The organism is Enterobacter sp. Res13-Sevr-PEC09-46 (assembly GCF_015672585.1).
GTDB classification, from domain to species: domain Bacteria; phylum Pseudomonadota; class Gammaproteobacteria; order Enterobacterales; family Enterobacteriaceae; genus Enterobacter; species Enterobacter hormaechei_C.
On sequence record NZ_JADABR010000033.1, the window covers coordinates 113956 to 343172 of the forward strand.

Sequence of the window (229217 nt, forward strand, 5' to 3'; positions counted from 1 at the left end):
ACGTTGACGCGGATCCCGGCCAGCGGTACCTCCTCTGTCGCGAAAGTTTCACATTCGAAGGGTAAAGGTACTGTCAGAAGCAGATATTCATTGGTGTCGTAACGGAACACGCGCTCATTGATATAGCCAATCTTATGGCCAGAAAAGAGAAACACGATGCCGGGCTGATACATCACCGGGGTGCGCGTCCCGGGCTGGGTACCGTACAGCAATCGGATATCCGGCAACAGCTCAACCGAATCATTTCCGTTATCTATCAGTCTTTTAATCTGCGACGTTAGCTGGCGGCAGATGGCATCACGGTTCATTTTCAGTTACTCCGGGTACGGTTTCCGACGCTGACAGTGTGCGCATTTTCTTACCGTTTCTCCAGCGCGCTGTAGAAATGGGCAAGACATCGGCAGGAATGTGCATTGAGAGGATAGCGCCTGCCCGCCACAATGAGCAGCATCAGGTTGCCTTCTGCGCCACCACGATTTTTTACCCACTACAGGGAACAAGCCATGAACAACTTTAATCTTCATACCCCAACCCGCATTCTGTTTGGTAAAGACGCCATCGCCGACCTGCGCGCGCAAATCCCCGCTGACGCCCGCGTGCTGATCACCTACGGCGGCGGCAGCGTGAAAAAAACCGGCGTACTGGATCAGGTGTACAGCGCTCTGGAAGGTCTGGACGTGCGCGAGTTCGGCGGTATCGAGCCTAACCCGTCTTATGAAACGCTGATGAACGCGGTAAAAATCGCCCGTGAGAAGCAAATTACCTTCCTGCTGGCGGTGGGCGGCGGTTCCGTGCTGGACGGCACCAAATTCATCGCGGCGGCGGCCCATTACGCTGACGGCATCGACCCGTGGCATATTCTGGAAACGGGCGGCAGCGACATCAGCAGTGCGATCCCGATGGGCTCCGTGCTGACGCTGCCGGCCACCGGATCAGAGTCCAACAAAGGCGCGGTCATCTCTCGTAAAACCACCGGTGACAAGCAGGCCTTTATGAACGAACACGTTCAGCCCGTGTTCGCGATCCTCGATCCGGTTTACACCTATACCCTGCCTGCGCGTCAGGTGGCGAACGGCGTGGTCGACGCCTTTGTTCACACCGTTGAGCAGTACGTTACTTACCCGGTAAACGCCAAAATTCAGGATCGTTTCGCGGAAGGCATTCTGCTGACGCTGATTGAAGAAGGTCCAAAAGCGCTGAAAGAGCCTGAAAATTACGACGTGCGTGCCAACGTGATGTGGGCTGCCACCCAGGCGCTGAACGGCCTGATCGGCGCAGGCGTGCCGCAGGACTGGGCTACCCATATGCTCGGCCACGAGCTGACGGCGATGCACGGCCTGGATCACGCCCAGACGCTGGCGGTGGTTCTGCCTGCGCTGTGGAACGAAAAACGTGACGCTAAACGCGCCAAACTGCTCCAGTACGCCGAACGCGTGTGGAACATCACCGACGGTTCCGACGATGCGCGTATCGATGCCGCGATTGAAGCCACCCGTCACTTCTTTGAAAGCCTGGGCGTGCCAACGCGTCTCTCTGGCTACGGGCTGGACGGCAGCTCCATCCCTGCCCTGCTGGCGAAACTGGAAGCACACGGCATGACGCAGATCGGCGAGCATGGCGACATCACCCTGGACGTCAGCCGTCGTATTTACGAAGCGGCACGCTAAGCGTTTTTAGGATCCTGACTTTCGTTTTTTGACATTTCGTCCAGACTTAATGCACATCACATCGTCGGAGGTTCCCTCCGGCGATGAGCACCTGAAGGAGGAAAAATGGCAAACCAAACCGTAATCAAGCTACAGGACGGCAACGTGATGCCCCAGCTGGGGCTAGGTGTATGGAAAGCCGGTAACGACGAGGTCGTCTCCGCCATTCATAAAGCCCTGGAAGTCGGCTATCGGTCCATCGATACCGCCGCCGCCTATAAAAACGAGGACGGCGTGGGAAAAGCGCTTGCCAGCGCCGGCGTTCCCCGGGATGAGCTTTTCATCACCACCAAGCTGTGGAACGACGATCAAAAGCGTCCCCGCGAAGCGTTGCAGGAGAGTCTGGAGAAACTCCAGCTCGATTTCGTCGATCTTTATCTCATGCACTGGCCGGTACCGGCTATCGACCATTACGTTGATGCCTGGAAAGGGATGATTGAACTGCAAAAAGAGGGGCTGATAAAAAGCATCGGCGTCTGTAATTTCCAGGTTCATCATCTGCAACGCCTGATTGATGAAACGGGCGTCGCGCCGGTGATTAACCAGATTGAGCTGCATCCGCTGATGCAGCAGCGCCAGCTTCATTCATGGAACGCCACGCACAAGATCCAGACCGAATCCTGGAGCCCGTTGGCCCAGGGCGGCGAAGGGGTGTTTGACCAGAAAATCATCCGTGAACTGGCGGATAAGTACGGTAAAACCCCGGCGCAGATCGTCATTCGCTGGCATCTGGATAGCGGTCTGGTGGTGATCCCGAAATCGGTCACGCCATCGCGTATCGCCGAGAACTTCGACGTCTGGGATTTCCGCCTGGATAAAGACGAGCTGGGTGAAATTGCGAAGCTGGATCAGGGCAAACGGCTTGGGCCGGACCCGGATCAGTTTGGCGGGTAATCCCCTCACCCTGCCCTCTCCCCGGAGGGGAGAGGGTTAGACCTGTAGGCCCGGTAAGCGCAGCGCCACCGGGCATTGTTACAGGTTTAACCGGTCTTACGTTTTACGTTCTTCTTCGTTCCCGCAACACCGTTCGAACGCTGATGCGCAATAGGCGTGTGCTTGGTCAGCGCCGGGCGCGTGTTGCGGTTCTGGCGGCGCGCTTCGCGCATCTCTTCCAGCGTTGGCGCTGGCACCAGGCAATCACGACGCGAGCCGATCAGGTGCTTTTTCCCCATCTCTTCCAGCGCCTGACGGATCAGCGGCCAGTTTTTCGGATCGTGATAGCGCAGCAGCGCTTTATGCAGACGGCGCTGTTTATCCCCTTTCGGCACCACCACGTCTTCGCTCTTATAACCAATCTTACTCAGCGGGTTTTTGCCGGTGTAATACATGGTCGTCGAGTTGGCGAGCGGCGACGGGTAGAAGTTCTGCACCTGATCCAGACGGAATCGACGCTGCTTCAGCCACAGCGCCAGATTCACCATGTCTTCATCACGGGTGCCGGGGTGTGCGGAGATGAAGTATGGGATCAGATACTGCTCTTTCCCCGCCTGTTTTGAATAGGTATCAAACAGCTGTTTAAAGCGGTCATAGCTGCCCATGCCTGGCTTCATCATTTTGGACAGCGGGCCTTCTTCGGTGTGCTCCGGGGCGATCTTCAGATAACCGCCAACGTGGTGCGTCGCCAGCTCTTTGATGTAGCGCGGATCTTCCACCGCAATGTCGTAACGCACGCCGGAGGCGATCAGGATCTTCTTGATGCCTTTCAGGTCACGGGCGCGACGGTAAAGATTGATAGTCGGCTCGTGGTTGGTGTCCATATGCTCGCAAATGCTCGGATAGACGCAGGAGAGACGACGGCAGGTCTGCTCGGCGCGCGGCGATTTACAGCGCAGCATGTACATGTTGGCCGTTGGACCACCCAGATCGGAGATCACGCCGGTAAAGCCCGGCACCGTGTCGCGAATCGCTTCGATCTCGTTAACAATCGACTCTTCGGAACGGCTCTGAATAATACGGCCTTCATGTTCGGTGATCGAACAGAATGAGCACCCGCCGAAGCAGCCGCGCATGATGTTGATTGAGAAACGGATCATCTCGTACGCCGGAATACGGCTGTTGCCATATGACGGATGCGGCACACGCTTGTACGGCAGAGCAAAGACGCTGTCCATCTCTTCGGTAGAGAGCGGGATCGCCGGTGGGTTAACCCAGATATAGCGCTCGCCGTGCTTTTGCATCAGAGCGCGCGCGCAGCCGGGGTTGGTTTCATGGTGTAAGATGCGCGACGCGTGGGCGTAAAGTACTTTATCGCTTTTTACTTTTTCGTAAGACGGCAGCAGCACATAGGTTTTTTCCCACGGCTTCGGACGCGGCGGCTGCACCACCACGGCCTTTGCTTCCGCTTTCTTCGGCTCAACCGGTTTGTTATCCGCGCACGGCAGATCGTCACCGTACGGATGTGGGATAGGGTCGATTTTGCCCGGCATATCGATAATGCGGGAATCCACCCCGCTCCAGCCCGGCAGCGCCTCTTTCACCATGATCGCGGTGTTGCGCACGTCGCGGATCTCGCTGACCGGTTCACCCTGCGCCAGGCGATGCGCCACCTCCACCAGCGGACGCTCGCCGTTGCCGAAGATCAGCATGTCGGCTTTCGAATCCACCAGCACCGAACGGCGCACGGTATCAGACCAGTAGTCGTAGTGTGCGGTGCGGCGCAGGCTCGCCTCGATGCCGCCCAGGATCACCGGCACGTCTTTCCATGCTTCTTTGCATCGCTGGGTGTAGACGAGGGTCGCGCGATCGGGACGTTTACCCGCCACGTTGTCAGCCGTGTAAGCGTCGTCATGGCGCAGCTTACGGTCGGCGGTATAGCGGTTGATCATCGAGTCCATGTTGCCCGCGGTCACGCCGAAGAACAGGTTAGGCTTGCCCAGACGCATAAAGTCGTCTTTGCTGTTCCAGTCAGGCTGGGAGATGATCCCCACGCGGAAGCCCTGGGCTTCAAGCATACGGCCACAGATCGCCATGCCAAAGCTCGGGTGATCGACATACGCATCGCCCGTCACCAGAATGATATCGCAGCTGTCCCAGCCCAGTTGATCCATCTCTTCCCGGGACATCGGCAGGAACGGCGCCGGTCCAAAGCAGGCTGCCCAGTACTGGGGCCAGGAGAAGAGGTCGCGATCCGGCTGGATCAGGGAAATAGCGCTCATAATGCTTCCGAAGAAAAAATAGACAAAAGGAGCGGGATTATACGCTGGTTTACCGGGGGAAATGAAGGGGTATTTATTGCCCGGTGACGCTACGCTTACCGGGCCTACGGGCCTGTAGGTCGGGTAAGGCGAAGCCGCCACCCGACTCGTTTTACGGTGCCGGATTCACCAGCATCTGCCCTACCGATCCCCTGTCCATCATCTCCAGCGTCTGGCTGTGGAACAGGAACGGGAAGTGCGGCCAGGAAGGCTGGCCGTAGTAGACGAGCAGTTCGACCTGGCCATCCACCCAGACGGTATCTTTCCAGCCCCTGTCTTCCGGGAACGGCATCGCCCCGTTGACTTTGCGGATCAGGAATGACACCCCTTCAATATGGAACGACTGCGGCATCTCCGAGCGGACGGTCCAGCGCTCCCATGTTCCCTGTTGGGCGGTGATATCAATGCGGTTTACGTCCCACAGCGAACCGTTGATGCCCGGATCGTCGCCAAGGCTGATATCGCGACTGCGTACTGCCGGGCCGGTCACAATCTCCTGCGGCAGCAGGCGCATCGGCAGACTGTCGGTCACCAGCGGCAACAGGCCGGTCGGGCGCAGCGTCAGCACCAGCGTGGAGACCAGCACGCTCGACGGTTCAAAGAAGCCGCGAATACGGTCAACAATGCTTGCCGCTTCGCCGCAGGTCACGGACACTTCATCCCCGTTGGTCATATCCACGAGGATCTCACGACGTTCGCCCGGTGCCAGCGCCAGCTGTTTTACCGATACCGGCGCAGGTAATAACCCCTGATCGCCTGAAATCACGTGCAGCGCGCGGCCGTCGCTCATCTGCAACTGGTAGCGGCGCGAGTTAGAGGCATTCAGCAGACGCAGGCGCACCCAGCCACGAGACACTTCGACATACGGGCTTTGCGCGCCGTTAACCAGCAGCGTATCGCCCACAAAACCACCGCTGCCCGGCTCGCTGTACTCCGGCGTGCCGAAGTTATCCAGCCGCTTGTCCTGAATAATGATCGGGAAATCATCAACGCCGTAGTGATTCGGGATCGGCAGCGTTTTGCTGACCTCATCTTCAATCAGCCACATTCCGGCCAGGCCGTTGTAGACCTGCTGGGCGGTGCGGTTCGGGGTGTTGGCGTGATACCACAATGTCGCCGCGCTCTGACGAATCGGGAGGACGGGCGCCCAGTCGGCATTCGGCGACATCATGCGTGCCGCGCCGCCAATCAGCGGCCCCGGCACCTGCAAACCACTGACGGTCATCGCGACATTTTCCGTCGTACGGTTACTGTAGATGAGCTTAACGTCATCGCCATTCCACACGCGAATGGTCGGCCCGAGGTAGCGTCCGTTAATGCCCCATACCTGCGCGCGCGTTCCCTGGGTAAAGGACCAGTGGCTACGCTGAAGCGTGAGGAATAGCGGCTGCCCGCGACGGGATTCAATCAACGGCGGAATAGGCAGCGGCTGTTGCTGCCCGGCGGCGCTGGCTGTCCGCGGCATCGCACCCGCACAAAGGGCGATACCCGAAGCCTGAATAAACTGACGCCGACTGAGTGACATATAAGCTCCATCTGAAACGACTAACAACGCGGGAATTCGTTTTCCCTTACACGACACCGGGTCAAATCTTACCGGCGGCTTCTCGCTCTGCAACTTCTTTATCGAGCTGCGCAATATGCTGAGCCATCAGCTCGCGGCAGTGCGTGGCCAGCTCGCGCACCTGGTCTTTACCGTATTTTGAGGTATCTACCGGCGGCAGCATTTCGACAATGACCAGTCCGTTATTCAGACGGTTAAGATTAATCTTATTCGATGTATTGGAAACACACACGGGAATAATTGGAACGCCTGCCGCAATTGCAGCATGAAACGCGCCGGTCTTAAACGGCAGCAGGCCGCGACCACGGCTGCGCGTCCCTTCCGGGAACATCCAGATGGAAATCCGGCGCTTTTTAAACTGATCCACCACTTCCGCAATGGTGCCATGCGCTTTGGCGCGGTTGTTACGGTCAATCAGTAAGTTACCGGTGAGCCAGTACAGCTGACCGAAAAACGGGATCCACAGCAGGCTTTTTTTACCCACGGTTACGGTCGGCGGAAGAACAATATTTGAGGCCGTCACCATATCGTAGTTGTTCTGATGGTTAGCGATATAGATGGCGTTACCGAAATTCTCCGCCCCTTCAGGCAGACGCTTTTCAACCTTCAGGCCAAACAGCGGCGCAAGACGACCAAACATGTGGCCAAACGTCGCGACATGCTTTGGGTTACGCGGGCTGAACAGGCAATAAATCGATCCGAAAATACAGACCAGAATGCAATAAATAACGGTAAGAATGAGACGAACAATGTATAGCATAGCGACCTCTGAAGCCCTGACAGCTGACAATTATACTTCACCTGTGGCCAGGTAAGGACTTTATTACGAGCGCGTATTGTTAATCGCAACGCACGAATTAACAACGTTTTTACGGGAAATTTTATGGTAATTCCCCCTCCGGAAAGAGGGGGGATGAAACAGGTTACTCTTCGCTGTCGTCCGCTTTGCTGCGCGCCGGCGAGTCGATCTCCACGCGGTCGATTCGCTGGAGGCCGCGCATCAGTGAGCCGCGACGTCCACGCTCACCCACCACCTTCTGCAACTCTTCCGGACGCAGTTTGATTTTACGCTTGCCGACATGAATGGTCAGCGTGCTCTGCGGCGGCAGCAGGAAGAGATGCGCAAGGCCATCGACGCCTTTTGCCGCTTCCGCTGACGGGATACTGATGATCTTGTTGCCCTTCCCTTTCGACAGCTCCGGCAGATCGCTGACCGGGAACATCAGCATGCGTCCGGCAGCGGTGATCGCCAGCAGCATGTCGCTTTCGTTCTCGATGATCAGCGGCGGCATGACGTGTGCGTTATCCGGCAGGCTAATCAGCGCCTTACCAGCACGGTTACGCGACACCAGATCGTTGAAGGTACAGATAAAGCCGTAGCCCGCATCAGACGCCATCAGCAGTTTTTGATCGTCGGCCTCCATCAGCATATGGTCCACCGTGGCGCCCGGCGGCAGCGTCAGCTTGCCAGTTAGCGGTTCGCCCTGGCCGCGCGCAGACGGCAGCGTGATCGGGTCGATGGCGTAGCTGCGGCCCGTGGAGTCGATGAACGCCACCGGCTGGTTACTCTTGCCCTTCACCGCCGCCTTGAAGCTGTCACCAGATTTGTAGCTCAGACCCGGCGCGTCGATATCGTGGCCTTTAGCGCTACGTACCCAGCCGCTCTGGGAAAGCACGATGGTCACCGGCTCGGAAGGCAGCATGTCGTGCTCGTTCATCGCCTTCGCCTCTTCGCGCTCGTGCAGCGGAGAACGACGGTCGTCGCCAAAGGCGTCGGCATCGGCCTGCAACTCTTTCTTCAGCAGGGTGTTCATCTTGCGCTCGGATGCCAGAATCGCCTGAAGCTGATCGCGCTCTTTTTCCAGCTCGTTCTGCTCGCCGCGGATCTTCATCTCTTCCAGTCTGGCGAGATGGCGCAATTTCAGTTCGAGGATCGCTTCGGCCTGGGTTTCGCTGATGCCAAAGCGCGACATCAGGGCAGGCTTAGGTTCGTCCTCGGTACGAATGATCTCGATCACTTCGTCAATGTTGATGAACGCCACCAGCAAACCTTCGAGGATATGCAGGCGCTTAAGCACTTTTTCCAGACGATGGTTCAGACGACGGCGCACCGTATCGCGGCGGAAGGCCAGCCATTCGGTGAGGATCTCCAGCAGGTTTTTCACCGCCGGACGACCGTCCAGACCAATCATGTTCAGGTTGATGCGGTAGCTTTTTTCCAGATCGGTAGTGGCGAACAGGTGGTTCATCACCTGCTCCATGTCCACGCGGTTAGAGCGCGGCACGATCACCAGACGGGTCGGGTTTTCGTGGTCCGATTCGTCGCGCAGGTCGTCCACCATCGGCAGCTTTTTATTGCGCATCTGGGAGGCGATCTGCTCCAGCACCTTCGCACCGGACACCTGGTGCGGCAGCGCGGTGATCACCACGGCCCCGTCTTCTTTGGTCCACACCGCGCGCATGCGCACGGAGCCGCGACCGTTCTGGTAGATTTTGCGGATTTCCGCGCGCGAGGTGATGATCTCGGCTTCGGTCGGATAGTCCGGCCCCTGCACAATATCCAGCAGATCGTCCAGCGAGGTTTTCGGCTGCTCAATCAGGGTGATGGCGGCTTTTGCCACTTCACGCAGGTTGTGCGGCGGAATGTCCGTCGCCATGCCCACGGCGATACCGGTCGTGCCGTTCAGCAGGATGTTCGGCAGACGCGCAGGCAGCATCTTCGGCTCCTGCATCGTACCGTCGAAGTTTGGCACCCAGTCGACCGTCCCCTGCCCCAGCTCGCCCAACAGCACTTCGGCATATTTAGACAGGCGGGATTCGGTATAACGCATTGCCGCGAAGGATTTCGGATCGTCCGGTGCCCCCCAGTTCCCCTGGCCATCCACCAGCGGATAGCGATAAGAGAACGGCTGGGCCATCAGCACCATCGCTTCATAGCAGGCGCTGTCGCCGTGCGGATGGTATTTACCCAGCACGTCGCCGACGGTACGGGCGGATTTCTTAAACTTGGCGGTAGCATTCAGCCCCAGTTCGGACATCGCATAGACGATGCGGCGCTGAACGGGCTTCAGGCCATCCCCGATAAACGGCAACGCCCTGTCCATGATGACGTACATGGAGTAGTTCAGGTAGGCGTTTTCCGTGAATTCATGTAGCGCGAGGCGCTCTGCCATATCGCTCATTACGTGTGATTCCTCAACTCAGAAACCGATGGGTTTCAGGCAATATTGCCGCAGATACTACCTCATCTGGCGAGTTGAGTCACAAAGAAAAAGGGCCGCATAAGCGGCCCTTTCCGGGTTATTTGTTCAGCTTGATAACCTGCTTCACGTCGATTTCAAACTCGTTCCAGTCTTTATCGATTTTACCCTGGAGTTCGACTTTATCCTGGGGCGTCACCGTCACGCCGTTCCAGCGCTTGTGGTCGATCTCCACCACCACCGTGCCGCTCTCATCGCGGAAGGTGTAACGGTCATCGGACAGGCGCTCGGTAATGTTCCCGCGCAGCTTCACCCAGACATCGTCCTTCAGGTCTTTCACTTTAGCCGCGGTGGTGAGGTTGGCGTTGTTATCGACAAAGCCACCCTGCTGGGTTTGCGTCTGGTTCTGTGTCACAGATGGGCCAGAGAAGCCACCCTGTGCAGCAAAGACAGGGGCCGTGGTCATCATCATGATGGCAGCAATTGCAGCGAATTTTTTCATCTTTATCTCTCCCTTTAATGTCGTTTCACAATCCATTAAACAGGGTAAACCTTAACAACTTCTTAAGGGGAAAATTTATTTATTTTTACTGTACAGCAGGCGCTTGCAGAAGGTTTACTGACGGCATCAAGGAGGAAATATGCGCATTTTACTGGTAGAAGACGACAGGCTCATCGGCGACGGCATCAAAGCGGGCTTAAGCAAAATGGGCTTTAACGTGGACTGGTTTACCGACGGTAAAACCGGGCAGGCGGCCCTGTACACCGCGCCGTATGATGCCGTGGTGCTGGACCTGACGCTGCCAGAAATCGACGGGCTTGAGATCCTGCGCGCCTGGCGCGAAAGCGGTAAGAGCGAACCGGTGCTGATCCTGACCGCGCGGGATGCGCTGAATCAGCGCGTCGAAGGGTTACGCCTGGGGGCGGATGATTACCTGTGTAAGCCGTTCGCGCTGATTGAAGTGGCGGCCCGCCTTGAAGCGCTGGTGCGCCGCAGTCACGGGCAGGCGCGCAGCGAGCTGCGTCACGGCAAGGTCACGCTCGATCCGGCAAGCCTTGTCGCCACGCTGGAGGGCGAAACGCTGGTGCTCAAACCCAAAGAGTTCGCCCTGCTGGAGCTGCTGATGCGCAACGCGGGCCGCGTGCTGCCGCGCAAGACCATCGAGGAGAAACTCTACAACTGGGATGATGACGTCTCCAGCAACGCCGTCGAAGTCCACGTTCATCATTTACGCCGCAAGCTCGGCAGCGAATTTATCCGCACCGTGCACGGCATCGGTTATACCCTGGGTGACGCATGAAACTGACCCAACGCCTGAGCCTGAAGCTGCGCCTGACGCTCCTCTTTTTGTTGCTGTCCCTGGCGGCCTGGTTTGCCGCAAGCGTGGTGGCCTGGCACCAGACGACCGACAAGCTCGATAAGCTGTTCGATACCCAGCAGATGCTGTTTGCCAAACGGCTGCTGACGATGGACGTGGACGAACTCCGCGCCCCGGAACGCATGCGCGAGGTACCGAAAAAAGCCAAACACGGCCATCTGGACGACGATGCGCTGGCCTTCGCAATCTTCACCGCCGACGGCAGCATGGTGCTTAACGACGGCGAAAACGGGCGCGACATACCTTACCTCTACCGCCGGGACGGGTTTGATGACGGTCGGTTGCAGGATGACAACGACGAATGGCGTTTCCTGTGGCTGACTTCTCCGGACGGGAAATACCGCGTGGTGGTTGGCCAGGAGTGGGAGTACCGACAGGATATGGCGCTGGACGTGGTCAGCTCGCAGCTGACGCCGTGGCTGGTGGCGCTGCCCGTAATGCTACTGTTGCTGATTGTTCTGCTGAGCCGGGAACTGAAACCGCTGAAAAAACTGGCGCAGACCCTGCGCTCGCGCTCGCCGGATGCGACCGATACGCTGCCCACCCACGGCGTGCCGACGGAGGTTCGCCCGCTGCTTGATGCGCTTAACCATCTTTTCGCCCGTACGCAGGAGATGATGGCCCGCGAGCGCCGCTTCACCTCGGATGCCGCCCATGAGTTGCGCAGCCCGCTGGCCGCGCTGAAGGTGCAAACCGACGTGGCGCAGCTTTCCCTTGACGATCCCGGGGCGCAGTCTAAAGCGCTGGGGCAGCTGCATGCGGGCATCGACCGCGCCTCCCGGCTGGTGGACCAGCTTCTCACCCTGTCGCGCCTGGATTCACTGGATAATCTTGATGACGTCGAACCCGTGATGATGGCCGATTTGCTGCAATCCGCGGTGCTGGATATCTGGCATCCGGCGCAGCAGGCGGGCATTGATATTCGGCTCAACGTCAACGCGCCCGAGGTGATGCGTCACGGACAGCCGCTACTGCTGAGCCTTCTGGCGCGTAACCTGCTGGACAACGCCGTTCGTTACAGCCCGCGCGGCAGCGTGGTGGACGTGACGCTGCATACCCAAAGCTTTACCGTGCGCGACAACGGCCCGGGCATTTCTTCCGATGCGCTGGCGCGTCTCGGCGAGCGCTTTTATCGTCCACCGGGCCAGGACGCCACCGGCAGCGGTCTGGGGTTGTCTATCGTCAAGCGTATCGCGACGTTACATGGGATGAGCGTCTCGCTGGGCAATGCGCCGGAAGGGGGCTTTGAGGTGACCGTCAGCTGGTAGCCATTATTGCGCTGAGCGCAAAAGACTTTGCACATTTTGCTTATTTTTCCGCTCCGTCCTCGCGCGTAGAATACCCGGCATACTCTCAGCATCGAGGACAAATAATGAGCAATATTCTGATTATCAACGGCGCGAAAGAATTTGCGCACTCTAAAGGCCAGCTCAATGACACCCTGACCGAGGTCGCGGATGGTTTCCTGCGCGACGCCGGACATGATGTTAAGGTCGTGCGCGCGGACAGCGATTACGACGTGAAGGCCGAAGTGCAGAACTTCCTGTGGGCCGACGTGGTTATCTGGCAGATGCCGGGCTGGTGGATGGGCGCACCGTGGACCGTGAAAAAATACATGGACGATGTGTTTACCGAAGGTCACGGTTCGCTGTATGCCAGCGACGGCCGCACCCGCTCAGACGCGTCTAAAAAATACGGTTCCGGCGGCCTGATTCAGGGCAAGAAATACATGCTCTCCCTGACCTGGAATGCCCCGCTAGAAGCGTTCACTGAGCAAGATCAGTTCTTCGAAGGCGTGGGCGTAGACGGCGCGTATCTGCCGTTCCACAAGGCGAATCAGTTCCTGGGTATGGAGCCGCTGCCGACCTTTATCGTCAACGACGTGATTAAAATGCCGGACGTCCCGCGCTATATCGCAGAATATCGCAAGCATCTCGCGGAAATTTTTGCTTAACTGGTAGCCTGGAATTAGAAGGAGTTAATTATGCTTACCGTTATTGCTGAAATCCGTACGCGTCCTGGCCAACATCACCGCCAGGCGGTACTGGATGAGTTCGCGAAGATCATCCCGACCGTACTGAAAGAAGAAGGCTGCCACGGCTACGCGCCGATGGTGGACGCCGCCACCAGCGCAAGCTTTCAGGCGACCGCGCCAGACTCAATCATCATGGTTGAGCAGTGGGAAACCGTCGCGCACCTTGAAGCGCATTTGCAGACCGCGCATATGAAAGCGTGGAGCGACGCGGTGAAAGGGGACGTTCTGGAAACCCACATCCGTATTCTGGAGCAAGGGGTTTAAGTTCCGTGAAATTTGCCGGGTGGCACTGCGTTTACCCGGCCTACAAAACCTGACTCGTAGGCCCGGTAAGCGCTAGCGCCACCGGGCTTTTTGTATCATCTTAATACTCAACTGCTATGCTTATTCTGACTTCATTGTTAACAGGAGGATGGAATGGGACTTTTTAACTTCGTAAAAGAAGCAGGCGAAAAGCTGTGGGATAACCTGACCGATCATAAAGGTCAGGGCGACAAAATCACCGAGCACCTCAAGAAACTCAACATTCCCGGTTCCGATAAGGTTCAGGTTAACGTCACTGACGGCAAGGCCAGCGTGACGGGCGACGGGCTGACGCAGGAGCAGAAAGAAAAAATCCAGGTCGCCGTCGGCAACATCGCGGGCGTCAGCGAAGTGGAGAACAATATCACCGCAACAGATGCCAAAGATGAAGCCACCTACTATACGGTGAAATCCGGCGATACCCTGAGCGCAATCTCTAAAACCGTGTACGGCGATGCCAACCAGTACAATAAGATTTTTGAGGCTAACCGCCCAATGCTCTCCAGCCCGGATAAGATCTATCCCGGTCAGACGCTGCGTATTCCGAAAGCGTGATCGATAAGTCGGGGGTTACCCCCCGACTGTTTTTACCAGTACAGTTTCCAGCTCTGCGTAAAACGCACCAGTGCCTCAACGTAGAAGTAATCGCCCCAGCTCGCGCACTCATCCACGCCTTTATTGCTCGCCAGGTGATACACCGAGTGCTTAAGCAGCCCGTTGCCCTTCTCTTCTTTGCCCATCAGATAGTGCTTTGTCAGCGAGGACATAATCCCTTTCGCCCATTCGAGGTAACGTTCGCGATCCGGATCTGTGACCGGCAGATGTTTCACCAGCTCCAGCAGTCCACACACCGCAATTGCCGCCGAGGAAGAATCACGCAGTGCGTCGGTGCCCACCAGCGCCAGATCCCAGTGGCAGACGTAGTCTTCCGGCAGGCGATTGAGGAAGTAGTTCGCCAGCCGTTTTGACAGGGCGATCATCGTTTCGTCGCCGGTATAGATATAGCTCAGCAGGAAACCGTAAATGCCCCAAGCCTGCCCGCGCGACCAGCAGGAGTCGTCGGCGTAGCCCTGCTGGGTGTTGCCGTAGCGCGGTGCGCCGGTTGCCACATCCATATAGTAGGTGTGGAAGGTGGAGGCATCGTCACGAATGAGGTATGTCGCGGCCTGCATGACGTGCGCTTTTGCGGCGTCGGCAAAGCGCGGATCGCCCGTCTGCTCCGTTGCCCAGTAGAGCAGCGGCAGGTTCATGTTGCAGTCGATGATCATCCGCCCGGCCTGCTCCGGATCGGAGAGATCGCCCCACGCCTGGATGATTTTCGCCTTCTCGTGGAAGCGTTCCAGCAGGGCTTCCGCCGCCAGCAGCGAGAAGCCGCGCGCCTCGCGGCTTCCGGTCAGCCGCCACGCGGCTACGCAGGAGAGCGTGTAGAGGAAGCCTAAATCGTGGGTGTTGGTGTCGTTGCGCCCGGCGATGCGCAGGCCAAACGAGCGCACGTGTTTTTCCGCCATCGCGCGGAATTTTTCCTCGCCGCTCATCTCCCATGCCAGCCACAGCTGCCCGGTCCAGAAGCTGGTGGTCCACTCCACGTTGTCAGTCAGCGGATAAAAACCGTTCTGGCAGGTTTCCGCCGGGAATTTGTCGCCGAACTCCGTTAAATGACGGCTAATCAGGTCGAGAACGTGGCTGCGCGCCGAATTCAGTTCATCGCTGAATGCGCGGGAGTCAACGGGCGCAGCGATAACAGGCAGACGTTCTTCTTTGATACGACTTAACATATTTCGGTTCCTTCTTTGACGGCGTAATTTATCGTGTTGACGTTTCTGCTACGTTCAGCGCACGAGCCCCGCGCCATTTGCTCTGACAGGCGGATAACGTAAAAGCAGAAATAAGGGTAAAGGTCAGCGCCGTTGCGCCCATGATGATATAGGTGTGCTCAAAGCCAATACGGTCATACATATAGCCGGCAGGGGAAGAGACCACCACGTTGCCAACGTAGAGCATCGCCTGATAGCCGAGTAAATACATGGTGGCATTGACGCGCTTGTCGAAATGCTCGGCGATATATTTAAATACCGACACCAGCAGGAGACAAATTTCCAGACCGTACAGCGGCTTAAGCACTGAAATTAACAGGTGTGAATCACACATGCCGGAAATAATTAGACGCGCCCCAACCACCAGCCCGACAATTAACAGCCCGCGTTTGGCGCCAATAAAGTTCACAAACAGCGGGACCACCATATACATGACAAATTCCATGCCCGACTGTACGGTCCCGAGATAGCCGAATACGGCGTTGCCCTCATGAATATCATCGAAGAAGGTGACGAAATAGCGCGAGAATTGCTGCTCGGCGATAAACATCATCCATGCCACGCCCGCCACGTACAGGCAGAAGGCCCAGAATTTGCGGTTACGCAGCAGGGCGTAAACGTCGGACGGGGCAATTTTCTCTTTCGTCAGCACCTCGCCTGCGTGAGCGGAGTTAGTGTTCACTTTCAGGCTCAGCAGGACAATCAGCATCACCACCGACGCCACGCTGCCGAGAATAAAGTTATACGCCGGTGAGAGGTTGAACAGCAGGCCGGAGAAAGATGACGCCACCGCCCAGCCGAGCGATCCCCACATACGGATCTGCCCGAACTCCATGCCATTCAAACGGCTAAAGCGGTCGGAATAGGATTCACACGCCGCCACGCCCGCGTACCAGGCAAAGCTTAAATAGAGCGCGCCGATAATAATCCCCAGCAGGGTATTAGACATTAACAGCGGCTGGTAAACATAAATAAAGAATGGCGCCATCAGGGCCGACATGATCACCACAAAATAGAGCAGATATTTGCTCATGCCGATCTTATCGAGAATATAGCCGTAGATCGGCTTGAGAATAACGGAGAATATCCCGTTCACCGCAAAGACGGTTCCAATCACCGATCCGCTCAGGTTGGCTTTCTGACCGAGCCAGATTGCCAGCAGACCAATACTGGCAGACCAGGTAAAGAAATAGAGAAAGATAAAGCTGCTGATTTTGTAATATTCAGTTCTGTTGGTTGTCGATGTGCTTTTCATATCATCCTCGCCGGGGTGTAGGGCCAGATTTTTATAATGTGAACGACAGCTTACGTTCGCTTCCGGGTTCGCTAATCACGACCTGGTTATGGGTTATATTCAGCTGCGGCGTCGCCGCAGCGGGCTGTTTTCCGCCAGCCAGAACGGCGCAACAGAGCCAGCTTTCCCCTTGCGGGAGGTCAGCTTTTAACAGCGGAATGGAGGCACACTCCGCAAACATAATGCTGCTGTTCGGCGGCGTGACGATGCTGTCTGGCTGGCGATGAATGATCGGCGAAAGATCGACAATGACGCTGCTGCCGTTTTCAGCCAACAGATAACAACCGCGTTCGCGCACCTGGTGGGCGGTTTTCATCACCGCAAAGCCGCCCTCGACGGTTTGCAGAGTGCGCGCGCTGTTGATACGGTGCAGGCGCAGGTGCCACTCCCCGAACGGGATCTGCCAGGTCGCAATCTGCACGTCGCGCCACGGCGACCAGCGCGAGAAAATGTAATTTTCATCCACCCGAACCTCTTCGCACTCGCGACGACCGCGGAAATAGTCATCTCCGTCCGCCAGCAGCAGCATGGAATCGCAGGCGGCATGCTTCAGGCCAAAACGCCCGCGCTCAAGGGTGAATCCGAAGCGGCTGGAGTAGGCAAATTTGGTGTATTTCGCTTCGGTGTTGACGTAGTTGTTCAGCTCCAGCTGACCGGCGGTGAGCATGACGACGTGCTGCGAATCTTTCGAATGCATCAGGATCTGCTGCGCATGCGGAATCACATGTTTTCCAGCAAGCGCGGGCAGCGGTTGTTCTTCCGCCTGCCAGAACGGGTGTGCTTCCGGCAGCGCCAGGATCAGATAGGTTTTCAGCGCCCAGTACGGTGAACCGGGGGAGTTGTAATCCTCGCACATCGCCAGGTTCGGATACGCAAAGCCGAGGGTGAGAATACCGTCGCGATCGACAATCGACTGCTGCTGCCACCAGCGCAGATGCCGCAGCACAATGCCCTTCACGATGCCCGGGGTGAAGACGTCCAGTTGAGAAAAGGCCACCGCGCTCCAGAAGGCAACCATGGCAAAGCGGTAGGTCAGGCTGCGGCCAAACGGCACCGAGGCGCCATCGGCGGCGGACCAGTAGATAAAGTCTTCCGCGAACAGACGCGAGCGCTCGCGCAGCACCTTCGCCCTCGCCTCGTCGTCACTCAGCGTGGCGTAAATCAGGCCGTAGAAATGGAAAGCCATGGAGATGTAGTAATCTTTCGGGCGGCCGGGACCGTCGGAATACCAGCCGTCGCCGAGGTAGTAGGCGTCCATCAGCGCAAAGCGGTGGTCAATGGCGGCCCGATCGTACGGCAGGCCGGCGCGCTTAAAGCCGAGCTGGACCATAATGGCAAAATAGTTCCAGTTGCTGTCCGGCATCTGCGCGTCGGTGATTTGGTTGAGCCACGCGTGCAGGTTCATCACCTCGCGCCCGGTAAAGTGCGCGGTGAGTTTATCCCCCAGCAGAGCGAGCCCCAGACCGTAGGCCGCCATCTCCACCAGACGCTGATCGTACGGGCCGGTTTCACCCCAGTAGCCGCTGCTTTGCGGGTCGGTACCAAGCTTAATGGCAGTAAGGTACTTCTCGCTGAACGGCGTGCTTTCGCCGGACGCCATCAGCGGAAACAGACCCCAGAGCGCGCGAGAAAGTCCCTCCATCTGCGCAATATCCGCTGTGTAATGGGCGCAGGTGTCGCCCAGCGGGAATCGTGAAAGGTTCGCCGGAAATTGCGTGTCCAGCGCCTGTAAAAGTGCATACAACGACGCCACTACCTCCTGGCGTGAAGACAACGGATTTGATTTTTCTTTGTTTGCCGCCCACATCGGTTCGCCCTCGTAATCAACTGCGGCAAAGCATAGTGAATCCGCAAGGGGCAGAAATGTTAGCCATGTCACAGGCATGAACGATGAATAAACCTCCAGTTGAGAAAATTTAAAAAGGTGGTTTATAAAGACGATCAGACGGGAAAAAGTTGAGTTTTATTGCACTATGCGCGACACGCCGACATCCGACCTTCTGGAACTGATCGCCCTGAACGATACCGTGGCCTCGTTCAGCCGCCTGTTTGCCAATACGGTGCGCTACCATCACTGGCATCAGTGTCTGGAGATCCTCTATGTGGAAGAGGGCTTTGGCGTGGCGATTGTCGATAATCGTCACTACACCATGCGCCCCGGACGACTGTTTTTCTTCCCGCCTTTTACGCTGCATAAGGTCATGGTGGACGAACAGGCGGAGGCAATTTACCGCCGCACCATTATTCATCTCGACCAGCACGCGGTGCTGAAGATCCTGCGGGATTTTCCCCAGACCCGGCAGCGCCTGGAGCGGCTGTCACGCCGTGGCGGCGAAGCGTGGGTCGCCGATTTAGCCCACTGTCACCACCATATCGACCATCTCTTTAGCTGCTATAAACCGCCGATGAACGGCGAGAGCATCGCCAGCCTGCTGATCGGCCTGTTCGCGATGCTGCCCGACGATCGCGACGGCGAACCGGGCAACAGCCAGGGGATCGCCAGCCAGGTCATGTTCTGGCTCGACGAGCATTATCAGGAGAAATTTCGTCTGGATGCGCTGGCCGCAGAGCTGGGTAAATCGCGCAGTTACGTATCGCGAAAATTCCATGCGGAAACGGGCGAAAAAATTCACGACTACCTGAACACGCTAAGGTTGCGTAAGGCGTGCGAGTGTTTACTCCACACGGATTCGAGCGTGCGAGACATTGCCGCACAGGCGGGATTTTCCGACGTGACGTGGTTTATCAGCGCGTTTAAAAAGGGGATTGGCGAGACGCCGTTGCAGTACAGGAAGAACCATCGTGCGGTTTGACGCCCTCACCCCAGCCCTCTCCCACGGGGAGAGGGGGAAGATCAACCGCTCTTTTTCCCCGGCTTTAATCCGCGATGTAACTCGTTGATGCGCTTCATCGACTTGATGGTGCGCTGCGGCTCGGTGGAGGCGACGGACAGAATAATCATCTCCAGGCACAGCAGCACCGTGCCGTGCAGCGGGATTTTGCCCTTCTCGCCGCCGCGCGGGACGTGGATCACTACGCTTGCCTCTTTGCTAAAGCGCGAGTCCGTGGCGTTGGTCAGCAAAATGGTGGGAATACCCAGGCGCTTCGCTTCGCGCAGCGTGGTCTGCCCCTCCCGGTGCGCGGATTTTTGCGCCATCATTACCAGCACGTCACCGCGCTGTAGGGCAATCAGCTGTTCGGCGAGGCCAATACCGGTGCGGTTGAGCGGGATCGCAGGCAGGCCTATACGGCTAAACAGTCGCGAGGTGTACTCGGCCAGAATGCCGGATGCGCCAATGCCAAAAATAGCGACCTGTCTCGCCTGCGCCAGCAGCGACACGGCCTGCGCCATCGCGTAGCGGTTGCCCGGTTCGGACAACACCGCGCAGGTGTGCTGATGGCCTTCCAGCACAAAATCGATGCTCGCGTCGACGTCGCTGGTAAGCGTGTTTACCGTGGTGGACATCTTCTCGCTGGAGGTGACCACCGGGCCAAACCACTGCTCCAGGGTCTGCTTGAGATCCCGCAGCCCGCCAAACCCAAGCGCCTGAATGGCACGCACCACGGTGGCGTCCGAGGTGTGTAGCACAGCGGCAATCTCCATTGCCGTCTGCTCCATAACCGCTTCACGATTTTCATTGATATAGCTCGCCACCTGCAGCAGACGCGGCGTCAGCTGGTGCGCCCGCGAGCGGAGGCGGTCGCCGTAGACATCAATTTTTCGGATCATCGTGCGGCCTCCGGCAGCGGACGGCCCGCTATCTGCGACTGCACCTGCGCGGCCATCAGCCCCAGCGAGGCAAATGAATTTGAGATCGCTTCCTCGCGGGAGATGAGCACGTAATGCCCGGTTCGGCAGGCGTTGAGAAACTGACACCAGCCCGGCATCACCGCATCCATCGCCGCCAGCTCGTCCTGCGGTTTTCCGCCAGTGTCCCCGCGCCAGGTGGCAAAGACAAAATCAGCATCCAGCTCCGGCAGGCGCTCGGCGCTGACGTCGATGCGCCCGCCCTCCGGGATGCTCTCAATCAGCGGCGGGAACCTGAACCCTGCGTCGCGCAGCACGCGCCCAAGCGAGTGGTAGCTGTGCATGGCGTTGATTTTGCCCTGATTGGCCTGAATCACCGAGACGGTCAGTTTGCTCGTATCGATGGTCGCCTTTAGCGCCTCGATCTGCTCCTGATAGCGACGCTCCAGAATCTTCAGCCGCGCCTCTGTCCCGGTAAGCTGCGCCAGCTTGCGGTAGATCTCCGGCGCACCGCCGTCGAGGTGATCGATACTCACCGTCGGGGCAATTTTTTCCAGCTGTTCGACCGGCGTGTTGCGGGTCGGCTCGGTGATGATAAGATCCGGCTTCGCCGCGGCGATGGCTTCAATATCGATATCCGCGGTGCCGATGAATGTGATGTCGGAATTATCAAAATCGATGCCCGTCAGCATACCGCTGGAACGCAGAAAATGGCTGCCGTCCGGTCGGGTGCGGCCATGGCTGGCAACCGGCGGTACGCCAAGCTCGATCAGCGGAATGGTGATATCCAGGTCGTGCAGGGACACAATCCGCTTCGGGTTAACCGGCACCACCACGTTGCGGTTCAGGTCGTCAGTAAACGTCTGCGTTGGCTCTGCGGCTCCTACAGCAAAACCCACCAGCACCAGCATTGCAAAAAATACGCGCATTTTTATCCCCTAAAATCGATCCCGACGCTGCCAGAGCAGCAGCAGGAAAAACGGTCCGCCAATCAGTGAAATGACAATTCCCGCCGGCAGCTGCAACGGGAGAAATGCCAGCCGCCCCACGTTATCCGCCAGCAGCACCAGCAGCGCGCCCAGTACGGCACTTCCCGTCAGCAGTGCCGTTTGCCCTCCGCGCAGCAGCAGGCGCGCCATGTGCGGGGCAATCAGCCCGACAAAGCCGATACTCCCCACGCAGGAGACGCAGGCCGCGGTGAGCACCACGGGGGCAAACACGCGCAGCAGAGCGAGGCGTGAAGTCCGCACGCCCAGCCCCGTCGCAGTGTGGTTGCCGAGCAAGGCTACGTCTGCGGCGCGTGCGGTAAAGAGCAGCAGCGCAAACGCCGGCACTGTCCAGGCAGCAGCGATGCTGACCAGCGTCCAGCTTGCCGTATGCAGGCTCCCCGCCAGCCACAGCATCGCCGTCTGGACGTCGCGCACGTCGGCGGTCGTCATAAAGACCCCCATCGCGGCGGCAAACGCCCATGACACGCCGATGCCGATCAGGATGAATCGCGGGCGCGAGATATCACGCGCCAGCGCCACTACCAGCAGCGCGGTCAGCAGCCCACCGGCCATGCCGATAAGTGGACGCCAGTACGGCCCCAATCCCGGAAACTGAAAAATCAGCAGCAGCACCGCCGCGCTACAGCCCTCTTTCACGCCGATAAGACCGGGGTCAGCAAGGCCGTTGCGGGTAATGGACTGCATGGCCGCCCCCGCCATGCCGAGCATCGCGCCGCACAGCACGGCCATCAGCAGGCGCGGCAGGCGGATATCCATCACAATGTAATGCGCATCCGCCGTCAGACGTTCAGGATAAAACAGCGCACGTCCGATGGCGGAAGCAGGAATGGGCAGCGAACCGTGCGTCAGGCCAAAACTTAGCAGCAGGAGAGCGGCAAGCGATAATACGGCCAGATACAGCAGCGCCCTCGGGCGAACCAGCGCCGAGAAGGAGAAAAATCGTACTGCCCTCAATCCAGCCCGGTTCATTTGAACATCCTTGACGCCATAAGGATAAAGACCGGCGCGCCGACCAGCGCAGTCATCACGCCGGTTGCCAGCTCATACGGCGTAAACAGCGTACGGGCGGCGATATCCGCCATCAGCAGAACCAGCGCCCCGCAGAGGGCTGAAAGCGGCACCATCACGCGCAGGTCCACCGATACCAGACGGCGAATCAGCTGCGGCACCACGAGTCCGATAAACCCGATCGGTCCGGCAACTGAAACCGCCGCGCCGCACAGCAGGGCGATGGCCAGCAGCGCGAGCAGGCGCGTTTTCAGCAGCGACACGCCAAGCCCCTGCGCCATTCTCTCGCCCAGCGCCAGCATGTTCAGCGACGGCGACAGCCAGAGCGCCAGCGCAAAACCCACGGCAGCGGCCCCCGCGGCGCTAGCGATCGTCTCGCCGATGACTCCCGCCACATCCCCCGCAAGCCAGGTCCGCATGGCCAGCAGCGTCTGTTCATCCAGAATCAACACCGTGGCGGTTATCGATGAGGCAAATGCCGACATTGCCACGCCGCACAGCGTGACCTTCATCGGCGTGAGACCGGTACGCCCGGATGAGGAGAACGTTAGCACCAGCAAAAAGAGCGCGGCGGCGCCAGCTGCGGCTATCAGAGGGCGGCCAAACGGCAGCGACAGCCCGAGGGCACTCGTCAGCACCACCGCCAGCGCCGCCCCTGCATTCAGCCCCAGGATATGCGGCTCGCCGAGCGGATTGCGGATCACTGATTGCAGCAGCACGCCCGCGACGCCGAGCGCCGCGCCCGCCACCAGGGCGGCGCATAGCCGCATCAAGCGCAGCCTGACGATCACGCTATGCTCAAAATTGCGCGGGTCGAAGTGGAAAAATGCGTCTACTACCGTCCGGGGGGAGATAACGCGCGCCCCGATGCTCAGGTGCGCAATCGCGCCTGCCAGAAGCAGCAGCGTAAAGAGAATAAAGGCCACAGATGTGCGCATCATGGTTTGTCGTCAGCCTGACGGAACGGCATAAAGAACGGCTTGCCGGTCAGCGGGTTAACCGACATATGCACGTCGACGTCAAACACCGCTTTGATTAGCTCCGGCGTGCAGGCGTCGCCCTCATGCAGTACCCCCTCGACCTTTCCCTGACGTAAAAAGACCAGCGAATCACCGTAATTCACGGCGAAGTTGAGATCGTGCAGAACCACCACCACGGTGCGCCCGTGCCGGCGCGTCAGCGTGTGCAGTAGTTCGAGGATCTCCACCTGGTAGCGAAGATCGAGGTACGTCGTGGGTTCATCCAGCAGGATATAGGGCGTTTGCTGCGCCAGCACCATAGCGATCCAGCAGCGCTGGCGCTGGCCGCCGGACAGGCTTTCAACCAGATGATGGGCAAACTCTGCCGTTCCGGTCAGGCGTAACGCCTCTTCCACGGCCCGCTCGTCTTCCTCGCTCCACTGGCGCATCACGTTCTGCCAGGGGAAACGTCCGCGCGAGACCAGCTCAAATACGGTTAACCCTTCTGGAAGCAGCGGAGACTGCGGCAGGATCCCGAGCTGGCGGGCGACCGCTTTGGTTGGCTGCGAGTGGATGGCTTTGCCGTCCAGCACCGCGCTGCCGCCGAGCGGCTGAAGCAGCCGTGCGAGGGTACTTAACAGCGTCGATTTTCCGCAGCCGTTTGCGCCCACCAGAACAGTCATTTTCTGCTGGGGGATCGCAAGGGAGATATCATCAACGATGATTTTTTTCTGGTAACCCGCGGAGAGGTTCTCAAGAACCAGTCCCGGCTTTTTGATGTAGTGAGCCACGTGAACGCCAACGTAAGAAAAAAAACCAACAAATAAAAATAAAACTCATTCTCTTTTGTGAGTTTGCCGCCGCTCCATGTAGTAGTCAAGCGAAGATACACCCTGTAAAACCCAGGGATAATTGAGCATCACCGCACAAATTAAAATTCATTTTTATTGATTATTTTCAATACCTTAAACAATAAATCGAAGCGTGTTAGCCAGAGAGAAACCTCTGTAGCGAAATTTTTATTTATTCCATTTACTACTACATGCCCTCATGCTTGAATGATTCTCAATTACAAGTCCGATGCCGTAGAGGCTAACGGACAGACCGTAAGGGCAATGACTCACACATTCTTCCGCGAGCATTTCATCGCAGGATATTTTGGGAAAACAGATGTAATGGCTAAGTTCACACCTTCATTCGCCGGGGTAAAAGGGCGCGCGCTCTTTTCACTCCTGTTCATGGCGCCTCTGGTGCACGCAGCAGCAAAAGACGGTGAGACGCTTACCGTCACTGCCGATCCTTACGCTTCCACCGACGCCACCAGCGGCTATCAGCCCCTGAACACCTCCACCGCCACGCTGACCAACATGCCGATGCTGGACATCCCGCAGGTGGTCAATACCGTCAGCGATAAAGTGCTGGAAGACCAAAACGCGACCACGCTAGACGAGGCGCTGTATAACGTCAGCAACGTGGTGCAGACCAACACCCTGGGCGGCACGCAGGATGCCTTCGTGCGCCGTGGCTTCGGCGCAAACCGCGATGGCTCGATCATGACCAACGGCCTGCGCACCGTGCTGCCGCGCAGCTTCAATGCCGCAACCGAGCGCGTGGAGGTGCTAAAAGGCCCGGCCTCGACCCTTTACGGTATTCTCGACCCCGGCGGCCTGATTAACGTGGTGACCAAACGCCCGGAGAAAACCTTCGGCGGCTCGATTTCTGCCACATCAACCAGCTTTGGCGGCGGTAGCGGACAGTTTGACGTCACCGGTCCAATTGAAGGTACGCGTCTGGCCTATCGCCTGACGGGGGAGTATCAGGACGAGGATTACTGGCGTAATTTCGGCACCGAACGCAGCACCTTTATCGCCCCGTCTTTGACCTGGTTCGGCGATGATGCCACCGTGACCGTGCTCTATTCGCATCGCGACTATAAAACGCCGTTCGATCGCGGAACGATCTTCGATCTCAACACCAAAAAGGCCGTCGACGTCGATCGCAAAACCCGCTTTGATGAGCCATTTAACGTGACCGACGGTCAGTCCGACCTCGCTCAGCTTAACGCGGAGTATCGGCTCAACAGCCAGTGGACCGCGAAGTTCGACTACAGCTACAGCCAGGATAAGTACAGCGATAACCAGGCTCGCGTGATGGCCTACGATTCAAAAACCGGCAACCTGACCCGCCGCGTGGATGCGACCCAGGGTTCGACCCAGCGTATGCACACAACGCGGGCAGATTTGCAGGGGAACGTGGACATCGCGGGCTTTTACAATGAGATACTGACCGGCGTGTCGTATGAAAATTACGATCTGCTGCGCACGGACATGATCCGTTGTAAGAACGTTAAGGATTTCAATATTTACAACCCGAGCTACGGCAGCCTCGGCAAGTGCACCACCGTCTCGGCAGCCGACAGCGATCAAACCATCAAGCAGGAGAGCTACTCCGCCTACGCGCAGGACGCGCTGTACCTGACCGATAAATGGATCGCCGTTGCCGGACTGCGCTACCAGTATTACACCCAGTACGCGGGCAAAGGCCGTCCGTTTAACGTCAACACCGACAGCCGCGACGACCAGTCGACGCCGAAGCTGGGCCTGGTATACAAGCTCACGCCGGCAGTCTCCCTGTTTGCCAACTATTCCCAGACGTTTATGCCGCAGTCGTCCATTGCGAGCTACATCGGCGACCTGCCGCCGGAAACGTCGAACGCGTATGAAATAGGCGCTAAATTCGACCTGTTCGACGGCATTACCGCCAACATCGCGCTGTTTGATATCCACAAGCGCAACGTGCTGTACACCGAAAGCGTCGGTGATGAAACCGTCGCCAAAACCGCGGGCCGCGTGCGCTCGCAGGGTGTCGAAGTGGATCTCGCCGGATCGCTGACCGAGAACACCAACATTATCGCCAGCTACGGCTATACCGATGCGAAGGTGCTGGAAGACCCGGACTACGCGGGCAAACCGCTGCCGAACGTACCGCGCCATACCGGCTCCCTGTTCCTGACGTACGATATTCACAATGCGTTTGCCGGGAATACGCTGACAATTGGCGGCGGCGGGCACGGCGTAAGCCGTCGTTCAGCAACTAACGGTGCGGATTATTATCTGCCGGGCTATTTCGTGGCGGATGCATTTGCGGCGTACAAAATGAAGCTGCAATATCCGGTGACGCTACAGGTGAACGTGAAGAATCTGTTCGATAAGACCTACTACACGTCGTCGATTGCGACCAACAACCTGGGCAACCAGATTGGCGACCCGCGTGAAGTGCAGTTTACGGTGAAGATGGAGTTTTGACGTAAAAAAGCCCGGTGGCGCTAACGCTTACCGGGCCTACGATCCTAACCCTCTCCCTGTGGGAGAGGGTTAGGGTGAGGGGACATCAGGCCTCTATATCCGCCATATCGCCTTTCTCCTGTAGCCAGTTACGTCGGTCTTCAGAACGTTTCTTAGCCAGCAGCATGTCCATCACGGCGTTGGTTTGCTGTTCGTCTTCATCGCTGATGGTCAGCTGCACCAGACGGCGGGTGTTCGGATCCAGCGTGGTTTCACGCAGCTGCATCGGGTTCATCTCGCCCAGCCCTTTAAAGCGCTGAACGTTCGGTTTGCCCTTCTTGCGTTTGAGCTGCTCCAGCACGCCCGCTTTCTCTTCTTCCGTCAGCGCATAGTAGACTTCTTTGCCAAGGTCGATACGGTACAGCGGCGGCAGCGCCACGTGGACGTGACCGTTTTTCACCAGCGTGCGGAAGTGCTTCACGAACAGCGCACAGAGCAGCGTGGCGATGTGCAGACCATCGGAGTCCGCATCCGCGAGGATACAGATCTTGCCGTAGCGCAGCTGGCTCAGATCGTCGCTGTCCGGATCGATGCCGATCGCCACGGAGATGTCGTGTACTTCCTGCGAGGCCAGCACTTCATCAGACGAGACCTCCCAGGTGTTGAGGATCTTACCCTTGAGCGGCATGATCGCCTGATATTCACGATCGCGCGCCTGCTTGGCCGATCCGCCTGCCGAGTCCCCTTCCACCAGGAACAGCTCGGTGCGGTTGAGATCCTGGGCGGTACAGTCCGCCAGCTTGCCCGGCAGCGCGGGGCCGCTGGTCAGCTTTTTACGCACCACTTTCTTCGCCGCGCGCAGGCGACGCTGGGCGCTGGAGATGGCCATTTCAGCCAGCATTTCTGCGGCCTGAACGTTCTGGTTCAGCCACAGGGTAAACGCATCTTTCACCACGCCGGAGACGAACGCCGCACACTGGCGTGACGACAGGCGCTCTTTAGTCTGACCGGCAAACTGCGGATCCTGCATCTTCACGGAGAGCACGTAGGCGCAGCGGTCCCAGATATCTTCTGCGGAAAGCTTCACGCCGCGCGGCAGAATGTTGCGGTATTCGCAGAACTCGCGCATCGCATCCAGCAGCCCCTGACGCAGGCCGTTGACGTGCGTCCCGCCGAGCAGCGTTGGGATCAGGTTGACGTAGCTTTCCGTCAGCAGCTCACCGCCTTCCGGCAGCCACAGCAGCGCCCAGTCCACCGCTTCGGTGTCACCTTCGAAATTCCCGACGAACGGTTTTTCCGGCAGGGTCGGCAGGCCGTTAACCGCTTCGCACAGGTAGTCGTTCAGACCCTTTTCGTAGCGCCAGCTCTGTTCGGTGTTGTTTACGTGATCTTTAAAGGTGATTTCCACGCCCGGGCACAGCACCGCTTTGGCTTTCAGCAGGTGCGTCAGGCGAGAAACGGAAAAGCGTGGGCTGTCGAAGAAGCTTTCGTCAGGCCAGAAATGGACGCTGGTGCCGGTGTTGCGTTTACCGCACGTCCCGACGACCTGCAAATCCTGCACTTTTTCGCCGTTTTCAAACGCGATGTTATACACCTGGCCATCGCGACGAACGTTCACTTCCACGCGCTTTGACAGGGCGTTAACCACGGAGATCCCCACGCCGTGCAAGCCGCCGGAGAACTGGTAATTTTTGTTGGAGAACTTACCGCCCGCGTGCAGACGACAGAGGATCAGCTCAACGGCGGGAACACCCTCTTCCGGGTGGATATCTACCGGCATGCCGCGGCCGTCGTCGATAACTTCCAGCGACTGATCGGCGTGCAGGATAACGTCCACGCGTCTGGCATGGCCTGCCAGCGCTTCGTCCACACTGTTATCAATTACTTCCTGGCCCAGGTGGTTTGGGCGCGTCGTATCGGTGTACATCCCCGGGCGGCGGCGAACCGGCTCAAGCCCGGTGAGTACCTCAATGGCATCAGCGTTATAGGTTTGCGTCATGATTTAAGCTAGCAATTCGCATTGATTGTCAGTGGCTGTGCAGTCCAAGAAAATCGACAATCTGGGTGAAATGATCTTCAAAGCCCGTGAAAGCATGGTTACCGCCCTCTTCTACAGTCTGGCGGCAGGATGCGTAATACGCCACTGCCTGGCGGTAATCCAGCACTTCATCTCCCGTCTGTTGCAGCAGCCAGATAAGATCGGGCGCTTCAAGCGGGTCGACCTGCATAACTTTGAGATCGTAAATATGGCGTGACTCTAGCACATATTGTTGGCCGGTGTAGGGGTTCTCGTTTTCGCCAAGAAAGTCCCTTAACAGCTCAAATGGCCGGACCGCCGGGTTGACGACGACAGCGGGTAACATAAAGCACTGCGACAGCCAGGTGGCGTAGTAGCCGCCGAGCGACGACCCGACAACGCCAAACGATTCGCCGCCGTGTTCAAGCACGATCGATTCCAGCATCTCTGCCGCATCCGCCGGATAAGGGGGCAACTGCGGAATAATCATCTCCACGTGGGGATGATTCGCGCTCAGCCACTGGCGAAGCTGCGTCGCTTTCGCCGATCGTGGTGAGCTGTTAAACCCATGCAGATAGAGAAGCGTCGACATCAATAGCCTTCCGAAGCGGTATCCGGGCGGAATTGAGCCCCGGTCAGACGGCAAACTTCGGTGGTCAGCGAGCCATCGGCATGCAGCTCCAGCCAGCGCCAGCCCGGTGCGATGGTATCCAGCGTAAAGTTGGCGCAGTGCGGCTTAAACTGCACGCAGGTAGAGGGCGTCGCGAGCAGGCGGCGACCATTCCAGTCGAGATCCTGTTCCTGGTGAATGTGCCCGCACAGCAAATTTTTCACGCGCGGAAATTTCGCCAGTACGCCGTCCAGCGCCGCAGAGTTGCGTAAGCTGTGCTGATCGAGCCAGCTACAGCCCGCCGGCAGCGGGTGATGATGCAGCAACAGCAGCGTATTGCGATTCGGTTCGGCGGCCAGTTTTGTCTCCAGCCAGTCAAGCTGATAGTCGCTCAACTCACCGTGGGGAACGCCAAACACCTGACTGTCGAGGAGCAGAATTTGCCACTGGTCCCCCGCAAAGACACATTTTGCCGGTGAAATCCCCGCATCCTGAAGCGAACTGTACATAGCGGGTTGAAAATCGTGATTGCCCGGTAGCCAGACGCAAGGCACGCTAAAGCTCGCAATCCCTTCAGCAAAATGCTGATAGGCTGCGGAGGATTGATCCTGCGCCAGATCGCCCGTCGCGACGATCAGATCGCATGGCCGCTTTTCAGCATGGATCGCGTCAAGAACCGCCTGATAACTCTCCCAGGTGTTCACGCCCAGAAGCGTCTCATGCTTTTCGGCAAAAAGGTGGGTGTCGGTGATTTGTAATATCCTGACTGGCGCCCCACCAGCAACAGTCAGGTTCAACAGGCTTTCCAAATGGTGTCCTTAGGTAGGTTTATGACGCTAACAAACCGGAATCGCCATTGCTCCATGTGCTAAACAATATCTTAGCCAGTCGGCTAAAAACTGGTTAATTTGATGCTTTTCGTCGCGTTGATGCAACTTTTTATTCGGGTAATCATACCGCGCTTTAAAGCGAAAGATCTGCTGGCTTGAACACACTTCAGCGACCATCGCGTCATGATAAAGACGTACCGTCATCGACGGCAGGCTCCAGTAGCTGATGCTCGGCGCCGTTTGCTCAATCTCCACCAGCGTAGTGTAGCGCGTTGATTCTGTTATCGTTAACCGATACTGCGCGTTGCTCACCTGATAGCTCACCGTTTCGCCGGGCGCGTCGTTTCGCGGCAGCAGGCGGCGCAGCTGGGCGAAATTGGTTTCGCACAGGCGCATCATTTCTGGGAAGTCAGGTGTATAACGCTTCATTTTTTCCACTCGTATCGTAATGTCTGATAATGCAGCTGTAGCCATTGCAGGGCGATGACAGACGCTGCGTTGTCGATTTTCCCCTCTTCTACCCACTGGTAAGCCTGCTCCCGACTCACCACATGAACCCGAATATCTTCGTTTTCATCTGCCAGACCGTGGATCCCTTCCGCTGTCTTGGCGTCCACTTCGCCCACCATAATAGATGAACGTTCCGTTGTCCCACCCGGGCTTGCCAGGTAGCTCAACACCGGTTTCGTCCGGCCGATCGCCAGGCCCGCCTCTTCCAGCGCCTCACGGCGAGCGACGTCTTCGACCGACTCACCTTCTTCGATCATCCCGGCCACCATCTCCAGCAACCACGGCGTATCGCTGGTATCATAAGCCGCAATACGCACCTGTTCGACCAGCACCACTTCATCACGCACTGGGTCATAGGGTAGCAACACAGCCGCATGCCCGCGCTCAAAAATTTCGCGTTTGATTTCACCGCTCATCTCACCGTTAAACAGACGATGCCTGAAACGGTAAAGTTCCATTGAAAAAAAACCGCTATAAAGCGTTTCTCGTGCAATAATTTCTACATCGTTTTTGGCGAAGGTGACAGGCACGTTTTCTGGTTTTTGCATCGGTCGAGTCCTGGTAGCAATGGTGATGAAATTGTGAATTTCAAGGCTGTTTGGCTGCCGTTTGTATGGCTATATGGTAGATTGGAGCAAATTACCGCCAGATGGCACGTTACGCCAACCTTTTGGTGTGGATGATTCTGTTAGAATCGGCAATTATTTTTAATTAGATCAGCGCTAATACTGCTTCACAACAAGGAATGCAAATGAAGAAATTGCTCCCCATCCTTATCGGCCTGAGCCTGACGGGCTTCAGTGCAATGAGCCAGGCAGAAAACCTGTTACAGGTCTACCAGCAGGCACGTCTGGGCAACCCTGATTTACGTAAATCAGCGGCCGATCGTGATGCTGCGTTTGAAAAGATTAACGAAGCACGTAGTCCACTGCTGCCGCAGTTAGGCTTAGGTGCAGATTATACCTACACTAACGGTTTTCGCGATAACAATGGCATCGATTCGAATGCCACCAGCGCCTCTTTACAGCTTACACAAACCCTGTTCGACATGTCCAAATGGCGTGAACTGAGCTTGCAGGAAAAGAGCGCCGGCATTCAGGATGTCACCTATCAAACCGATCAGCAGACGCTGATCCTGAATACCGCGACCGCCTATTTCCAGGTTCTGAGCGCGATTGACGCCCTCTCCTACACCGAAGCGCAGAAACAGGCGGTTTACCGTCAGTTAGATCAAACCACCCAGCGTTTTAACGTGGGCCTGGTCGCCATTACTGACGTGCAGAACGCCCGTTCACAGTACGATACCGTACTGGCTAACGAAGTGACCGCACGTAACAACCTCGACAACGCCCTGGAAGCACTGCGTCAGGTCACCGGTAACTACTATCCTGAGCTGGCCTCTCTGAACGTGGACAGTTTCAAAACGGACAAACCGCAGGCGGTTAACGCCCTGCTGAAAGAAGCGGAAAACCGCAACCTGACCTTGTTGCAGGCACGCCTGAGCCAGGATCTGGCGCGCGAACAGATCCGTCTTGCACAGGATGGTCACCTGCCAACTCTGAGCCTGAGCGCCTCTACCGGCGTATCGGACACCAGCTACAGCGGGTCTAAAACGACCTCTCAGGCCTATGACGACAGCAACGTTGGCCAGAACAAAGTGGGTCTCAGCTTCTCTCTGCCGCTGTACCAGGGCGGGATGGTTAACTCTCAGGTGAAACAGGCGCAGTACAACTTTGTGGGCGCCAGCGAGCAGCTGGAAAGCGCACACCGCAACGTGGTGCAGACCGTGCGTTCTTCCTACAACAACGTAAATGCCTCTATCAGCAGCATCAACGCCTATAAACAGGCCGTCGTCTCTGCCCAGAGCTCACTGGATGCGAACGAAGCGGGTTACTCCGTAGGTACGCGTACCATCGTGGACGTGTTAGACGCAACGACCACGCTGTATAACGCGAAACAGCAGCTCTCCAGCGCACGTTATCAGTATCTGATTAACCAGCTGAACATCAAGCAGGCGCTGGGTACGCTGAACGAGCAGGATCTGCAAATGCTGAACAGCACGCTAGGCAAACCGGTCCCTACGTCGCCTGACAGCGTCGCGCCGGAAAATCCACAGCAGGATGCCGCCGTTGATAATTTCACCCCTAACAGCAGCGCCCCGCTTGCGCAGCCAGCGGCAGCGCGTAGCACCGCACCTGCCAGCAGCGGTACGAATCCGTTCCGTCATTAAGCCTTGCCCGATGGCGCTGAGCTTATCGGGCCTACTTAACCGTAGGCCGGGTAAGCACAGCGCCACCCGGCGCAAAATCACACCTGAACGTAAGCCAACGTAAAGATCCCCCGCATTTCGCCCCTCTTCGCTTCATTTTCAACCACTCATCCTCTATCCTGAGCGTTATTACCACTGGGTCCTGGAAGACAAATATGAAACGGACAAAAACGATGAATCACGCGTCGTTCCGCAAAAGCTGGAACGCACGCCACCTGACACCTGTCGCGCTGGCGGTCACCGCCGTCTTTATGCTGGCAGGCTGTGAGCAAAACGACGAAACGGTTTCGCTGTATCAAAACGCCGACGACTGCGCGAGCGCAACCGGTAAAGCCGCTGAGTGTACGACGGCCTATAACAACGCCCTCAAAGAAGCGGAACGTACCGCGCCGAAATATGCCTCTCGCGAAGACTGTGTAGCCGAATTCGGTGAAGGCCAGTGCCAGCAGGCACCTGCTCAGGCGGGTATGGCACCGGAAAACCAGGCGCAGGCACAGTCCGGCGGCAGCTTCTGGATGCCGCTGATGGCGGGTTATATGATGGGCCGTTTGATGAGCGGCGGTGCGGGCTACCAGCAGCAGCCGCTGTTTAGCTCCAAAAACCCGAACAGCCCGGCCTACGGTAAATACACCGATGCCACCGGCAAGGGTTACGGTGCTGCAACGCCAGGCCGTACGATGACCGTACCGAAAACCGCAATGGCGCCGAAACCAGCCACCACCAGCACCATTACCCGTGGCGGCTTTGGTGAGTCTGTTGCCAAACAAACCACCATGCAGCGTAGTGCGACCGGCTCCTCAACTCGCTCAATGGGCGGCTGATCATGGAACGAGTCAGTATTGTTGAGCGCCCGGACTGGCGCGAAAAAGCCACCGAATACGGTTTCAACTTTCACACCATGTACGGCGAGCCGTACTGGTGTGAAGATGCTTACTATAAGCTCACGCTCGCTCAGGTCGAAAAGCTTGAAGAGGTAACCGCAGAGCTGCACCAGATGTGCCTGAAGGTAGTAGAAAAAGTCATCGACAGCGATGAGCTGATGACCAAATTCCGCATTCCGAAGCACACCTGGAGTTTTGTTCGTCAGTCCTGGAAAACGAACCAGCCTTCGCTCTACTCTCGCCTCGATCTGGCATGGGATGGCGTGGGTGAACCGAAGCTTTTAGAAAACAACGCGGATACACCAACCTCTCTGTACGAAGCCGCGTTCTTCCAGTGGATCTGGCTGGAAGATCAGGCGAATGCCGGAAACTTGCCCGAAGGCAGCGACCAGTTCAACAGCCTTCAGGAAAAGCTGATTGAGCGTTTCGTCGAACTGCGTGAACAGCACGGTTTCAACCTGTTGCACCTCGCCTGCTGCCGCGATACCGAAGAAGATCGCGGTACGGTTCAGTATTTGCAGGACTGCGCAGCCGAAGCGGAAGTGGCGACGGAATTCCTCTATATCGAAGATATCGGTTTAGGTGAAAAAGGTCAGTTTACGGACATGCAGGATCAGGTCATCAGCAACCTGTTCAAGCTCTATCCGTGGGAATACATGCTGCGGGAAATGTTCTCTACCAAACTGGAAGACGCCGGCGTGCGCTGGCTGGAACCGGCCTGGAAGAGCATTATCTCCAATAAAGCCCTGCTGCCGATGCTGTGGGAGATGTTCCCGAATCACCCGAACCTGCTGCCTGCTTACTTTGCTGAAGATGATTTCCCACCGATGGAGAAATACGTCGTTAAGCCAATCTTCTCCCGAGAAGGGGCAAACGTCTCGATTATCGAAAACGGTAAAACGCTGGAAGCGGTTGAAGGGCCGTACGGTGAAGAAGGGATGATCGTCCAGGCGTTTTATCAACTGCCGAAGTTTGGCGACAGCTATACGTTGATCGGCAGCTGGCTTATTAACGATCAGCCTGCCGGGATTGGCATTCGCGAAGATCGCGCGCTGATTACGCAGGATCTGTCGCGTTTCTACCCGCATATTTTCGTCGAGTAAGACTTGCCCGGTGGCGCTACGCTTACCGGGCCTACGCTCAATATGTAGGTCGGGTAAGGCGAAGCCGCCACCCGACATGTTTTTACCCCACCTGCACCGACAGCATACTCAAGCTCCCCATCTCAATACCGTCGACCGGGATTGTAATAACCTCCTGACCATCCCACGCGCCTAGTACATACAGCAATGGCAAGAAGTGTTCCGGCGTCGGGTTAGAGAGCGAACCGCCGTCGTGATCCAGATAGTTCACCAAAGGGTGTCGTTCGGCCGGCCCTTGCCAGGTCAGGTTGTCTTTTACATAGTCATTAAAGGCTGTTGCCCAGGGGTACGGCGTATTTTCACCGTGCCAGCGTACCGTACGCAGATTGTGTACCACGTTGCCACTGGCAATCAGCATGATGCCCTCATCACGAAGCGAAGCCAGCTTACGCCCCATCTCCATGTGCCAGGCAGCCGGTTTGGTGCTGTCGATACTCAGTTGCACCATCGGGATATCGGCATCCGGATACATTTTGATCAACACCCCCCATGAGCCGTGGTCAAAGCCCCAGGCTTCTTTGTCCAGCGCAACCGGAACAGGGGCGAGCAGATTAACGAGCCGCTGCGCCAGCTCGGGGGAGCCCGGAGCAGGATAATGCGTGTCATACAGCGCCTGCGGAAAGCCGCCAAAATCATGAATCGTTTTTGGCGCTTCCATGGCCGTCACACCGGTACCCCGGGTAAACCAGTGCGCAGAGACCACCACAATTGCCTTCGGACGCGGTAACGTCTCACCCAGCTGACGCCAGGCACGGGTATAGACGTTATCTTCCAGGACGTTCATTGGGCTGCCATGGCCTAAAAACAGTGCTGGCATACGAGAAGAAGACATGGTGATATCCTTAGAGAAGGTGTCAATGTGATGGGCCTACATTACGCGCATTCAGGTGAAGATGAACGCAGATAACCGTGAAGATCATCATCAGGAAATTTGAATGTCAGATATCGCTTAAGGAGAATGCATGTCAGTACCGTTGATTTTGACCTTACTCGCGGGCGCCGCAACCTTTATCGGTGCGTTCCTCGGGGTACTCGGGCAAAAACCCTCTAATCGCCTTCTGGCCTTCTCGCTGGGTTTCGCCGCCGGGATCATGCTGCTTATCTCGCTGATGGAGATGCTGCCCGCCGCGCTTCACACCGAAGGTATGTCGCCTGTTCTGGGCTATGGCATGTTTATCATTGGACTGCTGGGTTATTTTGCGCTCGACCGTATTCTTCCTCACGCGCACCCGCAGGATTTAATGCAAAAAAGCGTTACCCCCATCCCGGGCAATATCAAACGCACGGCCATTCTGCTGACGCTGGGTATCAGCCTGCATAACTTTCCGGAAGGTATCGCCACCTATGTCACGGCCAGCAGCAACCTGGAAATGGGTTTTGGTGTGGCGCTGGCCGTGGCTTTGCACAATATTCCTGAAGGACTTGCCGTTGCCGGGCCCGTTTATGCCGCCACGGGTTCAAAACGTACGGCTGTCTTTTGGGCGGGTATCTCCGGGATGGCTGAAATTCTCGGCGGCGTGCTGGCGTGGCTGATCCTCGGTAGCCTCGTCTCCCCGATTGTGATGGCTGCGATTATGGCTGCCGTGGCCGGGATTATGGTCGCGCTCTCTGTCGATGAGCTGATGCCGCTGGCGAAAGAGATCGATCCCAACAATAACCCCAGCTACGGCGTACTGTGTGGAATGTCAGTGATGGGGATGAGTCTGGTACTGCTGCAAACGGCCGGTATTGGCTAAGAATTTATGCCTCCGTTTTATACGGAGGCTATATATTATTCAAAAAAACAATCCTATATATTTCACCTATAATAACCTGAAAAATATAGTCCTGTTAAAATCCCGAAAAACCACGCCTCTTAAGATAGCCTGCAAATATTAATTAAAACCATCTAAAAATATATTTAAGTCATGTTAATCGCGTCTCCCCACCCCAATTCGTATACTTCGCGAGCATTCTGAAATTAATATTCACATTATGAATCACTCTGAAAAAGGATATTTTCATGTATATGGGTAAAAAACTACTGTTAGCGACGGCTATGGCAGTCATTGTATCGGGTGCTGCTTTTGCAGATGATCAAGGCTCAGGAAAAATCACATTCAAAGGTATTGTTATTGACGCACCGTGCAGTATCGCACCAGACAGCGTTGATAAAGAAGTAGATCTGGGTGAAGTGACCACGGCTGTTATCAACGCCAACAAAAAATCTACCCCGGTACCGGTCGATATCAATCTGGAAAACTGCCAGCTTGACGATCCGGCAGACGAGACCGACACGCCAATTACCAAAGTGGATGTGACCTTTACCAGCGCAGCGACAGACGCGGCGGATACCAGCCTGATGAGCAACACCTATGCAAGCGGTGCGCAGAACGTGGGGGTGCGTCTGCTGGATAACGCGGAGTCTGCTATCACGCTGGGAGAGGCCAACGAGGTTGAGTTGCTGGCGGGTTCAACCACCCAGACGCTGCATTTCAAAGCGGTTATGGAAGTCCCTACAGGTAAAACTGCGACGGCAGGCCAGGTTGAAGCCACGGCTAACTACGTCCTGATGTACAAATAATTCTGTTACGTCACGGCACCAGCCGACTGGTAATTCATACCGGTCGGCACTCTCTATTTACTCGAGTAACAGGATGATGACATACAAATTACAATGGATAATCATCATTGCGTCCCTGTTAATGACGAAAGTTGCCTCTGCCACCGAGTTTAATATAAACGCCATCGATAAAGATCAGCGCGGCAGCGTCGATTTATCACTGTTTAAAGATCAAATATCGGTTACGCCGGGAAGCTATTTCGTTACGGTTGCCGTCAATGATATTCCGCTGGCAAATGGCTGGCAGCTTCGCTGGCGAGAAATAAATAACGCCGTTCAGGTCTGTATTCCCCCCGAGCTGGTCGATACCTTTGCGTTGCAGGATGACGTTCGCCACGCTTTGCCTGAGAAAGAGGGATGCGTTGATTTCTCCGCCAGACCCGACATCCGATTTACTTTTGAGCAAGGCAGCCAGACCCTGAAAGTGACCATCCCCCAGGCGTGGCTGCAATACCGTGCGGTTGACTGGATGCCGCCATCCACCTGGGACATCGGCGTGCCGGGCGTACTGCTGGATTACAATCTTTTTGCCAGCCATTATCAGCCCAATAGCGGCAGCAACAATGACAACGCCAATACCTATGGCACCGCCGGCGCGAACATGGGCGCGTGGCGGCTACGCAGCGATTACCAGTACACGCAAAGCCATACTGACGCAGGCTCGGAGCATAATGGACGTTTTTCACGCGTGTATATGTTCCGCCCTCTGCCCTCGATCGGTGCGAAACTGACGTTGGGTGAAACGGATTTCCAGTCCGCAATTTTTGACGCCTTTACCTACACCGGCGCATCGCTAATCAGCGATGAACGTATGCTGCCATGGTCGCTGCGCGGCTATGCCCCGCAGATTACCGGGATAGCGCAAACCAACGCCACGGTAACCGTAAGCCTTGCCAATCGCGTGATTTACCAGAGTAAAGTGCCGCCAGGTCCTTTTGTTATTCAGGATCTTAACCAGTCGGTTCAGGGCACGCTGGACGTCAAAGTCACGGAAGAGGATGGACGCGTCAGCACCTTCCAGGTCTCGGCCGAATCCGTACCATTTTTAACGCGCAAGGGTCAGGTGCGCTACAAGCTCGCGGCGGGTAAAGCGCGCCAGGGCGCCTCCCATGACGTTGAAGATAACGCCTTCATGAGCGGCGAATTTTCCTGGGGCATGCTGTCGCACACCTCCCTGTATGGCGGTACGCTGGCCGATGGCGACCGCTATCGTTCCGTCGCTGCCGGAATCGGCCAGAATATGGCCTGGCTGGGGGCGCTCTCTTTTGACGCCACGCAGGCCACCAGCCAGCTGCCACACCAGCGCAGCCAGACGGGTTACAGCTATCGCATTAACTACAGCAAGCGTTTCGATACCACCGGCAGTCAGCTTACGCTCGCCAGCTACCGCTACTCAGATCCACAGTTTTTGAGCTACGCCCGCTACCTTGATTATGACGACGGTGACCGCCAGTCGGAAAAACAAACCCTGAGCGTGACGGCAAGCCAGTACATTTCGGCGTTATCCCTGAACCTGTACGTCAATATGCTGCGTCAGACATGGTGGAATGATTCACCCTCCACGACCGGCAGTATCACGGCGGGCTACAACTTTGATATGGGCCGCTGGAAGAACCTTGGCGTAACCCTGTCCTGGAGTAAAACGCATTACGATGAGAAAGACGAAAGTGACGATACTCAGTTCTATCTCTCGCTCAGCGTACCGCTCGATCCCGATCATCGACTTAACTATGACCTGCGTAACCGCGACACGCTGAGCCATAACGTGTCGTGGTACGACACGTCGGATCGCAATAACACCTGGGGCGTTTCCGCGGGCGCGGAGAGCGGGAAGCCAGACTCCGGGGCGCAGTTCAGCGGGAATTATCAGCATTATTCTGCGTACGGCGATCTTAATCTCTCCGGCAGCTATAAAGCTGACGAATATAACTCCCTCAGCGCAAGCTGGAGCGGTTCCTTCACCTCAACGGTGAAAGGCGCCGCGCTGCACCGGCGCAGCTACGGTAATGAACCCCGCGTAATGGTCAGCACCGACGGGGTAGGCAATATCCCGCTGAACATGTCGCGAGATGAGACCAACCGTTTTGGCATCGGCGTTTTACCGTCATTCTCCAGCTATTCCCCCTCCAGCGTGCAGATCAATATGAACAACCTTCCGGATGGCGTGGACGTGGACAACCGCGTCGTGACCTCAACCTGGACTGAGGGGGCCATTGGTTTTCGTCAGATTGCCACGCGTGCAGGTCGGGACGTGGCAGGTGTTCTGCGGATGTCATCAGGAACGCCACCGCTCGGGGCGATTGTTCGCCTGGAAGCAAACGATTTGCAGGTTGGGATGGTGGCCGATGAAGGCCACGTCTGGCTCGGCGCCGTTGAGCCAGAACAGCAGTTTCGCGTGACATGGGGCGACAACCAACAGTGTCGCTTCTCGTTACCTTCTCACTTAGAAAACAGTATGCAGTTGATACTGCCGTGTCAGTAAGAAATCATCATGAAATTAACGCCGATTAAAAGCCTGTGCCTGATGCTAATCAGCACAGCATTTACCACCCATGCGGCCATTAATCTGGACCGCACGCGCATTGTTTTTCCAGAAAGCGACAAGGCCAGCAGCCTGAAAGTGGACAACCAGAGCAAGGCGCTGCCTTATCTGGCGCTCTCCTGGATTGAAGATGAAAAGGGGCATAAAGAAGATGCGCACTTTATGGCGCTTCCCCCCATTCAACGTATCGAAGCGGGCGCCTCGTCGCAGGTAAGAATTGTTAAACAAGCCGCCACCCGCCAGTTGCCAAAAGACAGGGAATCGCTGTTTTATTTCAACCTGCGTGAAGTACCGCCAAAAAGCATCAGCGCCAGCGAGGAGCGCAGCGTGATGCAGGTTGCCATGCAGAGCCGAATCAAGCTGTTCTGGCGTCCGGAAGCGATTAGCAAAAAATCCGGCGAACTGGCTGAAATGCGCATGGAAATTACCGCCAGCGCGAAAGGACTCACGGTCCACAACCCTACGCCGTACTACATCACGCTGGCGTGGCTGAGCAAAAATGCCAAAACCATGCTGCCGGGTTTTGACAGTCTGATGATTGCGCCTTTCGCCACGGCAACCGCCTCTACCGGTGATTACCACGGTAGTTATTACAGCATCGGCTATATCGACGATTACGGCGCCCTAAAAAAAGTCGACGTGCAGTGCACCGGAACGGCGCTATGTAAACTTACCGAACGGAAAATCGATAAAGATGCAAAAGCTCGCTAGTTTCCTGTTTACACTGCTGCTTTCAGCGCTGCCTTTGAAAGATGCGCTGGCGCTTAACTGCTATCTGGGTGGATCTGGCGGCCCCGTCGAGGAGACAAAAACGATCACCCCTTTTGCGATACCCAGCAACGCTCAGGTTGGTCAAAAAATATGGGAGTCTGATGACATTAAAATTCCGGTGACGTGTGATAACAACGTCACGAGCAATTTTGAGCCGGAAGATGTCTTTGCATGGGTGAACCCTTATCCTGCCGCAACCGATCCCTATTATGAACTGGGCGTCACCTATGAAGGCATAGATTACGATGCCACGGGCCAGCCCAACGGCGTGGATACCCGCCAGTGCCTGGACAACGATAACATCACCATTTACACCGCGGATCAAATCCGCCAGATGGGTTGGGAGAATCGCATCTGCTCCGGCAATCCGGATGATATCCATATTTCACGCACGTTCGTCGCCCGATTACGACTTTTCGTGCGAATTAAGGCTATGCCGCCACATGGTTATATCAGTTCGCTCAGCGATTACATCGTTGTGCAGTTTGACGGTAAGGGTGGCGTTAATCAGATGGCCGACGCGAAGAACCTCAAGTATCACATCAACGGACTGCAAAACATTACGGTGCTTGATTGCGGAGCGACGTTTAGCATTTTCCCTGAAAATCAGGAGATCGACTTCGGCGCCTTCAGCGCGCGCGACATTGTGAATCAGCAGACGCGTATGCGCACGTTTTCAATACGAACCACCAAAGTGCAGGATGCCCAATGCTCGGACGGATTTAAGATGGACTCGTCGTTTTACACAACCGAAACGCTTAGCGCAGACGACACCGCGGTACTGATAGGGAATGGGTTAAAGCTGCGTATTCTTAACGGAACGGAGCCTTACACCTTCAACCAGTACAAGGAGTACGCCGATTTTACGGGCGATACGATGAATGTTGAGCAAAACTACACGGCTGAACTTTCACGGGAAGAAGGGAAAGCGATTCAGTCCGGGCCGTTTGAAACCGTGGTACTGTTCAAAATTAACTACCACTAGAAACAAAAAAGCCGGGTTTCCCCGGCTTTTTCACATCAGCATGTTTAGCTGGCTTTGCGCTCGTGCGCCCGGCGGTACTCAACCAGATCTTCAATCGTCACCACTGGCATATTGTGCAGTCGCGCAAAGGTGATGCACTCCGGCGCGCGCGCCATGGTGCCATCATCGTTGGTCAGTTCGCACAGCACGCCTGCGGGTTTGAAGCCAGCCAGCGTCACCAGATCGATGGTCGCTTCGGTATGACCACCACGGGTCAGCACGCCGCCCGGCTGCGCGCGCAGCGGGAAGACGTGACCAGGGCGGTGCAGATCGGATGGTTTCGCACCATCAGCAATCGCTGCACGCACGGTAGTCAGGCGGTCAGCCGCCGACACACCGGTGGTTACGCCATGCGCTGCTTCAATGGTCACGGTGAAGCCGGTACCAAAGGCGCTGGTGTTGTTTTCAACCATCATCGGCAGATCAAGCTGCTTGCGACGGTCTTCGGTGATGCACAGGCATACGATGCCGCTACCGTGACGGATGGTCAGCGCCATCTGCTCAACGGTCATGTTCTCGGCGGCAAAAATCATGTCGCCTTCGTTTTCACGGTTTTCATCGTCAAGCACCATCACACCGCGGCCTTCGCGCAGTGCATCCAGTGCATGCTCAACACGTTGAGTTGAAGTGCCAAAAGAGGAAAGTAGCGTCTGATTCATGGTAAAAAAACCTCATTAACTTTATGGTTACCAGAATCAGGGCAGTCTTAGGAGCGCCGTACTAGCGGCAAAAAAATAACGTGAGCGGGCCATGCCCGACTGGATCGTTACTCTCTCCCATCCGGACTCTAACCGTCGGCCCCGGAATTACACCGGATCTGCTGACCTTTGAGAATTCACCCAAAGCGCTCGCGGGCTTTCAGCGTTAAGCTGATTTACCGCCGGTGGGGAATTTCGCCCCGCCCTGAGAATAAGCGAGATAACTATAACGCTATTGATTACCCTGGGCAATGCATAAGCTTCAAACAATTTTGTTTAACCCACGGCATGACGCGCTACAATAGGCACTAACACCTTTTCATCAAGGGAAACGACAATGATTGACCCAAAGAAAATTGAGCAGATCGCGCGTCAGGTTCATGAGTCCATGCCGAAAGGTATTCGTGAGTTTGGTGATGACGTTGAGAAGAAAATCCGCCAGACGTTGCAGGCACAGTTGGTTCGCCTTGATTTAGTCAGCCGCGAAGAGTTTGATGTGCAGACTCAGGTGCTGCTGCGCACCCGCGAGAAACTGGCGCTGCTGGAACAGCGTCTGAGCGAGCTGGAGAGCCGCAATGCGCCGGAAGAAGTGAAGCCAGCGCCAGCTATTCCACCGGTGGATGACCAGGCATAAGTGCGGCCTGCTGTGCCCGGTGGCGGCTACGCCTTACCGGGCCTGGATGAACGCGTAGGTCGGGTAAGGCGCAGCCGCCATCCGACATAAAAAAACGGGCCTGTTGGCCCGTTTTTTACTGACTGTCTTTCTGGATCTTCTTAATGATGTTGGTGGTTGAACACCCGTCCTCAAAGTTGAGCACCATCACTTCACCGCCATTTGCCCAGACCTCTTCGCTACCTGCGATTTGCTCTGGTTTGTAATCACCGCCCTTCACCAGCAGGTCAGGCAGAATTCCGGCAATCAGGCGCTGCGGGGTGTCTTCTTCAAATGAGACCACCCAGTCCACCGCTTCCAGCGCGCCGAGCACGATCATGCGCTGCTCCAGCGGGTTCACCGGACGCGTTTCACCCTTCAGACGTTTGGTTGAGGCATCACTGTTGACCGCCACAATCAGGCGATCGCCCAGCTTACGCGCATTCGCCAGATACGAGACATGACCCGCATGCAGGATGTCGAACACGCCGTTAGTCATCACCACTTTTTCACCGCGTTTGCGCGCGGCAGCAACGGCCACTTTCAGCTCGTCTTCGGTCATGACGCCAAAGCCGGTATCCGCACGCCCACGCACCGCGTTTTCCAGCTCGATTGGCGAAACGGTGGAGGTCCCGAGTTTACCAACGACCACGCCCGCCGCGGCGTTCGCGAAGTAGCACGCTTCTTCCAGGGAGTTACCCGCCGCCAGCGTCGCCGCCAGCACGCCAATCACCGTATCACCGGCACCGGTCACGTCGTACACTTCCTGCGCCTGGGTTGGCATATGCAGCGGCGCCTTGCCCGGTTGCAGCAGCGTCATGCCCTGCTCGGAACGGGTCACCAGCAGCGCAGACAGCTCGAAATCAGCGATGATTTTCATGCCGCGCTCAACCAGCTCTTCTTCAGTTTTGCACTTGCCCGCCACCGCTTCGAATTCAGAGAGGTTTGGCGTCAGCAGGGTTGCGCCGCGATAGCGCTCGAAATCGGTGCCTTTCGGATCGATCAGCACCGGTACGCTGGCTTTACGCGCCAGCTGGATCATGGTCTGCACGCTCGCCAGCGCGCCTTTGGCATAATCAGACAGCACCAGCGCGCCGATATTACCCAGCGCCTGGCTAATACGCTCGTGTAGCGGCTCAGGATCAACGCCTTCGAATCCTTCTTCGAAATCGAGGCGGATCAGCTGCTGATTACGCGACAGGACGCGAAGCTTGGTGATGGTTGGGTGGGTCGGAACAGAAACGAAGTCGCACTTCACGTTCACGTCCGCCAGCGACTGACTCAGGGCACGCGCCGCATCGTCAATGCCGGTCAGGCCCACCAGACGCGAATGCGCGCCCAGCGAGGCTATGTTCATCGCCACGTTTGCCGCGCCGCCTGGACGCTCTTCAATGGTGTCGACCTTAACTACCGGCACCGGCGCTTCCGGAGAGATACGGCTGGTCGGCCCATACCAGTAGCGATCCAGCATCACATCACCGACAACCATAACTCCAGCACGTTCAAACTCTGGCAGTGTTACTTTCATTCCTGACTCCAGAAAGATTCACAATTTGCGCGCGATAATATCACACTTGTTTTGTTACGCACGGTTCCACCAGCCACTTCTGCCAGCTTGTGGTCACCTGCGCGCGTTCATCGGCGAAACAGTCCAGCGCCACATGGCCCGGCTGTTCCTGTAAGGCCAGATGGTGCAACTCATCACGCAGCGTGGTGTAGGCGCGGGTTAATGCCTGCGCCTCCTGCTCATCCATAATGTCGTTCTGTGCCAGCAGTTCCAGTATGCGCACGTTATCCGACCAGCGGGTCAGCTTCGGCTTATCGTGCGCGTGCAGCAGCACCAGGTACTGAGTGATAAACTCGATATCGGTAATGCCGCCTTCATCGGCTTTAATATCAAAGCGATCGCGATGTTTGTTGCCAAGGTGCGCGCGCATCTTCTCCCGCATTTCCCGCACTTCGGTTTGCAGCGTACTGCCCTCGCGCGGGGTCGTCATGACCGCCTTGCGGATCGCATCGAACTGCGTTTTGAGCTGCGGATCGCCGTATACAACGCGGGCGCGCACCAGCGCCTGATGCTCCCACGTCCAGGCTTCGTTCTTCTGATAGTCGGCGAAAGCCTCCGTCGAGGTGACCAGCATGCCTGCCGCGCCGGACGGGCGCAGACGCGCATCCACTTCATACAGAATGCCGGATGAGGTGCGGGTGCTGAACAGGTGCATAATGCGCTGGGCCAGACGCAGGTAGAACTGCCGCCCGTCAATCTCACGTTCGCCGTCGGTCATGACGTCTGCCGGACAGTCGTGGAGGAAAATCAGATCCAGATCGGAGCTGTAGCCCAGCTCCCAGCCGCCCAGCTTGCCGTAACCCACCACCGCAAAACCGCGGCCTTCGCGCTCTGCAAGGTGTTTCGGCTGCCCGTAGCGGGCCACCATCTGCACCCACGCCTGATGGACAACCGCGTCGATGATCGCTTCCGCCAGCCAGGTTAAGTGATCGCTCACTTTCATTACCGGCAGGGTACCGGCGATATCTGCCGCCGCCACGCGCAGCATCTGCGCCTGCTTAAACTGACGAAGCGCCTCAAGCTGTTGCTCTTCGTCCTCTTCCGGTACGCGCAGCAGATACTGACGCAGCTCGTCGCGGTAGGCATCCGTCGCCGTCGGCTGATACAGCGTATTCGGGTCGAGCAGTTCGTCCAGCAGCAGCGGATAACGCGCCAGCTTGTTCGCCACCATCGGCGAGGCGGCGCAGAGAGAAATCAGGTGCTTCAGCGCGCCGGGAAACTCGCTTAACAGTTCAAGGTAAGTGGTACGCGTGACGATCCCGCTCAGCAGCGGCATCATGCGCGACAGCGGCACCGGCGCATCCTCGCGGGAGCAGACATCGCTCAGCAGATGCGGCATCAGATGATCCAGCACCTGACGACCACGTGGGCCAATGGCGCGTTTGTTCAGTTCGAAGCGGAAATCGGCAATCAGCGCCACCACGCGATGGCGGGCATCGTCGCTTAAGTGCGCCAGCACCGGCGTGGTGTCATCTTCCTGGAGCGCGTCCTGCCACAGCTCGCGCCAGTGCTCGGAGAGCGCATCGTCCTGCGATTCACTTTCGTCGTCGCCGATCAGATCGTTAAAGATGCGGCGCACGCCCGCCATTTGCGCTTCCAGCCGTTCCGTCAGCGCCGCCCAGTCATCCACCCGCATCCCCCAGGCCAGACGCGCCCGGTTCAGCTCGTCGCCCGGTAACGTCTGGGTCTGTTCGTCGTTGATACTTTGCAGCAAATTTTCCAGACGACGCAGGAAGAGATAAGAGTCACGCAGCGTTTGCGCATCGCCTTCCGGCAGCAGATGCAGCTGCTCGATAGCGCTCAGCGTCGGCAGCAGCGAGCGGGATTGCAGAGAAGGTTCACGCCCGCCGCGTATCAGCTGGAAGACCTGGACGATAAATTCGATCTCACGAATACCGCCCGCGCCGAGCTTGATGTTGTCCTTCAGGCCACGGCGACGCACCTCGCGGGCAATCATCCCTTTCATATTTCGCAGGGACTGGATCACGCTGAAGTCGATGTAGCGGCGGAACACAAACGGGCGCAGCATGGCGCGCAGCTCGTTGGCCCAGGCATCGTCGCTGTCACCCATGATCCGCGCTTTGACCATCGCGTAACGCTCCCAGTCGCGACCCTGCTCCTGGTAATAATCTTCCAGCGCGGCAAAGCTCAGCACCAGCGGACCGCTGTCGCCAAACGGACGCAAACGCATATCCACGCGGTAGACAAAACCATCCTGGGTGGGCTGATCCAGTGCCTTAATCAGCCGCTGCCCCAGGCGAGTAAAGAACTGGGCGTTGTCCAGCTCGCGACGACCGCCGCGCGTGGAGCCGTTCTCCGGCCAGGCAAAAATCAGATCGATGTCTGAGGAGAAATTAAGCTCGCAGCCGCCCAGCTTGCCCATCCCCAGAATCAACAGCGGTTGCGGAACCCCGGCTTCGCTGCACGGCGTGCCCCACTCTTTACAGCAGGCGGCGTAGAGCCAGTCCCGCGCGGCGACAATCAACGTCTGCGCCAGCTCGCTCAACTGCTGCAAGGTACTCTCTTCGCTCACCAGCTCCAGCGCCTGCGCCCAGGCAATGCGTACCATCACCCGGCGGCGGAACTGACGCAGTACGCGCATCAGCGTGGCTTCGTCTGCCACCTCTGCCAGCGCGGTTTGCAGCCAGCCAGCATAATGCCGCCACTCGTCAGCCTGCGGCGGCGCGCTTTCCAGCTCTGCCAGCCAGTCCGGGTTGGCGCTGACGCTCTCCTGCACAAAATCACTGAACGTGAGCACGCTTTTCGCCTGCTCGCTTAACGATGACGCGGGTAACGACTCAGGCAGGCGTTCGCAAACGGTCTGCCAGTGCTGCTGTAACTGCGAAGAAAGCGGCATATCAGGGGTTCCTTGCCAGAATTAACGTTTTCCGCTGTGCAGCCAGTACGGATCCTGCGAAATGGCCTCGTTGCGGAAATGCTCGATTTCGATCTGCTGACGGGTCTCGATGGCATGCTTCAGCCCCTGCCAGTTCTCCAGCCAGGCCTGCGCCTTCACGCCCTCATACGCACCTGACAGCAGCAACATGCTGTCAATGTTACGCGCCAGGCGGGGAAGCTGATCGCCATACTGGTCGCCCAGCGGATGCGCAAAGGTGGTTCTCAGCTCGGCCGCGTGACGGGAGAGGTGGATATCCGCAAAACGTTTGAAGTTTTCCGCAATTTTGGTCTGCCCTTTCGCATCGAGGAACGTGCGCCAGCCGCGCGTCACCAGAAACTCGGTCAGCGCCAGTTTCGCGCCGGCGTTTTGCGGGCTGTAGATCGCCGTTTGTGCCGACACGTCGGAAAGCATCAGCGTTTCGGTTTGAGTGAGCAAATCACGTAAGTGAGTGCTGGCTTTACGCGGTACAATGCCGCCAAAGAGCGTCAGGGTATGACGCACCAGCCCCATAGCGGCCAGCACCTGTTTTTTGGCATTTTTCACGTTACGCGCCCACAGCTCCTCGTGGTACTGCCACTGAGAGAGCGCCAGCTCCAGCGCCGCTTCCATGCCCTGCTCAACGGAGGCTTTCGGCACAACGCGCAGAATCGGGGTTTCTCGCAGCACGCGCGGCGCATTCCCGGCGGCCAGGTGATAGCCGCGTGCCGCTTTACTCAGGCTGCCCTGACGCAGGCCAGGCTGGTTCACCAGCTTGTGCGCCAGCTTCAGCACATCACTCGCCTCGCCTTCCAGCAGTTCGAGTTCCAATTCGCAGATCGGCTCCTGCTCTTCACCCGCCTTAATTTCACCCCGATCGAACGCGATCTCAATGCGGCTCTTGCCTTCCGACACCAGCCATTTTTCGCGCCAGAAATCGGTGCTGAACAGCGGTTGCGCCTCTGCCGACAGCGTTGCGGGCAGCGTTCCTTCCGGCCACACTTCCGCCGGAAAACGATCCAGCTCAAGTTCTGGCTTACTGATGTCGATATTGTATTCCGGACGCTGGTGCAAACCGCCCACCACGCGACCGGCGATTTTCATCGTCATCTCGTAGCGCCCGTTCGCACCCCGGATGCGCAGGCCCATATCGTGGTTGCGCAGCCAGTTGTCCGGCGTTTCGTAATAGATGTTGAGCAGCTGTACGGGTTCATGGTGCTCGCCGGACAGCGTATTCAGATGCTGGCGGAGCGCGTCAGCGCTGTCTTTTTCGACGATAAACTTTAATTCGATCTCTTGTGCCATAGCCTTGTACTTTTGCGTGCGTCACAGACGCGTCGATGAAGGCGAACTTCCTCGCCATTTGTTTGTCAGTACATAGTATTTTGCGCCAAATTGCCACGCAATGAGCAATTTGACGGGCGTAAAAGTTTAAAGCGGTGGAAATCATGACACAGATGATTCCGATTGATGATGAATCCTTTGCGTAGCGACACTGATACCACTACTATCGTTCCACTTTTTATGAAAATAACGACTGATATGCTTAAATTACGCCTGATTGGACTTACTTTACTCGCTTTTAGCGCCGCAACCGCGGTCCACGCTGAAGAGAAACGTTACGTTTCTGATGAACTGAATACCTGGGTACGCAGCGGCCCTGGAGACAATTATCGCCTCGTGGGTACGGTAAATGCCGGCGAGGAAGTGACTCTGCTGCAAACCAATGCAGACACCAATTACGGTCAGGTTCGTGACAGCTCTGGCCGCACCTCATGGATCCCGCTGAAAGAGCTGAGCACGGTGCCAAGCCTGCGCACCCGCGTGCCGGACCTGGAAAATCAGGTGAAAACCCTGACCGATAAGCTGAACAACATTGACGGCACCTGGAACCAGCGCACCGCAGAGATGCAGCAGAAAGTGGCGCAAAGCGACAGCGTGATCGCCGGTCTGAAAGATGAAAATCAGAAGCTGAAAAATGAGCTCATCGTCGCGCAGAAGAAAGTGAACGCCGCGAATCTACAGCTGGATGACAAACAACGCACCATCATCATGCAGTGGTTTATGTATGGCGGCGGGGTGCTTGGCGTCGGTCTGGTGCTGGGTCTGGTGCTTCCTCACCTTATCCCGAGCCGTAAACGTAAAGACCGCTGGATGAACTAACTCGTCTTCTCTGCCACACTTACGTATCATCTTGCGAAAAGAGAAAACGGGAGTGTTGGCGTGAAGAGTTATCTGGTCGGTGGTGCGGTACGTGATGCGTTATTAGGTCTGCCGGTCAAAGATAAAGACTGGGTCGTGGTCGGTGCCACGCCCGAAGCGATGATTGACGCGGGCTACCAGCAGGTAGGCCGCGATTTTCCTGTGTTCCTCCATCCGAAAAGCCGGGAAGAGTACGCCCTGGCGCGTACCGAACGGAAATCCGGTTCCGGTTATACCGGCTTCACCTGCTATGCCGCGCCGGATGTGACGCTGGAGCAGGACTTACTGCGCCGCGATCTCACCATTAACGCCCTGGCGCAGGACGAAAACGGCCATATTATCGATGTCTACGGCGGCCAGAACGATCTGCGTGACCGTCTTTTACGCCATATCTCCCCCGCCTTTTCTGAAGATCCGCTTCGCGTACTGCGCGTGGCGCGTTTTGCCGCCCGTTATGCCCATCTCAGCTTCCGCATCGCCGACGAGACGATGGCGCTGATGACGGCCATGACCGACGCGGGCGAGCTGGAACATCTGACGCCAGAACGCGTCTGGAAAGAGACCGAAAACGCCCTGACTACCCGCAATCCACAGGTCTTTTTCCAGGTTCTGCGCGACTGCGGGGCGCTGAAAGTGCTGTTCCCGGAAATAGACGCGCTGTTTGGCGTGCCCGCCCCGGCGAAATGGCACCCGGAAATTGATACCGGCATTCACACCCTGATGACGCTGAGCATGGCCGCCATGCTCAGCCCGGAGGTGGACGTGCGCTTTTCCACCCTCTGCCATGACCTCGGCAAAGGGTTAACGCCAAAGGAGTTGTGGCCACGCCACCACGGGCACGGTCCGGCTGGCGTGAAGCTGGTTGAAGGGCTTTGTCAGCGCCTGCGCGTGCCGAATGACATTCGCGATCTGGCAAAACTGGTGGCCGAGTTTCACGACCTGATCCACACCTTCCCGATCCTGAAACCCGCTACCATCGTCAGGCTGTTTGATAACATCGACGCCTGGCGCAAACCGCAGCGTGTGGAGCAAATTGCGCTGACCAGCGAAGCCGACGTGCGCGGCCGCACCGGGTTTGAAGCGTCCGATTATCCGCAGGGTCGTTTGCTGCGTGAGGCGTGGGACGTAGCGAAAGCGGTGCCAACGAAAGAGGTGGTGGAGGCAGGGTTTAAAGGCCCGGCGATCCGCGAAGAGCTGACGAAGCGGCGGATTGATGCGGTTGCAGCGTGGAAGGAAAAACGTTGCCCTCAGCCGAAAGACTGAGGGCGGTCGGTCATCAGAAGAAGACCACGTACACGGCAGCCGCGACGATAAAGCGGTAGATCGCGAACGGAATAAACGAAATACGCTTAATCAGTTGCAGGAAGGTTTTGATGGCGATCAACGCCACAATAAAGGCGGTGATAAAGCCCACGGCGAACATCGGAATGTCGCCCACGGTCAGGAAGCCGATGCTTTTGTAGAGATCCAGCGCGGTGGCGCCCATCATCATCGGCACCGCCAGCAGGAACGAGAACTCAGACGCCGCGTAACGGCTCACGCCCATCAGCATCCCGCCGGAAATGGTTGCCCCTGAACGGGAGAAGCCCGGCCACAGCGCCAGACACTGGAAGCAGCCAATCATAAACGCCTGGCGATACGTCATATCGTCCAGACCTTCCGCACGCGGGGTTTTTGGCTTCAGCACTTCGGCGGCAATCAGCAGGAAGCCGCCGACAACCAGCGCGTACATCACGTTAATCGGGTTGAAGAGCGATTTAATGGTGTCGTGGAACACCAGCCCCAGCACCACCGCCGGGATCATCCCGAGCAGAATATGAATCAGCGTCAGGCGCCCTTTGCCCTCTCCTTCACGCTGCGGCAAACGCCCGAAGTGGATACCGATCAGACCAAACAGACGACGCCAGAACATCACGACCACCGCCAGGATAGAGCCCAGCTGGATCACCACCTCAAACGTCTTTGCGGTATCGCCTTCAAAGCCCAGGAGATGGCCAACGATAATCATATGGCCCGTACTGGACACCGGCAAAAACTCCGTCAATCCTTCGACCACACCCAGTATTGCCGCCACCAGCAGCGAGTGCATATCGCTCATCTATAAACCCCTAAAAAGATATAAAAAAACGGTGTCCCACGCGGACAACCGTGAAAGATACAGCTTTAAGACCGATATAACCTAAAATGGTTTAGCTATTATGACGTTAAATCTTTCCTTTCAGATTTGTGCCACGCTCGATAATCACGCCCACATTGGCGGCGCGCGCCACCGCTCCCGGCTTGCTTAGCTTAATGCGCACCCATGGGGAGTTAAATTTGCTCAGCAGCAGGTCTGCTACCTCTTCCGCCACGCGTTCTACCAGCGCAAAACGTTGCCCTTCAACATGGGCGATGACCGTTTCACTGATGTCGGCGTAGCTCAGACAGTCATTCACATCATCGCTTTTTGCTGACTTGCGGTTGTCCCAGCCCATTTCGATATCGAACACCAGTTTCTGCTCGATGGTCTGTTCCCAGTCGTAAACACCAATTGTGGTGATTACCGAAAGTTGCTCTATAAATACAATATCCATCACGACCTGCCTGCTTTTTGGCTAAACCGGATACCACTTCCGGCGAATTATGCGTATTATCCACAGATGCTGAGAATACAGATACATTTTCAAAACGGAACAGCGTTATGAGTGCAATCGCGCCTGGAATGATTATCCTCGCCTACCTTTGCGGCTCAATCTCCAGCGCCATTCTGGTCTGCCGCATCGCCGGGTTGCCTGACCCGCGTGAAAGTGGTTCCGGGAATCCGGGGGCGACCAATGTACTACGAATTGGCGGCAAGGGAGCAGCCGTAGCGGTTTTGATTTTTGATGTTCTGAAAGGAATGCTTCCCGTCTGGGGCGCGTATGCGCTCGGCGTCACACCCTTCTGGCTGGGGCTGATTGCCATCGCCGCCTGCGTCGGCCACATCTGGCCCGTTTTCTTTGGTTTTAAAGGCGGTAAAGGCGTTGCCACCGCGTTTGGCGCGATTGCGCCGATCGGCTGGGATCTCACCGGCGTGATGGCGGGCACCTGGCTGCTGACCATTCTGCTGAGCGGTTATTCGTCGCTGGGCGCCATCGTCAGCGCACTGATCGCCCCGTTTTATGTCTGGTGGTTTAAACCGCAGTTTACCTTCCCGGTGTCGATGCTCTCGTGTCTGATCCTGTTGCGCCACCACGACAACATTCAGCGCCTGTGGCGGCGTAAGGAAACCAAGATCTGGACGAAGCTCAGGCGTAAAAAGAAAGACGCTCAGTAAACCGTTCGTTATGCCTTATAACCAAATGTGATTTTTGTCACCTTCTGCCTGTGGTAACTGTTAGAGACACAACACAACCACACAAAAAGAAAATGGCAGAAATCACAGATTCAACTCCCCTTCCAACGGCAGGAAATACCCCGGATGGCGACATCAAGTGGGTGCGTAGCGCATCGGACGTTTCACGTCTCGTTAATGACGGCTCTCAGGGCCGGGCCAATGCCCGCATCGTGGTCGGTATCGCGCTCGGGGGAATTTTCCTCGATGCCTACGATCTCGGCGCGCTGGCATTCGGCATCAAAGACATCACCCGCGAATTTAACCTGACGCCCGCCGGTACCGGCATGGTGGCCTCGGCGATTACCTTTGGCGCGATTGTCGGGGCGCTGCTCGGCGGCTATCTTACGGATAAAATCGGGCGCTACCGCGTCTTTATGGCCGACATGGTGTTCTTTGTCGTTGCCGCTATCGCCTGTGCGCTGGCCCCGAACGAATATGTGCTTGCGGGCGCGCGCTTTGTGATGGGTCTTGGCGTTGGGATCGACCTTCCCGTCACGATGGCGTTTCTCAGCGAGTTCGCCAGGCTGAAAGGCCCGGGGAATAAAGCCTCCAGCGTCGCAATGTGGTGCCCCACCTGGTACGCGGCCATCAGCATCTCTTATCTTCTGGTGCTCTTCTTTTACGCCGTGCTGCCGGAAAGCCACAGCGACTGGCTCTGGCGTCTGATCCTTGGCTTTGGCGCGGTGCCCGCGCTGGTGATTATCGCCATCCGCAGCCGCTATATGAGCGAATCCCCGGTCTGGGCGGCGAATCAGGGCAATCTGAAGGAGGCGGCGTCCATCCTGCGGCAGTCTTACAATATTAATGCCCACGTACCGCAGGATGCGCTCGACCAGCCCGCGCCTGTCGTGAACAAGGCAAAATGGTCGAACTACCTGAACCTGTTCCGCGGTATCTATCTGCGGCGTACCACGCTCGCCACGCTGCTGTCAGTGGTCTCCTCGTTCGCCTATAACGCCGTAGCCTTTGGCCTGCCGGTGATCATCTCCAGCTTCTTTGTGCAGTCGATGCTGACCACCATTCTGATCTCGCTGGCGCTTAACCTGCTGTTCGCATTTGTCGGCGGGCTGCTGGCGGTGCGCTATGTTCCGCGCTTCGGCGCATGGCGGATGTCACTGGCGGGTTATGCGTGCCAGCTTGCGGCACTGCTCGGCCTGGCGCTGATTGGCCGCCCTGACGGGGCTACGGAAGGCGTGGTCGCCGTCGCGATGCTGGCGCTGTTCCTGTTTGGTCAGGGTTTTGGTCCAGGTGCGCACACCATGACGTTTGCCTCCCTGAGCTACCCGACCTCGCTGCGCGGCGTGGGCGTGGGGCTTAACCAGACGCTGATGCGCAGCAGTTCAACGCTGTCACTGTTTCTGTTCCCGCTGCTGGTCGCCTCGCTGGATACCGCCGTGTTCTGGGTGATTGCGCTGGCGCCGTTTATCGGTCTGGCGTCGCTGCTGGCGATCCGCTGGGAGCCGTCGGGGTATGATGTGGATGCAGAGGATTATCGCTAGCCTTTCTTGCCGGGTGGCGCTGCGCTTACCCGGCCTACATTACTGAAACCGGCTCACATGAGCCGTTTTTTTATCCATAAGCGACTCATATGACAGCCTTCATTTCCGCCAGGGCATACTGAAACGTACCCCGATAGTGTGGAAATGGAAGCACCATGTTAGCAACTCAGGTCACTGATAATTCATACAAAGGCTGGCAGGCCTCGCTTGCCCTCCAGTTTTGTCATACCCCTGAGAAAACCCTCCTCCATTCCGCGCGTCACAGCGGGCCGCTCACCGTTCAGCGTCCGTTTTATCCCGAAGGGGAAACCTGCCACCTTTACCTGCTGCACCCGCCAGGCGGAATTGTGGGCGGAGATACGCTGGATATTTCCGTGCGGCTCGACGCCAAAAGCCATGCCCTCATTACCATGCCCGGCGCCAGCAAGTTCTATCGCAGCAACGGCCCGCTGGCCTGCCTCAGTCAGCATTTTTACCTCGACGAAGAGGCCACGCTGGAGTGGCTGCCGCAGGACACCATTATTTTCCCCGGCGCTAACGCCGCGCTGCGTTCCGTCTTTCACCTGCACGCCACCAGCACGCTGCTGGCGTGGGAGCTGTACTGTCTGGGCCGTCCGGTGATAAACGAAACCTTCAGCCACGGCACGCTGGAGAACCGCCTTGAGGTGTGGGTGGATGGCGAGCCGCGTCTGATTGAGCGACTGCATCTCAGCGGTGGCGATCTGACGCCAGTCGCGGACCATCCGTGGGTCGGCACGCTGCTGTTCTATCCGGCCCGGGAAGCACTTCTCGACGCGGTGCGTGCGCTTCTCGCCCCGCTGGAAAACGTTGGCGGGGCGACGCTCACCGACGATCTGCTGTCGGTGCGTTTTCTCTCCCACGACAACCTGATTTGTCAGCGGGTGATGCGCGATATCTGGCAGTCGCTTCGCCCGCTTTTAACTTCCAAAACCGCCTGTTCGCCGCGCATCTGGCAAACATAAGAGAAACGCTATGGAACTGACTCCCAGAGAAAAAGACAAGCTGTTGCTGTTCACCGCCGCGCTGGTTGCCGAACGCCGCCTCGCGCGCGGGGTAAAGCTCAACTACCCGGAATCGGTCGCGCTGATCAGCGCCTTTATTATGGAAGGCGCGCGCGATGGCGAAACCGTCGCCTCGCTGATGGAAGCCGGCCGCCACGTCCTGACGCGCGATCAGGTGATGGAAGGCGTGCCGGAGATGATCCCGGATATCCAGGTGGAAGCCACCTTTCCGGACGGATCCAAGCTCGTCACCGTCCACAACCCGATCGTGTAAGGAGCGCGTGATGATCCCAGGCGAATACCGGATCCAGTCCGGAAACATTGCTCTCAACGTCGGGCGCGAAACCCGAAGTGTGATCGTGGAAAACCACGGCGACAGGCCGATCCAAGTCGGATCGCACTACCACTTTTACGAGGTCAACCCGGCGCTGAAGTTCGATCGCGAAGCCACCCGAGGTTACCGGCTGAACATCCCGGCCGGCACTGCCGTGCGCTTCGAGCCCGGCCAGAAGCGGGAAGTGACGCTGGTGCAGGTGACGGGCGCACAGCGCATTTTCGGCTTTCGCGGCGAGGTCATGGGCGAGGTGAAACATGGCTGAGATTTCACGCCAGGCGTATGCCGATATGTTCGGCCCCACTACCGGGGATAAAGTGCGGCTGGCCGACAGCGAGCTGTGGATCGAAGTGGAAGACGATCTCACGATCTACGGCGAAGAGGTTAAATTCGGCGGCGGAAAAGTGATCCGCGACGGCATGGGACAGGGGCAGATGACCGCCGACGACTGCGTGGATCTGGTGCTCACCAACGCGCTGATCGTCGATCACTGGGGGATCGTGAAAGCGGATATTGGCGTAAAAGATGGGCGGATCTTCGCCATCGGCAAAGCCGGAAACCCGGACATTCAGCCCGGCGTGACAATCCCGATTGGCGCGGCAACGGAGGTGATCGCCGCCGAAGGGAAGATTGTCACCGCAGGCGGGATCGACACCCACATCCACTGGATCTGTCCGCAGCAGGCGGAAGAGGCGCTGGTGTCTGGCGTCACCACCATGATCGGCGGCGGCACCGGGCCTGCGGCAGGCACAAACGCCACCACCTGCACGCCGGGGCCGTGGTATATCGCCCGCATGTTGCAGGCAGCCGATACGCTACCGGTGAATATTGGCCTGCTGGGTAAAGGGAACGGCTCCAACCCGGACGCGCTGCGCGAGCAGATCGTGGCAGGTGCCATCGGGCTTAAGATCCACGAAGACTGGGGCGCGACGCCTGCGGCCATCAACTGTTCGCTGGAGGTCGCTGAAGAGATGGATATTCAGGTGGCGCTGCACAGCGACACGCTGAACGAGTCCGGTTTTGTCGAAGACACGCTGGCCGCCATCGCCGGGCGCACCATCCACACCTTCCACACCGAAGGGGCGGGCGGCGGCCATGCGCCGGATATCATCACCGCCTGCGCGCACCCGAATATTCTGCCCTCCTCCACCAACCCGACGCTGCCCTACACGGTCAACACCATCGACGAGCACCTGGACATGCTGATGGTTTGCCATCACCTCGACCCGGATATCGCCGAGGACGTGGCGTTTGCCGAATCCCGCATTCGCCGGGAGACCATCGCCGCCGAAGACGTGCTGCACGATATCGGCGCGTTCTCGCTCACCTCGTCAGATTCACAGGCAATGGGCCGCGTGGGGGAAGTGATTATCCGCACCTGGCAGGTGGCGCACCGCATGAAGGTGCAGCGCGGCGCACTGCCGGAAGAGACCGGCGATAACGATAACTTCCGCGTAAAGCGCTATGTCGCCAAATACACCATCAACCCGGCGCTGACCCACGGCATCGCCCATGAGGTCGGTTCTATTGAGGCGGGCAAGCTGGCGGATCTGGTGGTCTGGTCCCCCGCCTTCTTTGGCGTCAAACCCGCCACCATCGTCAAAGGCGGGATGATCGCCTGCGCGCCGATGGGCGACATCAACGCCTCGATCCCCACGCCGCAGCCGGTACATTACCGCCCGATGTTTGGTGCCCTTGGTGCCGCACGCCACGCCACGCGGCTGACGTTTGTCTCTCAGGCTGCTGATGCCAGCGGCATTCCGCAACGGCTCGGACTGCAAAGTGCCACCGCGGTGGTGAGAGGCTGCCGGTCGGTGAAAAAGGCCGACATGATCCACAACGATTTACAGCCGAATATCACCGTTGACGCGCAAACCTATGAGGTACGCGTCGACGGCGAATTGATCACCAGCGAACCGGCAGAGGTTTTGCCGATGGCGCAACGCTATTTTCTGTTTTGAGGAGTCATGATGATCTATTTAACCCAACGCCTGGACCATGCGCATCCGATTACCGCCAGCGTCACGCTACCGATTGATGTGCGGGTAAAAAGCCGCGCCCGCGTGGCGCTGAACGACGGCCGCGAAGCCGGGCTAATGCTGCCGCGCGGCCTGCTGCTGCGCGGGGGCGACCTGCTGACTACCGACGATGGCAGCGAGGTGATCGAAGTGATCGCCGCCCCGGAGTCGGTTTCCGTGGTGCGCTGCGCCGACCCGTTCCTGCTCGCCCGCGCCTGTTATCACCTGGGCAATCGTCACGTACCGCTGCAAATAATGCCTGGCGAACTGCGCTACCACCACGACCACGTCCTCGACGATATGCTGCGTCAGTTCGGGCTGGAGGTGACCTTCGCCAGCCTGCCATTTGAACCGGAAGCGGGCGCTTACACCAGCGATGCCCACAGCCATAGCCACTCTCACGCTCATTCACATTAAGGACTCATCATGCGCAAGTACTTACCGCTGTTACTGCTGGCTTTTTCCGTTCCCGCGCTCGCACATCCCGGCCACGGGACCGACAGCTTCCAGGCCGGATTTCTCCATCCGCTGACCGGGCTGGATCACCTGCTGATGCTGACGGGGGCTGGCGTGCTCTCCGCCCTGAGCGGCCGCAAGCTGCTGTTGCCGTTAGCGACGCTCGGCATGATGCTTGCTGGTGCCGTTGCGGGCAGCCTGCTCGGCGGCTTTAGCGGCATGGAGATGCTGATTATCGCCTCGCTGGCGCTCTGCGGCGTGATGATGTTTAAGACCGAAAATCGCCTGCTGCTGGCGGTACCAGCCCTGGCGATGTTCCACGGCTGGGCGCACGGCGTGGAGATGTCCGGCCACAGCTTCTGGCTCTTCACCAGCGGGTTTATGTTAGCCAGCGCCACGGTGCTGTGTGCCAGCTTCGCGGCAGGGCTGCTGCTGCGCCGTCACGACGGCCTGCGTAAAACCTTCGGCGGCGGGCTGATCGTCTCCGCCCTGCTGGCGCTGATGAGCTGATGGAGCACGCCCGCCAGCGGCTGCGCCTGATGCAGCTCTCCAGCAGTAGCCTGCCGGTCGGATCGTTTACCTGGTCGCAGGGGCTGGAGTGGGCCGTTGAGGCCGGGTGGGTCACGGACGCTGAGGCCTTCAGGCGCTGGCAGATCCAGCAGATGGAGCAGAGCTTTTTCTGTGTCGACCTGCCGCTGTTTATCCGCCTGTATCGTGCCTGCGAGAAGCAGGACGTCGCGACAGCAAAACGCTGGACGGCATACCTGCTCGCCTGTCGGGAAACGCGCGAGCTGCGCGATGAAGAACGCAACCGTGGGGCGGCCTTTACGCGCCTGATTAAAAGCTGGGAACCCGCCTGCCCGCCAGAATGGCTGCCGCTGTTGATGCGAAGCCAGCTCGGCGGCATGGCGTGGCTCGGCGTGCGCTGGGGCATTAGCGCGCGCGAGCTGGCGCTGAGCCTCGGCTACAGCTGGATTGAGAGCGCGGTGATGGCGGGCGTCAAGCTGGTGCCGTTTGGGCAGCAGGCAGCACAACAGCTGATTATCGACCTGAGCGACCATTTTGCCGCCGGGTTTGAACAGGCATTTTTACGTGGCGACGACGCGCTGGGGGCCGCTACGCCGCTGTCGGCCATCGCCTCCGCGCGCCATGAAACCCAATATTCACGACTATTCCGTTCCTGAGGAGTCAACATGGCTGATTACAAACATCCCCTGCGCGTGGGCGTGGGCGGCCCGGTAGGGTCGGGCAAAACCGCCCTGCTGGAAGCGCTCTGCAAGGCGATGCGCGACACCTATCATCTTGCGGTGGTGACCAACGATATCTACACCAAAGAGGATCAGCGCATCCTGACCGAGGCGGGTGCGCTGGAGCCAGAGCGCATCGTGGGCGTGGAAACGGGCGGCTGCCCGCATACCGCCATCCGCGAAGATGCCTCAATGAACCTGGCGGCGGTGGAAGCGTTGAGCGAGAAGTTCGGCAATCTGGATCTGATCTTCGTGGAAAGCGGCGGGGATAACCTGAGCGCGACCTTCAGCCCGGAGCTGGCGGACCTCACCATCTACGTCATCGACGTGGCCGAAGGGGAAAAAATCCCGCGCAAGGGCGGGCCGGGGATCACCAAATCCGATTTTCTGGTGATCAACAAAACCGACCTCGCGCCGTACGTGGGGGCGTCGCTGGAGGTAATGGAGCGCGACACTCATCGCATGCGCGGCGAGCGCCCGTGGACGTTTACCAACCTGAAGGCGGGTGACGGGCTGGCGACGATCATTGCGTTTCTGGAAGAGAAAGGAATGTTGCGGGTGTAGGGTGGTTTATTGCACGTTAGCACACGTGGATCTTGTAGGCCCGGTAAGCGCAGCGCCACCGGGCAAAGAAACTCACGCCTCAGGCAGTTCCGCCAGCGGCCAGCGCGGACGCACAGATACGCTCAGGTCAGCCGTTGCGCCGGCGTTCAGACGCACCATCCCGGCGTAGGCGATCATCGCCCCGTTATCGGTGCAAAATTCAGGACGCGCATAGAACACTTCCCCGCGACGTTTTTGCATCATCTCGGCGAGCTTCGCGCGCAGCGTGCGGTTAGCGCTGACGCCACCGGCCATCACCAGGCGCTTAAAGCCGGTCTGATCCAGCGCGCGCTTGCACTTGATCATCAGCGTATCCACCACCGCGTCTTCGAACGCACGGGCGATGTCGGCACGCGTCTGCTCACTGTCGTCATTATTGCGGATGGTGTTCGCCGCGAAGGTTTTCAGGCCAGAGAAGCTGAAATCCAGCCCCGGACGGTCGGTCATCGGCCGCGGGAAGACAAAGCGCCCTTCCGTTCCCTGCGACGCCATTTTCGACAGCATCGGGCCGCCCGGGTAATCCAGCCCCAGCAGCTTGGCGGTTTTGTCGAAGGCTTCACCGGCAGCATCGTCGATCGACTCGCCCAGCAGCGCGTACTTGCCAATGCCCGTTACGCTAATCAGCTGGGTATGCCCACCGGAAACCAGCAGCGCCACAAACGGGAACTCTGGCGGATTGTCTTCCAGCATCGGCGCCAGAAGGTGCCCTTCCATATGGTGAACCGGAATGGCCGGAACATCCCACGCGAAGGCCAGCGAACGCCCTACCGTTGCGCCGACCAGCAGCGCGCCGACCAGGCCCGGCCCTGCGGTATAGGCCACGGCATCAATATCTTTTGCACTCAACCCGGCCTCTTTAAGCGCCGCCTGAATCAGGGGAACCGTTTTACGCACGTGGTCACGAGAGGCCAGTTCAGGCACGACGCCGCCGTAGTCAGCGTGCAATTTCACCTGACTATACAGCTGGTTGGCCAGAAGCCCTTTTTCGTCGTCGTAAATCGCGATGCCGGTTTCATCGCAGGATGTTTCAATACCCAGTACACGCATGACTTGTTTTACCTCGTTTCAATACCGCGCAGTGTAGAGCCTGGGCGGATTGTTGTAAAACTTTGTTCGCCCCAGGAAGAAGCCTCGTGTATACTCCTCACCCTTATTAAAGTCCCTTTCAAAATCGCATCGGTGCTTTACAAAGCAGCAGCATTTGCAGTAAAATTCCGCACCATTTTGAAATAAGCTGGCGTTGATGCCAGCGGCAAACCGAATTTATTAAAGGTGAGAGTTACATGCCGGTAATTAAAGTACGTGAAAACGAGCCGTTCGACGTAGCACTGCGTCGCTTCAAACGTTCATGCGAGAAAGCAGGTGTTCTGGCTGAAGTTCGTCGTCGTGAGTTTTATGAAAAACCAACGACCGAACGTAAGCGCGCTAAAGCTTCCGCTGTGAAACGTCACGCGAAGAAACTGGCTCGCGAAAACGCACGCCGTACTCGTCTGTACTAATCTGTTGAGGGCCACAGCCCTCAATTGACAGACAGAGTTGTAGTCGTAAGGCCGTGCTTCCGGAAGGAATGCGCGGCTTGTTTTCGTTTATAATTCGCTTAAATTTTTGGGGCATATGGCCGGAAGAATCCCACGCGTTTTCATCAATGACCTGCTTGCCAGAACCGACATCGTCGATCTCATCGACGCGCGGGTGAAGCTAAAAAAGCAGGGCAAGAACTACCATGCGTGCTGTCCGTTCCATAACGAAAAAACCCCCTCTTTCACCGTAAACGGTGAAAAACAGTTCTACCATTGCTTCGGCTGTGGCGCACACGGTAATGCCGTCGATTTTTTGATGAACTACGACAAGCTCGAGTTCGTTGAAACCGTCGAAGAGCTGGCGGCGATGCATAACCTTGAAGTGCCGTATGAAGCAGGCAGTGGGCCAAGTCAGATCGAGCGCCATCAGCGGCAAACGCTGTACCAACTGATGGATGGCCTGAATTCGTTTTACCAACAGTCTCTTAAGCACTCTGCGGCTGAGCCTGCGCGTCAGTATCTGAACAAGCGCGGACTGAGTGACGATGTGATTGCGCGTTTCGCTATTGGTTACGCCCCGCCCGGCTGGGACAACGTGTTAAAGCGTTTTGGCGGCAATAGCGAAGATCGTAAATCCCTCATCGACGCAGGCATGCTGGTCACCAACGACCAGGGACGAAGCTACGACCGCTTCCGTGAACGGGTGATGTTCCCGATCCGCGACAAGCGTGGCCGGGTGATAGGTTTTGGTGGTCGCGTGCTGGGTGATGCCCTGCCGAAATACCTTAACTCCCCGGAAACCGATATTTTCCATAAGGGCCGCCAGCTTTACGGTCTTTATGAGGCACAGCAGGATAATGCGGAACCTCCGCGTCTTCTGGTCGTCGAAGGCTATATGGATGTTGTTGCGCTGGCGCAGTACGACATTAATTATGCCGTTGCGTCGCTGGGAACGTCCACCACGGCGGACCATATCCAGCTGCTGTTCCGCGTCACCAACAACGTGATTTGCTGTTACGACGGTGACCGCGCAGGACGCGACGCCGCCTGGCGAGCGCTGGAAACCGCGTTGCCGTATATGACCGACGGGCGTCAGCTACGCTTTATGTTCCTGCCCGACGGTGAAGACCCGGATACGCTGGTGCGTAAAGAGGGCAAAGCGGCGTTTGAAGCGCGGATGGAGCAGGCTCAGCCGCTCTCCACGTTTCTGTTTAACAGCCTGATGCCGCAGGTTGATTTGAGTACCCCTGACGGGCGCGCGCAGCTCAGCACGCTGGCGCTGCCGTTAATCAGCCAGGTGCCCGGCGAAACGCTGCGCATCTATCTGCGTCAGGAGTTAGGCAACAAGCTCGGCATTCTGGATGACAGCCAGCTTGAACGTTTAATGCCGAAACAGGCTGAAAACGGCACGGTACGCCCCGCGCCTCAGCTAAAACGCACAACCATGCGTATACTGATAGGGTTGCTGGTGCAAAACCCCGAACTTGCTCCGCAAGTGCCGTCGCTGGCGGGTTTGAACCACGAAAAATTGCCCGGGCTTGGCTTATTTTCAGAATTGGTCAACACTTGTTTGTCTCAGCCAGGTCTGACCACCGGACAACTTTTAGAGCATTATCGCGGCACAAAAGAGGCCGCTACCCTTGAAAAACTGTCGATGTGGGACGATATAGCAGATAAGGATATCGCAGAAAAAACGTTCACCGACTCGCTCAACCATATGTTTGATTCGATGCTTGAGTTGCGCCAGGAAGAGTTGATAGCTCGCGAGCGCACCCATGGCCTGAGCAGCGAAGAACGCCGGGAGCTCTGGATGATTAACCAGGAACTGGCGAAGAAATAAAAAATTTAACGGCTTAAGTGCCGAATATCGATCGGGAAGCCCCCGGCAGCCGCACTGAGAGGCAGCGGCAAAAATATAAGTACGCCCTCGCTTTAAAGGTTGGCAGCCCATCGCCGACACCAATCAAACGAATTAAGTGTGGATACCGTCTTATGGAGCAAAACCCGCAGTCACAGCTGAAACTTCTTGTCCAACGCGGTAAGGAGCAAGGCTATCTGACCTATGCCGAGGTCAATGACCATCTGCCGGAAGATATCGTCGATTCAGATCAGATCGAAGATATCATCCAAATGATCAATGACATGGGCATTCAGGTGATGGAAGAAGCACCGGATGCCGATGATCTGTTGCTGGCTGAAACCTCCAACAACACTGACGAAGATGCGGAAGAAGCTGCTGCACAGGTCCTGTCCAGCGTGGAATCTGAAATCGGGCGTACCACTGACCCGGTCCGCATGTACATGCGCGAAATGGGTACCGTTGAACTGTTGACCCGCGAAGGCGAAATTGACATCGCAAAACGCATCGAAGACGGGATCAACCAGGTTCAGTGCTCTGTTGCCGAATACCCGGAAGCGATTACCTATCTGCTGGAGCAGTACGATCGCGTCGAAGCGGAAGAAGCGCGTCTGTCCGATCTGATCACTGGCTTTGTCGACCCGAACGCTGAAGAAGATATGGCGCCAACCGCCACTCACGTCGGGTCTGAGCTGTCTCAGGAAGAGATGGATGACGACGAAGACGAAGATGAAGAAGAAGAGGACGACAGCAGCGACGATGACAATAGCATCGACCCTGAACTGGCGCGTGAGAAGTTTGCCGAGCTGCGTACCCAGTACGAAGTGACGCGTGACACCATCAAAGCGAAAGGCCGCAGCCATGCCGCCGCTCAGGAAGAGATCCTGAAGCTGTCTGAAGTGTTCAAACAGTTCCGCCTGGTGCCAAAACAGTTCGACTACCTGGTGAACAGCATGCGCGTGATGATGGATCGCGTACGTACCCAGGAACGTATCATCATGAAGCTGTGCGTTGAACAGTGCAAAATGCCGAAGAAGAACTTCATTACCCTCTTCACCGGCAATGAAACCAGCGAAACCTGGTTCAACGCCGCTATCGCGATGAACAAGCCGTGGTCTGAAAAGCTGCACGACGTGAAAGAAGACGTACAGCGCGGCCTGCAAAAACTGCATCAGATTGAAGAAGAGACCGGCCTGACCATCGAGCAGGTGAAAGACATCAACCGTCGTATGTCCATCGGTGAAGCGAAAGCCCGCCGTGCGAAGAAAGAGATGGTTGAAGCGAACTTACGTCTGGTTATCTCTATCGCCAAGAAATACACCAACCGTGGCCTGCAATTCCTGGATCTGATTCAGGAAGGCAACATCGGTCTAATGAAAGCGGTAGATAAGTTTGAATACCGTCGTGGTTACAAGTTCTCCACCTATGCTACCTGGTGGATCCGTCAGGCGATCACCCGCTCTATCGCAGACCAGGCGCGCACCATCCGTATTCCGGTGCATATGATTGAGACCATCAACAAACTCAACCGTATCTCTCGCCAGATGTTGCAGGAGATGGGCCGCGAGCCGACGCCGGAAGAGCTGGCTGAACGCATGTTGATGCCGGAAGACAAGATCCGTAAAGTGCTGAAAATCGCTAAAGAGCCAATCTCCATGGAAACGCCAATCGGTGATGATGAAGATTCGCATCTGGGTGATTTCATCGAGGATACCACCCTCGAGCTGCCGCTGGACTCTGCCACCACCGAGAGCCTGCGTGCCGCTACGCACGACGTGCTGGCTGGCCTGACCGCCCGTGAAGCCAAAGTGCTGCGTATGCGTTTCGGTATCGACATGAACACCGACCACACGCTGGAAGAAGTGGGTAAACAGTTTGACGTTACCCGCGAACGTATCCGTCAGATCGAAGCGAAGGCGCTGCGTAAGCTGCGCCATCCGAGCCGCTCTGAAGTGCTGCGTAGCTTCCTGGACGATTAATCGGTCCTGAAATGAAAAAGCTCCCAATCGGGAGCTTTTTTTGTTTATTCCCTCTACCTGTGGGAGAGGGTCAGGATGAGGGCATCAAACCGCAGAGGAGCTAAAGCCCCCTCACCACCAGCGCCTCATCCAGTTCCCGATACGCCTCCACCAGCTTGTCCAGCGTCGCCCTGTTCAGCCCACTCGGGTTCGGCAGCACCCACACCTGCGTTACGCCAATGGTAATGTTCTGCTTACCCCAGCTGGCGCCGCGCTGGCTGAACGCCTGCTCGTAGGCCTGCTTGCCGAGGATCGCCAGCGCCGCGGGCTGATAGTCTTCAATTTTCGCGATCAGCTCACGTCCGCCAGCGCGCAGCTCATGCAGATTCACTTCGCTCGCCTGCACCGTGGGTCGCTCGACCAGCATGGTGATGCCACAGCGCGTATCCAGCAGCTGCTGCTCTTCTTCCGGCTTAAGCTGTTTGTCGGTAAATCCGGCCTGGTGGATCACCTTCCAGAAGCGATTTCCCGGATGAGCAAAGTGAAAACCGGTGTGCGCCGATGACTTACCCGGATTGATACCGCAGAACACCACCCGCAGGCCAGGGGCCAGAATATCGTTGATCATCTCTACTCCTGTCTATGCATCTTAAGATAAGTATAAAGGATTGATTATGCGTTGTTTATAAAAACAGCAGGCAGGTGTGAATGGCTGGATTGCTGAGGGGAGTTACTTTATAATTCACCGCCACGGCCCCTTAGCTCAGTGGTTAGAGCAGGCGACTCATAATCGCTTGGTCGCTGGTTCAAGTCCAGCAGGGGCCACCAAATTTTAGCTTTATAATCATCCAGTTAAGCCACTCGATTGAGTGGCTTTTTTGTAAGTAATCCACCACACGTAGCCCGGCCTGCCGCTTCCCCTCACAAACCCTAAAAACTAAAGAAATCCCCCATCGCGCCGATCATCATCCGTGTGTATTATTTCCTGTAGCTTTTACAACAACTAACCTTAACTCAAATACTTAAGCGCCAGAGCGGAAGGCATCATGAGCACACCGATCAAACGGCTAGAAATCATTAAAAATGCCATTGAGCTGGAAGATGACGACATCATCCGGAGCCAGCTGAAACGTCTCAAAGAGGAAGCCTTTGACGATGATCTCCTGTCCATCGTCGCGGCGCTTGAGCAGAAAAACTACACCGCAGCCCTTCGCGCTATCACCGCCTGGCTGCAAAGCCAGCGCGCCGTTACCCCGTGGCGTGACCCACAGCTGGCGGCCAGCAAGCTGGAGCTGAAAGCCCTGGAAGAGCGTCTGCGCGATCTGATTGATCGCCGTAACGCCCGGGTACAGCAGCTAGATGAGTTCAACGATCTCTATTTCTCCCGCCTCGGGCCGTTGATGCAGCAGATCCTCGCCCTGCGTAAAACGCTGGCGGAGCTTAACCTGCGTCGTCAGCAGGCGGAGACGCGTCGTCGGGAAGAGGATTACCGCCGCTGCCAGGACTATATGGCGCAGGCCGTAGAGGTTCTGACAACGCTCACCCGGCGCTGGCGAGATCTGCCTGCGGATTCCGTTCAGGCGGCAGAGGCGCGCAAACATCTTCAGCAGCAAAGCAATCTGATTGCCAACCTGCTGGCCGAAGCAATGGAGCTGGAGACCGGTTTAACGCGTGAAGAAGAGCCGGCACGTCAGGCGCGCGATGAGGCCAACGAAGAGTACAAGAAGTATCGCGAACAGCATCATGATGCCGAAGTTCGCCTGCGTAAAGGCAAGGATCTCTCTGAAGAGGATCGGAACGAGCTGAAGCGGCTCTGGCGTCAGGCGAGCAAGCTATGCCACCCGGATCTGGTTGCCGATGATTTAAAAGAGGAGGCCAACAGGATGATGGTGCAACTCAACCAGGCCAAACAGCGCGGCGACGTGAAGGCCATTCGCTCGCTGGTCGCCCGTCTGCAACAAGGATTCGAACCGATGATGGCAAGCGACAGACTGAACGACCTGGAACGTATTCGCAAAAAGATGGCGCAGGTGCGTGAGCAAATCGACACCCTGGTGAACGAGCTGGCAGAGCTGGAGAAGGAAGAGTCCTGGCTGCTCGTCTCGTCGCTCAGCAATATGGAAGCCTACTTTGCCCAGCAGGAGAAAGCGCTGAAAGAGGTATGCGCCTCGCTCGAACATCAGGTGAGCGAAGCGCAGCTGGATCCCGCTGCCTGATTATTTGGCGTGCCAGTACGCGCTGGCACGCACCAGCTGCGGGTCAATTGCGTCGGTTTCAAACTGACGGCTCAGGCGTTTCACCACCTTCCCCTCTCCGGTCAGCCAGATAAAGTAATCCTCTTCCGGCACGGCCAGCGCTGCAAGATGGTCGGCCACCGCCTGCTCGTTGTGGCCGATAACCCAGGTGATGTTGAACCCGCTCAGGTGCGCCAGATAGTCCTTATACGCCGCATCGCCCACGGTGACGATGGCGTGGATCGCCGGGCGAACAGGCAGTTTTGCGATGCCTTCTAAACGGCGGCGCAGCGCGGGCATCCCCGACTCGTCGCACACGTACAGCTGCCAGGCGTAATCTTCCGGCACCACCAGCGAACCGCGCGGCCCGCCGATGGTCAGCTTGTCGCCCACCTTAGCCTCTACCGCCCAGTTGCTGGCAATGCCGCCATCATGAACGAAGAAATCGAGCGCCAGCTCATGTTTTTCGTCATCGTACAGCGGGGTATAGTCACGCGCCTGCGGACGCACGCCGTCGCCCCAGTCGATGCCTTCATCGGTCACCACAGGCGGCACGAAAGTGGTGCCCGGTGCCGGGAAAAAGACTTTGGTATGGTCGTCAAAGCCGCGAGAGCTAAAGCCCTCCAGCGCCTCGCCGCCTAGCACAATGCGCTGAAATCCTGCGCTGACTCGCTCAGTGCGCAGCACGTTCAGCTCACGAAAACGCAGGTCATTGCGGACACGTTGAGGGTAACGGGTAGATGCCATGTTGATGCCCTTCTCAGGTGAATACGATATATCGGAATGAATTTTTAATGATAATGATTGCTATTAACTAAGAAATCAAGATTTTTTAGATTACATCTGAATATATCTTAGATATAGTTTAGATATATCAAATTGAGGGAAAAACATGCGACACGAACACGACGGCGGCGGACGCCGGCCACGATTTTTTGGTCATGGCGATTTGCGGCTGGTGATCCTGGATATCCTGACCCGCAACGCGAGCCATGGTTACGAGCTGATCAAAGAGATCGAAAACCTGACGCAGGGACATTACACGCCTAGCCCTGGCGTGATCTATCCGACGCTGGATTACTTGCAGGATCAGGCGCTTATCACCATTACCGAAGAAGAGAACGGCCGTAAGCGGATTGCGATTAACGCCGCCGGAGAACAGTGGCTGGATGACAACCGGGAACAGCTGGAGCAGATCCAGACGCGTATCAAGGCGCGCTCCGTCGGTTTCCAGCTGCGCAAAAACCCGCAGATGAAGCGGGCGCTGGATAACTTCAAAGCGGTTCTGGATCTGAAGGTTAATCAGGGAGAGCTCAGCGACGCGCAGTTGAAACAGATTATCGGCGTGATTGACCGCGCGGCGCTGGAGATCTCCCAGCTGGATTAAGCCAGCACGCCGTCGCTCACGCGGAACACGCGAACCAGCTCTTTCAGGTGCATCGCCTGTTCGTTAAGGGATGCCGCCGCCGCAACGGACTCCTCCACCAGCGCGGAGTTCTGCTGGGTGGTGGCGTCTATCAGACCAATCGCGCTGTTGATCTGCGAGATGCCTTCCGTCTGTTCGTGGCTGGCCTGGCGAATCTCACGCAGGATTACGTCCATCTCCTCCACGTTGCCGACCATACCGTTGATAAGCCCGCTGGCCTTCTCCACAAGGTTCATGCCGTCCTGCGTCTGGCTTGTGGAGCTTTCAATCAGCTGGCGGATCTCACTCGCAGATGTTGCACTTTTCTGCGCGAGCTGGCGTACCTCGCCCGCCACCACCGCAAAGCCACGACCATGCTCACCCGCGCGCGCCGCTTCGACCGCCGCGTTCAGCGCCAGAATATTAGTCTGGAAGGCAATGGCGTCGATCAGGTCGATAATGTCGGACATCCTGTTCGATGTTTCGTTAATCAGGCGCATCTTGCTGGTGACCTGCTTCATCATCTCGCCGTTGTTTTTGACCACGGCAGCCGCATCGGCAGACAGGTTCGTCGCTTCTCCGGTGTGGGACGCGGTGTTCTTCACCGTAGCGGTGATCTGCTCCATCGACGCGGCCGTTTGTTCAACGGAACTGGCCTGCTCCTCCGTGCGGGCAGCCAGATCCTGGTTTCCCGCGACAATCTGCGCGGCGGCGCTGGAGATGTTTTCCGATCCGGTTTGCACCTGCTGCACAATCTCCAGCAGGCGCGTTTTCATCTCCATCAGTGCGGTGAGTAGCAGTCCGGTTTCATCTTTACCGTGCGAGATAATGCTGCCGGTGAGATCGCCATCGGCAATGGCCTCCGCAAAATTCACCGCGTCGTTCAGCGGTCGGGTAATGGATCGCACAATGAACCAGCCAGTCAGGCTGGCTGCCGCGACGCTGAAAAGCGTAATCAGGACCAGCAGGAGACGATTGGTGCGGAAATCGCCTTCCACCTGCTCGCCCGCACTCTGCATTTCATGGTCCTGGATCGCAATCAGCGCCTGCACTTTCGCTTTATAGGACTGTTGCAGATTCAGGGTGTTGGTCATCATTTCGTTTATCGCGCCCGCACGGTCGTTATTCTGCACGGCCTGCAAAATGCGGTAGCGCGAGTCAAGATATTGCTGGCGTACGCCGTGGATATCGGCCAGCACCTGTTGGGATTTTTTATCCTTGAGAGCGTTGTCCAGCTCGCTCAGGATTGAGGAGATGCGCTCGCTGATCGCCTTCAGACGCTGCTCTGATTGCGCCGTGTACGTCCCCTGTTCGTCCAGCAGCATGAGCTGCTGCGTGCTTATAAATTCCTGGAAGTTGTCGATTAACTGGTTCGCTTTTACCGTCGTTGGATAGTCGCTGGTAAGGATGGTTTGCATTCCATTGTTTGCCCGATTCAGGCTCATCAGAGACAAGCTTGCGCTGACGACCATCAGGACAATAAATAATCCAAACGCCAGAAATAATTTCGTGCCGATCTTTACGTCATGTATGAACATATTTACCCCATCGATGTGATTATTTCTCAGACGATCGCTGTTATCGACAGGAAACACGCTAACTTTATGACTTTGATCGTTTTTTTATTTTTCACTATCAATGAATCTGGATTGTAACAATTAAAAACCGGGTGCTTTTTTTAGTTACTTAATATTTCATTAACAACATAACTTATTCTGAAAACAAAAAAGCCGTTTACCCCGGAGGAATAAACGGCTTTATCGAAGCATGCATTTCTTAATGCAGCACGGTAACCGCATCTTCAAGGCGTCCGGCCCGGTGCTTAACCATCGCGGAAATCTGCGCGCTCTCTTCGACCAGGTCAGCATTTTTCTGCGTAATGCTGTCCAGCTCTGCCACGGCACGGGTCAGCTCTGTCAGGCCTGTCGCCTGCTCTGAGGTGGCGTGACTGATCTGCGCGATGAGCTGCGTGACGTTTTTCACCTGCTCGACAATATCATCCATAGTACGTCCCGCGGCGTGGACCTGATCGGCGCCCGACTGCACTTTGCTGGCGCTGGCGTCGATCAGCTTGCGAATATCGTTAGCCGCGTTCGCGCTGCGGCTGGCAAGATGACGCACTTCGCCCGCCACCACCGCAAAGCCTTTACCCTGCTCACCTGCGCGTGCCGCCTCAACCGCGGCGTTCAGCGCCAGAATATTGGTCTGGAAGGCGATGTCATTGATAAGCGAGGTAATAGAGCCAATGCGCTGGGTACTGTCGGCAATGTCATCCATGGTTTTCACCACGGTCTGCATCACGGTGCCCCCCTGCGTGGCCGCGCTGCTGGCGGCCATCGATAGCTTGTCGACTTCGGCTGCGGTCTCAGAGTTACTCTGCACCGACGCCGCCATCTGGTTCATTGTTGCCACGGTCTGCTGCACGTTAGCCACGGTCTGGCGCGTGCGGTCGTTGAGATCTTCATTGCCCTGCGCCAGCCTGTCGCTGCCGTCGCGCACGCTCACCACCTGGCTGGAGACGTCGTTGATCAGCCAGCGGCACATCAGCCCCAGCTGTCCGACGGCCCGCAGCGTTAGCCCCAGTTCATCGCTGCGGTTAAGATGCTGCACGCTGTTACGCTCTCCGGTAGCGACCCTGAGCGCCTGCCGTGCGACGTTTTCCACCGGGCGGACAATCTGTTGCTCAAACACCAGGGTGCCAAGCAGCATCACCACGGCTGCCGCCGCCAGCGAAGCCCAGCCCGCGGCACTGGCAACCAGCGTTGCGGCCATCACTGCGAAAAGTACCGCCATTACGCTACGCACGCGCCAGCGCAGCGGCATCGCCGGTAATTTGCCGAGCCAGCCTTTGCGTACCACCAGCCCTTTATGAATGCGTTTTTTGCAGCGTCCTTCGTTGAGCGCCTTATAAAGCGGCTCCACCGCGGCGACCTCGTCCTGCGTGGCGCGGGTACGAATGGACATATAGCCCGTCATCTGGCCGTTACGCACCATTGGTACCGCATTGGCACGTACCCAATAGTGATCGCCATTTTTACGTCGGTTTTTGACAATCCCGCTCCAGGGTTCGCCCTTTTGCAGCGTGTACCACATGTCGGCAAAAGCCGCTTTCGGCATATCCGGATGACGCACAATGTTGTGCGGTTGCCCGAGCAGCTCCTGGAGCGTAAAGCCGCTCACTTGCACAAAGGTGTCGTTAGTGTGGGTCATGTAGCTGTGGAGGTCGGTGGTCGACATAAGCGTGGTGTCATCGTCCAGCGGATATTCATTCTGGGTGACATAGTCAGGAGAGGACATAGTGAGCATCCCTTGCAGGTTATTTGAATGTTAATTTTGTGGCTTATGTTTTTTCGGCGATAAAAAATTTATCTTTAGTTGTTAAATATGATTGAGATCGCAAATCTCGGTTAAACCGCACTTTTCGTACGTTTTTCTAATTAATTGATTTAAAATACTTTCGGCATGAAACTACCTACAAAGCATGATACCCCGGTGCACACTTAAGGCGCATTCCCTGCCCTGGAGCAGTGCAATTGACGACACCCCATCCCCGGCTCGTTATCCCTTATCCCGTGCGGCGCGCGATGGCATGATTAAATATTGTGCAACTTTGATTTCACCTGGCGTTTATCCCGATTTTTGTTAAGGCATCTGAGGTGGCGTAATCCCTGCAATACTTAACTCAGTATCATGTGATACGCGATCCCCGGGAGCATATTTTGAACAGGTTACCTTCCAGCGCCTCGGCTCTTGCCTGTACCGCGCACGCACTGAATCTCATTGAGAAGCGAACGCTCGATCATGAGGAGATGAAACAACTTAACCGTGAGGTCATTGATTACTTTAAGGAGCATGTGAATCCAGGTTTTCTGGAGTATCGCAAATCTGTTACCGCCGGCGGGGATTACGGAGCCGTAGAGTGGCAAGCGGGAAGTCTGAACACGCTTGTCGACACCCAGGGACAGGAATTTATCGATTGCCTGGGGGGTTTTGGTATTTTCAACGTGGGGCACCGTAATCCAGTTGTGGTTTCCGCCGTACAGAATCAACTTGCGAAACAACCTCTCCATAGCCAGGAACTGCTCGATCCGCTTCGCGCCATGCTCGCGAAAACGCTGGCAGCCTTAACGCCCGGTAAGCTGAAGTACAGCTTCTTTAGCAACAGCGGCACGGAATCGGTCGAAGCGGCGATTAAACTCGCCAAAGCGTACCAGTCGCCGCGCGGGAAATTCACCTTTATCGCCACCAGCGGCGCGTTCCACGGGAAATCCCTGGGCGCTCTGTCGGCGACCGCTAAATCTACCTTCCGCAAACCGTTTATGCCGCTGCTGCCGGGCTTCCGCCACGTGCCATTTGGCGACATCAACGCCATGCGCACCGTGCTGAGTGAATGCCGTAAAACCGGCGACGACGTGGCGGCGGTGATCCTGGAGCCGATTCAGGGTGAAGGCGGCGTGATCCTCCCGCCGCAGGGCTATCTGCCCGCCGTGCGTCAACTGTGCGATGAGTTTGGCGCGCTGCTGATCTTCGACGAAGTGCAGACCGGGATGGGGCGCACCGGCAAGATGTTCGCCTGCGAACACGAGAACGTTCAGCCGGACATTCTGTGCCTGGCGAAAGCGCTCGGTGGCGGCGTGATGCCGATTGGCGCAACGGTCGCCACTGAGGAGGTCTTCTCGGTGCTGTTCGACAACCCGTTCCTGCACACCACCACCTTCGGCGGTAACCCGCTGGCCTGCGCGGCGGCGCTGGCGACCATCAACGTGCTGCTGGAGCAAAACCTGCCTGCGCAGGCGGAGCAGAAAGGCGACATGCTGCTGGACGGCTTCCGTCAGCTGGGCCGGGAATATCCGGATCTGGTACAGGATGCGCGCGGGAAAGGGATGCTGATGGCGATTGAGTTCGTTGATAACGAAACCGGTTATAGCTTCGCAAGCGAGATGTTCCGCCAGCGGGTACTGGTGGCCGGCACGCTCAACAACTCGAAAACCATCCGCATTGAGCCACCGTTGACGCTTACCATTGAGCAGTGTGAGCAGGTGCTGAAGGCGGCGCGTAAAGCGCTGGCGGCGCTGCGGGTGAGTGTGGAAGAGGCGTAAAAAACGCCGGGTGGCGCTACGCTTACCCGGCCTACAACATACTGCATATGCACGCCGCCGGGCTGCTTTTTATCGGTGAAACTCCGCCACCGTCATAGTGAAGCGAAGCACGGTATCGCCTTCATTGGTATAGCCGTGCGCCGCTTCCGTTTTCGCCACCGCCGACGCGCCAGCATTAACCTGTGCCACCGTCTCGTCCACCGTCAGGGTTAATACGCCTTCGTTCACGTGCAGCAGCTCAAACGTTCCCGCCGGATGCCCCGGAGAGGTGAACGTCTCCCCCGGATGCATCTCCCACTGCCACAGCTCAATCATGTCCGGGCCTGTGGTGCCTGCCAGCAGTCTGGCGTAACCGCCCTGTGCGCCCTGCCACAGAACCGGGATCGCCTCTTCCTGAATAATGTGTACCTGCGGCTCGCTGGAGACGTTAACGATGTCTGCCACCGAGACGCCAAGCGCGGCGGCCAGTTTGCACAGAATGGCAATGCTGGGGTTGGCAGCCCCTTTTTCGATCTCCACCAGCATGCCTTTGCTGACGCTGGCGCGGCGGGAAAGCTCGTCCAGCGACAGCTTTTTCTCTTTCCGCCAGCTGCGGATACGGTTCGCCACGGCCAGGCTTACCTGGGCAACATCGGCGCCCGCATCGGTCATTATATTGACTTTATCAGTCATTGGTCACTACCATGGTATAAAACAGTCAATACAGGATTATTTATGTCTCTTCTAACACCGTCAATAGATTCGCGACTTGTCGGGATCGCGCCCGGCTTTCGGGCACTGAGCATTCTGGTTGAAGCTGCCCCGATTACCCAACCGGAGGTTGCGCCCGCTGCGCTGGCGCAGGCCTGCCAGCAGATGCTCAATGATGATGTGCCCTGGGCAGAAAATCATCTCGCCGCCTGGGATGAGGTGTTTAAAGCCTTTGGTGCAAAACCCAAACGTACGCCCTGCTCGGCCTCGGCCCTGCGCAAGCGCGTGATGAGAGACGGTTCGCTGCCGCCGCTCGACCCGGTGGTGGATGTCTATAATGCCATCAGTATCCGCTACGCTATTCCGGTAGGGGGAGAAAATCTGGCGGCTTACTCGGGAGCGCCGCGCCTGACGCTGGCCGACGGCAGCGAGCCGTTTGATACCTTTAAAGAAGGTGAGCCGGTTGTAGAAAATCCGGAGCCAGGCGAAGTTATCTGGCGTGACGATCTCGGCGTCACCTGCCGCCGCTGGAACTGGCGACAGGGGGTACGCACGCGTCTGGACAGCCAGGCGCAGTCCATGTGGTTTATTCTCGAAAGCCTGCCGTCGATGCCGCTGGCGGCATTACAGGAAGCTGGCGATGAGCTGGTGAGCAATCTGCAAAAGCTGATGCCGGGCGCGACTGCGCGTATTCAGTTGCTGGAGCTGGCGTGAACAACGCCGGGTGGCGCTTCGCTTACCCGGCCTACAAAATCAACCCCCCCGTACCCGTAGGCCCGGTAAGCGTTAGCGCCACCGGGCAAATACCGCACCATCTCGCCCCCGTAGGCCCGGTAAGCGCAGCGCCACCGGGCAAACACCGCACCATCCCCCGTAGGCCCGGTAAGCGCAGCGCCACCGGGCAAAGCCGCTACTCCGGCAACAACCCGACAAAACTGCGTTTTTTGCGCGGCTCCGACATCAATTCCTCAAGCTTGTCCACGCACGCCAGATAGTGCGGGGTTTGCTTATGCGCCAGCACCGCCGCTTCGTCTTTATAGGCTTCGTAGATAAAGAAGCGGGTTTTCACCCGCGGGTCCTGCAAGACATCAAAGCGCAGGTTTCCCGGCTCCTTGATGGCCCCCTCGTGGTTGGCGCGAAATACCTCCAGAAACTCGTCTACCCGCTCGGGTTTAATATTAATCTCCACCAGCGTCACGTTCATTTTGCTTCTCCCTGTTTCTCTTCCTGCCAGAACTGGAACGCCTCCCGGGCGCTCATGTTCTCGTGAACGACTTTCTTCACCGCCTTCAGCATGGCGAGCGGCGCGCTGGACTGGAAGATGTTGCGCCCCATGTCCACGCCGGATGCGCCCTGGTCGATCGCGCGCCAGCACATCTCCAGCGCCTCGTGCTCTGGCAGCTTTTTGCCCCCTGCGATGACAATCGGCACCGGGCAGCTGGCGGTCACTTTTTCAAAGCCCTCGTCCACGTAATAGGTTTTGACGAACTGCGCCCCCATTTCGGCGGCGATGCGGCTGGCAAGCGAGAAATAGCGCGCGTCACGCGCCATCTCTTTCCCCACGCCCGTCACCGCCAGCGTCGGCATGCCGTAGCGCGCCCCCGCGTCCACCAGCCTGATGATGTTGTTGATCGACTGATGTTCAAATTCGCTGCCGATATAGACCTGCGCCGCCACCGCGCAGACGTTCAGGCGCAGGGCGTCCTCCATCGCCACCGCCACGCACTCGTTGGACAGCTCGCCCAGAATCGAGTTACCGCCGGAGGCGCGCAGCACCACCGGTTTGTTCGTCGCGGCAGGTACCTGGCTCCTGAGGATGCCGCGGGTACACATCAGCACGTCGGTCTCACCAAACAGCGGCGCGATGGAGAGGTCGATACGCTCAAGACCGGTGGTCGGCCCCTGAAAGTAGCCGTGGTCAAAGGCCAGCATCACCGTGCGGTTGCTCTGCGGATTGAAGATGCGCGCAAGCCTCGACTGCATGCCCCAGTCCAGCGAGCCGCAGCCCTTCAGGGTGTACGGCACATTCTGCTGCGGCGTGCCGATGCCAAAATCCTTGCCGTCTTTGATGTCATCTAAATCAGCCATTTGCTCCCCCGTCAGAAATCGTATTTGCTGATGTTCTCTTTGGTGAACACCACCCGCTCCGGCAGCAGCACGATGCCGTTGCCCTTCGCCTCATACTGGTAGCCCTGCACGCTGTTCGGCTCGACCTTCAGCGTCCCGATATCTTTCACGTCGACGCTGTCGCCAGGGTTAAGATCGCCTTTTTTCAGTAAACGATCGGCGACATTGACCGCAATTTTGCCCTGTTGCACCACATCCCACAGGCCGAAGGCTTTCACCGTGCCGCGCTCAACGTACGGGCGCATCACGTTCGGCGTGCTGAAGCCGACAATCGCCACCCCTTCCCGTTTCAGGTTTTCCGCCGCCTGTGCCGCGGCTGGCAGGGCGTTGGCGTCCGGGGCGATGATCGCATCCAGATCCGGATAGGCTTTTAAGATCCCTTCGGCGGTTTGCAGAGATTTGGTGGCATCGTTATAGCCAAACTGGGTGGTGACGACCTGCCACTGAGGATGATCTTTCTCGATTTTGGCCTTTGCCTCTTTCACCCACTGGTTCTGGTCGGTAACGGTCGGGCTGGAGTAGAAGAACGCCACTTTCGCGTTCGGTTTGGTGACCTGCTTGCCCGCCATGTCCACCAGCAGGCCGCCGAGCTGTTCCGGCGTTCCCTGGTTGATGTAGATGCTGCGGCACTCCGGTTTGGTGTCGGAATCCCAGGTCAGGACCTTGACTCCGCGCTGCATCGCGCGCTTCAGTGCCGGGCAGAGGCCGTCCGGCGACACGGCGGAGACGATAATGGCGTTATAGCCCTGGTTGACGAAGTTATTGATCAGCTGCACCTGGCCGGAGACGCTCGGCTCGGTCGGGCCGTCGTAGGTCACGTCCACGCCGAGATCTTTCCCCGCCTCTTTCGCGCCGTTGCCGCCGCTGGTGAAGAATCCCACGCCTACCAGTTTCGGGATAAAGGCAATGCGGTCCGCCGCCTGCGCCGAAGCGAAGCTGAGGGCCATTGCCAGGACGAATAGTTTTGTTTTCATCTTACGCTCCGGATAGTTTTCTGAAGAGAGAACGCACCCATTCGCGGTGCAGACTCAGCGAACGTCCCATCACCACCACAACCAGCAGCGCCCCTGACAGCGCGCTCGACACCTGGTTGGGGATGCCGACCATCTGTAAACCCTGTTGCAGGTACCCCACCAGCAACGCCGCCAGCGCCGTACCGACAACCGAACCTGACCCGCCGTAGATATTGGCCCCGCCGAGTACGGCGGCGGTGAGGGCTGGCATCAGTAAATCACGCCCCAGATCCGAGCGCGCGGAACCGAAATAGGAAACCATCACCAGCGCGGCAACCGCCGAGGCTACCCCCACCAGGCCGTACAGCGCGTACGGCATGCCGTTCACCGACAGCGCCGCATAGCGCGCCGCACGCGGATTCTGGCCGATTAAAAACAGATGCCGACCAAAGCGCCCGCGGTGGGTAATCAGCCAGAAGAAAGCGGTAATCACCGCGAACAGCACCAGCGGGATCGGCAGGCCCACCACCGTGAGGTTAGCGAAGGCGGTGAAGCTATCCGGGAAGCCGCCGATCCCCTCATAGCCCGTCGCCCCCGCCATGCCGGAGAGCAGCAGCGCCCCGCCGCCGTAGAGGTAGAGCGTGCCGAGGGTAATGACCAACGGGCTGATGCCGGTGTAGTGGATCAGCGCCGCATTCACCAGCCCGCACAGCAGGCCGAGCAGCAGCGTCAGAGGGATGGCAACCGCCATCGGCCACCCCGCCTGCATCATCACCCCCAGCGCGATGGCGCACAGGCCGATGGTTGAGCCGAGGGAAATATCGATCCCGCCGCTGATAATCACAAGCGTAAGCGGCAGCGCCACGATGCCAATGCAGATAAAGTCGCTGGTGCTGAACAGCAGCATGTTGATATCAAGCATGCGCGGGTTGATGGCGCCAAAGAGCAGGATCTCCAGCACCAGTAAAATCAGCAGCGCGCTTTCCCAGTTAAGCCTCATTTACGCCACCTCTTTTTTGCGTTTGGGAAACGGGGTAACGTGCTTTCCCCCTTTGTTACCCGGCTGGAAACGGCTGTATTTCAGCGCCCGCTGATGCCGTGAGAGCGCCTGACGCAGCCGCCCGTCGAGCACCAGCACACCCAGCAGCACCAGCCCGGCGATAAAGTCGTTCCACCACGCCGGGAGCCTGAACAGCACCAGCACGGTATCGATTTGGGTGAGGAAGAATGCTCCCAGCAGAGCACCGATCAGCGTGCCCGTGCCGCCCAGCAGTGAAATGCCACCGAGCACGCAGGCGGCGATGGCTTTCATCTCCAGCCCGCTGCCGGTCTGGTTGGGCACAAAGCCAATCTGCGCGGCAAACACGATCCCGGCGCAGGCCGCCAGAATGCCGTTCAGGGTAAAGGCGATCATGCGGGTGCGGTTCACCGCCACGCCCAGCTGGCGCGCGGCGGCGAGGTTATCCCCCACGGCGTAAAAATCACGTCCAAAGGCGGTGCGCGACAGCGTCCACGCGCCGATGGCCGCGATAATCAACACCAGCATGCCGAGCGGCGAAATGCCGACGGCGGCGGGCTCAGAGAGAGATTTCAGCCCCGGCGGCAGCCCTTCTATCCACTTCCCGCCGGTCCACAGCAGCATCGCCCCACGATACAGCCCCAGCGTGCCGAGGGTGGCGACAATCGCCGGAATGCGCAGGCCCACCACCAGAAAACCGTTGAACGCCCCCGCCAGCGCGCCGATCGACAGCGCGAAGAGAATGGAAACGGGCAGGCTGTAGCCGCTGTTCAGCGCCACGCCGACGGCAATAGCGGAAAGCCCGACGGTGGAGCCGACGGAGACGTCAATATTGCGGGTCAGCATCACCAGCGCCGCGCCGATGGCCAGCAGGATCAGGATCTGCGAGCTGGCGAAGATCATCCCCAGCGTCTGTAAGCTCAGGTAGGACGGGTTCAGCGCCACCAGCACGGCGAACAGCGCCAGAATGGCGAGAAACGCGCTCAGCTCGCGGTTTTTCAGTAAGATCTTCATGATTGCCCTCCAAACGCCAGCGCCATCATCCGGTCGAGGCTGACGGCCTGGCGCGGCAGCTCGCCGCTGAGTACGCCCTGATGCATTACCAGCACCCGATCCGCGAGGCCGGGAAACTCATCGAGATCGCTTGAGATCATCAGCACCGCCACGTTCTGCGCCGCCACGCTTTTCAGCAGCTGATAAATATCAGCGCGCGCCGATACGTCCACGCCGCGCGTCGGTTCATCGACGATCAGCAGCAACGGATTGGCCTCAAGACAGCGCGCCAGCAGCACCTTCTGCTGATTACCACCGGAGAGCGTGCGCACGGTTTGATCCGCATGGTTGAGCTTGATCCCCAGCGCCCGGTGATAGCGTTCCACTACCGCAGACTCCCGCTTTCGCTGCTGCCAGAGCGACGGCTCGTTCAGCGCCACGGTGTTCCAGCGGATCGGCGCGTCGAGAAACAGGCCGGACACCTGCCTGTCTTCCGGCAGATAGACCAGCCCTTTTTGCAGGCGTGAACTGACCGGATCGGCGGTGATCTCCTGGCTCTCCAGCCACACCCGCCCGCCGCGAACCGGACGCAGGCCGTAGAGCGTTTCGGCAAACTCGGTGCGCCCGGACCCCACCAGCCCGGCCAGACCGACAATCTCCCCGGCGTAAATCTCAAGGCTGAGATCGATAAAGCCCTCCCCGGTGAGCGCTTCCACGCGCAGCACGGGAAAATCCTGCGCCTGGGTGCGGCGGTTGCCCGGCAGCGCCAGCCACAGCTTTTGCGTATCGCTCAGGGATGCTTCCCGGCTTACCGGCGTCATGGCGGCGATCAGGGCGTTATCGTCAAAATGCGCAGTTTCGCCGCTGAGCACCACCGCGCCGTCGCGCATCACTGAGACGTGACTCGCCAGCTGTCGAATCTCCGGCAGCTTATGCGAGATAAAAACAATCCCGACGCCAAGATCCTGCAAGGCGCGGATCTGGCGAAACAGCCGTTCGGTTTCACCGGGCGTCAGCGAGGCCGTGGGTTCATCAAGGATCAGAATTCTGGCGTTGCGCATCAGCCCGCGCAGGATCTCCACCATCTGCTGGTCTGCCACCTCGAGGGTGCTGGCGGTAGCGTCGAGGTTAAGCTGGCATTGCAGCTGCCGGAGTTTTTCCGCCAGGCGTTTTTCCCGATCGCGCTCTCGCGGCAGACGAAACAGGATGTTTTCCCGCACCGTCAGGTTGGGAAATAGCAGCGGCTCCTGCGGCACCAGATAAATGCCTAACCTGTGCGCCTGCGCCGGGGTAAGCCGTGCAAAAGACTCACCCGCCACCGAAAGTTCACCGCTATCCGGGGTTTCTACCCCGGCGATGATCTTCATCAGCGTCGATTTTCCCGCGCCGTTACCGCCCATCAGCGCATGCACCTGCCCCGCAAGCAGCGTGAAATCAATGCCTTTTAAGACCGGTACGCCTGAAAACTGCTTGCTGATATCACGCGCGTCGAGAAGTGGTGTCATCATCGCTCCGCTATTGAACAAATGATTTTTAGATTTAATAATGTTCAAAAGCGTAGACGGTGAACTATATTTACAACCGTGCAGGGATCACAGTTTTATCGATTGAGATTCAGATAAAGCGGAAACGATCGAAAAGATCCGTTTTGTCGCGTGGCTCACATTTTCACGTCGCACCATCACGAACATATGATCTAAATTTTTATAAGAGTTCAATTATGAGCGATAAACGCACTGCGGAAGAAGGACGGTTTGCCGGGCTGGCACTGGCGGAAGAGGAGCTGGTGGCGCGCGTGGCCTGGTGCTACTACCACGACGGGCTGACCCAGAACGACATCGGCGAACGGCTCGGGCTGCCGCGCCTGAAGATCTCCCGCCTGCTGGAGAAAGGCCGTCAGTCCGGGGTGATCCGCGTGCAGATCAACTCCCGCTACGAGGGCTGCCTGGCGCTGGAAACCGAGCTGCAACAACGATTTGGCCTGAAGCTGGTGCGCGTGATGCCCGCCCTGAATACGCCGCCGATGAACGTGCGGCTGGGCATTGGCGCGGCACAGTCGCTGATGGGCGTACTGCAACCCGGCCAGCTGTTAGCGGTGGGCTTCGGTGAAACCACCATGAGCAGTCTGCAACACTTAAGCGGCTTTATCAGCTCGCAGCAGATCCGCCTGGTGACGCTCTCCGGCGGCGTCGGGCCGTATATGACCGGTATCGGCCAGCTGGATGCAGCCTGTAGCGTCAGCATGATCCCCGCCCCGCTTCGCGTGTCATCCGCTGAAGTCGCCGGGATCTTAAAGCGCGAAACCAGCGTGCGGGACGTGATCCTCGCCGCCACCGCGGCTGACGTGGCGGTGGTCGGGATTGGCTCGGTAAACCAGCGCCGTGACGCGACGATACTGCGCTCCGGCTATATCAGCGAAGGTGAACAGCTGATGTACGCCCGTAAAGGCGCGGTGGGCGATATCCTTGGCTATTTCCTCAATGCCGAAGGGGAATGCGTTGAGGAGCTGGAGATCCACAAAGAATTACTGGGCGTCACGCTCGATGAACTGGCGCAGCTGCCCACCATCGTAGGCGTGGCCGGAGGGGAAGAGAAAGCCGATGCGATTTATGCCGCACTGAAAGGTCGCCGTATTAATGGCCTGGTGACGGAAGAGACGACAGCCCGCGCGGTGCTGGCTCTGGCCGGATAAGAGCAGCCCTGCGCCTGACACGAGGCAAGCTCATGAGTTACCTTTTAGCGTTAGATGCAGGGACAGGCAGCGTTCGCGCCGTGATTTTTGATTTACAGGGCAACCAGATTGCCGTTGGCCAGGCCGAGTGGAAGCACCTGAGCGTGGAGAACGTGCCGGGCTCGATGGAGTTCGACCTCGACACCAACTGGCGGCTGGCCTGCCGGTGTATTCATCAGGCGCTGGAGCGCGCACGCCTGAGCGCGGCGGATATTCAGTCCGTCGCCTGCTGCTCGATGCGCGAAGGGATTGTGCTGTACGACCGCAACGGCGAGGCTATCTGGGCCTGCGCCAACGTCGACGCCCGCGCCAGCCGCGAGGTGGCTGAACTCAAAGAGATCCACGACTACCGGTTTGAATCCGAAGTGTATGATGTTTCCGGCCAGACGCTTGCCCTCAGCGCCATGCCGCGCCTGCTGTGGCTGGCGCACCATCGTCCGGATATTTATCGTAAAGCCGCCACCATCACCATGATCAGCGACTGGCTGGCGGCGAAGCTCTCCGGTGAGCTGGCGGTCGATCCGTCCAATGCGGGCACCACCGGCATGCTGGATCTCTTCTCCCGCGACTGGCGTCCGGCGCTGCTCGACATGGCCGGGCTGCGCGCCGATATCCTCTCCCCGGTGAAAGAGACCGGCACCGTGCTGGGCGCTGTCACCAAAGAGGCCGCGCAGCAGAGCGGCCTGCGCGAAGGCACACCGGTGGTGATGGGCGGCGGCGACGTGCAGCTGGGCTGTCTGGGGCTGGGCGTAGTGCGCGCCGGACAAACGGCGGTTCTCGGCGGCACCTTCTGGCAGCAGGTGGTGAATCTGCCGCAGGTGCGCACCGACCCTGAGATGAACATCCGCGTAAACCCGCACGTCATCCCCGGCATGGCGCAGGCGGAGTCGATCAGCTTCTTTACCGGGCTGACCATGCGCTGGTTCCGCGACGCCTTCTGCGCCGAGGAGAAGCTGATTGCCGAACGAATGGGAATGGACACCTACTCCCTGCTCGAAGAGATGGCGAGCCGCGTCCCGGCGGGCTCCCACGGCGTGATGCCGATCTTCTCCGACGCGATGCATTTTAAGCAGTGGTATCACGCCGCGCCGTCGTTTATTAACCTCTCCATCGACCCGGAAAAGTGCAACAAAGCGACGCTGTTCCGCGCGCTGGAAGAGAACGCGGCGATCGTCTCGGCCTGCAACCTGGCGCAGATTTCCCACTTCTCCGGCGTGACGTTTGAGAGCCTGGTGTTTGCGGGTGGCGGGGCCAAAGGCGCCCTGTGGAGCCAGATTTTAAGCGACGTTACCGGGCTGCCGGTGCGCGTGCCGGAAGTCAAAGAGGCAACGGCGCTCGGCTGCGCGATCGCGGCCGGAACAGGCGCGGGGCTGTTTGCGGATATGGCCTCGACGGGCGAGCGGCTGGTGAAGTGGAGCCGCGAGTTCACGCCAGACCCTCAGCACCGCGAGCTGTACGACGGCATGATGCAAAAATGGCAGGCGGTGTATGCCGACCAGCTCGGGCTGGTGGACAGCGGGCTGACCACGTCGATGTGGCAGGCACCGGGGCTGGTGCGGGCATCCCCCTCACCCCGGCCCTCTCCCTAAGGGAGAGGGAGATTAAGTCCCCTCTCCCTGTGGGAGAGGGTTAGGGTGAGGGCATCAGGCCACACCAATATTTGAATCCCATCACATTCACTGCATTCCCCTTTTCCCTTTTACTCCCCGCTGGCTAAATTAGTAACTCATCCGACCACATAACAATAATTTTACACTGGAAGAAACTATGAGCCGCTACCCGTCGTTATTCGCCCCTCTCGATCTGGGGTTCACCGCCCTCAAAAACCGCGTGCTGATGGGCTCGATGCACACCGGGCTGGAGGAGCGTCCGGACGGGGCTGAACGTCTGGCAGCCTTCTATGCCGAGCGCGCGCGCCACGGGGTGGCGCTGATTGTCACCGGCGGCGTAGCCCCTGCCCCTTCCGGGGTGACGATGGAGGGCGGCGCAGTGTTGAACGATGCGTCACAGCTGCCGCATCACCGCATTGTGACCGACGCGGTCCATAGCGAGGGCGGCAAAATCGCCCTGCAAATTCTGCATACCGGACGCTACAGCTATCAGCCGAACCTGGTTGCACCCTCGGCTATTCAGGCGCCGATTAACCGCTTTACTCCCCATGCCCTCAGCCACGACGAGATCCTGGCGCTGATAGACGATTTTGCCCGCTGCGCGGCGCTGGCGCGGGAAGCGGGCTACGACGGCGTTGAGGTGATGGGCTCGGAAGGCTATCTGATCAACGAATTCCTCGCCGCACGCACCAACCAGCGCGACGACGAATGGGGTGGCGACTATGCCCGCCGGATGCGTTTTGCCGTGGAGGTGGTGCGCGCGGTGCGTGAACGTGCGGGTGCGGATTTTATTATCATCTTCCGCCTGTCGATGCTCGACCTGGTGGAGGGCGGCGGCACGTTCGACGAAACCGTGCAGCTGGCGCAGGCGATTGAAGCCGCTGGCGCCACCATCATCAACACCGGGATTGGCTGGCACGAAGCGCGCATCCCGACCATCGCTACGCCGGTGCCGCGCGCGGCGTTCAGCTGGGTAACGCGCAAGCTGAAAGGCATAGTCTCCGTTCCACTGGTCACCACCAACCGCATTAACGATCCGCAGGTGGCGGAGGATGTGATCTCACGCGGCGATGCCGATATGGTATCGATGGCGCGCCCGTTCCTCGCGGATGCCGAACTGCTCTCCAAAGCGCAAAGCGGCCGTGCGGACGAGATTAATACCTGCATCGGCTGCAACCAGGCGTGTCTGGATCAGATCTTCGTCGGCAAGGTCACCTCCTGCCTCGTTAACCCCCGCGCCTGCCATGAAACCAAAATGCCGATCGTTCCTGCGGTCAACAAGAAGCGTCTGGCCGTGGTGGGTGCAGGGCCGGCGGGCCTGGCGTTTGCAGTCAATGCCGCCTCGCGCGGGCACAGCGTGACGCTGTTTGATGCGCTGGCGGAAATCGGCGGGCAGTTTACTATCGCCAGACAGATCCCCGGCAAAGAGGAGTTCTACGAAACGCTGCGCTATTACCGCCGGATGATCGAGGTGACGGGCGTCGATCTGCGGCTTAAACAGTTTGTCAGCGCGGCGGATCTGATCGGTTTCGACGAGGTGATCCTCGCGAGTGGGATCGCCCCGCGCACGCCTGCGATCGAAGGCATCGATCATCCGAAGGTATTGAGCTATCTGGATGTATTAAGGGACAAAGCGCCGGTTGGCGAGAAGGTGGCGATCATCGGCTGCGGCGGGATCGGTTTTGATACCGCGATGTATTTAAGCCAGCCGGGCGAAGCCACCAGCCAGAACATCGCTGAGTTCTGCGTGGAATGGGGCATTGATACCAGCCTCAGTCAGTCCGGTGGTTTACGCCCGGAAGGTCCGCAGCTGCCGAAAAGCCCGCGTCAGATCGTGATGCTCCAGCGTAAAGCCAGCAAGCCGGGTGAAGGGCTGGGGAAAACCACGGGCTGGATCCACCGCGCCACCCTGCTCTCGCGCGGGGTGAAGATGATCCCGGCGGTGAGCTACCAGAAGATCGACGACGACGGGCTGCACGTGCTGATCGGCGGCGAACCGCAACTGCTGCGCGTGGATCATGTGATTTTGTGCGCCGGGCAGGAGCCGAAGCGGGATCTGGCGGATCCGCTGCGTGAGGCGGGGAAAACGGTGCATTTGATCGGCGGGTGCGATGTGGCGATGGAGCTGGATGCGCGGCGGGCAATTGCGCAGGGGACGAAGTTAGCTCTGGCGATCTAGGGCATTGCCGGGCGGCGCTTCGCTTGCCCGGCCTACGGGTTCGAGGCCATTGTAGGCCCGGTAAGCGAAGCGCCACCGGGCATCAGACCGCACACTACGTAGGCCTGTGCAAGCGAAGCGCCGCCAGGCAAAGCGATCTTACCGACGACGCCCCAGCTTCACCGATTTCAGCACCACGAATTTGTTATTAGTGGCAATGGTGACGCAGTTGCCGAAAATCTTCTTCAGCTTGTGGAAGTAGTCCAGGTGGCGGTTCGCCACGATATACAGCTCGCCGTTGATTTTCAGGCAGCGGCGCGCGTGGTGGAACATCTCCCACGCGACGTTATCCGTCAGGGCGTGCTTCTGGTGGAATGGCGGGTTACAGAATACCGCGTTGAAGCGGAAAGGCTCTACGCCCGACAGCGCGTTATTGATCATAAACTCGCAGCGATCCAGTGCCTCCGGCAGGTTGGTTTCCACGTTCAGACGGCTGGAGGCCACCGCCATTGGCGATTCGTCGCTGAACACCACGCTGGCCTCCGGGTTCTTCGCCAGCAGCGTCAGGCCAATCACGCCATTACCGCAGCCGAGATCAACGATTTCCCCTTCCAGGTTTTCCGGCAGATGTTCCATAAAGAAGCGTGCGCCGATATCCAGACCGGTACGGGAGAAAACGTTCGCGTGGTTGTGGATGGTCCAGTCGGTGCCTTCCAGCTTCCAGCTCAGCGTCTCCGGCGCGTCGGCCAGCGCCGGTGCGCTGAAGGTACAGTTGATCAGGCGCGCTTTTTTCCAGGCAAGCGTCGTGGTGGTCGGGCCGAGCACTTTCTCGAACAATTCCAGCGTCGAGGTGTGAATATCGCGCGCTTTGGCACCCGCGATAATACGCGTATCCGGCGTCACGACCTTACGCAGCGCGCGAAGCTGCTGCTCCAGCAGCGCCATGGTTTTGGGCACTTTAATCAGCACCACGCCCGGCGCCTGCGGGTAGTCCGCGGTGCTGTCGAGGAACTTCACGCTGGATTCTTCGATATCGTTGTGACGCAGGTTTTCACGCGTCGCCAGCTCGCTTAAGTAAGAATCGCCGATACTGTAAGGCGCATGTTCCGCCAGCGCGCAGGCCAGCGCGCCAAACGCGTCATTCAGGATCAGAACCGGGCCGCTGATTTCAGTCCCATCCAACTGTTGCAGCAGATATTCATCCGCCGCTTCCCACGCCTGAAGCGGGTTAACGTCGTCCGTTTCCGGGAAACGTTTAAGGTTGAGTGAACGGAAACCGTTGTCTAAGTGGCTCATCGGCCCTCCTGAATGGTAAAATTTGGCGTATCCCTGAAAAGGGTGCGTGAGTATACCCGTTTTCACACTATTTTGGGGTTTTGATGAACCAGCTGACTTATCTCCAGGGCTATCCGGAGCATTTACTTTCCCAGGTTCGTGACCTGATTGCCGCGGGAAAGCTCGGCGCGGTGCTGGAAAAACGCTACCCGGGCACGCATGATTTCGCGACTGACAAAGCCCTCTGGCAGTATACGCAGGATCTGAAAAACCAGTATCTTAAGAGCGCCCCGCCGATCAACAAGGTGATGTACGACAATAAGATCCACGTGCTGAAAAACGCGCTCGGCCTGCATACCGCCATCTCCCGCGTACAGGGCGGCAAGCTGAAGGCCAAAGCGGAGATCCGCGTCGCGACCGTCTTTCGCAATGCGCCGGAAGCCTTTCTGCGGATGATCGTGGTGCACGAGCTGGCGCACCTGAAAGAGAAAGAGCACGACAAAGCGTTCTACTCACTGTGCTGCCATATGGAGCCGCAGTACCACCAGCTGGAGTTTGATACCCGTTTGTGGCTGACGCATTTATCGTTAAAGAGTAATGCGCAGTAGCGCACGCGAAATGTCATGATGACGTGCTACAGTGGCTTTAGGTTCCCTGCTACGGAGTACGTAAACGTTTATGATACGTTTCGCAGTCATCGGTACGAACTGGATCACGCGCCAGTTCGTCGACGCCGCCCACGAAACCGGCAAATATAAGCTCACCGCAGTCTATTCCCGCAGCCTTGAGCAGGCGCAGAGTTTTGCGAATGACTACCTGGTTGAACATCTGTTCACCTCGCTCGATGAGATGGCGCAAAGCGACGCCATTGACGCGGTCTATATCGCCAGCCCGAATTCTCTGCACTTCCCGCAAACGAAGCTGTTCCTCAGCCACAAAAAGCATGTGATCTGCGAGAAGCCGCTCGCCTCGAATATTGAGGAAGTGGAAGCCGCCATTGCGCTTGCCCGCGAAAACCAGGTGGTACTGTTTGAAGCGTTCAAAACCGCCAGTCTGCCGAACTTCCTGCTGTTGCAGCAATCGCTGCCGAAAATTGGCAAAGTGCGTAAAGCCTTTATCAACTACTGCCAGTATTCCTCGCGCTACCAGCGCTACCTGGACGGCGAAAACCCGAACACCTTTAACCCGGCCTTCTCGAATGGCTCGATTATGGATATCGGTTTTTACTGCCTGGCCTCTGCGGTCGCCCTGTGGGGTGAACCGCACGGCGTAACCGCCACCGCCAGCCTGCTGGAAAGCGGCGTGGATGCACACGGCGTTGTGGTGCTGGACTACGGTGATTTTAGCGTGACGTTGCAGCACTCGAAGGTCAGTGACTCCGTACTGCCAAGCGAAATTCAGGGCGAAGACGGCTCGCTGGTGATCGAAAAAATCTCCGAATGCCAGAAGCTAAGCATCGTTCCCCGCGGCGGCAAAGCGCAGGAGCTGACGCAGCCTCAGCATATTAACACTATGCTCTATGAGGCAGAGGTCTTCGCCCGTCTGGTAGAAGACAACGAAGTGAACCACCCGGGGCTGGCGATCAGCCGCACCACGGCGAAGCTGCAAACGGAGATCCGCCGACAGACTGGCGTGATCTTCCCCGCAGACGGCGTGAATGTGGAAGCCGTCGCGTAAAACTGTGTAATGAAATCGTGCAGACCATTGACGAAACCGATGGTCTGACATAATTTGTTACCTGCAAAGGGGAGTAACTTCTTCGCCGGTGGATCGTCATTACGATGCGTGCAAAACCGCATCCGGTCGCCGGGCAACCTTCGTGGTTGTAAGTGAGACCTTGCCGGAAGGCGAGGTCTATGCATAAAAAGCTAACGGCTATCGTCTTCTGACCATGGCCGTTTTTGTTTTTTATGTGTAAGGAAAATAGTATGCATTCTGTCGGCACTCCAATGCTGTGGGGCGGATTCGCGGTTGTCGTGCTCATCATGCTGGCAATCGACCTCTTTTTGCAGGGTCGTCGCGGCGAGCACGGCATGAGCGTCAAGCAAGCCGCCGTCTGGTCGCTGGTATGGGTTACCCTCTCACTCCTCTTCTGCGCCGCCTTCTGGTGGTATCTGGCCTCAACCGAAGGCCGCGCGGTGGCCGATCCTCAGGCACTCGCCTTCCTCACCGGCTATCTGATTGAAAAAGCGCTGGCGGTTGATAACGTCTTCGTCTGGCTGATGCTGTTCAGCTACTTCGCCGTGCCTGCGGCTCTGCAACGCCGCGTGCTGGTGTACGGCGTGCTGGGCGCTATTGTCCTGCGTACCATCATGATCTTCGCCGGTAGCTGGCTGATTACCCAGTTCGAATGGCTGCTGTATGTGTTTGGCGCGTTCCTGCTGTTCACCGGGGTAAAAATGGCGCTGGCGAAAGAAGACGATACCGGGATCGGTGATAAGCCGCTGGTGAAGTGGATCCGGGGTCATCTGCGCATGACGGACAAGATCGAGAGCGAGCATTTCTTCGTGCGTAAGAACGGCCTGCTGTTCGCCACCCCGCTGCTGCTGGTGCTGATTCTGGTCGAACTGAGCGACGTGATTTTCGCGGTGGACAGTATCCCGGCTATCTTCGCGGTCACTACCGACCCGTTCATCGTGCTGACCTCAAACCTGTTCGCCATCCTCGGCCTGCGTGCGATGTATTTCCTGCTGGCGGGTGCGGCAGAGCGCTTCTCAATGCTGAAGTACGGTCTGTCGGTGATTCTGGTGTTTATCGGTATCAAGATGCTGATCGTCGATTTCTACCATATTCCTATCGCCATTTCGCTCGGCGTGGTGTTTGGCATTCTGCTGGTGACGCTGATTATCAATACCTGGGTTAACCGCCAGCACGATAAGAAGCAGCAGGCTTAGTGCAACGTTCGGTGCGGGCTGATGCCCTCACCCCAACCCTCTCCCACAGGGAGAGGGGGAAATGCAATGTAGGCCGGGTAAGCGTAGCGCCACCCGGCACTTTCGTTAAGCAATAGTTAAAAAACATGACACAACACGTAAAATCCAGCATTTTACGCTTCCGCCTTTCGCTGCTTTCCCTGATACTCAACCAGGCAAACAAATACTTACATCCGGACACAAATGTGACTTAGAGCACATCCAGGATGGAACGCAATTTCACTCAGGAATAACGTATGAGCACACAATCACGCGGTCTGTTCGCGCGCCTGGCGCAGGGCAGTCTTGTAAAACAAATTCTGGTCGGGTTGGTACTGGGTATTCTGCTGGCGATGGTGTCAAAACCTGCCGCGGAAGCGACGGGGCTGCTCGGCACCCTTTTCGTTGGCGCACTGAAGGCCGTCGCCCCGGTACTGGTGCTGATGCTGGTGATGGCGTCGATTGCCAACCACCAGCACGGACAAAAAACCAACATTCGCCCTATTCTGTTCCTGTATCTGCTGGGAACCTTCTCTGCTGCCTTAACGGCCGTGGTGTTTAGCTTCCTGTTCCCGTCCACGCTGCACCTGACCAGCGCGGCCGGTGATATCACCCCGCCGTCCGGGATTGTGGAAGTGCTTCGCGGTCTGCTGATGAGCATGGTCTCTAACCCCGTCACCGCGCTGATGAACGCGAACTACATCGGCATCCTGGTCTGGGCGATCGGTCTGGGCTTCGCGCTGCGTCATGGTAACGAGACCACGAAAAACCTGGTGAACGATATGTCCAACGCTGTCACCTTTATGGTGAAGCTGGTGATTCGCTTTGCGCCAGTCGGGATCTTTGGTCTGGTTTCTTCGACGCTGGCCACCACCGGTTTCGATGCACTGTGGGGCTACGCGCAGCTGCTGGTCGTCCTGGTCGGCTGTATGCTGCTGGTGGCGCTGGTGATCAACCCGCTGCTGGTGTTCTGGCAGATCCGCCGCAACCCGTATCCGCTGGTGCTGACCTGCCTGCGTGAAAGCGGCGTGTATGCCTTCTTCACCCGCAGCTCGGCGGCAAACATTCCGGTCAACATGGCGCTGGCGGAGAAGCTGAATCTGGATCGCGATACCTATTCGGTGTCGATTCCTCTGGGTGCAACCGTGAACATGGCAGGTGCGGCGATCACCATCACCGTGCTGACGCTGGCGGCGGTGCATACGCTGGGCATTCCGGTGGATCTGCCAACCGCGCTGCTGCTGAGCGTCGTTGCATCACTGTGTGCCTGTGGCGCATCCGGCGTGGCGGGCGGCTCGCTGCTGCTGATCCCGCTGGCCTGTAACATGTTCGGTATTCCGAACGAGATTGCCATGCAGGTTGTCGCGGTCGGCTTCATTATCGGCGTATTGCAGGATTCCTGCGAAACCGCGCTGAATTCCTCTACCGACGTGCTGTTTACCGCAGCGGCCTGTCAGGCGGAAGACGCGCGTTTAGCGAAGAACGCCCTGCGCAGTTAAAAAGAAAAGCCCGGTGGCGGCTACGCCTTACCGGGCCTACAGGGTTTAGTAGGTCGGGTAAGCGCTAGCGCCACCCGACAAAGCACTTATAGCGTCACACCACTCTTAAAGATCGCCAGCTCGCGGAAGTCGTTCTTCTCGTTGCAGGTCTGCCTGCCGCTGGCAAATTCCACAATCGTGTCCACGAATTCGCTCAGCAGCTGCGGCATCGCTTTGCCGTGAATCAGCTGGCCGGCATCAAAGTCGATCCAGTGTTTTTTCTTCGCCGCCAGCTCGCTGTTAGTGGCGATTTTCACCGTTGGCACAAATCCGCCGTACGGCGTGCCGCGCCCGGTACTGAACAGCACCATGTGACAGCCCGCTCCCGCCAGCGCACTGGTGGCGACCGCATCGTTGCCCGGTGCGCTCAGCAGGTTCAGACCGTGCGTTTTCAGCCGTTCACCGTAACGCAGCACGTCCACTACCTGGCTGGCGCCCGCTTTCTGGGTGCAGCCCAGGGATTTCTCTTCCAGCGTGGTGATCCCACCCGCCTTGTTACCCGGCGACGGGTTCTCATAAATCGGCTGGTTATGGGCGATGAAGTACTGTTTGAAATCGTTGACCATGGTGACGGTCTTCTCAAAGGTCTCTTCGTCGCGGCAGTGGCTCATCAGAATGCGCTCTGCGCCGAACATCTCCGGCACTTCGGTCAGCACCGTGGTGCCGCCGTTGGCAATCACGTAATCTGAGAAGCGGCCCAGCATCGGGTTAGCGGTAATGCCGGAAAGCCCGTCAGATCCGCCGCACTCCAGGCCAAACTTCAGTTCACTCAGCTTGCCCGGCTCGCGCTTGTCGTGACGCATCACCTCATACAGCTGGTGCAGCTGTTCAACGCCCGCTTCCACTTCGTCGTCCTGGTGCTGACACACCATAAAGTGCACGCGCTCAGGATCGAACTCGCCCAGCGTGTCGCGGAAGGCGTCGACCTGATTGTTTTCACAGCCGAGGCCAATCACCAGCACCGCCCCCGCGTTCGGGTGGCGCACCATATTTTGCAGCATGGTGCGGGTATTGATGTGGTCGTCGCCCAGCTGGGAACAACCGTAGGTATGGCTGAACAGATGCACGCCGTCGGTGCCTTCAGCATTGTTGGTCTCTTTCAGGAAACGCGTCTGAATTTGACGCGCGATCCCGTTCACGCAGCCGACGGTCGGGAGGATCCACAGTTCATTGCGGATCCCCACCTCCCCGCTGGCGCGGCGGTAGATCTGCACCTCACGATCGGCCGCCTGTCCTTCTTCTGCCTGGAAGTCAGGTTGATAGCTGTACTCGTCCAGATCGCTGAGATTGGTGCGGGTATTGTGGGAATGAATGTATTCACCCGGCGCAATATCCGCCAGCGCATGACCGATGGGCAAACCGTACTTCACCACGTTCTCCCCTTTCGCGATGGGGATCAGGGCAAACTTATGTCCACGTCCAATGGCCTGGCGTAACGTCACCGACTGGTTGTCGAAGGTCACTTCCGTCCCTTCGGCTAAATCGGCCAGCGCGACGGCAACGTTATCCAGCGAATGGATTTTGATGTATTGCATATCAACCTCAAACGGCCTTAGTTCAGTTCAATGGCGAAGTAGTCACGCGCATTGTTAAAGCAGATGTTTCTCACCATTTCGCCCAGCAGCTGGATATCCGCTGGCGCTTCGCCCGCGTGCACCCAGCGGCCAATCATCTGGCACAGAATGCGGCGGAAATATTCATGGCGGGTATAGGAGAGGAAACTGCGGCTATCGGTCAGCATGCCAACGAAGCGGCTCAGCAGGCCGAGCTGCGCCAGCTGCGTCATCTGACGCTCCATGCCGTCTTTCTGATCGTTAAACCACCAGCCGGAACCGAACTGCATCTTGCCCGGCATCCCTTCGCCCTGGAAGTTGCCGATCATAGTGCCCAGCACTTCGTTATCGCGCGGGTTCAGGCAGTACAGAATGGTTTTTGGCAGCAGGTTTTGCTCGTTCTGTTTGCTCAGCAGTTTTGACAGCTCTTCCGCCATCGGACGGTCGTTGATGGAGTCAAAGCCTACGTCCGCGCCCAGCAGTTTGAACTGACGCTGGTTGTTATTACGCAGCGCGCCGATGTGATACTGCTGAACCCAGCCGCGGCGGGCATATTCCGCACCGAGGAACACCAGCACCGCGGTTTTAAACTGCGCCACTTCGTGCTCGCTCAGGGCTTCGCCGGAGAGACGACGCGCCAGAATACTGTCCAGCTCAGCTTCACTGGATTCCGCGAACAGCACTACGTCCAGCGCGTGGTCAGACACTTTACAGCCGTGTGCGGCAAAGTGATCCAGACGTTTGGTCAGCGCGGTTTGCAGATCGCCAAAGCGACGAATGTCGGTATCCGAAACTTCCGCCAGCTTCGCCATGTAGTCGTTAAAGGTCGGCAGCTCGATGTTGAAGGCTTTATCCGGGCGCCAGCTTGGCAGCACTTTGATGTCAAACGTGCTGTCCTTCGCGACAACCGCGTGATGTTCCAGAGAGTCGACCGGATCGTCGGTGGTGCCCACCATCTTCACGTTCATCTGCTGCATGATGCCGCGCGCCGAGAAGCTATCCTGCGCCAGCAGTTCGTTGCACTGATCCCAGATTTCATCCGCCGTGGCGGGAGAGAGCAGCTTGCCGGTGATACCAAACGGACGACGCAGTTCGAGGTGCGTCCAGTGGTATAACGGGTTACCGATGGTGTGAGGAACGGTAGCGGCCCAGGCGTCAAACTTCTCGCGATCGGTCGCGTCGCCGGTACACAGGCGCTCGGCCACGCCGTTGGTGCGCATTGCACGCCATTTATAGTGGTCACCCTTCAGCCAGATATCATACAGGTTTTTGAAACGGTAATTTTCGGCAACCTGCTGCGGCGGTAAATGGCAGTGGTAGTCGAAAATCGGCTGGTCTTTTGCGTAGTCGTGGTACAGGCGGCGAGCAAATTCGGTATCTAGCAGAAAATCGTCGGTCATAAACGGTGTCATTATCGTCTTCCTCATTACGGGAGCGTCAGAAAGCTTATGTTCAGATGCTGCAAAGTTATCACACCAATTTCCAGAGTCCGACGTTTTTTTCGTGAGTTAGATCAATAAACGTCGACAAATAAATTACCCTCAAAGGGGTAAACCCTCTCGCAGACCGCGCCAGTTCTGGCTTTGCGCGCGCCGCATAATGTCCCTACAAAGATTCACACTTTTGTGATGTCACTCACCTTTTAAAGTTGTATGACAAGTTATCTTTTCGCCGTCGCAAACTATAAGCCGACGGAATGCATTACCGGTGTTTGAGACATCGGATTTAACGGTACGGAAGCCGACTTAGCACGATTACTTATGGCAAGGTTCGGGCCGTTCCGGGACAGGTTCCCGGTTACGCCCCTCCCGTTACAGAACAACTCCCGGCAACGGTTGAGTTGTTGCCGTGTCCCGACACGGAAATAACATAACGATGAGGTTTTACATGCGTAAAATTAAAGGGTTACGTTGGTACATGATCGCACTGGTGACGCTCGGCACCGTGCTGGGCTACCTGACACGTAACACCGTGGCAGCAGCGGCGCCAACGTTGATGGAAGAGTTACATATCTCCACGCAGCAATACTCTTACATCATTGCGGCTTACTCTGCCGCTTACACCGTAATGCAGCCTGTTGCAGGTTATGTTCTTGATATTCTGGGTACAAAAATTGGTTATGCCTTCTTCGCTGTAGCCTGGGCCGTCTTCTGTGGGGCGACCGCGCTGGCCGGCAGCTGGGGCGGACTGGCGCTGGCGCGTGGTGCGGTAGGTGCTGCCGAAGCAGCGATGATCCCCGCAGGTCTGAAAGCCAGCTCTGAATGGTTCCCGGCAAAAGAGCGTTCTATCGCTGTCGGTTACTTCAACGTGGGCTCCTCCATCGGGGCGATGATTGCTCCGCCACTGGTGGTGTGGGCGATTGTGATGCACAGCTGGCAGATGGCGTTCATCATCTCCGGTGTGCTGAGCTTTGCCTGGGCCATGGCGTGGCTGATCTTCTATAAACACCCACGCGATCAGAAAAAGCTGTCTGACGAAGAACGTGACTACATTATCAATGGTCAGGAATCTCAGCATCAGACCGACAACGGCAAAAAGATGTCCGTCTGGCAGATCCTGGGCACCCGTCAGTTCTGGGGTATCGCTCTGCCACGCTTCCTGGCAGAACCGGCCTGGGGGACATTTAACGCCTGGATCCCGCTGTTCATGTTTAAAGTTTACGGCTTTAACCTGAAAGAGATCGCGATGTTCGCCTGGATGCCAATGCTGTTTGCAGACCTGGGCTGTATCGTCGGCGGCTACCTGCCACCGCTGTTCCAGCGCTGGTTTGGCGTGAACCTGATTGTGTCCCGTAAGATGGTGGTCACCATGGGCGCCCTGCTGATGATCGGCCCGGGCATGATCGGCCTGTTCACCAGCCCTTACGTGGCTATCGCCCTGCTGTGTATCGGGGGCTTTGCTCACCAGTCTCTGTCCGGTGCGCTGATTACGCTCTCGTCCGACGTGTTTGGTCGTAACGAAGTCGCTACCGCCAACGGCCTGACCGGGATGGCCGCCTGGACCGCAAGTACCCTGTTTGCGCTGGTGGTCGGCGCGCTGGCAGATACCATTGGTTTCAGCCCGCTGTTCGCGGTACTGGCTATCTTCGACCTGATGGGTGCGGTGGTTATCTGGACGGTGCTGAAGAGCAAATCCGCCGATGAACTAGCGAAAGAGTCCCTTGGGGGACCGGCGACGCAGAGTTAGCGTTGTTGTGCCGGGTGGCGGCTACGCCTTACCCGGCCTACAAAACCCATAGGCCCGCGCAAGCGAAGCGCACCCGGCAAAATCTTCTCAAAAGCCGCCTACGGGCGGCTTTTTTCATGGTGAAATCTGGAGAGTGGCACGCAAAAGTGGTATAACAAATCATTCGCCGTACCCTGCCTGGAGCGCATATGGAAATCACCGAATCACGTCGTTTATATCAACAACTTGCCGCCGAGCTGAAAGATCGCATCGAGCAAGGGGTCTATCTTGTCGGTGATAAACTTCCCGCAGAGCGTTTCATTGCGGATGAAAAAAGCGTCAGCCGCACGGTGGTCCGCGAAGCCATCATCATGCTGGAAGTGGAAGGGTATGTTGAGGTACGCAAAGGTTCCGGCATTCATGTGATTTCCAGCCAGGCGAAACACTCCCCCACCCCGGACGAAAGTCTGGAGTTTGCTAGCTACGGTCCGTTTGAGCTTCTCCAGGCTCGCCAGCTGATTGAAAGCAACATTGCGGAATTTGCTGCGACGCAGGTGACCAAGCAGGACATCATGAAGCTGATGGAAATCCAGGATCATGCGCGTAAAGAAAAATGTTTCCGCGATTCCGAATGGGACCTGCAATTCCACGTCCAGGTCGCCCTTGCGACTCAGAATACGGCGCTGGCGGCAATCGTTGAAAAAATGTGGACTCAGCGCGTTCACAACCCGTACTGGAAGAAATTACACGATCACATTGATTCCCGCACGGTAGACAACTGGTGTGACGACCACGACCAGATTCTTAAGGCTCTGATTCGTAAAGATCCGCATGCGGCGAAACTGGCAATGTGGCAGCACCTGGAGAACACCAAACAGATGCTGTTTAATGAAACAAGTGATGACTTTGAATTTAACGCTGACCGCTATCTTTTTGCCGATAATCCGGTCGTTCACCTCGATACCGCGACCAATCTCGCAAAATAACTCCCCGAACTGCTGGCAGGCGCACCGCCGCGCCTTCCGGCCAGACAGGGTAAGAAAACCTCTATAGTGTCAGCCTTTGTAAAATTTCTCGCTCCCCTCCGTGGCTTACGCCAAAATCGTGTTTCCCCTCAAATTCTGTGACGCAGAACGTCGGGCTTTGTTACAATTGGATTCACTTCGTTATTTTGTAAGTTAGTGCTTGCTAACCAGCCAATTAACAGGGAACAGTGTTGGCCACACATCAATGTGTCCGCGAGCGACCATAATGAAATCATAACAATGTCGCCGTGCTGTTTTCCCGAATGACAGGCGTGACGTTAACCGATTTCCAGGAACACTGAATGGAACTTTTGACCCAACTACTGAACGCCCTCTGGGCTCAGGATTTCGAAACGCTGGCCAACCCGTCCATGATTGGCATGCTCTACTTTGTGTTATTTATGATCCTGTTCCTTGAGAACGGTCTGCTGCCTGCTGCCTTTTTACCCGGCGACAGCCTGCTGGTGCTGGTCGGGGTGCTCTGTGCAAAAGGGGCGATGGCTTTCCCGCAAACGGTCCTGCTTTTGACCATTGCCGCCAGCCTGGGCTGCTGGGTGAGTTACATTCAGGGGCGATGGCTGGGTAACACGCGAATCGTTCAGAACTGGCTTTCGCACCTTCCGGCCCATTACCACCAGCGAGCGCACCACCTTTTCCATAAGCATGGGCTTTCCGCCTTACTGATCGGCCGCTTTATCGCATTCGTACGCACCCTGCTGCCCACCATTGCGGGCCTGTCCGGCCTGAGCAGCACGCGCTTCCAGTTCTTTAACTGGATGAGCGGCTTGCTGTGGGTTCTGATCCTGACCACGTTCGGCTACGCGCTGGGCAAAACGCCGGTCTTTATGAAATATGAAGACCAGCTGATGTCTTGCCTGATGCTGCTGCCCGTCGTTCTGCTGGTGTTTGGCCTGGTCGGGTCCCTGGTCGTACTGTGGAAGAAGAAATACGGAGCCAGGGGTTAACGATGGTTATCTCCCCGCTCGCGCTGCGCCGCTTCTCTTACGCTATCGTCGCGCTGATGATGTTCAGCGCTCTTATCCTGCTGTGGTCTGCGCTACAGCATCAGGAGTCGACGCTGGCTATCCGTCCTGTGAGCCAGGGAACCAGCGTGCCGGATGGTTTTTCCATCTGGCATCATCTGGACGCAAACGGGATCCGCTTTAAGAGCATCACGCCGCAAGACGATGTGCTGCTGATAAAATTTGACTCCAGTGCGCAAAGCGCCGCGGCGAAAGCCGTGCTGGACCGCACGCTGCCGCAGGGTTACATCATTGCGCAACAGGATGATGACAGCCACGTAGCCTCCTGGATGTCACGGTTACGCGACACGTCGCATCGATTTGGTTAACGACTAAGATTCCGAATATTTTCACCTACTTTGGTGAAACTCCCGTTTACTTACTATGCTTAAGTACGCGGAGCACCCCTCAGATGTTCTCCGCATAGTTCTGGAACACGGCTTACGCCGTAACACAATGGAAGGTTTCTATAATGAAATACCGCATCACTCTGGCTCTGGCCCTTTTTTCTTTAAGCACAGCTTCCTTCGCTATGTCTCTTTGTCAGGAGAAAGAACAGGATATCCAACGCGAAATCAGTTATGCCGAAAAGCATAACAATCAGCACCGGATCGACGGGCTGAAAAAAGCGTTGAGCGAAGTGAAAGACAACTGTACGGACAGCAAGCTGCGTGCCGATCATCAGGAAAAAATCGCTGAACAGAAGGACGAGATAGCCGAGCGCCGTCAAGACCTACAGGAAGCGAAAGAGAAAGGTGATGCGGAAAAAATTGCCAAGCGCGAGAGGAAGTTGCAAGAGGCGCAGGACGAACTGAAAGCGCTGGAAGCTCGCGATTATTGAGTTAACGGAAATCTCAACAGGAGAGAATCATGTCAAAAGATACAACTTCAGAAAATCTGCGCGCTGAACTGAAATCCCTGGCGGACACCCTGGAAGAGGTGCTGAACTCTTCTGCGGATAAATCGAAAGAAGAAGTAAGTAAACTGCGCAGCAAAGCGGAGCAGGCACTGAAAGAGAGCCGTTACCGTCTGGGTGAAACCGGTGATGCGCTGGCGAAACAGACCCGCGAAGCGGCAGCGCGCGCAGACGAATATGTACGTGATAATCCATGGACGGGTGTAGGTATTGGCGCCGCAGTGGGTGTGGTGCTGGGTGTCCTGCTGACGCGTCGTTGATTATGGAAGATCCACGTCACGCACAAGGGCCTGCTAAAAACGTCCTCGGCATCGGCCAGCGTATTCTTACGACGCTGGTCGGGATTGCCGAAACGCGCGTCCGGCTTGCGGTAGTGGAGCTGGAAGAGGAGAAAGCCAACCTCTTCCAGATGCTGCTCATGCTTGGGCTTACGATGCTCTTTGCCGCGTTTGGTCTGATGAGCCTGATGGTGTTAATCATCTGGGCTATCGACCCACAGTATCGTCTGAACGCGATGATTGCGACTACCGTGGTTCTGCTGGTGGCGGCGCTGATAGGCGGTATCTGGACCCTGCATAAAGCGCGCACGTCGACCTTCCTGCGCCATACGCGCCAGGAGCTGGCCAACGACCGCGCCCTGCTGGAGGATGATAAGTCGTGAGCGACAAAGCCGAACGTCAAAAGCGGAAAGCGTATCTGTTGAGCCAAATCCAGCAGCAGCGGCTGGATTTGTCTGCCAGCCGTCGAGACTGGGTTGAAGCCACGCATCGGTTTGACCGCGGCTGGAACACGGTCCTGAGCCTGCGCTCATGGGCGCTGGTCGGCAGCAGCGTGATGGCGATCTGGTCGGTTCGGCATCCTAACATGCTGATCCGCTGGGCACGCCGCGGCTTTGGCGCCTGGAGCGCCTGGCGTCTGGTGAAAACCACGCTGCGACAACAGCAGTTGCGCTAGCCTTCTTGCCGGGTGACGCTGCGCTTACCCGGCCTACGATTGCATGTAGGCCGGGTAAGGCGTAGCTGCCACCCGGCAAAACCCCCTCCCTTACTCAATATCTTTGAAGAAGATTAACAGTTTTCCTTGCTAACATTTGCCATCCGCCCCGTTTACACTCCTCTCCATCGACAGCAAAGACGCGGTATCTACCCGAATTTGCAAGCAAATAACGTTTAGCCGCTGATGTGGTTTCCTGGAGAGTAAAATGAAAAAATTAGAAGATGTTGGTGTACTGGTAGCGCGTATTCTGATGCCTGTTCTGTTCATCACCGCAGGCTGGGGCAAAATTACCGGCTATGCGGGCACTCAGCAGTATATGGAAGCGATGGGCGTGCCGGGGTTCCTGCTACCACTGACCATTCTGCTTGAGTTCGGCGGCGGCCTGGCAGTGCTGTTCGGTTTCCTGACCCGCACTACGGCGCTGTTCACCGCAGGCTTTACCCTGCTGACCGCGTTCATCTTCCACAGCAACTTTGCGGAAGGCGTGAACTCCCTGATGTTCATGAAAAATCTGACCATCGCGGGCGGCTTCCTGCTGCTGGCTATCACGGGTCCGGGCGCCTACAGCATCGACCGTCTTCTGAATAAGAAGTGGTAAGCAGGCTATACTGATTACATTCAAAGCGAGGAGACATCTCCTCGCTTTTGCTATCTGACGGAGGAGTAAAAAATGGGACAACTCGTAGACGGCGTCTGGCAGGATGTCTGGTATGACACCAAATCCACCGGTGGACGCTTTAAGCGCTCTGTTTCGGCCTTCCGTAACTGGCTGACCGCCGACGGCGCACCCGGCCCGAGTGGCGAAGGGGGCTTTGCGGCGGAAAAAGATCGTTATCATCTGTATGTTTCTCTCGCCTGTCCGTGGGCGCACCGCACGCTGATTGTGCGCAAACTTAAAGGTCTCGAATCGTTAATTCCGGTTTCGGTGGTCAACCCGCTGATGCTGGAAAACGGCTGGACGTTCGACAGTGGCTTCCCGGCCGCGACGGGTGATGAGCTTTATCATCACGATTTCCTGTATCAGCTCTATCTGCGCGCCGATCCGCACTACACCGGACGCGTAACGGTGCCTGTGCTGTGGGACAAGAAAAACCAGACGATTGTCAGCAATGAATCCGCTGAAATCATTCGCATGTTCAATACCGCGTTTGACGCGCACGGTGCCCGCGCCGGGGATTACTACCCGGTTGAGCTGCGCGAGAAAATTGACGAGCTGAACGGCTGGATCTACGACAACGTTAACAACGGCGTCTACAAAGCGGGCTTTGCCACCAGTCAGGAAGCGTACGACGAAGCGGTCGGCAACGTGTTTGGATCCCTGGAGCGCCTGGAGCAGATCCTCGGCCAGCATCGTTATTTAACGGGCGATCGCCTCACCGAAGCAGACATCCGCCTGTGGACGACGCTGATCCGCTTTGATCCGGTGTATGTCACTCACTTCAAGTGCGACAAGCATCGCATCAGTGATTACCTGAACCTGCACGGTTTCCTGCGCGACATCTATCAGATGCCGGGGATTGCGGAGACGGTCAACTTTGACCATATTCGCACCCACTATTTCCGCAGTCATAAGACCATCAACCCAACGGGCATTATCTCCATTGGCCCGTGGCAGGACCTGGATGAACCGCACGGGCGCGACGTGCGTTTCGGATAATTATTTAGGGAATCAATTGATTCCCTTTTTTAATTCACAGCATACATCTATCCTTACCTCGATCGCTTAGAAAACAAGTGATTGACTGATTAAGAGGCAAGGAAAAATGGACTGGTATTTAAAGGTACTGCGCAACTACGTTGGATTTGGTGGCCGCGCCCGCCGCAAAGAGTACTGGATGTTCGTTCTGGTGAACTTCGTCCTGATTATGGTGCTGGGCATTGTGGACAAGATCCTCGGCTGGGAACGCGAGGGGGGTGAAGGCATTCTCACCACCATTTATGGTGTGTTAGTTCTGCTGCCTTCATGGGCCGTACTGTTTCGTCGTCTTCACGACACCGATCGTTCGGCGTGGTGGCTGCTGTTGCTGTTGATCCCGCTTATCGGCTGGATCGTGATTTTGATTTTCAACTGTCAGAGCGGAACGCCGGGCGAAAACCGCTTTGGTCCGGATCCTAAGGCAAGCGCGTAAATTCTGCCCGGTGGCGCTTACGCTTACCGGGCCTACGCTTATTTGTTGTGGTGGGCAAAGAGCTTGGGAATTTCACGCAAACACCATGATTTGGCTTCGCCCATGCTGTCACGACGCCACGCCATAATGATATCCACTTCGCTGGTGTATTCCGGGCTGACGACGCGCAGCCGCCCTTCTGCAATGTCCTTTTCGACAAACGGGTACGGCATCGTCGCCACGCCCAGCCCCGCCAGGAGCGCCTGCCGTTTGTCTTCCAGCGACGTTACCGTCAGTCGCGGCTGTTTATCCAGCAACTGTACCGTTAACACCGGGCGCTCTCGGGCGGTATCCGCGACCGCCACGCCGCGGTATTTCACGCGCGTGACCTCAGAGAGCGGCTCCGGCTCCTGATGGATCGGGTGATCCGGGGCGGCGACGTAGACGTTCATCACGCTGTACAGTTTGCGCGAATTGATTTCTGACGATGAGCGGAAATGCATGTCCGGCGCAATGACGATATCCGCCCTGCCCGTCTCAAGACGCTCCCACGCCCCGGCCAGCACCTCGGTGATGATCGACAGCTGGGTATTGGCTTTCGCGGCCAGTCTGTCCACCAGCGGGAACAGCGCCTCGGTGGGCACCAGCGCTTCGGTCACTAACGTCAGATGGGTTTCCCAGCCGCGCGCCAGCGCTTCGGCATCGGTCGTCAGCTTATCCGCCGCTTCCAGCAGCACACGACCGCGCTCCAGCAGCATTCGGCCAACGTTAGTGAATTTTGTTCGATGACCGGAACGATCGAAGAGCACCACGTCCAGCTCCTCTTCCAGCTTTTGCATGGTGTAGCTCAGGGCAGACGGAACGCGCCCCAGTTCATCTGCCGCCGCGGCAAAACTGCCGCGCCTGTCAATCGCGTCCATGACGCGAAGCGCCTCAAGCGTCAATGCTCTCTCTTTAGCCATCTCGTTCTCATTCAGGAAATTTGAACATACCAGGCAGAATATCTGGCTAACAATGCAGCGTCCATACCTTTACCATTGATTTAGTGTAAAGAGAGGTCAAGTTTATGATTACGACAAGAACAGCGAAACAGTGCGGACAAGCCGATTTCGGTTGGTTGCAGGCCCGCTACACCTTTTCCTTTGGACACTACTTTGACCCTAAACTCCTCGGTTACGCTTCACTGCGCGTATTGAATCAGGAAGTGCTCGCCCCGGGCGCGTCCTTCCAGCCGCGCACGTACCCTAAAGTCGATATCCTGAACCTGATCCTGGAAGGCGAGGCAGAATACCGCGATAGCGAGGGCAATCATGTCCAGGCGAAGGCTGGCGAGGCGCTGTTAATTTCCACGCAGCCAGGTATTAGCTACAGCGAGCATAACCTCAGCAAAGATAAAACGCTGACCCGCATGCAGCTGTGGCTGGATGCCTGTCCGGAGCGGGAAAATCCGCTGGTGCAAAAAATCGATCTGAAGGGCGGTAAACAGCAGCTGATTGCCTCGCCAGACGGCAGCAAAGGCAGCTTGCAGTTGCGCCAGCAGGTGTGGTTGCACCATATCGAACTGAAAAAAGGTGAACAGGCGAGCTTCCAGCTTCATGGCCCGCGTGCCTATTTGCAGTCCATTCACGGAACGGTGCATGCGGTCACGCATACGGAAGAGAAAGAAGCGCTCACCTGCGGTGACGGGGCGTTTATTCGTGACGAAGCGAATATCACCCTGGTTGCCGATACGCCGCTGCGCGCGCTGCTGATTGATTTGCCGGTTTAAGATCAACACGCCCCCTCGCTCGATCGGTTCCCTCTCCCTATGGGAGAGGGTTAGGGTGAGGGGTAACGGGTTGGATTAAATCACAACACCTTACTCGCCATAATTTCAATGATCTGCCGGTCCGTCGCCTGCATTGAGCGGCACGCCAGGGCGCACAGGTTAGAGATAGACTGTTCCACGTCGTGCGCCACAATCCCCTCGTTACCCGTCACGGCAGTATCATCCAGCGCCATCATCACGGCTTTCCAGGCGCTGGTGACGCTGGTCGAGACCTTCATTGCGCAGCTGTTAGAGGCCCCATCGCAGATCATCCCGCTCACGTCGCCGATCATACTGCCGATCGCCATGGCAATGGTCTGGTAAGATCCGCCCATCAGCCACGCCATCCCCGCCGCTGCCCCCATTCCGGCCGTTGTCGCCGCGCACAACGCGGACAAGCGCGGAAGCTGGTAATGGATATAGATAGCCGACAGATGCGAGAGCATCAGCGCCCGCGCCAGCCGTTCGTCATCGGCCTGAACGTGCTCAGCCACCACCACTACCGGCATGGTGGCGGTGATGCCCTGATTCCCGGAACCCGAGTTGCTCATCGCCGGCAGCGTCGCGCCTCCCATGCGGGCATCCGAGGCTGCGCTGGTGCGGATAATAATGTCTGAACCCAGATCCTGCGCCATCCAGCCGCGTGCGCGCTGTTTATTGAGCGTCGCGCCAATATGCAGCCCCCAGTTGCCACGCAAACCTTCGCGGGAGAGCGCATCGTTCAGCCGCCCCGCATCGAGGATAAAGCGGATCGCGTCGAACGGCACCTGCTCTACAAACTCAAGGATCTGCGACAGCGTGGTGGTCGAGAGTACCGCCAGCGGATCGTCGTTGTTCTGGCTCTGACGATCGTCAAGCCTGAAGCGCGTTTCGCCCTGACAAACTACCTCCACCACGCGAGTGTGCCCGCCAGCGATGGTCACCATCGCCGAGGATTCACCGGCGTAAACGCAGGCGCGTGAATAGAGGATCTCCTCGCACGGCTCCTGCAATTTCACCTGCACCAGACCCGCGTTCAGCAGTGCTTTGGCGCGCGTTAGCGCCTCGGCCGACGCGTCTTTCAACACCTCCAGCCCGGCGTGTGCATTACCGCCTGTCGCCCCCAGCGCGGCCGCGATGGGTAAACCGACCATACCGGTGCCGGGCACCGTTACGCCAAGCCCGTTTTTCATCAGGTTCGGCGATACCCACGCCTCGATACGCGTCACCTCACCGTCAAGCTGTCCGGCAGCCATCGCGCACGCCAGCGCCAGCGAGACGGGTTCGGTACAGCCCAGCGCAGGCTTTACCTCTTCCTGCACAGCGCGAATAAAATGGTTCCATAAAGGATTAATTTGCTCAGACATCGTTACGACCTTATTTAACCTCATGAGAAGGCGAGGAAAGGAGAAACACAAAGCAGCAGCCCGGTAATCACAATAATCACCAGCGATACGCCTTTATATTTATGAAGTGCGGGCGCTTTGTAGACCAGCCACGCCGGAATTAAGCAGCCCACCATCCCGAAAATAGGGCTACAGATGGAGGTGAAGCTCAGCACCGGCGCGTTTAACACAATCGCGCTCCAGGCCAGCAGGATAGCGAACAGCATAATCCCGCGCTGGACGGTGCTTTCATTGATTTTCTCCGCCGGCATTTTGCGGCGCAGGATGTTCATCACGATGCCCTGCGTCGCCTCACGAAAGCCGAGATAGACGCCAAAGAACGCGGTCATCACGGCAAAAATGTTGAGGATCACGCTGACGATTTTGACCCAGCCCGCACCGTCACCGCTGATGAACTGTGCTGCGATTGCCAGGGCGGAAATATTCTGCTCGTAGGCTTTTACCGCCTCGTCGTGCCCCATCGCCAGCGTAAAGGAGACCGCGTAGAAAAAGACCGTCACAAACAGCACGCCAAAAGCGATATTCATTGCCCGCAGCGCTTTATGACGCGCCACCTCAACGGATTTTTCCCGTGAACGATAGGAAATCACCATCGGGCTTAATGTCTGAATAAACAGAATGGAGGTTAAGGTGAAAGGCAGCGTAATAATGGCGTTTTTAATCAGCAGGCCCATCGGCGGCAGCATACCGACGTTGGCTAAATGCCAGAGGCCAATCATCGAAAGCCCCAGCGCCGCCACCACAAATAATTTGGTCAGCACCATCAGGCTGGAGACTTTAAACAGCAGTTTTTCACCGCGCGACGAAATGGCGACCAGAATGCAGATCAGGAATAAGCCGTAGAACGGATTTTCCGACAGCAAACCGTCGGTTACGCCGAAGGTGTGTAGGTAGGATGCGCTGTCGTTGGTGATAGCCGTGGAATAGACAAACATCCAGATCACCAGCATCACGAAATAAAGCGCACCCAATAAGATGCCCCAGTTTTTACCTAAATAACCGCTAATGACGCTCGGGTAATCTTTGCATTCCGGTGATTCCGCCAGCGTATTAATAAACAGGCGCTGGAACAGGTACATAGCCGGATAACCAATTATCGACGAGAGTAAAAACACCCACAGCCCCATTAACCCGACCTGCACAGGAAGAAAAACGATGCCCGCGCCGATAGCCATCCCGATACTCATGATGACCCAGCCCGTATCGGTGCTGTCGAATTTGATCGCCTCTCGCCATTCGCTTTCGCTCATTCCCGCCCGCCTTGCCGCAGGGGAATCACTCACAATCACACTGCTGTTTGTTGCCATATTCATTGGGCACTCGCTTATTTTGTAGGGTAACTGGTTGTTTTTATAAGGTTCCGATCGCCAGCGATTGCGAGTCAGAGGGTGCAGGTGTGAGTTATTGATATGGGAAGATCATATCCGGAGCGCGGGAGAAAAAAGTCACAACTTTTATAGGGATTTTCTAAAGCGAGAGAATAATATTACTTCGGGATAGCAGAAAGGAGAGTAAGTTTTCTAAAATTGACGGCGTTCACAAAATTAAAAGCCTCCCCATTTGAGGAGGCTGAAGATGAAGCCTGTATTACATCGCCTGCGTAAACGTCCTCGAAATCACGTCCTGCTGCTGCTCGCGCGTCAGGGCGTTAAACCGCACCGCATAGCCTGAAACGCGGATCGTCAGGTTCGGATAGTTCTCCGGATGGGCAATGGCATCCAGCAGCATCTCCCGGTTCATCACGTTGACGTTCAGGTGTTGCCCGCCCTCAATGGTCGCTTCGTGGTGGAAGTATCCGTCCAGCAGCCCGACAAGGTTGGTTTTGCGCACCGGCTCGTCCTTGCCCAGTGCCTGCGGCACGATGGAGAAGGTGTAGGAGATCCCGTCTTTGGCGTAGGTGAACGGCAGCTTGGCGACCGAGGTTAACGACGCCACCGCCCCTTTTCTGTCGCGCCCGTGCATCGGGTTGGCGCCAGGCGCAAACGGCGTGCCGCCGCGACGTCCGTCCGGCGTGTTGCCGGTCTTCTGCCCGTAAACCACGTTGGAGGTGATGGTCAGGATCGACTGCGTCGGTACCGCGTTGCGGTACGTCGGCAGCGCCTGGATTTTCTTCATAAAGCGCTCAACCAGATCGCAGGCGATACTGTCCACGCGATCGTCGTTGTTGCCGTACTGCGGATAGTCGCCTTCGATGACGAAATCGACCGCCAGACCGGTGTGGTCGCGCACCGGTTTTACCGTGGCGTATTTGATGGCCGACAGGGAATCCGCCGCCACCGACAGCCCGGCAATGCCGCAGGCCATGGTGCGGTAGACGTCCCGGTCGTGCAGCGCCATCAGCGAGGCTTCGTAGCTGTATTTATCATGCATGTAGTGAATGAGATTCAGCGCGCTGATGTACTGTACCGCCAGCCAGTCCATGAAGTGATCGAGGCTCGCCATTACGGTGTCGTAATCCAGTACCTCATCCAGCAGCGGCTCGGTTTTCGGCCCCACCTGGATCTTCAGCTTCTCATCCACCCCGCCGTTGATTGCGTACAGCAGCGTTTTCGCCAGGTTGGCGCGTGCGCCGAAGAACTGCATCTGCTTGCCGATCACCATCGGGCTGACGCAGCAAGCAATGGCGTAGTCGTCGCTGTTGAAGTCGGCGCGCATCAGATCGTCGTTCTCGTATTGCAGCGAGGAGGTGACGATCGACACCTGCGCGGCGTATTTCTTGAACGCGATCGGCAGTTGTTCGGACCAGAGGATCGTCAGGTTTGGCTCCGGCGCAGGCCCCATGGTGTGAAGGGTATGCAGGTAGCGGAAGCTGTTTTTGGTCACCAGCGTACGGCCATCCAGCCCCATGCCGCCAATCACTTCCGTGGCCCAGATCGGATCGCCGGAGAAGAGCGTGTCGAACTCCGGCGTGCGCAGGAAACGTACCATGCGGATCTTCATGATGAAGTGGTCGATCAGCTCCTGGGCCTGCACCTCATTCAGCCTTCCTGCCTGCATGTCGCGTTCAATGTAGATATCGAGGAACGAGGCCGTGCGCCCCAGCGACATCGCCCCGCCGTTCTGGGATTTCACTGCGGCAAGGTAGGCAAAGTAGACCCACTGCACCGCTTCCTGCGCATTCATCGCCGGACGTGAAATATCAAACCCATAGTTCGCCGCCATCTGCTGGATCTGGAGCAACGCACGTTTATGCTCCGCCAGCTCCTCGCGCAGGCGGATCGTGGCCTCCAGTTCTTCTCCGCGCTCCAGTTTCCCCTGGAGATCGGCGAACTGAAGTTCACGCTCGCGCACCAGATAGCTGATGCCGTACAGCGCCACGCGACGGTAGTCGCCGATGATGCGTCCGCGCCCGTAGCCGTCCGGCAGACCGGTCAGCACCCCCGATTTGCGGCAGCGCATCATCTCCGGGGAGTAAACGTCAAACACGCCCTGGTTGTGGGTTTTGCGCAGATCTGTGAAGAGATATTCAAACTGCGGATCCATCTCGCGACCGTAGGCTTCGAACGAGCTGCGGATCATGTTGATCCCGCCGTACGGATGCAGGGCGCGCTTGAGCGGCTTGTCGGTTTGCAGGCCAACGATCGTCTCCAGCTCCTGATCAATATAGCCCGGCCCGTGCGCGGTAATAGTAGTGGCGATGTTGGTGTCAAAATCCACCGGAGCGTGAGTAGCATTCTCCTGACGAATGCCGACCATCACCTTCTGCCACAGCGCCGTCGTTGCTGGCGTCGCCTGCGCGAGGAAAGCTTCATCGCCTTCATAAGGGGTGTAGTTATGCTGAATAAAATCGCGCACGTTAATGGCGTTTTTCCATTCTTCACCGCGAAACCCGGCCCATGCGTCGCTGTAAGGCGCGACGCCCGTATCGATTGTTACTTTCATCAGATTCTCGCTTTATCAGGCGTAAGCCGCAGCCGGAGTAACCTTCCCAAGACGGAGGGCGTCCAGTGCGATCATTTTTTCTTCATTGGTAGGGATCACCGCGCAGGCCGCGCGGGACGACTCGGTAGAGATCACGCGCTCGCCCGCGCTGCCCGGCAGGGCATTTTTGGACTCGTCGAGGATGATGCCAAACACCTTAAGATGCTCCACCACCAGCGCGCGGATAAGCACGGAGTTCTCACCGATCCCGCCGGTAAACACCACGCCATCCAGACGGTGCAGGGACGCGGCATGACCGGCGATATGTCGCGCAATCCGGTGGACGAAGGTCTTTATTGCCAGCCGCGCCCGCTCGTTGCCGTCATGCCAGGCTTTCTCCAGCGCGCGCAAATCGGAGGAGATGCCAGAGATCCCCAGCAGCCCGGACTCTTTGTTGACCACGCGCTCCAGATCCTCGAACGACTGGCCGGTCTGCCGGGCAATCCACGCCATCGCGCCAAAATCCACGTCGCCGCAGCGCGTGCCCATCACCAGTCCTTCAAGCGGCGTCATCCCCATGGACGTGTCCACGCTTACGCCGTTACGCACCGCGCAGATGGACGCCCCGTTGCCGAGATGGGCAATCACCAGGCCGCTGTCATCGGGAGAGAGCCCGAGCAGCGCGTGCGCCTGCGCCGACACGTAGCGGTGAGAGGTGCCGTGGAAACCGTAGCGGCGCACGCCCAGCTCTTCAAAATAGCGGTACGGCAAGCCGTACAAATACGCCTGCGGCGCCATGGTCTGGTGGAAGCTGGTATCAAATACCGCCACCTGCTGCACGCCGGGGAACAGGCGCCCGGCGGCTTCCACGCCGCTCAGGTTGGCGTAGTTATGCAGCGGCGCCAGCGGGGAGACCTCGCAGATCTGCGCCATCACCTCTTCCGTGATCAGGGTCGACTCGCTGAAGAGGTCGCCGCCGTGGGCAATGCGATGGCCAATCAAGGCCACGCTGCCCATCAGGTTGCGTTTCTCCAGCTCCAGGGCGATGGCGGCCAGCGCCCCTTCGTAGTCCTGGTGAGCCAGTCTGACCGGCTCCCCCCCATTCACGGAAATAAAGGCTTTTTCTGTGTTGATGCCGTCCGCAATGCCCGTCATCAGGGCATCGCAGCCTGCGGCGTCCAGCACCGAGAACTTAACGGAGGACGATCCGCAGTTAATGACCAGTACTACCGGAAACTCAATCATGGTATGGCTCCGCTCTTCCTGAGCTTTGGTTTAAAACAGTTTGTACACGATGTTCAGAATGGTCAGCAGGCCGACCACGGTTACGAAGATGTTCTCGGTCCGGCCTTTGTATTTCGCCAGCGCAGGCGCCTTGCGGATGGCGTACATCGGCAGCAGGCACAGCAGAGAGGCGATAATTGGCGCGCCCATGGCTTCAATAAGGTCCAGGATGTTCGGGTTGGCGTAGGCCACAATCCAGGTGGAGCCCATGATGAAGACCATGCTGATGGTGTTCAGCTTGCCCACGGAGACTTTCTTCTTGTCGCCCTTGTAACCGAACTTGAGGATCAGACCGTTCAGCCCCTCCAGCGTGCCCAGATAGTGGCCGAAGAAGGATTTAAAGATAGCGACCAGCGCGATGATGGAGGCACCGTATTCCAGCACCGTGGCGAACGTGGATTTACTGCCTGACATCGACGCGAAGTGGTTCGCCAGGTAAGAGAGCACCGGAATGTTCTGCGCTTTGGCGTCCGCCATGTTCTGCGGAGAGAGCGTAAACAGGCAGCTAAAGGCGAAGAACATCACCACCGCCACCATCAGCAGGCTGGCGCGACCAATGATTTTGGAACATTTCTGCTCGGTAAACTCTTTCCCGAACTCTGGTTCGTACTCTTCGCGTTTGGAGACCACAAACGAGGAGACGATAGGCGAGAAGTTGAAGGAGAAGACCATGATGGAGATCCCCAGCCACACCGTGACCAGAATGCCGTCATGACCGGTGAAGGCGATATCGCTCAGGTTAACCTGGTCGATCACCGCCGAGTTCCAGTACGGGATCAGCGAGAGAGAAATCAACACCAGGCTGGCGATGAACGGGAACACAAGGTAGCTCATCACTTTCACCATCAGGTCTTTACCGAACCAGATAACAAAAGCCATCAGCAGCAGCAGGAATAGCGCCACCACGCCGCGGTTCAGGGCGGGCATCTGGAGCTGGTTTTCCCAGAAGGTCATAAAGGTGTTGGTAATGGTGACGCCGTAAATCCACAGCAGCGGGCAAATGGCAAAGAAGTAGAGGAAGGTGATCACCACCCCGCCGGTCTTACCAAAATGCTCCTCCACCGTTTCGGTGATGTTGCCGGAGACGTTACTGCCGGACAAACACAGACGCGCCAGTGCGCGGTGGCAGTAAAACGCAATCGGAAACGCGAGTACCAGCATCAGCAGGATAGGGATCAGGCCGCCAAAGCCTGCACGGATAGGGAAGAACAGCACGCCTGCGCCAATGGCGGTACCAAACAGGCCGAGCGTCCAGGTGGTATCCGATTTACGCCAGGTGGACGTTTTTGTCTGGCCAACGATAATGCTTTCTGTGTTGCTCATAAGTCATCCTTTATGCGTCAACGAAGCCGGTAATTTGGGAAACACGGGAGAGATCGATATTGCCGCCGGAAATAATGCAGACGGTTTTTCGGCCCTGAATATAGTGGTCCAGCTTGCCGCTTAATAACGCCGCGCACGCCAGCGCACCGGCACCTTCCGTGACCACCTTATTTCGCTGAATAAGCGCGATCATGCTGTTGCGAATCTCGTCTTCGCTGACCAGCACAATGTCATCGACTAATTCACGAACAATTTCGAAGGTTAAATTACCTGGGCGAGACACGTCGCAGCCGTCAGCTAATGTGCCGGTAACACGATGACTGGTTATTTCTCCGGCCTGATACGATGCCGCCATTCCGTGCACATTTTCAGACTGCACGCCGATAATATTGATAGTTGGGTTGATGGATTTAATTGCTGTCGCAATACCGGCAATTAAACCGCCGCCGCCGATGGGGACAATCACGTTATCCACGTCATATAAATCTTCGAGGATTTCCAGGCCGATGGTGCCCTGCCCGGCAATGACTTTCGGATCGTCGTAAGGCGGGATAAAAATGCGCCCTTCCATCTCGACGATTTCGCTCACTTTGGCGATGGTGTCGTTAAAGTTTTCGCCGTGCAGCACCACTTCGGCGGAGTAGTCGCGCGTGGCGGCAACCTTGGATTTCGGCGCGCCCATCGGCATGACCACTTTGCCGTCGATGCCGAGCATGGCGCAGGAGAGAGAGACCCCCTGCGCGTGGTTCCCTGCGGAACAGGCCACCACGCCCTTGCGTTTTTCCGCATCGGTCAGCGAGCTTAATTTATTAAACGCCCCACGTATTTTAAACGAACCGGTACGCTGCATATTTTCAAATTTCAGGAATATCTCACCCTTACACCGTTCGCTCAGATAATTCGAGCGCGGCATACCGGTTTTATAGATCTTTCCCGCCAGTCTTTTTCTGGCGTCCTGAATATCTTCAATGGTCACCGGGAGATCGTAAGTAATGTGCATAATATCCTCGTTATAATAATTCATTGTTTTCAGGCAAAGTCAGGGTATCAGAGCGTTAAAAAGCGTCGCTCCGGGTGTTTTAAATCATCATTATTTCTATCGTCGTTTTTCGATATTCATCGACGAATATTGTTTTGCCAGTTCAACTAATACTGACGCCGATTTTTTAATACTGTAATTTTTTGACCACACGGCGGCATAACGCGCCACGGGTAATTCATCTTCCACCGGCAGAACAATAAACTGGTCCGAGCCGAATGGCGCAATCATGTCACGGGGGATCACCGTCAGGTAATCGGCATTGAGGACAAGGTTATAGATGGTGACGACGGAATCGGTCTGGACGATGTTTTCAATGCTGATGTGGTTGTCTTGCAGGGTGGTCAGGAGTTCGTTGTAGTAGCCCATATCGGTTTGCGGCATCACCCACTGCTCGTGCGTGAGCGATGCCAGTCTGGTCGGGCCGGTGCACGTTCGTGATTTACTCGCCACCAGCACAAACTCGGATTCAAACAGTGGCTCAACGTGAAGATCCTGAAGCTGCATCCCGTCGCTCAGCGTGCCGATGGCGAAATCCAGCCGGCCATCGCGAATGGCGGGCAGGAATGAAGAGAGCTGCGCTTCATACATTGAGACACGCGCTTTCGGGAACACTTCCTTGAATTTTTTGATCATCCCGGACAGGAAGGTGAAGCCAATCAGCGACGGATAGCCAAAAGAGACGTCCATGACGGTACTGAAACTGAGGCTGTTAATCTCGCTCACCATGTTTTTCATTTCGCGGGTGATCGACTCAGCGTAGGACAGCAGCACCTGACCGGCGGCAGTGAGTTTTACGCCGGTGTTCTTACGCACCATCACTTCCACCCCAAAGTAGGATTCGATGTCGCTGATGATTTTGCTGACGGCAGGTTGCGTCAGCCCCAGTTGTCTTGCAGCAGAACCTATGGAGCCACTTTTGATGACTTCCTGAAATACCACGAGGTGCTGTGTTTTCGGTAGAATAATAGTATTCATAATATTCTGCGCTTATTTCCCTATGACGCAGCGGATTCTACCCAATATTGTTTCAGGGGGTATGTGCTGTTACTCACAATTTGCCAGGACGCTCTGTTTTCAATCGCACCAGAAATCTATTTATGTCTTTATAAATCAAATGCTTATTACAATAAAAATACGCATTTACGCTGATATTGATCAATAAAAAACGCGGTAATAAATTTATTTTATGGCAATAACCAGCGTGAATTTTTTTGCTTTAAAAATATTAATAAAGGCTATCTTTCAGGCAATTAAAGGTTAATAAAACACCATTATTCCTTTAAAACATTTTTGTGGTTTATCAACTTTACCAGGAATATTTATTCACTTTCCGGTTAAAGAGTGGGATATATCACACATTCACCAGAAGAATGTTTTTAGATTCAATATTAAATTATCAAATGAATAACATTCGGCATCACTGACTAAACATTTACAACATCTGCTCAACACTAAAATTTTCTAATTTTATAGCGTTAAATTTTGTGATTGCGATCATGCGCAGCAGATGAGAGGAACACACAGTCAACCAAATAGTGAAATGTGCTTAGCGTCGCAAAATTGAGAATTGATGTCGTTTGGCGCTTCGCTTACCCGGCCTGCAACCTTCAGAAAACAAAAACCCCGCCGAAGCGGGGTTTCGTAAGAAGTTGAAGCTGACCGATAAGCCGGGTTCTGTCGTGGACAGTCATTCATCTAGGCCAGCAATCGCTCACTGGCTCAAGCAGCCTACCCGGGTTCAGTACGGGCCGTACCATGTGAACCCCTATTTGGCCTTGCTCCGGGTGGAGTTTACCGTGCCACGGACTGTTACCAGCCGCGCGGTGCGCTCTTACCGCACCCTTTCACCCTTACCTGATCCCGCTTGCGCGGGCCATCGGCGGTTTGCTCTCTGTTGCACTGGTCGTGGGTTTCCCCCCCAGGCGTTACCTGGCACCCTGCCCTGTGGAGCCCGGACTTTCCTCCCCTCCGCCCGTCTCCCCCGAAAGGGACGACGACGAAGCGGCGACTGTCTGGTCAGCTTCGGCGCGCAGTATAGAGGGTTTGCGCGCCGCTGTCACCCCTGGCTACGCATGCCTACCTGCAATGTGGCCGCGATATTCCGCGAGGCGCGGTAAATGTTGTCATATGCTCTCTGGAACGCCTCTTCCAGTGAACCGATACTGGTCAGTACGCTGAACACCGCGTCGATGCCGTACTGATGCACCACACCCACATCCTGCGTCAGACTTCCGGCAATCCCGATCACCGGCTTATGGTATTTTTTGGCGACGCTCGCCACGCCGACGGGCACTTTGCCATTAATGCTCTGGCTGTCGATGCGCCCTTCCCCGGTCAGCACCCACGTGCAGTCGTGAATATGTTCTTCAAGATTGAGCGCCTGAGTGACAATCTCGATGCCGCTTTTCAGCTCAGCGCCCAGGAAGGCCATCAGCGCTGCGCCCATGCCGCCCGCGGCGCCAGCCCCCGGAACCCGGTTGACGTCAATGCGCAGTGATTTTTTGATCACCCCGGCGTAGTGGCTAAGATTGGCGTCGAGTTCGAGGATCATCTCCTCCGTGGCGCCTTTTTGCGGGCCAAAGATACGCGACGCGCCGCTTTCACCCACCAGCGGATTCGTCACGTCACAGGCGACGCGGATTGCGCATCCCTGAAGACGCGGATCGAGATCGGAAATATCAATCCGGTTAAGCGCCATCAGGCTGCCGCCGCCGTAGCCGATCTCCGTCCCGTTCGCATCCGTAAACTTCGCGCCCAGCGCCTGCATCATACCCGCGCCCCCATCGTTGGTTGCGCTCCCGCCGATACCGATAATGATGTTGCGCGCGCCTTTATCCAGCGCGCTGAGGATCAGCTCCCCCGTCCCGCGCGACGTCGTGACCAGCGGGTTACGCTGCGCGGGAGGAACAAGCACCAGGCCGCTGGCGGCGGCCATCTCGATAAACGCGGTGGCACCGTCGCCCGAGATCCCCCAACTGGCCTTCACCTTTTCCCCTAATGGGCCGGTGACGACAGCCTGCTGCCAGGTGCCCTGCGTCGCGGCGATCATCGCTTCAACCGTACCTTCTCCGCCGTCAGCAACGGGAACAGACACGTAATGAGCGTCGGGGAAAATTTCCCGAAATCCTTTTTCTATCGCCTGCGCCACCTCGGTGGCAGACAGGCTTTCTTTATAAGAGTCTGGCGCGATTACGATTTTCATAGTTGTATGCCTGAGCCGTAGGCCCGGTAAGCGTAACGCCACCGGGCAGGACGTCATTAGCGAGCAATTTCAACCTTCGCCAGTTTTTCGTAATAGCACGCTAACGCGCTGTGATCGGCGGTACCCAGACCGTCCGCACGCAGCGCCTGCATCATCTCCATGACGGCGGCAGTCAGCGGCAGCTGCGCGCCCACGCCGTGGGAGGTATCCAGCGCATTCGCCAGATCCTTAATGTGCAGATCGATGCGGAAGCCCGGCCTGAAGTTACGATCCATCACCATCGGCGCCTTGGCATCCAGCACGGTGCTGCCCGCCAGACCACCGCGAATGGCCTGATAGACCAGATCCGGATTAACGCCCGCTTTGGTGGCCAGCGTCAGCGCTTCGGACATGGCCGCGATGTTCAACGCCACAATCACCTGGTTTGCCAGCTTGGTGACGTTGCCTGCGCCAATTTTACCGGTGTGCACCACGGAGCCAGCCATGGCTTTCATCAGGTCGTAGTATTTGTCGAACACGGCTTTATCGCCCCCTACCATCACCGACAGGGTGCCGTCGATGGCTTTCGGTTCGCCGCCGCTGACCGGCGCATCCAGCATCTCCACGCCCTTCGCTTTCAGCGCCTCGCTGATTTCGCGGCTTGCCAGCGGTGCGATAGAACTCATGTCGATCACCACCAGGCCCGGCTTCGCGCCGTCGATAATGCCGTTCTCACCCAGCGCCACCTCTTTCACGTGCGGGGAGTTTGGCAGCATGGTGATAATCACGTCGCACTGCTCAGCAATCGCTTTTGCGGTTGTCGCCGTTTCTGCGCCAGCCGCAATCACCTCTGCCACCGCGTCTGAATTACGATCTAAAACCACCAGTGAGTAACCTGCTTTGATGAGGTTTTTGCTCATTGGTTTGCCCATGATACCCAGGCCAATAAAACCCACTTTCAGCGTCATAATCTGTTTCCTCAATGATGGTTATTTTTTAAAAGCGTCCGCTAATTTCTGCGTGGCGGCGCGGAATACGCCGAGATCGCTGCCCACGGCAACAAACGTTGCGCCCCACTCCAGGTAGCGGCGGGCATCGGCTTCCACTGGCGCCAGAATGCCGCACGGTTTACCGTGCGCTTTGGCACGGGCAAAAATGTGCTGAATTGCGCGCTGCACGTCCGGATGGCTGGCGTTGCCCAGATGACCAAAGGCGGCCGCCAGATCGCTCGGGCCGACGAAAATGCCGTCTACCCCCTCCGTCGCGGCAATAGCGTCGACGTTATCGACCCCCTGCTGGCTCTCGATCTGAACCAGAATGGTGATGTTCTTGTTGGACTGAGCGAAATAGTCCGGCACGGTGCCAAACATGTTGGCGCGGTGCGAGACGGACACGCCGCGGATCCCTTCCGGTGGATAGCGGGTCGCCGCCACGGCCAGCACCGCTTCTTCTTCCGTTTCAACAAACGGGATCAGGAAGTTGTAGAAGCCGATATCCAGCAGACGCTTGATGATCACCGGCTCGTTGGTGGGCACACGCACCACCGGCGCGCTGTGGCTGCCTTTCAGCGCCATCAGCTGCGGAATAAACGTGTTGATATCGTTTGGCGCATGTTCGCCGTCCAGCACCAGCCAGTCGAACCCGGCCAGGCCCAGCACTTCGGTGCTGATGGGGTTGGCCAGCGCAGACCAGCAGCCAATCTGAATCTGGTGCGCCGCGAGGGCCGCTTTAAATTTATTCGGGAAGATGTCGTTACTCATTACTTATACCTTTTTTAATTCCGCAGTTTTAGCCAGTAGCTTTTCTTATTTATTCCGACTCAGCGTCAGCGTTATATTTATTTTCCTGACTGAATTTTGGCGTTATAAAATCGTCATTCAGTATAATCGTCACCACCCGGCAGCACATTGTCTCAATGCTCAATTATCCAACGGGAGTGGCACGCTATTTTGAGCATATGCCCAACACAGTGGGCGCTGATGCACAGAATCAACGATTAGTGGTTCGGGAGCGATCGCGATCACATTCTCACCTTTCCTCTCCTGGCATTCTTTATTTCCTCAATAAGAAACAATTAACCATCTGGCTATATTTAGTATCAGATATTTTGCTGGAGAAGAGTGAACAATGGCCGATATTGAAATTCGACAGGCGTCGCCGACGGCGTTCTATATAAAAGTGCACGATACCGATAACGTGGCGATTATTGTCAACGACAATGGCTTAAAAGCTGGCACCCGCTTTCCGGATGGCCTGGAGCTGATTGAGCACATTCCGCAGGGGCATAAAGTCGCACTGGTCGATATCCCGGCGCAGGGCGAAATCGTGCGCTACGGCGAAGTCATCGGCTATGCGGTGCGCGCTATCCCGCAGGGTAGCTGGATTGAGGAGTCGCTGGTTGAGCTGCCCACCGCCCCGCCGCTGGAGTCGTTGCCGCTGGCTACCCGCGTCCCTGAGCCGTTGCCTCCGCTGGAGGGTTATACCTTCGAGGGTTACCGCAACGCGGATGGCAGCGTGGGAACCAAAAACCTGCTTGGCATCACCACCAGCGTGCATTGCGTGGCGGGCGTAGTGGATTATGTGGTGAAAATTATTGAGCGCGATCTGTTGCCGAAATACCCCAACGTTGACGGCGTGGTGGGTCTTAACCACCTGTACGGCTGCGGCGTGGCGATCAACGCGCCCGCAGCGGTCGTGCCGATCCGCACGATTCACAATATCGCCCTTAACCCAAACTTTGGCGGTGAGGTCATGGTGATTGGTCTCGGCTGTGAAAAATTGCAGCCAGAACGCCTGTTGCAGGGTACTGAGGATGTGAAAGCCATTCCGGTTGACGATGCCAGTGTTGTGCGACTTCAGGATGAACACCATGTCGGCTTCAGATCGATGGTCGACGACATTTTACAGGTGGCAGAGCACCATCTGGAGAAGCTGAACAAACGCCAGCGTGAAACCTGCCCGGCCTCTGAACTGGTCGTTGGGACACAGTGTGGCGGCAGCGATGCGTTTTCCGGCGTCACCGCCAACCCGGCAGTCGGTTATGCCTCCGATCTGTTCGTGCGCTGCGGCGCCACGGTGATGTTCTCCGAAGTCACCGAAGTACGTGATGCTATCCACCTGCTCACGCCGCGCGCCGTCAACGAAGAGGTGGGCAAACGCCTGCTGGAGGAGATGGCCTGGTACGATAACTATCTCGACATGGGCAAAACCGACCGCAGCGCCAACCCGTCTCCGGGTAACAAGAAAGGCGGTCTGGCCAACGTGGTGGAAAAGGCCCTCGGGTCGATTGCCAAATCCGGCCAGAGCGCGATTGTGGAAGTGCTCTCCCCTGGCCAGCGACCAACCAAACGCGGTCTGATCTACGCGGCAACGCCTGCCAGTGATTTCGTGTGCGGTACCCAGCAGGTAGCATCCGGCATTACGGTACAGGTCTTTACCACCGGGCGCGGCACGCCGTACGGCCTGATGGCGGTACCGGTGATCAAAATGGCGACCCGCACCGAGCTGGCAAACCGCTGGTATGACTTAATGGATATCAACGCGGGCACCATCGCCACCGGGGAAGAGAGTATTGAAGAGGTGGGCTGGAAGCTGTTCCACTTCATTCTGGATGTGGCAAGCGGGCGGAAGAAAACCTTCTCCGATCAATGGGGATTGCATAACTCGCTGGCGGTGTTTAACCCGGCGCCGGTGACGTGATGGCCCCTCACCCTGTCCTCTCCCCACCAGGGAGAGGGTAAAAAACCGCACCGGGCAGTCCCCTCTCCCCTATGGAGCTGAGGGTTCCCCACAAAATAATGCCTGCACAGACGGCCCCCTCTCCCTTGAGGGAGAGGGCTGGGGTGAGGGGGAACATACGGCTCTGGTGGTCATTCCGTTCACTTTATGTTCCTTGCTACTCTGTCACGACATGACCGGTGAACGTGCCAGGGTGGCTCAGTCGCCACCACCCTGGCGACCCGGGCTTCCGGCGGTAAATCGCCGCTTCGCGGTGCCTTCGGCTTATTCCTTCCGGCTTATCGGGGACGGGCGGAGGTAACATCCCTGTAAAGCCCGCCCTCTCGGCGCATCTCTGCGCCTCGCCCCGGCCTACAGGAAACGCCTCAGCGATTTACAGCCGGACCGAGGCATCGCTGAAAGCCCTCAGTTATTCTGAGGCAACGTTATAGCTTTTGCTTTCAAATTACTGGGGAACCCTCTCCCTATGGGGAGAGGGTTAGGGAGAGGGGAAAAGCCTCTTTAGACCAGCACCACATCGATCCCGCTTTTGCGTAATCCTTCAAGGCTTTCCGCCGGAATGCCTTCATCAACGATAATCATGTCGATCCGCTGAGTATCAATGATTTTATGCAGGCTTGAACGGTTAAACTTGCTGGAGTCAGTGACAACGATAATACGCTCCGCCACCTCGCACATTTTGCGGTTCAGACGGGCTTCATCCTCGTTGTGCGTACTCACCCCCCGGTCGAGATCGATGGCATCGACGCCCAGGAACAGCAGGTCAAAATGGTAATTCTGTAAGGACTGCTCCGCCTGATCGCCATAGAAGGACTGCGACTGACGGCGCAAGTGCCCGCCGGTCATCAGCAGCTCTACGCCCTCCGCTTCCAGCAGCGCGTTTGCCACGTTCATCCCGTTGGTCATGGCAATGACATCGGTGTGCTGGCGCAGCATGCGGGCAATTTCAAAGGTTGTGGTGCCGGAGTCCAGAATAATGCGGTGACCCGGCTTCACCAGTTCAGCCGCCGCCTGCGCGATGCTGCGCTTCACTGCCGTATTAAGGGAACTTTTGTCCTCAACGGACGGCTCCACGCCGGGGGCATTGCCTTCGCAAATCAGCGCGCCGCCGTAAGCGCGAACGGCAATCCCCTGCTTTTCCAGAAAGGCCAGATCGTTACGGATCGTCACCGTCGACACGCCGAATAAAAGAGAAAGATCGTTAACCTGCACGCTTCCCTGCGCCCGCAACCGCTGAATGATCTGCTCTCGCCTTTCACTGGTGCCGGTGATGCGCTTCTCTGCGGATGAATCGGTGCTGCTCATACGAGCTCCTTAGTAAATACACTTTCGTTTCATTTCGTTTTGCTTATTAACGCCTTTCTTTTGAGGGAATGCAAGCCCTGTATGGTGTGCGGACGCAAGCTTAATCGCCGCTGAAACCTTTCATTATGTTTCTTTTGTGAAACAGATCGGAAAACTATTATCTTTCGTTTTATTTTTACCTCACCATAATGCAGTATCAAATGAAACAAAACGAAAGATGAATACCAACACCATCCGAAATGGAGAGGAAAGTGAAACATCTGACAGAAATGGTGGAACAACATAAACGGGGGAATACAAACGGGATTTATGCCGTCTGTTCCGCACATCCACTGGTACTTGAAGCTGCACTACGTTACGCCCATTCACAACAGACGCCCCTGCTGATAGAAGCCACCTCAAACCAGGTGGATCAGTTTGGCGGTTATACCGGTATGACGCCCGCCGATTTTTATGGGTTTGTCTGCAAGCTGGCGGGATCTCTTGGTTTCCCCACCTCGCAGCTGATCCTTGGCGGCGATCATTTAGGTCCAAACCGCTGGCAAAACCTGCCGGCTTCGCAGGCGATGGCGAACGCCGACGATCTGATCAGAAGCTACGTGGCGGCCGGATTTAAAAAAATTCACCTCGATTGCAGCATGTCCTGCGAAGACGACCCGGTTCCGTTAACCGATGCAATCGTTGCCGGGCGTGCCGCTCGGCTGGCTAAAATTGCCGAAACCACCTGTCTCGAGCAATTTGGCGTAGCCGATCTGGTCTACGTTATCGGCACGGAAGTTCCGGTTCCCGGTGGGGCACACGAGACGCTGACCGAGCTTGAGGTCACCACGCCAGAGGCGGCACGCGCCACGCTTGAGGCACACCGCCACGCATTCGAGAAGGAAGGGTTAAGCGACATCTGGCCGCGCATTATTGGCCTGGTGGTTCAGCCTGGCGTTGAGTTCGACCATGCGCAGGTTTGTGACTATCAACCGCATAAAGCCGTCGCGCTGAGCGAGATGGTTGAAGCCTACGACACGCTTGTATTTGAAGCACACTCTACCGATTACCAGACGCCGCAGGCGCTGCGCCAGTTGGTGAAAGATCACTTCGCCATTCTGAAAGTCGGCCCTGCGCTAACCTTCGCGCTGCGCGAAGCGCTGTTCTCACTGGCAGCAATTGAAGAAGAGCTGCTGCCGGCAAAAGCCTGCTCAGGGCTGCGTCACGTCCTGGAAAACGTGATGCTCGATCGCCCGGAATACTGGCAAAGCCACTATCACGGCGACGGCAATGCCCGTCGCCTGGCGCGCGGTTACAGCTATTCCGACCGCGTGCGCTATTACTGGCCAGACAGCCAGATTGACGACGCCTTTGAGCGGCTGGTACGCAACCTGGCGGATGAACCGATCCCGCTGCCGCTGATCAGCCAGTATCTGCCGTTGCAGTACAGCAAAGTTCGCGATGGCGCTCTCAGGTCCACACCACGGGAACTCATCCTCGACCACATTCAGGACATACTCCAGCAGTACCATGCCGCCTGCGAAGGCGTAACGACTCAACACGCATAATTAAAAAGAGGAAAACGCTATGCCAAACATTGTCTTATGCCGCATTGATGAACGCCTGATCCACGGTCAGGTGGGCGTACAGTGGGTGGGGTTTGCGGGGGCGAACCTGGTGCTGGTGGCAAATGACGAGGTTGCAGACGATCCGGTTCAGCAAAACCTGATGGAGATGGTGCTGGCGGAAGGCATCGCCGTGCGTTTCTGGTCCCTGCAAAAAGTGATCGACAACATTCATCGCGCCGCCGACCGGCAGAAAATTCTGCTGGTCTGTAAAACACCGGCTGATTTTTTAACGCTGGTCGAGGGCGGCGTGCCCATCACCCGTATTAACGTCGGAAATATGCATTACGCCAGTGGCAAACAGCAAATTGCCAAAACGGTATCTGTAGACGCGAACGATATCGCCGCGTTTAACGGCCTGAAGGCGGCCGGAGTGGAATGCTTCGTTCAGGGCGTTCCAACAGAGACTGCTTTGGATCTCTTTAAACTGCTCTGAGGGATTCACAATGGAAATCAGTCTGTTGCAGGCTTTCGCGCTGGGGCTTCTCGCTTTTATAGCGGGCCTGGATATGTTTAACGGCTTAACACACATGCACCGTCCGGTGGTACTCGGGCCACTGGTTGGCCTGATTCTGGGCGATTTGCACACCGGAATTCTGACCGGCGGTACGTTAGAACTGGTCTGGATGGGACTCGCGCCGCTGGCGGGCGCGCAGCCGCCAAACGTGATTATCGGCACCATCGTTGGCACCACATTTGCCATTACTACAGGCGTGAAGCCGGATGTCGCCGTTGGGGTCGCCGTGCCGTTTGCCGTGGCGGTTCAGATGGGGATCACCTTCCTCTTCTCGGTGATGTCCGGCGTGATGTCCCGCTGCGATCGCATGGCGGCTAACGCAGACACCCGTGGTATTGAACGGGTCAACTATCTGGCACTGCTGGCGCTCGGCGTCTTCTACTTCCTGTGTGCATTTCTGCCCATCTACTTCGGGGCTGAACATGCGAAAACCGCCATTGACGTGCTGCCGGAACGTCTGATCGACGGTCTCGGCGTCGCGGGCGGCATCATGCCAGCGATCGGCTTCGCCGTGCTGCTGAAGATCATGATGAAAAACGTTTACATCCCTTACTTCATTATCGGCTTTGTCGCCGCGGCCTGGCTGAAACTCCCGGTGCTGGCGATTGCCGCGGCTGCGCTGGCGATGGCGCTGATCGACCTGCTGCGCAAATCGCCTGAACCCACGGCGCCTGCGGCCCAGAAAGAGGAATTTGAAGATGGCATCTAATCACACCACCCTGCCGGGCGTGTCTGAAAGTGAAGAGACACTGCTGACCGGCGTGAATGAAAACGTCTACGAAGACCAGAGTATTGGCGCTGAGCTAACGAAAAAGGATATTAACCGTGTCGCCTGGCGTTCCATGCTGCTACAGGCCTCGTTTAACTACGAGCGTATGCAGGCCTCCGGCTGGCTGTATGGGCTACTGCCCGCGCTGAAAAAGATCCACACCAATAAGCGGGACCTGGCGCGCGCCATGAAAGGCCATATGGGCTTCTTCAACACCCACCCGTTCCTGGTGACCTTCGTCATCGGCATTATTCTGGCAATGGAGCGTTCCAAGCAGGATGTGAACAGCATCCAGAGCACTAAAATTGCCGTCGGCGCACCGCTCGGTGGCATTGGTGACGCCATGTTCTGGCTGACCCTGCTGCCCATCTGCGGGGGGATTGGCGCCAGCCTGGCGCTACAGGGATCCATTCTTGGCGCGGTGGTCTTTATCGTGCTGTTTAACGTGGTGCATCTCGGCCTGCGTTTTGGTCTGGCGCACTATGCCTACCGAATGGGTGTCGCCGCGATCCCGCTGATCAAGGCCAACACCAAAAAGGTTGGTCATGCTGCGTCCATTGTCGGGATGACAGTGATTGGTGCGCTGGTGGCAACCTATGTGCGCCTGAATACCACACTCGAGATTAAAGCCGGGGATGCGGTCGTCAAACTGCAAACCGATGTGATCGACAAACTGATGCCCGCCTTTCTGCCGCTGGTCTATACCCTGACCATGTTCTGGCTGGTACGCCGTGGCTGGAGCCCGCTGCGCCTGATTGGTATCACCGTGGTGCTGGGCGTTGTCGGTAAATTCTGTCACTTCCTGTAATAAGCAAAGAGGTTGCGATGTTAGGCATTATTTTGACGGGTCACGGCGGTTTTGCCAGCGGGCTGGAACAGGCGATGAAGCAAATCCTCGGCGAACAGCCGCAGTTTATCGCCATCGATTTTCCGGAAAGCTCCACCACTGCGCGGCTGACCGCGCAGCTTGAGCAGGCAGTGAATGAACTGGATGCAGAGCACGATATCGTGTTTCTCACCGATCTTCTCGGCGGTACGCCGTTTCGTGTGGCCTCTACCCTCGCGATGCAGCGCCCCGGCAGCGAAGTGATCACCGGCACCAATCTCCAGCTTTTGCTGGAGATGGTTCTGGAGCGCGACGGGTTAAGCAGTGAAGCCTTTCGTTTGCAGGCGCTGGAGTGCGGCCATCGCGGCCTGACCAGCCTGGTGGATGAACTTGCACGCTGTCGCGAGGAAGCGCCCGCCGAGGAAGGGATATGAGCCAGCTGCTGCGCGCGCGTCGTCTGCTGACCGGGCAGGGCTGGCTGGATGACCATCAGCTGCGTATGGATAGAGGCGTCATCACCGCCATCGAGCCGATTCCGGCAGGGGTTAACACCCGTGAGGCAGACCTGCTTTGCCCGGCATACATTGATATCCACGTCCACGGCGGCGCGGGTGTGGATGTGATGGATGATGCGCCCGACGTGCTGGACCGGTTAGCCATGCACAAAGCGCGTGAAGGCGTGGGGGCGTTTCTGCCTACCACCGTCACCGCTCCGCTGGAGGCGATCCATGGCGCGTTACGGCGCATTGCCCGGCGCTGTCATGCCGGTGGCCCCGGCGCGCAGATCCTGGGCAGCTATCTGGAAGGCCCGTACTTTACACCGCAGAACAAAGGGGCGCACCCGCCAGAACTGTTTCGCGAACTGGATCTCGCGGAACTTGATGAGCTGATTGCGGTTTCGCAGAACACGCTGCGGGTGGTGGCGCTTGCTCCGGAAAAAGTGGATGCCCTGAAGGCGATCCATCACCTCAAGCAAAAAGGGATACGCGTCATGCTGGGCCACAGCGCCGCTACATACGCGCAAACCCTGGCCGCATTTGATGCAGGCGCAGCCGGGCTGGTGCACTGCTACAACGGCATGACGGGGTTACACCACCGGGAGCCCGGCATGGTTGGCGCCGGGCTTACGGACCCACGCGCGTGGCTGGAGCTTATTGCCGACGGGCATCACGTTCATCCTGGAGCCATGCGGCTATGTTGTTGCTGCGCGAAGGATCGTACGGTGCTGATTACCGATGCCATGCAGGCGGCGGGTATGCCTGATGGGCGCTATACGTTGTGTGGTGAAAATGTCGAGATGCAGGGCGGCGTTGTCCGCACGGCCTCAGGCGGGCTGGCGGGCAGCACGCTCGCGCTGGATGCCGCCGTGCGAAATATGGTGGAGCATACGGGGATCGCCCCAGAAAACGCAATCCATATGGCCTCGCTGCATCCTGCTCGTCTGCTCGGTATGGATCACCTGCTGGGAACGTTAGCGCCAGGCAAACGCGCCAATGTTCTTGCGCTGGATGCGGGTTTACACCTCCGGCAGATCTGGATCCAGGGTCAGGCTCTTTCCCTGTAGCCCCTTCACAGTGTGCCCTGTTGGCCTTACGGAAGACGATCGTAAGGCCTTTCTTTTCCTTTCCTTGATTTTCGCCTTTCCTTTCGCGATCACACTTTTCGTTTTATTTCTTTTTCGCCATTGAACTTTCGATTTCTTTTCTATAAATTTTATTTAACTGCTAAAGTGAACAAGTGAAACGAAACGAAAGATAGCGACACATTTGCCAGCGTCTGATGTGGAATTCACACGACTAAGGACTGAGTTATGCCACAAACCACTATCGCCACCACCGGCACCTGGACCGAAAAAGAGATCCGCCAGCAGCCAGCCAGCTGGCTTCGCTCGCTCAACAATATTGATAATCTGCGCGCGTCGATCGACAGTTTTCTGACGCCACTGTTGCGCAAGCCCGATCTGCAGATCGTTCTGACCGGCGCGGGTACGTCTGCTTTTATCGGCGACATCATTGCGCCATGGCTTGCCAGCCACACGGGGAAAAACATCACCGCGATACCTACGACCGATCTGGTCACCAACCCGATGGATTATTTCAGCCCTTCGCACCCGCTGCTGCTGGTCTCTTTCGCCCGTTCTGGCAATAGCCCGGAGAGCGTCGCCGCCGTTGAGCTGGCGAATCAGTTTGTACCGGAGTGCTACCACCTGTCGATCACCTGTAATGAAGCAGGCAGCCTGTACCAGAATGCCGTCGACAGCGATAACGCCTGCGCTCTGCTCATGCCAGCCGAAACGCACGATCGCGGGTTCGCGATGACAAGCAGCATCACCACCATGATGGCGAGCTGCCTGGCGGTATTCGCACCGGAAACGATCAACAGCAAAACGTTCCGCGACGTGTCCGATCGCTGTCAGGCGATCCTCACATCGCTTGGCGATTTCAGTCCCGGCGTCTTTGGTAACGAACCGTGGAAACGCATTGTTTATCTGGGCAGCGGTGGATTACAGGGCGCCGCACGGGAGTCTGCGCTGAAGGTGCTGGAGCTGACAGCCGGCAAGCTGGCGGCATTCTACGATTCGCCAACGGGTTTCCGTCACGGGCCTAAGTCGCTGGTAGACAACGAAACGCTGGTCGTCGTGTTTGTCTCCAGCCATCCGTATACGCGTCAGTACGATCGGGATCTGCTCGCCGAGCTGCGACGCGATCGTCAGGCTATGCGCGTGGTAGCCATTGCAGCCGAAACGGATCCGGTCATTGAAGCTGGCCCGCATATCCTGCTGCCGCCTTCCCGTTCATTTAACGATATGGAGCAGGCGTTCTGCTTCCTGATGTACGCCCAGGTCTTCGCACTGACCCAGTCTCTGCACGTTGGCAATACGCCGGATACGCCATCCGCCAGCGGTACGGTTAACCGTGTGGTCCAGGGCGTCGTTATTCATCCGTGGCAGGCTTAAGAGGACAGGCTCATGAGTATTATTTCTACCAAATATCTTTTGCAGGACGCACAGGCGAAGGGCTATGCCGTTCCGGCCTTTAACATCCATAACGCCGAGACGATCCAGGCGATCCTCGAAGTCTGTAGCGAAATGCGATCGCCGGTGATCCTCGCGGGTACGCCGGGGACGTTTAAACATATTGCGCTGGAAGAGATCTACGCCTTATGCAACGCATATTCCCTTACTTATGACATGCCGCTGGCGCTACACCTCGATCACCACGAATCGCTGGACGACATTCGCCGCAAAGTCCATGCCGGCGTACGTAGCGCAATGATCGACGGTAGCCATTACCCCTTCGAACAAAACGTCAAGCTGGTGAAATCGGTCGTCGATTTCTGCCACCTCAACGACTGTAGCGTCGAGGCCGAACTGGGCCGACTGGGCGGAGTGGAAGATGACATGAGCGTCGACGCCGAAAGCGCGTTCCTGACCGACCCGCAGGAAGCAAAACGCTTTGTCGAAATGACAGGCGTGGACAGCCTCGCCGTTGCCATCGGTACCGCGCACGGTCTTTATACCAAACGCCCAAAAATCGACTTCCAGCGGCTGGCCGAGATCCGCGAGGTAGTGACAGTGCCGCTGGTGCTGCACGGTGCGAGTGATGTGCCGGATGAGGATGTGCGCCGCACCATTGAGCTGGGCGTCTGCAAAGTTAACGTCGCAACAGAGCTGAAAATCGCCTTCTCTGACGCAGTCAAAGCCTGGTTTGCCGAGAACCCACAGGGCAACGATCCGCGCTTCTACATGCGCGTCGGCATGGATGCCATGAAAGAGGTGGTCAGAAGCAAAATCACCGTTTGCGGCTCGGCGAACCGGCTGCTGCTTGCGGCTGAAGCCTGAACCCATTGCGCATAACGTTAGTACCTAAAAAAATAACTATAAGCCTCGCAAATATGAAGGCGCGTCCTTAAGCCGGACAGCGCCTTCCATTATCCTAAAAATCCGAGGAGTCCCTACATGACACAGGAAAAGTCGTTTAAATCGAAAGCGTGGGAGTTTTTCCAGAGCCTGGGAAAGACGTTTATGTTCCCGGTCTCACTGTTGGCCTTTATGGGGTTGTTGTTAGGTATCGGTAGTTCTGTCACCAGCCCTTCCACCATCAAAAGTTTTCCCTTTCTGGGCGGCGAGTTAACGCAGCTCACCTTTGGTTTTATCGCCATGGTCGGCGGCTTTGCTTTTACCTATCTGCCGCTGATGTTTGCCATGGCGATCCCGATGGGCCTTGCCAGACGTAATAAAGCGGTTGGCGCTTTTGCCGGATTCGTTGGCTACATGCTGATGAACATGAGCATCAACTACTACCTGACCGCCACCCACCAGCTTGCGGATGCCGCCACCATGAGACAGGTGGGACAATCCATTGTGCTTGGCATTCAAACGCTGGAGATGGGCGTGCTCGGCGGCATTGTGGTAGGGGTGATCACCTACTTCCTGCACGAACGTTTCCAGGACACGGTGCTGCACGACGCGTTTGCCTTCTTTAGCGGCATTCGTTTTGTGCCCATCATTACCGCCCTCACCCTGTCGCTGGTCGGCTTGTTTATCCCCCTGCTGTGGGAATATGTGGCAATGGGCATTGCCGGGATTGGTCATATCATCCAGAGCACCAGCGTCTTTGGGCCGTTCCTGTATGGCGTGGGCGTACTGCTGCTCAAACCTTTTGGCCTGCACCACATCCTGCTGGCGATGGTGCGCTTCACCCCGGCGGGCGGCATTGAGATGGTTAACGGCCAGGAAGTGGCCGGTGCGCTGAACATTTTCTACGCCGAGCTGAAAGCTGGCCTGCCCTTTAGCCCGCACGTTACGGCATTTTTATCGCAAGGGTTTATGCCGACATTTATCTTCGGCCTGCCTGCCGTGGCTTACGCTATCTACCGCACCGCGCGCCCGGAAAACCGTCCGGTGATTAAAGGGCTGCTGCTTTCAGGCGTGCTGGTTTCAGTTGTCACGGGTATTTCAGAGCCGATTGAGTTCCTGTTCCTGTTTATTGCCCCTGTGCTTTACGTGTTTCATATCGTTATGTCTGGCCTGGCGCTGATGGTGATGGCGCTGCTCGGCGTCACCATCGGCAACACCGACGGCGGCATTCTGGATCTGCTGATCTTCGGCGTCATGCAGGGGATGTCGACCAAATGGTATCTGCTGTTCCCGGTGGGTATTGCCTGGTTTGCTATCTACTTCTTCGTCTTCCGCTGGTACATCCTCAGGCACGATATTAAAACGCCGGGCCGTGAGGTTGACGCGCAGGGTGCGCTCCAGGCGGTGGAAGCCAATACCCGGGCACGTGGAAAATCGAAATACGATCATGGGCTTATTCTTCGCGCGCTTGGCGGTAAAGAGAATATTGAGTCGCTCGACAACTGCATTACCCGCTTACGTCTGGTGGTAAAAGATATGGGGCTTATCGACCAGCAGGCGCTGAAGGCCGCGGGCGCCTTGTCAGTAGTGGTGCTTGATGCCCACAGCGTTCAGGTGATCATCGGTCCGCAGGTGCAGAGCGTCAAATCCGGCATTGAAGCCTTAATTTAACAGGGGGTCGTTGTGTTTGATTTCGACAGAATCATTGAGCGTAAAAGCGATAAATGCCGTAAATGGGATCATACGTATGTTTGCTCGCGTTTCGGTGATGTCCCGGAGGGATTTATCCCGCTGTGGATAGCAGACATGGATTTCACCTCGCCACCCGCTGTGATTGAAGGCTTCCAGCGCATCGTGGAGCATGGCACCTTCGGTTACACCTGGTGCTTCGACGAATTCTACGATGCGGTCATCGCCTTCCAGCGCACCCGTCATCAGGTTGAGGTGCATAAGTCATGGATCACCCTGACCTACGGCACCGTTTCCACGCTGCACTATACGGTTCAGGCGTTCTGCAAACCCGGCGACTGCGTGATGATGAACACCCCGGTGTATGACCCGTTTGCGATGGCGACACAGCGACAGGGAGTGCAAGTACTTGCTAACCCGCTAAGTGTGGAAAATAACCGTTATCAACTTGATTTTAATCGGGTGGAAGAGCAGCTACGAACACACCGCCCCACCCTGTGGTTCTTCTGCTCGCCGCATAACCCCTCGGGCCGAATCTGGCGCGCGGATGAGATACGTCAGGTGTCCGATCTCTGTAAGCGCTACGGCACGATTCTGGTGGTTGATGAGGTTCACGCCGAGCACATTCTGGACGGTACATTCGTCAGTTGTCTGACTTCGGGCTGTGCCGCCCAGGACAACCTGATTGTGCTGACCTCCCCCAATAAAGCCTTCAACCTTGGCGGGCTAAAAACATCCTACTCAATGATTCCAGACGATTCGCTGCGCCAGCGTTTCCGCCAGCAGCTGGAGAAGAACTCCATTACCTCGCCCAATATCTTCGGCGTGTGGGGAATTATTCTGGCTTATCAGCAAGGTCTGCCATGGCTCGACGCGCTGAATGGTTATCTGCGCGGCAATGCCCGCTACCTTGCGGATGCCATCCAGACCCATTTCCCTGCATGGAAGATGATGAACCCGGAGTCGTCGTATCTCGCCTGGATAGACGTCAGTGCGGACGATCGCAGTGCGACGGCGCTAACTCAACATTTCGCAAAACAGGCTGGCGTGGTCATTGAAGATGGCAGCCACTACGTACAAAACGGCGAAAACTACCTGCGTATTAACTTCGGCACCCAGCGCTACTGGCTGGAACAGTCCATCAACCGAATGCTGAAGCATTACTGATAAGGATCTTACCCCGATGAAAAAAATGCTCACTCTCTCGCTGCTGACTCTCTGTGTTTCTCATGGCGCGGCGGCAGCAAACTACGCGCTCAGTAACGACAATATTGCCCTTTCGTTTGATGATGCAAACGCAACGGTAGTGGTAACGGACAGCAAAGCTAACCATCCGATCACGCCCCAGGAGTTGTTCTTTCTGACGCTACCGGATGAAACAAAAATCCACACCGCTGATTTCAAAATCAAGCACGTCGAAAAGCAGGACAATGCGATAGTCATCGACTTTACGCATCCGGATTTTAACGTAACGGTGAAACTGAACCTGGTGAAGGGAAAATACGCCAGCATCGGCTACACCATCGCCGCCGTCGGGCAGCCCCGGGACGTAGCGAAAATTACCTTCTTCCCGACGAAGAAGCAGTCTCAGGCACCTTACGTTGACGGGGCGATTAACAGCTCGCCAATCGTGGCCGACTCGTTCTTCATCCTGCCAGACAAACCGATTGTGAATACTTACGCTTATGAAGCCACCACGAACCTCAACGTGGAGCTGAAAACGCCAATTCTGCCTGAGACACCGGTTAGTTTTACCACCTGGTTCGGCACTTTCCCGGAAACTAATCAGCTGCGCCGCAGCGTAAACCAGTTTATCGATGCCGTGCGTCCACGGCCTTATAAGCCTTACCTGCACTACAACAGCTGGATGGACATCGGCTTCTTTACTCCTTACTCCGAGCAGGATGTCATTGGGCGGATGGACGAATGGAATAAAGAATTTATTGCCGGACGCGGGGTGGCGCTGGACGCGTTCCTGCTGGACGATGGCTGGGACGATCGCACCGGACGCTGGCTGTTTGGCCCGGCATTCAGCAACGGTTTTGGCAAAGTCAGGGAAAAAGCCGACAGCCTGCATAGCTCGGTTGGGCTGTGGCTTTCACCGTGGGGCGGTTACAACAAGCCGCGCGATATTCGCGTCTCGCATGCAAAAGAGTATGGTTTCGAAACCGTAGACGGCAAGCTGGCGCTGTCGGGGCCGAACTACTTTAAAAACTTTAACGATCAGATCATTAAGCTGATCAAAAACGAGCACATTACCTCGTTCAAGCTCGACGGAATGGGTAACGCCAATTCGCATATCAAGGGCAGCCCATTTGCATCGGATTTTGACGCGTCCATTGCCCTGCTGCACAACATGCGCAGCGCAAATCCGAACCTGTTTATCAACCTGACCACCGGCACCGACGCCAGCCCGTCCTGGCTGTTCTATGCTGATTCAATCTGGCGTCAGGGCGATGATATCAACCTGTACGGCCCCGGCACGCCAGTGCAGCAGTGGATGACCTACCGCGATGCCGAAACCTGGCGATCCATCGTGCGTAAAGGTCCGCTGTTCCCGCTGAACTCACTGATGTACCACGGGATCGTCAGCGCAGAGAACGCTTACTATGGACTCGAGAAAGTGCAAACAGACAGCGATTTTGCCGATCAGGTCTGGAGCTACTTCGCAACCGGAACTCAGCTTCAGGAGCTGTACATTACGCCGTCCATGCTGAATAAGGCGAAGTGGGATACCCTGGCGCAGGCGGCGAAATGGTCGCGTGAGAATGCCAGCGTGCTGGTGGATACTCACTGGATTGGCGGTGACCCAACTTCGCTTGAGGTTTACGGCTGGGCCTCATGGAGTAAAGACAAAGCGATTTTTGGCTTACGCAACCCATCGGATAAGCCGCAACGTTACTTCCTGGATTTAACCAAAGATTTTGAGATCCCGGCAGGAGAGCGTTCGCAGTTTACCCTGAAAGCCGTGTACGGCAGTAATTCGACCGTACCAGAGGAGTATAAAAACGCTGTGGTGATTACGCTGCAACCGCTGGAAACGCTGGTGTTTGAGGCGATGCCGGAGAAATAGTGAGGCTTTGACACGGTGTAGGCCGGGTAAGGCGAAGCCGCCACCCGGCAAAACAGGCGGCAGGGGCTTACTCCCCCTGCTGCTCCAGCGCATATTTATACAGCGCATTTTTCTTCACGCCGTGGATCTCCGCCGCCAGCGCCGCCGCTTTTTTCAGGGGGAGTTCAGCCTGTAGCAGGACCAGCGTACGCAGCGCATCGGCAGGCAGAGCGTCTTCCTGCGCTTTGTGGCCTTCAACAATCAGCACCATTTCGCCCTTGCGGCGGTTTTCATCCTCTTTCACCCACGCCAGCAGTTCGCCAACCGGCGCACCGTGAATAGTTTCCCACGTTTTGGTCAGCTCGCGCGCCAGCACCACATAGCGGGCTTCTCCCCAGACGGTCACCATATCTTCCAGGCTTTCCAGCAGACGGTGGGTTGATTCGTAGAAGATCAACGTACGCGGTTCAGCTTCCAGATCCTTTAACACATCGCGACGGCCTTTGGATTTAGCAGGCAGGAAGCCTTCGTAGCAGAAACGATCGGACGGCAGACCCGCAGCGCTTAACGCCGCAATCGCCGCGCACGGCCCCGGCAGCGGCACAACGCGGATGCCTGCTTCCCGGCAGGTGCGTACCAGATGGTAGCCCGGATCGTTGATCAGCGGCGTTCCCGCATCGGAGACCAGCGCGATGTTCTGCCCTTCTTTAAGCTTCGCCACCAGCGTTTCGGCTTTTTGTTGCTCATTGTGATCGTGCAGGGCAAACAAACGGGCGTTGATGGCAAAGTGTTGTAGCAGTAAACCGGTATGACGGGTGTCTTCAGCCGCAATTAAATCAACAGCTTGCAATACGGTGAGCGCACGTTGGGTAATATCAGACAAATTCCCGATAGGAGTAGGTACAATATAAAGCTGGCCTTGAGAATTATCTGCCGTTTCGTGTTGTTTCATTGTTTCGTCCGTATTGCCGATTTAATATTGAGCATTGCGTAAAAAAATCACTGGATACAGTATGGTACCGTTAACGTTTCTTCGAAAAAAAGCCGCGCACAGCGTGCCCCTCCTGCTGGCAGCCCTGATCTTTACCGGCTGCGGCACCCAGGCACCTGACCAGAGCACTGCTCATATGCAGGGATCCGCTCAGGCTGATTCTGGCTTTTATCTGCAACAAATGTCGCAGAGTACAAATGATACCAGGATCAACTGGCAATTACTCGCCATTCGTGCACTGCTGAAAGAAGGGAAAACCCAGCAGGCCGCCGAGCTGTTCAGCCAGTTGCCGCAGGATCTTAACGACACTCAGCGCCATGAGCAGACGCTGCTGTCGGCAGAACTGAAGGTCGCGCAAAAAGATTACGACGGCGCGAAGAAGATCCTCGGCAACATCGATCTCAGCACGCTGGATAAAAACCAGCAGGCCCGTTTCTGGCAAGCCGGTATCACCGCTGAGCAGGATCGCCCTTCCCTGACGCTACTCCGCGCGCTGATTGCCCAGGAGCCTCTGCTCGCGGGTGCGGACAAGCAAAAAAATATTGACGCAACCTGGCAGGCGCTCGCCTCCATGACCCAGGATCAGGCCAAGGCGCTGGTAATCAACGCTGATGAAAATGTCCTGCAAGGCTGGCTGGATCTGCAACAGATGTGGTTCAACAACCGCAGCGATCCGAACATGCTGAAAGCCGGCATTACCGACTGGCAAAAGCGTTACCCGCAAAACCCGGGAGCGAAAATGCTGCCAACGCAGCTGGTGAACGTGCAAAACTTTAAGCCCGCCTCCACCAGCAAAATCGCCCTGCTGCTGCCGTTAAACGGTCAGGCTGCGGTGTTTGGTCGCGCCATTCAGCAAGGTTTTGAAGCCGCGAAAAACGGCACCACCGCCGTCAGCGGCAGCGCGGTTCCGGCGCAGGCTGCACAGGCGGCGAATGTGAATGACGTTGTCAGCCCGTCCGCCGCCGAAACCAGCGACCTGACCACCGCGCAAACCCCTGCGCAGGGCACCATGCAGAATCCGGTTACTGCCCCAACGACGCAGCCTGCTACCCCAGCGCCTGCGGCAACACAGGCCCCGGCTGAAACACCGGCACCCGCGACGGCAGAACAACCTCAGCCGCAAACCGAGCAGCCGGAACAGCAGCCATCAGCCCAGCCGCAGGCTGTGGTCACCACCAGCGCTAACCCTGGTGCAGAGTTGAAAATCTACGACACCAGCGCCCAGCCGCTTGACCAGGTGCTGGCGCAGGTTCAGCAGGACGGGGCCAGCATCGTTGTCGGCCCGCTGTTGAAAAACAACGTGGAAGCGCTGATGAAGAGCAACACCACGCTGAACGTGCTGGCGCTTAACCAGCCTGAGCAGGTTCAGAACCGCGCCAATATCTGTTACTTCGCCCTCTCTCCGGAGGATGAAGCCCGCGATGCGGCCCGCCATATTCACGAGCAGGGCAAGCAGGCGCCGCTGCTGCTGATCCCACGCAGCACGCTGGGCGATCGCGTTGCCAACGCGTTTGCGCAAGAGTGGCAGACCCTTGGCGGTGGCGTGGTGTTGCAGCAGAAATTTGGCTCAGCTTCCGAACTGAGAGCGGGCGTGAACGGCGGGGCAGGTATTGCCCTCAACGGTAGCCCGGTATCCGCCAGCCTGCCGCAGCAGCAGAGCGTCACCATCGGCGGTCTGACGATCCCGGCACCACCTACCGACGCGCAAATCAGCGGCGGCGGTAAAGTGGATTCGGCGTACATCGTCGCTACGCCGGAAGAGATCGCCTTTATCAAACCGATGATCGCCATGCGTAACGGCAGCCAGAGCGGTGCAACGCTCTACGCCAGCTCACGCAGCGCACAGGGTACCGCAGGCCCGGATTTCCGTCTGGAAATGGAAGGACTGCAATACAGCGAGATCCCCATGCTGGCAGGCAGCAACCCGCAGTTGATGCAGCAGGCGCTGGGCGCGGTGCGCAATGACTATTCCCTGGCGCGTCTGTACGCGATGGGCGTCGATGCCTGGGCGCTGGCAAACCACTTCACCCAGATGCGTCAGGTACCGGGCTTCGAGCTTAACGGGAATACCGGCGATCTGACCGCCGATCAGGATTGTGTGATTAACAGGAAGTTATCATGGCTCAAATACCAGCAGGGGCAGATTGTCCCGGCCAGTTAAGCCGTAAACAGACCGGCGACGCGTGGGAGTTAAAGGCGCGTCGCTGGCTTGAAGGCAAAGGACTGCGCTTTGTCGCCGCCAACGTTCGCGGGCGCGGCGGCGAGATTGACCTGATCATGAAAGACGGTCAGACCATCGTGTTTGTTGAAGTTCGCTTCCGACAGTCGTCCCGTTTTGGCGGTGCTGCCGCCAGCGTGACGCTCGCCAAACAACAAAAATTATTACAGACTGCCCACTTGTGGCTTGCCCGCCATAATGGGAGTTTTGATACTGTGGATTGCCGTTTCGATGTGGTAGCCTTCACCGGAAATGCGATCGACTGGCTTAAAAACGCGTTTGGCGAAGACGCATAAATAAGATTTTAAAGGGATACCGTGCTCGAACGAATTAAAGTGTGCTTCACAGAAAGCATTCAAACGCAGATTGCCGCGGCGGAAGCCCTTCCGGACGCGATCTCGCGTGCAGCGATGACGCTGGTTCAGTCGCTGCTCAACGGCAACAAAATCCTCTGTTGTGGCAATGGCACGTCCGCTGCTAACGCACAGCATTTTGCTGCCAGCATGATCAATCGCTTCGAAACCGAGCGCCCGAGTTTACCTGCCATTGCACTAAACACCGATAACGTGGTCTTAACTGCGATTGCCAACGATCGTCTGCATGACGAAATCTACGCCAAGCAGGTGCGCGCCTTAGGCCATGCCGGAGACGTGCTGCTGGCGATCTCCACGCGCGGTAACAGCCGGGATATCGTTAAAGCGGTTGAAGCGGCAGTGACCCGGGATATGACGATTGTCGCCCTGACCGGTTACGACGGCGGTGAGCTGGCTGGCCTGCTGGGGCCGCAGGATGTGGAGATCCGCATTCCTTCGCACCGTAGCGCCCGCATCCAGGAGATGCATATGCTCACGGTGAACTGCTTATGCGATCTGATCGATAACACGCTTTTCCCTCACCAGGATGATTAAGGAGTTCTCATGAAGGTTTTATCGGCCCTTGCAGTCGTGATGTCTGCATTACTGCTTCAGGGATGCATCGCTGCCGCTGTAGTCGGCACCGCAGCGGTCGGCACCAAAGCAGCGACCGATCCGCGTACCGTTGGGACGCAGGTGGATGACGGTACGCTTGAGCTGCGCGTAAACAGTGCGCTGTCGAAAGACGAGCAGATCAAGAAGGAAGCACGCATCAACGTGACGGCTTATCAGGGCAAAGTGCTGCTGGCAGGCCAGGCGCCAAATCCTGAACTCGCCTCGCGCGCCAAACAGATCGCGATGGGTGTGGAAGGCACGGCGGAAGTGTTTAACGAGATCCGCCAGGGCCAGCCGATTGGTCTCGGCACCGCGTCATCTGATACCTGGATCACCACCAAAGTGCGTTCCCAGCTGCTGGGTACCGACCAGGTGAAATCCTCAAACGTGAAAGTGACCACGGAGAACGGCGAAGTATTCCTGCTGGGTCTGGTGACGGAACGTGAAGGGAAAGCGGCGGCGGATATCGCCAGCCGGGTGAGCGGCGTGAAACACGTCACCACCGCCTTTACTTACATTAAGTAATTACCACCTGACTACAGGCCCGGTAAGCGCTAGCGCCGCCGGGCTTTTTTCACACAAGCGCCATACTCCCCACAATAACTCCGCTCAACGCCACCAGCCCCGCAGTCAGCCACAGCGCTTTCGCCGGGAATGACTTACGCAGCATGATAAGCGACGGCAGGCTCACCGCCGGCAGCGTGATGAGCAGCGCCAGCGCCGGTGCGGTCCCCATACCAGCCATCATCATGGTCTGAATAATCGGGATCTCCGCCGCGGTTGGGATCACAAACAGGCACCCGGCCACCGCCATCGCAATCACCCACATCAGCGTGTTGTCGATAGCGCCATCCGCATGCGGGAACAGCCAGACGCGCGCCGCCCCCAGCACCAGTACGGCCAGGATATAGACCGGAATGGTGCTCCAGAAAAGCTGCCACAGCGCTTTGCCCCAGCGAGCAAAGAAATTGCCCTGCGGCTCGCTGACGTCCAGCTCAACGGAGGCAGGCCCGGCCTCGTTGTCTTTCACCAGGTGCTGCACCAGCGTAGCGACAAGCACCACCGTCAGCAGGCCAGCCGCCAGACGGATAAACGCGAAATGCCAGCCGAGAACGAAGCCCATAAATACCAGCGTTGCCGGGTTCAGCAGGGGGTTACCCATCCAGAAGGCAAGCGCGCCGCCCATCGACACGCGCTGTCGGCGCATACCCGCCGCCACCGGTGCGGCGCAGCAGGAGCACATCATGCCCGGCAGGGAGAAAATCGTCCCCAGCAGCGTGCCCTGCAAGCGCGGCTGTCCCAGGGTTTTCACCAGCCAGTTACGCGGGATAAGTACCTGAATCAGCGAGCCCAGCAATACGCCCAATACCGCCGCTTTCCAGACGGCAAGAAAATAGACCATGGCGTAATCCCACGCCGCGCGTAGCGGGCTGGAATCGGCCTGCGCGAGAATCGATTTACCGATGCTGTGGGTGTCGGCGGCGGTGAAGGCTTTACCGTAGTACGGCTGCCATTTCACATACCAGAGGCCAATGATGACCACGAGAAAGAAGAGTGCGGGCTTCCACCACTGAACAGGTGTTGCCGCCTGAGATGAAGACTGACCAGTCATACCATTCCCCGGAAGGTGTTATTTAATAAGCCGGGGAAGTTTACGCCTCGCCCTGCGCGATTTCACGCAGTTTTGCCGAAGGGATAATATTAACCCCCTCCTGCGACGGAGCCAGCGCCTCTTTTAGCATCGCCAGCGCGACATCCCGCGCCTCGATGGACTTCCAGTTACCCGGCAGGATGCGAAACAGCGGAGCGAAAAAAGACTCGTTAAAACGACGTTCGTCACGGTGCCCCATCAGCATGGAAGGCCGCGCGATGGTCAGGCGCTCCCATTTCTGCGCGATTAACGCCTCTTCCATTTTGCCCTTCACCTGGTTGTAAAAAAACGGCGAGCCTGCGTTCGCGCCGTGCGCACTGACCACCAGGAAATGTTTTGCGCCCAGCTTTTTCGCCGTCAGGGCGGTATCCACCACCAGTGTGTAATCCGCATGGACAAAAGCTTCTTTACTGCCCGCTTCCCGTCGGGTGGTACCAAGGCAGCAAAAGGCGATATCAATGGGATCCTGCACCTGCGCCAGCGCGTCGGTGAGCTGTGGATCGTGCGGGTTATAGACGCCGGTGATATCCAACAGCGGGCGACGCGTCGGGGCGGCGATATAATTGATATGCCGATCCTGGATCAGCAGCCGCAGCAGATGTCCACCCACCAGCCCGGTTGCGCCGGTAATCAGTACCTGACTCATCTTATCCCCTTTACAGAATTGTCCGTTTGCGTTCTGGGCCTGCTCTACCACACTTAAAAGTCTGTTACCGGTAAGTATTTACCACAAACGGGAAAAAAACAGTCTGAAGCGAAAACAACGGAGGAAGCATGGGTAAAAAAATCGCAGTCTTGATTACCGACGAGTTTGAAGATTCAGAATTTACGTCGCCAGCAGAGGCATTCCGCAAGGCGGGCCACGAGGTGGTCACCATCGAGAAAGAAGCGGGTAAAACCGTGAAGGGCCATAAGGGCGAAGCCAGCGTGACCATTGACGAATCCATTGATAACGTCAGCCCGTCGGATTTCGACGCCCTGCTGTTACCGGGCGGTCATTCACCGGATTCCCTGCGCGGAGACGAGCGTTTCGTCACCTTTACCCGTGACTTCGTCGGCACCGGTAAACCGGTATTTGCCATTTGCCACGGTCCGCAGCTGCTGATCAGCGCCGAGGTGGTACGCGGGCGTAAGCTCACCGCGGTGAAGCCGATCGTTATCGATCTGAAAAACGCGGGAGCCGAGTTCTACGATCAGGAAGTGGTGAACGATAACGATCAGCTGATCACCAGCCGTACACCGGACGATCTGCCAGCGTTTAACCGTGAAGCGCTACGCCTGCTCGGCGCGTAACCAGTGCAGCTTCTTGCCAAAGCCCAGGGTGTTGTCGGTAAATTTCAGCTCATCAAGGCGGATTTCCCACACCGGGGCTTTTAGCGCCGCGGCCACCGGGAAGCGGCGCGTATAGCGTTTACGTTGCGCGTCGCTCTCCTCACCTTCCAGGCGACGAATTTCGCCTTTAAACTGGACCCCGCGGATCAGCGCAACGGTTTTAGGCTGACCGTTTACCGTGCCCGCCACTTTTGCCCGCTGGCCCGTCATCTGCGCATGCCGCGTTTTATCTTCGCTCATCACGTAAAAGGCCACGCGCTCGGGATCGTAGTAATAAAAGGCATTTGCGCACCACATCTCCTCGTCTTTACAGACGCACCAGGTCACGACATGCTGCTTTGCCAGCCAGCGGTTAATGGCGGCCAGTGTTTCCATTTTCGCTCTCTCTCATGCTATGGTGCGTTCACCTTAACATACTGAATCTGTTTACCGTGTGCTGGTTTCTCTATCTTGTCCGAACCGCTGATAACGCACTCTACACCGGGATCACTACCGATGTGGCACGGCGTTTTTTACAACATCAAACGGGGAAAGGGGCGAAAGCACTGCGGGGGAAAGGTGAACTTCAGTTAGCGTTTTCAGCCGCCGTGGGCGACAGATCCCTGGCGCTCAGGCTGGAATACCGCATCAAGCAGCTGACGAAGCGCCAGAAAGAGCGTCTCGTCAACGGGGATGGCTCTTTCGAGGCGCTACGCGAAAGCCTGCTTAAAAACGATTGAAATGATCGTGGTACTCCACCAGACCGGTAACGCCGTCGAGCGCATCATCCGCCAGAGGATGCACCAGGAAAGACGTTTCCGTGCCCGGCCAGTGGCAGCGCAGATCGTATCTGGACGCTGGCTTAAAACCTAAACGTTCGTAGAACGCCGGATCGCCCAGAACGACGACAGCGGCATAGCCAAATTCATTCAGTGAATCCAGCCCTTCATAGACCAGCTGGCGCGCCAGGCCCTGGCCACGGTAGTTTTCATCCACAGCCAGCGGCGCCATGCCGACCCACTGTAACTCTTCACCCTGCACAATCACCGGGCTGAAGGCCACGTAGCCGACCACCTGCCCTTCATCGTCGGTGGCAACCAGGCCCAGCGTAATCAGGCCATCTTCGCGAAGATCGTGAACCAGTTGGGCTTCGGCGTCGCCTGCAAAAGAGCGGCGTAACAACGCATCGATACCCGGCGCATCAATCCCAATTTCGACTCGAATCAGCATGGCTCACCTACTGAAGTGTGTTTACTGTCCGGCGGGGTTTTTAGCCCGGCCTCAACGAAATCTGCCATTTGCATCAACATCATACGCAGCGCTTTCGGCATCTGCTCCAGCTCAATGGCATCCATTAAATTTTTGACGTACAGACCGAGCTCCGTGTCGCCTTCAATCACCAGACGACGCTGGAAGAAGAGGGTGTCCGGATCCTGTTTGCGCGCGGCGATCATCAGCAGATCGCTGGCATCCGCGCTAAAGCTGACATCCGCCTCGGCGGTTTCACGGACGATCAGCCGATCGTTCTCAACGGAAGTAAACCAGCGCAACCCGATATCGCGCACTTCAATCTTTAACCAGCGGCCTTCCAGAAACTCCAGCTCACCGTCCTGTAGCGCCTGGCGGAACTGCCAGCTCAGTACCTGTTCCAGCACCTGGCGTTTAAGCGCGAACGGCGCCAGTTTTACCGGCACGCTCAGCATTGATGGACCAAATTGTACGAGACGTGAACGCAGTTTATCCAGCACGAGCTTTACTCCCTGATAGCTATAGTCCTGCTATTTTGCCATATCCCGACAAGAAGATAGCGGCGTAAATCAACAAACCGTTGTCCGGTATACCTCATTATTGGTGCCATCAATACGCCATTAGCTGCCTTAAATCAAAAATTGTCGCGTATGGGTTAATTAAAATCCCAGCTCGTTAACATTTTTTACGATCCCTGCGATCGACAACATCGGGATAAATTATGGAGCTGCTCTGCCCTGCCGGAAACCTTCCGGCGCTTAAGGCGGCCATCGAAAATGGGGCCGATGCGGTCTATATCGGGCTGAAAGATGATACCAACGCCCGCCATTTTGCGGGTCTTAACTTTACGGAGAAAAAGCTTCAGGAAGCCGTTAACTTCGTTCACCAGCACCGGCGCAAACTGCACATCGCCATCAATACCTTTGCCCATCCTGATGGCTATGCCCGCTGGCAGCGCGCCGTGGATATGGCGGCCCAGCTGGGCGCCGATGCGCTGATCCTGGCCGACCTCGCCATGCTTGAGTATGCGGCAGAACGTTATCCGCATATTGAGCGCCACGTCTCTGTTCAGGCATCGGCCACCAATGAAGAGGCCGTGCGTTTTTATCATCGACACTTTGACGTAGCCCGCGTGGTGCTGCCGCGCGTGCTCTCTATTCATCAGGTTAAGCAACTGGCGCGCGTCACGCCAGTGCCGCTGGAGGTTTTTGCCTTCGGCAGCCTGTGCATCATGGCCGAAGGCCGCTGCTATCTTTCTTCCTATCTCACCGGGGAATCGCCAAATACCGTCGGCGCCTGCTCGCCTGCCCGCTTCGTTCGCTGGCAGCAAACGCCGCAGGGACTAGAGTCACGCCTGAATGACGTGCTGATTGACCGCTATCAGGACGGTGAAAACGCGGGCTATCCGACACTGTGTAAGGGCCGCTATCTGGTGGACGGCGAGCGCTACCACGCGCTGGAGGAGCCCACCAGCCTCAACACGCTGGAATTGCTGCCGGAACTGCTGGCCGCCAATATTGCCTCGGTGAAAATCGAAGGCCGCCAGCGCAGCCCGGCCTACGTGAGCCAGGTGGCGAAGGTGTGGCGTCAGGCCATCGACCGCTGCATGGCGGACCCGCAAAACTATGCTCCACAAGCGGCCTGGATGGAGACGCTCGGCGCGATGTCCGAAGGCACCCAAACTACGCTCGGCGCGTACCACCGTAAATGGCAGTGAGATAATCATGAAATATTCATTAGGGCCGGTGCTTTACTACTGGCCAAAAGAGACGCTGGAAGATTTTTACCAGCAGGCGGCTAACAGCAGCGCCGATGTGATTTACCTCGGCGAAGCGGTGTGCAGCAAGCGCCGCGCCACCAAAGTGGGCGACTGGCTGGATATGGCGAAAAACCTGGCCGGCAGCGGCAAGCAGGTGGTGCTCTCGACGCTGGCGCTGGTGCAGGCGTCCTCTGAACTGGGCGAACTGAAGCGCTACGTCGAAAACGGTGAGTTCCTGCTGGAGGCGAGCGACCTGGGCGTGGTAAACCTGTGCGCCGAGCGTAAGCTGCCGTTTGTCGCCGGACATGCGCTGAACTGCTATAACGCGGTGACCCTGCGCCTGTTGCTCAAACAGGGGATGACCCGCTGGTGCATGCCAGTAGAGCTCTCCCGCGACTGGCTGGCCAACCTGCTCACACAGTGCGAAGAGCTGGGCATTCGCAACAAGTTTGAAGTGGAGGTTCTGAGCTACGGCCATCTGCCGCTGGCCTACTCTGCCCGCTGCTTTACCGCACGCTCGGAAGACCGTCCGAAAGACGAGTGCGAAACCTGCTGCATTAAGTACCCGAACGGCCGCAGCATGCTGTCGCAGGAGAATCAGCAGGTGTTTGTTCTCAACGGCATTCAGACCATGAGCGGTTACGTCTATAACCTCGGCAACGAACTGGCGTCAATGCACGGGCTGGTGGATATGGTGCGGCTTTCGCCGCTTGATACCGGTGTTTTCGCCATGCTGGACGCCTTCCGCGCCAATGAAAACGGCGCCTCGCCGCTACCGTTGACCGCAAACAGCGACTGCAACGGTTACTGGCGACGTCTCGCCGGGCTGGAATTGCAGGCGTAAAAAAGGCTCACTTTGTTAACAACGGTTATCATTTTTTAATGCAGTATTAAAGATTGACCGTCGACAAAGTGAGCTGTTATGACTGACAAAACCATTCCGTTTTCGGTGCTGGATCTGGCGCCGATTCCACAAGGCTCCTCGGCCAGAGAAGCCTTCACGCACTCTCTCGATCTTGCTCAGCTTGCCGAAAAGCGCGGCTATCACCGCTACTGGCTGGCGGAGCACCACAATATGGTGGGCATCGCCAGCGCCGCCACCTCGGTGCTGATTGGCTATCTGGCGGCGAATACCACCACTCTGCACCTGGGCTCCGGCGGTGTGATGCTGCCGAACCACGCCCCGCTGGTGATTGCCGAGCAGTTCGGGACGCTGAATACCCTTTATCCGGGCCGTATTGATCTAGGGCTTGGCCGCGCGCCGGGCAGCGACCAGCCGACCATGCGCGCCCTGCGTCGCCATATGAGCGGCGATATCGATAACTTCCCGCGCGATGTGGCCGAGCTGGTGGACTGGTTTGACGCGCGGGATCCGAACCCGCACGTGCGTCCTGTGCCGGGGTACGGGGAAAAGATCCCGGTATGGCTGTTAGGCTCAAGCCTGTACAGCGCACAGCTCGCCGCTCAGCTGGGGCTGCCGTTCGCGTTCGCTTCCCACTTCGCGCCGGATATGCTGCATCAGGCGCTGCATCTTTATCGTACGCACTTCAAACCGTCTGAACGTCTGGAGAAGCCGTATGCGATGGTGTGTATCAATATCATTGCCGCCGACAGCAACCGCGACGCGGAATTCCTGTTTACCTCTATGCAGCAGGCATTTGTGAAGCTGCGTCGCGGCGAGACGGGCCAGTTGCCGCCGCCGGTAGAGAATATGCATCAGCTGTGGTCGGCCTCCGAGCAGTATGGCGTGCAGCAGGCTCTGAGTATGTCGCTGGTGGGTGATAAGGCGAAAGTGCGTCACGGGCTGGAGGCGGTGCTGCGTGAAACCCAGGCGGATGAGATTATGGTTAACGGCCAGATTTTCGATCACCAGGCGCGTCTGCATTCGTTTGATTTGGCGATGCAGGTGAAAGAGGAGTTGGTGGGGTAGTTTTTTGCTTTGCCCGGTGGCGCTTCGCTTACCGGGCCTACGGGATCGCGTAGGCCGGATAAGGCGTAGCCGCCATCCGGCACAAAAACTTACTGATATACCGGCAACAGATTAAAACTCGACAGCACGTGCACCACCGCATTGCCGATACCAAATACCAGAATCAGCGCAATCATCGGTTTTCCGCCCCAGACGCGGAATTTCGGGCTGCCGAAGCGCTTACGTGATTTGCGCGCCAGCAGCGCCGGTACAATCGCCGCCCAGATGGTGGCCGCCAGTCCCGCATAGCCGATGGCGTACAGGAAACCGTTCGGCCACAGCAGGCCGCCCACAATCGGTGGCAGGAAGGTCAACAGCGCCGTTTTGAAGCGCCCCATCGCAGAGTCATCAAAACCAAACAGATCCGCCAGGTAGTCAAACAGGCCCAGCGTCACGCCGAGGAATGAGCTCGCCACCGCAAAGTTAGAGAAGACCACCAGAAGCAGATCCAGGCTGCGGCTGTTCAGCACGCCGCTCAGCGCCTGTACCAGCACATCAATGTTACCGCCCTTCTGCGCAATGCCGATAAATTCCGGACGCGGGATGTTACCCATCGTCCCCAGCAGCCAGATCACATACAGCCCTAGCGCCAGCAGCGTGCCGTAAACCAGGCATTTCACGATGGTGCGCGGATCCTTGCCGTAGTATTTCATCAGGCTCGGTACGTTGCCGTGGTAGCCGAACGACGCCAGACAGAATGGCAGCGTCATCAGCAGGTACGGCGTGTAGGAGGTGTTCACTTCCGCATCGTTAAACAGCGTGGCCGGCGTGACGTGCCCCAGCAGGCTGCCGAAGGTCAGAAAGAAGGTGATGACCTTTGCGCCCAGCACGATTGCTGTCATGCGGCTGACCGCTTTGGTGCTCATCCAGACGATAAACGCCACGCCCAGCGCGAAGCAGAGACCCGCCAGACGCGCCGGAACGTTCAGCGACATCTCTGAGAAGGTGTGATGCAGAATCGACCCGCTCGCTGAAATGTACGCGTAGGTCAGGATATAGAGAACAAACGCGATGGACAGCCCGTTCACCAGGTTCCAGCCCTTGCCCAACAGATCCCGGGTGATCGTGTCGAAGCTGGAGCCAATGCGGTAGTTCAGGTTTGCTTCAAGGATCATCAGCCCGGAATGGAGCATGCAGAACCAGGTGAAAACCAGCGCCGCCAGCGACCAGAAGAACCACGCACCGGACATGACCACAGGCAGGGAAAACATCCCGGCACCAATGATGGTTCCGCCGATGATCACCACGCCGCCAAGCAGCGAAGGTGACGTTTGGGTGGTGGTTAGTGTTGCCATGCGGCCTTATCTCCAGTGAAAAATGTGGTTCTGCATTTTAGTGTGTTGCACTGTACCAGTACAAGAGTACAAAAGGAATAAAAAAAGCCCCGATAGCAACTATCGGGGCTGTATATTTTACTTTACGTCAGAAGCGAAAGGCTTACGCGTCACCGAAACGACGACGGCTGGCGCCTTCTTCACGGCGTGGACCACGGTTTTCGCGGCGCTCACCGGAGAAACGACGGCCTTCACCACCGCGACCTTCGCTGCGACCGCCTTCACGACGCTCGCCACCGAAACCGCGACCACCGCCACGACGTTCGCCGCCACGGTCAGGACGTGGCTGTGCATCGCCCAGCAGCTGCATGTTCATCGGCTTGTTCAGGATGCGGGTGCGAGTAAAGTGTTGCAGTACTTCGCCCGGCATGCCTTTTGGCAGCTCGATGGTGGAGTGGGAACCGAACAGCTTGATGTTACCGATGTAACGGCTGCTGATGTCGCCTTCGTTAGCGATCGCGCCAACGATGTGACGAACTTCAACACCATCATCACGGCCCACTTCAATGCGATACAGTTCCATTTCGCCAGCGTCACGACGCTCGCGACGTGGACGGTCTTCACCACCACGCTCTGGACGGTCACCGCGTGGACCACGGTCGTTACGGTCGCCACGACGTTCGAAACGATCGTCACGGTCACGGAACTCACGCTTAGGACGCATCGGCGCATCAGGTGGCACGATCAGGCTACGTTCGCCCTGCGCCATTTTCAGCAGTGCTGCGGCCAGGGTTTCCATGTCCAGCTCTTCGCCTTCAGCGACAGGCTGGATCTGGGACAGCAGCGCACGGTACTGATCCAGATCGCTGCTTTCCAGCTGCTGCTGTACTTTCGCGGCGAATTTTTCCAGACGGCGTTTGCCCAGCAGTTCTGCGTTTGGCAGCTCGGCTTCTGGAATGGTCAGCTTCATGGTGCGTTCAATGTTACGCAGCAGACGACGCTCGCGGTTCTCAACGAACAACAGCGCACGGCCTGCACGACCCGCACGACCGGTACGGCCGATACGGTGAACGTAAGACTCGGAGTCCATTGGGATATCGTAGTTTACAACCAAGCTGATACGCTCAACGTCCAGGCCACGTGCTGCCACGTCGGTTGCAATCAGGATATCCAGACGACCGTCTTTCAGACGCTCCAGAGTCTGCTCACGCAGGGCCTGGTTCATGTCGCCGTTCAGCGCTGCGCTGTTGTAACCGCTACGCTCCAGGGCTTCAGCCACTTCCAGGGTCGCGTTTTTGGTACGAACGAAAATAATCGCCGCATCAAAATCTTCCGCTTCCAGGAAACGCACCAGCGCTTCGTTTTTGCGCATGCCGTATACAGACCAGTAGCTCTGGCTGATGTCCGGGCGAGTGGTCACGCTGGACTGAATACGCACTTCCTGCGGCTCTTTCATGAAGCGGCGGGTAATGCGACGGATCGCTTCTGGCATAGTTGCAGAGAACAGAGCGGTCTGATGACCTTCCGGGATCTGCGCCATGATGGTTTCTACGTCTTCGATGAAGCCCATACGCAGCATTTCATCGGCTTCGTCCAGTACCAGACCGCTCAGTTTAGAGAGGTCCAGGGTACCGCGCTTCAGGTGATCCAGCAGACGGCCCGGCGTACCGACAACAATCTGTGGACCCTGGCGCAGGGCGCGTAACTGCACGTCATAACGCTGGCCGCCGTACAGGGCTACCACGTTTACGCCGCGCATATGTTTAGAGAATTCCGTCATGGCTTCAGCAACCTGAACAGCCAGTTCACGGGTTGGAGCCAGGACGAGGATCTGCGGCGCGCGCAGGTCCGGATCAATGTTGTTCAGCAGCGGCAGCGAGAATGCTGCGGTTTTACCGCTACCAGTCTGGGCCATGCCCAGCACGTCACGACCAGAAAGCAGGTGTGGGATACACTCAGCCTGGATCGGAGATGGTTTTTCGTAACCCAGATCGTTAAGGGCTTCAAGGATAGGAGCCTTCAGGCCCAGATCTGCAAAAGTGGTTTCGAATTCAGCCATGTAGTACAAGTGCCTCGATATTAATGGCGGCCAGTCTACTTAGCTCATCGTGAAAATGATTAGCAATTTTCATTGAAAAGTGTGAACCGGCTCAAATTAGGTGTATTGACGAACAACAACGCCCTCACCAGTGAAGGTGATGGCAATCAAAAGATTACGGGCTGATGTTTATGTCGTCAGCTATTGCTGGTCCGATTCTGCCAGGTCGTCTTGCTCCTGGCCCAAGAGCGATAATTCCAACAATGCATAACGGTGCTCAACGAAGTTATGTACGTTGTTAGCAACCGCTAATTTGAACAGTGCCGTAGCGCTGTCCATATCCCCCAGACTTAGGTAGTACTTACCTAAATAGAAGTTGGTTTCACTGAGATGCTCAGCGAGCGAGGTGTTATCCGTTGCGTCCGCCTTGAGGCGTTCCATCAGCGTTGCTTCGCTAATGTTGCCCAGGTAGAACTCGACAATGTTCCATCCCCACTGTTCCTTGTCCGATTTATCGAAGCGCTGTTTCAGTGCTTCTTTGGCCTGCTTCTCATCGAGCTTCTGCTCAACGATGTAAAGCCACAGGCTGCGGAAAGGATCATTAGGATCGTCTTGATAAAACGCCAGCAGATCATCTTGCGCTAACTTATCACGACCGCCGTAATACAATGCGATACCGCGATTCAAGTGCGCGTAGTTGTAAGTTGGATCAAGCTCAAGTACAGAATCAAACGCTTCATAGGCAGCATCAAAATTGCCTGCCTGCGTTAAATAAATGCCTAAGTAATTGAATACTTCAGGCATATCAGGTCGAATCGCCAGCGCTTGTGAAAAATCATTTCGCGCCAGTGCCCTCAGACCGAGACTATCATACAACACTCCGCGCTCATATAAAAGCTGTGCGCGTTCGTCATCGGTTAAAGCCCGACTGGCAAGTATTTGTTCCATGCGTGCCAGAATGACTTCCTGCTGCAAAGTCGGTTGCAATGGCACTGCGAGGACTTCGCTCTTACGCCAGGCAGAGTTGCTGCATCCTGCCAGCGTTAAAGCTGTCGCAACGAAACACCAGCGCAAAAAAGGCTTCATTTCCCACTCCCGAAGACAACTATTGGATGAACGTCCTGTCCCCCGGCGGCTTAACAAGGCGTCCTGCCTGATAATAAGCCCTCCGCCTGCGCGGAGGGCAAATGGCAACCTTACTCGCCTTGCTGTTCAGCAGCCGGAGCTTCCGGCGCCGCAGCAGGCTGAGACTGCTCGGTTGCTTCTTTAATGCTCAGACGGATACGGCCCTGGCGGTCAACTTCCAGAACTTTCACCGGTACTTCCTGACCCATTTGCAGGTAATCGGTCACTTTCTCAACGCGCTTGTCAGCGATCTGAGAGATGTGTACCAGACCTTCTTTACCGCCACCGATGGCAACGAATGCGCCAAAGTCAACGATACGGGTCACTTTACCATTGTAGATACGGCCCACTTCGATTTCTGCCGTGATCTCTTCGATACGACGGATAGCGTATTTCGCTTTCTCGCCGTCGGTTGCTGCGATCTTCACAGTACCGTCATCTTCGATTTCGATGGTGGTGCCCGTTTCTTCGGTCAGTGCACGGATAACAGAACCGCCCTTACCGATAACATCTTTGATCTTGTCTGGATTGATCTTGATGGTGTGGATACGTGGAGCGAACTGAGAAATGTCGCCACGCGGCGCATTAATCGCCTGTTCCATCACGCCCAGGATGTGCAGACGCGCACCTTTAGCCTGGTTCAGAGCAACCTGCATGATCTCTTTGGTGATACCTTCAATTTTGATATCCATCTGCAAGGCAGAGATACCGTCACGGGAACCCGCTACTTTGAAGTCCATATCGCCCAGGTGGTCTTCGTCGCCCAGAATGTCAGACAGAACAACGTAGTTGTCGCCCTCTTTCACCAGACCCATTGCGATACCCGCAACGGCGGCTTTAATTGGCACGCCTGCATCCATCAGCGCCAGAGAGGCACCACACACGGAAGCCATAGAAGAGGAACCGTTGGATTCGGTGATTTCAGACACCACACGTACGGTGTACGGGAATTTGTCTGCTTCTGGCATCACTGCCAGCACGCCGCGCTTCGCCAGACGACCGTGACCAATTTCACGACGCTTCGGTGAGCCAACCATACCGGTTTCGCCCACAGAGTACGGAGGGAAGTTGTAGTGGAACAGGAAGCTGTCAGTACGCTCGCCCATCAGTTCGTCGATGATCTGTGCGTCACGTGCGGTACCCAGGGTCGCGGTTACCAGCGCCTGCGTTTCACCACGGGTGAACAGCGCAGAACCGTGAGTACGTGGCAGTACGCCAGTACGCACGTCCAGACCACGGATCATGTCTTTTTCACGGCCATCGATACGCGGCTCGCCTGCCAGGACGCGGCTACGAACAACGTTTTTCTCGATGGCGTGCAGGATTTCGCCAATCTCGTTAGCGTCCAGCGTTTCGTCTTCGGCAACCAGGGTCGCGGTCACTTCAGATTTGATCACATCAACCTGAGCATAGCGCTCCTGTTTGTCGGTGATGCGGTATGCGTCGCTCAGACGAGATTCTGCCAGTGCAGCAACGCGTGCGTTCAGCGCCTCGTTCACCGCTTCTGGCTGCCAGTCCCAACGTGGTTTACCGGCTTCTTTCACCAGGTCGTTGATGTTCTGAATAACGATCTGCTGCTGCTCGTGGCCAAATACCACAGCGCCCAGCATCTGATCTTCGCTCAGCAGTTCAGCTTCGGATTCAACCATCAGAACCGCTGCTTCAGTACCGGCAACAACCAGGTCCAGCTTACTCTCTTTCAGCTCTTCCTGAGTTGGGTTCAGTACGTACTGGTCGTTGATGTAGCCAACGCGCGCGGAACCGATTGGGCCATTGAATGGAATACCAGACAGTGACAGGGCCGCAGATGCGCCGATCATAGCAACGATGTCCGGGTTAACCTGTGGGTTAACGGAAACAACGGTCGCAATAACCTGAACTTCGTTTACGAAGCCTTCCGGGAACAGCGGACGAACCGGGCGGTCAATCAGACGCGCGATCAGGGTTTCGCCTTCGCTTGGACGGCCTTCACGACGGAAGAAGCCACCCGGGATTTTACCGGCAGCGTAGGTACGCTCCTGGTAGTTAACGGTCAGTGGGAAGAAGTCCTGACCTGGTTTAGCTTTTTTCTGGCCAACTACGGTAACGAATACAGCGGTGTCATCCATGCTTACCATAACGGCAGCAGTAGCCTGACGCGCCATCATGCCGGTTTCCAGCGTGACGGTATGCTGACCATACTGGAATTTACGAACGATCGGATTCAGCAAAATTCTGTCCTTTCTTAAATGTTTGAAAGCACACCTCAGGTGTGCTGACGATTTAACCCGACCTTCTTCGCATCCTCGCGACTAATGACAACCGACACCCTCATGGGTGAAGCCTCTCATTAGCCGCGCGAACCTCTGCAATGAAGATCATTTATAGCAACAATACAATAGTTTCCATTGAATTGCTGCCGTCTGGTTGAAAAAAGGGGCCATCAGGCCCCCTTTTCTGAAACTCGCAAGAATTAGCGACGCAGGCCCAGACGCTCGATCAGCGCGGTGTAGCGTGCAACATCTTTACGCTTCAGGTAGTCGAGCAGTTTACGACGCTGAGAAACCATACGCAGCAGACCACGACGGCTGTGGTGATCTTTTTTGTGCTCTGCAAAGTGACCTTGCAGGTGGTTAATCTGTGCAGTCAGCAGTGCAACCTGAACTTCGGTAGAACCGCTGTCGTTAGTACCACGACCAAACTCAGAAACGATTTTAGCTTTAGCTTCAACGCTTAGAGACATTTTCAAACTCCAAAGTATAAAGAATGTAAGGATGCCGATCTCTAATTCAGCTATCCCATGTACGCCCCGCAGATTGTTAAACAATTTACCAGGCGTTAAGCGGCGATATTCTACTCGTCTCCCCTGCTTATCGCAAGGTGAGGCGTTATCACCGTCACGCTTCGACCGGATAGTCGACGACCAGACGACGCGGCGCCACACGCCCTTCGCCGTCCATTTCGCCCATACCGATGAATTTCCCTTCGTCACCTTCCGTCACGCGTACCAGGCCCTCAAGCGGCGCCCCCGATGTGCGAACCGGGTTTCCGTTCTTAAAGTAAACGGACGATGTTAAAGGAAGATTAACAACCGGGAAGTCCACTGCCGGACTGTCCATTGGCATCAGCAGCGGGTCCAGCAGATCGGCTGGCGCAACGCCCTGCGCTTGCGCCTGCTCAACCAGGGCGTGCAGATGCTCAAGCGTCACCATGCGTTCGACCGGATATTTGCTGACCGCCAGACGACGCAGATAAATCACATGCGCGCCGCAGCCCAGCTTTTCACCGAGGTCATCAATGATGGTGCGGATATAGGTCCCTTTCGAACAGTGTACTTCCAGCTCGAGTTCATCACCTTCGTGGCGAATGAACAGCAACTCATACACGGTAATCGGACGAGCTTCACGCGGAACCTCAATGCCCTGACGCGCATATTCGTAGAGCTTTTTGCCCTGATATTTCAGCGCCGAATACATCGACGGCACCTGTAGCGTATCACCACGGAAGCTGTCCAGCGCCGCATCAAGTTGCTCCGCGCTGAAGGTCACCGGGCGCTCTTCCACCACCAGGCCATCTGCATCAGAGGTATCCGTGCGCTGGCCCAGTTTGGCAATCACGCGGTAGCGCTTATCCGAATCCAGCAGGTACTGGGAAAACTTTGTCGCTTCCCCCAGGCAGATCGGCAGCATGCCGGTTGCCAGCGGATCCAGCGCGCCAGTGTGCCCTGCACGGTTGGCGTTATAAATACGCTTCACTTTTTGCAGCACGTCGTTGCTGGATGCGCCCTGTGGTTTATCCAGCAACAGCACGCCATGCACGTCACGACCGCGACGACGAGGACGACTCATCAGTCCTCCTTGCTGTCGTCCGCCGGGTTAACACGACGCTCATCGTCATGTTTCACCACGCTGGTCACCAGGTTGGACATACGCATACCTTCAACCAGCGAGTTGTCGTAGAAGAAGGTCAGCTCTGGCACGATACGCAGGCGCATTGCTTTGCCAAGCAGAGAGCGGATGAAACCAGAGGCTTCCTGCAACGCTTTAATGCCGTTCTTCACGGCGTCTTCATCCTGGTCATTCAGGAAAGTAACAAACACTTTGGCGTACGCCAGGTCGCGGGACATTTCCACGCCAGACACGGTGGTCATCATACCCACGCGTGGATCTTTGATTTCACGTTGCAGAATGAGAGCGATCTCTTTCTGCATCTCCTGCGCGACGCGCTGTGGGCGACCAAATTCTTTCGCCATAATAAATTCTCCAGACAAAAAAGGGGCTTAAGCCCCTTTTTAAAATTACTGCCGGGTGGCGCTTCGCTTACCCGGCCTACGCTAATTAATCTTCAGTTGACGAAGATTACGCGATGGTACGCTGAATTTCGATGATCTCGAACACTTCGATCATATCGCCAACGCGAACGTCGTTGTAGTTCTTCACGCCGATACCACATTCCATGCCGTTACGGACTTCGTTAACGTCATCTTTGAAGCGGCGCAGGGATTCCAGCTCACCTTCGTAGATAACCACGTTGTCACGCAGTACGCGGATTGGGTTGTGACGCTTGATGGTCCCTTCGGTAACCATACAGCCCGCGATCGCACCGAATTTCGGTGATTTGAACACGTCACGTACTTCAGCCAGACCGATGATCTGCTGTTTCAGCTCAGGAGACAGCATGCCGCTCATCGCTGCTTTCACTTCGTCAATCAGGTTATAGATAACGGAGTAGTAACGCAGATCCAGGCTTTCAGCATCAATCACTTTACGCGCAGATGCGTCAGCACGAACGTTGAAGCCAACCAGGATCGCGTTAGACGCTGCTGCCAGGGTTGCGTCGGTTTCGGTGATACCACCTACGCCAGAACCGATGATCTTCACTTTCACTTCGTCGGTAGACAGTTTCAGCAAGGAGTCGGAGATCGCTTCCACAGAACCCTGAACGTCCGCTTTCAGAACGATGTTCACTTCGTGAACTTCGCCTTCGGTCATGTTGGCAAACATGTTCTCGAGTTTAGATTTCTGCTGACGAGCCAGCTTCACTTCACGGAATTTACCCTGACGATACAGAGCGACTTCACGCGCTTTCTTCTCGTCACGTACCACGGTGACTTCGTCACCGGCAGCCGGAACACCGGACAGGCCGAGAATTTCCACTGGAATGGACGGACCCGCTTCCAGCACTTCCTGACCCAGTTCGTTACGCATCGCACGAACGCGACCGTATTCGAAACCACACAGAACGATGTCGCCCTTGTGCAGAGTACCTTCGCGAACCAGAACGGTTGCAACCGGACCACGACCTTTATCCAGGAAGGATTCGATTACCGCGCCGCTCGCCATACCTTTACGAACCGCTTTCAGCTCCAGAACTTCAGCCTGAAGCAGGATAGCGTTCAGCAGGTCGTCGATACCGGTACCTGCTTTTGCAGATACAGGGATGAACTGCGCTTCACCGCCCCACTCTTCCGGCATAACGCCGTACTGGGACAGTTCGTTCTTCACGCGATCCATATCGGCTTCTGGCTTATCGATTTTGTTAACTGCGACAACCAGAGGCACCTGCGCCGCTTTCGCGTGCTGGATAGCTTCAATGGTCTGTGGCATCACGCCATCGTCGGCAGCAACAACCAGTACAACGATATCCGTTGCCTGAGCACCACGAGCACGCATTGAAGTAAACGCTGCGTGGCCTGGGGTATCCAGGAAGGTGATCATGCCGTTTTCGGTTTCTACGTGGTAAGCACCGATGTGCTGGGTAATACCACCCGCTTCGCCGGAGGCAACCTTAGTAGAACGAATGTAGTCAAGCAGAGAGGTTTTACCGTGGTCAACGTGACCCATGATGGTCACGACCGGTGCGCGCGGTTCAGCCGCTGCGCCCGTATCACGGTCGCTCATTACTGCTTCTTCCAGCTCGTTTTCACGACGCAGGATAACTTTGTGGCCCATCTCTTCGGCAACCAGCTGTGCGGTTTCCTGGTCGATGACCTGGTTAATGGTGGCCATTGCGCCCAGTTTCATCATCGCTTTGATGACCTGAGAGCCTTTCACCGCCATCTTGTTAGCCAGTTCGCCAACGGTGATGGTTTCGCCGATCACAACGTCACGGTTAACGGCCTGAGCAGGCTTCTGGAAGCCCTGCTGGAGAGCGGAACCTTTACGCTTGCCGCCTTTACCGCCGCGAACCGCTGCACGCGCTTCTTCACGGTCAGCTTTTGATTCGGCGTGTTTGTTACCTTTTTTCGCAGGACGCGCAGCTTTTGCACTGCGAGTACGGCCACGACCACCTTCAACTTCGCGGTCGTTGTCGTCTTCTGCCTGACGCGCATGCTGAGACGTGGTGACGTGATAATCGCTGGTATCTTCAGTTGGTTCAGCGGTATTCACACCGTTCTTCTCGTTTTCTTCTGCCATGCGACGCGCTTCTTCGGCGACGCGGCGAGCTTCTTCTTCAAGCTTGCGGCGGGCTTCTTCTTCCGCTTTACGCTTCAGCTCGGCAGCTTCATTTTCACGGCGGGCTTTTTCAGCCTGGGCAGTTTTGGTCATTTCGTCGGTCTGTTGATTGCTCACTTTGTCTTTTTCCGCAGCGTCACGCTTCGCTTTTTCACCGGCGTCGCGTTTCGCTTTTTCTGCGGCCTCACGTTCAGCTTTTAATTCTGCTTCACGTTTGGCAGTGGCTTCTGCCTCACGCTGAGCTTGTTCTTCCGCTTCACGCTGTGCCTGCTCTTCCGCGGCAAGGCGTTCTGCCTCTTGCGGATCACGTTTTACAAAGGTGCGCGTCTTGCGGACTTCAATTTGTACCGACTTGCTTTTGCCACCGGTACCAGGGATGTTCAACGTGCTACGCGTTTTACGCTGTAGCGTTAACTTGTCAGGCGTAGAGCCGTGTTCACGGTTCAGGTGCGCTAACAAGGTTTGTTTTTCTTGCGCGGTCACCGAGTCATCAGCGGACTTCGGGATCCCTGCATCAGCAAATTGCTGTACCAGGCGGTCCACGGAGGTCTGAATCTCAGCAGCCAGCGATTTTACAGTTACATCAGTCATGCTGTTCCTTCCTGCTACAGTTTATTACGCTTCGTCGCCGAACCAGCAAATATTACGTGCGGCCATGATGAGTTCGCCGGCTTTCTCGTCGGTTAAACCTTCGATATCGGCCAGGTCATCAACGCCTTGCTCAGCGAGATCTTCCAGCGTACAAACACCACGGGCAGCCAGCTTGAACGCAATCGCACGATCAAGACCTTCCAGATTCAGCAGGTCATCAGCCGGCTTCTTATCGCCAAGGCTTTCTTCCTGAGCCAGCGCCAGGGTGGTCAGTGCGTTTTTAGCGCGTTCACGCAGGGCTTCAACGGTTGGTTCATCCAGACCGTCAATTTCCAGCAGCTCTTTCATTGGCACGTAGGCCAGTTCTTCCAGCGTAGAGAAACCTTCTTCAACCAGCACAGTGGCGAAGTCTTCGTCAATGTCCAGGTATTTGGTGAAGGTATCGATCGCCGCGTGGGCTTCAGCCTGATGCTTGGCCTGAAGGTCATCAACGGTCATCACGTTGAGTTCCCAGCCGCTCAGCTGTGACGCCAGACGTACGTTCTGACCGTTACGGCCAATCGCCTGCGCCAGGTTGCCCGCTTCTACAGCGATATCCATGGTGTGTTTGTCTTCGTCAACAACGATAGACGCCACATCAGCCGGTGCCATTGCGTTGATCACGAACTGCGCCGGGTTATCGTCCCACAGAACGATATCAATGCGCTCGCCGCCCAGTTCGGTAGAAACCGCCTGAACACGTGCGCCACGCATACCGACGCAAGCACCGACCGGGTCGATACGCTTGTCGTTGGTTTTCACCGCGATTTTCGCACGGGAACCCGGATCGCGAGCCGCCGCTTTGATCTCGATAACTTCTTCGCCGATTTCCGGCACTTCGATACGGAACAGTTCAACCAGCATTTCTGGTTTAGAACGCGTCACAAACAGCTGTGCACCACGCGCTTCAGGACGTACGGCATACAGCACACCACGAATACGGTCGCCTGGGCGGAAGTTTTCACGCGGCAGCATGTCTTCGCGCAGGATCACGGCTTCAGCGTTACCCGGCAGCCCTTCGGATTTGATCTCCAGAGAGATGTTGTCGCGGTTCACTTTCTTCACCACGCCAGTGATGATTTCGCCTTCCTGATCGCGGAACTGATCGACAACCAGCGCGCGCTCGGCTTCGCGCACTTTCTGCACGATAACCTGCTTCGCGGTCTGGGTGGTGATACGGTCGAAGGTAACAGATTCAATCTGATCTTCAACGTAGTCACCCACGTTCAGACTTTCGTCTTCAAAACGTGCCGCTTCCAGCGTGATCTCTTTGGTCGGTTGGGTCACTTCTTCAACGATTACCCAACGACGGAATGTATCGAAGTCACCGCTTTTACGATCGATTTCTACGCGAACATCGATCTCTTGTTCGTATTTTTTCTTGGTTGCTGTAGCCAGTGCACTTTCCAGCGCTTCGAAAATCTTCTCACGCGGCAGTGATTTCTCGTTGGAGACGGCTTCAACAACAGCCAAAATTTCTTTGTTCATCGCGGGCTTTTCACCTCAATCCAGACTGTTAAAAGTGGGGAACCAGGTTCGCCTTCTGGATATTACTCAGCGCGAACACTTCATCTTTGCCTTCGACTGTCACCGTGATCATTTCACCATCAACGGCTTTGATAATTCCCTGCCATTTACGGCGGTTCTGTACGGCCATACGCAGAACGAGAGCCACTTCTTCACCGGTAAAGCGCACGTAGTGCTCGGCCGTGAACATCGGACGATCGAGGCCAGGTGAGGAAACTTCCAGGTTGTACGCAACGGTAATCGGATCTTCAACATCAAGAACCGCACTCACCTGGTGGCTGACATCAGCACAATCATCAACATTGATGCCATCTTCACTATCAATATAGATGCGCAGTGTGGATGTACGGCCGCGAACGAATTCGATGCCGACCAGTTCGTAGCCCAGTGCTTCGACCGGCGCAGTAATCATCTCTGTTAATTTTTGCTCTAATGTGGACAAGCCCACCCCCAAGACATAAAAAAAGGGCGTAAAGCCCAGTTATTCTGTAGTCAGATAACAAAAAACCCCGATAAATCGGGGCTTTAGATAACTGAACCCTATAGCCACAACTGTGGCCTGGAGCACTCTCCGAAAGCATTTTTTCAAATCCAGCTACGAAGGCTCTAAGTCTTCACAGTATATTTGAAAAAGAACTTTATGGGAAAGTGGTTGCGGGGGCCGGATTTGAACCGACGACCTTCGGGTTATGAGCCCGACGAGCTACCAGGCTGCTCCACCCCGCGCCTGAAACGTGGCAAATTCTACGCGTTTTGGACAGAATTTGCAAATAATGCTGGGATTTGGTACCGAAGACGGGACGTAAAATCGGCGTTCAGTATATTGATAGTTGACCCCACCTGTCAACCCAACTTCAGCCAGGGCAATAAAAGGGAAATTTATACAAAAAACGCACACGTCTCTTTCGGTCGTCGATAAAAGATGATTAAATGAATACTCACTTATTTTGCATAAACATGCATCGAGAGCGAAAGCGGTCTCTAATCAGTCAATCAAGCAGGGTTTTATTATATGACGACGATTCTCAAGCATCTCCCGGTAGGACAACGTATTGGCATCGCTTTTTCTGGCGGCCTGGATACCAGCGCTGCACTGCTGTGGATGCGCCAGAAGGGAGCGGTTCCTTATGCATATACTGCGAACCTGGGTCAGCCGGACGAGGAAGATTATGACGCGATCCCTCGTCGTGCCATGGAATATGGCGCAGAGAACGCACGTCTGATCGACTGCCGTAAGCAGCTGGTTGCCGAAGGGATTGCCGCAATCCAGTGCGGTGCTTTCCATAATACGACCGGCGGCCTGACCTATTTCAATACCACCCCGCTGGGTCGTGCCGTCACCGGCACTATGCTGGTTGCCGCCATGAAAGAAGATGGCGTGAACATCTGGGGGGACGGTAGCACCTATAAAGGCAACGATATTGAACGTTTCTATCGTTATGGCCTGCTGACCAACGCCGAGTTGCAGATCTACAAACCGTGGCTGGATACCGACTTCATCGACGAGCTGGGTGGCCGTCATGAAATGTCTGAGTTTATGATTGCCTGCGGCTTTGACTACAAGATGTCCGTTGAGAAAGCCTACTCAACCGACTCCAACATGCTGGGTGCGACGCACGAAGCGAAAGACCTGGAATTCCTGAACTCCAGCGTAAAAATTGTTAACCCGATCATGGGCGTGAAGTTCTGGGATGAGAACGTGAAGATCCCGGCGGAAGAAGTGACCGTGCGTTTCGAACGTGGTCATCCGGTTGCCCTGAACGGTAAAACCTTCTCCGACGATGTTGAACTGATGCTGGAAGCAAACCGCATCGGCGGTCGTCACGGTCTGGGTATGAGCGATCAGATCGAAAACCGTATCATCGAAGCGAAAAGCCGTGGCATTTACGAAGCGCCGGGGATGGCGCTGCTGCACATCGCTTACGAGCGTCTGCTGACCGGTATTCACAACGAAGACACCATCGAGCAGTATCACTCTCATGGCCGTCAGCTGGGCAAACTGCTGTATCAGGGTCGCTGGTTTGATCCACAGGCGCTGATGCTGCGTGACGCCCTGCAACGTTGGGTGGCAAGCGCAATCACCGGCGAAGTGACGCTGGAACTGCGTCGCGGAAATGATTACTCCATCCTCAATACCGTGTCTGACAACCTGACCTATAAAGCAGAGCGTCTGACCATGGAGAAAGGTGAGTCAGTGTTCTCTCCGGACGATCGTATTGGCCAGCTGACCATGCGTAACCTGGACATCACCGATACCCGTGAGAAGCTGTTCAACTATGTTGAGAATGGCCTGCTCTCCGCCAGTTCCGGTAATGGCCTCCCTCAGGTTGAGAACCTGGAACACAGCGATAAGAAATAATCGACAGCAAGTCATGCAAAAGGCGCCCATTGGGCGCCTTTTTTATGCTCTTCGTAGGCCCGGTAAGCGCAGCGCCACCGGGCAAAACGGCGGATGGCGCTGCGCTTACCCGCCCTACAAAAGATCGGATACACAGAATGTACAGACGAAAAAAAAGACGTCTTGCGACGTCTTTCTTCTGGAATATTGGTACCGAGGATGGGACTCGAACCCACAAGCCCGTTAGGGCACTACCACCTCAAGGTAGCGTGTCTACCAATTCCACCACCTCGGTACGGAATACTTACTGCGGGATATCGCTGGTTGGCTTAGCCGGTGCAGCTGGCTGAGTTTGCTCAGTTTTTGCTGGCGCGCTCAGATTTTCCCACTCGCTTCCTTTACTGGTCTTGTTGCTGTTGATATTGCCCAGCACCAGACTGATGATGAAGAACAGCGTAGCCAGAATCGCCGTGGTGCGGGTCATGAAGTTCGCAGAACCACTTGAACCGAACAGCGTACCGGAAGCGCCTGCTCCGAAGGAGGCTCCCATATCAGCGCCTTTACCTTGCTGTAGCATAATCAGCGCTACGAGAGCGATGGCTACAATAAGGAAAATAACTAAAAGAGCTTCGTACATAATCAACCTGTTCCTTGCGGATTTGCCGCATACCAATGCTTCGACCAATTAGCAGGATTTTGTTTCCCACTGAAGCGGGTGTGAATACTAACCAAAGCGAATCACCTTCGCAAGGGCATTTTCGAGGCATTGTATCAACTGCGGAAAAAAACAGCAAAAAGCCATTCATTGCTTAAAACAAAGGCGGCAAACGCCGCCTTTTTAAACACTTATTCTGAAAGATTATGCAGCTTTGACTGCATCCGCAATGCGGTGCGCAAATTCAGTTACCTGCGCTTCGTCTTCGCCTTCCACCATCACGCGGATCAGCGGCTCGGTACCCGACTTACGCAGCAGGACGCGCCCACGGCTGCCAAGAGTCGCTTCCACGTCTGCCATCACCGCTTTCACGTTATCATTTTCCAGCGGGTCGCCTTTACCCGCGGTGAAACGCACATTGACCAGAATCTGCGGGAACATTTTCATGCCGCTGCACAGATCGTGCAGGCTCATATGGTTACGCGCCATCGCGGCAACAACCTGAAGCGCCGCCACAATACCGTCACCGGTGGTGGTTTTATCGAGCAGGATCACGTGGCCGGAGTTTTCCGCGCCAATACGCCAGCCTTTCTCCTGGAGTTTTTCCAGCACGTAGCGGTCACCCACTTTCGCACGAACAAACGGGATGCCCAGCTGTTTCAACGCCAGTTCCAGGCCCATATTGCTCATAAGCGTGCCGACCGCGCCACCGCGCAGCTGCCCCTGACGCAGGCCTTCACGCGCAATGATGTAGAGGATCTGATCGCCATCGACCTTGTTACCTTCGTGGTCAACCATGATCACACGGTCACCATCGCCATCCAGGGCAATACCCAGATCGGCCTTTTCAGCCAGGACACGCGCCTGCAAGGCACGCACGTCTGTCGCGCCAACTTCTTCGTTGATGTTCAGACCGTCCGGCTCGCAGCCGATAGTGATCACTTTCGCACCCAGCTCGCGGAACACATTCGGCGCAATGTGGTAAGTCGCACCGTTGGCACAGTCCACCACAATTTTGAGGTGTGCCAGGCTCAGCTCATTCGGGAAAGTGCCTTTGCAGAATTCAATGTAGCGGCCTGCGGCATCGACAATACGGTTTGCTTTACCCAGCTCAGCGGAGTCAACACAGGTGATCTCTTTTTCCATTTCCGCTTCAATCGCCTCTTCCACGTCATCCGGCAGTTTGGTGCCGTCGATGGAGAAGAATTTGATACCGTTGTCATAGAACGGATTATGGGAAGCTGAAATGACGATGCCCGCTTCCGCACGGAAGGTGCGGGTCAGATAGGCAACAGCAGGGGTCGGCATTGGTCCCGTAAAGGAAGCTGAAAGCCCCGCCGCCGCCAGCCCGGCTTCCAGCGCGGACTCCAGCATATAACCCGAAATACGGGTATCTTTCCCAATAATGATCTTACGGGAGCCATGACGCGCCAGCACTTTCCCCGCTGCCCAGCCCAGCTTCAGGACAAAGTCAGGGGTAATTGGCGCATCGCCTACGCGCCCACGGATGCCATCGGTACCAAAATATTTACGATTACTCATAGCGTTTGTTTTCCTTCGCTGCCAGTGTGGCTTCCACCACACGCATGGCTTCTACTGTTTCTTTTACGTCATGGACGCGAATGATGTGTGCACCTTGCATCGCGGCAATCACCGCGCAGGCCAGACTGCCGCTCAGACGTTCGCTCGGCCCGACATTCAACAACTGACCAATCATCGATTTTCTCGACATTCCCACCAGCAGTGGCAGGCCGAACTGATGAAACTCTGATAAGCGCGCAAGCAACGCGTAATTGTGTGAGAGATTTTTACCGAAACCGAAGCCCGGGTCGAGCAGCAATTTCTCTTTTGCGATACCCGCACGTTCACAGCGTTCGATATGCTCAATAAAGAAGCGGGTGACGTCGGCAAACACATCGTCATATTTTGGCGCCTCCTGCATTGTCTTAGGCTGGCCCTGCATATGCATCAGACACACCGGTAGCCTGGTTTCTGCGGCGGCTTCAATCGCGCCCGGCTCGGTCAGCGAGCGGATATCATTGATAATGTGAGCGCCTACTCTCGCCACTTCACGGATCACTTCGGGTTTGGAGGTATCAACGGAGATCCACACTTCAAAGCGCCGGGCGATAGCCTCCACCACCGGCACCACGCGCGCCAGCTCTTCTTCCACCGAAACCTCCGCCGCGCCAGGCCGCGTTGACTCCCCTCCAACGTCAATGATGGTGGCACCCGCGTTGATCATTAAATTCGCGTGTTTAACCGCGTCGATAAGCGAATTATGCGTGCCGCCGTCAGAGAAGGAATCAGGCGTGACATTCAGGATCCCCATCACATGAGGATGTGAAAGGTCGAGATGCGAGTCCTGGGCGAATAGTTTCATGGTGAAATCCCTGGAATTAATGTGGTTAAACAGATAAGAAAAACCCCGGAGCAAGCTCCAGGGTTTGAGATACAGACAAACGCTTCAACAGCAGTGACTTACTTGTCGCCCAACTGCTCTGACATGGTGTTGCCCGGGTTTGGCGTACGCGGTTCATCGACCGGACGCGGCGCACGCGGGGTGCCATTGTTGTCAGAATTGTTAGACGCGCCTGGGTCTTCCCAGCCTGCCGGCGGACGCACTTCGCGGCGCGCCATCAGGTCGTCAATCTGCGGTGCATCGATGGTCTCATATTTCATGAGTGCATCTTTCATCGAATGCAGGATGTCCATATTGTCGTTCAGGATCTGACGGGCGCGAGCGTAGTTACGTTCAATCAGCGCTTTCACTTCCTGGTCGATGATACGTGCCGTTTCATCGGACATATGTTTCGCTTTTGCCACAGAGCGGCCCAGGAATACTTCGCCCTCTTCCTCTGCATACAGCAGCGGACCGAGTTTGTCGGAGAAGCCCCACTGAGTCACCATGTTACGCGCCAGGTTTGTCGCCACTTTAATATCGTTCGACGCACCGGTGGAAACATGTTCCGCACCGTAGATAATCTCTTCAGCCAGACGACCGCCGTACAGGGTTGAAATCTGGCTTTCCAGCTTCTGACGGCTGGCGCTGATCGCGTCGCCTTCAGGCAGGAAGAAGGTCACACCCAGCGCACGACCGCGCGGAATAATCGTCACCTTGTGTACGGGATCGTGTTCCGGCACCAGACGACCGATAATCGCGTGGCCCGCTTCGTGATATGCCGTGGACTCTTTCTGCGCTTCCGTCATCACCATGGAGCGACGTTCCGCACCCATCATGATTTTGTCTTTCGCTTTCTCGAATTCCACCATGGACACCACGCGCTTGTTACCGCGAGCGGCAAACAGTGCTGCTTCGTTGACCAGGTTAGCCAGATCCGCACCGGAGAAGCCTGGAGTACCACGCGCGATGATTGCCGCGTCGATATCTGGCGCCAGCGGTACGCGTCGCATATGCACTTTCAGAATCTGTTCACGACCGCGAACATCCGGCAGACCGACCACAACCTGACGGTCAAAACGGCCTGGACGCAGCAGCGCAGGGTCGAGTACGTCCGGACGGTTAGTTGCCGCGATAACGATAATACCTTCGTTACCTTCGAAGCCGTCCATCTCAACCAGCATCTGGTTCAGCGTCTGCTCACGTTCATCGTGACCACCACCCAGGCCTGCGCCACGCTGGCGGCCTACGGCGTCGATTTCATCGATGAAGATGATGCACGGTGCTGCCTTCTTAGCCTGCTCGAACATGTCACGCACACGAGATGCACCGACACCCACAAACATTTCAACGAAGTCAGAACCTGAAATAGTAAAGAACGGCACCTTCGCTTCACCCGCGATGGCTTTTGCCAGCAGGGTTTTACCGGTACCCGGAGGGCCGACCATCAGGACGCCTTTCGGGATCTTACCGCCCAGTTTCTGGAAACGGCTCGGCTCGCGCAGGTATTCAACCAGTTCACCCACCTCTTCTTTTGCTTCGTCACAACCTGCTACGTCAGCAAACGTGGTCTTGATCTGGTCTTCCGTCAGCATACGCGCCTTGCTCTTACCGAACGACATGGCACCTTTGCCACCACCGCCCTGCATCTGGCGCATAAAGAAGATCCAGACGCCGATAAGAAGCAGCATCGGGAACCAGGAAATGAAGATAGAAGCCAGCAGGCTTGGTTCTTCCGGCGGCTCGCCTACCACTTTGACGTTTTTGGTCAGAAGGTTATCAAGCAGCTTAGGATCGTTCACCGGGATGTAAGTCGTGTAACGGTTACTATCTTTCTTGGTAACGTTGATCTCACGTCCGTTGATACGCGCTTCGCGAACCTGGTCCTGATTGACCTCTTGCAGGAAGGTAGAATAATCCACCTTGCGGCCATTCGACTCGCTGGGCCCAAAGCTCTGGAATACTGACATCAGCACAACGGCAATGACCAGCCAGAGTATTAGGTTTTTCGCCATGTCACTCAAGGGATTAACCTCATATTACAACTGTGTTAAAAACAGCGTCAGGATACTCTATATCCAGTTTCATTCAAACTTTCGCCTGAAATCTACCGGTTATCATTTTCGCCCGGTCGCTACAATATACACTTCACGGGAACGGGCCCGGGAAGAGTCCGGCTTACGAACTTTGACCTTCGCAAACAGGGAGCGAATTTCCTTAAGATACTCCTCGAAACCTTCGCCCTGAAACACCTTCACAACAAAACTACCACCAGGCGCTAGTACATCACGACACATTTCTAACGCTAGTTCCACCAGATACATGGCGCGGGGGATATCCACCGCCGGTGTTCCACACATATTTGGCGCCATATCCGACATGACAACCTGGACCTTACTGTCACCAACACGATCAAGTAGTGCTTTAAGCACTAATTCATCACGAAAGTCGCCCTGAAGGAAGTCGACACCGACGATGGGATCCATTGGTAAAAGATCGCATGCGATGATTCGGCCCGTTCCGCCGATCTGCGTAACCGCATACTGGGACCATCCGCCAGGTGCCGCACCGAGGTCGACCACCGTCATTCCCGGTTTAAAAAGTTTGTCACTTTGCTGTATTTCATCAAGTTTAAACCAGGCGCGGGAACGCAACCCCTTTTTCTGCGCCTGTTGAACATATTTATCGCTAAAGTGTTCCTGAAGCCAGCGGCTGGAGCTGGCAGAACGCTTTTTACCTGTCATTTAACATTTCCGTCCTGGTTCATCGTTGCTTGCCTGTGACGTAAATTTCTACGCAGCTATTTGGCGATATTAGGGAGATGGCGGTAGAATGAACCGTTTTCAATCCCAACGTAAGCAAAAATATACGATGAATCTGAGTACTAAACAAAAACAGCACCTTAAAGGTCTGGCACATCCGCTCAAGCCTGTAGTGATGCTTGGCAACAATGGTTTGACCGAAGGGGTGCTTGCCGAGATTGAACAAGCGCTGGAACACCACGAGCTGATCAAGGTGAAAATCGCCTCTGAAGACAGAGACACTAAAAACCTGATCGTGGAAGCCATCGTGCGCGAAACCGGCGCCTGTAATGTACAGGTCATCGGTAAAACGCTGGTGCTCTATCGCCCATCAAAAGAGCGCAAAATCTCGCTGCCACGTTAAGGATATCCTGAATCGAACACATTTTCTGTGTGAAACGAGGGATTTCTTTCAGCAGGCGAGCAAAATGCCATGCTCCTTGAGTTGATAAAAGGCCGCTATGCGGCCTTTTTCTTTTCTTTACAATGTATCAACATCTTAGTAGAGAAGCGAATTACAGGTATTCAACCTTAATAATTTCGTATTCCACTTCACCACCAGGGGTGCGGATGGTGACCACATCGTCCTGCTCTTTGCCAATCAGGCCACGAGCAATCGGCGAGTTCACCGAAATCAGGTTCTGTTTGAAGTCCGCTTCATCATCACCCACGATGCGATAGGTCTGCTCTTCGTCGTTGTCCAGATTCAGGACGCTGACGGTAGAGCCGAAGATCACACGGCCATTATTTGGCATTTTGGTGATATCGATAACCTGCGCGTTAGACAGTTTCGCCTCGATATCTTTAATGCGCCCCTCACAGAAACCCTGCTGCTCACGCGCCGCGTGGTATTCAGCATTCTCTTTCAGGTCGCCATGCTCACGCGCTTCCGCGATAGCGGCGATGATTTCAGGGCGACGCACGGATTTGAGAAAATCCAGCTCTTCGCGCAGTTTTTCGGCACCACGTAAGGTCATCGGAATAGCTTGCATTTGTTATACCTCTTAAACATTCCTGTTGGGAGCAGTGTTCCCTGCTCCAGCCCACCTGAACAGGCCAGAAGCAAAAAGAAAACCGACCCGGGAGCAACGCCCCAGGTCAGCAGCAATTTTTCAATTTGATACGCATTTTACCGCGAAGTTCACTATGGGTCATCGTTTACTTTACAGTGCCATGCACCGTAGTATGACGGTTTGTTTTTGGGTTGTTAGCGCGAGATTATGCGATTTTCCAGTTTTATCATCGGATTGACTACCAGTATAACGTTCACCGTTCAGGCCGCGAATGTTGATGAGTACATTAATCAACTGCCCGCCGGCGCGAACCTTGCCCTGATGGTGCAGAAGGTTGGCGCGCAGGCTCCCGAGATTGACTATCACAGTCAACAGATGGCGCTGCCTGCCAGTACCCAGAAGGTGATCACTGCCCTCGCCGCCCTGCTCCAGCTCGGGCCTGACTTCCGTTTTACTACCACCCTTGAAACCAGAGGTAACGTTGAGGGTGGCGAACTGAAAGGCGATCTTATCGCCCGTTTTGGTGGCGATCCCACCTTTAAGCGCCAGGATGTCCGCAATATGGTGGCGGTACTGAAAAAATCCGGCGTAACAAAAATTGATGGCAACGTGCTGATCGACACCTCCATTTTCGCCAGCCACGATAAAGCGCCTGGCTGGCCGTGGAACGACATGACGCAGTGCTTTAGCGCCCCGCCAGCCGCCGCCATCGTTGACCGTAACTGCTTCTCCGTATCGCTTTACAGCGCGCCAAAACCAAATGACTTAGCTTTTATCCGCGTGGCCTCATACTACCCGGTCACGATGTTCAGCCAGGTGCGGACGCTGGCGAAAGGCTCCCCGGAGGCGCAGTATTGCGAGCTGGACGTGGTACCGGGCGATCTCAATCGCTATACGCTCACCGGCTGCCTGACCCAGCGGTCCGATCCCCTCCCGCTGGCCTTCGCCATTCAGGATGGCGCGGGCTATGCCGGTGCCATTTTTAAAGATGAACTGAAGCAGGCGGGCATAACCTACACCGGAACGCTGCTGCGCCAGACGCAGGTGAATGAGCCAGGCACGGTGATCGCCAGCAAACAGTCCGCGCCACTGCATGATTTGCTTAAGATTATGCTGAAAAAGTCGGATAACATGATTGCCGACACGGTGTTCCGCATGATTGGGCACGCGCGATTTGGTGTGCCGGGCACCTGGCGGGCCGGTTCTGATGCCGTACGTCAGATCCTGCGCCAGCAGGCGGGTATCGATCTGGGCAATACGATCGCCGTTGATGGTTCCGGTTTATCGCGTCATAACCTGATCTCGCCGGCCACCATGATGCAGGTGTTGCAGTACATTGCTCAGCATGACGCTGAGCTAAACTTTATTACGATGCTGCCGCTTGCCGGACACGACGGCTCTCTTCAGTACCGCGCGGGCCTTCACGCTGCGGGCGTGGATGGCAAAGTGTCAGCCAAAACGGGTTCCCTGCAAGGCGTTTACAACCTTGCCGGTTTTATCACTACCGCCAGCGGACAACGCATGGCATTTGTGCAGTATCTTTCCGGCTATGCCGTCGAACCGGCTGACCAGCGCAATCGCCGTATTCCACTGGTGCGTTTCGAAAGCAGGCTCTATAAGGACATCTACCAGAATAACTAGCGATGAAACTACTGATAGTTGAAGACGATCTGTTATTGCAGGAAGGGTTAGCGCTGGCGCTGGGGAATGAAGGCTACGCCCTGGATTGTGCCACCACGGCCGCTGAAGCAGATGCCCTGATCCAGAGCGGTGAATACAGCCTCGTGATACTGGATTTAGGGCTGCCGGATAAAGACGGCGCGACGCTGCTCTGCCAGTGGCGTCGTCGCGGGGTTGAGAATCCCGTCTTGATTCTCACCGCCCGCGATGCCATTGAAGACAGAATTAACGGGCTGGATTCTGGCGCTGACGATTATCTGGTAAAACCCTTCGCCCTTGCCGAGCTACAGGCTCGCGTACGGGCGTTGATCCGCCGCTATCAGGGCCACAGCGACAACCTGCTGACGGACGGAGATATCACCCTCAATCTGCAAACTCAGCAGGTGCTGCGCCAGTCTCAGCCTGTGGAAGTGACGCCAAAAGAGTTCGCTCTGCTGACGCGCCTGATCATGCGCAGCGGGCAGACCGTGCACCGTGAAACGCTGCAACAGGACATCTACTCCTGGCAGGACGATCCGGGATCAAACACGCTTGAAGTTCACATTCATAATCTGCGGCGCAAGCTCGGTAAAGATCGCATCAAAACCGTACGCGGCGTGGGTTACCGTCTGGAGAGCCAGAAATGAACAGTATGCGCCGGCGATTAATGGTGTTGCTGGCGGTTATTCTGCTATTTTTTCAACTCATTAGCGTAGTCTGGCTGTGGCATGAGAGCCGCGAGCAGATCGGTTTTCTGGTGAACGAAACGTTGTCCGCCAAAGCGCGCAACAACCATGTCGAAAAAGAGATCCGCGAAGCCATTGCCTCCCTGCTGGTCCCTTCTCTGGTAATGGTCGGTTTTACCCTGCTCTTCTCATTCTGGGCAGTCACCTGGATCACCCGACCACTCAACAAACTTCGCGCCAGCCTTGCGAATCGTTCGGCGGATAATCTGACTCCCCTGCCGATGTATTCTGATATGGAAGAGATAGGCGCTGTGACCACGTCGCTCAATCAACTCCTCGCCCGGCTGGACCACACTATTCAACAGGAACGCCTGTTTACCGCCGATGCGGCACACGAGTTACGTACGCCGCTTGCGGGGATCAGGCTCCATCTGGAACTGATGGCTCAGTCCGGTTCCCCGCAGGCCACGCCACTGATAAGCCGTATCGATCAGTTGATGCACACGGTAGAACAGCTGCTGATGCTGGCGCGTGCCGGGCAGGCGATGGCCAGCGGCCATTACGATACCGTGAACTGGACAGAGACGATCATTGCTCCGCTCAGCCTGGAGCATGAAGCCAAAGAGCATACGGTAATATGGCCGGCCCACAGCGCGCTGACGGTACAGGGGGACGCCGTCCTGTTACGTCTGATGCTAAGGAACCTTCTGGAGAATGCCGCCCGCTACAGCCCGGCAGGCACAACCATTGAAGTGGCATTAACAGCGACGGAGGGCGGTACCCGGGTGAGCGTTACCGATCAGGGGCCGGGTATTGATGAGGCGCACCGCCAGTCGATCACCGAACCTTTCCGACGTCTCGACCAGCGCTACGGCGGCAGCGGCCTTGGGCTGAGCATCGTACAGCGTATCGTACAGCTCCATCATGGCCATTTAACGCTGGAGAACGGCGCTGAGGGTGGCCTCATCGCCAGCTGTTGGTTACCGGCGAAAATAGGATAAAAAAAAGCCCCGTTAAGGGGCTTTATACAGGGGTTAGTGCTTGTAGATGAACTCGACGCCTTCTTCGTCGTCTTCATCCCAGTCATCGTCCCAGTCTTCATCATCTTCTTCCGCTTCCAGCTCTTCGAGCTGCTGGCGGTGGTAGTCATCCCACATGAATTCGACTTTTTCAGGCTGTTTCGCCTCTTCTGCCTGAACGACCGGATTCTCGATGATAAAGGTCATCACATCCCAGCAGAGATCTTTCACGCCAACCTGGCTGGCGGCAGAGATCAGATAGTACTTATCTTCCCAACCCATCGCTTCGGCAATCGCTTTAGCTTTCGCTTCAGCTTCCGCTTTGTCCATCAGGTCGATCTTGTTGAATACCAGCCAGCGCGGTTTTTGCGCCAGTTTTTCACTGTATTTCTCCAGCTCGCCAATAATGATACGGGCATTTTCAACCGGATCGGAACCGTCGATTGGATCGATGTCGATGAGGTGCAACAGTACGCGACAACGCTCAAGGTGCTTCAGGAAGCGAATACCCAGACCGGCGCCTTCTGCTGCCCCTTCAATCAGACCCGGGATGTCAGCGACCACAAAGCTCTTCTCGTTATCCATACGGACAACGCCCAGGCTCGGCACCAGCGTCGTAAACGGATAATCCGCTACTTTGGGTTTCGCCGCAGAGACCGCACGGATAAACGTCGATTTACCGGCGTTTGGCATACCCAGCATCCCCACATCCGCCAGCAGCATCAGTTCCAGTTGCAGGTCGCGCTTATCACCCGGGGTACCCATGGTTTTCTGACGCGGGGTACGGTTAACGGAAGATTTGAAACGGCTGTTACCCAGACCATGCCAGCCGCCTTTCGCCACCATCAGGCGCTGACCGTGTTTGGTCATATCACCCATGGTTTCGCCCGTGCCCTGATCGATGACACGCGTACCCACCGGCACTTTGATCGTCACGTCTTTACCGCGTTTACCGGTACAGTCGCGGCTCTGGCCGTTCTGGCCACGCTCGGCGCGGAAAGATTTTTCGAAACGGTAGTCGATCAGCGTGTTGAGGTTTTCATCCGCCTCCAGCCACACGTCGCCACCATCCCCACCATCACCGCCGTCAGGACCGCCACGAGGAATATATTTTTCACGGCGGAAGCTTACACAACCGTTACCGCCATCACCTGCCACGACCAGAATCGTCGCTTCATCAACAAACTTCATTTTACTCTCCGTAACTCATTCGCCTGAGCGGGGGACTATTACAACCGCTTCATTTTTGCGCCAACGCCCCCAGAGACGATGACCAATGGCGGAATACATCGCGCCCGCAACCACGACAAACGCACCGAGATAACCCAACAGGTTGAGCATCGGCTTGACGAAGACATCGGGCCAGGCCATTGATAACAAATCTGAAAATAACAGCGTAAACAGCGGGGTAAGCGTGATTAAGGCGCTCACCTGTGCTGCCTGCCAGCGCGCCATGGCTTCAGCCAGAGCGCCATAACCGACCAGCGTATTCAGCCCACAAAAAATGAGGCACGCCAGTTGCCAGTCGCTGAGCTGGGTAATTACACCCGGCTTCGCTAAAGGCAATAATGCCAGTGTACACAAAGTGTACAGCAAAAAGAGGATCTGCTGTGAGGCAAGACGGCGCAATAACACCTTTTGCGCGACGCCATAACTCACCCAGACCGTTGCTGCACCCACCCCAAAAATGACACCCCAGGTGTAATCCGTCAGGCGGGTAAAAATCTCAATCAGGCTGGTGTTAAAGAACATCACCAGCCCGCAAAGCAGCATGCTTGCCCCGATGATCTGCGTGCCGCGCATCTTCTCCTTGAGGATGAATACGCTGGCGACCATCATGCCGACCGGTGAAAGCTGACCAATCACCTGCGACGCTGTAGGGCTAAGATATTGCAGGGAAGAGCTGAACAGAATGAAGTTACCGAACAGACCGCCCGTCGCGATAGCCAGTAACACCAGCCAACGCGGTTTTCGGAAGATGCGCAGCGGTGGCAGCTTACCTTTGACGGCCAGAATGGCGCCCAGGCCTATGCCTGCCATCAGGAAGCGATAAAACACCACCGTCGGTGGCTCCATGACTTCCAGTACCTGCTTCATTGCAATTGGCAGCGCACCCCAGCACATTGCGGTAGTGAGCGCCAAAAGAATACCCATGCCGGCCTGCTGCTTCATGCCCGTTTTCCCTACAGAAAATTTTCCGGGTTTCCAATGTAAAAAGCCCCGCAACACGTTGCGGGGCTTTAATCCGTTACCGGACCGAGAAAACCTTACTCAGCAACGATGCTGATGTATTTACGGTTGTTCGGGCCTTTAACTTCAAATTTCACTTTACCGTCTGCTTTAGCAAACAGAGTGTGGTCACGACCGCAACCTACGTTGGTACCCGCGTGGAACTTGGTGCCACGCTGACGAACGATGATGCTACCCGCCAGAACGGATTCGCCACCGAAACGCTTAACGCCCAGGCGTTTAGCTTCTGAATCGCGACCGTTACGTGTGGAGCCGCCAGCCTTTTTATGTGCCATTTAAATCTCTCCTCAGGTCTTAGGCGCTGATGCCAGTAATTTTCACATCAGTGAACCACTGACGGTGGCCCTGCTGCTTACGATAGTGTTTACGACGACGAAACTTAACGATTTTAACTTTCTCGCCACGACCGTGAGCAACAACTTCAGCTTTGATAACGCCGCCATCAACGAAAGGAACGCCGATTTTGACTTCTTCACCGTTTGCGATCATCAGAACTTCAGCGAACTCAACAGATTCGCCAGTTGCGATGTCCAGCTTTTCCAGGCGAACGGTCTGACCTTCGCTTACTCGGTGTTGTTTACCACCACTTTGGAAAACCGCGTACATATAAACTCCGCTTCCGCGCACATCCTCGTATGATTCAGAGTGCGCTATAAATATTCACAATAGGGCGCGAATATTACGCAAAACGCGAGCCTTTGACAAGTGCTACCATCAATACATGAAGAAAAAAAACACAACACGTACGGTAACGTTTATCTGAGCCGTTTTTTCAGTACAATCAGCAATACTATTTATAAACCGAAACCCTTTGTGTACCCATCTCGTGTGGGATAAACAGGATAAAAAGCCCGGCTTTTGCGATGAATTTAGAAAAAATCAATGAGTTAACCGCGCAAGATATGGCGGGTGTGAATGCAGCAATCCTGGAGCAACTCAACTCTGACGTTCAGCTGATCAATCAGTTGGGCTATTATATCGTCAGCGGCGGCGGTAAACGTATTCGTCCGATGATTGCCATTCTGGCTGCGCGCGCGGTTGGCTATCAGGGAAATGCCCACGTCACGATCGCGGCGCTGATCGAATTTATCCACACCGCCACCCTGCTTCACGACGATGTTGTGGATGAATCAGACATGCGTCGTGGAAAAGCCACCGCCAACGCCGCGTTTGGTAATGCGGCAAGCGTTCTGGTAGGCGATTTTATCTATACCCGCGCCTTCCAGATGATGACCAGCCTTGGCTCGCTGAAGGTGCTGGAAGTGATGTCAGAAGCCGTGAACGTTATCGCTGAAGGTGAAGTCCTACAGCTGATGAACGTCAACGACCCGGACATCACCGAAGAAAACTATATGCGGGTGATTTATAGCAAGACCGCACGTCTGTTCGAAGCCGCCGCGCAATGCTCCGGCATTCTGGCAGGCTGTAGCGAAGCTCAGGAAAAGGGCCTTCAGGACTATGGCCGTTACCTCGGCACCGCGTTCCAGCTGATTGATGATTTGCTGGACTACAGCGCGGATGGCGAAACGCTCGGTAAAAACGTCGGCGATGACCTGAACGAAGGCAAGCCAACGCTGCCGCTGCTCCACGCGATGCGCAATGGCACACCAGAGCAGGCGAAAATGATCCGGGAGGCTATCGAGCAGGGAAATGGACGCCATCTTCTGGAACCGGTACTGGAAACAATGGCTATCTGCGGCTCCCTGGAATGGACGCGTCAGCGCGCTGAAGAAGAAGCGGACAAAGCCATCGCCGCCATTCAGGTCATTCCCGACAGCCCATGGCGTGATGCGCTAATCGGCCTCGCGCACATCGCCGTCCAGCGCGATCGATAATCCCCTCCTCATCTCCCTGCGCCCACGCAGGGAGATTCCAGTACACACCAATAAATTACATTTCCGCGTAAGCCCATCGGGTTACAGGCCGCATGTATAAAGCCGTGCCTTATTCTGAATATTGCTTCTCGTAACATGAACTTTTTAGAACACATGTTCGAAGTGAGTATAGTAATGCTGTCTTTTCACACGAAACGACGTGGACGATAACGAACACAAGGACAGCATTATGGATACAAAATTCATCGACTGGCATTCTGCTGACATTATTGCGGCACTGCGTAAAAAAGGAACATCGCTGGCTGCCGAATCACGTCGTCATGGGCTAAGCTCGTCGACGCTGGCAAACGCCCTGACCCGCCCATGGCCGAAGGGGGAACTGATTATCGCGACGGCGCTGGATACGCATCCGTGGGTGATATGGCCGTCACGCTACCACGATCCTATTACCCATGAATTTATCGACAGAACGCGCATGATGCGCCAGGGCAAAACGAAGAAAGCACATCAGGACTGATGCACCAGGATTGACAGGAACAGCAATCCCCCGGCCTGTTATGGCAGGGGGGTGCCGGAACGATTACTCGCCCTTCACACGCTCGATATTTGCACCCAGCGCGCGCAGTTTGTCCTCAATACGCTCGTATCCACGATCGATGTGGTAGATACGATCGACAACGGTAGTCCCTTCCGCAATACAACCTGCCAATACGAGGCTCGCAGACGCGCGCAGATCGGTCGCCATCACCTGCGCACCGGACAGTTTTTCAACGCCGTGGCAAATTACCGTGTTGCTTTCAATCTCAGCATGCGCACCCATACGGATCAGTTCCGGTACGTGCATGAAACGGTTTTCGAAGATAGTTTCCGTGATGAAGCCCGTGCCTTCGGCCACCAGGTTCAACAGCGTGAACTGTGCCTGCATATCCGTCGGGAATGCCGGATGTGGCGCAGTACGCACGTTAACGGCTTTAGGACGCTGCCCGTGCATATCGAGGCTGATCCAGTCTTCACCGATTTCGATATCCGCACCCGCATCGCGCAGTTTCGCCAGCACCGCATCCAGGGTATCCGGCTGGGCGTTACGGCAGACAATCTTACCGCCAGAAATGGCCGCGGCCACCAGGAAGGTACCGGTTTCGATACGATCTGGCAGTACGCGATACACACCACCACCCAGACGTTCAACGCCTTCGATGGTGATACGGTCTGTGCCCTGCCCGCTGATCTTCGCCCCCAGCGCGACCAGGAAGTTCGCGGTATCCACGATCTCCGGCTCACGGGCGGCGTTTTCGATGATGGTAGTGCCTTCTGCCAGCGTAGCAGCCGACATGATGGTGACCGTTGCGCCCACGCTCACTTTGTCCATGACAATGTGCGCGCCTTTCAGACGACCATTGACGGACGCTTTAACGTAACCCTCTTCCAGCTTGATCTCCGCGCCGAGTTTTTCCAGGCCGAAGATATGCAGGTCAACGGGACGCGCGCCGATAGCGCATCCGCCCGGCAGTGAAACCTGTCCCTGACCGAAACGCGCCACCAGCGGACCAAGCGCCCAGATGGAAGCACGCATGGTTTTCACCAGCTCATACGGCGCTGAGAAGTTGTTCACGTTGCTGGCATCGATCCAGACGGAACCGTTACGCTCCACTTTGGTGCCCAACTGGCCGAGCAACTTCATGGTCGTGTCGATATCTTTCAGCTTCGGTACGTTCTGGATCTCTACCGGCTCTTCTGCGAGCAGCGCAGCGAAAAGAATGGGCAGCGCGGCGTTTTTAGCGCCAGAAATTGTGACTTCGCCCTGGAGACGCGTGGGTCCCTGTACACGAAATTTATCCATCGTTTGCTCTCTTATAAATTCAACCGTGCTGCGGGCGTTTCGCCCTCAGCTCAAAAACCGTTTAGTTTGCGATCGCGTGCCCACTCCTGTGGGGTGAACGCTTTAATCGACAGGGCGTGGATGCGGTTATCCGCAATGTATTCCATCAGCGGCGCGTACACAGCCTGCTGTTTCTTCACGCGACTCATTCCGTCGAACATCTCACCCACAGCAATAACCTGGAAGTGACTGCCATCGCCAGAGACGTGGGCTTCCTGAAGGGAGAGTGCATTCATCAGCACAGTCTGGATTTCATTATTTTCCATGGGGTCTACATCATCTGATAGTGAAAACAAGCTCAACATCTTAGAGCAAAGTGGCGCGGTCTTAAACAAGCAAAAAGCCCCGACGCGTAAACTGTCGGGGCTTTCAGAAGTAACGTACTGAAAAAATTAGCGAGGTAATACGTCTTCGGGCAAATTGTAAAGCTGTGCAAGGGTAATCACGTTATCGCTTACCCCCGTCAGGGTAACGCCACTCCCCTGCTTTTTGCCCGTGGCCACCAGGTGCGCCAGCAGGGCGATACCGGCGGTATCTACCCGCGTAACGCCATGGAGATCAATCAGCGTCACGCCCTGCATCGCGTTATGGCGAGCGTCCCACAGCGGGTTAAGCAGATCCTGATCCAGCTCTCCCGTCAGCGTCAACGTCTCGCCGTCACGCGCCCAGCTAAGCTGCTGTGACATTACTTCTTCTCGTCCAGGGTAATTTTCTGACGAGAGATGGACTGAAGCTGAGCCGTCAGGCCATCGATGCCTTTAGTGCGCAGCAGATCGCTCCACTCGTTCTGTTTAGTGGTGATCATGCTGACGCCTTCAGCGATCATGTCGTACGCCTGCCAGTTTCCGGTCTGGCTGTTTTTACGCCACTGGAAGTCCAGACGAACCGGTGGACGACCGTTTGGATCGATAATCGTCACGCGAATAGGAATGATAGTGGCATCGCCCAGCGGCTGTTCAGGGGCAATCTGATAGGTCTGCCCGTGGTACATCGCCAGCGCCTGGCCGTAAGCCTGTTTCAGGTATTCACGGAACGCCGCAAAGTAAGCCTCGCGCTGTGCCGGGGTCGCGTCTTTGTAGTAACGGCCCAGCACCAGTGCGCCCGCATACTTGATCTGCACATACGGCAGCAGTTCCTGATCCACCACATCACGCAGATAATCAGGGTTAGAACGGATTTTTGGCTGTTCGTTTTTAAGACGGTCGAAGGTTTTCTTCGCGGCCTCATCCATCAGTTTGTACGGGTTACTCTGATCCGCAGCGTGCGCCGCGGTAAGAGGGGCAATGACCAGCATGGCAACCATTAACAGTCGTTTAAACATGAATGACTTCTCCTGAAATTAATTCGTCGCGCCTGGCGTCGGTTCGACGTTGGTGTGGTCTTCACTCTGCGCAGGGGCATCGTCAGACTTTTTATCATCCCCTTTACTGTTGTAAAGGAACTGACCAATCATATCTTCCAGCACCATCGCTGACTTGGTATCCTGGATTACGCTACCGTCTTTAAGGATAGTCGTTCCCAGCTCAGGATCTTCAAAACCAACGTTAAGGGCCAGATATTGCTCCCCCAGCAGGCCAGAGGTGCGGATAGAAAGCGAGCTGGTGTCCGGAATGTGGTTATAGCGCTCTTCGATATCCATCGCGACGCGCGGCAGATAGGTTTTCTCATCAAGCGTAATGTCAGCGACACGTCCGATAACGACGCCACCAATACGCACCGGTGAGCGCGCTTTCAGGCCGCCGATGTTATCGAAAGTCGCGTAGACACGATACGTCGGCTCGGCGCGAACAGAGGTGATGTCCGCCGCTCGCAGGCAGATGAACAGCGCGGCCAGCAGCGCCAGAAGCAGAAACACGCCAACCCAAATTTCATTTTTTCTCGTTTGCATGAACTCAATTCCCAAACATCAGTGCGGTGAGCACAAAATCCAGACCTAAAACGGCCAGCGACGAATGTACGACAGTACGCGTCGTTGCACGGCTAATGCCCGCCGACGTCGGAATGGCATCGTAACCATTAAACAACGCAATCCAGGTAACCGTCACAGCGAAAACCACGCTCTTGATCAGACAGTTCACCAGATCCATCCGCAGATCGATGGCGTCCTGCATGGCAGACCAGAAGAATCCGGCATCAATGCCTTTCCAGTTAACGCCAACCAGCGCGCCTCCCCAGATACCTACCGCCACAAAGAGGATAGTCAGTAACGGCAAGGAGATAACCCCGGCCCAGAAGCGCGGCGAGATTACCCGGCGCAGCGGATCGACTGCCATCATCTCCATACTGGAGAGCTGCTCGGTGGCGCGCATCAGGCCAATTTCCGCCGTCAACGCTGACCCGGCACGCCCGGCGAACAGCAGCGCGGCAACCACCGGCCCGAGTTCACGCAGCAGCGAGAGCGCCACCAGCATGCCAAGGCTGGTTTCCGCGCTGTAGGTTGTCAGCACCAGATACCCCTGCAACCCCAGCACCATGCCAATAAACAGACCCGACACGATGATGATAAGCATCGACAGCACGCCGACGTTATAAAGCTGCCGTACCAGTAACGGCGCATGCTTGCGGAACTCCGGTTTGCCGACCAGCGCGTTGAACAACATTAATCCGGCACGCCCGAACGTACTGATGGTTTTTAGGCCACGGTGTCCAAGACCCGCCAACGCATTTAACAGCATGAGTGGCTTAACTCCCTATTCCGAGTAAATCGTCATGATAGTCGCCCGCCGGATAGCGGAAAGGCACCGGCCCATCTGCGATACCGTCCAGGAACTGTCGCACGCGCGGATCGCCATTCTCCTGCAACGCCTGCGCACTGCCGTGGGCGACGATCTTTTTGTCAGCCACAATATAGGCGTAATCAGCGATACTCAGCACTTCCGGCACGTCGTGGGAAACCACCACGCAGGTGACGCCAAGGGCGCTGTTCAGCTCCGAAATTAACTTCACCAGCACGCCCATGGTGATGGGGTCCTGCCCGACGAACGGTTCATCGAACATGATTAAATCGGGTTCCAGGGCAATAGCACGCGCCAGCGCGGCGCGGCGCGCCATCCCACCCGAGAGTTCGGACGGCATGAGTTTCGCAGCCCCCCGCAGCCCCACGGCTTCAAGCTTCATCATCACCGTACTGTGCAACAGCTCAGGAGGAAGATGGGTGTGCTCACGCAACGGATAGGCCACGTTGTCAAAAACGTTCATATCCGTGAACAGCGCGCCCGACTGAAAGAGCATGCTCATCCGTTTGCGAACCGTGTAGAGGCGCGAGCGAGACATCGCCGGGACATTTTCGCCGTCGAAGAGAATTTCGCCGCTGTCAGGGGGGATTTGCCCGCCGATAAGACGCAGCAACGTGGTTTTACCGATCCCTGACGGCCCCATGATGGCGGTGATTTTACCGCGCGGCACGGTCAGCGAAATATCATCAAATATTAACCGGTTGCCGCGAGAAAAACTGACGCCCCGGACATCGACTATATTCGCCATCGTTTGGCTCATTTATGGTTCCTTACTTACCTTGCTTCACGGCTGGCATGAAGCGTAAATCAGCCCTAAACCCCGCATTTTTACAGAATATTCACTATTGGGGTTAGCGAAAGCTGGCATTTGTTTTACTTTTCCGGCGCATAAAGTCAAAATTAGGAATTCGTTACGTCTCAGACTTCATCTGGCGCCAACATTCGTGCGCAGTGGACCAGCGAGTATACCTGAAGAAAGGACTTTTGATGCTTTTAGCAACAGCACTGTTAATAATTGGTTTACTGTTGGTGGTCTACAGTGCTGACCGTTTGGTCTTTGCCGCATCCATTCTCTGTCGACTCATTGGCATGCCGCCCATCATTATCGGCATGACGGTGGTCAGTGTAGGCACATCGCTTCCTGAAATCATCGTTTCTGTTTCAGCCTCGCTGCATGGGCAGGTCGACCTCGCTATCGGCACCGCGATTGGCTCTAACATCGTCAATATCTTACTGATTTTAGGCTTAGCCGCATTACTGCATCCATTTCGCGTGCATTCTGATGTTTTGCGCCGGGAATTGCCGTTAATGTTAGTCGTCAGTCTGCTGGCAGGCTACGTACTTTATGACGGGGTGCTGAGCGTCGGTGACGGTATATTCCTGCTCGCCCTGGCCGTGATCTGGTTGCTTTACAGCGTGAAGATCGCACGTCTGGCGGAAAAACAGGGTAACGATAGCCTCACGCGTGAGCATCTCGCCGAGCTGCCCCGGGAAGGGACCTTACCCGTCGCCCTGCTGTGGCTGGGCGTCGCGCTGATCATCATGCCAATGGCCACGCGGATGGTGGTCGATAACGCGACGGTGCTGGCGAACGCGTTTGCGATGAGCGAACTGACAATCGGTCTGACGGTAATCGCCATCGGCACCAGCCTGCCAGAGCTGGCCACCGCCATCGCCGGGGCGCGTAAAGGGGAAGATGATATCGCCATCGGCAATATCATCGGCTCGAATATTTTCAATATCGCAATCGTGACAGGGCTGCCGGCGCTAATCTCGCCGGGGCCGTTTAACCCTATGGTTTTCACGCGCGATTACGGTGTGATGCTGCTGGTCAGCGTGATTTTCGCCCTGCTCTGCTGGCGGCGAAAAGAGCAGATCGGCAAAGGCGCAGGCGCGCTGCTGACGGGTGGATTTATCGTATGGCTGGCGATGCTGTACTGGCTTTCGCCTCTTCTCTCTGGGTAAACGGAAACGCATTATGTCGCAAATAGAATTGCAGCCGGGTTTTGACTTTCAGAAAGCAGGCAAAGACGTTCTGGAGATTGAACGTGAAGGTCTGGCGCAGTTAGATCAGTACATTAATCAGGATTTTAGTCTGGCCTGTGAGAAGATGTTCTACTGTGCCGGCAAAGTCGTGGTGATGGGGATGGGCAAATCCGGCCATATCGGACGCAAAATGGCGGCGACCTTTGCCAGTACCGGCACGTCGTCATTCTTCGTTCATCCCGGTGAAGCCGCGCACGGTGACCTCGGCATGGTTACGCCGCAGGACGTGGTTATTGCGCTGTCCAACTCCGGGGAATCGAATGAAATCCTGGCGTTGATCCCGGTACTGAAGCGTCTGCACGTACCGCTGATTTGCATGACCAGCCGACCGGAAAGCAGCATGGCGCGTGCGGCGGATATTCACCTGTGCGTGAAAGTGCCTAAAGAAGCCTGTCCGCTGGGGCTGGCGCCGACCTCCAGCACAACCGCCGCGCTGGTGATGGGCGATGCCCTTGCCGTTGCGCTGCTGGAAGCCCGCGGTTTTACGCCTGAAGATTTTGCCCTGTCTCATCCCGGCGGCGCGCTCGGGCGCAAACTGCTGCTGCGGGTTAACGATATTATGCACACCGGAGATGAGATCCCGCACGTGAGCAAAGAGGCCTCTTTGCGCGACGCGTTACTGGAGATCACCCGTAAAAACCTGGGCATGACGGTTATCTGCGACGATCTGATGAAGATTCAGGGCATTTTCACCGACGGCGACCTGCGCCGGGTATTCGATATGGGTGTGGATGTCCGAACGCTGGGCATTGCTGATGTGATGACGCCAGGCGGGATCCGCGTCCGTCCGGGCACGCTGGCGGTAGATGTGCTGAACCTGATGCAGTCCCGTCATATTACCTCAGTGATGGTTGCCGATGGCGACCAACTGCTGGGTGTGGTACATATGCATGATCTGCTGCGCGCTGGCGTAGTGTAATGAAGGATAAGACAATGAGTAATGCGGGTGCATCCCTTGCAACCTGTTATGGCCCGGTGAGCGCCCACATGATGGCAAAGGCGGAAAATATCCGCCTGCTGATCCTCGATGTGGATGGTGTGCTCTCCGACGGTCTGATTTATATGGGCAATAACGGCGAAGAGCTGAAAGCCTTTAACGTTCGCGACGGTTACGGTATCCGCTGTGCGCTCACGTCCGGAATTGAAGTTGCAATCATCACCGGGCGGAAAGCTAAACTGGTAGAAGATCGGTGTGAAACGCTGGGCATTACCCATCTCTATCAGGGGCAGTCTGATAAGATGGTAGCTTTCCGGGATCTGCTGGGAAAACTGGCCATTGCACCAGAGAATGTGGCATACGTCGGGGATGATTTGATCGACTGGCCAGTGATGGCGGAGGTGGGTCTGAGCATCGCCGTGGCTGACGCGCACCCGCTGCTGATCCCGCGTGCTGATTACGTTACCCATATTCACGGTGGCCGCGGCGCCGTCCGTGAAGTCTGCGATCTGCTTCTGCTGTCGCAGGGCAAGCTTGATGAGGCGAAAGGGCAATCGATATGAGTAAAACCAGACGTTGGGTTATCATTCTGCTTGCGCTTGTCGCCCTGGTACTGATTGGCGTCAACCTCGCTGACCGCGATGATACGCAAGCGGAAGTGGTTAACACGAGCGACCCGACCTATAAAAGCGATCACAGCGACACCGTGGTCTATAGCCCGGAAGGCGCGCTGAACTATCGCCTCGTTGCTCAGCATGTAGAATATTTTTCAGATGACGGTACCTCGTGGTTTACCCAACCGGTCATGACCACCTTTGATACGGACAAAGTGCCGACGTGGTCTATCAAGTCTGACCGGGCAAAACTGACAAATGACCGTATGCTTTACCTGTATGGTCACGTTGAAGTCAACGCCCTGACCGCTGACGCGCAACTGCGAAAAATTACGACGGATAACGCCCAGATCAACCTGGTCACCCAGGATGTCACGTCGCAGGATCTAGTCACCCTGTATGGCACAACATTTAATTCCAGCGGTTTAAGAATGCGCGGGAACTTACGCAGCAAAAACGCCGAGCTGATTGAAAAGGTTAGAACCTCCTATGAAATTCAAAACAAACAAACTCAGCCTTAAAGTTGTTATCGCCAGCGCGCTGCTGGCGGCCAGTCTTCCCGCGCTTGCTGTGACTGGCGACACCGAACAGCCGATTCATATTGAATCCGATACCCAGTCTCTGGATATGCAGGGTAACGTCGTCACCTTTACCGGCAACGTCGTCATGACCCAGGGCACCATTAAAATCAACGCCGACAAAGTGGTCGTTACCCGTCCGGGCGGCGAGCAGGGCAAAGAGATTATCGATGGTTATGGCAACCCGGCCACCTTCTACCAGATGCAGGACAACGGCAAGCCGGTGAAAGGCCATGCCTCGCATATGCACTATGAACTGGCGAAGGATCTGGTCATCCTGACCGGTAATGCTTACCTGGAACAGCTGGACAGCAATATCAAAGGCGACAAGATCACCTATCTGGTGAAAGAGCAGAAAATGCAGGCCTCCAGTGAAAAAGGCAAACGCGTCACGACCGTGCTTGTGCCTTCGCAGTTGCAGGACAAGAACAACGGTCAGGCTCCGGCACAGAAAAAGAGTAACTAATTCGTTATGGCAACTTTAACTGCAAAAAACCTCGCGAAAGCGTATAAGGGCCGCCGCGTCGTCGAAGATGTCAGTCTGACCGTCAACTCCGGCGAAATCGTGGGTTTGCTTGGCCCTAACGGGGCGGGTAAAACCACGACCTTCTACATGGTGGTGGGCATCGTCCCGCGTGACGCCGGCAACATCATCATCGATGATGAAGATATCAGCCTGCTGCCGCTTCATGCCCGCGCGCGTCGTGGCATCGGCTATTTGCCGCAGGAAGCGTCTATTTTCCGCCGCTTAAGCGTGTTCGACAACCTGATGGCCGTGCTCCAGATCCGTGACGATCTGACCAGCGAGCAGCGCACTGACCGTGCGAACGAGCTGATGGAAGAGTTTCATATCGAACATCTGCGTGACAGCCTCGGTCAGGCGCTGTCCGGTGGTGAACGCCGCCGCGTTGAGATTGCGCGCGCACTGGCAGCAAACCCGAAATTCATCCTGCTGGATGAACCGTTTGCGGGCGTTGACCCCATCTCCGTTATCGATATCAAACGTATTATTGAGCACCTGCGCGACAGCGGGCTTGGCGTACTGATCACGGACCACAACGTTCGTGAAACGCTGGCCGTGTGTGAGCGCGCCTACATAGTGAGCCAGGGCCATCTGATTGCCCACGGTACGCCGCAGCAAATCCTCGAAGATGAGCATGTTAAGCGCGTGTACCTTGGGGAAGACTTCAGACTCTGATAGGGTAGAGGTTAAGTCACGCCGAACCGGAGAAAAACGCTCTGAACATGAAGCAAGGTTTGCAATTACGGCTCAGCCAGCAACTGGCCATGACGCCGCAGCTACAGCAGGCAATCCGTCTGTTGCAGCTGTCCACGTTAGAACTCCAGCAGGAGCTCCAGCAGGCGCTGGACAGCAATCCGCTGCTGGAGCAAACCGATCTTCATGACGAGGTAGACGCCCAGCAGACGCAGGACACAGAAACGCTCGACTCCGTAGATGCGCTCGAACAGAAAGAGATGCCGGACGAACTGCCGCTGGATGCCAGCTGGGATGAAATCTACACCGCGGGTACCCCTTCCGGGACGCGCGCAGACTACCAGGACGATGAACTTCCGGTCTACCAGGGCGAAACCACCCAGTCGCTTCAGGACTACCTGATGTGGCAGGTAGAGCTGACCCCTTTCTCCGATACCGATCGCGCCATTGCCACCTCGATTGTCGATGCCGTTGACGACACGGGCTATTTGACCGTGACGCTGGACGAGATTCTGGAAAGCATCGGCAATGACGAGATTGAACTGGAAGAGATTGAAGCCGTCCTGAAACGCGTTCAGCGCTTCGACCCGATTGGCGTCGCCGCGAAAGATCTGCGCGACTGCCTTCTGATCCAGCTTTCGCAGTTTGCCAAAGAGACACCGTGGATTGACGAAGCCCGGCTCATCATCAGCGATCATCTGGATCTGCTGGCGAATCATGACTTCCGCACCCTGATGCGCGTCACGCGCCTGAAAGAAGAGGTGCTGAAGGAAGCGGTGAATCTGATCCAGTCGCTCGATCCGCGTCCGGGGCAGTCGATCCAGACCAGCGAACCGGAATATGTCATCCCCGATGTGCTGGTGAGAAAACACAATGGCCGGTGGGTCGTTGAACTGAACGCCGACAGCATTCCTCGCCTGCAAATCAACCAGCAATACGCCTCCATGTGCACCAGCGCCCGTAACGACGCTGATAATCAATACATTCGCAGCAACCTTCAGGAAGCACGCTGGTTGATCAAGAGCCTGGAGAGCCGTAATGACACGCTGCTGCGCGTCAGCCGCTGTATTGTCGAACAGCAGCAGGCGTTCTTTGAGCAGGGCGAAGAGTTTATGAAACCGATGGTGCTGGCGGACATCGCCCAGGCCGTCGAGATGCATGAATCAACAATTTCCCGCGTGACCACGCAGAAATATCTGCACAGCCCACGCGGTATTTTTGAGCTTAAGTATTTCTTCTCCAGCCACGTGAACACCGAAGGCGGCGGCGAGGCCTCGTCAACGGCTATTCGCGCACTGGTGAAGAAGTTGATCGCCGCGGAGAACCCCGCGAAGCCACTCAGTGACAGTAAGTTAACCACCATGCTGTCCGATCAGGGTATTATGGTGGCACGTCGTACTGTCGCGAAGTATCGAGAGTCTTTATCCATTCCGCCGTCTAACCAGCGTAAACAACTGGTTTGACACAACCGATAAGGAAGACACTATGCAGCTCAATATCACCGGACATAACGTCGAGATTACTGAGGCTTTACGCGATTTTGTAAACACTAAGTTTGCGAAACTCGAGCAGTATTTCGAGAGGATCAACCAGGTCTATGTTGTGTTGAAAGTGGAGAAAGTGACGCATATCTCGGATGCGACCCTGCACGTCAACGGAGGGGAACTCCATGCCAGTGCGGAAGGGCAAGACATGTACGCGGCTATCGACGGCTTGATTGATAAGCTTGCGAGACAGCTCAATAAACATAAAGATAAACTGAAACAACACTAATTGTCCGGGCAGTTAACGGGTGCAGGACGGCCTGTTGTGAAACACAACAGGCCATTTGTACAGTTAGCGCTTAGGTGAAATTATGATAAACAACGATTCCGCTCTTCAACTGAGCAATGTCCTTAACCAGGATTGTACCCGCAGTGGCGTTCACTGCCAGAGCAAAAAACGTGCGCTGGAAATCATCAGTGAGCTGGCCGCAAAACAGCTGGGTCTGCCGCCGCAGATCGTGTTTGAAGCCATTCTGACCCGTGAAAAAATGGGCAGTACCGGCATCGGCAATGGCATTGCGATCCCGCATGGCAAGCTGGAAGAAGATACGCTGCGTGCCGTGGGGGTGTTTGTGCAACTGGAAACGCCTATCGCTTTTGACGCCATCGATAACCAGCCTGTGGATCTGCTTTTCGCGCTGCTGGTTCCTGCCGATCAGACCAAAACCCACCTGCACACGCTGTCGCTGGTTGCCAAACGTCTGGCGGATAAAACCATTTGTCGTCGACTGCGCTCAGCCCAAAGTGATGAAGAGCTTTATCAAATTATCACTGAAGCAGAAGGCAATCAGGATGAGGCATAATCGGGAAAGGGCCTTCAGAACGGCTGCCCTGAGGAGAAACGGAACATGGTGCTGATGATCGTCAGCGGTCGTTCGGGGTCCGGGAAGTCCGTGGCCCTGCGCGCGCTGGAAGACATGGGATTTTACTGTGTAGATAACCTGCCGGTAGTGTTGTTACCCGATCTGGCGCGGACGCTGGCGGACAGGCAAATCTCTGCCGCCGTCAGTATCGACGTGCGTAACATGCCGGAATCGCCGGAAATCTTCGAGCAGGCAATGAACAGCCTGCCGGAATGCTTCTCGCCTCAGCTCTTGTTCCTGGACGCTGACCGCAACACGCTGATCCGTCGCTACAGCGATACACGTCGTTTGCATCCGCTCTCCAGTAAAAATCTTTCGCTGGAAAGCGCCATCGATAAAGAGAGCGATCTGCTTGAGCCGCTGCGTTCCCGGGCCGACCTGATTGTCGACACCTCCGAAATGTCCGTCCACGAGCTGGCGGAAATGCTGCGTACGCGCTTACTCGGCAAGCGCGAGCGCGAACTGACGATGGTGTTTGAATCCTTCGGCTTTAAGCACGGCATACCTATCGATGCGGATTACGTTTTTGATGTGCGTTTCCTGCCGAACCCACACTGGGATCCGAAACTGCGTCCGATGACCGGTCTGGATAAGCCGGTGGCGGCGTTCCTCGACAGACACACAGAAGTACACAATTTTATCTACCAGACGCGAAGCTACCTTGAGCTATGGTTACCTATGCTGGAAACAAACAATCGCAGCTACCTGACGGTGGCGATTGGCTGTACCGGCGGTAAACATCGTTCGGTCTACATTGCCGAACAGCTGGCCGATTACTTCCGCTCACGCGGGAAGAACGTTCAGTCCCGCCATCGCACGCTGGAAAAACGCAAAACATGACCGTAAAACAGACCGTCGAAATCACCAACAAGCTGGGCATGCATGCGCGCCCGGCGATGAAGCTGTTTGAACTGATGCAGGGTTTTGATGCTGAGGTGCTGCTGCGCAACGACGAGGGAACCGAGGCAGAAGCCAACAGCGTGATTGCGCTACTGATGCTGGATTCTGCCAAAGGCCGTCAGATTGAAGTTGAAGCCACCGGCCCGCAGGAAGAAGAAGCGCTGGCGGCAGTGATTGCCCTGTTCAACGCCGGGTTTGACGAAGACTAACGTTCGCCATGTCGGCGGGTAGCGCTGCGCTTACCCGCCCTACCTAAGATTATTTCGCTCCATAAACCCTTCCCCACCCAGCTGACGCATCTGGCGCATAATCCACGCCTGGCGGCTTCGCACGTAGCCTGACGGGGCGCTGGCCTTAAAACGCAGCGGGTTCGGCAGCACGGCGGCAAGCAGTGCCGCTTCGGACATAGTCAGCCTGCTGGCGGGCTTGCCAAAATAGCGCTGCGATGCCGCTTCGACACCAAATACGCCGTCACCAAATTCCGCGATATTCAGGTAGACGGTTAAAATGCGTTTTTTGCTCCACACCGTCTCGACCCCCAGCGTCAGCCCGGCCTCCAGCCCTTTTCTCACCCAGCTGCGACCGTCCCATAAGAACAGGTTTTTTACCGTCTGCTGAGAAAGCGTTGACGCGCCGCGGACGCGGTTTTCATGACGTTCATTATGATCCAGCGCCTTCTCGATAGCCGCCACGTCAAAACCCCAGTGCTCCGGGAATTTCTGATCTTCTGCCGCAATGACCGCCAGCCCCATCCACGGGGAGATGGCATCCATGCTGACCCAGTCAGAATGGGCAACATAGCCAAAATCCCCAGAGAGCCAGGCGCTAATCTGCCGCTCTGCCATCACGGCCGAGAACGGGACGGGCAGGATGCTGAACAGCGCAATACCGCCGCCCCAGAACACAGCCAGGACCAGCACAATACGCAGCAGGATCCGTTTTAACCACCCGCCGGGGGAGAATTTACGACTCATTCGGTCAGGACCAGCACTCTGTCCACCAGCTTTTCAATGCCTGCGGCAGCCTCGGCGATGTTCTGCGCCAGCATATACGCTGGCGTGGTGATGATCTTGTTGTCCTCGTCCACCACAATGTCGTCTACCGGACATGGCACGTGTTCACCGCCCATATCCTCGACAATCTCAGCGGTATCAATGTCGGTTCCGATCGTGAGCCGCAGCGGGAAATCAAAAATTTTCGGCAGCATGGCCGGCGCAATGCAGATAAAGCCCTGCGGCTTACCTGCCGCATGCATCGCCAGCGATAGCGCTTTCAAATCGGGATCGACATGACACGCCGTGCCTTCCGTTGCAAACGTGCTCAGGTTTTTCGCCGCGCCAAAACCGCCCGGCACGATGAGCGCATCAAGCTCAGCGGCATCGGCCTGTGCCAGCGGGTGAATATCGCCGCGCACAATACGCGCCGCTTCAATCAGCACGTTACGGCTTTCCGCCATTGGCTCGCCGGTGAGATGATTAATCACGTCTGCCTGGGTTTTATCCGGGGCGAAGCAGATAACGTCTGCCCCCTGGCGCGATAATGCCAGCAGCGTTAATACGGTTTCATGTATCTCTGAACCATCGTAAACACCACATCCGCTCAGCACGACACCAATCTTTTTCATTCTGACGATCCTTCTATGCAACTCGCTGAAGCACATTAAAAATTCTGATTAAAACGCTATGCTTCACACATTTCACTGATTCATGTAACAAACTGTTTAAGATTTGCTATCTTATCTGCGTGCGGCCTCAATTTTCAGGCGGCGTCCATGCGAAAACAACCCATAAAAATCAGGCGCAGCCACGATTTCCCTGGTGTTGGCGCAGTATTCGCGCACCCCGGTATAGCCGGGGTCATTTTTTTCTGGCATCCACCCAGGCTTTCAGCACTGCCACATCGTTTTGCCACTCTTGTTTCATCTCTTCGACCCAATCACCTACGTTATCTTCCCAGGCAGGTAAATCAGGAGACTGAATCTGTTGGCCCAGCTGCTGGAGATGGCGTAACCCGACAGATCCTGCCGCGCCTTTGATTTTATGCCCCTCTTCGACGATGCCCTTCTGGTCACGCGCCGTCAGGTTGGATTCGAGCACGTTCAGATAGCCCGGCATCATTTTTTCGAACACGGCGAGGCCATCGGTGATCAGTTTTGGTCCCACCAGATCGATATACTGCTCCAGCATGGCGGTATCCAGTATCGTTTGGGCTTTAGCGCTATCAACAGACGTCATGGTGCTCTCCTCTTCATCACAGGTATCCCAGAACTTCTTGATCATCGCCGTCAGGGCGGGTACCGCCAGCGGCTTGCTGAGCACATCGTCCATACCGGCCTCGAGATACTCTTTTTTATCTTTCAACACGTTTGCGGTCAACGCCACCAGCGGCGGCAGCTCGTCAGGAGCATATTTGCGCGTCAGCTCGCGGGAGATATCCAGCCCGGTCATGTCCGGTAGCTGAATATCGAGCAGCACCAGGTCATACTCGCCCGGCGTGAACATCTCCAGCGCGGCTTTCCCGGTCATCGCCACATCCACGCTGTTACCGAGTTTTTCCAGTACCGACCGGGCGACAATGACGTTCAGCTCAATATCTTCCACCAGCAGGACGTGCAGGGCTGGCAGCGGCATATCGTCGTTCTCAAACGTATCTTCCACCTCTTCCGCCACGGCAGGCGCGTGGACGGTAAGCGTAAAGGTGGAGCCTTTACCCGGCTGGCTGGCAACGGTGATATCCCCGCCCATACTTTTCGCCAGACGTTTCGACACCGCCAGTCCAATGCCCGTACCGGTCGCCGGTTTACCGCCGTGGCTGTCTTTAACCTGATAATACATGGCGAAGATCTTATCCTGCTCCTCCTGAGGAATGCCGATACCCGAGTCCTCAACTTCAAAGTGCAGCATGTCGCCTTCGTCATAGCGAATGCGCACCGCAACCTGCCCCTTCTGGGTAAACTTCACGGCGTTGCTGATGAGGTTCCACAGGATCTGCCGCAGACGTGTGCCGTCCGTCACCACTTTATGCGGCAACGGCAGCGTTGGCTCCATCACAAAGCTCAACCCTTTTTGCTGAGCCTGTAAACCTGACAGGTTTTCCAGGTCCGCGAGGAAACCGGTAAAATCAACCGGCTGGTTGTCGAGCTGAACTTTACGGCGTTCCATCTTATCCATGTCGATAATATCATTGAAGATATTGCCCAGCGTGACCGCCGAGACGTGGATCGTTTTCAGGTATTTTTCCTGCTCGCTGGTCAGCTCGGTATCCAGCAGAATGCGGCTCAGCCCCACAATGCCATTCAGCGGGGTGCGCAGTTCATGGCTGATGGTGGAGATGAAGGTGGTTTTATCCCGGCTGGCGCGCTCCAGCGCATCCTGATAGCGCTTACGCTCGGTGATATCGCGGCCAAAGCCCATCAGACCATGACGTTTCCCCACCCGGTCGTAATAAGGCACTTTGCGGATCTCAAAGCAGGCTTTGCGCCCGTCAGGATAGTCCAGCCACTGCTCATAGGTCAGCGAAACGTTATGGCGGAAGACCTTTTCATCCGTCTCCATCACTTTTGCTGCCGCCTCTTCGGAATAGACATCCTGAGGTTTCAGGTGGATCAGCTGCTTTTCGCTTTTCCCGGTCAACAGTTCCATGGCCCGGTTACAGCCGGAGAACTCTTTATCTTCATTACGGTAGAACACCAGATCCGGCGACGCATCGAGGAACGAGCGCAGGAAAGAGGATTGCTGTTCAAGCTGGATCTGCGTCACTTCACGCTCTTTCATCTCAACTTTTAGCTGCTCAAGCGTGGTCTGACGCTCGGCTTCCGCCTTCTCACGGTCTGAAATTTCCTGATTCAGCTGGGCAATGTTGTCCTTGAGCTGGACGTTGAGTTTGAGATCGCGCTCGCGCATCTCTTCCAGCTTATCCACCAGTTTCGATAAACGCTGTCGGGACTCTTCCAGTTGCTCAACCACCACGGAGAGAAAATAGACCGCCCATGGGGTAATCAGCAGGCCAAAGAAAATAGAGCGGATCACGTCGATGCTCTCGACCTGACCATGCAGAACCATGGTCACGGCCATTTGCACGACGATGGCCAGAACGACCAGCGCCAGCGCCAGCAGCATGGAAAAACGCACCAGCCCGAGCTTCATCATCAGGTCGACGTAGTACTGGGCCAGCATTCGAATTTGCTTCATAGAGGATCCCTTCACGACTTTATCGCTCAATAATACTCAAATTCACGGCGAGGCGTTGAAGGTTGTGAGAAAAAGTGCGGAGTGAAACAGGAGATTAGCCTCGCCCCCGGGCAACCGGGAGCGAGGAAGAAGGTTTATCAGGAGCGTTTTAGCAGCATCCAGAGGCTGATCAGGAAGAAACTGGCGCTCGGCAACAGTGCTCCGATAATTGGCGGAATGCCATACACCAGCGTCAGCGGACCGAAAATCTGATCGAGGACGTAGAACACAAAACCAAAGCTGATACCGGTTACCACGCGAACCCCCATCGGCACGCTACGCAGCGGTCCAAAGATGAACGATAGCGCCATCAGCATCATCACGGCCACGGACAGCGGCTGGAAGATTTTGCTCCACATGTTGAGCTGGTAACGCCCCGCATCCTGTCCGCTCGATTTCAGATACTTCACGTAATTATGCAGACCGCTGATGGAGAGCGCATCGGGATCGAGCGCAACCACCCCAAGCTTGTCCGGCGTCAGGTTGGTTTTCCAGGTACCGCTAACGGTCTGCGAACCGGTGATCTGTTTCGGGTTCGTCAGGTCAGATTCATCAACCTGGGATAACCGCCACAGCTTGTTGTTCGCATCAAATTTAGCGGAGGCGGCATAACGCACCGACTGTAAACGACGATCGTTATTGAAGGCATAGATACTCACGCCGCCCAGTTCATCGTCCCCTTTCACGCGTTCGATATAGACAAAGTTCTGACCATCTTTCGCCCATAATCCCTGCTGCGTGGAGAGCAGTGAACCGCCGTACATAGCCTGAGCACGGTAGTTACGCGCCATCTGTTCGCCCTGTGGCGCGACCCATTCGCCAATCGCCATGGTCAACAGCACCAGCGGGATCGCGGTTTTCATCACCGACAGCGCAACCTGCATACGGGTAAAACCCGATGCCTGCATCACCACCAGCTCGCTACGCTGAGCCAGCATCCCCAGGCCCAGCAGCGCCCCCAACAGGGCCGCCATCGGGAAGAAGATCTGCACATCTTTTGGTACGCTGAGCAGGGTATACATCCCGGCGCCCAACGCGTCGTAACTCCCCTGCCCGGCTTTTTTCAGCTGGTCGACAAATTTGATAATGCCCGAGAGCGACACCAGCATGAACAGGGTCATCATGATGGTGGTGAAAATCGTTTTACCGATATAGCGGTCAAGTACGCCAAACGCCTGCATTAGATGGCTCCTTTACGCGTAAACCGGGCACGAAGACGACGCACAGGCACCGTGTCCCACAAGTTGAGTCCGACTGCCAGCAGCAGATACAAACCATTCACGACCCAGGTCCAGATCATCGGGTCAATTTTTCCTTTCCCGCCGTTAGACTTGATTGAGGTTTGCAGCAGGAAGAACACCAGATACAGCAGCATCGCTGGCAGCATCGACAGCACGCGGCCCTGGCGCGGGTTTACCACGCTCAGCGGAACCACCATCAGCGCCATCATAAATACGGTGAATACCAGCGTGATACGCCAGTGCAGTTCAGCACGCGCACGATCGGTATCGGTATTCATTAAGGTGCGCATATCCATCTGCTCAGTATCCGTGGGATCGAGCGCAACGGCCTGATGGCCAATGATGGCCTGGTAGTTCTGAAAATCGGTAATACGGAAGTCGCGCAGCATAGCCGTGCCTTCGAAACGCGTTCCTTTGTTCAGCGTGACAACCTGAGAGCCGTCTTTACGCTGCGACAGCTGACCGGAGTCCGCCACCACCACAGAAGGCCGAGCGTTACCTTTCGGGCGCAGTTGAGCAAGAAACACGTCATTGAAGCGGTTGCCATCAACGCTTTCGATAAACAGCACGGAGTTACCGTCGGTAGCCTGCTGGAACTGCCCCTGCGCCAGCGCCGCCAGCCCCGGGTTAGCTTTTGCTTCCGCCAGCACCTCATCCTGATGACGAGAGGAGGTCGGCCCTGCCCACATGACGTTAACCGCGGCAACAATGCCCGTAAACAGCGCCAGCACCATGGCTGCTTTTACCAGTACGGCTTTACTGAGGCCGCAGGCATGCATCACGGTGATTTCACTTTCGGTATAGAGCTTACCCAGGGTCATCAGCAGACCAAGGAACAGGCTTAACGGCAGGATAAGCTGCGCCATTTCCGGCACGCCAAGCCCGAGCAGGGAAAGCACCAGATTCGTTGGGATTTCGCCATCAACCGCCGCGCCGAGGATCCTGACCAGCTTCTGACAGAAAAAGATCAGAAGGAGGATAAAGAGGATCGCCAGTTGGCTCTTCAGCGTCTCCCGAACCAGATATCTTATGATTATCACTTTAAATACGCCCGTTAAAACTCGTCTTATGCAGGAATTTAGCTTGTTTCATGGCTTAAACGTCATTTATTCTCTTGAGTCGTCGAAATCATCGCTAAGATTAAAAAACCCGGCGGATTCGCGCTTCATGACATTTATTGACGTGTCGAAACCGTAGTAACGTAAGATTAACACGAAGTCACCACAACGGCGGACATGAGTTACGAAAGGTTTCAATTCTATCCGTAGCCGCCGCCGTTGTCTTTAAGATTCAGGAGCGTAGTGCATGGAGTTCAGTGTAAAAAGCGGTAGCCCGGAGAAACAGCGGAGTGCCTGCATCGTTGTGGGCGTCTTTGAACCACGCCGACTCTCCCCGATCGCCGAGCAACTCGATAAAATCAGCGACGGTTATATCAGCGCCCTGCTGCGCCGTGGCGAACTGGAAGGCAAACCAGGGCAGACCTTGTTGCTGCACCATGTTCCGAACGTCCTGTCCGAGCGTATTCTGCTGATTGGCTGTGGTAAAGAACGTGAGCTTGATGAGCGCCAGTACAAGCAGGTTATTCAGAAAACCATTAATACACTGAATGATACTGGTTCGATGGAAGCCGTCTGCTTCCTGACGGAGCTGCACGTTAAGGGCCGCAACACGTACTGGAAAGTGCGCCAGGCCGTCGAAACCGCAAAAGAGAGCCTCTACAGCTTTGATCAGCTGAAAACCACCAAAAGCGAGCCGCGTCGCCCGCTGCGTAAAATGGTCTTTAACGTGCCAACCCGTCGCGAGCTGACCAGCGGCGAGCGCGCCATTCAGCACGGTCTGGCCATTGCCGCCGGTATTAAAGCGGCAAAAGATCTTGGCAATATGCCGCCAAACATCTGTAACGCCGCGTACCTGGCATCTCAGGCGCGCCAGCTGGCTGACGCCTACAGCAAGAACGTCATCACCCGCGTTATCGGCGAACAGCAGATGAAAGAGCTGGGGATGCACTCTTATCTGGCGGTCGGTAACGGTTCCCAGAACGAATCCCTGATGTCGGTCATTGAGTACAAGGGTAATCCGTCTGAAGATGCGCGTCCCATCGTGCTCGTCGGTAAAGGGCTGACCTTCGACTCCGGCGGTATCTCCATCAAGCCTTCAGAAGGCATGGATGAGATGAAATACGACATGTGCGGCGCGGCGGCGGTTTACGGCGTCATGCGCATGGTCGCGGAACTTCAGTTGCCCATCAACGTGATCGGCGTGCTGGCGGGCTGCGAAAACATGCCTGGCGGCCGCGCTTATCGTCCTGGTGATGTGCTGACCACCATGTCCGGCCAGACCGTTGAGGTGCTGAACACCGACGCCGAAGGCCGTCTGGTGCTGTGCGACGTGCTGACCTACGTTGAGCGTTTCGAACCTGAAGCGGTTATCGACGTGGCTACCCTGACCGGCGCCTGCGTGATCGCGCTGGGCCATCACATCACCGGCCTGATGTCGAACCACAACCCGCTGGCGCATGAGCTGATCGGCGCGTCCGAACAGGCCGGCGACCGCGCGTGGCGTCTGCCGCTGGGGGACGAGTTCCAGGAACAGCTGGAGTCTAATTTCGCAGACATGGCGAACATCGGCGGTCGTCCTGGCGGAGCAATCACCGCAGGCTGCTTCCTGGCGCGTTTCACCCGCAAGTACAACTGGGCGCACCTGGACATCGCGGGGACCGCATGGCGCTCCGGTAAAGCCAAAGGCGCGACCGGACGTCCGGTGGCGCTGCTGTCGCAGTTCCTGCTCAATCGTGCGGGTTTTAACGGCGACGAGTGATGTAAAACGCCGGGTGGCGGCTACGCCTTACCCGGCCTACACGCCACTCAACCGTAGGCCGGGTAAGCGAAGCGCCACCCGGCTTTGCATTTAAATCCACGACAAGAAGCCCCATATATTATGAAGAATGCAACGTTCTACCTTCTGGACAATGACACCCATCAGGATGGCCTCAGCGCCGTTGAACAGCTGGTGTGTGAAATTGCCGCAGAACGTTGGCGCGCAGGTAAACGCGTCCTGATTGCCTGTGAAGATGAGCAGCAGGCGATTCGCCTGGATGAAGCGCTATGGGCGCGCCCGCCGGAGAGTTTTGTTCCGCATAACCTGTCGGGCGAAGGTCCACGCGGCGGGGCACCGGTGGAGATTGCCTGGCCGCAAAAACGCAACAGCAGCGCGCGCGACATTCTCATTAGCTTGCGGACAGACTTTGCAGATTTTGCCACCGCTTTCACAGAAGTGGTAGACTTTGTCCCTTACGAAGAATCCTTGAAACAACTGGCGCGCGAACGCTACAAAGCGTACCGCCTGGCCGGTTTTAACCTGAATACGGCAACCTGGAAATAATGGAAAAGACATATAACCCACGCGATATCGAACAGCCGCTTTACGAGCACTGGGAACAGCAGGGCTATTTCAAGCCTAACGGCGACGAAAGCAAAGAGTCCTTCTGCATCATGATCCCGCCGCCGAACGTCACCGGCAGTTTGCATATGGGGCATGCTTTCCAGCAGACCATCATGGATACCATGATCCGCTACCAGCGCATGCAGGGCAAAAATACCCTGTGGCAGGCGGGGACTGACCACGCGGGTATCGCGACCCAGATGGTGGTTGAGCGTAAAATTGCCGCTGAAGAGGGTAAAACCCGCCACGACTACGGTCGCGACGCGTTCATCGACAAAATCTGGCAGTGGAAGGCAGAATCCGGCGGCACCATTACCCGTCAAATGCGCCGTCTCGGCAACTCCGTAGACTGGGAGCGCGAGCGCTTCACCATGGATGAAGGCCTGTCCAACGCCGTGAAAGAAGTCTTTGTGCGCCTGTACAAAGAAGACCTGATTTATCGTGGCAAGCGCCTGGTCAACTGGGACCCGAAACTGCGCACCGCCATCTCTGACCTGGAAGTGGAAAACCGCGAGTCTAAAGGCTCCATGTGGCACATCCGCTATCCGCTGGCCGACGGCGCAAAAACCGCCGACGGTAAAGATTACCTGGTGGTGGCGACCACCCGTCCGGAAACCCTGCTGGGCGATACCGGCGTGGCCGTTAACCCGGAAGATCCGCGTTATAAAGATCTGATCGGCAAATTCGTGGTGCTGCCGCTGGTGAACCGCCGTATTCCGATTGTGGGCGACGAACACGCCGACATGGAAAAAGGCACCGGCTGCGTGAAAATCACCCCGGCGCATGACTTCAACGACTATGAAGTCGGTCGTCGTCATCAACTTCCGATGATCAACATTCTGACCTTCGACGGCGATATCCGCGAAAGCGCAGAAGTGTATGACACCAAAGGCAACGAATCCGACGTTTATTCCAGCGACATCCCGGCTGAGTTCCAGAAGCTGGAGCGCTTTGCCGCGCGTAAAGCCATCGTAGCCGCCGTTGACGCACTCGGCCTGCTGGAAGAGGTTAAACCTCACGATCTGACCGTGCCGTACGGCGACCGTGGCGGCGTGGTTATCGAGCCAATGCTGACCGACCAGTGGTACGTGCGTGCCGACGTGCTGGCGAAACCGGCTGTGGAAGCGGTTGAGAACGGCAGCATTCAGTTCGTGCCGAAGCAGTACGAAAACATGTACTTCTCCTGGATGCGCGATATTCAGGACTGGTGTATTTCCCGTCAGCTGTGGTGGGGTCACCGTATCCCGGCATGGTACGACAACGAAGGCAATGTCTACGTTGGCCGCACCGAAGAGGAAGTGCGTCAGGAAAACAACCTGGGCGCGGATGTTGCCCTGCGCCAGGACGAAGACGTGCTGGATACCTGGTTCTCCTCCGCGCTGTGGACCTTCTCCACCCTCGGCTGGCCGGAAAACACCGACGCGCTGCGTCAGTTCCACCCAACCAGCGTGATGGTCTCCGGCTTCGACATTATCTTCTTCTGGATTGCCCGCATGATCATGATGACCATGCACTTCATCAAAGACGAAGACGGCAAGCCGCAGGTTCCGTTCCATACCGTCTACATGACCGGCCTGATCCGCGACGACGAAGGCCAGAAGATGTCCAAATCCAAGGGTAACGTTATCGACCCGCTGGATATGGTGGACGGTATCTCTCTGGAAGAGCTGCTGGAAAAACGTACCGGCAACATGATGCAGCCGCAGCTGGCAGAGAAAATCCGCAAGCGTACCGAGAAGCAGTTCCCGAACGGGATCGAATCTCACGGTACCGACGCCCTGCGCTTCACCCTGGCGGCGCTGGCCTCCACCGGTCGTGACATCAACTGGGATATGAAGCGTCTGGAAGGTTACCGTAACTTCTGTAACAAGCTGTGGAACGCCAGCCGCTTCGTGCTGATGAACACCGAAGATCAGGATTGCGGCTTTAACGGCGGCGAAATGACCCTGTCTCTGGCAGACCGCTGGATCCTGGCGGAATTTAACCAGACGGTGAAAGCATTCCGCGACGCGCTGGACAGCTACCGCTTCGACATCGCGGCAGGCATCCTGTACGAATTCACCTGGAACCAGTTCTGCGACTGGTACCTGGAGCTGGCGAAGCCGGTCATGAACGGCGGTTCTGAAGCGGAACTGCGCGGCACGCGTAATACGCTGATTACCGTTCTGGAAGGTCTGCTGCGCCTTGCGCACCCGATCATTCCATTCATCACCGAAACCATCTGGCAGCGCGTGAAGGTGATTGCCGGTATTAATGCCGATACCATCATGCTCCAGCCGTTCCCGGCATTCGACGCCGCGAAAGTGGATGAAGCCGCATCTGCGGATACCGAGTGGCTGAAACAGGCGATCGTTGCGGTACGTAACATCCGCGCGGAAATGAACATCGCTCCGGGTAAACCACTGGAGCTGCTGCTGCGCGGTTGCAGCGAAGCTGCCGTTCGTCGCGTCACCGAGAACAACACCTTCCTGAAAACCATGGCGCGTCTGGAAAGCATCACCGTGCTGCCTGCCGATGACAAAGGTCCGGTTTCCGTGACCAAAATCATCGACGGCGCGGAGCTGCTGATCCCGATGGCGGGCCTGATCGACAAAGATGCGGAGCTGGCGCGTCTGGCGAAAGAAGTGGCGAAAGTCGACGTGGAAATTGGCAAAATCGAAAGCAAACTGGCGAACGAGGGCTTTGTGGCCCGCGCACCGGAAGCGGTCATCGCCAAAGAGCGTGAGCGTCTGGTTGCCTTCGCCGATGCGAAGACCAAACTGATCGAGCAGCAGGCGGTTATCGCGGCGCTGTAATGCTTTTACCCCTTACGCTTCAGGGCGTAAGGGGTATCCTTCCTGAAAACTCCTCGCTTGCACTCCCCTTTCTGCGGTGCTATTAACAGCAGTTGTGTGTCAATTTTTGTCATGAGTAATGCTATGAGCGTGATTACCCCCGTCGCGACGACAATGCGTCGGATCACTGAGCAGGACAACCCGGCTATCGCCGCCGTTATCCGCACGGTTTCTGCCGAATATGGCCTGACCGCCGACAAAGGCTACACCGTGGCCGACCCAAATCTGGACGAACTTTTTCAGCTGTACAGCCAGCCGGGTCATGCCTACTGGGTCATCGAGCAGGACGGCCAGGTCGTGGGCGGCGGCGGCATTGCCCCACTGCTTTGCAGCGAGCCGGATATCTGTGAACTCCAGAAAATGTATTTCCTGCCAACGATACGCGGACAAGGCCTGGCGAAAAAGCTGGCGCTGGTCGCCCTGGAACATGCACGCTCACAGGGCTTTAAACGTTGCTACCTTGAAACCACCGCTTTCCTTAAAGAGGCCATTGGCCTGTATGAACATCTCGGCTTTGAGCATATCGATGCGCCACTGGGCTGCACGGGCCACGTGGACTGCGAAGTCAGGATGCTGAAAAGTCTGTAAGTTTTGTTCCTGCCGTCTTCTGTTAAGCGTCTGTAAACTGAATGCTCTACACTCACAGTTCACACCAAAACAGGGGAAATGCGATGTCGAAGATAAAAAGCTACGCCGCACCGCAGGCGGGTGCAGAACTTGAGCTGTACGAGTACGATGCGGGCGAACTAAAAGCGGAAGACGTCGAAGTACAGGTTGATTACTGCGGGATCTGCCACTCAGATCTCTCGATGATCGACAATGAATGGGGCTTCTCCAGCTATCCGCTGGTGGCCGGGCACGAAGTCATTGGCCGCGTCGTGGCGCTCGGCAGCGCCGCGCAGGACAAAGGGCTGAAAGTGGGCCAGCGCGTGGGTATCGGCTGGACGGCACGCAGCTGCGGCCACTGCGACGCCTGTATCAGCGGCAATCAGATCAACTGCCTTGAGGGCGCTACGCCGACCATCCTGAACAAGGGCGGTTTCGCCGATAAGCTGCGCGCCGACTGGCAATGGGTTATCCCGCTGCCGGACAGCATTGATATTGAATCCGCAGGTCCGCTGCTGTGTGGCGGCATCACCGTCTTTAAACCGCTGCTGATGCATCACATTACCGCCACCAGCCGCGTGGGCGTGATCGGGATTGGCGGGCTGGGGCATATTGCCATCAAGCTGCTGCACGCGATGGGCTGTGAAGTGACGGCGTTTAGCTCTAACCCGGCGAAAGAGCAGGAAGTGCTGGCCATGGGTGCGGATAAAGTGGTAAACAGTCGCGATCCCCAGGCGCTCACCGCTCTGGCAGGCCAGTTTGACCTGATCATCAACACCGTGAACGTCGATCTCGACTGGCAGCCGTACTTTGAAGCCCTGGCCTACGGCGGTAACTTCCACACCGTGGGTGCGGTGATGAAGCCGCTGCCGGTTCCGGCGTTTACCCTGATCGGCGGCGATCGCAGCATATCCGGCTCTGCTACCGGCACACCATATGAGTTACGCAAGCTGATGAAGTTTGCCGGACGCACAAAAGTGGCGCCAACCACCGAGCTGTATCCGATGTCAAAAATCAACGAAGCGATCCAGCACGTGCGCGACGGCAAAGCCCGCTACCGCGTGGTGTTGAAAGCGGATTTCTGATGTGAGATTGCCGGGGAATGTGCAGCCTGATGCCCTCACCCCAACCCTCTCCCACAGGGAGAGGGCGCAAACACTAAAAACGGTAACGGTTGTTACCGTTTTGCATCTACCATGGTCTTAAACACTTCCGCCACCGCGACCGCCCCCGGATCCATCACCCCGTCCAGATTCTCTTTATTCACGTACGACGAGCGTCCCGCGCCGGCTTTCGCCATTTTCGCCGTTGCTTCAGCCCCTTGCTGCGCGGCCTGCGCTGCCGCCTGAATATTGCCTTTCTGTAACGCCTCCAGCGCCGGTTGCAGGGCATCGATCAGCGTACGATCGCCGAGATCTGCACCGCCATACTGCTTCATCTGCGCCAGTCCGCTCAGCAATGCTTCAGGTAGCGACTGTCCATCGTGAAGCTTTTGTCCTGCCGCCGTGAAGAAGATCGACATCAATACGCCGCTCGATCCGCCCATCACCGTTGCCAGCCGCTCCCCCACCAGCAGGAGTAATGTCGGCACGTCGTTAAGGGGCAGGTTGTTCTCCTCAAGTCGCTGCGCAATATCCCGCGCCCCTTGCGCAAAGGTGGAGCCCGTATCGCCATCGCCTACTTTGGCATCCAGCGCGTTAAGGCGATTTTCCAGCTGGATCAATGTTTTCGTTACCGAGGCGACGGCCTCGCTCACCTGCGGATTGTCCGACGGGGTATATTCCACGCGATCATGAAGGGCGCTATGGGGGACGGTACGCAGGGGCGCGAACGCGACGGGCTTCTGCCAGCCCAGCGTCTCGACCTCGGCGTGAATCGCCTTCTCGAAGAAATCGTTGAGCTTTAACAGCGTTAGCGAAAAGCCTTTCATATCCAGCGCACTCACCAGCGGCGCCGGGCCAATCAGATACGCAATGTTCTCTTTCAACGCCGAATGCGCCAGCTCTTTGGTGAGCAGAGCCATCTCCAGCGCTGACACGCCGCCGAGGTTGTTGATCAGCACCGCAAAGCGCCCGTCACCCGCCTGGGCTTTTAGCGGCGTCACCAGCGTATCGATAATCGCCCTGCTGTTCTGCGTATCCACCACCGATGCCCCCGGCTCGCCGTGAATCCCCAGCCCCAGCTCCACGTGGCCTTGCCTGATGCGTCCTTCTTCATCATCGCTACCCGGCAGGTTACAGGTTTGCATCGCAACCCCCAGGCTCCAGAGGTTATCGCAGGCCTGTTGTGCAATATCCCGCACGTCGTTTAGCGATTTCCCCTGTTCTGCCGCATATCCCGCAATCTTATGCACCAGCGCCGTTCCCGCGATACCACGCGGCTGCTTGTTATCCGGTAGGGCGATATCATCCGCCACGATAACCATCTCGACCTTCAGGCCGTAGCGTTTGGCTTTTTCCGCCGCCAGGCCAAAGTTAAGCCGGTCACCGGTGTAGTTTTTCACAATCAGCAGGCAGCCACGATCGCCCGTCACCGCCACAATGGCATTGAGGACCGCATCCACGCTTGGGGAAGCGAACAGATCGCCACACACCGCTGCGGTAAGCATGCCTTTACCGACGAACCCGGCATGTGCCGGTTCATGGCCGGAGCCGCCACCGGAGATCACCGCCACGCGGCTTTTATCCCAGTCGCCGCGAGCCACCACGCGGATGGCCGGATCGATATCCAGTTTGACGAGATTACCGTGCGGCGCGGAGAGAAGTATGCCTTCAATGGCATCGTTGACAAGCTGTTTGCGGTCGTTAAAAAAGAATCTGGACATAGTTTCCCAAAATTTTGTTTACCGTATGCAAAAGCATAGTCCGCACTGGATAATGCGCCGCAAAGTGAGGAATTTACGCAGACATTTTGCCGTCAGGTTGCCTATACTCCACCCAGGACTACGAGAGGACGTGCATCATGAGTACACCATTGTTAATCGCCAGGACGCTGGAAAAAGAGCTGTTTTTACTGCCCGCGATGGCGAACCGTCATGGTCTGATCACCGGCGCGACCGGGACGGGAAAAACCGTCACCCTGCAAAAGCTGGCTGAGTCGTTGTCAGAGACTGGCGTGCCGGTATTTATGGCTGACGTGAAGGGCGATTTAACCGGGGTGGCTCAGGAAGGTGCAGCGTCAGAAAAACTCCTCGAGCGCCTGAAAAATATCGGCATCACCGACTGGACGCCGCACGGTAATCCGGTGGTGGCCTGGGATATCTTCGGCGAAAAAGGCCATCCGGTGCGCGCCACCGTCTCCGACCTCGGCCCGCTGCTGCTGGCCCGTCTGCTTAACCTCAACGACGTGCAGTCCGGGGTACTGAACATTATCTTCCGTATCGCCGACGATCAGGGGCTACTGCTGCTCGACTTCAAAGATCTGCGCGCCATCACCCAGTACATTGGCGATAACGCCAAATCCTTCCAGAACCAGTACGGCAATATCAGCAGCGCCTCGGTGGGCGCCATTCAGCGCGGGCTCCTGACGCTGGAGCAACAGGGTGCCGAACACTTCTTCGGCGAGCCAATGCTGGATATCAAAGACTGGATGCGTACCGACAGCAGCGGCAAAGGCATCATCAACATTCTGAGCGCAGAGAAGCTCTACCAGATGCCGAAGCTTTACGCCGCCAGCCTGCTGTGGATGCTCTCTGAACTGTACGAACAACTGCCGGAAGCAGGCGATCTGGAAAAACCCAAACTGGTGTTCTTCTTTGACGAAGCGCACCTGTTGTTTAACGACGCGCCGCAGGTGCTGCTGGATAAAATTGAACAGGTTATCCGCCTGATCCGCTCCAAGGGTGTCGGGGTCTGGTTTGTGTCGCAAAACCCGTCGGATATTCCGGACAACGTACTGGGGCAGCTGGGTAACCGCGTGCAGCACGCCCTGCGCGCCTTTACGCCGAGAGATCAGAAAGCGGTGAAAGCCGCGGCGCAAACCATGCGTGCCAATCCGGCCTTTGATACCGAAACCGCCATTCAGGCGCTGGGTACCGGTGAAGCGCTGATTTCGTTCCTCGATGCAAAAGGCAGCCCGACAGTTGTCGAGCGTGCGATGGTGATTGCGCCCTGCTCGCGCATGGGGCCGGTAACGGACGATGAACGCAACGGCCTGATTAATCACTCCCCGGTGTACGGGAAGTATGAAGACGAGGTGGATCGCGAATCCGCGTTCGAGATGCTGCAAAAAGGGGTGCAGGCGACTGCCGAATCGCAGGATGCCCCTGCCGCAAAAGGGCAATCTGTTGCCGTGGACGACGGCATTCTCGGCGGGCTGAAAGATATTCTGTTCGGCAGCACCGGGCCACGCGGCGGCAAACGCGATGGCGTGGTTCAGACCATGGCAAAAAGCGCGACGCGTCAGATTACCAACCAGATAGTACGCGGCATGCTGGGAAGTCTGCTAGGCGGCCGTCGCCGGTAGCGGGGGAACCCACGGGCGGCCAAGCGCCGACCCCTGTACACCGTTCTCCTGTAGATAGCGGTCGATTTCCAGCATCCCCGTCCAGCGGTTCTCACACCAGAGCGGTGCCAGAAGCGTTGGGCGGCGGGCGCTGGCCGAGATGCGGTGGTAAACAATCTCCGGAGGCGTGTGGCGAATCATCTCCCCCGCCGTCACCGTATAGTCGTCGAGTTCGATACCACTTAACCGCCCCGCTTCCCAGGCTTTCGCCATTATGCTGCCCTTCACGATATGCAGCGGATGCAGCTTAATGCCATCCACGCCGGTCTCGACGACTTTTTCCAGCGTTTCCAGCCCGTGCTGCTGCCCTTCTCCTGGCAAGCCGACAATCAGATGCGAGCAGACTTTTAATCCACGCTCACGGGCGAGACGCGTGGTGCGCTGGTAGCAGGCGAAATCATGCCCGCGATTGATACGGTGCAGGGTTTTGTCATGCGCGGTCTGCAAGCCCAGCTCCAGCCAGATCTCGTAGCCCTTCTCTTTGTACTCACTAAGTAAATCCAGCACGGCCTCCGGCACGCAGTCCGGACGCGTCCCCACGCACAGCCCGACAATGTTCGCTTGAGCAACCGCCTGCTGATACATCGAGCGCAGTACCTGCACCTCAGCCCACGTGCTGGTGTAGGCCTGGAAATAGGCCAGATACTGCTTCGCGCGATTCACCAGACTCGCCTGATGGGCGAGCTGTTCAGCGATAGATTTATGCTGCTGGGCCTCGTCAGCAAACGAGGCCACGTTACAGAAAGTGCAGCCACCACGCCCGATGGTGCCATCGCGATTCGGGCAGCTAAAGCCGCCGTGCAGCGTCAGTTTGTGAACCTTTTGCCCATAGCGCTGCAAAAGATCCCCACCAAACATATTGACTAATTTCTGTAACTGCATAATCTGATAGACCGTCCCGAAGAAAGGGGACAAGCCTGCCATTTTTAGCCTCTGTCGGCGATGACCTGGATCAATCGCCTTGGACGGCCTTTATCTGTTTGAATAAATAATCACGATTACCGAGATTTCATTCACCCTGTACGTAATTACTTTTCCTTATGTTCTGATGGTTTTTTTCATTTATAGCGCCAGGACTGAAAAACAGTGATTTTATGCGGATTTGAATGCAACACCAGATTAATATTCTGCTATAAATCTGCATTTCAGCACGCTGCATCGATAATACCGCTTTCATATAGTGAGTCAGATCACACTCCCCTGCACCTCCCCGGTGCTTTAAGTGGTTGTAAAAATAGTTAAATACATATTAAAAACAAAAAGATAACTACGCTTTAGCACATTTTTGTATAAATAAGATTGCCATTTGACCTGTGTACCAATTCCCGATAAGTTGGAAATCCGCTGGAAGCTTTCTGGATGAGCGGCCTGCTCATCATATTTATGCAGTAATTGAGATTCCCTCTGAAGCAAGTCCTCAAACTTGTTTACCTGCGCGAAAGGATGAAAAAGAGGGCGAATGCGAGGTCCGCGTATGAAACGCTAACCCCGTCGCCATGCTCTTTCTGCGCCTGTGCGCCACGGTAAAGTTCAGTGGGAAGCCCGACGAGCCTGGGGAGGTTCACTGATATGTTGTACGATAAATCCCTTGAGAAGGATAACTGTGGTTTCGGCCTGATCGCCCACATAGAAGGCGAACCTAGCCACAAGGTAGTGCGTACTGCTATTCACGCACTGGCCCGTATGCAGCACCGTGGCGCCATCCTTGCCGATGGTAAAACCGGCGACGGTTGCGGCCTGCTGCTGCAAAAACCGGATCGTTTCTTCCGTATCGTAGCGGAAGAGCGCGGCTGGCGTTTAGCCAAAAACTACGCTGTCGGTATGCTGTTCCTGAATCAGGATCCTGAAAAAGCTGCCGCCTCACGCCGCATCGTTGAAGAAGAACTTCAGCGTGAAACCCTGTCGATCGTCGGCTGGCGCGATGTGCCAACCAACGAAGGGGTGCTCGGTGAAATCGCCCTCTCCTCGCTGCCTCGTATTGAACAGATTTTTGTCAATGCGCCTGCGGGCTGGCGTCCGCGTGATATGGAACGCCGTCTGTTTATCGCCCGCCGCCGCATTGAAAAACGTCTTCAGGATGATAAAGAGTTCTACGTCTGTAGCCTCTCTAACCTTGTGAACATCTATAAAGGTCTGTGTATGCCGGCTGACCTGCCGCGCTTCTACCTGGACCTGGCGGACCTGCGTCTGGAATCGGCCATTTGCCTGTTCCACCAGCGCTTCTCCACCAACACCGTTCCACGCTGGCCGCTGGCGCAGCCGTTCCGCTACCTGGCGCATAACGGCGAGATCAACACCATCACCGGTAACCGCCAGTGGGCCCGCGCCCGTACCTATAAATTCCAGACGCCGCTGATCCCGGATCTGCACGATGCCGCGCCGTTCGTGAACGAAACCGGCTCGGACTCCAGCTCCATGGATAACATGCTGGAACTGCTGCTGGCGGGCGGGATGGACATCGTGCGCGCCATGCGTCTGCTCGTGCCACCGGCCTGGCAGAACAACCCGGATATGGACCCTGAGCTGCGCGCGTTCTTCGACTTTAACTCCATGCACATGGAGCCGTGGGACGGCCCGGCGGGCATCGTTATGTCCGACGGTCGTTTTGCCGCCTGTAACCTGGACCGTAATGGTCTGCGTCCGGCGCGCTACGTTATTACCAAAGACAAGCTCATCACCTGTGCCTCTGAAGTCGGGATCTGGGATTACCAGCCAGACGAAGTGGTCGAGAAAGGCCGCGTCGGACCGGGCGAGCTGATGGTGATCGACACCCGCGGTGGGCGTATTCTGCATTCCGCCGAAACCGACAACGATCTGAAGAGCCGCCATCCGTACAAAGAGTGGATGGAGAAAAACGTGCGTCGTCTGGTGCCGTTTGAAGATCTGTCGGACGAAGAAGTGGGCAGCCGCGAGCTGGACGATGACACCCTCGCGAGCTTCCAGAAGCAGTTTAACTACAGCGCGGAAGAGCTGGACTCGGTTATCCGCGTGCTCGGTGAAAACGGCCAGGAAGCGGTCGGCTCAATGGGTGACGATACCCCGTTTGCCGTGCTCTCCAGCCAGCCACGCATTATTTATGACTACTTCCGTCAGCAGTTTGCGCAGGTCACTAACCCGCCAATCGATCCGCTGCGCGAAGCCCACGTCATGTCGCTGGCCACCAGCATCGGCCGTGAGATGAACGTCTTCTGTGAAGCTGAAGGCCAGGCGCACCGTCTGACCTTTAAATCACCGATCCTGCTGTACTCCGATTTCAAACAGCTCACCACCATGACCGAGGAGCACTATCGCGCCGACACGCTCGATATCACCTTCGACGTGACCGAAACGAGCCTCGAAGAGACGGTGAACGCGCTGTGCGATAAAGCCGAGCAGATGGTGCGTAACGGCACCGTTCTGCTGGTGCTGTCTGACCGCAACATCGCGAAAAACCGTCTGCCGGTGCCTGCACCCATGGCGGTGGGGGCTATCCAGACGCGTCTGGTGGACAAGAGCCTGCGCTGCGATGCCAACATCATCGTTGAAACCGCGAGCGCGCGCGACCCGCACCACTTTGCGGTGCTGTTAGGCTTTGGCGCCACGGCAATCTACCCGTATCTGGCCTACGAAACGCTGGCCCGCCTGGTAGATACCCGCGCGATCGACAAAGACTACCGCGCTGTGATGCTGAACTACCGTAACGGCATCAACAAAGGTCTGTACAAAATCATGTCCAAAATGGGCATCTCGACCATCGCCTCTTACCGCTGCTCGAAGCTGTTTGAAGCGGTCGGCCTGCATGACGACGTCGCCAACCTCTGCTTCCAGGGCGTGATCAGCCGTATCGGCGGCGCCGGTTTTGCTGACTTCCAGCAGGATCTGGTGAACCTATCGAAACGCGCCTGGCTGGCACGTAAGCCGCTGGAACAGGGCGGCCTGCTGAAATATGTCCACGGGGGTGAGTATCACGCTTATAACCCGGACGTGGTGCGCACGCTGCAACAGGCGGTGCAGAGCGGCGAGTACAGCGATTATCAGCAGTATGCAGAGCTGGTGAATAACCGTCCGGCAGCGACGCTGCGCGATCTCATTGCCCTCAATCCAGGTGATGAAGCGGTCAGCATTGACGAGGTTGAACCCGCGTCTGAGCTGTTCAAACGTTTCGACACCGCGGCGATGTCTATCGGCGCGCTGAGCCCGGAAGCCCACGAAGCGCTGGCGGAAGCCATGAACAGCATCGGCGGCAACTCCAACTCCGGCGAAGGCGGTGAAGATCCGGCCCGCTATGGCACCAATAAAGTGTCCCGTATTAAGCAGGTGGCGTCTGGTCGCTTTGGCGTAACGCCTGCGTACCTGGTTAACGCCGACGTGATTCAGATTAAAGTCGCGCAGGGTGCGAAACCGGGTGAAGGCGGTCAGCTGCCGGGTGATAAAGTCACCCCATACATCGCTAAGCTTCGCTATTCAGTGCCGGGCGTGACGCTGATCTCCCCGCCGCCGCACCACGATATCTACTCTATCGAGGATCTGGCGCAGCTGATTTTCGACCTGAAACAGGTCAACCCGAAAGCGATGATCTCCGTGAAGCTGGTTTCCGAACCGGGCGTTGGCACCATTGCCACCGGCGTGGCGAAAGCCTATGCGGATCTGATCACCATCGCCGGTTACGACGGCGGCACCGGCGCAAGCCCGCTCTCCTCCGTGAAATACGCGGGTTGTCCGTGGGAGCTTGGCCTGGTGGAAACCCAGCAGGCGCTGGTCGCTAACGGCCTGCGTCACAAGATCCGTTTGCAGGTGGACGGCGGACTGAAAACCGGCCTCGACATCATCAAAGCGGCGATTCTGGGAGCGGAAAGCTTCGGCTTTGGTACCGGCCCAATGGTTGCGCTCGGCTGTAAATACCTGCGTATTTGCCACCTGAACAACTGTGCAACGGGCGTTGCTACCCAGGACGAAAAGCTGCGTAAAAATCACTACCACGGCCTGCCGTTCAAAGTGACCAACTACTTTGACTTCATCGCCCGTGAAACCCGCGAGCTGATGGCGCAGCTGGGCGTGAAGCGTCTGGTAGACCTGATTGGCCGTACCGACCTGTTGAAAGAGCTTGAGGGCTTCACGGCCAAGCAGCAGAAGCTGGAGCTGTCTAAGCTGCTGGAAACCGCTCAGCCGCATCCTGGCAAAGCGGTTTACTGTACCGAGAACAACCCGCCGTTCGACAACGGCGTTCTGAACGCACAGCTGCTGCAACAGGCGAAGCCGTATGTGGATGAGAAGCAGAGCAAAACGTTCTGGTTTGATATCCGCAACACCGACCGTTCCGTGGGTGCGTCCCTCTCCGGTTACATCGCGCAAACGCACGGTGACCAGGGTCTGGCGTCGGATCCGATTACCGCGCACTTCAGCGGTACCGCGGGTCAGAGCTTCGGCGTGTGGAACGCAGGCGGAGTTGAGTTATACCTGACCGGCGATGCCAACGACTACGTCGGAAAAGGCATGGCGGGCGGTCTGCTGGCGGTGCGTCCTCCGGTTGGTTCAGCCTTCCGCAGCCATGAAGCGAGCATCATCGGCAATACCTGTCTGTACGGCGCAACCGGCGGTCGTCTGTTTGCCGCGGGCCGTGCGGGCGAACGTTTTGCGGTGCGTAACTCCGGCGCCATCACCGTGGTGGAAGGCATCGGCGATAACGGCTGTGAATACATGACGGGCGGAATTGTGTGCGTCCTGGGTAAAACCGGCGTGAACTTTGGCGCGGGCATGACGGGCGGTTTTGCCTACGTCCTGGATGAAGACGGTGAGTTCCGCAAACGCGTGAACCCGGAGCTGGTGGAAGTGCTGGACGTTGATACGCTGGCCATCCACGAAGAACACCTGCGCGGTTTAATTACCGAACACGTGCAGCATACCGGTTCTTCGCGCGGCGAAGAGATCCTGGCCAACTGGCCGGCGTTCTCTGCGAAATTCGCGCTGGTGAAGCCGAAGTCCAGCGATGTTAAAGCCCTGTTGGGTCACCGTAGTCGTAGCGCAGCAGAGCTGCGCGTGCAGGCGCAGTAAGGAATTCAGATGAGCCAGAACGTTTACCAGTTTATCGACCTTCAGCGTGTTGATCCGCCAAAGAAACCGCTGAAGATCCGTAAAATTGAATTTGTTGAAATCTATGAGCCGTTTTCAGAAGGCCAGGCCAAAGCACAGGCAGACCGCTGCCTGTCCTGCGGTAACCCTTACTGCGAATGGAAGTGTCCGGTCCATAACTACATCCCGAACTGGCTGAAGCTGGCCAACGAAGGGCGTATTTTTGAAGCCGCCGAGCTGTCTCATCAGACCAACACCCTGCCGGAAGTGTGCGGCCGCGTGTGCCCTCAGGATCGTCTGTGTGAAGGCTCCTGTACGCTGAACGACGAGTTTGGCGCGGTAACCATCGGCAACATCGAACGCTATATCAACGATAAAGCGTTCGAGATGGGCTGGCGCCCGGATATGACCGGTGTGCGTCAAACCGACAAGCGCGTAGCGATTATCGGCGCGGGCCCGGCAGGCCTGGCCTGTGCGGACGTGCTGACCCGTAACGGCGTGAAGGCGGTGGTCTTTGATCGCCACCCGGAGATTGGCGGCCTGCTGACCTTCGGTATCCCGGCCTTCAAGCTGGAGAAAGAGGTGATGACCCGCCGCCGCGAAATCTTCACCGGCATGGGCATTGAGTTCAAACTCAACACCGAAGTGGGCCGCGACGTGCAGCTCGACGACCTGCTGAAAGATTACGACGCCGTGTTCCTGGGCGTAGGCACTTATCAGTCCATGCGCGGTGGTCTGGAGAACGAAGATGCGCCGGGCGTGTACGACGCGCTGCCGTTCCTGATTGCGAATACCAAACAGCTAATGGGCTACGGCGAGACCGCCGATGAGCCGTTCGTCAGCATGGAAGGCAAACGCGTGGTGGTGCTGGGCGGCGGTGATACCGCGATGGACTGCGTGCGTACCTCCATTCGCCAGAATGCGGCGCATGTCATCTGTGCCTACCGTCGTGACGAAGAGAACATGCCGGGCTCTAAGCGCGAAGTGAAAAACGCACGTGAAGAGGGCGTCGAGTTCCAGTTCAACATCCAGCCTCTGGGTATTGAAGTGAATGCCAACGGTAAAGTGAGCGGCGTGAAGATGGCGCGCACGGAGATGGGTGCGCCAGATGCGAAAGGCCGTCGTCGCGCGGAGATCGTGGCCGGTTCTGAACACGTGATCCCGGCTGACGCCGTGGTGATGGCGTTTGGTTTCCGCCCTCACAGCATGGAGTGGCTGGCGAAGCACAGCGTAGAGCTGGACTCTCAGGGCCGCATCATTGCGCCAGAAGGCAGCGATAACGCGTTCCAGACCAGCAACCCGAAAATCTTCGCCGGTGGCGACATCGTTCGCGGCTCTGACCTGGTGGTCACGGCGATTGCCGAAGGCCGTAAAGCGGCTGACGGGATCATGAACTTCCTGGAAGTGTAAGCCCCTCTGACTCCCCGGCAGAAGCATAAAGCGGAACGCTGGGGAGCCTGTTTTCAGTAGCCTACCCTTAAGTTAATGGTGCCTTTTTAAGCAAAAAAGCAGCGTAAATCCCGACGTAAACGTTTGCTTTCATGAAAAAAATGTATATTATGCGGCGGATTTTTTGGCCAAAATTCAAGGAGGCGTTGTGTCGCAAGATAACAATTATAGCCAGGGCCCCGTCCCTCTGGCGGCGCGGAAAGGCGTGGTTCCACTCACTTTTGTGATGTTAGGGTTAACGTTTTTTTCCGCCAGTATGTGGACCGGAGGCACGCTCGGTACCGGTCTTTCCTATAATGATTTCTTCCTCGCAGTTCTCTTCGGCAATCTCCTCCTCGGTATTTACACTGCTTTTCTTGGCTACATTGGCGCAAAAACCGGCCTCTCAACCCATCTTCTTGCGCGTTACTCGTTCGGTATAAAAGGTTCCTGGCTTCCCTCCATGCTTTTAGGCGGTACGCAGGTAGGGTGGTTTGGCGTCGGCGTAGCGATGTTTGCCATCCCGGTGAGTAAAGCCACGGGCATCGACGTGAACATCCTGATTGCAGTTTCCGGCCTGTTGATGACGTTAACCATTTTTTTTGGCATCTCGGCACTGACGATTTTATCCATCATCGCCGTACCCGCTATCGTCATCCTGGGTAGCTACTCCGTCTGGCTGGCGGTGGACGGCGTGGGAGGATTGGACCACCTCAAATCCATTGTGCCGCAGACGCCGCTCAACTTTTCCAGCGCGCTGGCGCTGGTCGTAGGCTCGTTTATCAGCGCAGGCACGCTGACCGCCGACTTCGTCCGCTTTGGCCGCAATGCCAAAGGTGCCGTTCTGGTGGCGATGGTGGCATTTTTCCTTGGCAACTCGCTGATGTTTATCTTCGGTGCGGCAGGCGCTGCCGCCGTAGGACAGGCCGATATTTCTGACGTGATGATCGCCCAGGGACTGCTGCTGCCGGCCATTGTCGTTCTTGGCCTGAATATCTGGACCACCAATGACAACGCGTTGTACGCCTCTGGTCTGGGTTTCGCCAATATTACTGGCCTTTCCAGCCGTACGCTGTCGGTGGTTAATGGCATTATCGGTACGCTGTGCGCGCTGTGGCTATACAACAACTTCGTTGGCTGGCTGACCTTTTTGTCGGCAGCGATTCCGCCGATTGGCGGGGTGATTATCGCCGACTACCTGATTAATCGCCGCCGCTATGCCAGCTTCGACCACGCAAAATTTGTGTCCGTTAACTGGATTGCCATTTTCTCGGTCGCCCTGGGTGTTGCTGCCGGGCACTACATTCCGGGAATTGTCCCCGTTAACGCAGTATTGGGTGGCGTCTTCAGCTATTTGGTGTTAAACCCATTCGCCAAACGTACCCTTGCTAATCCTTCGGAGGTTTCCCATGCAGAATAATTCCCTCACTATCCGTCAGGCCCGTTTGCAGGGGCAAGAGGGTTTATGGCAAATCACGATTGAGGACGGACGCTTCAGCCGTATCGATCCTCAGGAAACCGCCTCTGCGCCAGTCGGTCAGGTGCTGGACGCCGAATGCGGGCTGGTTATCCCTCCTTTCATCGAGCCGCATATCCATCTGGATACAACGCAAACGGCGGGTGAACCGAACTGGAACCAGTCCGGCACGCTTTTCGAGGGAATCGAGCGCTGGGCCGAACGCAAGGCGATGCTTACCCACGAAGACGTTAAAACTCGCGCGATGCAGACCCTGAAGTGGCAAATCGCCAACGGCATTCAGTACGTACGTACACACGTTGACGTCTCGGACCCCACCCTTACGGCACTGAAAGCCATGCTGGAGGTGAAGCAGGAAGTCGCCCCGTGGGTCGATATGCAAATTGTGGCATTCCCGCAGGAAGGCATTCTTTCTTATCCGAACGGTGAAGAACTGCTTGAGGAAGCCGTGCGTTTAGGGGCGGATGTCATCGGCGCAATCCCCCACTTTGAATTTACGCGTGAATATGGCGTTGAGTCGCTGCATAAAACGTTTTCCCTGGCCAGAAAGTACGACCGACTGATCGATGTCCACTGTGATGAAATTGATGATGAACAATCGCGCTTCGTTGAAACCGTTGCCGCACTGGCACATCGTGACGGAATGGGTTCACGCGTGACCGCCAGCCATACCACGGCGATGCACTCCTATAATGGCGCGTATACGTCCCGACTGTTCCGCCTGTTAAAAATGTCAGGCATTAACTTCGTGGCAAACCCGCTGGTTAACACGCATTTGCAGGGCCGTTTCGATACCTATCCCAAACGCCGAGGCATCACACGCGTCAAAGAAATGCTGGAAGCGGAGATCAACGTCTGCTTTGGTCATGACGACGTTTTCGATCCGTGGTATCCGCTGGGAACCGCGAATATGCTTCAGGTTCTGCATATGGGGCTGCACGTTTGCCAACTGATGGGTTACGGGCAAATAAATGATGGGCTTAACCTGATCACTACCCACAGCGCGAAAACGCTCGATTTGCAGGACTATGGCGTGCGCGTTGGGAATACAGCAAACCTGGTGATTCTCCCGGCAGAGAATGGGTTTGATGCAGTTCGTCGCCAGACGCCGGCACGATACTCTGTTCGCCACGGCAAGGTGATTGCCGAGACGGTGCCCAGCCAGACAACCTTGCACCTGACGCAGCCGGAAGCGGTGACGTTTAAGCGCCAGAATATCGAATAACATTGCCGGATGGCGGCTGCGCCTTATCCGGCCTACAAATTGCGTTATGCCCGCAGGCCTGATAAGCGAAGCGCCATCAGGCCTATAAACTACGTGCCCAGCAAGCGGGCGCGTACCTTCACCACGACTTTCTTTATCTCGCCTGGCTCAAGGATTGCGCATCCTGGCTTATGTGGCTCTCCCGGCATAAATACGGCGCACATCCCCGACCGGAGGGTGACACACTGTTCACCTGCAATCTCACTGCACAACTGATAATCTTCTTCAGGATGAAAATCTTCACGCTGGCGTGCCGAGCCCGTCACGCCAAAGAGGATGCGCTCTTCTCCCGTCAATAACACCTGGATATCAATATATTGCTCATGCAGTTCCGCTTTCTTCTGGTCTGGAAACTGCGTGGCAAACGTCATCACGTTCATGAAGATATCCTCACCGCGAAGCTCATAACGTCCTGCCGCTTTTTCCAGCGGACGGGCAGCCAGCGCGAGGGTTAGCGCCTCCAGAAGAACGGGATGCAACCCCGTGGAGGGAAGCGTCCGAATCTCACCAAAAAACATCATCTTTCTCCCTGAGCTAACAGCGCCGCGCCCAGTAAGCCCGCATCGTGTCGATAGTGCGCGGCGGTTAATTCAACGTGATAAACAGAAGGATGCTCCTCAAGATACGCGCGGACCCGCGCCAGATACCCTCCTGCCAGCCCGATGCTGCCGCCAATCACCACGCGCTGGCAGTCCATCACCGCTTTCGTGTCGGCAATAAGCCGCGCAAGTACCTGTGCAGAACGTTGGACCAGTTCCGCCGCCTGTTTATTTCCCTCTGCCGCGCGCGCAAAAATCGTTTTTGCATCGCATCCTGCAAGCTCTCCCCTGGCTGCGGCGGCAATACCGCGACCAGACGCGATGGCTTCCACGCACCCCACGCGACCACAGCCGCATTGCGGGCCGTTTGGATCGGCGAGCGTATGCCCAAGATGCCCTGCCAGTCCGCCGCTTCCGGTCACGAGTTTCCCGTTACTGACTACGCCGCCCCCCACGCCCGTTGAAACAGTCAGGAATACCATGTCTTTAATTTCCTTCGCACTAACGTGATATTCCGCCCATGCCGCAGCCTGAGCATCATTGATCGCCAGGGTCGGCAAACCAGCAATGTCTTCGAGCGTCTGCACCAGCGGAAAATGGTGCAATCCTCCGAGATTTTGCGGGTTAATCGCCAGCAGATTGCCGTCCTGAATGATTCCGGTTGAGGCAATGGCCGCACGCGTTGCCTGGGTCTGTAACGGCTTGACCAGCTCAGCCAGCGCCTCACGCAGTGCGTCAGGCGTCTTACTGGCGGGCGTAGGGCATTCGCGTCGCGCGTGGATCTGTAAACCGTCATCCACCAGGGCGGCGGCAAGTTTAGTTCCACCTATGTCTATCGTCAGTGTCGTCATAGCACCGCCCCGCTCGGAAATGTTTTTATCCCGTTGTGACATACTTCATCCCTTACGAATGTGCCCGGTACAGGTCCGGGCAAGCGGATTAACTTTTGCTTTTCGCTAAAGCGCTTTTATCGCCGCCAAACGGGACGGCTCCGCTGAAAGGTTTACCGTCAATAGCGTCATGCGTACGCAGGGCTTCTGGCCTGATCCAGCGCTGAACGCGGGAGGGCATATCCAGACCAATAAGCAAGATCACCACAAACGTCAGGCCAAAGGAGAGCGATCCCAGGGCCGTGCCCAGCGCCATATCCTGCGACAGCAGCGCGCCAATCACCGGGGCAATCGCGCCGCCCAACGCGCCAACGTTGTAGGTAAAGCCCAGACCCGCCGCACGCTGGTCGGTATCGAAATAGCCGCCGATGAGTTTGGGTAAGATCCCGGAGATCCCCTGCCCCAGCATCTGCTGGAAAAAGAGTAACAAGCCCAACACCCAGACATTGGCGCCGCCGATCGCAAAGACGGGAACAATCAGGAGCTGTGAGGCCAACAGGCTACAGACATAGGCCTTGCGGGTGCCAAGCCAGTCACCGAGAAAACCACCCACGCAGCAGCCTACTGCCGCGCCGAAGCCGCTAAAGAACAGCACCTTCGCCACCGTTGAGGGATCATAGGCCAGGTCGGTTTTCAGATAAGTGGGTAATAGCGCCTGAATCGGCCAGGAGTAGAGAAAGGCGAAGAGTACGACAACCATCAACGTGACGCCCGTCGGCCAGCGTTTACCGCTGCTTTGCACCATAAAGCTGATAAAGACGATGGCGCACAGCAGGCCGAGAATAACGACCAGCCCCGCGTTGTTGAGTTCGCCTGCAAAACAGAACCACAGCGCCGTACCGGCAAACAGCGTCATCGCCATATTGATGACGCGGTATTTGCCGCGATACAGAATATCAACCATGGTGCGCACCGGGGCTTTGCCTTCGTGCTTCGCTTTCCAGTCCTCAGCTTCCGGAATATTTTTCCGCAGCCACAGGGCAAAGACGATGGGCAGAATGCCGATAAAGAACAGCGCCCGCCAGCCCCAGACGGGCACGACAAGGCTGTAGACCTGGGCCGCAACCACGGCGCCGACGGAGAAACCGGAAATCAGAAAACCACTCGCCTTGTTGCGCAGGTGCTTTGGCCAGCTTTCAATCACATAGGTTGCGCTGGAGCCATATTCCCCCGCCATCCCCATGCCTATCACCATGCGGGCGATAAACAGGGTGACGTAACCCGGCGCAAAACCGCAGGCCAGCGTACCGCAGGAAAAGAGCACGATGCTGGTGATCATCGCCAGCTTGCGGCCATAGCGGTCGCCCATGGCGCCCAGCAGCAGGCCGCCGAACCAGCGCGATATAAAGGCCGCCGAAATCAGGCTCGCCGCTTCCACTGTCGTCAGGGCAAACTCGCTTTTTATTTCTGTCAGGACTAAGGCTATCAATACAAAATCGAAGCCATCAAGCAGATATCCCAGCCAGGCGGCGGAGAAGGCGCGCCACTGAGGACGGGTAAGATGGCGGTACCACGGGATGCTTTGGGTAGACTTACTCATTTCACTCTCCCGACGATTTCTCTGTCGTTTTGCCGGATGGCGGCTGCGCCTTATCCGGCCTACGTAGCATGTTTTTGTAGGCCGGATAAGGCGAAGCGCCCCCGGCTATGCGTTAGCGTTTTTCCGCCATTAGCTGCTCCGCCAGCGCTTTCAGCGCTGGCACGAATTTTTCATCCACAGGGGCAAACGGCTTACGGCACAGCGGCACGGATACCACGTCCATATAGTGCAGAACCGTTTTCAGACCACGGAACACCCCGGCTTTAATCAGCAGATCGATCACCGTGTTGCATTCGCTTTGCAGGCACTGTGCGGTGGCGTTATCCCCTTCACGAACCGCTTTAGCGATCGCCTGGTAGCGCCAGCCCATAATGTTGTAGGTGCTGCCGATCCCCCCGTCCGCGCCGGCCAGCAGGCCGGAGGCGAAGATCTCGTCATAACCGTTGTAGAGCACCAGATCCGGATGTTCACGACGGATCTGCTCCATCTGGAAGAGATCGCCGGAGGTTTGCTTCAGCGCGCCGACGCCCGGCAGCGTCACCAGCGTGTTGATCTGATCCAGCGTTAACTTAACGCCGCTTAACGCCGGAATGTTATAGACCACCATCGGCAGACCATCCGCCGAATCAATAATTGCACGGTAATGATCGCAATGTTCTTCAAAGCTAAAGGGATAGTAAAACGGTGTGACGGCGGATACAGCGTCAAAACCGACGCGGGCGGCGGCCATGGCTAACTGCTGGCTTTCCGCCGTGCTGACGCAGCCAACATGGGCGATGAGCGTGATTTTCCCCTTCGCCTCTTCCGCCACAATCTCCATCACCTGCTCTCGTTCCGAAAGGCTCTGTACAAAGGCCTCTCCCGTTGAACCGCCGACGTACAGCCCATCGATACCCTGTTCAATATTGAACCGCACCAGACGGCGCAGGCTTTCTTTATCCAGCATCTGCTCAGAGTTAAACGGGGTCAGGAGTGCGGCCATTACGCCGCGTAATTGCGTTGCCATAGTTACCTCAATCGATCGTGTGTTTGTTATAACGACATACCTTTATACCTGTTATACCAGATCAATTAAGCAGCAGTAGAATACAGAACGCTTATATTGCGATCTGCTTCACTAAAGGATCGTTATTTTTTGGCTTTTGAATGCTGGCCGAAAGCGTGCCAGGTGGCGGAGACGCTGTTAAGGTGAGTTTGCAACGCCCGATCCGCTTCATCGGGATCGCGGCGGCGGATCGCATCCACAATTGCGATATGCTGGCGATAGCTGACTTCATTATGCTGATAAAGCTCTGCGTCCGGCACTTTAGGACGCGCCGCAATTAACCAGTCAAGCAGCGCAACGTGGATCGCATTGAAGATCGGATTGCCGGGGATCTCCGCCAGCACGCGGTGAAAATCGACATCGGAACGAATAAATAGCGTGTTGTCATCCAGGGACTGGCTGTTGATCTCCAGGGCTTTCGTGAGCTGCGCAATCTGATCGTCAGTGGCATATTCTGCGGCATAACGAACGAGGCTGGATTCAAAGAACAGGCGAAGCTGCTCGAAATGGGCAATACCGCCGGGCTGGGTCAGAAAGTCTTTCGCCATTCCCGACAATTCACTGATGATGGTATCGGCAGACGGCATGGTTACGCGGGCACGTTCACCGTTGTTAATCTGCACTAGCCCTTTACGCTTTAGCGCCGCCAGCGCTTCGCGCACCGAGGGGCGACCCACGTTGAAGAACTCCATCAGTTCGCGCTCGGAGGGTAACTGCTCTCCCTGGGCAAATTCCTTCCGACGGATCATCTGCTCCAGCTCTTCTTCCACCATATCAGACAGTTTTTTGCGCGCCAGCGGCCGACGGCGCAGGCTGCGACCAATGGTTTCATCAGAGTTTTCAGCTTTAAGATCAGTCGGTTTCATTGCAGTCCGGTGCCATTGAAGGAAAACAGTTCATCATAACACAGGAAATTAGAGGGGGCGAAAAGGGACGGAAAGCAAAACAGGCCCGTCGGGCCTGTTTGTTTATTTCACAACGCGCAGTGCGGGACGACCACCGCGTGGTGGTGGCTCGTCATCCGGATCGGTGTCATCATTATGATCGGGTTTATCGCCATCGATGACAGACATTACCGTGTCGCTTTCGCGTTCATCGGATGCCTCATCATCATTCAGGCTGGCAACCTCTTCATCATAAGCTGCTTCCGGCTCAAACATGGTGCCCGCACCGTTTTCACGGGCGTAGATAGCCAGCACAGCTGCCAGCGGCACGGAAACCTGACGCGGCACGCCGCCGAAGCGCGCATTAAAGCGCACTTCGTCGTTCGCCAGCTCCAGGTTACCCACTGCGCGTGGCGCAATATTCAGTACAATCTGTCCGTCGCGCGCGTATTCCATTGGAACCAGCACGCCCGGCAACGTCACATCCACAACCAGGTGCGGCGTGAGCTGGTTATCCAGCAGCCATTCATAGAAGGCGCGCAGCAGATACGGACGGCGTGGTGAAAGTTGTGACATTTCCACAGTCATTAGCCTCGGCCGAGACGCATTTCACGTTCCGGTTCAGTTAAAGATGCCAGGAAAGAGTCGCGTTCAAAGACGCGAGTCATATAGCCTTTCAGCTCTTTCGCGCCAGGGCCGCTGAACTCTACGCCCAGGGTTGGCAGACGCCACAGCAACGGAGCCAGGTAGCAATCCACCAGGCTGAACTCGTCGCTCAGGAAGAAAGGCTTTTGACCAAAGACTGGCGCGATTGCCAGCAGCTCTTCACGCAGCTGTTTACGTGCAGTATCCGCTTCAGAAGAGGAACCGTTGACGATAACGTTCATCAGCGAGTACCAGTCTTTCTCGATACGCTGCATGTACAGGCGGCTTTCACCACGCGCAACAGGATAAACAGGCATCAGCGGCGGATGCGGGAAACGCTCATCCAGGTATTCCATAATGATACGGGATTCCCACAGGGTCAGCTCGCGATCCACCAGCGTCGGTACGCTTTGGCTCGGGTTGAGATCGATCAGATCCTGAGGCGGGTTATCCTTTTCCACATGCTCGATCTCAAAACTGACACCCTTCTCGGCCAGCACGATACGAACCTGATGGCTATAAATGTCAGTAGGACCAGAAAACAGCGTCATTACCGAACGTTTGTTGGCAGCGACAGCCATGAAAACCTCCAGGTATATTCAGAATTTTTACTGCTACCAGCCCAACGGGGCCAGCCAGATGATGTATCGCCCATCCCAGAGAAGACACATTGTTCAAGAATCGAACAAAAATCGAGTATTCACCGATATTTGGGCAGAAAATTGGATGATAGTTTACCAGATTTTGATGGCTTTGTGGTGAGGGGATTCCGGAAATGTGGAAAAAGAGAAGATATATGAAATGTTACTGTGGATAACCTGCGCATTATCCATAAAAAAACCCGCCGAAGCGGGTTTTTCGCCAATCGTTCTGCGTAAGCAGAATGGATTAACGTTTGGAGAACTGTGGACGACGACGTGCTTTACGCAGACCCACTTTCTTACGTTCAACCTGACGAGCGTCACGAGTAACGAAGCCAGCTTTACGCAGTTCAGAACGCAGGGATTCGTCGTACTCCATCAGCGCGCGGGTGATACCGTGACGGATCGCACCTGCCTGACCGGAGATACCACCACCTTTAACGGTGATGTACAGATCCAGTTTTTCTACCATATCAACCAGTTCCAGCGGCTGGCGAACTACCATGCGGGCAGTTTCGCGACCGAAGTATTGTTCCAGAGAACGCTGGTTGATTACGATTTTACCACTGCCCGGTTTGATGAAAACGCGAGCTGCGGAACTTTTGCGGCGACCAGTGCCGTAGTATTGATTTTCAGCCATTGCCTATAATCCCGATTAGATGTCAAGAACTTGCGGTTGCTGTGCCGCGTGGTTGTGCTCGTTGCCTGCGTAAACTTTCAGTTTACGGAACATAGCACGACCCAGCGGGCCTTTTGGCAGCATGCCTTTAACCGCGATTTCAATCACACGCTCAGGACGGCGGGCAATCATCTCTTCAAAGGTCGCTTCTTTGATACCACCGATGTGGCCGGTGTGGTGGTAGTACATTTTGTCAGTACGCTTGTTGCCGGTAACAGCAACTTTGTCAGCGTTCAGAACGATGATGTAATCTCCGGTATCAACGTGCGGAGTGTATTCCGCTTTATGCTTACCGCGCAGGCGACGAGCCAGTTCAGTAGCCAGACGGCCCAGAGTTTTACCGGTCGCGTCAACAACATACCAGTCGCGCTGTACGGTTTCTGGTTTAGCTGTAAAAGTTTTCATTAAAAGCTTACCCAAATAATAAGTTACACGTTGGTGAACACCTAAACGTTTAGTCAGTTGAGGTTCACACGACAAAGTCCGGCAAACCTACCCCTTCGAATAGCACATGCCGACACATAGAAAGTTTCGGGAAAAAAACCTTCTCGTAACGTGGGGTCGCAAGATTATAGAGAAGTTGAGGTCAAAGATCGACCCTTAAATGTGATTTGGAATGGGTTTTTCGGGGTCAGGTATTGTGCGGTCTGGTGCCCTCACCCCCAGCCCCTCTCCCACGGGGAGAGGGGAGCATTTATGGCATATGCTCGCGCTTGAGGTACTCTTCGCTCTGCATCTCTTGCAGGCGCGACAGGCAGCGCTGGAACTCAAACTTCAGGCGCTCGCCCTGATAAACCTCATATAAAGGCACCTCGGCGCTGACCACCAGCTTAACGTGGCGCTCGTAAAACTCATCTACCAGCGCGATGAAGCGGCGCGCTTCGCTCTCCATGAGTGGGGTCATAACGGGCACATCCCACAACATAACGGTATGGAACAGACGCGAAAGTGCAATGTAGTCATGCTGGCTGCGGGCGTCCACGCAGAGCGTTGCAAACGAGACGGCCAGCGTCTGGTTTTCTACGCCAAGCGTCGGCAACGGACGATGATTAATCTCCAGCGCTGGCGCGTTACCCCGCGGCGCTCCCGCCAGCGCCAGCCACAGTTTATCCATCTCGCGGGCTGTGTCGGCGTTCAACGGCGAAAGCCACAGGTGTGCCTGCGTTAATGTGCGCAGTCGATAATCGACGCCGGCATCGACGTTCATGATGTCGCAGTGCTGTTTGATAGCATCAATGGCCGGCAGGAAACGCGCCCGCTGGAGACCATTGCGATAAAGCTCATCCGGCGGGATATTGGAGGTCGCCACCAGAGTGATCCCACGCGCAAACAGCGCTTTCATGAGGCCCCCCAACAGCATGGCATCCGTAATATCGGAAACAAAGAACTCGTCGAAGCAGAGCACGTCCGTTTCCGCCTTAAAGCGATCGGCCACAATGTCCAGCGGGTCGGTTTCGCCCTGGAGCGCCGTCAGCTCTTCATGGACCCGCAGCATAAAACGGTGAAAGTGCAGGCGCTGCTTACGCGTGCCGGGCAGGCTCTGGTAGAACATGTCCATTAGCCAGGTCTTACCCCGCCCAACGCCGCCCCACATATATAAGCCACGAACCGGTGCGTTTACCGTGGGCTCTTTTTTGCCCAGTAAACGGCCGAATGCCGCCTTCAGCCCACTGCTCTGCACCGCATCGGCGGGTTTCGCCAGAAGTTCCTGATAAATCGTGTCCAGGCGGTTAACCGCTTCACGCTGGACATCATCCGGCTGGTGTGTGCCCTCGCTCAGGGCCAGTTGGTAACGCGATGAAGGGGACAGGTTTTGCATGATGTTGTTGTTATTCCTTTAGTTAAACCTCACCAGCGCGCGTGGCTGATGAAAAAAAGGCCGTTCTACACTACGCGATGATACGTCAGGATTCCACTTCTGCGGAAATAGCGGTTATAGTGGCATAATCAGGCACAGGCAGGAGCCGAGCCAACACCCTACGGAACAACAAGACAACGGGAGAAGTTCATGACCTGGGAATATGCGCTAATCGGTTTAGTCGTCGGCATCATCATTGGTGCTGTGGCCATGCGTTTCGGTAACCGCAAATTGCGTCAGCAGCAGTCACTGCAATACGAACTGGAAAAGAACAAAGCTGAACTGGAAGAATATCGCGAAGAGCTGGTCAGCCACTTTGCCCGTAGCGCTGAGCTGCTGGACAACATGGCGACAGATTATCGCCAGCTCTACCAGCACATGGCGAAAAGCTCCAGCAGCCTGCTGCCGGAAATGACCGCGGAGACCAACCCCTTCCGCAATCGTCTGGCTGATTCTGAAGCCGGTAACGATCAGGCTCCGGTTCAGATGCCACGCGACTATTCAGACGGCGCGTCCGGCCTGCTGCGCGGTGGCGTAAAACGCGATTAATCGCACAACCTGAATAAATTTTACGGGCGTACCTTATGCGCCCGTCCTTTCTTCCCGTCCCCAGCTATTATTTAGTCAAACACCTCATTGTTCAGCGGTTGAAAATTCAATAACATCAAGATGTTTTTGGGGCCGTTCTTTTTCATTCCAGGATACGAGAGTCAGCATCAATGAAGAAAAAAAACCAGCTGTTGAGCGCCTTAGCGTTAAGTGTCGGGTTATCTCTCTCGGCGTCCTTCCCCGCCAGTGCGGCACTGCCTTCGCAGGTACCTGGACAAGAAGCCATTCCCAGCCTTGCGCCGATGCTTGAAAAAGTCCTGCCTGCGGTAGTCAGCGTTCAGGTGGAAGGGACGGCACGCCAAAGCCAGCGTATTCCTGAAGAGCTGAAGAAATATTTTGGCGAAGACGCGCCGGATCAGCAGGCTCAGCCGTTTGAAGGCCTGGGCTCAGGGGTGATTATCGACGCGGCTAAGGGCTATATCCTGACCAATAACCACGTGATCAGCCAGGCCGATAAAATCAGCGTTCAGCTGAACGATGGTCGGGAGTTTGACGCCAAACTGATCGGCGGTGACGATCAGAGTGATATCGCCCTGCTACAGGTGCAAAACCCCAGCAACCTGACCCAGATCGCCATTGCAGATTCCGATAAGCTGCGCGTCGGTGATTTTGCCGTCGCAGTCGGTAACCCGTTCGGTTTAGGCCAGACCGCCACCTCCGGGATTGTCTCCGCCCTGGGGCGCAGCGGCCTGAATCTCGAAGGGCTGGAAAACTTCATCCAGACCGATGCCTCCATCAACCGGGGCAACTCCGGCGGTGCGCTGCTTAATCTGAACGGTGAGCTGATCGGCATCAACACCGCTATCCTCGCGCCAGGCGGCGGCAGCATCGGGATTGGTTTTGCCATTCCGAGTAACATGGCGAAAACCCTGTCTCAACAGCTGATTCAGTTTGGCGAGGTTAAGCGCGGTCTGCTGGGCATCAAAGGCATGGAGATGAGCGCCGATATCGCCAAAGCCTTTAAGCTCAACGTCCAGCGCGGGGCGTTTGTCAGCGAAGTGCTGCCCAACTCAGGCTCTGCGAAAGCGGGTGTGAAATCCGGCGACATTATTGTCAGCCTGAACGATAAACCGCTGAGCAGCTTCGCTGAATTACGATCACGTATTGCCACCACGGAGCCGGGCGCTAAAGTGAAGCTGGGCCTGATCCGCGAGGGCAAACCACTGACCGTGGAAGTGACGCTGGACAAGAGCACCTCCTCTTCCGCCAGCGCAGAACAGATCTCCCCTGCTCTACAGGGCGCTACGCTGAGCGACGGTCAGCTTAAAAACGGCACGAAAGGCATTACCGTCACTACCGTTGAGAAGAGCAGCCCGGCCGCGCAGGCAGGTTTACATCAGGACGACGTGATCGTGGGCGTGAACCGCACTCGCGTGCAGTCTATTGCCGAAATGCGTAAGGTGCTGGAGAGTAAACCGGCGGTCATTGCCCTGCAAATTATCCGTGGCAACGACACTCTCTACATTTTACTGCGTTAACCATTTGCGACTCCGGACATCGCCGCTGCGTGTGATGTCCGGATAACTCATGTTATGCTGCAAACCGTTCCTTTTTTAACGACACACGCATCATGCTTTTAAAGCTCTTTCGTTCAATTGTCATTGGTTTGATCGTTGCCGGTCTGCTGCTGGTGGCTATGCCATCTTTACGCCAGTTCAACAAACTGTCGGCTCCTCAGTTCGACAGCACGGATGAAACGCCTGCAACGTACAATCAGGCGGTACGCCGTGCTGCCCCCGCCGTGGTTAACGTCTATAACCGCGGGCTTAACAGTTCCGCTCATAACCAGCTGGAGATCCGCACGCTCGGTTCCGGTGTGATCATGGATGACCGGGGCTACATCATCACCAATAAACACGTCATTAACGATGCCGACCAGATTATCGTCGCCTTACAGGATGGCCGCGTGTTTGAAGCCCTGCTGGTGGGGTCGGACAGCCTTACCGACCTGGCGGTGCTGAAGATCAACGCCACAGGCGGTCTGCCGACAATCCCGATTAATCGCAAACGCACCCCGCACATCGGCGATGTGGTGCTGGCGATCGGTAACCCGTACAACCTGGGCCAGACCATCACTCAGGGGATCATCAGCGCGACCGGTCGAATCGGCCTGAACCCGTCAGGGCGGCAGAACTTCCTGCAAACCGATGCCTCAATCAACCACGGTAACTCCGGCGGTGCGCTGGTGAACTCTCTCGGCGAACTGATGGGCATTAACACCCTCTCGTTCGACAAGAGCAACGACGGCGAAACGCCGGAAGGGATTGGCTTTGCCATTCCGTTCCAGCTGGCGACCAAGATCATGGACAAGCTGATCCGTGATGGCCGCGTGATCCGTGGCTACATCGGTATTGGCGGGCGTGAAATCGCGCCGATGCATACGCAGGGCGGTGGTATCGATCAGATCCAGGGGATTGTGGTCAACGAAGTGGCGCCTGGCGGCCCGGCGGCCAACGCAGGTATCCAGGTGAACGACGTTATCCTTTCCGTCAACGGTACGCCAGCGGTCTCTGCGCTGGAAACCATGGACCAGGTGGCTGAGATTCGCCCGGGCTCCATCATCCCTGTTGAAGTCATGCGTAATGACAAGAAGCTGACGATTCAGGTCACCATCCAGGAATACCCGGCCACTAACTGACGGGCATAAAAAAACGGAGCTTAACGCTCCGTTTTTTTTACCGGGATAAGATCACTTGTTAACGAATTCTTCGCCCAGCGTAATGTCTTTCTTCAGCGTATCCAGCATGCCTTCCATCGCGTTTTGCTCAAACGCGCTCAGCGTGCCGATAGACTTACGCTCTTCAACACCGTTTTTACCCAGCAGCAGCGGCTGAGAGAAGAAGCGCGCGTGTTCACCGTCGCCTTCAACATAGGCGCATTCAACAACGCCTTTTTCGCCCTGCAACGCGCGAACCAGAGACAGGCCGAAACGTGCCGCCGCCTGGCCCATAGACAGGGTTGCAGAACCGCCACCCGCCTTCGCTTCCACCACTTCGGTGCCTGCGTTCTGAATACGTTTGGTCAGGTCAGCCACTTCCTGCTCGGTGAAGCTCACGCCCGGGATCTGCGACAGCAGAGGCAGGATGGTCACGCCAGAATGACCGCCGATAACCGGCACTTCCACTTCCGTTGGCTGCTTGCCTTTCAGCTCAGCCACGAAGGTATTGGAGCGGATGATATCCAGCGTAGTTACGCCGAACAGTTTGTTCTTGTCGTAAACGCCCGCTTTCTTCAGCACTTCTGCTGCGATAGCAACGGTGGTGTTCACCGGGTTGGTGATGATCCCGATGCACGCTTTCGGGCAGGTTTCAGCAATCTGCTGAACCAGGTTTTTCACGATGCCCGCGTTGACGTTGAACAGGTCTGAACGATCC

General features: G+C 56.5%; 212 protein-coding genes, 3 tRNA genes, 1 other RNA gene, 1 pseudogene and 1 riboswitch (2 of these 218 only partly in view). Of the genes and pseudogenes, 109 read left to right on the top strand and 108 right to left on the bottom strand.

The genetic code is table 11. The features are described 5' to 3' along the window. Positions 1-308: the beginning of an AraC family transcriptional regulator gene (locus tag IMQ56_RS20545; protein ID WP_015571870.1), read on the bottom strand. Its footprint begins 592 nt before the window's first position; only the first 308 of its 900 coding nucleotides appear in the window; its start codon is at positions 306-308; its stop codon lies off the left edge, out of view. A gap of 195 nt (positions 309-503) precedes the next feature. Between IMQ56_RS20545 and yqhD the strand changes: the two genes are divergently transcribed. Together yqhD and dkgA are read left to right on the top strand one after the other, a co-directional pair. After that, a complete protein-coding gene (gene yqhD / locus IMQ56_RS20550) occupies positions 504-1667 on the top strand; it encodes an alcohol dehydrogenase (RefSeq protein ID WP_196063892.1) in 1164 nt (387 codons plus the stop codon). Between the two features lie 105 nt (positions 1668-1772). Beyond that, the gene (gene dkgA, locus IMQ56_RS20555) at positions 1773-2600 is read left to right on the top strand and encodes a 2,5-didehydrogluconate reductase DkgA (protein WP_003862493.1); all 828 of its coding nucleotides are present in this window, start codon (positions 1773-1775) and stop codon (positions 2598-2600) included. An 86-nt stretch (positions 2601-2686) separates the two neighbouring features. On the opposite strand, the gene IMQ56_RS20560 is transcribed toward dkgA, so the two are convergent. The 5 genes from IMQ56_RS20560 to IMQ56_RS20580 all read right to left on the bottom strand — a co-directional run bounded on the left by IMQ56_RS20560 (position 2687) and on the right by IMQ56_RS20580 (position 10166). Beyond that, positions 2687-4861 (bottom strand): YgiQ family radical SAM protein, encoded by a 2175-nt coding sequence (locus IMQ56_RS20560; protein WP_017692666.1) that lies wholly within the window; start codon positions 4859-4861, stop codon positions 2687-2689. Positions 4862-5012: 151 nt separating this feature from the next. Beyond that, positions 5013-6425 carry a cell division protein FtsP gene (gene ftsP / locus IMQ56_RS20565; RefSeq protein WP_196063893.1) on the bottom strand — a complete coding sequence of 471 codons (1413 nt, stop codon included), beginning with the start codon at positions 6423-6425 and terminating at the stop codon, positions 5013-5015. 61 nt (positions 6426-6486) lie between these two features. Then, positions 6487-7224, bottom strand: coding sequence for a 1-acylglycerol-3-phosphate O-acyltransferase (gene plsC / locus IMQ56_RS20570; RefSeq protein ID WP_003862497.1), 738 nt, complete (start codon positions 7222-7224; stop codon positions 6487-6489). A gap of 163 nt (positions 7225-7387) precedes the next feature. Further along, on the bottom strand, positions 7388-9646 hold the full coding sequence (gene parC / locus IMQ56_RS20575; protein WP_196063894.1) for a DNA topoisomerase IV subunit A: 2259 nt from the start codon (positions 9644-9646) through the stop codon (positions 7388-7390). 118 nt (positions 9647-9764) lie between these two features. Continuing rightward, entirely contained in the window at positions 9765-10166 is a 402-nt protein-coding gene (locus tag IMQ56_RS20580) for a NirD/YgiW/YdeI family stress tolerance protein (RefSeq protein WP_063136555.1), read from the bottom strand. Between the two features lie 139 nt (positions 10167-10305). On the opposite strand from IMQ56_RS20580, the gene qseB reads away from it, so the two are divergent. The 5 genes from qseB to lysM all read left to right on the top strand — a co-directional run bounded on the left by qseB (position 10306) and on the right by lysM (position 13936). Next, positions 10306-10965: a quorum sensing response regulator transcription factor QseB gene (gene qseB, locus IMQ56_RS20585; RefSeq protein ID WP_017692662.1), complete on the top strand. Its 660-nt coding sequence runs from the start codon at positions 10306-10308 to the stop codon at positions 10963-10965. Further along, positions 10962-12311 (top strand): quorum sensing histidine kinase QseC, encoded by a 1350-nt coding sequence (gene qseC, locus IMQ56_RS20590; protein WP_196063895.1) that lies wholly within the window; start codon positions 10962-10964, stop codon positions 12309-12311. The genes qseB and qseC overlap by 4 nt, the downstream gene beginning before the upstream one ends. 104 nt (positions 12312-12415) lie before the next feature. Continuing rightward, positions 12416-12997 carry an NAD(P)H-dependent oxidoreductase gene (locus tag IMQ56_RS20595; RefSeq protein WP_015571876.1) on the top strand — a complete coding sequence of 194 codons (582 nt, stop codon included), beginning with the start codon at positions 12416-12418 and terminating at the stop codon, positions 12995-12997. 30 nt (positions 12998-13027) lie between these two features. Then, positions 13028-13342, top strand: coding sequence for a putative quinol monooxygenase (locus IMQ56_RS20600; RefSeq protein WP_003862506.1), 315 nt, complete (start codon positions 13028-13030; stop codon positions 13340-13342). A gap of 153 nt (positions 13343-13495) precedes the next feature. Further along, the gene (gene lysM, locus IMQ56_RS20605) at positions 13496-13936 is read left to right on the top strand and encodes a peptidoglycan-binding protein LysM (RefSeq protein WP_014885249.1); all 441 of its coding nucleotides are present in this window, start codon (positions 13496-13498) and stop codon (positions 13934-13936) included. A 32-nt stretch (positions 13937-13968) separates the two neighbouring features. Here the strand turns inward: lysM and IMQ56_RS20610 are convergent, their stop codons facing one another. The 3 genes from IMQ56_RS20610 to IMQ56_RS20620 are packed head-to-tail and all read right to left on the bottom strand — an operon-like array spanning position 13969 to position 18296. Continuing rightward, positions 13969-15156 (bottom strand): glycoside hydrolase family 88 protein, encoded by a 1188-nt coding sequence (locus IMQ56_RS20610; RefSeq protein ID WP_015571879.1) that lies wholly within the window; start codon positions 15154-15156, stop codon positions 13969-13971. 28 nt (positions 15157-15184) lie between these two features. Further along, positions 15185-16450: an oligosaccharide MFS transporter gene (locus tag IMQ56_RS20615; protein ID WP_015571880.1), complete on the bottom strand. Its 1266-nt coding sequence runs from the start codon at positions 16448-16450 to the stop codon at positions 15185-15187. 31 nt (positions 16451-16481) lie between these two features. After that, a complete protein-coding gene (locus IMQ56_RS20620; protein WP_196063896.1) occupies positions 16482-18296 on the bottom strand; it encodes a DUF2264 domain-containing protein in 1815 nt (604 codons plus the stop codon). Positions 18297-18462: 166 nt separating this feature from the next. Between IMQ56_RS20620 and IMQ56_RS20625 the strand changes: the two genes are divergently transcribed. Further along, positions 18463-19302 (top strand): AraC family transcriptional regulator, encoded by an 840-nt coding sequence (locus IMQ56_RS20625; protein ID WP_196063897.1) that lies wholly within the window; start codon positions 18463-18465, stop codon positions 19300-19302. 41 nt (positions 19303-19343) lie between these two features. Here the strand turns inward: IMQ56_RS20625 and IMQ56_RS20630 are convergent, their stop codons facing one another. From IMQ56_RS20630 to IMQ56_RS20650, 5 genes are read right to left on the bottom strand one after another with little or no spacing between them, the layout of a single operon-like run. Beyond that, complete coding sequence (locus IMQ56_RS20630) at positions 19344-20219, bottom strand: MurR/RpiR family transcriptional regulator (RefSeq protein WP_015571883.1); 876 nt, start codon at positions 20217-20219, stop codon at positions 19344-19346. Continuing rightward, positions 20216-21166: an iron-siderophore ABC transporter substrate-binding protein gene (locus IMQ56_RS20635; protein ID WP_015571884.1), complete on the bottom strand. Its 951-nt coding sequence runs from the start codon at positions 21164-21166 to the stop codon at positions 20216-20218. The genes IMQ56_RS20630 and IMQ56_RS20635 overlap by 4 nt, the downstream gene beginning before the upstream one ends. A 9-nt stretch (positions 21167-21175) precedes the next feature. Beyond that, positions 21176-22216: an iron ABC transporter permease gene (locus IMQ56_RS20640; protein WP_017384048.1), complete on the bottom strand. Its 1041-nt coding sequence runs from the start codon at positions 22214-22216 to the stop codon at positions 21176-21178. Then, a complete protein-coding gene (locus IMQ56_RS20645; protein ID WP_149604259.1) occupies positions 22213-23196 on the bottom strand; it encodes an iron ABC transporter permease in 984 nt (327 codons plus the stop codon). Before IMQ56_RS20645 ends, IMQ56_RS20640 begins: the two co-directional genes overlap by 4 nt. Further along, complete coding sequence (locus IMQ56_RS20650; RefSeq protein ID WP_017384046.1) at positions 23193-24005, bottom strand: ABC transporter ATP-binding protein; 813 nt, start codon at positions 24003-24005, stop codon at positions 23193-23195. The genes IMQ56_RS20645 and IMQ56_RS20650 overlap by 4 nt, the downstream gene beginning before the upstream one ends. Before the next feature lie 384 nt (positions 24006-24389). Between IMQ56_RS20650 and IMQ56_RS20655 the strand changes: the two genes are divergently transcribed. Next, on the top strand, positions 24390-26519 hold the full coding sequence (locus IMQ56_RS20655; RefSeq protein WP_149604296.1) for a TonB-dependent siderophore receptor: 2130 nt from the start codon (positions 24390-24392) through the stop codon (positions 26517-26519). A gap of 85 nt (positions 26520-26604) precedes the next feature. On the opposite strand, the gene parE is transcribed toward IMQ56_RS20655, so the two are convergent. Genes parE through nudF form a run of 5 tightly spaced genes read right to left on the bottom strand, consistent with a single transcriptional unit; the run spans position 26605 to position 31013 of the window. Continuing rightward, positions 26605-28497 carry a DNA topoisomerase IV subunit B gene (parE, locus tag IMQ56_RS20660; RefSeq protein WP_017384044.1) on the bottom strand — a complete coding sequence of 631 codons (1893 nt, stop codon included), beginning with the start codon at positions 28495-28497 and terminating at the stop codon, positions 26605-26607. 28 nt (positions 28498-28525) lie between these two features. After that, positions 28526-29107, bottom strand: coding sequence for an esterase YqiA (yqiA, locus tag IMQ56_RS20665; protein WP_015571888.1), 582 nt, complete (start codon positions 29105-29107; stop codon positions 28526-28528). Continuing rightward, positions 29107-29934, bottom strand: coding sequence for a 3',5'-cyclic-AMP phosphodiesterase (gene cpdA / locus IMQ56_RS20670; RefSeq protein ID WP_017384043.1), 828 nt, complete (start codon positions 29932-29934; stop codon positions 29107-29109). The genes yqiA and cpdA overlap by 1 nt, the downstream gene beginning before the upstream one ends. Before the next feature lie 27 nt (positions 29935-29961). Beyond that, positions 29962-30384 (bottom strand): DUF1249 family protein, encoded by a 423-nt coding sequence (locus IMQ56_RS20675; RefSeq protein WP_003862516.1) that lies wholly within the window; start codon positions 30382-30384, stop codon positions 29962-29964. Then, complete coding sequence (nudF, locus tag IMQ56_RS20680; protein WP_196063898.1) at positions 30381-31013, bottom strand: ADP-ribose diphosphatase; 633 nt, start codon at positions 31011-31013, stop codon at positions 30381-30383. The genes IMQ56_RS20675 and nudF overlap by 4 nt, the downstream gene beginning before the upstream one ends. 203 nt (positions 31014-31216) lie before the next feature. Between nudF and tolC the strand changes: the two genes are divergently transcribed. From tolC to IMQ56_RS20695, 3 genes are all read left to right on the top strand, one after another. Then, positions 31217-32695 (top strand): outer membrane channel protein TolC, encoded by a 1479-nt coding sequence (gene tolC / locus IMQ56_RS20685; RefSeq protein ID WP_017384041.1) that lies wholly within the window; start codon positions 31217-31219, stop codon positions 32693-32695. Between the two features lie 194 nt (positions 32696-32889). After that, positions 32890-33555 carry a DUF1190 family protein gene (locus IMQ56_RS20690; RefSeq protein ID WP_017384040.1) on the top strand — a complete coding sequence of 222 codons (666 nt, stop codon included), beginning with the start codon at positions 32890-32892 and terminating at the stop codon, positions 33553-33555. Between the two features lie 2 nt (positions 33556-33557). Beyond that, entirely contained in the window at positions 33558-34718 is a 1161-nt protein-coding gene (locus IMQ56_RS20695; protein ID WP_017384039.1) for a glutathionylspermidine synthase family protein, read from the top strand. A gap of 82 nt (positions 34719-34800) precedes the next feature. On the opposite strand, the gene ygiD is transcribed toward IMQ56_RS20695, so the two are convergent. Further along, positions 34801-35589: a 4,5-DOPA dioxygenase extradiol gene (gene ygiD, locus IMQ56_RS20700; RefSeq protein ID WP_196063899.1), complete on the bottom strand. Its 789-nt coding sequence runs from the start codon at positions 35587-35589 to the stop codon at positions 34801-34803. A gap of 130 nt (positions 35590-35719) precedes the next feature. Here ygiD and zupT point away from each other — a divergent pair, with 130 nt between their 5' ends. The 5 genes from zupT to IMQ56_RS20725 all read left to right on the top strand — a co-directional run bounded on the left by zupT (position 35720) and on the right by IMQ56_RS20725 (position 41657). Beyond that, positions 35720-36493: a zinc transporter ZupT gene (zupT, locus tag IMQ56_RS20705; protein WP_015571892.1), complete on the top strand. Its 774-nt coding sequence runs from the start codon at positions 35720-35722 to the stop codon at positions 36491-36493. Positions 36494-36759: 266 nt separating this feature from the next. Beyond that, positions 36760-37320, top strand: coding sequence for a fimbrial protein (locus IMQ56_RS20710; protein WP_015571893.1), 561 nt, complete (start codon positions 36760-36762; stop codon positions 37318-37320). Positions 37321-37396: 76 nt separating this feature from the next. Further along, positions 37397-39841 (top strand): fimbria/pilus outer membrane usher protein, encoded by a 2445-nt coding sequence (locus IMQ56_RS20715; RefSeq protein ID WP_196063900.1) that lies wholly within the window; start codon positions 37397-37399, stop codon positions 39839-39841. A gap of 9 nt (positions 39842-39850) precedes the next feature. Then, a complete protein-coding gene (locus tag IMQ56_RS20720; RefSeq protein ID WP_023295458.1) occupies positions 39851-40612 on the top strand; it encodes a molecular chaperone in 762 nt (253 codons plus the stop codon). Next, a complete protein-coding gene (locus IMQ56_RS20725; RefSeq protein ID WP_032649576.1) occupies positions 40596-41657 on the top strand; it encodes a hypothetical protein in 1062 nt (353 codons plus the stop codon). The genes IMQ56_RS20720 and IMQ56_RS20725 overlap by 17 nt, the downstream gene beginning before the upstream one ends. Before the next feature lie 44 nt (positions 41658-41701). Here IMQ56_RS20725 and ribB read toward each other — a convergent pair whose 3' ends face one another. Then, positions 41702-42355, bottom strand: coding sequence for a 3,4-dihydroxy-2-butanone-4-phosphate synthase (ribB, locus tag IMQ56_RS20730; protein WP_015571897.1), 654 nt, complete (start codon positions 42353-42355; stop codon positions 41702-41704). Between the two features lie 105 nt (positions 42356-42460). Further along, positions 42461-42611: riboswitch (FMN riboswitch) on the bottom strand. A gap of 120 nt (positions 42612-42731) precedes the next feature. On the opposite strand from ribB, the gene ubiK reads away from it, so the two are divergent. Next, complete coding sequence (gene ubiK, locus IMQ56_RS20735; RefSeq protein WP_000566823.1) at positions 42732-43028, top strand: ubiquinone biosynthesis accessory factor UbiK; 297 nt, start codon at positions 42732-42734, stop codon at positions 43026-43028. A 115-nt stretch (positions 43029-43143) separates the two neighbouring features. On the opposite strand, the gene hldE is transcribed toward ubiK, so the two are convergent. From hldE to IMQ56_RS20750, 3 genes are read right to left on the bottom strand one after another with little or no spacing between them, the layout of a single operon-like run. Next, positions 43144-44574 (bottom strand): bifunctional D-glycero-beta-D-manno-heptose-7-phosphate kinase/D-glycero-beta-D-manno-heptose 1-phosphate adenylyltransferase HldE, encoded by a 1431-nt coding sequence (hldE, locus tag IMQ56_RS20740; protein WP_015571898.1) that lies wholly within the window; start codon positions 44572-44574, stop codon positions 43144-43146. Between the two features lie 40 nt (positions 44575-44614). Then, positions 44615-47470, bottom strand: a complete 2856-nt coding sequence (gene glnE, locus IMQ56_RS20745) for a bifunctional [glutamate--ammonia ligase]-adenylyl-L-tyrosine phosphorylase/[glutamate--ammonia-ligase] adenylyltransferase (protein ID WP_023295459.1) — start codon at positions 47468-47470, stop codon at positions 44615-44617. A gap of 21 nt (positions 47471-47491) precedes the next feature. Then, positions 47492-48793, bottom strand: coding sequence for an inorganic triphosphatase (locus IMQ56_RS20750; protein ID WP_023295460.1), 1302 nt, complete (start codon positions 48791-48793; stop codon positions 47492-47494). Between the two features lie 237 nt (positions 48794-49030). Here IMQ56_RS20750 and IMQ56_RS20755 point away from each other — a divergent pair, with 237 nt between their 5' ends. Together IMQ56_RS20755 and IMQ56_RS20760 are read left to right on the top strand one after the other, a co-directional pair. Beyond that, positions 49031-49651 (top strand): TIGR04211 family SH3 domain-containing protein, encoded by a 621-nt coding sequence (locus IMQ56_RS20755; protein WP_001303390.1) that lies wholly within the window; start codon positions 49031-49033, stop codon positions 49649-49651. A 60-nt stretch (positions 49652-49711) separates the two neighbouring features. Continuing rightward, positions 49712-50953, top strand: coding sequence for a multifunctional CCA addition/repair protein (locus IMQ56_RS20760; protein ID WP_023304444.1), 1242 nt, complete (start codon positions 49712-49714; stop codon positions 50951-50953). A gap of 13 nt (positions 50954-50966) precedes the next feature. Here IMQ56_RS20760 and bacA read toward each other — a convergent pair whose 3' ends face one another. Together bacA and folB are read right to left on the bottom strand one after the other, a co-directional pair. Further along, complete coding sequence (gene bacA / locus IMQ56_RS20765) at positions 50967-51788, bottom strand: undecaprenyl-diphosphate phosphatase (RefSeq protein WP_003862545.1); 822 nt, start codon at positions 51786-51788, stop codon at positions 50967-50969. 106 nt (positions 51789-51894) lie between these two features. Continuing rightward, positions 51895-52263: a bifunctional dihydroneopterin aldolase/7,8-dihydroneopterin epimerase gene (gene folB, locus IMQ56_RS20770; protein ID WP_015571902.1), complete on the bottom strand. Its 369-nt coding sequence runs from the start codon at positions 52261-52263 to the stop codon at positions 51895-51897. 107 nt (positions 52264-52370) lie between these two features. Here folB and plsY point away from each other — a divergent pair, with 107 nt between their 5' ends. The 10 genes from plsY (at position 52371) to ureG (ending at position 60185) form a co-directional block, all read left to right on the top strand. Then, positions 52371-52985 carry a glycerol-3-phosphate 1-O-acyltransferase PlsY gene (gene plsY / locus IMQ56_RS20775; protein WP_017384031.1) on the top strand — a complete coding sequence of 205 codons (615 nt, stop codon included), beginning with the start codon at positions 52371-52373 and terminating at the stop codon, positions 52983-52985. A 92-nt stretch (positions 52986-53077) separates the two neighbouring features. Further along, positions 53078-54544 (top strand): MFS transporter, encoded by a 1467-nt coding sequence (locus tag IMQ56_RS20780; RefSeq protein WP_196063901.1) that lies wholly within the window; start codon positions 53078-53080, stop codon positions 54542-54544. A gap of 155 nt (positions 54545-54699) precedes the next feature. Continuing rightward, positions 54700-55527 (top strand): urease accessory protein UreD, encoded by an 828-nt coding sequence (locus IMQ56_RS20785; protein WP_015571905.1) that lies wholly within the window; start codon positions 54700-54702, stop codon positions 55525-55527. Between the two features lie 10 nt (positions 55528-55537). Continuing rightward, positions 55538-55840, top strand: a complete 303-nt coding sequence (locus IMQ56_RS20790) for an urease subunit gamma (RefSeq protein ID WP_003862556.1) — start codon at positions 55538-55540, stop codon at positions 55838-55840. 10 nt (positions 55841-55850) lie between these two features. Further along, positions 55851-56165, top strand: coding sequence for an urease subunit beta (locus tag IMQ56_RS20795; protein ID WP_015571906.1), 315 nt, complete (start codon positions 55851-55853; stop codon positions 56163-56165). Beyond that, positions 56158-57861 (top strand): urease subunit alpha, encoded by a 1704-nt coding sequence (gene ureC, locus IMQ56_RS20800; protein ID WP_165747340.1) that lies wholly within the window; start codon positions 56158-56160, stop codon positions 57859-57861. The genes IMQ56_RS20795 and ureC overlap by 8 nt, the downstream gene beginning before the upstream one ends. Positions 57862-57870: 9 nt before the next feature. Then, positions 57871-58335, top strand: coding sequence for an urease accessory protein UreE (gene ureE / locus IMQ56_RS20805; RefSeq protein ID WP_017384028.1), 465 nt, complete (start codon positions 57871-57873; stop codon positions 58333-58335). A gap of 9 nt (positions 58336-58344) precedes the next feature. Next, positions 58345-58884, top strand: a complete 540-nt coding sequence (locus IMQ56_RS20810; RefSeq protein WP_023295464.1) for a HupE/UreJ family protein — start codon at positions 58345-58347, stop codon at positions 58882-58884. Continuing rightward, positions 58884-59558, top strand: a complete 675-nt coding sequence (locus IMQ56_RS20815; RefSeq protein WP_017692647.1) for an urease accessory protein UreF — start codon at positions 58884-58886, stop codon at positions 59556-59558. The genes IMQ56_RS20810 and IMQ56_RS20815 overlap by 1 nt, the downstream gene beginning before the upstream one ends. Before the next feature lie 9 nt (positions 59559-59567). Next, complete coding sequence (gene ureG, locus IMQ56_RS20820; RefSeq protein ID WP_047733930.1) at positions 59568-60185, top strand: urease accessory protein UreG; 618 nt, start codon at positions 59568-59570, stop codon at positions 60183-60185. A 72-nt stretch (positions 60186-60257) separates the two neighbouring features. On the opposite strand, the gene tsaD is transcribed toward ureG, so the two are convergent. Beyond that, positions 60258-61271: a tRNA (adenosine(37)-N6)-threonylcarbamoyltransferase complex transferase subunit TsaD gene (tsaD, locus tag IMQ56_RS20825; RefSeq protein ID WP_015571911.1), complete on the bottom strand. Its 1014-nt coding sequence runs from the start codon at positions 61269-61271 to the stop codon at positions 60258-60260. 236 nt (positions 61272-61507) lie between these two features. Here tsaD and rpsU point away from each other — a divergent pair, with 236 nt between their 5' ends. The 3 genes and pseudogenes from rpsU to rpoD all read left to right on the top strand — a co-directional run bounded on the left by rpsU (position 61508) and on the right by rpoD (position 65581). Continuing rightward, on the top strand, positions 61508-61723 hold the full coding sequence (gene rpsU / locus IMQ56_RS20830; protein WP_001144069.1) for a 30S ribosomal protein S21: 216 nt from the start codon (positions 61508-61510) through the stop codon (positions 61721-61723). A gap of 115 nt (positions 61724-61838) precedes the next feature. Beyond that, a pseudogene (gene dnaG, locus IMQ56_RS20835) lies at positions 61839-63642 on the top strand (DNA primase). Between the two features lie 94 nt (positions 63643-63736). Further along, entirely contained in the window at positions 63737-65581 is a 1845-nt protein-coding gene (gene rpoD / locus IMQ56_RS20840) for an RNA polymerase sigma factor RpoD (RefSeq protein WP_015571912.1), read from the top strand. A 100-nt stretch (positions 65582-65681) separates the two neighbouring features. Here rpoD and mug read toward each other — a convergent pair whose 3' ends face one another. Continuing rightward, positions 65682-66188 carry a G/U mismatch-specific DNA glycosylase gene (gene mug, locus IMQ56_RS20845; protein ID WP_017384024.1) on the bottom strand — a complete coding sequence of 169 codons (507 nt, stop codon included), beginning with the start codon at positions 66186-66188 and terminating at the stop codon, positions 65682-65684. A 124-nt stretch (positions 66189-66312) separates the two neighbouring features. Between mug and IMQ56_RS20850 the strand changes: the two genes are divergently transcribed. Beyond that, a tRNA-Ile gene (locus IMQ56_RS20850) sits at positions 66313-66388 on the top strand. Positions 66389-66606: 218 nt separating this feature from the next. Continuing rightward, the gene (locus IMQ56_RS20855) at positions 66607-67776 is read left to right on the top strand and encodes a molecular chaperone DnaJ (RefSeq protein ID WP_023295466.1); all 1170 of its coding nucleotides are present in this window, start codon (positions 66607-66609) and stop codon (positions 67774-67776) included. Here IMQ56_RS20855 and IMQ56_RS20860 read toward each other — a convergent pair whose 3' ends face one another. Then, on the bottom strand, positions 67777-68541 hold the full coding sequence (locus tag IMQ56_RS20860) for a siderophore-interacting protein (protein ID WP_196063902.1): 765 nt from the start codon (positions 68539-68541) through the stop codon (positions 67777-67779). It abuts the gene before it with no gap. Positions 68542-68686: 145 nt separating this feature from the next. On the opposite strand from IMQ56_RS20860, the gene IMQ56_RS20865 reads away from it, so the two are divergent. Then, positions 68687-69181, top strand: coding sequence for a PadR family transcriptional regulator (locus tag IMQ56_RS20865; protein WP_015571917.1), 495 nt, complete (start codon positions 68687-68689; stop codon positions 69179-69181). On the opposite strand, the gene IMQ56_RS20870 is transcribed toward IMQ56_RS20865, so the two are convergent. Together IMQ56_RS20870 and IMQ56_RS20875 are read right to left on the bottom strand one after the other, a co-directional pair. Continuing rightward, on the bottom strand, positions 69178-70737 hold the full coding sequence (locus IMQ56_RS20870) for a methyl-accepting chemotaxis protein (protein WP_032618958.1): 1560 nt from the start codon (positions 70735-70737) through the stop codon (positions 69178-69180). The genes IMQ56_RS20865 and IMQ56_RS20870 overlap by 4 nt on opposite strands. Before the next feature lie 238 nt (positions 70738-70975). Then, positions 70976-72496, bottom strand: coding sequence for a PAS domain-containing methyl-accepting chemotaxis protein (locus tag IMQ56_RS20875; RefSeq protein WP_045348131.1), 1521 nt, complete (start codon positions 72494-72496; stop codon positions 70976-70978). 422 nt (positions 72497-72918) lie between these two features. Here IMQ56_RS20875 and ygjG point away from each other — a divergent pair, with 422 nt between their 5' ends. Then, the gene (gene ygjG / locus IMQ56_RS20880) at positions 72919-74298 is read left to right on the top strand and encodes a putrescine aminotransferase (protein ID WP_033487684.1); all 1380 of its coding nucleotides are present in this window, start codon (positions 72919-72921) and stop codon (positions 74296-74298) included. Positions 74299-74367: 69 nt separating this feature from the next. Here the strand turns inward: ygjG and IMQ56_RS20885 are convergent, their stop codons facing one another. Next, complete coding sequence (locus tag IMQ56_RS20885; RefSeq protein ID WP_196063903.1) at positions 74368-74970, bottom strand: helix-turn-helix transcriptional regulator; 603 nt, start codon at positions 74968-74970, stop codon at positions 74368-74370. 42 nt (positions 74971-75012) lie between these two features. On the opposite strand from IMQ56_RS20885, the gene IMQ56_RS20890 reads away from it, so the two are divergent. Further along, positions 75013-75702: a B3/4 domain-containing protein gene (locus IMQ56_RS20890; protein ID WP_017382414.1), complete on the top strand. Its 690-nt coding sequence runs from the start codon at positions 75013-75015 to the stop codon at positions 75700-75702. A gap of 196 nt (positions 75703-75898) precedes the next feature. Here IMQ56_RS20890 and lsrG read toward each other — a convergent pair whose 3' ends face one another. Genes lsrG through lsrA form a run of 6 tightly spaced genes read right to left on the bottom strand, consistent with a single transcriptional unit; the run spans position 75899 to position 81584 of the window. Further along, positions 75899-76192 (bottom strand): (4S)-4-hydroxy-5-phosphonooxypentane-2,3-dione isomerase, encoded by a 294-nt coding sequence (lsrG, locus tag IMQ56_RS20895; RefSeq protein ID WP_047734751.1) that lies wholly within the window; start codon positions 76190-76192, stop codon positions 75899-75901. Next, positions 76189-77076 (bottom strand): 3-hydroxy-5-phosphonooxypentane-2,4-dione thiolase, encoded by an 888-nt coding sequence (lsrF, locus tag IMQ56_RS20900; RefSeq protein ID WP_196063904.1) that lies wholly within the window; start codon positions 77074-77076, stop codon positions 76189-76191. Before lsrF ends, lsrG begins: the two co-directional genes overlap by 4 nt. An 11-nt stretch (positions 77077-77087) precedes the next feature. Next, positions 77088-78089, bottom strand: a complete 1002-nt coding sequence (gene lsrB / locus IMQ56_RS20905; RefSeq protein WP_039269703.1) for an autoinducer 2 ABC transporter substrate-binding protein LsrB — start codon at positions 78087-78089, stop codon at positions 77088-77090. A gap of 1 nt (position 78090) precedes the next feature. Further along, positions 78091-79068, bottom strand: a complete 978-nt coding sequence (lsrD, locus tag IMQ56_RS20910; RefSeq protein WP_023295478.1) for an autoinducer 2 ABC transporter permease LsrD — start codon at positions 79066-79068, stop codon at positions 78091-78093. Continuing rightward, entirely contained in the window at positions 79069-80100 is a 1032-nt protein-coding gene (gene lsrC, locus IMQ56_RS20915) for an autoinducer 2 ABC transporter permease LsrC (RefSeq protein WP_108393942.1), read from the bottom strand. Further along, entirely contained in the window at positions 80097-81584 is a 1488-nt protein-coding gene (lsrA, locus tag IMQ56_RS20920) for an autoinducer 2 ABC transporter ATP-binding protein LsrA (RefSeq protein WP_032655185.1), read from the bottom strand. Before lsrA ends, lsrC begins: the two co-directional genes overlap by 4 nt. A 215-nt stretch (positions 81585-81799) precedes the next feature. Here lsrA and lsrR point away from each other — a divergent pair, with 215 nt between their 5' ends. The 3 genes from lsrR to IMQ56_RS20935 all read left to right on the top strand — a co-directional run bounded on the left by lsrR (position 81800) and on the right by IMQ56_RS20935 (position 86599). After that, complete coding sequence (lsrR, locus tag IMQ56_RS20925; RefSeq protein WP_015571933.1) at positions 81800-82771, top strand: transcriptional regulator LsrR; 972 nt, start codon at positions 81800-81802, stop codon at positions 82769-82771. A gap of 32 nt (positions 82772-82803) precedes the next feature. Continuing rightward, entirely contained in the window at positions 82804-84399 is a 1596-nt protein-coding gene (lsrK, locus tag IMQ56_RS20930; protein ID WP_063136567.1) for an autoinducer-2 kinase, read from the top strand. Between the two features lie 178 nt (positions 84400-84577). Further along, a complete protein-coding gene (locus tag IMQ56_RS20935; RefSeq protein ID WP_108393944.1) occupies positions 84578-86599 on the top strand; it encodes an NADPH-dependent 2,4-dienoyl-CoA reductase in 2022 nt (673 codons plus the stop codon). Between the two features lie 138 nt (positions 86600-86737). Here the strand turns inward: IMQ56_RS20935 and rlmG are convergent, their stop codons facing one another. After that, positions 86738-87874: a 23S rRNA (guanine(1835)-N(2))-methyltransferase RlmG gene (rlmG, locus tag IMQ56_RS20940; RefSeq protein ID WP_015571936.1), complete on the bottom strand. Its 1137-nt coding sequence runs from the start codon at positions 87872-87874 to the stop codon at positions 86738-86740. Positions 87875-87957: 83 nt separating this feature from the next. Between rlmG and IMQ56_RS20945 the strand changes: the two genes are divergently transcribed. From IMQ56_RS20945 to sstT, 4 genes are all read left to right on the top strand, one after another. Continuing rightward, entirely contained in the window at positions 87958-88461 is a 504-nt protein-coding gene (locus tag IMQ56_RS20945; protein ID WP_003862622.1) for a M48 family metallopeptidase, read from the top strand. A 70-nt stretch (positions 88462-88531) separates the two neighbouring features. Then, positions 88532-89530: a Gfo/Idh/MocA family oxidoreductase gene (locus tag IMQ56_RS20950; RefSeq protein ID WP_003862623.1), complete on the top strand. Its 999-nt coding sequence runs from the start codon at positions 88532-88534 to the stop codon at positions 89528-89530. A gap of 251 nt (positions 89531-89781) precedes the next feature. Beyond that, the gene (locus IMQ56_RS20955) at positions 89782-90747 is read left to right on the top strand and encodes a TerC family protein (protein ID WP_017382424.1); all 966 of its coding nucleotides are present in this window, start codon (positions 89782-89784) and stop codon (positions 90745-90747) included. Positions 90748-91022: 275 nt separating this feature from the next. Beyond that, on the top strand, positions 91023-92264 hold the full coding sequence (gene sstT, locus IMQ56_RS20960; protein WP_017382425.1) for a serine/threonine transporter SstT: 1242 nt from the start codon (positions 91023-91025) through the stop codon (positions 92262-92264). Positions 92265-92350: 86 nt separating this feature from the next. On the opposite strand, the gene IMQ56_RS20965 is transcribed toward sstT, so the two are convergent. Beyond that, the gene (locus IMQ56_RS20965; RefSeq protein WP_015571940.1) at positions 92351-93838 is read right to left on the bottom strand and encodes an altronate dehydratase family protein; all 1488 of its coding nucleotides are present in this window, start codon (positions 93836-93838) and stop codon (positions 92351-92353) included. Between the two features lie 17 nt (positions 93839-93855). Then, positions 93856-95268, bottom strand: coding sequence for a glucuronate isomerase (gene uxaC, locus IMQ56_RS20970; protein WP_017382427.1), 1413 nt, complete (start codon positions 95266-95268; stop codon positions 93856-93858). Between the two features lie 475 nt (positions 95269-95743). On the opposite strand from uxaC, the gene IMQ56_RS20975 reads away from it, so the two are divergent. The 11 genes from IMQ56_RS20975 (at position 95744) to IMQ56_RS21025 (ending at position 103109) form a co-directional block, all read left to right on the top strand. Continuing rightward, a complete protein-coding gene (locus IMQ56_RS20975) occupies positions 95744-97042 on the top strand; it encodes an MFS transporter (protein ID WP_015571942.1) in 1299 nt (432 codons plus the stop codon). A 188-nt stretch (positions 97043-97230) separates the two neighbouring features. Continuing rightward, positions 97231-98007, top strand: coding sequence for a transcriptional regulator ExuR (exuR, locus tag IMQ56_RS20980; RefSeq protein ID WP_003862635.1), 777 nt, complete (start codon positions 97231-97233; stop codon positions 98005-98007). Positions 98008-98348: 341 nt separating this feature from the next. After that, complete coding sequence (gene yqjA, locus IMQ56_RS20985; protein WP_108393945.1) at positions 98349-99011, top strand: DedA family general envelope maintenance protein YqjA; 663 nt, start codon at positions 98349-98351, stop codon at positions 99009-99011. A 2-nt stretch (positions 99012-99013) separates the two neighbouring features. Continuing rightward, positions 99014-99397: an EnvZ/OmpR regulon moderator MzrA gene (gene mzrA, locus IMQ56_RS20990; protein WP_003862640.1), complete on the top strand. Its 384-nt coding sequence runs from the start codon at positions 99014-99016 to the stop codon at positions 99395-99397. Between the two features lie 143 nt (positions 99398-99540). After that, positions 99541-99909: a DUF1090 domain-containing protein gene (locus IMQ56_RS20995; RefSeq protein ID WP_017382428.1), complete on the top strand. Its 369-nt coding sequence runs from the start codon at positions 99541-99543 to the stop codon at positions 99907-99909. 29 nt (positions 99910-99938) lie between these two features. Then, on the top strand, positions 99939-100244 hold the full coding sequence (locus IMQ56_RS21000) for a YqjD family protein (protein ID WP_003862645.1): 306 nt from the start codon (positions 99939-99941) through the stop codon (positions 100242-100244). Positions 100245-100246: 2 nt separating this feature from the next. Next, positions 100247-100645, top strand: a complete 399-nt coding sequence (locus IMQ56_RS21005; protein ID WP_003862647.1) for a phage holin family protein — start codon at positions 100247-100249, stop codon at positions 100643-100645. Further along, on the top strand, positions 100642-100938 hold the full coding sequence (locus IMQ56_RS21010) for a YqjK-like family protein (protein WP_003862649.1): 297 nt from the start codon (positions 100642-100644) through the stop codon (positions 100936-100938). Before IMQ56_RS21005 ends, IMQ56_RS21010 begins: the two co-directional genes overlap by 4 nt. Before the next feature lie 247 nt (positions 100939-101185). Continuing rightward, a complete protein-coding gene (locus IMQ56_RS21015) occupies positions 101186-101578 on the top strand; it encodes a DoxX family protein (protein WP_006812075.1) in 393 nt (130 codons plus the stop codon). 72 nt (positions 101579-101650) lie between these two features. Next, positions 101651-102637: a glutathione S-transferase family protein gene (locus tag IMQ56_RS21020; RefSeq protein WP_039269693.1), complete on the top strand. Its 987-nt coding sequence runs from the start codon at positions 101651-101653 to the stop codon at positions 102635-102637. A gap of 106 nt (positions 102638-102743) precedes the next feature. After that, a complete protein-coding gene (locus IMQ56_RS21025) occupies positions 102744-103109 on the top strand; it encodes a DUF805 domain-containing protein (RefSeq protein ID WP_015571946.1) in 366 nt (121 codons plus the stop codon). 38 nt (positions 103110-103147) lie between these two features. Here IMQ56_RS21025 and yhaJ read toward each other — a convergent pair whose 3' ends face one another. After that, positions 103148-104050, bottom strand: coding sequence for a DNA-binding transcriptional regulator YhaJ (gene yhaJ / locus IMQ56_RS21030; protein ID WP_003862655.1), 903 nt, complete (start codon positions 104048-104050; stop codon positions 103148-103150). Positions 104051-104154: 104 nt separating this feature from the next. Between yhaJ and IMQ56_RS21035 the strand changes: the two genes are divergently transcribed. Beyond that, positions 104155-104856 (top strand): pirin family protein, encoded by a 702-nt coding sequence (locus IMQ56_RS21035; protein ID WP_017382430.1) that lies wholly within the window; start codon positions 104155-104157, stop codon positions 104854-104856. Between the two features lie 80 nt (positions 104857-104936). Here the strand turns inward: IMQ56_RS21035 and IMQ56_RS21040 are convergent, their stop codons facing one another. The 11 genes from IMQ56_RS21040 to garL all read right to left on the bottom strand — a co-directional run bounded on the left by IMQ56_RS21040 (position 104937) and on the right by garL (position 118731). Further along, a complete protein-coding gene (locus IMQ56_RS21040) occupies positions 104937-106241 on the bottom strand; it encodes a serine dehydratase subunit alpha family protein (protein ID WP_108393947.1) in 1305 nt (434 codons plus the stop codon). Between the two features lie 20 nt (positions 106242-106261). Next, positions 106262-107593, bottom strand: a complete 1332-nt coding sequence (locus IMQ56_RS21045; RefSeq protein ID WP_196063905.1) for an amino acid permease — start codon at positions 107591-107593, stop codon at positions 106262-106264. Between the two features lie 274 nt (positions 107594-107867). Then, positions 107868-110162, bottom strand: a complete 2295-nt coding sequence (gene pflB / locus IMQ56_RS21050; RefSeq protein WP_045911537.1) for a formate C-acetyltransferase — start codon at positions 110160-110162, stop codon at positions 107868-107870. Between the two features lie 15 nt (positions 110163-110177). Then, the gene (tdcD, locus tag IMQ56_RS21055; RefSeq protein WP_108393948.1) at positions 110178-111386 is read right to left on the bottom strand and encodes a propionate kinase; all 1209 of its coding nucleotides are present in this window, start codon (positions 111384-111386) and stop codon (positions 110178-110180) included. Between the two features lie 30 nt (positions 111387-111416). Beyond that, positions 111417-112748, bottom strand: coding sequence for a threonine/serine transporter TdcC (gene tdcC / locus IMQ56_RS21060; RefSeq protein WP_006812083.1), 1332 nt, complete (start codon positions 112746-112748; stop codon positions 111417-111419). A 10-nt stretch (positions 112749-112758) separates the two neighbouring features. Continuing rightward, positions 112759-113748, bottom strand: a complete 990-nt coding sequence (tdcB, locus tag IMQ56_RS21065) for a bifunctional threonine ammonia-lyase/L-serine ammonia-lyase TdcB (protein ID WP_023304478.1) — start codon at positions 113746-113748, stop codon at positions 112759-112761. A gap of 96 nt (positions 113749-113844) precedes the next feature. Continuing rightward, a complete protein-coding gene (gene tdcA / locus IMQ56_RS21070) occupies positions 113845-114765 on the bottom strand; it encodes a transcriptional regulator TdcA (RefSeq protein WP_006812085.1) in 921 nt (306 codons plus the stop codon). 672 nt (positions 114766-115437) lie between these two features. Next, positions 115438-115814: RNase P RNA component class A (gene rnpB / locus IMQ56_RS21075), an RNA gene on the bottom strand. 32 nt (positions 115815-115846) lie between these two features. Beyond that, positions 115847-116992 (bottom strand): glycerate 2-kinase, encoded by a 1146-nt coding sequence (gene garK / locus IMQ56_RS21080; RefSeq protein ID WP_196063906.1) that lies wholly within the window; start codon positions 116990-116992, stop codon positions 115847-115849. Between the two features lie 56 nt (positions 116993-117048). Beyond that, on the bottom strand, positions 117049-117939 hold the full coding sequence (gene garR, locus IMQ56_RS21085) for a 2-hydroxy-3-oxopropionate reductase (protein ID WP_126543304.1): 891 nt from the start codon (positions 117937-117939) through the stop codon (positions 117049-117051). Between the two features lie 21 nt (positions 117940-117960). After that, complete coding sequence (gene garL / locus IMQ56_RS21090; RefSeq protein ID WP_003862676.1) at positions 117961-118731, bottom strand: 2-dehydro-3-deoxyglucarate aldolase; 771 nt, start codon at positions 118729-118731, stop codon at positions 117961-117963. Between the two features lie 367 nt (positions 118732-119098). On the opposite strand from garL, the gene garD reads away from it, so the two are divergent. Further along, on the top strand, positions 119099-120670 hold the full coding sequence (gene garD / locus IMQ56_RS21095) for a galactarate dehydratase (RefSeq protein WP_015571957.1): 1572 nt from the start codon (positions 119099-119101) through the stop codon (positions 120668-120670). A gap of 540 nt (positions 120671-121210) precedes the next feature. Here garD and IMQ56_RS21100 read toward each other — a convergent pair. Next, positions 121211-122014 carry a DeoR family transcriptional regulator gene (locus IMQ56_RS21100; protein WP_017693937.1) on the bottom strand — a complete coding sequence of 268 codons (804 nt, stop codon included), beginning with the start codon at positions 122012-122014 and terminating at the stop codon, positions 121211-121213. Between the two features lie 239 nt (positions 122015-122253). Here IMQ56_RS21100 and kbaZ point away from each other — a divergent pair, with 239 nt between their 5' ends. From kbaZ to IMQ56_RS21155, 11 genes are all read left to right on the top strand, one after another. Beyond that, positions 122254-123561 (top strand): tagatose-bisphosphate aldolase subunit KbaZ, encoded by a 1308-nt coding sequence (gene kbaZ, locus IMQ56_RS21105; RefSeq protein ID WP_032649636.1) that lies wholly within the window; start codon positions 122254-122256, stop codon positions 123559-123561. Between the two features lie 19 nt (positions 123562-123580). After that, complete coding sequence (agaV, locus tag IMQ56_RS21110; protein ID WP_003861728.1) at positions 123581-124054, top strand: PTS N-acetylgalactosamine transporter subunit IIB; 474 nt, start codon at positions 123581-123583, stop codon at positions 124052-124054. Positions 124055-124064: 10 nt separating this feature from the next. Beyond that, positions 124065-124844 carry a PTS N-acetylgalactosamine transporter subunit IIC gene (agaW, locus tag IMQ56_RS21115; protein ID WP_003861730.1) on the top strand — a complete coding sequence of 260 codons (780 nt, stop codon included), beginning with the start codon at positions 124065-124067 and terminating at the stop codon, positions 124842-124844. Next, positions 124834-125712 carry a PTS N-acetylgalactosamine transporter subunit IID gene (gene agaE / locus IMQ56_RS21120; protein WP_017693933.1) on the top strand — a complete coding sequence of 293 codons (879 nt, stop codon included), beginning with the start codon at positions 124834-124836 and terminating at the stop codon, positions 125710-125712. The genes agaW and agaE overlap by 11 nt, the downstream gene beginning before the upstream one ends. A gap of 17 nt (positions 125713-125729) precedes the next feature. Then, complete coding sequence (gene agaF / locus IMQ56_RS21125) at positions 125730-126164, top strand: PTS galactosamine/N-acetylgalactosamine transporter subunit IIA (RefSeq protein WP_017382441.1); 435 nt, start codon at positions 125730-125732, stop codon at positions 126162-126164. Then, entirely contained in the window at positions 126161-127294 is a 1134-nt protein-coding gene (gene nagA, locus IMQ56_RS21130; RefSeq protein ID WP_017382442.1) for an N-acetylglucosamine-6-phosphate deacetylase, read from the top strand. Before agaF ends, nagA begins: the two co-directional genes overlap by 4 nt. Positions 127295-127540: 246 nt before the next feature. Then, complete coding sequence (locus IMQ56_RS21135; RefSeq protein ID WP_196063907.1) at positions 127541-128686, top strand: SIS domain-containing protein; 1146 nt, start codon at positions 127541-127543, stop codon at positions 128684-128686. 12 nt (positions 128687-128698) lie between these two features. Then, the gene (gene kbaY, locus IMQ56_RS21140; RefSeq protein ID WP_045339958.1) at positions 128699-129571 is read left to right on the top strand and encodes a tagatose-bisphosphate aldolase subunit KbaY; all 873 of its coding nucleotides are present in this window, start codon (positions 128699-128701) and stop codon (positions 129569-129571) included. 117 nt (positions 129572-129688) lie between these two features. Continuing rightward, a complete protein-coding gene (malX, locus tag IMQ56_RS21145; RefSeq protein ID WP_196063908.1) occupies positions 129689-131260 on the top strand; it encodes a maltose/glucose-specific PTS transporter subunit IIBC in 1572 nt (523 codons plus the stop codon). A gap of 12 nt (positions 131261-131272) precedes the next feature. Beyond that, positions 131273-132445 (top strand): PatB family C-S lyase, encoded by a 1173-nt coding sequence (locus IMQ56_RS21150; RefSeq protein ID WP_149603890.1) that lies wholly within the window; start codon positions 131273-131275, stop codon positions 132443-132445. Between the two features lie 16 nt (positions 132446-132461). Then, a complete protein-coding gene (locus IMQ56_RS21155; RefSeq protein ID WP_062938515.1) occupies positions 132462-134351 on the top strand; it encodes a hypothetical protein in 1890 nt (629 codons plus the stop codon). Between the two features lie 67 nt (positions 134352-134418). Here the strand turns inward: IMQ56_RS21155 and rsmI are convergent, their stop codons facing one another. After that, a complete protein-coding gene (rsmI, locus tag IMQ56_RS21160) occupies positions 134419-135282 on the bottom strand; it encodes a 16S rRNA (cytidine(1402)-2'-O)-methyltransferase (protein WP_045907594.1) in 864 nt (287 codons plus the stop codon). Positions 135283-135343: 61 nt separating this feature from the next. Between rsmI and IMQ56_RS21165 the strand changes: the two genes are divergently transcribed. Genes IMQ56_RS21165 through dolP form a run of 4 tightly spaced genes read left to right on the top strand, consistent with a single transcriptional unit; the run spans position 135344 to position 139032 of the window. Continuing rightward, complete coding sequence (locus IMQ56_RS21165; RefSeq protein ID WP_196063909.1) at positions 135344-137482, top strand: penicillin-binding protein activator; 2139 nt, start codon at positions 135344-135346, stop codon at positions 137480-137482. Beyond that, positions 137440-137835 (top strand): YraN family protein, encoded by a 396-nt coding sequence (locus IMQ56_RS21170; protein ID WP_017382447.1) that lies wholly within the window; start codon positions 137440-137442, stop codon positions 137833-137835. Before IMQ56_RS21165 ends, IMQ56_RS21170 begins: the two co-directional genes overlap by 43 nt. A 21-nt stretch (positions 137836-137856) precedes the next feature. Continuing rightward, on the top strand, positions 137857-138447 hold the full coding sequence (gene diaA / locus IMQ56_RS21175) for a DnaA initiator-associating protein DiaA (protein ID WP_003861754.1): 591 nt from the start codon (positions 137857-137859) through the stop codon (positions 138445-138447). Between the two features lie 9 nt (positions 138448-138456). After that, positions 138457-139032, top strand: coding sequence for a division/outer membrane stress-associated lipid-binding lipoprotein (gene dolP / locus IMQ56_RS21180; RefSeq protein WP_006812102.1), 576 nt, complete (start codon positions 138457-138459; stop codon positions 139030-139032). A 49-nt stretch (positions 139033-139081) separates the two neighbouring features. Here dolP and IMQ56_RS21185 read toward each other — a convergent pair whose 3' ends face one another. Both IMQ56_RS21185 and IMQ56_RS21190 read right to left on the bottom strand, forming a co-directional pair. Beyond that, the gene (locus IMQ56_RS21185; protein ID WP_017693924.1) at positions 139082-140119 is read right to left on the bottom strand and encodes a permease; all 1038 of its coding nucleotides are present in this window, start codon (positions 140117-140119) and stop codon (positions 139082-139084) included. Between the two features lie 40 nt (positions 140120-140159). Further along, complete coding sequence (locus IMQ56_RS21190; protein ID WP_023304489.1) at positions 140160-140804, bottom strand: NAD(P)H-binding protein; 645 nt, start codon at positions 140802-140804, stop codon at positions 140160-140162. Between the two features lie 128 nt (positions 140805-140932). Here IMQ56_RS21190 and IMQ56_RS21195 point away from each other — a divergent pair, with 128 nt between their 5' ends. Then, positions 140933-141451, top strand: a complete 519-nt coding sequence (locus tag IMQ56_RS21195) for a type 1 glutamine amidotransferase domain-containing protein (protein ID WP_015571965.1) — start codon at positions 140933-140935, stop codon at positions 141449-141451. Here IMQ56_RS21195 and IMQ56_RS21200 read toward each other — a convergent pair. Beyond that, positions 141431-141865, bottom strand: coding sequence for a YhbP family protein (locus tag IMQ56_RS21200; RefSeq protein ID WP_015571966.1), 435 nt, complete (start codon positions 141863-141865; stop codon positions 141431-141433). The genes IMQ56_RS21195 and IMQ56_RS21200 overlap by 21 nt on opposite strands. Positions 141866-141879: 14 nt before the next feature. On the opposite strand from IMQ56_RS21200, the gene IMQ56_RS21205 reads away from it, so the two are divergent. After that, the gene (locus tag IMQ56_RS21205) at positions 141880-142209 is read left to right on the top strand and encodes a GIY-YIG nuclease family protein (RefSeq protein WP_003861768.1); all 330 of its coding nucleotides are present in this window, start codon (positions 141880-141882) and stop codon (positions 142207-142209) included. Here IMQ56_RS21205 and IMQ56_RS21210 read toward each other — a convergent pair. Together IMQ56_RS21210 and IMQ56_RS21215 are read right to left on the bottom strand one after the other, a co-directional pair. Further along, on the bottom strand, positions 142196-142699 hold the full coding sequence (locus tag IMQ56_RS21210; protein WP_015571968.1) for an N-acetyltransferase: 504 nt from the start codon (positions 142697-142699) through the stop codon (positions 142196-142198). The two genes, IMQ56_RS21205 and IMQ56_RS21210, sit on opposite strands and share 14 nt — an antisense overlap. Further along, complete coding sequence (locus IMQ56_RS21215; RefSeq protein WP_003861771.1) at positions 142693-143217, bottom strand: SCP2 domain-containing protein; 525 nt, start codon at positions 143215-143217, stop codon at positions 142693-142695. The genes IMQ56_RS21210 and IMQ56_RS21215 overlap by 7 nt, the downstream gene beginning before the upstream one ends. Positions 143218-143438: 221 nt before the next feature. Between IMQ56_RS21215 and IMQ56_RS21220 the strand changes: the two genes are divergently transcribed. The 3 genes from IMQ56_RS21220 (at position 143439) to IMQ56_RS21230 (ending at position 146406) form a co-directional block, all read left to right on the top strand. Next, entirely contained in the window at positions 143439-144434 is a 996-nt protein-coding gene (locus IMQ56_RS21220; RefSeq protein WP_003861773.1) for a peptidase U32 family protein, read from the top strand. Positions 144435-144441: 7 nt separating this feature from the next. Beyond that, the gene (locus tag IMQ56_RS21225; RefSeq protein ID WP_023295495.1) at positions 144442-145320 is read left to right on the top strand and encodes a U32 family peptidase; all 879 of its coding nucleotides are present in this window, start codon (positions 144442-144444) and stop codon (positions 145318-145320) included. Positions 145321-145398: 78 nt separating this feature from the next. Beyond that, entirely contained in the window at positions 145399-146406 is a 1008-nt protein-coding gene (locus IMQ56_RS21230; protein WP_006812112.1) for an LLM class flavin-dependent oxidoreductase, read from the top strand. A gap of 89 nt (positions 146407-146495) precedes the next feature. Here the strand turns inward: IMQ56_RS21230 and mtr are convergent, their stop codons facing one another. The 12 genes from mtr to IMQ56_RS21290 all read right to left on the bottom strand — a co-directional run bounded on the left by mtr (position 146496) and on the right by IMQ56_RS21290 (position 160199). Next, entirely contained in the window at positions 146496-147740 is a 1245-nt protein-coding gene (gene mtr / locus IMQ56_RS21235) for a tryptophan permease (protein WP_032655224.1), read from the bottom strand. A 142-nt stretch (positions 147741-147882) separates the two neighbouring features. Continuing rightward, positions 147883-149778 (bottom strand): DEAD/DEAH family ATP-dependent RNA helicase, encoded by a 1896-nt coding sequence (locus IMQ56_RS21240; RefSeq protein ID WP_003861780.1) that lies wholly within the window; start codon positions 149776-149778, stop codon positions 147883-147885. Next, positions 149771-149851, bottom strand: a complete 81-nt coding sequence (gene yrbN / locus IMQ56_RS21245) for a protein YrbN (protein ID WP_097397692.1) — start codon at positions 149849-149851, stop codon at positions 149771-149773. The genes IMQ56_RS21240 and yrbN overlap by 8 nt, the downstream gene beginning before the upstream one ends. Before the next feature lie 107 nt (positions 149852-149958). Further along, positions 149959-150843 carry a lipoprotein NlpI gene (gene nlpI, locus IMQ56_RS21250; protein ID WP_017693920.1) on the bottom strand — a complete coding sequence of 295 codons (885 nt, stop codon included), beginning with the start codon at positions 150841-150843 and terminating at the stop codon, positions 149959-149961. Between the two features lie 110 nt (positions 150844-150953). Then, positions 150954-153092 carry a polyribonucleotide nucleotidyltransferase gene (pnp, locus tag IMQ56_RS21255; protein WP_017693919.1) on the bottom strand — a complete coding sequence of 713 codons (2139 nt, stop codon included), beginning with the start codon at positions 153090-153092 and terminating at the stop codon, positions 150954-150956. Between the two features lie 242 nt (positions 153093-153334). Then, positions 153335-153604, bottom strand: a complete 270-nt coding sequence (rpsO, locus tag IMQ56_RS21260; protein WP_003861789.1) for a 30S ribosomal protein S15 — start codon at positions 153602-153604, stop codon at positions 153335-153337. 154 nt (positions 153605-153758) lie between these two features. Then, positions 153759-154709, bottom strand: a complete 951-nt coding sequence (gene truB, locus IMQ56_RS21265; RefSeq protein ID WP_126766148.1) for a tRNA pseudouridine(55) synthase TruB — start codon at positions 154707-154709, stop codon at positions 153759-153761. Beyond that, positions 154709-155113: a 30S ribosome-binding factor RbfA gene (gene rbfA, locus IMQ56_RS21270; protein WP_003861793.1), complete on the bottom strand. Its 405-nt coding sequence runs from the start codon at positions 155111-155113 to the stop codon at positions 154709-154711. The genes truB and rbfA overlap by 1 nt, the downstream gene beginning before the upstream one ends. A 106-nt stretch (positions 155114-155219) precedes the next feature. Next, positions 155220-157907 (bottom strand): translation initiation factor IF-2, encoded by a 2688-nt coding sequence (gene infB / locus IMQ56_RS21275; RefSeq protein WP_006812117.1) that lies wholly within the window; start codon positions 157905-157907, stop codon positions 155220-155222. A gap of 24 nt (positions 157908-157931) precedes the next feature. Beyond that, entirely contained in the window at positions 157932-159434 is a 1503-nt protein-coding gene (nusA, locus tag IMQ56_RS21280; RefSeq protein WP_003861798.1) for a transcription termination factor NusA, read from the bottom strand. Between the two features lie 28 nt (positions 159435-159462). Then, a complete protein-coding gene (gene rimP / locus IMQ56_RS21285; protein ID WP_014833432.1) occupies positions 159463-159915 on the bottom strand; it encodes a ribosome maturation factor RimP in 453 nt (150 codons plus the stop codon). Positions 159916-160122: 207 nt separating this feature from the next. Beyond that, positions 160123-160199 (bottom strand) — tRNA-Met (locus IMQ56_RS21290). Positions 160200-160485: 286 nt separating this feature from the next. On the opposite strand from IMQ56_RS21290, the gene argG reads away from it, so the two are divergent. Continuing rightward, positions 160486-161832 carry an argininosuccinate synthase gene (gene argG, locus IMQ56_RS21295; protein WP_015571974.1) on the top strand — a complete coding sequence of 449 codons (1347 nt, stop codon included), beginning with the start codon at positions 160486-160488 and terminating at the stop codon, positions 161830-161832. A 187-nt stretch (positions 161833-162019) separates the two neighbouring features. On the opposite strand, the gene IMQ56_RS21300 is transcribed toward argG, so the two are convergent. From IMQ56_RS21300 to rlmE, 6 genes are all read right to left on the bottom strand, one after another. Further along, positions 162020-162106, bottom strand: a tRNA-Leu gene (locus IMQ56_RS21300). Between the two features lie 9 nt (positions 162107-162115). Next, positions 162116-162448, bottom strand: coding sequence for a preprotein translocase subunit SecG (secG, locus tag IMQ56_RS21305; protein WP_003861803.1), 333 nt, complete (start codon positions 162446-162448; stop codon positions 162116-162118). 222 nt (positions 162449-162670) lie between these two features. After that, positions 162671-164008: a phosphoglucosamine mutase gene (gene glmM / locus IMQ56_RS21310; RefSeq protein WP_017693917.1), complete on the bottom strand. Its 1338-nt coding sequence runs from the start codon at positions 164006-164008 to the stop codon at positions 162671-162673. Next, entirely contained in the window at positions 164001-164849 is an 849-nt protein-coding gene (gene folP / locus IMQ56_RS21315) for a dihydropteroate synthase (RefSeq protein ID WP_108393952.1), read from the bottom strand. Before folP ends, glmM begins: the two co-directional genes overlap by 8 nt. A gap of 98 nt (positions 164850-164947) precedes the next feature. After that, positions 164948-166882, bottom strand: a complete 1935-nt coding sequence (gene ftsH / locus IMQ56_RS21320; RefSeq protein WP_003861810.1) for an ATP-dependent zinc metalloprotease FtsH — start codon at positions 166880-166882, stop codon at positions 164948-164950. Between the two features lie 102 nt (positions 166883-166984). Next, positions 166985-167611: a 23S rRNA (uridine(2552)-2'-O)-methyltransferase RlmE gene (gene rlmE, locus IMQ56_RS21325; protein WP_003861812.1), complete on the bottom strand. Its 627-nt coding sequence runs from the start codon at positions 167609-167611 to the stop codon at positions 166985-166987. A gap of 127 nt (positions 167612-167738) precedes the next feature. Here rlmE and yhbY point away from each other — a divergent pair, with 127 nt between their 5' ends. Further along, the gene (yhbY, locus tag IMQ56_RS21330) at positions 167739-168032 is read left to right on the top strand and encodes a ribosome assembly RNA-binding protein YhbY (protein WP_003861814.1); all 294 of its coding nucleotides are present in this window, start codon (positions 167739-167741) and stop codon (positions 168030-168032) included. A 151-nt stretch (positions 168033-168183) separates the two neighbouring features. Here yhbY and greA read toward each other — a convergent pair whose 3' ends face one another. Further along, positions 168184-168660: a transcription elongation factor GreA gene (gene greA / locus IMQ56_RS21335; protein ID WP_006812122.1), complete on the bottom strand. Its 477-nt coding sequence runs from the start codon at positions 168658-168660 to the stop codon at positions 168184-168186. A gap of 228 nt (positions 168661-168888) precedes the next feature. Between greA and dacB the strand changes: the two genes are divergently transcribed. Genes dacB through pmrB form a run of 3 tightly spaced genes read left to right on the top strand, consistent with a single transcriptional unit; the run spans position 168889 to position 172027 of the window. Beyond that, positions 168889-170322: a serine-type D-Ala-D-Ala carboxypeptidase gene (gene dacB / locus IMQ56_RS21340; RefSeq protein ID WP_015571976.1), complete on the top strand. Its 1434-nt coding sequence runs from the start codon at positions 168889-168891 to the stop codon at positions 170320-170322. A 2-nt stretch (positions 170323-170324) separates the two neighbouring features. After that, positions 170325-170987, top strand: coding sequence for a two-component system response regulator PmrA (gene pmrA, locus IMQ56_RS21345; RefSeq protein WP_015571977.1), 663 nt, complete (start codon positions 170325-170327; stop codon positions 170985-170987). After that, positions 170984-172027, top strand: coding sequence for a two-component system sensor histidine kinase PmrB (gene pmrB / locus IMQ56_RS21350; protein WP_017382733.1), 1044 nt, complete (start codon positions 170984-170986; stop codon positions 172025-172027). Before pmrA ends, pmrB begins: the two co-directional genes overlap by 4 nt. Positions 172028-172060: 33 nt before the next feature. Here pmrB and cgtA read toward each other — a convergent pair whose 3' ends face one another. The 4 genes from cgtA to rplU form a co-directional block, all read right to left on the bottom strand. Then, positions 172061-173236: an Obg family GTPase CgtA gene (gene cgtA / locus IMQ56_RS21355; RefSeq protein ID WP_003861823.1), complete on the bottom strand. Its 1176-nt coding sequence runs from the start codon at positions 173234-173236 to the stop codon at positions 172061-172063. 15 nt (positions 173237-173251) lie between these two features. After that, positions 173252-174217, bottom strand: coding sequence for a DMT family transporter (locus IMQ56_RS21360; RefSeq protein WP_196063910.1), 966 nt, complete (start codon positions 174215-174217; stop codon positions 173252-173254). A 95-nt stretch (positions 174218-174312) separates the two neighbouring features. Beyond that, entirely contained in the window at positions 174313-174570 is a 258-nt protein-coding gene (gene rpmA, locus IMQ56_RS21365) for a 50S ribosomal protein L27 (protein WP_003861831.1), read from the bottom strand. A 19-nt stretch (positions 174571-174589) separates the two neighbouring features. Then, a complete protein-coding gene (gene rplU, locus IMQ56_RS21370; RefSeq protein ID WP_003025032.1) occupies positions 174590-174901 on the bottom strand; it encodes a 50S ribosomal protein L21 in 312 nt (103 codons plus the stop codon). Between the two features lie 257 nt (positions 174902-175158). On the opposite strand from rplU, the gene ispB reads away from it, so the two are divergent. Both ispB and sfsB read left to right on the top strand, forming a co-directional pair. Beyond that, positions 175159-176130, top strand: coding sequence for an octaprenyl diphosphate synthase (gene ispB, locus IMQ56_RS21375; RefSeq protein WP_006812126.1), 972 nt, complete (start codon positions 175159-175161; stop codon positions 176128-176130). Positions 176131-176359: 229 nt separating this feature from the next. Further along, a complete protein-coding gene (sfsB, locus tag IMQ56_RS21380; RefSeq protein ID WP_020480545.1) occupies positions 176360-176647 on the top strand; it encodes a DNA-binding transcriptional regulator SfsB in 288 nt (95 codons plus the stop codon). 63 nt (positions 176648-176710) lie between these two features. Here the strand turns inward: sfsB and murA are convergent, their stop codons facing one another. The 7 genes from murA to mlaF all read right to left on the bottom strand — a co-directional run bounded on the left by murA (position 176711) and on the right by mlaF (position 181504). Beyond that, positions 176711-177970: a UDP-N-acetylglucosamine 1-carboxyvinyltransferase gene (murA, locus tag IMQ56_RS21385; RefSeq protein ID WP_006812128.1), complete on the bottom strand. Its 1260-nt coding sequence runs from the start codon at positions 177968-177970 to the stop codon at positions 176711-176713. 50 nt (positions 177971-178020) lie between these two features. Beyond that, positions 178021-178275, bottom strand: coding sequence for a BolA family iron metabolism protein IbaG (ibaG, locus tag IMQ56_RS21390; protein WP_003861840.1), 255 nt, complete (start codon positions 178273-178275; stop codon positions 178021-178023). A 126-nt stretch (positions 178276-178401) separates the two neighbouring features. Then, positions 178402-178695 carry a lipid asymmetry maintenance protein MlaB gene (gene mlaB / locus IMQ56_RS21395; RefSeq protein ID WP_032649664.1) on the bottom strand — a complete coding sequence of 98 codons (294 nt, stop codon included), beginning with the start codon at positions 178693-178695 and terminating at the stop codon, positions 178402-178404. Then, positions 178695-179330, bottom strand: a complete 636-nt coding sequence (mlaC, locus tag IMQ56_RS21400) for a phospholipid-binding protein MlaC (protein WP_006812130.1) — start codon at positions 179328-179330, stop codon at positions 178695-178697. Before mlaC ends, mlaB begins: the two co-directional genes overlap by 1 nt. An 18-nt stretch (positions 179331-179348) precedes the next feature. Next, positions 179349-179897 (bottom strand): outer membrane lipid asymmetry maintenance protein MlaD, encoded by a 549-nt coding sequence (gene mlaD, locus IMQ56_RS21405; protein ID WP_006812131.1) that lies wholly within the window; start codon positions 179895-179897, stop codon positions 179349-179351. 4 nt (positions 179898-179901) lie between these two features. Beyond that, on the bottom strand, positions 179902-180684 hold the full coding sequence (gene mlaE / locus IMQ56_RS21410) for a lipid asymmetry maintenance ABC transporter permease subunit MlaE (RefSeq protein WP_003861848.1): 783 nt from the start codon (positions 180682-180684) through the stop codon (positions 179902-179904). A 7-nt stretch (positions 180685-180691) separates the two neighbouring features. Further along, on the bottom strand, positions 180692-181504 hold the full coding sequence (gene mlaF / locus IMQ56_RS21415; RefSeq protein WP_017382730.1) for a phospholipid ABC transporter ATP-binding protein MlaF: 813 nt from the start codon (positions 181502-181504) through the stop codon (positions 180692-180694). 227 nt (positions 181505-181731) lie between these two features. Here mlaF and IMQ56_RS21420 point away from each other — a divergent pair, with 227 nt between their 5' ends. The 11 genes from IMQ56_RS21420 (at position 181732) to npr (ending at position 189651) form a co-directional block, all read left to right on the top strand. Continuing rightward, positions 181732-182709: a calcium/sodium antiporter gene (locus IMQ56_RS21420; protein WP_003861852.1), complete on the top strand. Its 978-nt coding sequence runs from the start codon at positions 181732-181734 to the stop codon at positions 182707-182709. A gap of 13 nt (positions 182710-182722) precedes the next feature. Then, positions 182723-183709 (top strand): arabinose-5-phosphate isomerase KdsD, encoded by a 987-nt coding sequence (kdsD, locus tag IMQ56_RS21425; RefSeq protein WP_003861853.1) that lies wholly within the window; start codon positions 182723-182725, stop codon positions 183707-183709. A gap of 14 nt (positions 183710-183723) precedes the next feature. Beyond that, positions 183724-184290 carry a 3-deoxy-manno-octulosonate-8-phosphatase KdsC gene (gene kdsC, locus IMQ56_RS21430; RefSeq protein ID WP_017693909.1) on the top strand — a complete coding sequence of 189 codons (567 nt, stop codon included), beginning with the start codon at positions 183724-183726 and terminating at the stop codon, positions 184288-184290. Continuing rightward, positions 184287-184862: an LPS export ABC transporter periplasmic protein LptC gene (gene lptC, locus IMQ56_RS21435; RefSeq protein ID WP_015571983.1), complete on the top strand. Its 576-nt coding sequence runs from the start codon at positions 184287-184289 to the stop codon at positions 184860-184862. The genes kdsC and lptC overlap by 4 nt, the downstream gene beginning before the upstream one ends. Next, entirely contained in the window at positions 184831-185385 is a 555-nt protein-coding gene (gene lptA, locus IMQ56_RS21440; RefSeq protein WP_006812136.1) for a lipopolysaccharide ABC transporter substrate-binding protein LptA, read from the top strand. Before lptC ends, lptA begins: the two co-directional genes overlap by 32 nt. A 6-nt stretch (positions 185386-185391) precedes the next feature. Continuing rightward, on the top strand, positions 185392-186117 hold the full coding sequence (gene lptB, locus IMQ56_RS21445; RefSeq protein ID WP_003861862.1) for an LPS export ABC transporter ATP-binding protein: 726 nt from the start codon (positions 185392-185394) through the stop codon (positions 186115-186117). A 47-nt stretch (positions 186118-186164) separates the two neighbouring features. Continuing rightward, positions 186165-187598: an RNA polymerase factor sigma-54 gene (rpoN, locus tag IMQ56_RS21450; protein ID WP_023295498.1), complete on the top strand. Its 1434-nt coding sequence runs from the start codon at positions 186165-186167 to the stop codon at positions 187596-187598. Between the two features lie 22 nt (positions 187599-187620). After that, entirely contained in the window at positions 187621-187908 is a 288-nt protein-coding gene (gene hpf / locus IMQ56_RS21455) for a ribosome hibernation promoting factor (RefSeq protein WP_003861866.1), read from the top strand. A gap of 82 nt (positions 187909-187990) precedes the next feature. Continuing rightward, positions 187991-188482 (top strand): PTS IIA-like nitrogen regulatory protein PtsN, encoded by a 492-nt coding sequence (ptsN, locus tag IMQ56_RS21460; RefSeq protein ID WP_003861869.1) that lies wholly within the window; start codon positions 187991-187993, stop codon positions 188480-188482. Positions 188483-188527: 45 nt separating this feature from the next. Then, positions 188528-189382, top strand: coding sequence for an RNase adapter RapZ (rapZ, locus tag IMQ56_RS21465; RefSeq protein WP_003861870.1), 855 nt, complete (start codon positions 188528-188530; stop codon positions 189380-189382). Beyond that, positions 189379-189651: a PTS phosphocarrier protein NPr gene (gene npr, locus IMQ56_RS21470; RefSeq protein ID WP_003861872.1), complete on the top strand. Its 273-nt coding sequence runs from the start codon at positions 189379-189381 to the stop codon at positions 189649-189651. The genes rapZ and npr overlap by 4 nt, the downstream gene beginning before the upstream one ends. 39 nt (positions 189652-189690) lie before the next feature. On the opposite strand, the gene mtgA is transcribed toward npr, so the two are convergent. From mtgA to lptF, 5 genes are all read right to left on the bottom strand, one after another. Next, positions 189691-190416 carry a monofunctional biosynthetic peptidoglycan transglycosylase gene (gene mtgA, locus IMQ56_RS21475; RefSeq protein WP_015571986.1) on the bottom strand — a complete coding sequence of 242 codons (726 nt, stop codon included), beginning with the start codon at positions 190414-190416 and terminating at the stop codon, positions 189691-189693. Next, entirely contained in the window at positions 190413-191066 is a 654-nt protein-coding gene (gene elbB / locus IMQ56_RS21480; RefSeq protein ID WP_015571987.1) for an isoprenoid biosynthesis glyoxalase ElbB, read from the bottom strand. The genes mtgA and elbB overlap by 4 nt, the downstream gene beginning before the upstream one ends. Positions 191067-191298: 232 nt before the next feature. After that, the gene (gene arcB / locus IMQ56_RS21485; protein WP_017382727.1) at positions 191299-193632 is read right to left on the bottom strand and encodes an aerobic respiration two-component sensor histidine kinase ArcB; all 2334 of its coding nucleotides are present in this window, start codon (positions 193630-193632) and stop codon (positions 191299-191301) included. A gap of 137 nt (positions 193633-193769) precedes the next feature. Next, a complete protein-coding gene (gene lptG, locus IMQ56_RS21490; RefSeq protein ID WP_001147540.1) occupies positions 193770-194852 on the bottom strand; it encodes an LPS export ABC transporter permease LptG in 1083 nt (360 codons plus the stop codon). After that, entirely contained in the window at positions 194852-195952 is a 1101-nt protein-coding gene (gene lptF, locus IMQ56_RS21495; protein WP_003861881.1) for an LPS export ABC transporter permease LptF, read from the bottom strand. The genes lptG and lptF overlap by 1 nt, the downstream gene beginning before the upstream one ends. Positions 195953-196217: 265 nt before the next feature. On the opposite strand from lptF, the gene pepA reads away from it, so the two are divergent. The 5 genes from pepA to IMQ56_RS21520 all read left to right on the top strand — a co-directional run bounded on the left by pepA (position 196218) and on the right by IMQ56_RS21520 (position 202878). After that, positions 196218-197729 carry a leucyl aminopeptidase gene (gene pepA / locus IMQ56_RS21500; protein ID WP_003861882.1) on the top strand — a complete coding sequence of 504 codons (1512 nt, stop codon included), beginning with the start codon at positions 196218-196220 and terminating at the stop codon, positions 197727-197729. 120 nt (positions 197730-197849) lie between these two features. Beyond that, positions 197850-198293: a DNA polymerase III subunit chi gene (gene holC / locus IMQ56_RS21505; RefSeq protein WP_003861884.1), complete on the top strand. Its 444-nt coding sequence runs from the start codon at positions 197850-197852 to the stop codon at positions 198291-198293. Further along, entirely contained in the window at positions 198293-201148 is a 2856-nt protein-coding gene (locus tag IMQ56_RS21510; RefSeq protein ID WP_015571990.1) for a valine--tRNA ligase, read from the top strand. Before holC ends, IMQ56_RS21510 begins: the two co-directional genes overlap by 1 nt. A gap of 123 nt (positions 201149-201271) precedes the next feature. After that, a complete protein-coding gene (locus IMQ56_RS21515; RefSeq protein WP_003861887.1) occupies positions 201272-201775 on the top strand; it encodes a GNAT family N-acetyltransferase in 504 nt (167 codons plus the stop codon). Between the two features lie 83 nt (positions 201776-201858). Then, the gene (locus IMQ56_RS21520) at positions 201859-202878 is read left to right on the top strand and encodes an NAD(P)-dependent alcohol dehydrogenase (RefSeq protein WP_196063911.1); all 1020 of its coding nucleotides are present in this window, start codon (positions 201859-201861) and stop codon (positions 202876-202878) included. Between the two features lie 92 nt (positions 202879-202970). Here IMQ56_RS21520 and IMQ56_RS21525 read toward each other — a convergent pair whose 3' ends face one another. After that, the gene (locus tag IMQ56_RS21525) at positions 202971-204617 is read right to left on the bottom strand and encodes a dihydroxyacetone kinase subunit DhaK (protein WP_032649667.1); all 1647 of its coding nucleotides are present in this window, start codon (positions 204615-204617) and stop codon (positions 202971-202973) included. Between the two features lie 137 nt (positions 204618-204754). Here IMQ56_RS21525 and IMQ56_RS21530 point away from each other — a divergent pair, with 137 nt between their 5' ends. Next, entirely contained in the window at positions 204755-206257 is a 1503-nt protein-coding gene (locus tag IMQ56_RS21530; RefSeq protein WP_048246803.1) for a helicase HerA-like C-terminal domain-containing protein, read from the top strand. On the opposite strand, the gene IMQ56_RS21535 is transcribed toward IMQ56_RS21530, so the two are convergent. Then, positions 206237-207178, bottom strand: a complete 942-nt coding sequence (locus tag IMQ56_RS21535) for a TIGR01212 family radical SAM protein (protein WP_096152317.1) — start codon at positions 207176-207178, stop codon at positions 206237-206239. The two genes, IMQ56_RS21530 and IMQ56_RS21535, sit on opposite strands and share 21 nt — an antisense overlap. Positions 207179-207865: 687 nt before the next feature. On the opposite strand from IMQ56_RS21535, the gene gltB reads away from it, so the two are divergent. The 4 genes from gltB to IMQ56_RS21555 all read left to right on the top strand — a co-directional run bounded on the left by gltB (position 207866) and on the right by IMQ56_RS21555 (position 216474). Further along, positions 207866-212326: a glutamate synthase large subunit gene (gene gltB / locus IMQ56_RS21540; RefSeq protein WP_017382722.1), complete on the top strand. Its 4461-nt coding sequence runs from the start codon at positions 207866-207868 to the stop codon at positions 212324-212326. Between the two features lie 9 nt (positions 212327-212335). Next, positions 212336-213754 carry a glutamate synthase subunit GltD gene (gene gltD, locus IMQ56_RS21545; RefSeq protein WP_017382721.1) on the top strand — a complete coding sequence of 473 codons (1419 nt, stop codon included), beginning with the start codon at positions 212336-212338 and terminating at the stop codon, positions 213752-213754. Between the two features lie 187 nt (positions 213755-213941). Next, positions 213942-215192, top strand: a complete 1251-nt coding sequence (codB, locus tag IMQ56_RS21550; protein WP_017382720.1) for a cytosine permease — start codon at positions 213942-213944, stop codon at positions 215190-215192. Next, positions 215182-216474, top strand: a complete 1293-nt coding sequence (locus IMQ56_RS21555) for a cytosine deaminase (RefSeq protein ID WP_015571997.1) — start codon at positions 215182-215184, stop codon at positions 216472-216474. The genes codB and IMQ56_RS21555 overlap by 11 nt, the downstream gene beginning before the upstream one ends. A gap of 89 nt (positions 216475-216563) precedes the next feature. Here IMQ56_RS21555 and nanQ read toward each other — a convergent pair whose 3' ends face one another. The 10 genes from nanQ to zapE all read right to left on the bottom strand — a co-directional run bounded on the left by nanQ (position 216564) and on the right by zapE (position 225195). After that, positions 216564-217031 (bottom strand): N-acetylneuraminate anomerase, encoded by a 468-nt coding sequence (gene nanQ / locus IMQ56_RS21560; RefSeq protein WP_180993958.1) that lies wholly within the window; start codon positions 217029-217031, stop codon positions 216564-216566. Continuing rightward, positions 217031-217903, bottom strand: coding sequence for an N-acetylmannosamine kinase (locus IMQ56_RS21565; RefSeq protein WP_196063912.1), 873 nt, complete (start codon positions 217901-217903; stop codon positions 217031-217033). Before IMQ56_RS21565 ends, nanQ begins: the two co-directional genes overlap by 1 nt. A gap of 88 nt (positions 217904-217991) precedes the next feature. Beyond that, complete coding sequence (locus IMQ56_RS21570; RefSeq protein ID WP_015572000.1) at positions 217992-219482, bottom strand: MFS transporter; 1491 nt, start codon at positions 219480-219482, stop codon at positions 217992-217994. A gap of 112 nt (positions 219483-219594) precedes the next feature. Next, positions 219595-220488 (bottom strand): N-acetylneuraminate lyase, encoded by an 894-nt coding sequence (nanA, locus tag IMQ56_RS21575; RefSeq protein WP_196063913.1) that lies wholly within the window; start codon positions 220486-220488, stop codon positions 219595-219597. 122 nt (positions 220489-220610) lie between these two features. Next, positions 220611-221393 carry a transcriptional regulator NanR gene (gene nanR / locus IMQ56_RS21580; protein WP_017382717.1) on the bottom strand — a complete coding sequence of 261 codons (783 nt, stop codon included), beginning with the start codon at positions 221391-221393 and terminating at the stop codon, positions 220611-220613. A gap of 102 nt (positions 221394-221495) precedes the next feature. Further along, entirely contained in the window at positions 221496-221993 is a 498-nt protein-coding gene (gene sspB / locus IMQ56_RS21585) for a ClpXP protease specificity-enhancing factor (protein ID WP_026080566.1), read from the bottom strand. A 5-nt stretch (positions 221994-221998) separates the two neighbouring features. Next, positions 221999-222637 (bottom strand): stringent starvation protein SspA, encoded by a 639-nt coding sequence (gene sspA, locus IMQ56_RS21590; protein WP_150390882.1) that lies wholly within the window; start codon positions 222635-222637, stop codon positions 221999-222001. A 307-nt stretch (positions 222638-222944) separates the two neighbouring features. Then, positions 222945-223337: a 30S ribosomal protein S9 gene (gene rpsI / locus IMQ56_RS21595; protein WP_003860436.1), complete on the bottom strand. Its 393-nt coding sequence runs from the start codon at positions 223335-223337 to the stop codon at positions 222945-222947. A gap of 15 nt (positions 223338-223352) precedes the next feature. Continuing rightward, entirely contained in the window at positions 223353-223781 is a 429-nt protein-coding gene (gene rplM, locus IMQ56_RS21600; protein ID WP_003860434.1) for a 50S ribosomal protein L13, read from the bottom strand. A 289-nt stretch (positions 223782-224070) separates the two neighbouring features. After that, entirely contained in the window at positions 224071-225195 is a 1125-nt protein-coding gene (zapE, locus tag IMQ56_RS21605) for a cell division protein ZapE (protein ID WP_015572004.1), read from the bottom strand. Between the two features lie 189 nt (positions 225196-225384). On the opposite strand from zapE, the gene zapG reads away from it, so the two are divergent. The 3 genes from zapG (at position 225385) to degS (ending at position 228481) form a co-directional block, all read left to right on the top strand. Next, positions 225385-225783 (top strand): Z-ring associated protein ZapG, encoded by a 399-nt coding sequence (gene zapG, locus IMQ56_RS21610; protein ID WP_003860432.1) that lies wholly within the window; start codon positions 225385-225387, stop codon positions 225781-225783. A 170-nt stretch (positions 225784-225953) separates the two neighbouring features. Next, positions 225954-227321, top strand: a complete 1368-nt coding sequence (degQ, locus tag IMQ56_RS21615) for a serine endoprotease DegQ (RefSeq protein ID WP_015572006.1) — start codon at positions 225954-225956, stop codon at positions 227319-227321. A 92-nt stretch (positions 227322-227413) separates the two neighbouring features. Beyond that, the gene (degS, locus tag IMQ56_RS21620) at positions 227414-228481 is read left to right on the top strand and encodes an outer membrane-stress sensor serine endopeptidase DegS (protein ID WP_003860430.1); all 1068 of its coding nucleotides are present in this window, start codon (positions 227414-227416) and stop codon (positions 228479-228481) included. Positions 228482-228532: 51 nt separating this feature from the next. Here the strand turns inward: degS and mdh are convergent, their stop codons facing one another. Continuing rightward, on the bottom strand, positions 228533-229217 hold the 3' portion of the coding sequence (gene mdh, locus IMQ56_RS21625) for a malate dehydrogenase (RefSeq protein ID WP_003860429.1). It continues 254 nt past the right edge of the window; only the last 685 of its 939 coding nucleotides appear in the window; its start codon lies off the right edge, out of view; the stop codon is at positions 228533-228535.

What these genes read in the sequence shown, in the direction of transcription:
- yqhD (WP_196063892.1), top strand. Translation starts at nt 504, where the DNA reads ATGAACAACTTTAATCTTCATACCCCAACCCGCATTCTGTTTGGTAAA.
- dkgA (WP_003862493.1), top strand. Translation starts at nt 1,773, where the DNA reads ATGGCAAACCAAACCGTAATCAAGCTACAGGACGGCAACGTGATGCCC.
- IMQ56_RS20560 (WP_017692666.1), bottom strand. Translation starts at nt 4,861, where the DNA reads ATGAGCGCTATTTCCCTGATCCAGCCGGATCGCGACCTCTTCTCCTGG.
- ftsP (WP_196063893.1), bottom strand. Translation starts at nt 6,425, where the DNA reads ATGTCACTCAGTCGGCGTCAGTTTATTCAGGCTTCGGGTATCGCCCTT.
- plsC (WP_003862497.1), bottom strand. Translation starts at nt 7,224, where the DNA reads ATGCTATACATTGTTCGTCTCATTCTTACCGTTATTTATTGCATTCTG.
- parC (WP_196063894.1), bottom strand. Translation starts at nt 9,646, where the DNA reads ATGAGCGATATGGCAGAGCGCCTCGCGCTACATGAATTCACGGAAAAC.
- IMQ56_RS20580 (WP_063136555.1), bottom strand. Translation starts at nt 10,166, where the DNA reads ATGAAAAAATTCGCTGCAATTGCTGCCATCATGATGATGACCACGGCC.
- qseB (WP_017692662.1), top strand. Translation starts at nt 10,306, where the DNA reads ATGCGCATTTTACTGGTAGAAGACGACAGGCTCATCGGCGACGGCATC.
- qseC (WP_196063895.1), top strand. Translation starts at nt 10,962, where the DNA reads ATGAAACTGACCCAACGCCTGAGCCTGAAGCTGCGCCTGACGCTCCTC.
- IMQ56_RS20595 (WP_015571876.1), top strand. Translation starts at nt 12,416, where the DNA reads ATGAGCAATATTCTGATTATCAACGGCGCGAAAGAATTTGCGCACTCT.
- IMQ56_RS20600 (WP_003862506.1), top strand. Translation starts at nt 13,028, where the DNA reads ATGCTTACCGTTATTGCTGAAATCCGTACGCGTCCTGGCCAACATCAC.
- lysM (WP_014885249.1), top strand. Translation starts at nt 13,496, where the DNA reads ATGGGACTTTTTAACTTCGTAAAAGAAGCAGGCGAAAAGCTGTGGGAT.
- IMQ56_RS20610 (WP_015571879.1), bottom strand. Translation starts at nt 15,156, where the DNA reads ATGTTAAGTCGTATCAAAGAAGAACGTCTGCCTGTTATCGCTGCGCCC.
- IMQ56_RS20615 (WP_015571880.1), bottom strand. Translation starts at nt 16,450, where the DNA reads ATGAAAAGCACATCGACAACCAACAGAACTGAATATTACAAAATCAGC.
- IMQ56_RS20620 (WP_196063896.1), bottom strand. Translation starts at nt 18,296, where the DNA reads ATGTGGGCGGCAAACAAAGAAAAATCAAATCCGTTGTCTTCACGCCAG.
- IMQ56_RS20625 (WP_196063897.1), top strand. Translation starts at nt 18,463, where the DNA reads ATGCGCGACACGCCGACATCCGACCTTCTGGAACTGATCGCCCTGAAC.
- IMQ56_RS20630 (WP_015571883.1), bottom strand. Translation starts at nt 20,219, where the DNA reads ATGATCCGAAAAATTGATGTCTACGGCGACCGCCTCCGCTCGCGGGCG.
- IMQ56_RS20635 (WP_015571884.1), bottom strand. Translation starts at nt 21,166, where the DNA reads ATGCGCGTATTTTTTGCAATGCTGGTGCTGGTGGGTTTTGCTGTAGGA.
- IMQ56_RS20640 (WP_017384048.1), bottom strand. Translation starts at nt 22,216, where the DNA reads ATGAACCGGGCTGGATTGAGGGCAGTACGATTTTTCTCCTTCTCGGCG.
- IMQ56_RS20645 (WP_149604259.1), bottom strand. Translation starts at nt 23,196, where the DNA reads ATGATGCGCACATCTGTGGCCTTTATTCTCTTTACGCTGCTGCTTCTG.
- IMQ56_RS20655 (WP_149604296.1), top strand. Translation starts at nt 24,390, where the DNA reads ATGGCTAAGTTCACACCTTCATTCGCCGGGGTAAAAGGGCGCGCGCTC.
- parE (WP_017384044.1), bottom strand. Translation starts at nt 28,497, where the DNA reads ATGACGCAAACCTATAACGCTGATGCCATTGAGGTACTCACCGGGCTT.
- yqiA (WP_015571888.1), bottom strand. Translation starts at nt 29,107, where the DNA reads ATGTCGACGCTTCTCTATCTGCATGGGTTTAACAGCTCACCACGATCG.
- IMQ56_RS20675 (WP_003862516.1), bottom strand. Translation starts at nt 30,384, where the DNA reads ATGAAGCGTTATACACCTGACTTCCCAGAAATGATGCGCCTGTGCGAA.
- nudF (WP_196063898.1), bottom strand. Translation starts at nt 31,013, where the DNA reads ATGCAAAAACCAGAAAACGTGCCTGTCACCTTCGCCAAAAACGATGTA.
- tolC (WP_017384041.1), top strand. Translation starts at nt 31,217, where the DNA reads ATGAAGAAATTGCTCCCCATCCTTATCGGCCTGAGCCTGACGGGCTTC.
- IMQ56_RS20690 (WP_017384040.1), top strand. Translation starts at nt 32,890, where the DNA reads ATGAAACGGACAAAAACGATGAATCACGCGTCGTTCCGCAAAAGCTGG.
- IMQ56_RS20695 (WP_017384039.1), top strand. Translation starts at nt 33,558, where the DNA reads ATGGAACGAGTCAGTATTGTTGAGCGCCCGGACTGGCGCGAAAAAGCC.
- ygiD (WP_196063899.1), bottom strand. Translation starts at nt 35,589, where the DNA reads ATGTCTTCTTCTCGTATGCCAGCACTGTTTTTAGGCCATGGCAGCCCA.
- zupT (WP_015571892.1), top strand. Translation starts at nt 35,720, where the DNA reads ATGTCAGTACCGTTGATTTTGACCTTACTCGCGGGCGCCGCAACCTTT.
- IMQ56_RS20710 (WP_015571893.1), top strand. Translation starts at nt 36,760, where the DNA reads ATGTATATGGGTAAAAAACTACTGTTAGCGACGGCTATGGCAGTCATT.
- IMQ56_RS20715 (WP_196063900.1), top strand. Translation starts at nt 37,397, where the DNA reads ATGACATACAAATTACAATGGATAATCATCATTGCGTCCCTGTTAATG.
- IMQ56_RS20720 (WP_023295458.1), top strand. Translation starts at nt 39,851, where the DNA reads ATGAAATTAACGCCGATTAAAAGCCTGTGCCTGATGCTAATCAGCACA.
- IMQ56_RS20725 (WP_032649576.1), top strand. Translation starts at nt 40,596, where the DNA reads ATGCAAAAGCTCGCTAGTTTCCTGTTTACACTGCTGCTTTCAGCGCTG.
- ribB (WP_015571897.1), bottom strand. Translation starts at nt 42,355, where the DNA reads ATGAATCAGACGCTACTTTCCTCTTTTGGCACTTCAACTCAACGTGTT.
- ubiK (WP_000566823.1), top strand. Translation starts at nt 42,732, where the DNA reads ATGATTGACCCAAAGAAAATTGAGCAGATCGCGCGTCAGGTTCATGAG.
- hldE (WP_015571898.1), bottom strand. Translation starts at nt 44,574, where the DNA reads ATGAAAGTAACACTGCCAGAGTTTGAACGTGCTGGAGTTATGGTTGTC.
- glnE (WP_023295459.1), bottom strand. Translation starts at nt 47,470, where the DNA reads ATGCCGCTTTCTTCGCAGTTACAGCAGCACTGGCAGACCGTTTGCGAA.
- IMQ56_RS20750 (WP_023295460.1), bottom strand. Translation starts at nt 48,793, where the DNA reads ATGGCACAAGAGATCGAATTAAAGTTTATCGTCGAAAAAGACAGCGCT.
- IMQ56_RS20755 (WP_001303390.1), top strand. Translation starts at nt 49,031, where the DNA reads ATGCTTAAATTACGCCTGATTGGACTTACTTTACTCGCTTTTAGCGCC.
- bacA (WP_003862545.1), bottom strand. Translation starts at nt 51,788, where the DNA reads ATGAGCGATATGCACTCGCTGCTGGTGGCGGCAATACTGGGTGTGGTC.
- folB (WP_015571902.1), bottom strand. Translation starts at nt 52,263, where the DNA reads ATGGATATTGTATTTATAGAGCAACTTTCGGTAATCACCACAATTGGT.
- plsY (WP_017384031.1), top strand. Translation starts at nt 52,371, where the DNA reads ATGAGTGCAATCGCGCCTGGAATGATTATCCTCGCCTACCTTTGCGGC.
- IMQ56_RS20780 (WP_196063901.1), top strand. Translation starts at nt 53,078, where the DNA reads ATGGCAGAAATCACAGATTCAACTCCCCTTCCAACGGCAGGAAATACC.
- IMQ56_RS20785 (WP_015571905.1), top strand. Translation starts at nt 54,700, where the DNA reads ATGTTAGCAACTCAGGTCACTGATAATTCATACAAAGGCTGGCAGGCC.
- IMQ56_RS20790 (WP_003862556.1), top strand. Translation starts at nt 55,538, where the DNA reads ATGGAACTGACTCCCAGAGAAAAAGACAAGCTGTTGCTGTTCACCGCC.
- IMQ56_RS20795 (WP_015571906.1), top strand. Translation starts at nt 55,851, where the DNA reads ATGATCCCAGGCGAATACCGGATCCAGTCCGGAAACATTGCTCTCAAC.
- ureC (WP_165747340.1), top strand. Translation starts at nt 56,158, where the DNA reads ATGGCTGAGATTTCACGCCAGGCGTATGCCGATATGTTCGGCCCCACT.
- ureE (WP_017384028.1), top strand. Translation starts at nt 57,871, where the DNA reads ATGATCTATTTAACCCAACGCCTGGACCATGCGCATCCGATTACCGCC.
- IMQ56_RS20810 (WP_023295464.1), top strand. Translation starts at nt 58,345, where the DNA reads ATGCGCAAGTACTTACCGCTGTTACTGCTGGCTTTTTCCGTTCCCGCG.
- IMQ56_RS20815 (WP_017692647.1), top strand. Translation starts at nt 58,884, where the DNA reads ATGGAGCACGCCCGCCAGCGGCTGCGCCTGATGCAGCTCTCCAGCAGT.
- ureG (WP_047733930.1), top strand. Translation starts at nt 59,568, where the DNA reads ATGGCTGATTACAAACATCCCCTGCGCGTGGGCGTGGGCGGCCCGGTA.
- tsaD (WP_015571911.1), bottom strand. Translation starts at nt 61,271, where the DNA reads ATGCGTGTACTGGGTATTGAAACATCCTGCGATGAAACCGGCATCGCG.
- rpsU (WP_001144069.1), top strand. Translation starts at nt 61,508, where the DNA reads ATGCCGGTAATTAAAGTACGTGAAAACGAGCCGTTCGACGTAGCACTG.
- rpoD (WP_015571912.1), top strand. Translation starts at nt 63,737, where the DNA reads ATGGAGCAAAACCCGCAGTCACAGCTGAAACTTCTTGTCCAACGCGGT.
- mug (WP_017384024.1), bottom strand. Translation starts at nt 66,188, where the DNA reads ATGATCAACGATATTCTGGCCCCTGGCCTGCGGGTGGTGTTCTGCGGT.
- IMQ56_RS20855 (WP_023295466.1), top strand. Translation starts at nt 66,607, where the DNA reads ATGAGCACACCGATCAAACGGCTAGAAATCATTAAAAATGCCATTGAG.
- IMQ56_RS20860 (WP_196063902.1), bottom strand. Translation starts at nt 68,541, where the DNA reads ATGGCATCTACCCGTTACCCTCAACGTGTCCGCAATGACCTGCGTTTT.
- IMQ56_RS20865 (WP_015571917.1), top strand. Translation starts at nt 68,687, where the DNA reads ATGCGACACGAACACGACGGCGGCGGACGCCGGCCACGATTTTTTGGT.
- IMQ56_RS20870 (WP_032618958.1), bottom strand. Translation starts at nt 70,737, where the DNA reads ATGTTCATACATGACGTAAAGATCGGCACGAAATTATTTCTGGCGTTT.
- IMQ56_RS20875 (WP_045348131.1), bottom strand. Translation starts at nt 72,496, where the DNA reads ATGTCCTCTCCTGACTATGTCACCCAGAATGAATATCCGCTGGACGAT.
- IMQ56_RS20885 (WP_196063903.1), bottom strand. Translation starts at nt 74,970, where the DNA reads ATGACTGATAAAGTCAATATAATGACCGATGCGGGCGCCGATGTTGCC.
- IMQ56_RS20890 (WP_017382414.1), top strand. Translation starts at nt 75,013, where the DNA reads ATGTCTCTTCTAACACCGTCAATAGATTCGCGACTTGTCGGGATCGCG.
- lsrG (WP_047734751.1), bottom strand. Translation starts at nt 76,192, where the DNA reads ATGAACGTGACGCTGGTGGAGATTAATATTAAACCCGAGCGGGTAGAC.
- lsrF (WP_196063904.1), bottom strand. Translation starts at nt 77,076, where the DNA reads ATGGCTGATTTAGATGACATCAAAGACGGCAAGGATTTTGGCATCGGC.
- lsrB (WP_039269703.1), bottom strand. Translation starts at nt 78,089, where the DNA reads ATGAAAACAAAACTATTCGTCCTGGCAATGGCCCTCAGCTTCGCTTCG.
- lsrD (WP_023295478.1), bottom strand. Translation starts at nt 79,068, where the DNA reads ATGAGGCTTAACTGGGAAAGCGCGCTGCTGATTTTACTGGTGCTGGAG.
- lsrC (WP_108393942.1), bottom strand. Translation starts at nt 80,100, where the DNA reads ATGAAGATCTTACTGAAAAACCGCGAGCTGAGCGCGTTTCTCGCCATT.
- lsrA (WP_032655185.1), bottom strand. Translation starts at nt 81,584, where the DNA reads ATGACACCACTTCTCGACGCGCGTGATATCAGCAAGCAGTTTTCAGGC.
- lsrR (WP_015571933.1), top strand. Translation starts at nt 81,800, where the DNA reads ATGAGCGATAAACGCACTGCGGAAGAAGGACGGTTTGCCGGGCTGGCA.
- lsrK (WP_063136567.1), top strand. Translation starts at nt 82,804, where the DNA reads ATGAGTTACCTTTTAGCGTTAGATGCAGGGACAGGCAGCGTTCGCGCC.
- IMQ56_RS20935 (WP_108393944.1), top strand. Translation starts at nt 84,578, where the DNA reads ATGAGCCGCTACCCGTCGTTATTCGCCCCTCTCGATCTGGGGTTCACC.
- rlmG (WP_015571936.1), bottom strand. Translation starts at nt 87,874, where the DNA reads ATGAGCCACTTAGACAACGGTTTCCGTTCACTCAACCTTAAACGTTTC.
- IMQ56_RS20945 (WP_003862622.1), top strand. Translation starts at nt 87,958, where the DNA reads ATGAACCAGCTGACTTATCTCCAGGGCTATCCGGAGCATTTACTTTCC.
- IMQ56_RS20950 (WP_003862623.1), top strand. Translation starts at nt 88,532, where the DNA reads ATGATACGTTTCGCAGTCATCGGTACGAACTGGATCACGCGCCAGTTC.
- IMQ56_RS20955 (WP_017382424.1), top strand. Translation starts at nt 89,782, where the DNA reads ATGCATTCTGTCGGCACTCCAATGCTGTGGGGCGGATTCGCGGTTGTC.
- sstT (WP_017382425.1), top strand. Translation starts at nt 91,023, where the DNA reads ATGAGCACACAATCACGCGGTCTGTTCGCGCGCCTGGCGCAGGGCAGT.
- IMQ56_RS20965 (WP_015571940.1), bottom strand. Translation starts at nt 93,838, where the DNA reads ATGCAATACATCAAAATCCATTCGCTGGATAACGTTGCCGTCGCGCTG.
- uxaC (WP_017382427.1), bottom strand. Translation starts at nt 95,268, where the DNA reads ATGACACCGTTTATGACCGACGATTTTCTGCTAGATACCGAATTTGCT.
- IMQ56_RS20975 (WP_015571942.1), top strand. Translation starts at nt 95,744, where the DNA reads ATGCGTAAAATTAAAGGGTTACGTTGGTACATGATCGCACTGGTGACG.
- exuR (WP_003862635.1), top strand. Translation starts at nt 97,231, where the DNA reads ATGGAAATCACCGAATCACGTCGTTTATATCAACAACTTGCCGCCGAG.
- yqjA (WP_108393945.1), top strand. Translation starts at nt 98,349, where the DNA reads ATGGAACTTTTGACCCAACTACTGAACGCCCTCTGGGCTCAGGATTTC.
- mzrA (WP_003862640.1), top strand. Translation starts at nt 99,014, where the DNA reads ATGGTTATCTCCCCGCTCGCGCTGCGCCGCTTCTCTTACGCTATCGTC.
- IMQ56_RS20995 (WP_017382428.1), top strand. Translation starts at nt 99,541, where the DNA reads ATGAAATACCGCATCACTCTGGCTCTGGCCCTTTTTTCTTTAAGCACA.
- IMQ56_RS21000 (WP_003862645.1), top strand. Translation starts at nt 99,939, where the DNA reads ATGTCAAAAGATACAACTTCAGAAAATCTGCGCGCTGAACTGAAATCC.
- IMQ56_RS21005 (WP_003862647.1), top strand. Translation starts at nt 100,247, where the DNA reads ATGGAAGATCCACGTCACGCACAAGGGCCTGCTAAAAACGTCCTCGGC.
- IMQ56_RS21015 (WP_006812075.1), top strand. Translation starts at nt 101,186, where the DNA reads ATGAAAAAATTAGAAGATGTTGGTGTACTGGTAGCGCGTATTCTGATG.
- IMQ56_RS21020 (WP_039269693.1), top strand. Translation starts at nt 101,651, where the DNA reads ATGGGACAACTCGTAGACGGCGTCTGGCAGGATGTCTGGTATGACACC.
- IMQ56_RS21025 (WP_015571946.1), top strand. Translation starts at nt 102,744, where the DNA reads ATGGACTGGTATTTAAAGGTACTGCGCAACTACGTTGGATTTGGTGGC.
- yhaJ (WP_003862655.1), bottom strand. Translation starts at nt 104,050, where the DNA reads ATGGCTAAAGAGAGAGCATTGACGCTTGAGGCGCTTCGCGTCATGGAC.
- IMQ56_RS21035 (WP_017382430.1), top strand. Translation starts at nt 104,155, where the DNA reads ATGATTACGACAAGAACAGCGAAACAGTGCGGACAAGCCGATTTCGGT.
- IMQ56_RS21040 (WP_108393947.1), bottom strand. Translation starts at nt 106,241, where the DNA reads ATGTCTGAGCAAATTAATCCTTTATGGAACCATTTTATTCGCGCTGTG.
- IMQ56_RS21045 (WP_196063905.1), bottom strand. Translation starts at nt 107,593, where the DNA reads ATGAATATGGCAACAAACAGCAGTGTGATTGTGAGTGATTCCCCTGCG.
- pflB (WP_045911537.1), bottom strand. Translation starts at nt 110,162, where the DNA reads ATGAAAGTAACAATCGATACGGGCGTCGCGCCTTACAGCGACGCATGG.
- tdcD (WP_108393948.1), bottom strand. Translation starts at nt 111,386, where the DNA reads ATGATTGAGTTTCCGGTAGTACTGGTCATTAACTGCGGATCGTCCTCC.
- tdcC (WP_006812083.1), bottom strand. Translation starts at nt 112,748, where the DNA reads ATGAGCAACACAGAAAGCATTATCGTTGGCCAGACAAAAACGTCCACC.
- tdcB (WP_023304478.1), bottom strand. Translation starts at nt 113,748, where the DNA reads ATGCACATTACTTACGATCTCCCGGTGACCATTGAAGATATTCAGGAC.
- tdcA (WP_006812085.1), bottom strand. Translation starts at nt 114,765, where the DNA reads ATGAATACTATTATTCTACCGAAAACACAGCACCTCGTGGTATTTCAG.
- garK (WP_196063906.1), bottom strand. Translation starts at nt 116,992, where the DNA reads ATGAAAATCGTAATCGCGCCAGACTCTTATAAAGAAAGCCTGTCTGCC.
- garR (WP_126543304.1), bottom strand. Translation starts at nt 117,939, where the DNA reads ATGACGCTGAAAGTGGGTTTTATTGGCCTGGGTATCATGGGCAAACCA.
- garL (WP_003862676.1), bottom strand. Translation starts at nt 118,731, where the DNA reads ATGAGTAACGACATCTTCCCGAATAAATTTAAAGCGGCCCTCGCGGCG.
- garD (WP_015571957.1), top strand. Translation starts at nt 119,099, where the DNA reads ATGGCCGATATTGAAATTCGACAGGCGTCGCCGACGGCGTTCTATATA.
- IMQ56_RS21100 (WP_017693937.1), bottom strand. Translation starts at nt 122,014, where the DNA reads ATGAGCAGCACCGATTCATCCGCAGAGAAGCGCATCACCGGCACCAGT.
- kbaZ (WP_032649636.1), top strand. Translation starts at nt 122,254, where the DNA reads ATGGAGAGGAAAGTGAAACATCTGACAGAAATGGTGGAACAACATAAA.
- agaV (WP_003861728.1), top strand. Translation starts at nt 123,581, where the DNA reads ATGCCAAACATTGTCTTATGCCGCATTGATGAACGCCTGATCCACGGT.
- agaW (WP_003861730.1), top strand. Translation starts at nt 124,065, where the DNA reads ATGGAAATCAGTCTGTTGCAGGCTTTCGCGCTGGGGCTTCTCGCTTTT.
- agaE (WP_017693933.1), top strand. Translation starts at nt 124,834, where the DNA reads ATGGCATCTAATCACACCACCCTGCCGGGCGTGTCTGAAAGTGAAGAG.
- agaF (WP_017382441.1), top strand. Translation starts at nt 125,730, where the DNA reads ATGTTAGGCATTATTTTGACGGGTCACGGCGGTTTTGCCAGCGGGCTG.
- nagA (WP_017382442.1), top strand. Translation starts at nt 126,161, where the DNA reads ATGAGCCAGCTGCTGCGCGCGCGTCGTCTGCTGACCGGGCAGGGCTGG.
- IMQ56_RS21135 (WP_196063907.1), top strand. Translation starts at nt 127,541, where the DNA reads ATGCCACAAACCACTATCGCCACCACCGGCACCTGGACCGAAAAAGAG.
- kbaY (WP_045339958.1), top strand. Translation starts at nt 128,699, where the DNA reads ATGAGTATTATTTCTACCAAATATCTTTTGCAGGACGCACAGGCGAAG.
- malX (WP_196063908.1), top strand. Translation starts at nt 129,689, where the DNA reads ATGACACAGGAAAAGTCGTTTAAATCGAAAGCGTGGGAGTTTTTCCAG.
- IMQ56_RS21155 (WP_062938515.1), top strand. Translation starts at nt 132,462, where the DNA reads ATGAAAAAAATGCTCACTCTCTCGCTGCTGACTCTCTGTGTTTCTCAT.
- rsmI (WP_045907594.1), bottom strand. Translation starts at nt 135,282, where the DNA reads ATGAAACAACACGAAACGGCAGATAATTCTCAAGGCCAGCTTTATATT.
- IMQ56_RS21165 (WP_196063909.1), top strand. Translation starts at nt 135,344, where the DNA reads ATGGTACCGTTAACGTTTCTTCGAAAAAAAGCCGCGCACAGCGTGCCC.
- IMQ56_RS21170 (WP_017382447.1), top strand. Translation starts at nt 137,440, where the DNA reads ATGGCTCAAATACCAGCAGGGGCAGATTGTCCCGGCCAGTTAAGCCGT.
- dolP (WP_006812102.1), top strand. Translation starts at nt 138,457, where the DNA reads ATGAAGGTTTTATCGGCCCTTGCAGTCGTGATGTCTGCATTACTGCTT.
- IMQ56_RS21185 (WP_017693924.1), bottom strand. Translation starts at nt 140,119, where the DNA reads ATGACTGGTCAGTCTTCATCTCAGGCGGCAACACCTGTTCAGTGGTGG.
- IMQ56_RS21190 (WP_023304489.1), bottom strand. Translation starts at nt 140,804, where the DNA reads ATGAGTCAGGTACTGATTACCGGCGCAACCGGGCTGGTGGGTGGACAT.
- IMQ56_RS21195 (WP_015571965.1), top strand. Translation starts at nt 140,933, where the DNA reads ATGGGTAAAAAAATCGCAGTCTTGATTACCGACGAGTTTGAAGATTCA.
- IMQ56_RS21200 (WP_015571966.1), bottom strand. Translation starts at nt 141,865, where the DNA reads ATGGAAACACTGGCCGCCATTAACCGCTGGCTGGCAAAGCAGCATGTC.
- IMQ56_RS21205 (WP_003861768.1), top strand. Translation starts at nt 141,880, where the DNA reads ATGCTATGGTGCGTTCACCTTAACATACTGAATCTGTTTACCGTGTGC.
- IMQ56_RS21210 (WP_015571968.1), bottom strand. Translation starts at nt 142,699, where the DNA reads ATGCTGATTCGAGTCGAAATTGGGATTGATGCGCCGGGTATCGATGCG.
- IMQ56_RS21220 (WP_003861773.1), top strand. Translation starts at nt 143,439, where the DNA reads ATGGAGCTGCTCTGCCCTGCCGGAAACCTTCCGGCGCTTAAGGCGGCC.
- IMQ56_RS21225 (WP_023295495.1), top strand. Translation starts at nt 144,442, where the DNA reads ATGAAATATTCATTAGGGCCGGTGCTTTACTACTGGCCAAAAGAGACG.
- IMQ56_RS21230 (WP_006812112.1), top strand. Translation starts at nt 145,399, where the DNA reads ATGACTGACAAAACCATTCCGTTTTCGGTGCTGGATCTGGCGCCGATT.
- mtr (WP_032655224.1), bottom strand. Translation starts at nt 147,740, where the DNA reads ATGGCAACACTAACCACCACCCAAACGTCACCTTCGCTGCTTGGCGGC.
- IMQ56_RS21240 (WP_003861780.1), bottom strand. Translation starts at nt 149,778, where the DNA reads ATGGCTGAATTCGAAACCACTTTTGCAGATCTGGGCCTGAAGGCTCCT.
- yrbN (WP_097397692.1), bottom strand. Translation starts at nt 149,851, where the DNA reads ATGAAAATTGCTAATCATTTTCACGATGAGCTAAGTAGACTGGCCGCC.
- nlpI (WP_017693920.1), bottom strand. Translation starts at nt 150,843, where the DNA reads ATGAAGCCTTTTTTGCGCTGGTGTTTCGTTGCGACAGCTTTAACGCTG.
- rpsO (WP_003861789.1), bottom strand. Translation starts at nt 153,604, where the DNA reads ATGTCTCTAAGCGTTGAAGCTAAAGCTAAAATCGTTTCTGAGTTTGGT.
- truB (WP_126766148.1), bottom strand. Translation starts at nt 154,709, where the DNA reads ATGAGTCGTCCTCGTCGTCGCGGTCGTGACGTGCATGGCGTGCTGTTG.
- rbfA (WP_003861793.1), bottom strand. Translation starts at nt 155,113, where the DNA reads ATGGCGAAAGAATTTGGTCGCCCACAGCGCGTCGCGCAGGAGATGCAG.
- infB (WP_006812117.1), bottom strand. Translation starts at nt 157,907, where the DNA reads ATGACTGATGTAACTGTAAAATCGCTGGCTGCTGAGATTCAGACCTCC.
- nusA (WP_003861798.1), bottom strand. Translation starts at nt 159,434, where the DNA reads ATGAACAAAGAAATTTTGGCTGTTGTTGAAGCCGTCTCCAACGAGAAA.
- argG (WP_015571974.1), top strand. Translation starts at nt 160,486, where the DNA reads ATGACGACGATTCTCAAGCATCTCCCGGTAGGACAACGTATTGGCATC.
- secG (WP_003861803.1), bottom strand. Translation starts at nt 162,448, where the DNA reads ATGTACGAAGCTCTTTTAGTTATTTTCCTTATTGTAGCCATCGCTCTC.
- glmM (WP_017693917.1), bottom strand. Translation starts at nt 164,008, where the DNA reads ATGAGTAATCGTAAATATTTTGGTACCGATGGCATCCGTGGGCGCGTA.
- folP (WP_108393952.1), bottom strand. Translation starts at nt 164,849, where the DNA reads ATGAAACTATTCGCCCAGGACTCGCATCTCGACCTTTCACATCCTCAT.
- ftsH (WP_003861810.1), bottom strand. Translation starts at nt 166,882, where the DNA reads ATGGCGAAAAACCTAATACTCTGGCTGGTCATTGCCGTTGTGCTGATG.
- rlmE (WP_003861812.1), bottom strand. Translation starts at nt 167,611, where the DNA reads ATGACAGGTAAAAAGCGTTCTGCCAGCTCCAGCCGCTGGCTTCAGGAA.
- yhbY (WP_003861814.1), top strand. Translation starts at nt 167,739, where the DNA reads ATGAATCTGAGTACTAAACAAAAACAGCACCTTAAAGGTCTGGCACAT.
- greA (WP_006812122.1), bottom strand. Translation starts at nt 168,660, where the DNA reads ATGCAAGCTATTCCGATGACCTTACGTGGTGCCGAAAAACTGCGCGAA.
- dacB (WP_015571976.1), top strand. Translation starts at nt 168,889, where the DNA reads ATGCGATTTTCCAGTTTTATCATCGGATTGACTACCAGTATAACGTTC.
- pmrA (WP_015571977.1), top strand. Translation starts at nt 170,325, where the DNA reads ATGAAACTACTGATAGTTGAAGACGATCTGTTATTGCAGGAAGGGTTA.
- pmrB (WP_017382733.1), top strand. Translation starts at nt 170,984, where the DNA reads ATGAACAGTATGCGCCGGCGATTAATGGTGTTGCTGGCGGTTATTCTG.
- cgtA (WP_003861823.1), bottom strand. Translation starts at nt 173,236, where the DNA reads ATGAAGTTTGTTGATGAAGCGACGATTCTGGTCGTGGCAGGTGATGGC.
- IMQ56_RS21360 (WP_196063910.1), bottom strand. Translation starts at nt 174,217, where the DNA reads ATGAAGCAGCAGGCCGGCATGGGTATTCTTTTGGCGCTCACTACCGCA.
- rpmA (WP_003861831.1), bottom strand. Translation starts at nt 174,570, where the DNA reads ATGGCACATAAAAAGGCTGGCGGCTCCACACGTAACGGTCGCGATTCA.
- rplU (WP_003025032.1), bottom strand. Translation starts at nt 174,901, where the DNA reads ATGTACGCGGTTTTCCAAAGTGGTGGTAAACAACACCGAGTAAGCGAA.
- ispB (WP_006812126.1), top strand. Translation starts at nt 175,159, where the DNA reads ATGAATTTAGAAAAAATCAATGAGTTAACCGCGCAAGATATGGCGGGT.
- sfsB (WP_020480545.1), top strand. Translation starts at nt 176,360, where the DNA reads ATGGATACAAAATTCATCGACTGGCATTCTGCTGACATTATTGCGGCA.
- murA (WP_006812128.1), bottom strand. Translation starts at nt 177,970, where the DNA reads ATGGATAAATTTCGTGTACAGGGACCCACGCGTCTCCAGGGCGAAGTC.
- ibaG (WP_003861840.1), bottom strand. Translation starts at nt 178,275, where the DNA reads ATGGAAAATAATGAAATCCAGACTGTGCTGATGAATGCACTCTCCCTT.
- mlaB (WP_032649664.1), bottom strand. Translation starts at nt 178,695, where the DNA reads ATGTCACAGCAGCTTAGCTGGGCGCGTGACGGCGAGACGTTGACGCTG.
- mlaC (WP_006812130.1), bottom strand. Translation starts at nt 179,330, where the DNA reads ATGTTTAAACGACTGTTAATGGTTGCCATGCTGGTCATTGCCCCTCTT.
- mlaD (WP_006812131.1), bottom strand. Translation starts at nt 179,897, where the DNA reads ATGCAAACGAGAAAAAATGAAATTTGGGTTGGCGTGTTTCTGCTTCTG.
- mlaE (WP_003861848.1), bottom strand. Translation starts at nt 180,684, where the DNA reads ATGCTGTTAAATGCGTTGGCGGGTCTTGGACACCGTGGCCTAAAAACC.
- mlaF (WP_017382730.1), bottom strand. Translation starts at nt 181,504, where the DNA reads ATGAGCCAAACGATGGCGAATATAGTCGATGTCCGGGGCGTCAGTTTT.
- IMQ56_RS21420 (WP_003861852.1), top strand. Translation starts at nt 181,732, where the DNA reads ATGCTTTTAGCAACAGCACTGTTAATAATTGGTTTACTGTTGGTGGTC.
- kdsD (WP_003861853.1), top strand. Translation starts at nt 182,723, where the DNA reads ATGTCGCAAATAGAATTGCAGCCGGGTTTTGACTTTCAGAAAGCAGGC.
- kdsC (WP_017693909.1), top strand. Translation starts at nt 183,724, where the DNA reads ATGAGTAATGCGGGTGCATCCCTTGCAACCTGTTATGGCCCGGTGAGC.
- lptC (WP_015571983.1), top strand. Translation starts at nt 184,287, where the DNA reads ATGAGTAAAACCAGACGTTGGGTTATCATTCTGCTTGCGCTTGTCGCC.
- lptA (WP_006812136.1), top strand. Translation starts at nt 184,831, where the DNA reads ATGAAATTCAAAACAAACAAACTCAGCCTTAAAGTTGTTATCGCCAGC.
- lptB (WP_003861862.1), top strand. Translation starts at nt 185,392, where the DNA reads ATGGCAACTTTAACTGCAAAAAACCTCGCGAAAGCGTATAAGGGCCGC.
- rpoN (WP_023295498.1), top strand. Translation starts at nt 186,165, where the DNA reads ATGAAGCAAGGTTTGCAATTACGGCTCAGCCAGCAACTGGCCATGACG.
- hpf (WP_003861866.1), top strand. Translation starts at nt 187,621, where the DNA reads ATGCAGCTCAATATCACCGGACATAACGTCGAGATTACTGAGGCTTTA.
- ptsN (WP_003861869.1), top strand. Translation starts at nt 187,991, where the DNA reads ATGATAAACAACGATTCCGCTCTTCAACTGAGCAATGTCCTTAACCAG.
- rapZ (WP_003861870.1), top strand. Translation starts at nt 188,528, where the DNA reads ATGGTGCTGATGATCGTCAGCGGTCGTTCGGGGTCCGGGAAGTCCGTG.
- npr (WP_003861872.1), top strand. Translation starts at nt 189,379, where the DNA reads ATGACCGTAAAACAGACCGTCGAAATCACCAACAAGCTGGGCATGCAT.
- mtgA (WP_015571986.1), bottom strand. Translation starts at nt 190,416, where the DNA reads ATGAGTCGTAAATTCTCCCCCGGCGGGTGGTTAAAACGGATCCTGCTG.
- elbB (WP_015571987.1), bottom strand. Translation starts at nt 191,066, where the DNA reads ATGAAAAAGATTGGTGTCGTGCTGAGCGGATGTGGTGTTTACGATGGT.
- arcB (WP_017382727.1), bottom strand. Translation starts at nt 193,632, where the DNA reads ATGAAGCAAATTCGAATGCTGGCCCAGTACTACGTCGACCTGATGATG.
- lptG (WP_001147540.1), bottom strand. Translation starts at nt 194,852, where the DNA reads ATGCAGGCGTTTGGCGTACTTGACCGCTATATCGGTAAAACGATTTTC.
- pepA (WP_003861882.1), top strand. Translation starts at nt 196,218, where the DNA reads ATGGAGTTCAGTGTAAAAAGCGGTAGCCCGGAGAAACAGCGGAGTGCC.
- holC (WP_003861884.1), top strand. Translation starts at nt 197,850, where the DNA reads ATGAAGAATGCAACGTTCTACCTTCTGGACAATGACACCCATCAGGAT.
- IMQ56_RS21510 (WP_015571990.1), top strand. Translation starts at nt 198,293, where the DNA reads ATGGAAAAGACATATAACCCACGCGATATCGAACAGCCGCTTTACGAG.
- IMQ56_RS21515 (WP_003861887.1), top strand. Translation starts at nt 201,272, where the DNA reads ATGAGCGTGATTACCCCCGTCGCGACGACAATGCGTCGGATCACTGAG.
- IMQ56_RS21520 (WP_196063911.1), top strand. Translation starts at nt 201,859, where the DNA reads ATGTCGAAGATAAAAAGCTACGCCGCACCGCAGGCGGGTGCAGAACTT.
- IMQ56_RS21525 (WP_032649667.1), bottom strand. Translation starts at nt 204,617, where the DNA reads ATGTCCAGATTCTTTTTTAACGACCGCAAACAGCTTGTCAACGATGCC.
- IMQ56_RS21530 (WP_048246803.1), top strand. Translation starts at nt 204,755, where the DNA reads ATGAGTACACCATTGTTAATCGCCAGGACGCTGGAAAAAGAGCTGTTT.
- IMQ56_RS21535 (WP_096152317.1), bottom strand. Translation starts at nt 207,178, where the DNA reads ATGCAGTTACAGAAATTAGTCAATATGTTTGGTGGGGATCTTTTGCAG.
- gltB (WP_017382722.1), top strand. Translation starts at nt 207,866, where the DNA reads ATGTTGTACGATAAATCCCTTGAGAAGGATAACTGTGGTTTCGGCCTG.
- gltD (WP_017382721.1), top strand. Translation starts at nt 212,336, where the DNA reads ATGAGCCAGAACGTTTACCAGTTTATCGACCTTCAGCGTGTTGATCCG.
- IMQ56_RS21555 (WP_015571997.1), top strand. Translation starts at nt 215,182, where the DNA reads ATGCAGAATAATTCCCTCACTATCCGTCAGGCCCGTTTGCAGGGGCAA.
- nanQ (WP_180993958.1), bottom strand. Translation starts at nt 217,031, where the DNA reads ATGTTTTTTGGTGAGATTCGGACGCTTCCCTCCACGGGGTTGCATCCC.
- IMQ56_RS21565 (WP_196063912.1), bottom strand. Translation starts at nt 217,903, where the DNA reads ATGACGACACTGACGATAGACATAGGTGGAACTAAACTTGCCGCCGCC.
- IMQ56_RS21570 (WP_015572000.1), bottom strand. Translation starts at nt 219,482, where the DNA reads ATGAGTAAGTCTACCCAAAGCATCCCGTGGTACCGCCATCTTACCCGT.
- nanA (WP_196063913.1), bottom strand. Translation starts at nt 220,488, where the DNA reads ATGGCAACGCAATTACGCGGCGTAATGGCCGCACTCCTGACCCCGTTT.
- nanR (WP_017382717.1), bottom strand. Translation starts at nt 221,393, where the DNA reads ATGAAACCGACTGATCTTAAAGCTGAAAACTCTGATGAAACCATTGGT.
- sspA (WP_150390882.1), bottom strand. Translation starts at nt 222,637, where the DNA reads ATGGCTGTCGCTGCCAACAAACGTTCGGTAATGACGCTGTTTTCTGGT.
- rpsI (WP_003860436.1), bottom strand. Translation starts at nt 223,337, where the DNA reads ATGGCTGAAAATCAATACTACGGCACTGGTCGCCGCAAAAGTTCCGCA.
- rplM (WP_003860434.1), bottom strand. Translation starts at nt 223,781, where the DNA reads ATGAAAACTTTTACAGCTAAACCAGAAACCGTACAGCGCGACTGGTAT.
- zapE (WP_015572004.1), bottom strand. Translation starts at nt 225,195, where the DNA reads ATGCAAAACCTGTCCCCTTCATCGCGTTACCAACTGGCCCTGAGCGAG.
- zapG (WP_003860432.1), top strand. Translation starts at nt 225,385, where the DNA reads ATGACCTGGGAATATGCGCTAATCGGTTTAGTCGTCGGCATCATCATT.
- degQ (WP_015572006.1), top strand. Translation starts at nt 225,954, where the DNA reads ATGAAGAAAAAAAACCAGCTGTTGAGCGCCTTAGCGTTAAGTGTCGGG.
- degS (WP_003860430.1), top strand. Translation starts at nt 227,414, where the DNA reads ATGCTTTTAAAGCTCTTTCGTTCAATTGTCATTGGTTTGATCGTTGCC.